213 protein-coding genes, 17 tRNA genes, 3 pseudogenes and 3 other annotated features (2 of these 236 running past the window's edge) are annotated in these 230,686 nt (G+C 37.5%); of the genes and pseudogenes, 55 read left to right on the top strand and 178 right to left on the bottom strand.

Annotated elements, in window-relative coordinates; translation table 11 throughout:
• Positions 1-367 carry the 3' portion of a MurR/RpiR family transcriptional regulator gene (locus tag IGK54_RS02230; protein ID WP_002363162.1) on the top strand. The gene continues 380 nt to the left of window position 1, outside the view, so 367 of the gene's 747 nt are visible here — the last part of the coding sequence; the start codon falls outside the window, past its left edge; its stop codon occupies positions 365-367.
• Positions 368-426: 59 nt separating this feature from the next.
• Here IGK54_RS02230 and trmB read toward each other — a convergent pair whose 3' ends face one another.
• The 4 genes from trmB to IGK54_RS02210 form a co-directional block, all read right to left on the bottom strand.
• Entirely contained in the window at positions 427-1,071 is a 645-nt protein-coding gene (gene trmB / locus IGK54_RS02225) for a tRNA (guanosine(46)-N7)-methyltransferase TrmB (RefSeq protein WP_002355532.1), read from the bottom strand.
• A gap of 72 nt (positions 1,072-1,143) precedes the next feature.
• Positions 1,144-1,923: a phosphotransferase family protein gene (locus tag IGK54_RS02220; RefSeq protein WP_002355531.1), complete on the bottom strand. Its 780-nt coding sequence runs from the start codon at positions 1,921-1,923 to the stop codon at positions 1,144-1,146.
• A gap of 128 nt (positions 1,924-2,051) precedes the next feature.
• On the bottom strand, positions 2,052-3,263 hold the full coding sequence (locus tag IGK54_RS02215; RefSeq protein ID WP_010819754.1) for an ABC transporter permease: 1,212 nt from the start codon (positions 3,261-3,263) through the stop codon (positions 2,052-2,054).
• A gap of 1 nt (position 3,264) precedes the next feature.
• Complete coding sequence (locus IGK54_RS02210; protein WP_002363160.1) at positions 3,265-4,002, bottom strand: ABC transporter ATP-binding protein; 738 nt, start codon at positions 4,000-4,002, stop codon at positions 3,265-3,267.
• A gap of 215 nt (positions 4,003-4,217) precedes the next feature.
• Between IGK54_RS02210 and IGK54_RS02205 the strand changes: the two genes are divergently transcribed.
• The 3 genes from IGK54_RS02205 to IGK54_RS02195 all read left to right on the top strand — a co-directional run bounded on the left by IGK54_RS02205 (position 4,218) and on the right by IGK54_RS02195 (position 6,180).
• A complete protein-coding gene (locus IGK54_RS02205; RefSeq protein WP_142957304.1) occupies positions 4,218-4,643 on the top strand; it encodes an HIT family protein in 426 nt (141 codons plus the stop codon).
• Positions 4,644-4,988 (top strand): YtxH domain-containing protein, encoded by a 345-nt coding sequence (locus IGK54_RS02200; protein WP_002398135.1) that lies wholly within the window; start codon positions 4,644-4,646, stop codon positions 4,986-4,988.
• Positions 4,989-5,151: 163 nt separating this feature from the next.
• The gene (locus IGK54_RS02195; RefSeq protein WP_113848691.1) at positions 5,152-6,180 is read left to right on the top strand and encodes a peptidylprolyl isomerase; all 1,029 of its coding nucleotides are present in this window, start codon (positions 5,152-5,154) and stop codon (positions 6,178-6,180) included.
• A 39-nt stretch (positions 6,181-6,219) separates the two neighbouring features.
• On the opposite strand, the gene IGK54_RS02190 is transcribed toward IGK54_RS02195, so the two are convergent.
• The 5 genes from IGK54_RS02190 to IGK54_RS02170 form a co-directional block, all read right to left on the bottom strand.
• Complete coding sequence (locus IGK54_RS02190) at positions 6,220-7,164, bottom strand: 3'-5' exoribonuclease YhaM family protein (protein ID WP_002355522.1); 945 nt, start codon at positions 7,162-7,164, stop codon at positions 6,220-6,222.
• Positions 7,161-9,872 (bottom strand): ATP-binding protein, encoded by a 2,712-nt coding sequence (locus IGK54_RS02185; protein WP_142957302.1) that lies wholly within the window; start codon positions 9,870-9,872, stop codon positions 7,161-7,163. The genes IGK54_RS02190 and IGK54_RS02185 overlap by 4 nt, the downstream gene beginning before the upstream one ends.
• The gene (locus IGK54_RS02180; protein WP_142957300.1) at positions 9,869-11,104 is read right to left on the bottom strand and encodes a DNA repair exonuclease; all 1,236 of its coding nucleotides are present in this window, start codon (positions 11,102-11,104) and stop codon (positions 9,869-9,871) included. The genes IGK54_RS02185 and IGK54_RS02180 overlap by 4 nt, the downstream gene beginning before the upstream one ends.
• A gap of 155 nt (positions 11,105-11,259) precedes the next feature.
• Positions 11,260-11,601, bottom strand: a complete 342-nt coding sequence (locus IGK54_RS02175; protein ID WP_002355518.1) for a YlbF family regulator — start codon at positions 11,599-11,601, stop codon at positions 11,260-11,262.
• Between the two features lie 62 nt (positions 11,602-11,663).
• Positions 11,664-13,850: a PBP1A family penicillin-binding protein gene (locus IGK54_RS02170; protein ID WP_142957298.1), complete on the bottom strand. Its 2,187-nt coding sequence runs from the start codon at positions 13,848-13,850 to the stop codon at positions 11,664-11,666.
• Between the two features lie 342 nt (positions 13,851-14,192).
• On the opposite strand from IGK54_RS02170, the gene IGK54_RS02165 reads away from it, so the two are divergent.
• Positions 14,193-15,056 carry an RluA family pseudouridine synthase gene (locus tag IGK54_RS02165; RefSeq protein ID WP_002378018.1) on the top strand — a complete coding sequence of 288 codons (864 nt, stop codon included), beginning with the start codon at positions 14,193-14,195 and terminating at the stop codon, positions 15,054-15,056.
• A gap of 124 nt (positions 15,057-15,180) precedes the next feature.
• Here IGK54_RS02165 and IGK54_RS02160 read toward each other — a convergent pair whose 3' ends face one another.
• The 5 genes from IGK54_RS02160 to IGK54_RS02140 all read right to left on the bottom strand — a co-directional run bounded on the left by IGK54_RS02160 (position 15,181) and on the right by IGK54_RS02140 (position 20,369).
• Positions 15,181-15,735, bottom strand: coding sequence for a GNAT family N-acetyltransferase (locus tag IGK54_RS02160; protein WP_142957296.1), 555 nt, complete (start codon positions 15,733-15,735; stop codon positions 15,181-15,183).
• A gap of 23 nt (positions 15,736-15,758) precedes the next feature.
• The gene (locus IGK54_RS02155; protein WP_142957294.1) at positions 15,759-17,267 is read right to left on the bottom strand and encodes a phosphomannomutase/phosphoglucomutase; all 1,509 of its coding nucleotides are present in this window, start codon (positions 17,265-17,267) and stop codon (positions 15,759-15,761) included.
• A gap of 33 nt (positions 17,268-17,300) precedes the next feature.
• Positions 17,301-17,756 carry an arginine repressor gene (argR, locus tag IGK54_RS02150; RefSeq protein WP_002355509.1) on the bottom strand — a complete coding sequence of 152 codons (456 nt, stop codon included), beginning with the start codon at positions 17,754-17,756 and terminating at the stop codon, positions 17,301-17,303.
• Between the two features lie 141 nt (positions 17,757-17,897).
• Complete coding sequence (locus tag IGK54_RS02145) at positions 17,898-19,415, bottom strand: ABC transporter permease/substrate-binding protein (RefSeq protein ID WP_002355507.1); 1,518 nt, start codon at positions 19,413-19,415, stop codon at positions 17,898-17,900.
• Positions 19,416-20,369: an ABC transporter ATP-binding protein gene (locus IGK54_RS02140; RefSeq protein WP_002358670.1), complete on the bottom strand. Its 954-nt coding sequence runs from the start codon at positions 20,367-20,369 to the stop codon at positions 19,416-19,418.
• A 236-nt stretch (positions 20,370-20,605) separates the two neighbouring features.
• On the opposite strand from IGK54_RS02140, the gene IGK54_RS02135 reads away from it, so the two are divergent.
• Entirely contained in the window at positions 20,606-21,625 is a 1,020-nt protein-coding gene (locus tag IGK54_RS02135; protein ID WP_002355505.1) for an acyltransferase family protein, read from the top strand.
• A 164-nt stretch (positions 21,626-21,789) separates the two neighbouring features.
• Here the strand turns inward: IGK54_RS02135 and IGK54_RS02130 are convergent, their stop codons facing one another.
• From IGK54_RS02130 to IGK54_RS02115, 4 genes are all read right to left on the bottom strand, one after another.
• Entirely contained in the window at positions 21,790-22,023 is a 234-nt protein-coding gene (locus IGK54_RS02130; RefSeq protein WP_002355504.1) for a hypothetical protein, read from the bottom strand.
• A 143-nt stretch (positions 22,024-22,166) separates the two neighbouring features.
• Positions 22,167-23,582, bottom strand: coding sequence for a dipeptidase PepV (gene pepV, locus IGK54_RS02125; protein WP_002358655.1), 1,416 nt, complete (start codon positions 23,580-23,582; stop codon positions 22,167-22,169).
• 133 nt (positions 23,583-23,715) lie between these two features.
• A complete protein-coding gene (locus tag IGK54_RS02120; RefSeq protein ID WP_010824393.1) occupies positions 23,716-24,450 on the bottom strand; it encodes a pseudouridine synthase in 735 nt (244 codons plus the stop codon).
• Between the two features lie 108 nt (positions 24,451-24,558).
• Positions 24,559-26,208, bottom strand: a complete 1,650-nt coding sequence (locus tag IGK54_RS02115) for a putative polysaccharide biosynthesis protein (RefSeq protein WP_002364837.1) — start codon at positions 26,206-26,208, stop codon at positions 24,559-24,561.
• Between the two features lie 203 nt (positions 26,209-26,411).
• On the opposite strand from IGK54_RS02115, the gene IGK54_RS02110 reads away from it, so the two are divergent.
• Positions 26,412-27,938 (top strand): UDP-N-acetylmuramoyl-L-alanyl-D-glutamate--L-lysine ligase, encoded by a 1,527-nt coding sequence (locus tag IGK54_RS02110; protein WP_113848687.1) that lies wholly within the window; start codon positions 26,412-26,414, stop codon positions 27,936-27,938.
• Between the two features lie 66 nt (positions 27,939-28,004).
• On the opposite strand, the gene IGK54_RS02105 is transcribed toward IGK54_RS02110, so the two are convergent.
• On the bottom strand, positions 28,005-28,577 hold the full coding sequence (locus IGK54_RS02105) for an alpha/beta hydrolase (RefSeq protein WP_002401236.1): 573 nt from the start codon (positions 28,575-28,577) through the stop codon (positions 28,005-28,007).
• A 30-nt stretch (positions 28,578-28,607) separates the two neighbouring features.
• Between IGK54_RS02105 and IGK54_RS02100 the strand changes: the two genes are divergently transcribed.
• A complete protein-coding gene (locus IGK54_RS02100; protein WP_430603147.1) occupies positions 28,608-29,582 on the top strand; it encodes a ring-cleaving dioxygenase in 975 nt (324 codons plus the stop codon).
• 112 nt (positions 29,583-29,694) lie between these two features.
• Positions 29,695-29,868: a hypothetical protein gene (locus tag IGK54_RS02095; RefSeq protein ID WP_002355495.1), complete on the top strand. Its 174-nt coding sequence runs from the start codon at positions 29,695-29,697 to the stop codon at positions 29,866-29,868.
• Between the two features lie 75 nt (positions 29,869-29,943).
• Here IGK54_RS02095 and IGK54_RS02090 read toward each other — a convergent pair whose 3' ends face one another.
• The 3 genes from IGK54_RS02090 to IGK54_RS02080 all read right to left on the bottom strand — a co-directional run bounded on the left by IGK54_RS02090 (position 29,944) and on the right by IGK54_RS02080 (position 31,835).
• Positions 29,944-30,414, bottom strand: coding sequence for a C-GCAxxG-C-C family protein (locus tag IGK54_RS02090; RefSeq protein WP_025189908.1), 471 nt, complete (start codon positions 30,412-30,414; stop codon positions 29,944-29,946).
• A 52-nt stretch (positions 30,415-30,466) separates the two neighbouring features.
• Positions 30,467-31,195, bottom strand: coding sequence for a YebC/PmpR family DNA-binding transcriptional regulator (locus tag IGK54_RS02085; RefSeq protein ID WP_048737397.1), 729 nt, complete (start codon positions 31,193-31,195; stop codon positions 30,467-30,469).
• Positions 31,196-31,325: 130 nt separating this feature from the next.
• Complete coding sequence (locus IGK54_RS02080; RefSeq protein WP_002366143.1) at positions 31,326-31,835, bottom strand: VanZ family protein; 510 nt, start codon at positions 31,833-31,835, stop codon at positions 31,326-31,328.
• Positions 31,836-31,962: 127 nt separating this feature from the next.
• Here IGK54_RS02080 and IGK54_RS02075 point away from each other — a divergent pair, with 127 nt between their 5' ends.
• Positions 31,963-33,789: a M3 family oligoendopeptidase gene (locus tag IGK54_RS02075; protein WP_161796737.1), complete on the top strand. Its 1,827-nt coding sequence runs from the start codon at positions 31,963-31,965 to the stop codon at positions 33,787-33,789.
• Positions 33,790-33,813: 24 nt separating this feature from the next.
• On the opposite strand, the gene IGK54_RS02070 is transcribed toward IGK54_RS02075, so the two are convergent.
• The 8 genes from IGK54_RS02070 to IGK54_RS02035 form a co-directional block, all read right to left on the bottom strand.
• Entirely contained in the window at positions 33,814-35,154 is a 1,341-nt protein-coding gene (locus tag IGK54_RS02070; RefSeq protein WP_010777402.1) for an MATE family efflux transporter, read from the bottom strand.
• A 174-nt stretch (positions 35,155-35,328) separates the two neighbouring features.
• Positions 35,329-35,979, bottom strand: coding sequence for a uracil-DNA glycosylase (locus IGK54_RS02065; protein WP_002355481.1), 651 nt, complete (start codon positions 35,977-35,979; stop codon positions 35,329-35,331).
• Between the two features lie 87 nt (positions 35,980-36,066).
• Positions 36,067-37,467, bottom strand: a complete 1,401-nt coding sequence (locus IGK54_RS02060; RefSeq protein ID WP_002389549.1) for a M24 family metallopeptidase — start codon at positions 37,465-37,467, stop codon at positions 36,067-36,069.
• Between the two features lie 12 nt (positions 37,468-37,479).
• Positions 37,480-38,241, bottom strand: coding sequence for a DeoR/GlpR family DNA-binding transcription regulator (locus IGK54_RS02055; protein ID WP_010777401.1), 762 nt, complete (start codon positions 38,239-38,241; stop codon positions 37,480-37,482).
• Positions 38,242-38,371: 130 nt separating this feature from the next.
• Positions 38,372-39,217 (bottom strand): VOC family protein, encoded by an 846-nt coding sequence (locus IGK54_RS02050; RefSeq protein ID WP_002355476.1) that lies wholly within the window; start codon positions 39,215-39,217, stop codon positions 38,372-38,374.
• A gap of 42 nt (positions 39,218-39,259) precedes the next feature.
• Positions 39,260-39,856, bottom strand: coding sequence for a nitroreductase family protein (locus tag IGK54_RS02045; RefSeq protein WP_430603143.1), 597 nt, complete (start codon positions 39,854-39,856; stop codon positions 39,260-39,262).
• Positions 39,857-40,027: 171 nt separating this feature from the next.
• Positions 40,028-40,963, bottom strand: a complete 936-nt coding sequence (locus tag IGK54_RS02040; RefSeq protein WP_002355472.1) for a LacI family DNA-binding transcriptional regulator — start codon at positions 40,961-40,963, stop codon at positions 40,028-40,030.
• 4 nt (positions 40,964-40,967) lie between these two features.
• Entirely contained in the window at positions 40,968-41,252 is a 285-nt protein-coding gene (locus IGK54_RS02035) for a hypothetical protein (protein WP_002366136.1), read from the bottom strand.
• Positions 41,253-41,366: 114 nt separating this feature from the next.
• Between IGK54_RS02035 and IGK54_RS02030 the strand changes: the two genes are divergently transcribed.
• Positions 41,367-41,702, top strand: a complete 336-nt coding sequence (locus IGK54_RS02030) for a hypothetical protein (RefSeq protein ID WP_002358645.1) — start codon at positions 41,367-41,369, stop codon at positions 41,700-41,702.
• Between the two features lie 182 nt (positions 41,703-41,884).
• The gene (locus tag IGK54_RS02025; RefSeq protein WP_002392656.1) at positions 41,885-42,739 is read left to right on the top strand and encodes a M48 family metallopeptidase; all 855 of its coding nucleotides are present in this window, start codon (positions 41,885-41,887) and stop codon (positions 42,737-42,739) included.
• Positions 42,740-42,809: 70 nt separating this feature from the next.
• On the opposite strand, the gene IGK54_RS02020 is transcribed toward IGK54_RS02025, so the two are convergent.
• Both IGK54_RS02020 and IGK54_RS02015 read right to left on the bottom strand, forming a co-directional pair.
• Entirely contained in the window at positions 42,810-43,823 is a 1,014-nt protein-coding gene (locus IGK54_RS02020; protein ID WP_349581484.1) for a lipoate--protein ligase, read from the bottom strand.
• Positions 43,824-44,009: 186 nt separating this feature from the next.
• Positions 44,010-44,627 carry a nitroreductase family protein gene (locus IGK54_RS02015; RefSeq protein ID WP_002355466.1) on the bottom strand — a complete coding sequence of 206 codons (618 nt, stop codon included), beginning with the start codon at positions 44,625-44,627 and terminating at the stop codon, positions 44,010-44,012.
• A gap of 111 nt (positions 44,628-44,738) precedes the next feature.
• Between IGK54_RS02015 and IGK54_RS02010 the strand changes: the two genes are divergently transcribed.
• A complete protein-coding gene (locus tag IGK54_RS02010; RefSeq protein WP_002409129.1) occupies positions 44,739-45,089 on the top strand; it encodes a winged helix-turn-helix transcriptional regulator in 351 nt (116 codons plus the stop codon).
• Positions 45,090-45,240: 151 nt separating this feature from the next.
• Here the strand turns inward: IGK54_RS02010 and IGK54_RS02005 are convergent, their stop codons facing one another.
• Both IGK54_RS02005 and IGK54_RS02000 read right to left on the bottom strand, forming a co-directional pair.
• Complete coding sequence (locus tag IGK54_RS02005) at positions 45,241-46,200, bottom strand: GDP-mannose 4,6-dehydratase (protein ID WP_016632873.1); 960 nt, start codon at positions 46,198-46,200, stop codon at positions 45,241-45,243.
• A gap of 22 nt (positions 46,201-46,222) precedes the next feature.
• Entirely contained in the window at positions 46,223-47,191 is a 969-nt protein-coding gene (locus IGK54_RS02000; RefSeq protein WP_002355462.1) for a TDT family transporter, read from the bottom strand.
• A 141-nt stretch (positions 47,192-47,332) separates the two neighbouring features.
• Between IGK54_RS02000 and IGK54_RS01995 the strand changes: the two genes are divergently transcribed.
• A complete protein-coding gene (locus IGK54_RS01995) occupies positions 47,333-48,160 on the top strand; it encodes a LysR family transcriptional regulator (protein ID WP_002358639.1) in 828 nt (275 codons plus the stop codon).
• A gap of 46 nt (positions 48,161-48,206) precedes the next feature.
• Here the strand turns inward: IGK54_RS01995 and IGK54_RS01990 are convergent, their stop codons facing one another.
• Both IGK54_RS01990 and IGK54_RS01985 read right to left on the bottom strand, forming a co-directional pair.
• A complete protein-coding gene (locus IGK54_RS01990; protein ID WP_002358638.1) occupies positions 48,207-48,617 on the bottom strand; it encodes a DUF4809 family protein in 411 nt (136 codons plus the stop codon).
• 15 nt (positions 48,618-48,632) lie between these two features.
• Positions 48,633-48,995: a DUF4809 family protein gene (locus IGK54_RS01985; RefSeq protein WP_002363122.1), complete on the bottom strand. Its 363-nt coding sequence runs from the start codon at positions 48,993-48,995 to the stop codon at positions 48,633-48,635.
• 167 nt (positions 48,996-49,162) lie between these two features.
• Here IGK54_RS01985 and IGK54_RS01980 point away from each other — a divergent pair, with 167 nt between their 5' ends.
• The 3 genes from IGK54_RS01980 to IGK54_RS01970 all read left to right on the top strand — a co-directional run bounded on the left by IGK54_RS01980 (position 49,163) and on the right by IGK54_RS01970 (position 51,354).
• Positions 49,163-50,116 carry an L-lactate dehydrogenase gene (locus tag IGK54_RS01980; protein ID WP_002355458.1) on the top strand — a complete coding sequence of 318 codons (954 nt, stop codon included), beginning with the start codon at positions 49,163-49,165 and terminating at the stop codon, positions 50,114-50,116.
• Positions 50,117-50,247: 131 nt separating this feature from the next.
• Entirely contained in the window at positions 50,248-50,754 is a 507-nt protein-coding gene (locus IGK54_RS01975; RefSeq protein WP_002355457.1) for a phosphatidylglycerophosphatase A family protein, read from the top strand.
• Positions 50,755-50,904: 150 nt separating this feature from the next.
• Entirely contained in the window at positions 50,905-51,354 is a 450-nt protein-coding gene (locus tag IGK54_RS01970) for a YehR family lipoprotein (protein ID WP_002367970.1), read from the top strand.
• Between the two features lie 52 nt (positions 51,355-51,406).
• On the opposite strand, the gene IGK54_RS01965 is transcribed toward IGK54_RS01970, so the two are convergent.
• From IGK54_RS01965 to IGK54_RS01830, 28 genes and pseudogenes are all read right to left on the bottom strand, one after another.
• Positions 51,407-52,324, bottom strand: coding sequence for a hypothetical protein (locus IGK54_RS01965; RefSeq protein WP_142957706.1), 918 nt, complete (start codon positions 52,322-52,324; stop codon positions 51,407-51,409).
• 356 nt (positions 52,325-52,680) lie between these two features.
• The gene (gene nhaC, locus IGK54_RS01960; protein WP_002363118.1) at positions 52,681-54,087 is read right to left on the bottom strand and encodes a Na+/H+ antiporter NhaC; all 1,407 of its coding nucleotides are present in this window, start codon (positions 54,085-54,087) and stop codon (positions 52,681-52,683) included.
• A 124-nt stretch (positions 54,088-54,211) separates the two neighbouring features.
• Complete coding sequence (gene tyrP, locus IGK54_RS01955) at positions 54,212-55,630, bottom strand: tyrosine-tyramine antiporter (RefSeq protein ID WP_002355453.1); 1,419 nt, start codon at positions 55,628-55,630, stop codon at positions 54,212-54,214.
• A 202-nt stretch (positions 55,631-55,832) separates the two neighbouring features.
• The gene (gene tdc / locus IGK54_RS01950; RefSeq protein WP_185938188.1) at positions 55,833-57,695 is read right to left on the bottom strand and encodes a tyrosine decarboxylase; all 1,863 of its coding nucleotides are present in this window, start codon (positions 57,693-57,695) and stop codon (positions 55,833-55,835) included.
• A 298-nt stretch (positions 57,696-57,993) separates the two neighbouring features.
• The gene (tyrS, locus tag IGK54_RS01945) at positions 57,994-59,250 is read right to left on the bottom strand and encodes a tyrosine--tRNA ligase (RefSeq protein WP_002355444.1); all 1,257 of its coding nucleotides are present in this window, start codon (positions 59,248-59,250) and stop codon (positions 57,994-57,996) included.
• A gap of 191 nt (positions 59,251-59,441) precedes the next feature.
• Positions 59,442-59,656 (bottom strand) — a binding site (T-box leader).
• Between the two features lie 291 nt (positions 59,657-59,947).
• Positions 59,948-61,393, bottom strand: a complete 1,446-nt coding sequence (cls, locus tag IGK54_RS01940) for a cardiolipin synthase (protein ID WP_002361214.1) — start codon at positions 61,391-61,393, stop codon at positions 59,948-59,950.
• 172 nt (positions 61,394-61,565) lie between these two features.
• A pseudogene (locus IGK54_RS01935) lies at positions 61,566-62,968 on the bottom strand (IS3 family transposase).
• Between the two features lie 106 nt (positions 62,969-63,074).
• Complete coding sequence (locus IGK54_RS01930) at positions 63,075-63,557, bottom strand: VOC family protein (protein WP_002361213.1); 483 nt, start codon at positions 63,555-63,557, stop codon at positions 63,075-63,077.
• Between the two features lie 22 nt (positions 63,558-63,579).
• Entirely contained in the window at positions 63,580-64,455 is an 876-nt protein-coding gene (locus tag IGK54_RS01925) for an aldo/keto reductase (RefSeq protein WP_002384874.1), read from the bottom strand.
• Positions 64,456-64,882: 427 nt separating this feature from the next.
• Positions 64,883-65,491, bottom strand: coding sequence for a response regulator transcription factor (locus tag IGK54_RS01920; protein WP_002361211.1), 609 nt, complete (start codon positions 65,489-65,491; stop codon positions 64,883-64,885).
• A complete protein-coding gene (locus IGK54_RS01915; RefSeq protein WP_078071534.1) occupies positions 65,472-67,451 on the bottom strand; it encodes a sensor histidine kinase in 1,980 nt (659 codons plus the stop codon). Before IGK54_RS01915 ends, IGK54_RS01920 begins: the two co-directional genes overlap by 20 nt.
• A gap of 1,101 nt (positions 67,452-68,552) precedes the next feature.
• Positions 68,553-68,906, bottom strand: coding sequence for an aspartate 1-decarboxylase (panD, locus tag IGK54_RS01910; protein WP_116593288.1), 354 nt, complete (start codon positions 68,904-68,906; stop codon positions 68,553-68,555).
• A 23-nt stretch (positions 68,907-68,929) separates the two neighbouring features.
• Entirely contained in the window at positions 68,930-69,712 is a 783-nt protein-coding gene (locus tag IGK54_RS01905; RefSeq protein WP_142957250.1) for an acetyl-CoA carboxylase carboxyltransferase subunit alpha, read from the bottom strand.
• On the bottom strand, positions 69,705-70,547 hold the full coding sequence (locus tag IGK54_RS01900; protein ID WP_142957249.1) for an acetyl-CoA carboxylase carboxyltransferase subunit beta: 843 nt from the start codon (positions 70,545-70,547) through the stop codon (positions 69,705-69,707). The genes IGK54_RS01905 and IGK54_RS01900 overlap by 8 nt, the downstream gene beginning before the upstream one ends.
• Before the next feature lie 101 nt (positions 70,548-70,648).
• Positions 70,649-73,759, bottom strand: a complete 3,111-nt coding sequence (locus IGK54_RS01895) for a non-ribosomal peptide synthetase (protein ID WP_241408285.1) — start codon at positions 73,757-73,759, stop codon at positions 70,649-70,651.
• Entirely contained in the window at positions 73,749-74,945 is a 1,197-nt protein-coding gene (locus IGK54_RS01890) for a beta-ketoacyl-[acyl-carrier-protein] synthase family protein (RefSeq protein WP_241408333.1), read from the bottom strand. Before IGK54_RS01890 ends, IGK54_RS01895 begins: the two co-directional genes overlap by 11 nt.
• A gap of 20 nt (positions 74,946-74,965) precedes the next feature.
• Positions 74,966-75,403 (bottom strand): 3-hydroxyacyl-ACP dehydratase FabZ, encoded by a 438-nt coding sequence (gene fabZ, locus IGK54_RS01885; protein ID WP_232620659.1) that lies wholly within the window; start codon positions 75,401-75,403, stop codon positions 74,966-74,968.
• Between the two features lie 35 nt (positions 75,404-75,438).
• Positions 75,439-76,164 carry a flavodoxin family protein gene (locus tag IGK54_RS01880; protein WP_142957247.1) on the bottom strand — a complete coding sequence of 242 codons (726 nt, stop codon included), beginning with the start codon at positions 76,162-76,164 and terminating at the stop codon, positions 75,439-75,441.
• 8 nt (positions 76,165-76,172) lie between these two features.
• Positions 76,173-77,219, bottom strand: a complete 1,047-nt coding sequence (locus IGK54_RS01875) for a hypothetical protein (RefSeq protein WP_241408283.1) — start codon at positions 77,217-77,219, stop codon at positions 76,173-76,175.
• Between the two features lie 20 nt (positions 77,220-77,239).
• The gene (gene fabG, locus IGK54_RS01870; RefSeq protein ID WP_142957246.1) at positions 77,240-77,980 is read right to left on the bottom strand and encodes a 3-oxoacyl-ACP reductase FabG; all 741 of its coding nucleotides are present in this window, start codon (positions 77,978-77,980) and stop codon (positions 77,240-77,242) included.
• A gap of 10 nt (positions 77,981-77,990) precedes the next feature.
• Positions 77,991-78,953 carry a hypothetical protein gene (locus IGK54_RS01865; RefSeq protein ID WP_142957245.1) on the bottom strand — a complete coding sequence of 321 codons (963 nt, stop codon included), beginning with the start codon at positions 78,951-78,953 and terminating at the stop codon, positions 77,991-77,993.
• A gap of 66 nt (positions 78,954-79,019) precedes the next feature.
• A complete protein-coding gene (locus IGK54_RS01860) occupies positions 79,020-79,478 on the bottom strand; it encodes an acyl-CoA thioesterase (RefSeq protein WP_016615378.1) in 459 nt (152 codons plus the stop codon).
• A 3-nt stretch (positions 79,479-79,481) separates the two neighbouring features.
• Positions 79,482-79,775: a hypothetical protein gene (locus IGK54_RS01855; RefSeq protein ID WP_241408280.1), complete on the bottom strand. Its 294-nt coding sequence runs from the start codon at positions 79,773-79,775 to the stop codon at positions 79,482-79,484.
• A gap of 380 nt (positions 79,776-80,155) precedes the next feature.
• Positions 80,156-80,305 (bottom strand): hypothetical protein, encoded by a 150-nt coding sequence (locus tag IGK54_RS01850; protein WP_231415563.1) that lies wholly within the window; start codon positions 80,303-80,305, stop codon positions 80,156-80,158.
• A 93-nt stretch (positions 80,306-80,398) separates the two neighbouring features.
• Entirely contained in the window at positions 80,399-81,064 is a 666-nt protein-coding gene (locus IGK54_RS01845; protein ID WP_002361207.1) for an ABC transporter ATP-binding protein, read from the bottom strand.
• 24 nt (positions 81,065-81,088) lie between these two features.
• On the bottom strand, positions 81,089-82,996 hold the full coding sequence (locus tag IGK54_RS01840; protein WP_002401973.1) for an FtsX-like permease family protein: 1,908 nt from the start codon (positions 82,994-82,996) through the stop codon (positions 81,089-81,091).
• 7 nt (positions 82,997-83,003) lie between these two features.
• The gene (locus IGK54_RS01835; RefSeq protein WP_002397530.1) at positions 83,004-84,191 is read right to left on the bottom strand and encodes a hypothetical protein; all 1,188 of its coding nucleotides are present in this window, start codon (positions 84,189-84,191) and stop codon (positions 83,004-83,006) included.
• The gene (locus IGK54_RS01830; protein ID WP_010713566.1) at positions 84,172-85,554 is read right to left on the bottom strand and encodes a radical SAM/SPASM domain-containing protein; all 1,383 of its coding nucleotides are present in this window, start codon (positions 85,552-85,554) and stop codon (positions 84,172-84,174) included. The genes IGK54_RS01835 and IGK54_RS01830 overlap by 20 nt, the downstream gene beginning before the upstream one ends.
• 271 nt (positions 85,555-85,825) lie before the next feature.
• On the opposite strand from IGK54_RS01830, the gene IGK54_RS01825 reads away from it, so the two are divergent.
• Positions 85,826-86,482, top strand: a complete 657-nt coding sequence (locus tag IGK54_RS01825) for a 4'-phosphopantetheinyl transferase family protein (protein WP_025188208.1) — start codon at positions 85,826-85,828, stop codon at positions 86,480-86,482.
• Positions 86,483-86,788: 306 nt separating this feature from the next.
• Here the strand turns inward: IGK54_RS01825 and tnpA are convergent.
• From tnpA to IGK54_RS01800, 5 genes and pseudogenes are all read right to left on the bottom strand, one after another.
• Positions 86,789-87,109: pseudogene (tnpA, locus tag IGK54_RS01820) on the bottom strand (IS200/IS605 family transposase); the annotation flags it as partial.
• Positions 87,110-88,035: 926 nt separating this feature from the next.
• Positions 88,036-88,109, bottom strand: a tRNA-Lys gene (locus tag IGK54_RS01815).
• Positions 88,110-88,190: 81 nt separating this feature from the next.
• Positions 88,191-88,328: a hypothetical protein gene (locus IGK54_RS01810; RefSeq protein ID WP_002355364.1), complete on the bottom strand. Its 138-nt coding sequence runs from the start codon at positions 88,326-88,328 to the stop codon at positions 88,191-88,193.
• Positions 88,329-88,334: 6 nt separating this feature from the next.
• Complete coding sequence (gene feoB, locus IGK54_RS01805) at positions 88,335-90,485, bottom strand: ferrous iron transport protein B (protein WP_016615383.1); 2,151 nt, start codon at positions 90,483-90,485, stop codon at positions 88,335-88,337.
• Positions 90,482-90,955 (bottom strand): ferrous iron transport protein A, encoded by a 474-nt coding sequence (locus IGK54_RS01800; protein WP_002355361.1) that lies wholly within the window; start codon positions 90,953-90,955, stop codon positions 90,482-90,484. The genes feoB and IGK54_RS01800 overlap by 4 nt, the downstream gene beginning before the upstream one ends.
• Before the next feature lie 513 nt (positions 90,956-91,468).
• Here IGK54_RS01800 and IGK54_RS01795 point away from each other — a divergent pair.
• From IGK54_RS01795 to nrdF, 4 genes are all read left to right on the top strand, one after another.
• Positions 91,469-91,693, top strand: coding sequence for a redoxin NrdH (locus IGK54_RS01795; RefSeq protein ID WP_002355360.1), 225 nt, complete (start codon positions 91,469-91,471; stop codon positions 91,691-91,693).
• 1 nt (position 91,694) lies between these two features.
• Positions 91,695-92,072: a class Ib ribonucleoside-diphosphate reductase assembly flavoprotein NrdI gene (gene nrdI, locus IGK54_RS01790; protein WP_002355359.1), complete on the top strand. Its 378-nt coding sequence runs from the start codon at positions 91,695-91,697 to the stop codon at positions 92,070-92,072.
• A complete protein-coding gene (nrdE, locus tag IGK54_RS01785; protein ID WP_010825005.1) occupies positions 92,053-94,212 on the top strand; it encodes a class 1b ribonucleoside-diphosphate reductase subunit alpha in 2,160 nt (719 codons plus the stop codon). The genes nrdI and nrdE overlap by 20 nt, the downstream gene beginning before the upstream one ends.
• A 200-nt stretch (positions 94,213-94,412) precedes the next feature.
• Positions 94,413-95,378 (top strand): class 1b ribonucleoside-diphosphate reductase subunit beta, encoded by a 966-nt coding sequence (gene nrdF / locus IGK54_RS01780; protein ID WP_002355357.1) that lies wholly within the window; start codon positions 94,413-94,415, stop codon positions 95,376-95,378.
• A gap of 39 nt (positions 95,379-95,417) precedes the next feature.
• Here the strand turns inward: nrdF and IGK54_RS01775 are convergent, their stop codons facing one another.
• From IGK54_RS01775 to IGK54_RS01745, 7 genes are all read right to left on the bottom strand, one after another.
• Positions 95,418-96,704, bottom strand: a complete 1,287-nt coding sequence (locus IGK54_RS01775) for a TPM domain-containing protein (RefSeq protein ID WP_002390471.1) — start codon at positions 96,702-96,704, stop codon at positions 95,418-95,420.
• 44 nt (positions 96,705-96,748) lie between these two features.
• Positions 96,749-97,318, bottom strand: coding sequence for a LemA family protein (locus IGK54_RS01770; RefSeq protein WP_002385314.1), 570 nt, complete (start codon positions 97,316-97,318; stop codon positions 96,749-96,751).
• Between the two features lie 158 nt (positions 97,319-97,476).
• Complete coding sequence (locus IGK54_RS01765; protein ID WP_002355354.1) at positions 97,477-98,178, bottom strand: MgtC/SapB family protein; 702 nt, start codon at positions 98,176-98,178, stop codon at positions 97,477-97,479.
• Positions 98,179-98,273: 95 nt separating this feature from the next.
• The gene (gene nagB, locus IGK54_RS01760) at positions 98,274-98,975 is read right to left on the bottom strand and encodes a glucosamine-6-phosphate deaminase (RefSeq protein WP_002355352.1); all 702 of its coding nucleotides are present in this window, start codon (positions 98,973-98,975) and stop codon (positions 98,274-98,276) included.
• A gap of 130 nt (positions 98,976-99,105) precedes the next feature.
• Entirely contained in the window at positions 99,106-100,314 is a 1,209-nt protein-coding gene (locus IGK54_RS01755) for an LCP family protein (RefSeq protein ID WP_002390468.1), read from the bottom strand.
• Positions 100,315-100,463: 149 nt separating this feature from the next.
• Positions 100,464-101,444, bottom strand: a complete 981-nt coding sequence (dapF, locus tag IGK54_RS01750; protein WP_002361202.1) for a diaminopimelate epimerase — start codon at positions 101,442-101,444, stop codon at positions 100,464-100,466.
• 147 nt (positions 101,445-101,591) lie between these two features.
• Positions 101,592-102,200, bottom strand: coding sequence for a superoxide dismutase (locus IGK54_RS01745; protein WP_002361201.1), 609 nt, complete (start codon positions 102,198-102,200; stop codon positions 101,592-101,594).
• Positions 102,201-102,393: 193 nt separating this feature from the next.
• Here IGK54_RS01745 and IGK54_RS01740 point away from each other — a divergent pair, with 193 nt between their 5' ends.
• Positions 102,394-103,203 carry a DUF1189 domain-containing protein gene (locus IGK54_RS01740; protein WP_002355344.1) on the top strand — a complete coding sequence of 270 codons (810 nt, stop codon included), beginning with the start codon at positions 102,394-102,396 and terminating at the stop codon, positions 103,201-103,203.
• A gap of 178 nt (positions 103,204-103,381) precedes the next feature.
• On the opposite strand, the gene IGK54_RS01735 is transcribed toward IGK54_RS01740, so the two are convergent.
• The 7 genes from IGK54_RS01735 to IGK54_RS01705 are packed head-to-tail and all read right to left on the bottom strand — an operon-like array spanning position 103,382 to position 108,707.
• Positions 103,382-103,801, bottom strand: coding sequence for a PTS sugar transporter subunit IIA (locus IGK54_RS01735; protein ID WP_113848681.1), 420 nt, complete (start codon positions 103,799-103,801; stop codon positions 103,382-103,384).
• A 9-nt stretch (positions 103,802-103,810) separates the two neighbouring features.
• Positions 103,811-104,800 (bottom strand): serine hydrolase domain-containing protein, encoded by a 990-nt coding sequence (locus tag IGK54_RS01730; protein ID WP_113848680.1) that lies wholly within the window; start codon positions 104,798-104,800, stop codon positions 103,811-103,813.
• A gap of 12 nt (positions 104,801-104,812) precedes the next feature.
• The gene (gene murQ, locus IGK54_RS01725) at positions 104,813-105,703 is read right to left on the bottom strand and encodes an N-acetylmuramic acid 6-phosphate etherase (protein ID WP_025186939.1); all 891 of its coding nucleotides are present in this window, start codon (positions 105,701-105,703) and stop codon (positions 104,813-104,815) included.
• 14 nt (positions 105,704-105,717) lie between these two features.
• Positions 105,718-106,569: a MurR/RpiR family transcriptional regulator gene (locus IGK54_RS01720; protein WP_002355339.1), complete on the bottom strand. Its 852-nt coding sequence runs from the start codon at positions 106,567-106,569 to the stop codon at positions 105,718-105,720.
• Positions 106,570-106,585: 16 nt separating this feature from the next.
• Positions 106,586-107,062 carry a PTS system mannose/fructose/N-acetylgalactosamine-transporter subunit IIB gene (locus tag IGK54_RS01715; protein ID WP_002355337.1) on the bottom strand — a complete coding sequence of 159 codons (477 nt, stop codon included), beginning with the start codon at positions 107,060-107,062 and terminating at the stop codon, positions 106,586-106,588.
• Positions 107,063-107,092: 30 nt separating this feature from the next.
• Entirely contained in the window at positions 107,093-107,911 is an 819-nt protein-coding gene (locus tag IGK54_RS01710) for a PTS system mannose/fructose/sorbose family transporter subunit IID (protein WP_002355336.1), read from the bottom strand.
• Positions 107,904-108,707 (bottom strand): PTS mannose/fructose/sorbose/N-acetylgalactosamine transporter subunit IIC, encoded by an 804-nt coding sequence (locus IGK54_RS01705; protein ID WP_430603134.1) that lies wholly within the window; start codon positions 108,705-108,707, stop codon positions 107,904-107,906. Before IGK54_RS01705 ends, IGK54_RS01710 begins: the two co-directional genes overlap by 8 nt.
• A 190-nt stretch (positions 108,708-108,897) precedes the next feature.
• On the opposite strand from IGK54_RS01705, the gene IGK54_RS01700 reads away from it, so the two are divergent.
• Complete coding sequence (locus IGK54_RS01700) at positions 108,898-109,647, top strand: sulfite exporter TauE/SafE family protein (RefSeq protein ID WP_276339722.1); 750 nt, start codon at positions 108,898-108,900, stop codon at positions 109,645-109,647.
• Positions 109,648-109,690: 43 nt separating this feature from the next.
• Here the strand turns inward: IGK54_RS01700 and IGK54_RS01695 are convergent, their stop codons facing one another.
• Positions 109,691-110,092 (bottom strand): organic hydroperoxide resistance protein, encoded by a 402-nt coding sequence (locus IGK54_RS01695; RefSeq protein WP_002355332.1) that lies wholly within the window; start codon positions 110,090-110,092, stop codon positions 109,691-109,693.
• A gap of 220 nt (positions 110,093-110,312) precedes the next feature.
• Between IGK54_RS01695 and IGK54_RS01690 the strand changes: the two genes are divergently transcribed.
• Both IGK54_RS01690 and IGK54_RS01685 read left to right on the top strand, forming a co-directional pair.
• Complete coding sequence (locus IGK54_RS01690; RefSeq protein ID WP_002361196.1) at positions 110,313-111,839, top strand: AMP-binding protein; 1,527 nt, start codon at positions 110,313-110,315, stop codon at positions 111,837-111,839.
• Positions 111,840-112,090: 251 nt separating this feature from the next.
• On the top strand, positions 112,091-112,789 hold the full coding sequence (locus IGK54_RS01685) for a glucosamine-6-phosphate deaminase (protein ID WP_002355326.1): 699 nt from the start codon (positions 112,091-112,093) through the stop codon (positions 112,787-112,789).
• Between the two features lie 56 nt (positions 112,790-112,845).
• Here the strand turns inward: IGK54_RS01685 and menC are convergent, their stop codons facing one another.
• The 6 genes from menC to menB are packed head-to-tail and all read right to left on the bottom strand — an operon-like array spanning position 112,846 to position 120,190.
• Positions 112,846-113,949 (bottom strand): o-succinylbenzoate synthase, encoded by a 1,104-nt coding sequence (menC, locus tag IGK54_RS01680; RefSeq protein WP_010777379.1) that lies wholly within the window; start codon positions 113,947-113,949, stop codon positions 112,846-112,848.
• Positions 113,950-114,774 carry a 2-succinyl-6-hydroxy-2,4-cyclohexadiene-1-carboxylate synthase gene (gene menH, locus IGK54_RS01675; protein ID WP_002363009.1) on the bottom strand — a complete coding sequence of 275 codons (825 nt, stop codon included), beginning with the start codon at positions 114,772-114,774 and terminating at the stop codon, positions 113,950-113,952.
• The gene (menD, locus tag IGK54_RS01670; protein ID WP_113848679.1) at positions 114,762-116,495 is read right to left on the bottom strand and encodes a 2-succinyl-5-enolpyruvyl-6-hydroxy-3-cyclohexene-1-carboxylic-acid synthase; all 1,734 of its coding nucleotides are present in this window, start codon (positions 116,493-116,495) and stop codon (positions 114,762-114,764) included. Before menD ends, menH begins: the two co-directional genes overlap by 13 nt.
• Positions 116,495-117,862: an isochorismate synthase gene (locus tag IGK54_RS01665; RefSeq protein WP_010825000.1), complete on the bottom strand. Its 1,368-nt coding sequence runs from the start codon at positions 117,860-117,862 to the stop codon at positions 116,495-116,497. Before IGK54_RS01665 ends, menD begins: the two co-directional genes overlap by 1 nt.
• Complete coding sequence (locus tag IGK54_RS01660) at positions 117,859-119,316, bottom strand: o-succinylbenzoate--CoA ligase (RefSeq protein WP_016615435.1); 1,458 nt, start codon at positions 119,314-119,316, stop codon at positions 117,859-117,861. The genes IGK54_RS01665 and IGK54_RS01660 overlap by 4 nt, the downstream gene beginning before the upstream one ends.
• A gap of 4 nt (positions 119,317-119,320) precedes the next feature.
• On the bottom strand, positions 119,321-120,190 hold the full coding sequence (gene menB / locus IGK54_RS01655) for a 1,4-dihydroxy-2-naphthoyl-CoA synthase (RefSeq protein ID WP_002391106.1): 870 nt from the start codon (positions 120,188-120,190) through the stop codon (positions 119,321-119,323).
• 110 nt (positions 120,191-120,300) lie between these two features.
• On the opposite strand from menB, the gene IGK54_RS01650 reads away from it, so the two are divergent.
• Positions 120,301-120,681, top strand: coding sequence for a PaaI family thioesterase (locus tag IGK54_RS01650; RefSeq protein ID WP_156190052.1), 381 nt, complete (start codon positions 120,301-120,303; stop codon positions 120,679-120,681).
• A 69-nt stretch (positions 120,682-120,750) separates the two neighbouring features.
• Here the strand turns inward: IGK54_RS01650 and IGK54_RS01645 are convergent, their stop codons facing one another.
• Entirely contained in the window at positions 120,751-121,350 is a 600-nt protein-coding gene (locus IGK54_RS01645; protein WP_002355317.1) for a LysM peptidoglycan-binding domain-containing protein, read from the bottom strand.
• An 817-nt stretch (positions 121,351-122,167) separates the two neighbouring features.
• Between IGK54_RS01645 and IGK54_RS01640 the strand changes: the two genes are divergently transcribed.
• Positions 122,168-123,649, top strand: a complete 1,482-nt coding sequence (locus IGK54_RS01640; protein WP_002355315.1) for a peptide MFS transporter — start codon at positions 122,168-122,170, stop codon at positions 123,647-123,649.
• 106 nt (positions 123,650-123,755) lie between these two features.
• Entirely contained in the window at positions 123,756-123,956 is a 201-nt protein-coding gene (locus IGK54_RS01635; RefSeq protein ID WP_016632883.1) for a hypothetical protein, read from the top strand.
• A 59-nt stretch (positions 123,957-124,015) separates the two neighbouring features.
• Here the strand turns inward: IGK54_RS01635 and IGK54_RS01630 are convergent, their stop codons facing one another.
• The 6 genes from IGK54_RS01630 to IGK54_RS01605 all read right to left on the bottom strand — a co-directional run bounded on the left by IGK54_RS01630 (position 124,016) and on the right by IGK54_RS01605 (position 128,848).
• Positions 124,016-124,804 (bottom strand): gluconate 5-dehydrogenase, encoded by a 789-nt coding sequence (locus tag IGK54_RS01630; protein ID WP_002362994.1) that lies wholly within the window; start codon positions 124,802-124,804, stop codon positions 124,016-124,018.
• Between the two features lie 21 nt (positions 124,805-124,825).
• Positions 124,826-125,665: a 5-dehydro-4-deoxy-D-glucuronate isomerase gene (kduI, locus tag IGK54_RS01625; RefSeq protein ID WP_002355301.1), complete on the bottom strand. Its 840-nt coding sequence runs from the start codon at positions 125,663-125,665 to the stop codon at positions 124,826-124,828.
• Positions 125,666-125,677: 12 nt separating this feature from the next.
• Positions 125,678-126,685 carry a sugar kinase gene (locus tag IGK54_RS01620; RefSeq protein ID WP_002385349.1) on the bottom strand — a complete coding sequence of 336 codons (1,008 nt, stop codon included), beginning with the start codon at positions 126,683-126,685 and terminating at the stop codon, positions 125,678-125,680.
• A 4-nt stretch (positions 126,686-126,689) separates the two neighbouring features.
• Entirely contained in the window at positions 126,690-127,337 is a 648-nt protein-coding gene (locus tag IGK54_RS01615) for a bifunctional 4-hydroxy-2-oxoglutarate aldolase/2-dehydro-3-deoxy-phosphogluconate aldolase (protein ID WP_002386085.1), read from the bottom strand.
• 160 nt (positions 127,338-127,497) lie between these two features.
• Positions 127,498-128,250, bottom strand: a complete 753-nt coding sequence (locus tag IGK54_RS01610) for an IclR family transcriptional regulator (protein ID WP_002355294.1) — start codon at positions 128,248-128,250, stop codon at positions 127,498-127,500.
• A 130-nt stretch (positions 128,251-128,380) separates the two neighbouring features.
• Positions 128,381-128,848 (bottom strand): MerR family transcriptional regulator, encoded by a 468-nt coding sequence (locus IGK54_RS01605; protein ID WP_002383688.1) that lies wholly within the window; start codon positions 128,846-128,848, stop codon positions 128,381-128,383.
• A gap of 100 nt (positions 128,849-128,948) precedes the next feature.
• On the opposite strand from IGK54_RS01605, the gene IGK54_RS01600 reads away from it, so the two are divergent.
• Both IGK54_RS01600 and IGK54_RS01595 read left to right on the top strand, forming a co-directional pair.
• Positions 128,949-130,466: an MDR family MFS transporter gene (locus IGK54_RS01600; RefSeq protein WP_002385351.1), complete on the top strand. Its 1,518-nt coding sequence runs from the start codon at positions 128,949-128,951 to the stop codon at positions 130,464-130,466.
• Positions 130,466-131,170, top strand: a complete 705-nt coding sequence (locus IGK54_RS01595; RefSeq protein WP_002364955.1) for a DUF4811 domain-containing protein — start codon at positions 130,466-130,468, stop codon at positions 131,168-131,170. The genes IGK54_RS01600 and IGK54_RS01595 overlap by 1 nt, the downstream gene beginning before the upstream one ends.
• 54 nt (positions 131,171-131,224) lie before the next feature.
• Here IGK54_RS01595 and IGK54_RS01590 read toward each other — a convergent pair whose 3' ends face one another.
• The 3 genes from IGK54_RS01590 to IGK54_RS01580 are packed head-to-tail and all read right to left on the bottom strand — an operon-like array spanning position 131,225 to position 134,349.
• Entirely contained in the window at positions 131,225-132,454 is a 1,230-nt protein-coding gene (locus IGK54_RS01590) for an ABC transporter permease (RefSeq protein WP_002389717.1), read from the bottom strand.
• On the bottom strand, positions 132,451-133,161 hold the full coding sequence (locus tag IGK54_RS01585; protein WP_002383683.1) for an ABC transporter ATP-binding protein: 711 nt from the start codon (positions 133,159-133,161) through the stop codon (positions 132,451-132,453). The genes IGK54_RS01590 and IGK54_RS01585 overlap by 4 nt, the downstream gene beginning before the upstream one ends.
• 9 nt (positions 133,162-133,170) lie before the next feature.
• A complete protein-coding gene (locus tag IGK54_RS01580; protein ID WP_002355284.1) occupies positions 133,171-134,349 on the bottom strand; it encodes an efflux RND transporter periplasmic adaptor subunit in 1,179 nt (392 codons plus the stop codon).
• Positions 134,350-134,669: 320 nt separating this feature from the next.
• On the opposite strand from IGK54_RS01580, the gene IGK54_RS01575 reads away from it, so the two are divergent.
• Entirely contained in the window at positions 134,670-135,308 is a 639-nt protein-coding gene (locus tag IGK54_RS01575; RefSeq protein WP_002385354.1) for an NAD(P)H-binding protein, read from the top strand.
• Between the two features lie 78 nt (positions 135,309-135,386).
• A complete protein-coding gene (locus tag IGK54_RS01570; protein WP_113848677.1) occupies positions 135,387-136,502 on the top strand; it encodes an NAD(P)/FAD-dependent oxidoreductase in 1,116 nt (371 codons plus the stop codon).
• Between the two features lie 67 nt (positions 136,503-136,569).
• Here IGK54_RS01570 and IGK54_RS01565 read toward each other — a convergent pair whose 3' ends face one another.
• Genes IGK54_RS01565 through IGK54_RS01555 form a run of 3 tightly spaced genes read right to left on the bottom strand, consistent with a single transcriptional unit; the run spans position 136,570 to position 139,963 of the window.
• Positions 136,570-137,724, bottom strand: a complete 1,155-nt coding sequence (locus IGK54_RS01565; protein ID WP_002355280.1) for a mannitol-1-phosphate 5-dehydrogenase — start codon at positions 137,722-137,724, stop codon at positions 136,570-136,572.
• Between the two features lie 14 nt (positions 137,725-137,738).
• Positions 137,739-138,176, bottom strand: coding sequence for a PTS sugar transporter subunit IIA (locus tag IGK54_RS01560; protein WP_002355279.1), 438 nt, complete (start codon positions 138,174-138,176; stop codon positions 137,739-137,741).
• 14 nt (positions 138,177-138,190) lie between these two features.
• On the bottom strand, positions 138,191-139,963 hold the full coding sequence (locus tag IGK54_RS01555) for a PTS mannitol-specific transporter subunit IIBC (protein ID WP_002387897.1): 1,773 nt from the start codon (positions 139,961-139,963) through the stop codon (positions 138,191-138,193).
• Between the two features lie 246 nt (positions 139,964-140,209).
• Here IGK54_RS01555 and IGK54_RS01550 point away from each other — a divergent pair, with 246 nt between their 5' ends.
• Entirely contained in the window at positions 140,210-140,305 is a 96-nt protein-coding gene (locus IGK54_RS01550) for a type I toxin-antitoxin system Fst family toxin (protein WP_015543884.1), read from the top strand.
• A 255-nt stretch (positions 140,306-140,560) separates the two neighbouring features.
• On the opposite strand, the gene IGK54_RS01545 is transcribed toward IGK54_RS01550, so the two are convergent.
• Genes IGK54_RS01545 through IGK54_RS01535 form a run of 3 tightly spaced genes read right to left on the bottom strand, consistent with a single transcriptional unit; the run spans position 140,561 to position 144,772 of the window.
• A complete protein-coding gene (locus IGK54_RS01545; protein ID WP_002358391.1) occupies positions 140,561-140,995 on the bottom strand; it encodes a PTS sugar transporter subunit IIA in 435 nt (144 codons plus the stop codon).
• A 10-nt stretch (positions 140,996-141,005) separates the two neighbouring features.
• A complete protein-coding gene (locus IGK54_RS01540) occupies positions 141,006-143,039 on the bottom strand; it encodes a BglG family transcription antiterminator (RefSeq protein ID WP_002355275.1) in 2,034 nt (677 codons plus the stop codon).
• Positions 143,030-144,772 carry a PTS transporter subunit EIIC gene (locus tag IGK54_RS01535; RefSeq protein ID WP_430603128.1) on the bottom strand — a complete coding sequence of 581 codons (1,743 nt, stop codon included), beginning with the start codon at positions 144,770-144,772 and terminating at the stop codon, positions 143,030-143,032. The genes IGK54_RS01540 and IGK54_RS01535 overlap by 10 nt, the downstream gene beginning before the upstream one ends.
• A 183-nt stretch (positions 144,773-144,955) precedes the next feature.
• On the opposite strand from IGK54_RS01535, the gene IGK54_RS01530 reads away from it, so the two are divergent.
• A complete protein-coding gene (locus IGK54_RS01530; RefSeq protein WP_002355273.1) occupies positions 144,956-145,789 on the top strand; it encodes a Cof-type HAD-IIB family hydrolase in 834 nt (277 codons plus the stop codon).
• 42 nt (positions 145,790-145,831) lie between these two features.
• Here IGK54_RS01530 and IGK54_RS01525 read toward each other — a convergent pair whose 3' ends face one another.
• The 6 genes from IGK54_RS01525 to IGK54_RS01500 all read right to left on the bottom strand — a co-directional run bounded on the left by IGK54_RS01525 (position 145,832) and on the right by IGK54_RS01500 (position 151,499).
• Entirely contained in the window at positions 145,832-146,467 is a 636-nt protein-coding gene (locus IGK54_RS01525) for a nitroreductase family protein (protein WP_002358386.1), read from the bottom strand.
• A 4-nt stretch (positions 146,468-146,471) separates the two neighbouring features.
• Positions 146,472-146,906: a MarR family winged helix-turn-helix transcriptional regulator gene (locus tag IGK54_RS01520; protein WP_002362972.1), complete on the bottom strand. Its 435-nt coding sequence runs from the start codon at positions 146,904-146,906 to the stop codon at positions 146,472-146,474.
• Between the two features lie 151 nt (positions 146,907-147,057).
• Positions 147,058-148,503 (bottom strand): Na+/H+ antiporter NhaC, encoded by a 1,446-nt coding sequence (gene nhaC, locus IGK54_RS01515; protein ID WP_185938085.1) that lies wholly within the window; start codon positions 148,501-148,503, stop codon positions 147,058-147,060.
• 89 nt (positions 148,504-148,592) lie between these two features.
• Positions 148,593-148,768 (bottom strand) — a binding site (T-box leader).
• A gap of 446 nt (positions 148,769-149,214) precedes the next feature.
• Positions 149,215-149,856 (bottom strand): pyroglutamyl-peptidase I, encoded by a 642-nt coding sequence (pcp, locus tag IGK54_RS01510; protein WP_002355269.1) that lies wholly within the window; start codon positions 149,854-149,856, stop codon positions 149,215-149,217.
• A gap of 15 nt (positions 149,857-149,871) precedes the next feature.
• Positions 149,872-150,816 carry a DUF979 domain-containing protein gene (locus IGK54_RS01505; RefSeq protein ID WP_002355267.1) on the bottom strand — a complete coding sequence of 315 codons (945 nt, stop codon included), beginning with the start codon at positions 150,814-150,816 and terminating at the stop codon, positions 149,872-149,874.
• On the bottom strand, positions 150,813-151,499 hold the full coding sequence (locus IGK54_RS01500) for a DUF969 domain-containing protein (protein ID WP_002355265.1): 687 nt from the start codon (positions 151,497-151,499) through the stop codon (positions 150,813-150,815). The genes IGK54_RS01505 and IGK54_RS01500 overlap by 4 nt, the downstream gene beginning before the upstream one ends.
• 192 nt (positions 151,500-151,691) lie before the next feature.
• Here IGK54_RS01500 and IGK54_RS01495 point away from each other — a divergent pair, with 192 nt between their 5' ends.
• Positions 151,692-152,207 carry an HdeD family acid-resistance protein gene (locus IGK54_RS01495; protein ID WP_002381189.1) on the top strand — a complete coding sequence of 172 codons (516 nt, stop codon included), beginning with the start codon at positions 151,692-151,694 and terminating at the stop codon, positions 152,205-152,207.
• A gap of 15 nt (positions 152,208-152,222) precedes the next feature.
• Complete coding sequence (locus IGK54_RS01490; RefSeq protein WP_002355262.1) at positions 152,223-153,407, top strand: AI-2E family transporter; 1,185 nt, start codon at positions 152,223-152,225, stop codon at positions 153,405-153,407.
• Positions 153,408-153,458: 51 nt separating this feature from the next.
• Here IGK54_RS01490 and IGK54_RS01485 read toward each other — a convergent pair whose 3' ends face one another.
• The 3 genes from IGK54_RS01485 to IGK54_RS01475 all read right to left on the bottom strand — a co-directional run bounded on the left by IGK54_RS01485 (position 153,459) and on the right by IGK54_RS01475 (position 158,932).
• Entirely contained in the window at positions 153,459-154,586 is a 1,128-nt protein-coding gene (locus tag IGK54_RS01485; RefSeq protein WP_002373195.1) for a 5-methyltetrahydropteroyltriglutamate--homocysteine S-methyltransferase, read from the bottom strand.
• Positions 154,587-154,646: 60 nt separating this feature from the next.
• Positions 154,647-154,876, bottom strand: a binding site (T-box leader).
• Between the two features lie 117 nt (positions 154,877-154,993).
• Positions 154,994-156,370, bottom strand: coding sequence for a PcsB-like coiled-coil domain-containing protein (locus IGK54_RS01480; protein WP_430603126.1), 1,377 nt, complete (start codon positions 156,368-156,370; stop codon positions 154,994-154,996).
• A gap of 426 nt (positions 156,371-156,796) precedes the next feature.
• A complete protein-coding gene (locus tag IGK54_RS01475; RefSeq protein WP_430603342.1) occupies positions 156,797-158,932 on the bottom strand; it encodes a vWA domain-containing protein in 2,136 nt (711 codons plus the stop codon).
• Positions 158,933-159,006: 74 nt separating this feature from the next.
• Between IGK54_RS01475 and IGK54_RS01470 the strand changes: the two genes are divergently transcribed.
• Positions 159,007-160,518, top strand: a complete 1,512-nt coding sequence (locus IGK54_RS01470) for a helix-turn-helix domain-containing protein (RefSeq protein WP_430603124.1) — start codon at positions 159,007-159,009, stop codon at positions 160,516-160,518.
• 142 nt (positions 160,519-160,660) lie between these two features.
• Here IGK54_RS01470 and IGK54_RS01465 read toward each other — a convergent pair whose 3' ends face one another.
• The 8 genes from IGK54_RS01465 to fdrA form a co-directional block, all read right to left on the bottom strand.
• Complete coding sequence (locus IGK54_RS01465; RefSeq protein ID WP_002389547.1) at positions 160,661-161,884, bottom strand: amidohydrolase family protein; 1,224 nt, start codon at positions 161,882-161,884, stop codon at positions 160,661-160,663.
• Positions 161,885-161,908: 24 nt separating this feature from the next.
• The gene (locus IGK54_RS01460) at positions 161,909-163,330 is read right to left on the bottom strand and encodes a hypothetical protein (RefSeq protein ID WP_002385370.1); all 1,422 of its coding nucleotides are present in this window, start codon (positions 163,328-163,330) and stop codon (positions 161,909-161,911) included.
• Positions 163,330-164,391, bottom strand: a complete 1,062-nt coding sequence (allD, locus tag IGK54_RS01455) for an ureidoglycolate dehydrogenase (RefSeq protein WP_002413499.1) — start codon at positions 164,389-164,391, stop codon at positions 163,330-163,332. The genes IGK54_RS01460 and allD overlap by 1 nt, the downstream gene beginning before the upstream one ends.
• Before the next feature lie 89 nt (positions 164,392-164,480).
• Positions 164,481-165,701: a dicarboxylate/amino acid:cation symporter gene (locus tag IGK54_RS01450; protein WP_002355253.1), complete on the bottom strand. Its 1,221-nt coding sequence runs from the start codon at positions 165,699-165,701 to the stop codon at positions 164,481-164,483.
• Positions 165,702-165,707: 6 nt separating this feature from the next.
• Positions 165,708-166,646: a carbamate kinase gene (gene arcC, locus IGK54_RS01445; protein WP_002355252.1), complete on the bottom strand. Its 939-nt coding sequence runs from the start codon at positions 166,644-166,646 to the stop codon at positions 165,708-165,710.
• Between the two features lie 134 nt (positions 166,647-166,780).
• Positions 166,781-168,034, bottom strand: a complete 1,254-nt coding sequence (locus IGK54_RS01440) for an MFS transporter (RefSeq protein WP_002355251.1) — start codon at positions 168,032-168,034, stop codon at positions 166,781-166,783.
• A gap of 9 nt (positions 168,035-168,043) precedes the next feature.
• The gene (locus IGK54_RS01435) at positions 168,044-168,877 is read right to left on the bottom strand and encodes a DUF2877 domain-containing protein (protein WP_016615443.1); all 834 of its coding nucleotides are present in this window, start codon (positions 168,875-168,877) and stop codon (positions 168,044-168,046) included.
• On the bottom strand, positions 168,870-171,881 hold the full coding sequence (gene fdrA, locus IGK54_RS01430; RefSeq protein WP_002355249.1) for a DUF1116 domain-containing protein: 3,012 nt from the start codon (positions 171,879-171,881) through the stop codon (positions 168,870-168,872). The genes IGK54_RS01435 and fdrA overlap by 8 nt, the downstream gene beginning before the upstream one ends.
• A 122-nt stretch (positions 171,882-172,003) precedes the next feature.
• Between fdrA and IGK54_RS01425 the strand changes: the two genes are divergently transcribed.
• The gene (locus IGK54_RS01425; RefSeq protein ID WP_142957252.1) at positions 172,004-173,596 is read left to right on the top strand and encodes a PucR family transcriptional regulator; all 1,593 of its coding nucleotides are present in this window, start codon (positions 172,004-172,006) and stop codon (positions 173,594-173,596) included.
• A complete protein-coding gene (locus IGK54_RS01420; protein ID WP_002407437.1) occupies positions 173,571-174,383 on the top strand; it encodes an alpha/beta hydrolase in 813 nt (270 codons plus the stop codon). The genes IGK54_RS01425 and IGK54_RS01420 overlap by 26 nt, the downstream gene beginning before the upstream one ends.
• Before the next feature lie 40 nt (positions 174,384-174,423).
• On the opposite strand, the gene IGK54_RS01415 is transcribed toward IGK54_RS01420, so the two are convergent.
• From IGK54_RS01415 to IGK54_RS01395, 5 genes are all read right to left on the bottom strand, one after another.
• Positions 174,424-175,635 carry an amidohydrolase family protein gene (locus tag IGK54_RS01415; RefSeq protein WP_113803160.1) on the bottom strand — a complete coding sequence of 404 codons (1,212 nt, stop codon included), beginning with the start codon at positions 175,633-175,635 and terminating at the stop codon, positions 174,424-174,426.
• A gap of 51 nt (positions 175,636-175,686) precedes the next feature.
• A complete protein-coding gene (locus tag IGK54_RS01410) occupies positions 175,687-176,490 on the bottom strand; it encodes an ankyrin repeat domain-containing protein (protein ID WP_002373191.1) in 804 nt (267 codons plus the stop codon).
• Between the two features lie 173 nt (positions 176,491-176,663).
• Positions 176,664-177,707, bottom strand: coding sequence for a DUF4822 domain-containing protein (locus tag IGK54_RS01405; protein WP_142957237.1), 1,044 nt, complete (start codon positions 177,705-177,707; stop codon positions 176,664-176,666).
• 218 nt (positions 177,708-177,925) lie between these two features.
• A complete protein-coding gene (locus tag IGK54_RS01400; RefSeq protein WP_010824984.1) occupies positions 177,926-178,891 on the bottom strand; it encodes a DUF4822 domain-containing protein in 966 nt (321 codons plus the stop codon).
• A gap of 184 nt (positions 178,892-179,075) precedes the next feature.
• Positions 179,076-180,053, bottom strand: a complete 978-nt coding sequence (locus IGK54_RS01395; protein WP_430603120.1) for a DUF4822 domain-containing protein — start codon at positions 180,051-180,053, stop codon at positions 179,076-179,078.
• A 323-nt stretch (positions 180,054-180,376) separates the two neighbouring features.
• On the opposite strand from IGK54_RS01395, the gene IGK54_RS01390 reads away from it, so the two are divergent.
• Together IGK54_RS01390 and IGK54_RS01385 are read left to right on the top strand one after the other, a co-directional pair.
• Complete coding sequence (locus IGK54_RS01390) at positions 180,377-181,720, top strand: sensor histidine kinase (RefSeq protein ID WP_002385380.1); 1,344 nt, start codon at positions 180,377-180,379, stop codon at positions 181,718-181,720.
• On the top strand, positions 181,717-182,409 hold the full coding sequence (locus tag IGK54_RS01385; RefSeq protein ID WP_142957236.1) for a response regulator transcription factor: 693 nt from the start codon (positions 181,717-181,719) through the stop codon (positions 182,407-182,409). Before IGK54_RS01390 ends, IGK54_RS01385 begins: the two co-directional genes overlap by 4 nt.
• A gap of 51 nt (positions 182,410-182,460) precedes the next feature.
• On the opposite strand, the gene IGK54_RS01380 is transcribed toward IGK54_RS01385, so the two are convergent.
• The 3 genes from IGK54_RS01380 to IGK54_RS01370 all read right to left on the bottom strand — a co-directional run bounded on the left by IGK54_RS01380 (position 182,461) and on the right by IGK54_RS01370 (position 186,340).
• A complete protein-coding gene (locus IGK54_RS01380) occupies positions 182,461-183,606 on the bottom strand; it encodes a cysteine desulfurase family protein (protein WP_002364978.1) in 1,146 nt (381 codons plus the stop codon).
• A gap of 125 nt (positions 183,607-183,731) precedes the next feature.
• A complete protein-coding gene (gene ezrA, locus IGK54_RS01375) occupies positions 183,732-185,468 on the bottom strand; it encodes a septation ring formation regulator EzrA (protein ID WP_142957235.1) in 1,737 nt (578 codons plus the stop codon).
• Positions 185,469-185,653: 185 nt separating this feature from the next.
• Positions 185,654-186,340, bottom strand: a complete 687-nt coding sequence (locus IGK54_RS01370; RefSeq protein ID WP_002355232.1) for an HAD family hydrolase — start codon at positions 186,338-186,340, stop codon at positions 185,654-185,656.
• 186 nt (positions 186,341-186,526) lie between these two features.
• On the opposite strand from IGK54_RS01370, the gene IGK54_RS01365 reads away from it, so the two are divergent.
• Positions 186,527-187,879 carry an aspartate kinase gene (locus IGK54_RS01365; RefSeq protein ID WP_010707879.1) on the top strand — a complete coding sequence of 451 codons (1,353 nt, stop codon included), beginning with the start codon at positions 186,527-186,529 and terminating at the stop codon, positions 187,877-187,879.
• Between the two features lie 22 nt (positions 187,880-187,901).
• On the opposite strand, the gene IGK54_RS01360 is transcribed toward IGK54_RS01365, so the two are convergent.
• From IGK54_RS01360 to IGK54_RS01350, 3 genes are read right to left on the bottom strand one after another with little or no spacing between them, the layout of a single operon-like run.
• Complete coding sequence (locus IGK54_RS01360; protein ID WP_002383648.1) at positions 187,902-188,438, bottom strand: haloacid dehalogenase; 537 nt, start codon at positions 188,436-188,438, stop codon at positions 187,902-187,904.
• Between the two features lie 16 nt (positions 188,439-188,454).
• Entirely contained in the window at positions 188,455-189,288 is an 834-nt protein-coding gene (locus IGK54_RS01355) for a DUF72 domain-containing protein (protein WP_002358361.1), read from the bottom strand.
• A 50-nt stretch (positions 189,289-189,338) separates the two neighbouring features.
• The gene (locus IGK54_RS01350) at positions 189,339-190,073 is read right to left on the bottom strand and encodes an acyl-ACP thioesterase domain-containing protein (RefSeq protein ID WP_002355227.1); all 735 of its coding nucleotides are present in this window, start codon (positions 190,071-190,073) and stop codon (positions 189,339-189,341) included.
• 274 nt (positions 190,074-190,347) lie between these two features.
• Here IGK54_RS01350 and IGK54_RS01345 point away from each other — a divergent pair, with 274 nt between their 5' ends.
• Both IGK54_RS01345 and IGK54_RS01340 read left to right on the top strand, forming a co-directional pair.
• Positions 190,348-190,932 carry a lytic polysaccharide monooxygenase gene (locus tag IGK54_RS01345; RefSeq protein WP_002355225.1) on the top strand — a complete coding sequence of 195 codons (585 nt, stop codon included), beginning with the start codon at positions 190,348-190,350 and terminating at the stop codon, positions 190,930-190,932.
• 42 nt (positions 190,933-190,974) lie between these two features.
• The gene (locus IGK54_RS01340; protein WP_002364979.1) at positions 190,975-192,021 is read left to right on the top strand and encodes a chitinase; all 1,047 of its coding nucleotides are present in this window, start codon (positions 190,975-190,977) and stop codon (positions 192,019-192,021) included.
• A 95-nt stretch (positions 192,022-192,116) separates the two neighbouring features.
• Here the strand turns inward: IGK54_RS01340 and IGK54_RS01335 are convergent, their stop codons facing one another.
• Both IGK54_RS01335 and IGK54_RS01330 read right to left on the bottom strand, forming a co-directional pair.
• On the bottom strand, positions 192,117-192,428 hold the full coding sequence (locus IGK54_RS01335) for a DMT family transporter (RefSeq protein WP_002361148.1): 312 nt from the start codon (positions 192,426-192,428) through the stop codon (positions 192,117-192,119).
• Entirely contained in the window at positions 192,425-192,781 is a 357-nt protein-coding gene (locus tag IGK54_RS01330; protein WP_430603118.1) for a DMT family transporter, read from the bottom strand. The genes IGK54_RS01335 and IGK54_RS01330 overlap by 4 nt, the downstream gene beginning before the upstream one ends.
• A 265-nt stretch (positions 192,782-193,046) precedes the next feature.
• On the opposite strand from IGK54_RS01330, the gene IGK54_RS01325 reads away from it, so the two are divergent.
• Both IGK54_RS01325 and IGK54_RS01320 read left to right on the top strand, forming a co-directional pair.
• The gene (locus IGK54_RS01325) at positions 193,047-194,021 is read left to right on the top strand and encodes a ring-cleaving dioxygenase (RefSeq protein WP_002355221.1); all 975 of its coding nucleotides are present in this window, start codon (positions 193,047-193,049) and stop codon (positions 194,019-194,021) included.
• 21 nt (positions 194,022-194,042) lie between these two features.
• Positions 194,043-194,663 carry a flavin reductase family protein gene (locus tag IGK54_RS01320; RefSeq protein ID WP_002379044.1) on the top strand — a complete coding sequence of 207 codons (621 nt, stop codon included), beginning with the start codon at positions 194,043-194,045 and terminating at the stop codon, positions 194,661-194,663.
• Between the two features lie 43 nt (positions 194,664-194,706).
• On the opposite strand, the gene IGK54_RS01315 is transcribed toward IGK54_RS01320, so the two are convergent.
• Positions 194,707-196,035 carry an aminopeptidase C gene (locus tag IGK54_RS01315; RefSeq protein WP_002358357.1) on the bottom strand — a complete coding sequence of 443 codons (1,329 nt, stop codon included), beginning with the start codon at positions 196,033-196,035 and terminating at the stop codon, positions 194,707-194,709.
• Between the two features lie 149 nt (positions 196,036-196,184).
• Between IGK54_RS01315 and IGK54_RS01310 the strand changes: the two genes are divergently transcribed.
• The gene (locus IGK54_RS01310) at positions 196,185-196,574 is read left to right on the top strand and encodes a GntR family transcriptional regulator (protein ID WP_002358356.1); all 390 of its coding nucleotides are present in this window, start codon (positions 196,185-196,187) and stop codon (positions 196,572-196,574) included.
• Positions 196,574-197,944: a PH domain-containing protein gene (locus IGK54_RS01305; protein WP_010711928.1), complete on the top strand. Its 1,371-nt coding sequence runs from the start codon at positions 196,574-196,576 to the stop codon at positions 197,942-197,944. Before IGK54_RS01310 ends, IGK54_RS01305 begins: the two co-directional genes overlap by 1 nt.
• Positions 197,945-197,988: 44 nt before the next feature.
• Here the strand turns inward: IGK54_RS01305 and IGK54_RS01300 are convergent, their stop codons facing one another.
• From IGK54_RS01300 to IGK54_RS01275, 6 genes and pseudogenes are all read right to left on the bottom strand, one after another.
• A complete protein-coding gene (locus IGK54_RS01300; RefSeq protein WP_002370181.1) occupies positions 197,989-198,195 on the bottom strand; it encodes a heavy-metal-associated domain-containing protein in 207 nt (68 codons plus the stop codon).
• Positions 198,196-198,216: 21 nt separating this feature from the next.
• Positions 198,217-200,703 carry a heavy metal translocating P-type ATPase gene (locus tag IGK54_RS01295; protein ID WP_002379042.1) on the bottom strand — a complete coding sequence of 829 codons (2,487 nt, stop codon included), beginning with the start codon at positions 200,701-200,703 and terminating at the stop codon, positions 198,217-198,219.
• A gap of 15 nt (positions 200,704-200,718) precedes the next feature.
• Entirely contained in the window at positions 200,719-201,159 is a 441-nt protein-coding gene (locus tag IGK54_RS01290) for a CopY/TcrY family copper transport repressor (protein WP_002379040.1), read from the bottom strand.
• Between the two features lie 126 nt (positions 201,160-201,285).
• Positions 201,286-202,449, bottom strand: coding sequence for a cation:proton antiporter (locus tag IGK54_RS01285; RefSeq protein WP_002355211.1), 1,164 nt, complete (start codon positions 202,447-202,449; stop codon positions 201,286-201,288).
• A 20-nt stretch (positions 202,450-202,469) separates the two neighbouring features.
• Complete coding sequence (locus tag IGK54_RS01280) at positions 202,470-203,837, bottom strand: TrkH family potassium uptake protein (RefSeq protein ID WP_002379039.1); 1,368 nt, start codon at positions 203,835-203,837, stop codon at positions 202,470-202,472.
• A 131-nt stretch (positions 203,838-203,968) separates the two neighbouring features.
• Positions 203,969-204,561, bottom strand: a pseudogene (locus IGK54_RS01275) (dihydrofolate reductase family protein).
• A 198-nt stretch (positions 204,562-204,759) separates the two neighbouring features.
• On the opposite strand from IGK54_RS01275, the gene genR reads away from it, so the two are divergent.
• The 3 genes from genR (at position 204,760) to genA (ending at position 208,486) form a co-directional block, all read left to right on the top strand.
• Entirely contained in the window at positions 204,760-205,521 is a 762-nt protein-coding gene (genR, locus tag IGK54_RS01270; protein ID WP_002362941.1) for a transcriptional regulator GenR, read from the top strand.
• A 173-nt stretch (positions 205,522-205,694) separates the two neighbouring features.
• Positions 205,695-207,029: a PTS sugar transporter subunit IIC gene (gene genB, locus IGK54_RS01265; protein ID WP_002355207.1), complete on the top strand. Its 1,335-nt coding sequence runs from the start codon at positions 205,695-205,697 to the stop codon at positions 207,027-207,029.
• Between the two features lie 26 nt (positions 207,030-207,055).
• Positions 207,056-208,486 (top strand): 6-phospho-beta-glucosidase GenA, encoded by a 1,431-nt coding sequence (gene genA / locus IGK54_RS01260; protein ID WP_002355206.1) that lies wholly within the window; start codon positions 207,056-207,058, stop codon positions 208,484-208,486.
• Positions 208,487-208,522: 36 nt separating this feature from the next.
• On the opposite strand, the gene IGK54_RS01255 is transcribed toward genA, so the two are convergent.
• The 4 genes from IGK54_RS01255 to efp all read right to left on the bottom strand — a co-directional run bounded on the left by IGK54_RS01255 (position 208,523) and on the right by efp (position 211,545).
• Positions 208,523-209,659: a cystathionine gamma-synthase gene (locus IGK54_RS01255; protein ID WP_430603116.1), complete on the bottom strand. Its 1,137-nt coding sequence runs from the start codon at positions 209,657-209,659 to the stop codon at positions 208,523-208,525.
• A 13-nt stretch (positions 209,660-209,672) separates the two neighbouring features.
• Positions 209,673-210,590 carry a PLP-dependent cysteine synthase family protein gene (locus IGK54_RS01250; RefSeq protein ID WP_002361143.1) on the bottom strand — a complete coding sequence of 306 codons (918 nt, stop codon included), beginning with the start codon at positions 210,588-210,590 and terminating at the stop codon, positions 209,673-209,675.
• Between the two features lie 89 nt (positions 210,591-210,679).
• Positions 210,680-210,817, bottom strand: coding sequence for a hypothetical protein (locus tag IGK54_RS01245; protein WP_010816990.1), 138 nt, complete (start codon positions 210,815-210,817; stop codon positions 210,680-210,682).
• 167 nt (positions 210,818-210,984) lie between these two features.
• Positions 210,985-211,545: an elongation factor P gene (efp, locus tag IGK54_RS01240; RefSeq protein ID WP_002355202.1), complete on the bottom strand. Its 561-nt coding sequence runs from the start codon at positions 211,543-211,545 to the stop codon at positions 210,985-210,987.
• 354 nt (positions 211,546-211,899) lie between these two features.
• Here efp and IGK54_RS01235 point away from each other — a divergent pair, with 354 nt between their 5' ends.
• On the top strand, positions 211,900-212,547 hold the full coding sequence (locus tag IGK54_RS01235) for a FusB/FusC family EF-G-binding protein (protein ID WP_002379038.1): 648 nt from the start codon (positions 211,900-211,902) through the stop codon (positions 212,545-212,547).
• Between the two features lie 38 nt (positions 212,548-212,585).
• Here the strand turns inward: IGK54_RS01235 and IGK54_RS01230 are convergent, their stop codons facing one another.
• The 4 genes from IGK54_RS01230 to fabF form a co-directional block, all read right to left on the bottom strand.
• Positions 212,586-213,554 (bottom strand): dihydroorotate oxidase, encoded by a 969-nt coding sequence (locus IGK54_RS01230; protein WP_002386045.1) that lies wholly within the window; start codon positions 213,552-213,554, stop codon positions 212,586-212,588.
• A 58-nt stretch (positions 213,555-213,612) separates the two neighbouring features.
• Positions 213,613-214,503 (bottom strand): hypothetical protein, encoded by an 891-nt coding sequence (locus tag IGK54_RS01225; protein WP_002361140.1) that lies wholly within the window; start codon positions 214,501-214,503, stop codon positions 213,613-213,615.
• A gap of 91 nt (positions 214,504-214,594) precedes the next feature.
• Positions 214,595-215,029 carry a 3-hydroxyacyl-ACP dehydratase FabZ gene (gene fabZ, locus IGK54_RS01220; protein ID WP_002355197.1) on the bottom strand — a complete coding sequence of 145 codons (435 nt, stop codon included), beginning with the start codon at positions 215,027-215,029 and terminating at the stop codon, positions 214,595-214,597.
• A 1-nt stretch (position 215,030) separates the two neighbouring features.
• A complete protein-coding gene (gene fabF / locus IGK54_RS01215) occupies positions 215,031-216,269 on the bottom strand; it encodes a beta-ketoacyl-ACP synthase II (protein WP_002358339.1) in 1,239 nt (412 codons plus the stop codon).
• A 297-nt stretch (positions 216,270-216,566) separates the two neighbouring features.
• On the opposite strand from fabF, the gene fabI reads away from it, so the two are divergent.
• Positions 216,567-217,319, top strand: a complete 753-nt coding sequence (gene fabI, locus IGK54_RS01210) for an enoyl-ACP reductase FabI (protein WP_002358338.1) — start codon at positions 216,567-216,569, stop codon at positions 217,317-217,319.
• Between the two features lie 98 nt (positions 217,320-217,417).
• On the opposite strand, the gene IGK54_RS01205 is transcribed toward fabI, so the two are convergent.
• The 5 genes from IGK54_RS01205 to IGK54_RS01185 form a co-directional block, all read right to left on the bottom strand.
• Complete coding sequence (locus IGK54_RS01205; protein ID WP_048943677.1) at positions 217,418-217,831, bottom strand: DUF4809 family protein; 414 nt, start codon at positions 217,829-217,831, stop codon at positions 217,418-217,420.
• A gap of 29 nt (positions 217,832-217,860) precedes the next feature.
• Positions 217,861-218,796 (bottom strand): cation diffusion facilitator family transporter, encoded by a 936-nt coding sequence (locus tag IGK54_RS01200; RefSeq protein ID WP_002355191.1) that lies wholly within the window; start codon positions 218,794-218,796, stop codon positions 217,861-217,863.
• Positions 218,797-218,938: 142 nt separating this feature from the next.
• Positions 218,939-219,613, bottom strand: coding sequence for an HD domain-containing protein (locus IGK54_RS01195; protein ID WP_010709185.1), 675 nt, complete (start codon positions 219,611-219,613; stop codon positions 218,939-218,941).
• A gap of 12 nt (positions 219,614-219,625) precedes the next feature.
• Positions 219,626-220,138: a DNA-3-methyladenine glycosylase I gene (locus IGK54_RS01190; RefSeq protein WP_002355189.1), complete on the bottom strand. Its 513-nt coding sequence runs from the start codon at positions 220,136-220,138 to the stop codon at positions 219,626-219,628.
• Between the two features lie 12 nt (positions 220,139-220,150).
• Positions 220,151-220,642: a methylated-DNA--[protein]-cysteine S-methyltransferase gene (locus tag IGK54_RS01185; protein WP_002355188.1), complete on the bottom strand. Its 492-nt coding sequence runs from the start codon at positions 220,640-220,642 to the stop codon at positions 220,151-220,153.
• Between the two features lie 111 nt (positions 220,643-220,753).
• On the opposite strand from IGK54_RS01185, the gene IGK54_RS01180 reads away from it, so the two are divergent.
• The gene (locus IGK54_RS01180) at positions 220,754-221,347 is read left to right on the top strand and encodes a bifunctional transcriptional activator/DNA repair enzyme AdaA (protein WP_002355187.1); all 594 of its coding nucleotides are present in this window, start codon (positions 220,754-220,756) and stop codon (positions 221,345-221,347) included.
• Between the two features lie 17 nt (positions 221,348-221,364).
• Here IGK54_RS01180 and IGK54_RS01175 read toward each other — a convergent pair whose 3' ends face one another.
• The 22 genes from IGK54_RS01175 to IGK54_RS01070 form a co-directional block, all read right to left on the bottom strand.
• A complete protein-coding gene (locus tag IGK54_RS01175) occupies positions 221,365-222,108 on the bottom strand; it encodes an alpha/beta hydrolase (RefSeq protein WP_002383919.1) in 744 nt (247 codons plus the stop codon).
• Positions 222,109-222,245: 137 nt separating this feature from the next.
• Positions 222,246-223,064 carry a histidine phosphatase family protein gene (locus tag IGK54_RS01170; protein WP_002355185.1) on the bottom strand — a complete coding sequence of 273 codons (819 nt, stop codon included), beginning with the start codon at positions 223,062-223,064 and terminating at the stop codon, positions 222,246-222,248.
• Positions 223,065-223,084: 20 nt separating this feature from the next.
• Positions 223,085-224,551: a glycoside hydrolase family 1 protein gene (locus tag IGK54_RS01165; protein ID WP_016632907.1), complete on the bottom strand. Its 1,467-nt coding sequence runs from the start codon at positions 224,549-224,551 to the stop codon at positions 223,085-223,087.
• Between the two features lie 122 nt (positions 224,552-224,673).
• Positions 224,674-226,104, bottom strand: a complete 1,431-nt coding sequence (locus tag IGK54_RS01160) for a 6-phospho-beta-glucosidase (RefSeq protein ID WP_142957228.1) — start codon at positions 226,102-226,104, stop codon at positions 224,674-224,676.
• A 23-nt stretch (positions 226,105-226,127) separates the two neighbouring features.
• A complete protein-coding gene (locus IGK54_RS01155; RefSeq protein WP_002358327.1) occupies positions 226,128-228,026 on the bottom strand; it encodes a beta-glucoside-specific PTS transporter subunit IIABC in 1,899 nt (632 codons plus the stop codon).
• A gap of 73 nt (positions 228,027-228,099) precedes the next feature.
• Positions 228,100-228,942 (bottom strand): BglG family transcription antiterminator LicT, encoded by an 843-nt coding sequence (licT, locus tag IGK54_RS01150; RefSeq protein WP_002355181.1) that lies wholly within the window; start codon positions 228,940-228,942, stop codon positions 228,100-228,102.
• A gap of 242 nt (positions 228,943-229,184) precedes the next feature.
• Positions 229,185-229,256, bottom strand: a tRNA-Glu gene (locus IGK54_RS01145).
• A 15-nt stretch (positions 229,257-229,271) separates the two neighbouring features.
• Positions 229,272-229,359: transfer RNA gene (locus IGK54_RS01140), tRNA-Ser, on the bottom strand.
• A 10-nt stretch (positions 229,360-229,369) separates the two neighbouring features.
• A tRNA-Ile gene (locus IGK54_RS01135) sits at positions 229,370-229,443 on the bottom strand.
• Positions 229,444-229,456: 13 nt separating this feature from the next.
• Positions 229,457-229,527 (bottom strand) — tRNA-Gly (locus IGK54_RS01130).
• Positions 229,528-229,541: 14 nt separating this feature from the next.
• Positions 229,542-229,614: transfer RNA gene (locus IGK54_RS01125), tRNA-Phe, on the bottom strand.
• A gap of 5 nt (positions 229,615-229,619) precedes the next feature.
• Positions 229,620-229,693 (bottom strand) — tRNA-Asp (locus IGK54_RS01120).
• 48 nt (positions 229,694-229,741) lie between these two features.
• Positions 229,742-229,815, bottom strand: a tRNA-Met gene (locus IGK54_RS01115).
• 33 nt (positions 229,816-229,848) lie between these two features.
• Positions 229,849-229,938, bottom strand: a tRNA-Ser gene (locus tag IGK54_RS01110).
• Positions 229,939-229,950: 12 nt separating this feature from the next.
• A tRNA-Glu gene (locus tag IGK54_RS01105) sits at positions 229,951-230,022 on the bottom strand.
• A gap of 14 nt (positions 230,023-230,036) precedes the next feature.
• A tRNA-Ile gene (locus tag IGK54_RS01100) sits at positions 230,037-230,110 on the bottom strand.
• Between the two features lie 9 nt (positions 230,111-230,119).
• A tRNA-Gly gene (locus IGK54_RS01095) sits at positions 230,120-230,190 on the bottom strand.
• A gap of 1 nt (position 230,191) precedes the next feature.
• Positions 230,192-230,268: transfer RNA gene (locus IGK54_RS01090), tRNA-Asp, on the bottom strand.
• 38 nt (positions 230,269-230,306) lie between these two features.
• Positions 230,307-230,380, bottom strand: a tRNA-Met gene (locus IGK54_RS01085).
• Positions 230,381-230,413: 33 nt separating this feature from the next.
• Positions 230,414-230,503: transfer RNA gene (locus IGK54_RS01080), tRNA-Ser, on the bottom strand.
• Positions 230,504-230,536: 33 nt separating this feature from the next.
• Positions 230,537-230,610: transfer RNA gene (locus IGK54_RS01075), tRNA-Ile, on the bottom strand.
• A gap of 20 nt (positions 230,611-230,630) precedes the next feature.
• A tRNA-Met gene (locus IGK54_RS01070) sits at positions 230,631-230,686 on the bottom strand (it continues 18 nt past the right edge of the window).

Below are 230,686 nucleotides of genomic sequence, written 5' to 3'. Positions count from 1 at the left end.
AATTGCTCAGGAAATGATGGTTAAGTTTCAATTGGCTGGCAAATACTGTGAACTGCATACGGACCCAGAAATTATTAAAAATATTAGTAAAAAGTTATCAAAAAAAGATGTGGCTCTTTTTGTTTCCTTAAATGGAGAAACCCAAGAATTAGTTGTCGCTGGTAAAAACTGTTACGACTCAGAAATTGGGACTATCCTTTTAACTGCAAGCAAACACTCTAGTTTAATGAAATACATTGAAATTCCGTTCGTAGGCTTCAAATCAGAAGGCTCCTTTTTCCCCGATTATGAAGTGCGTTCACGGTTACCATTATCCATTCTGGCAAGAATTTTATTGGATGCCTATGCTTTAAGAACGACAACTTAAGCTTTCTTAAATAATAAAAAACAAGCATTCCTTCACTTAAAATAAAGGAATGCTTGTTTTTATTTTGCAACAAAACGTGCTTCTACTCGATAAATTCGTTGACCACGACTAGAAAATTTTTCTTCGTATTCTGTCATAATGTTGCCTTCAAACTCGCTATTATGCAAATCTAGCCATACACGTTCAATAATCATGCCATATTTAGAAAAGCTACTTAATGAGTATTCGAAGAGCCCTTGATTATCCGTTTTAAAATGAATTTCTCCATTTGGTTTTAAGATAATTTCATCTGTCGCTAAAAAGTTTTTATACGTTAAACGACGTTTTTCATGTTTTTTCTTTGGCCAAGGATCTGAAAAATTTAAATAGATTAAATCTACTTCATTTTCAGCAAAATATTCTGTTAATGCTTCGCCGTCTACTCGCAATAACTGTAGATTAGGTAACGGCTCGGCCACTAGCTTATCTAATGCAATCGATAAAATACTTAATTGCATATCGATACCAATATAATTAATTTCAGGATGTGCTTTAGCCATTTCATAAATAAAACGACCTTTACCTGAACCAATTTCAATGTGGATGGGATGATTATTGCCAAAACGTTCTTGCCATTTTCCTTGCCATTTTTCAGGACCTTCTACCACATATTGTGGATATTTTGCCATATATTCTGCTGCTCCGGGTCTATTTCTTACACGCATATTTAAAATTCCTTTCTTTTAAAAACAGACTGGTGAAATTCGCCAGCCTGTGTGGATGTTAAATGAATTAGTTTAACTACTAAACATTCGTTTTAATTGTAAAATTTCTGCAGTCATTGCTCTTCTTTCGCCCTCTTGGTGATGACGAACAATCTCTTGTAAAAAGCTAAATAAACCATACCAATAAATTCGTTGAACTGTACTTTCATTCGGGATTAAACCATAAGATAGTAACCATTGATTCCAGCCGGAACGAGGGACATAATGACTCAAAATCATTCCTAAATCTACCGCTGGGTCCGCGACCATCACAGAATCCCAATCTACTAAATAGAGATAATTATTCGAGACTAACCAATTCCGATGATTCACATCGCCGTGGACAGCTACATAACTAGTCTCTGGATATTCTGGTAAATGATTATATAAATAAGTGATTACTTCTTTTAAATAACTGTTTCGTTTTAATTCTTTAGGTAGTTGACGCTTATACTCTTTCAACATTGTTAGCGGGGTACAAACTTCGCCACCAATTTTTTTCAACATGTCTTTCAGCAAATTGGAATGATGCAATTGGTATAACACGTCAATCACGTCATTGCGTTTGCCAATTTCGTCCGCATGTAATAAACGTCCTTCCAGCCATTCTTGGGCTGTTAGTACGTCGCCATTCGCTGTCCGCTTTGTCCAAATCATCTTCGGGGCTAACCCTTCTTTAGACAATGCTGCAAGAAGTGGAGAAGTGTTTCGTTTAATGAACACTTTCTCTGTTTCTTTTATTCCCATGTATGTTTGACCAGTTGCGCCCTTTATCGGCTGCAGACGCCAGTCTTTATCCAACTGAAATTCCATGGAAATTATCTCCTATCTCAACACAATTTTATTGCAATTTTTACAGCAATTACCATTTTAGTCGCCAAACCTTGCTTCGTCAAGCTTCTATGTGGTTCTTTTGTAAATTTTGCTGGGTTTTCTCATCTTTATAACTTATTCAAGCGCATTGGAACATACATTTTAGTGAAAATCACAACTTCTACAATTAAGGCACCCAGAATGATCAAGCTATTTTGCAAGCTGCCTAAACGAAGGCAGACAATCCCACCAAAAATAATGGCCGCAACAGATAATGCGCCGCTAATTAACCGGCGAATTGCTGCTTGTTTTTTTTCCATTGAAATTGGATATAGCTGTGTCATCACCATATAATCAAATTGCGTGTACATGGGAATCAACTGGAACCCGATTAAATAGACAAACAATAAAGCAACTACCAACGCAATCCAGAATTCTTGTAAAAAGAAAAGTAGCACACCACCAACCAAAATCAAACGAAACAATAAGCCGCTATATTCGCTACCTCGTAAAAAGCTCCGAATGAATAAGTAAGCATACGTGTTCTCAGATGTTTTTTTGACTACTCCGAGGAGAGGATCTAAGTATTTACGACGTTTTACTGTACTACTCACTTCAGGAATATCTGTAAACAGCTGAATGAATTTATAAATTCTATGCATTCTGTTTTGTTCTTTTTGGATCATTTTTTCCCAATCCAAGAAACTCTGTTTCATCTTATTTTGCCAAATACTCGATAAACCAACGGCCAGAATGATGCCACCAACCACACCAACCCAAGGCGTCCAGTAAATGGCTCCCGTCATAATCAAGAGACTACTGATCAACCAAACGAACCACCAACTACGGTAAGTGGTTGACGAAAGATGATAGAGCCCATAGCTTTGTAAACTAAGATGTGTATAAATCATACAAACTAGCATGACCAAAAATAAAAAGAAGGTTTGAAACGACCAACCCGTTGTAACTACAATCAACGGCATCAATAGGCCACTTCCTAGAAAGCTGACCACAATCGGTAAAAGTAAAGAGTAGCGCAGCGCTCGTTTCAGATAAGCAGCGAATTGTTTTTCTTTTGGTAATAAAAAAACCTTGTCTGGCTCTTCTGTCAAAGTAGCCAACTTACCAACTTGAATGAGTAGCAGCCAGCCCAACAGAATTAACGGTCTGCCCCAAACAAAATCACGAGGTAATTCTTTTAACAACTGGGAATAGTACAGACCTAATCCGCCTAATAAAAACATACAGACTAAAACAAAATGATCATTTAAAATATAGCGCAAGTACTTGGACATTTTTTTGAAATGCCGTGACAAACGTTGACTAAAAAATTCGCCCATGTTACCCCACCTTTTCTTCCTTCGTCAAGGCAAGATAAATATCATCTAAAGAAGACTCTGGTAAATTAAATTCTGCACGTAATTCAGCCATTGTACCGTTTGCCCGTAATTTTCCTTCGTGTAGCACCACAAAGCGATCACAATATTTTTCAGCTGTTGCTAAAATATGCGTGGACATTAAAATCGCTGCCCCTTGCTTACGCATCGTATCCATTAATTCTAATAAAGCATGAATTGCTAAAGGATCTAAGCCTAGAAAAGGTTCATCAATAATATATAAACTCGGTTCAATTAAGAATGCACAAAGTACCATGACTTTTTGTTTCATGCCTTTTGAAAAATTAGCAGGAAACCATTCCAATTTATTGTCTAAACGGAACGTTTTTAGTAATGGTTCTGCTCGTTTGAACGCTTCTTCTAATGGAATATCATAAGCCAAGGCCGTTACTTCGATATGCTCTTTCAATGTTAATTCTTCATATAAAGAAGGTGTTTCCGGAATATACCCGATTTTTTTACGATATTCTTCAGGGGCTTGTTGCAATGTTTCCCCGTCAATCATAATTTTGCCTTTTTGCGGCGTAAGTAACCCAATAATATTTTTGATGGTGGTACTTTTCCCCGCACCATTCAAGCCGATTAAACCAACCATTTCACCAGACTTGACGTCAAAATTAATATCTTTTAAGACAGGAATATGGCCGTAACCTCCTGTTAAATGTTCAATTGTTAAGCTCATTTCTTTTGCCTCCAACCTTTTCTCTCTACCATTATTAAACCCTAAGCGAACCAAGAATTCAAAAATTACTCCCTTAATTAAATGGATTTTTTTCTTTCTCTTATTATACACGAAATGAAACGAACTTTTTAGCGAACTCACGTACTTTTTCATCCACAGAGAAATCAACTTGTGGTAAAGTAAAGGAAAGAACCTAGAGAAAAGAGGAATTTTTCATGAATGCTTGTATTTTTTGTAAAATTATCAACGGCGAAATCCCAAGTTATAAAGTCTATGAAGACGAGAAAGTCTACGCGTTTTTAGACATCACACAAGTGACCAAAGGACATACCTTAATGATTCCAAAACAACACGTTGCTGATATTTTTGAATATAATGACCTTTTAGCAAGTGACGTCTTTGCTCGTATTCCTAAAGTAGCACGAGCATTAGAAAAAGCTTTTCCAGAAATGGAAGGATTAAACATTTTAAATAACAATAAGGAAGTGGCTTATCAATCCGTTTTCCATTCCCACGTTCATTTGATTCCCCGTTATTCAAAAGAAGATGATTTCTCTATTCATTTTGGCAACCATCAAGAGGACTATTCCGCCGAAGCGATGCAAGAAATTGCTGAGACCATTGCAAAGCAGGTGAACTAAATGAAAAAATTTATTAAAGGCCTCTTTTTTGGCGCAGCTGCCGGTACCATTGGCGGTTTGTTGGCTGCTCCAAGAAGCGGGAAAGAAACACGTCAGCATTTAATCAATGAGCTAGAGGACTATCGTTCACTGAAAAATCAAGTCACGAATGACTGGGATCAGGTGCAACGAAACTTGGGAGTTGTCGAAGAAAACGTTCCACTGGCAACTGAATTTTCAAAAGACCTGCAACAAGAAATCACTGATTTCAAATTCCAAGCGGAACCTCGGATTGCTCAAATTAAAGAACAAATTGCCAAAATTACAGCTGAATTACCTGACACACAAACCAACAAGCAAAAGTAAAGTCTTTGATGTTAATTATTTCTTTTGTTATTAAAAAAATAAAAAGTGTGACGTAAATACGAATTTTGTTTGAAACTATGCCTGAGACTCTTTCTTTTTCAAAATGAGGTATGGTATAGTTATAACAGAAATAAAACTAAAAAAAACAGGAGTGCATAAGAGAATGAAGAAAAAACTAATCTTAGCTGCAGCGGGCGCAATGGCCGTTTTTAGTTTAGCAGCGTGTTCAAGCGGTTCAAAAGATATCGCAACAATGAAAGGTTCAACAATTACTGTTGATGATTTTTATAACCAAATTAAAGAACAAAGCACTAGCCAACAAGCGTTTAGCCAAATGGTTATTTATAAAGTCTTTGAAGAAAAATATGGCGACAAAGTAACTGACAAAGCCATTCAAAAGAAATTTGATGACGCTAAAAAACAAGTGGAAGCGCAAGGCGGAAAATTCTCTGATGCACTAACACAAGCTGGTTTAACTGAAAAATCATTCAAGAAACAATTAAAACAAGCTGAAGCAATGCAAGTAGGTTTGAAAGATCATTTGAAAATTACAGATGAAGACTTAAAAACAGCTTGGGCAAGCTTCCATCCAGAAGTAGAAGCACAAATTATCCAAGTTGCTTCAGAAGATGATGCCAAAGCTGTCAAGAAAGAAATCACTGACGGCGGCGATTTCGCAAAAATTGCCAAAGACAAATCAACCGATGCTACAACGAAAAAAGACGGCGGTAAAATTAAATTTGATTCACAATCAACAACTGTTCCTGCCGAAGTTAAAGAAGCTGCCTTCAAACTAAAAGACGGCGAAGTATCAGAACCAATTGCTGCAACAAACGCACAAACGTACCAAACAACTTACTATGTAGTGAAAATGACGAAAAACAAAGCAAAAGGCAATGACATGAAACCTTATGAAAAAGAGATCAAGAAAATTGCTGAAGAGACAAAATTAGCCGATCAAACATTCCAAGCAAAAGTTATTAGTGACGAATTAAAAGCGGCCAATGTGAAAATTAAAGATGATGCCTTCAAGAACGCTTTAGCAGGCTACATGCAAACTGAATCTTCAAGCGCTTCTTCAGAGAAAAAAGAATCAAAATCAAGTGATTCTAAAACAAGTGATACCAAAACAAGCGACTCTGAAAAAGCAACAGATTCTTCAAGCAAAACAACAGAATCTTCTTCTAAATAAGCATAAAAAAGAGAGTGGTCGATTGACCACTCCCTTTTTTTATTTATCTTTTGGAACATAGAAACTGCGGTTATCTAAACCAAAGATTCGTTCCGTATACTCCCCAGGTTGTGTTTGACGAATGGCCCCTAGCATCATTTGAATGGACGCATCCATGGTATCAATTTGATGTAAGATTTCCGCTTCCATAATTCTTGGTCGCACAGGTGAGCCATATTCCAACAATCCATGGTGGGCTAAGACCATGTGCCGAAGAACGACAACGTCTTCTTCTCGATCATCAATTTTCAAAGCCAAACACGCCTTGGTAATTTCCTCATCCACCAAAACTAAATGACCAATTAAGTTCCCTGCCACCGTATATTCTGTCGTAATAGCACCAGATAATTCTAAAACTTTTCCTAAGTCATGTAAAATAATCCCCGCGTATAATAGTGACGTGTTAATTTCAGGATATTCCTTAGCAATTGCTTTGCCTAGGCGCAACATTGAGACAGTGTGGTAAGCTAAGCCATTCGCAAAAGCATGATGGTTCCGTTTAGCTGCAGGAAATTCATAAAATTCTTGTTGGTATTTCGTCATGAGATAGCGCACAATACGATTCCAATGAGCATTGGTAATTTCAAAAATCACTTGATTGATTTCCTCAACCATCTCTTCTTTTTTCAAAGGCGCTCGTTCCATATATAAACTTGGCTGGCTTGGTTCCTCTGCTGTCGCTAAACGCATGTGTAAAATTTTTACTTGGGGTTTATTTTGATAAACTTCTCGTTTCCCATTCAGTAAAACAACGTTTCCCGCAGTAAATCGTGTAATTTCATCCTCAGAGGCGTCCCAATATTTTCCGTCAATCGTGCCAGATGTGTCTTGAAAGGTAAAGGCAATAAACTTTTTCCCATTTTTAGCTACACGTACATCGGCATTTTTAATTAGAACAAATGATTCAAAAAGTTCTTCTACTGTTAATTCACGTAATTTTTTCACTTGACGCTTCCTCCTTCTAACGCAATTACTCTTTGTTGTAAGTCCTGATAATAGCTTACCATTTCTTGGTCAGAAGAAAAACAAATGACTTGCTGTTTTTGACCAAACTTAGTAAATAATTCAGCTAATTGGGCTTTTCTTTGATGATCATAGTGTAACCAGCCATCATCAATGATAATTGGACAAATCAGTTGCTCGCCTTGGACTGCTAAAAAGGCAAAACGAACAGCCATCATCAATTGATCTTTAGTGCCAGTTGATAATTCATGTAAATAAAACATTTCTTGTTCTTTCGTCACCGCAACTAGTTGACCTTCGGCTACTTTGATTGATTGATAACGCTGGCTTGTTAAAAGTGCAAAGTAGCTTGATGCATACTGTAATAAGCTGGGCAATTGTTGTTCCGAAAGCTCTGTTAATAGGTCCATTAACAGTTGCCCCGCCAGTTGATACCCAGACCAACGTTGAGCTAATTCTTTGATTTCCGCTTTTAAAATTGCTTGGCGTTGATACAACTCATCTAAGGTACCATCTGTCATTAATTGTTGTTTTTCATAAATCAGCGCTTGATACTGTTCTTGTATTTTATTTAACTGACTTTCTTCCAGTGCTTGTTGCTGCGCCAGTTGTAAAGAACGGGCTTTTAACGTTGCTTCTGTTATCGCTTCTGGAAACAGATTGCCTAATTGTGTCGCTAATTCTTGCCCACGACCAACTTGAGCTTGTTGAGTGGTCAGCTGTTGAATCCTCATTGGAACATCAGCGATTGATAGAATCCGATAACGAATTAGTAAAGGCTGAATTCGTGTTGATGCTTCTTGCTGTTTAGTTTTCAACTCTCGTAACTGCTGTTTGAGATAGCCATCTGCTTGATACTCTTGAGCAAAGCGAACTTTCTCCATTTCTTCAGCAAACCCTTCTAAAAAGTGTAACTTTTCGGAAAGGCTCTTTCCTTGCAAGGGTAAATGCGTCATCAATGGGAAGATTTGTTCTTCAAATACTTGGCGTTTTTGTTGATTTTCCTTCAATTGACTCATGAGTTCTTCATTTGTTTGAACAAGCAATAAATAGCGCGTAATCAATTCCCGCTGATTCATTAAAGTATCAATTTGTTGCATTTTTCCTAATTGATGGACTTGGGCTTGCTCCGCTACTGCTTGTTCAAGTTGTTCCACTTGCAGTTGTGCCTCACGTTCTTGATTCAGCGCCTGTTGGAACTGTTCATTTAAATAATCTAGTTGCGAAAGTTTCGTCTGCCATTCTTCTTTCACTTCATCAGAGGAAGCTTCTTTTCTAGTGGCGTAGCTAAGCACTTCTTTCGCGATAAAACTAACTCCCACGAGAACTAGGCCCCATTTTAAAGGGCTTGGCAAAAAGAAACCGAGTAATGCAAGGATACTTCCTAGCAATAACCAAAGTGGTTGACTTGTTTTCTGCGCTTTTTGGGCACGCGTCGCTTCACCAAAAAATGCGGCATGCGCTTTTTCAAAATCCGTTAACTGGTCTTCCAGATTTTCAATTTGAGAAGCCAAGAATGCTTTCTGTTCTTGTCCTTTTTGAAGAGCTTGCGTATACGCAACTTGTTGTTGACGCCACTTTTGAACGGTTTCGTTGTCATAAAAAAGCTGTGGTGGTCGTTCAGGCGACCATAACCATTCGTTCTCTAAAAGGACCATTTCTTGACGATTTTGATCAAAGGTTTGAGACATCCATTCCGATTCCGTCATCAATTGTTGCATATCATAGCGTTGATTCAACAATTGTTGAATTAATGATTCTTGTTCTAGGTAAAAAGCATAGCCTTCTGGAACATCGAGCGCTTCTGACTGAAGAGATAACTCTTTGGTCAAACGTTGTCGTTCTTTGTCTAGGTACATATATTCTTGAAAGGTTTCTTCTAATTGCACTTGGTCTTCTTTTACTAAAACAACGTTCTCTGTTTCTTCAGGCAGCGACTGCCATTCTTCGTACAAGGGAAAGTGACGTTGCTGTTCCGCAACCTGTAACAAGTCCTGTTGCGTTTCTTTTAATTGCTGTTGCAGTGTCACTCGCTGTTGTTCTGTTTCGCGAATCGTTTCTTCTAATTGTTGAAAAGTTTGTTGCTGCGCTTCTTTCTCTTGAATTTGCTCTTTTAGTTCTTGATAAGCCGCCAACTTCTGATTGAGTAATGGCTGCTGTCCTTTACCTTTAAAGATTTTTTGTGCTTCTTTAAAGTACACATTTCGGTAAGTCAAAAGTTGTTGACTACCAGAAACACCAATGGCTAACAAGGATGTTTGCAGTTCCTCTTCTGTTAACTTGTCACTCGTAATTAATTGTTCTTGTTGGAAAGTAAAAACCTCTTGAAATAACTTTTTCGTTAGCGGATGTAACATTTGCTGTAAGGTTTTTTCATCCCCCATTTGTTGTTGATAATAAATGATTGCTTGCCCTTTATTTTTTTCTTTAAAACGCTCGACTTGAACTTCTCCAAACACAGGATGTGCCAACCACAAACGACCACCATACGAACCACCATTTTTTGGTGCGTAATCGCGTTTTCTTTTGCCCTTTGTGGGAAAACCAAACAGCATTGCTTGAATGAATTGATACAATGTGGACTTGCCAACTTCATTTGCGCCGTACAGCAATTGATTACCAGATTCAAATGTAATTTTCTGTTGTTGCCATTTTCCAAAGCCCACAATCTCTACTGCAAGTAATTTCATAGTGGGTCCTCCTGAATAGTAAAGTCTTCATTAATTTGCTCATGTGCTAGGCGCAAGCTCTCTAATCGCCACTGCTCATCCATTGAAAAAATTCCAGCAAATTCTGGATAACGTAACAATTCCTTGGTGGTATCTTCAAAAATAACTGGATCTAAGTATGTTTTTTCTAATGCCGTTAACAAGTTAGGACTAGCGGCTAAATAGATCGGTTCTTTTGTTGGTTCCTCTGCTTGCAATAGTAGGCGATAAACAAAAAAATCACCTTGCGTTTTTTGTAAAAGCTGCTGCTGTAAGTAGCTTAATAGTTCACCATTGACAATGGCTTGCACCACGGTCACATCCAAATGTTGCGTTTCTTTCAGTGTCAACTCCATCAATTGCTGTTGCTGATGCGCATGCCACTTCGTCAGCAAACTGGTTTCAAGATAAGACAAAACGCTTTGGGTGTCACGGCATTGCGCCAGAGATATTTCTTCATTCGTCCAATCTATTTCTGCGACTTTTTCAAATTGAACAGTCGCTTGATTTTGGGAAAGTGTGACCACTGCAACCCCTTGTAAAGACTGTTCTTTTTTCGTGTGCCCTTGAGGTGTTCCAGGATAAACAATTAGCGGTTGTTCACTAACAATTTGCGGCTGATGAATGTGGCCCAATGCCCAATAATTATAGCCAGTGGCTTTTAAATCCTTCCATGTAAACGGAGCATAATTTTGTTGCGCTTTCCGACTGGTGTCTCCATGATAAATCCCAATATGAATATCAGATTCTGCTTGTTTGATAGGAAATTCTAGTGCTTTATTTTCATCAATCCAGGGATGCTCATAACTAAACCCTGAAACAGCCACTTGTTCGCCCGCTTTCGTTTCAAAATACAGTGTCTCAACCATTTCTTTTTCAAATAAAAAGACATTGTCCGGAAAAGAAAACCAATAGCGGTCTTTTTTATAGTAATCATGATTCCCAAATGTTAGAATCACAGGGATTTCTGCTTGTTTCAACTGTTCTAATGCGGCCATCAATTGGGCTTGCATTGAAATAGAGGTCTGACTTTGATGAAACGTATCTCCTGCAAAAATAACCAAGTCCACCGCTTCTCGAATGGCAACTGTTACGATATTCATTAACAATTGTTGATTAGCTTCTCTTAAGCGCTTCGCTAAGGCTGTCGGGATCCCAGTTAACCCTTCAAAAGACCGATCCATGTGTAAATCAGCTGTATGCAATAGTTTCATCGTTTCCCCTCCTTTTCTCCTCCCTTTATCATATCATTTTCTGCCAGCTTGGTCAGTAAAAACATACGAAAATTTGTTCGTTTTTTTATTTTCAGTAAAAGAAAAACTCTGACAAATTGTCTTATAGACAACTTGTCAGAGTTCAATTACGTAAATTAATCGTTATACATATCACGCACAGGAGTCATGATAATTCGGTTTAAATCATTGACAACTAAGCTAAACGCTTGTTCTTTTTGCATTAATTCGTTGATAACTGCTGTTTCTTGCACTTTCGTTGCAATGCTTTGTGCTTTTTCAGCATCTTCATCTGTGAATTCTTCGCCGCGCATTTGTTTTTCTTGTAGTCCTTGCTGGAATCCTTGGAATTCTTTAAACAATGTGTAAGCTGCTTCGTCTGCTTTTACTTCTTCATACGCTGCTTGTAATGCTTTAAATTCGTCTAACTCACGTAGTTCACGTTCAATCTGATTGGCTGTATCATAAATGTTACTCAATGGAATCCCTCTTTTCTCAATAGTTTCATCTTTATTGTACCATTTCTCTTAGGTTTTCCCAACTAATTTCCTAATAAGCCTCCGAAAATTCCTTCAATCTTGTCTTTGACTTTTTTCGCGCCGTCTTTAATTTGTCCCCCAACTTCATTCAATGTATCTCCGAAATTGCTAGCGCCATCTTGAACAGAGTTTCCAAAGTCTTTTAAGTTATCCCGCCAATTAGAATTGGCACCACCGGTTAAACTATCGTTGCTATCAACAACTTTCCCACCTGTGGCATACGCATCCGCGACAGGAAATTGTGCTTGTTTGACTTGTGGCAAGATGCCACTGGCTTGACTGTTGAACACCTGAGAGGCATATGTGGCGCTACTACCTTCCAGATAATGGGTTTTACTGGTTTCTTGGAAGCCTAACCAAGTAGCAATGACAACTTCTGGTGTATAACCAATCACCCACTGATCGTTCGTTTTACTACTATCGAAGTTGGTTTCTGTCGTACCTGTTTTACCAGCCATTACGTAGCCTGCTGGTTGTGCGTTGACCCCGCTCCCAGAACTAAAGACCCCTAGTAACATACTTGTAATCCCATCTGCAACATCTTTGGTAATGACTTGTTCTTTCTTGACTTTCGTATTATCAACTACAATTGCACCAGTTGAGTCGACGATTTTTGTAATTAAATGCGTTTCAGTTTTATAGCCTTCATTGGCAAAGGCACTATAAGCTCCCGCCATGGTTAGTGGCGAAACACCCGTTTGTAATCCCCCAAGTGCTAAACCATAATATCGATCTTTTTCTGATAATGGAATGCCAAATTTCTCTGTTTTTTCATAGCCTTTATCTAAACCAATTTGATGTAATAACCACACCGCTGGTAAATTTAAGCTTTCTCCTAAGGCTTGGTACATAGGAACTTCTCCACTGTACGTGCGGCTATAGTTTTGCGCTGGATAATAATCTTGTGGTTTATCTTCTAAAATAGAGTCTGGTTTATAGCCGGCCTCTAAAGCTGGTGTATAGACAGAAATTGGTTTTAAGGACGAGCCTGGTGAACGTTTTGTTTGCGTTGCAAAGTTAAAGCCTCGATAAACGTGTTCCCCTCGACCGCCCACCAGTGCTTGCACGCCGCCGGTTTTCGGATCAATGGCTACAGAGCCACTCTGAACCATGGCACCGTCTTCTGCATTGGGTGGAAATAGTGCATCATTTTTATAAGTTGCATCCATCGCATCTTGATACCCCTGATTTAAAGAAGTGTAAATCTTGTAGCCTTTATTTAAAATATCTTCTTCTTTAAATTTATAACGATTGACCGCTTCATCAATTACCGCATCAAAATAATATGGATATTTGTAACTATTTTCGTCGCCAACATAGGTGTCATTTAATAGACTCGCTAAGTTAACACTCGCTTCTTGATTAGCTTCTTCTTGAGATAGTTTTTTATTGTCGACCATTAGTTGTAAAACGGTATTCCGTCGCGCTGTGGCATTGTCAATGTAATCAATTGGGTTATAAATTCCTGGCCCTTTTAACATGCCCGCTAGCGTTGCGGCTTCCCCCACTGTAACTTGGGACGCATCCACGCCAAAGTATTTACGAGCTGCATCTTGCACGCCCCAGACACCATTACCAAAATAAGAATTATTTAAATACATTGCCAAGATATCTTTTTTCGAATATTTCTTTTCGATTTCAATCGCTAAGAATAATTCTCTGGCTTTCCTATCTAACGTTTGCTCTTGCGTTAAGTAAGCATTTTTGGCTAATTGCTGCGTAATTGTACTTCCGCCACCACCGCCACCGATTTTCCCGAAGGTCAATTTTCCAACAACCGCACGGGCAATCCCTTTGATGGAATACCCTTTATGTTGATAAAACCCGCGATCTTCAGTTGAAATAACCGCATCTTGAATATAAGGAGAAATATTATCCAGTTCCACAAAAGTCCCTTTTTGCCCGAATAACTTTCCGACTTCCTCTCCTGATTCATCATAAACACGTGTTGATTCACTTAGCCCCGATTTTAGGGTCTCAACGTTTGCGGACTTGGCTAAGTAAAATAAATAAATACTGGCACCTAAAGCGACTACCAAACCAATTAACAAGAAAATTTTATTGATTTGATACTTTTTCCAAATCCGCTTTCTGGCTTGATGGAATTGTATTAAATAAGGCTTTATCCACGTCCAAAAATGACGTAATCCGACACCGACTTTACTAAAAAATTGTTTAAGATTGTCCATAGTACTCCCTCTGTTTACGTTTCTTGGCTAAGTCTACCATATTCTTGCAGGTACGACCTAGGTCTAAAGCATGAAAAATTCTTGAAAAACAATTTCAATGGTCTTTTCGCTGTAGCAAAGGAAATATGGCCTTCACTAGAGGTAAATAATTGCTTACGCTTAGAAACGAGTCTTTATTTAGCCTCTATTCTATCATGCTTTTCTTCGTTTTTTATGTAAATTTGTTTAAGAATCTCTCAAGGAACTGCCTTTCTAACAAATTTCAGCTTTTTTTCCGTTCTGACTTGACCTTTTGAGTAGCTTTGTTACACTAAATAGCGAATCAGTGAAAGGTGGGATTTGGTGGAATATTCAATGAGATTACCTGAAAATTTTTCAACAATGACTGTAAAAGAACTATTAGAAAATGAGTGGCTAGTCCCTCGAAAAGTGCGCCATTTTTTACGCACGCGAAAAAATGTCAAAATCAACGGAGAAACAGCTGCTTTTCATTTTCCAGTCCAAGCTGGCGATTGTGTCACCTTAACGTTTGAAGAAACCGATTATGTACGTCCCACTATTCATTTGGGGGAAGCAACGCATGTGAAGGTTTTATATGAAGATGAACATTTAATGATTGTAAATAAACCTTATGGCATTAAAACCCATCCAAATCAGCCACAGGAAACAGACACCTTGTTAAATCATGTTGCTGCCTATTTAGCTGAGAAAAATCAGGTCCCTTATGTCGTTCATCGATTAGATAAAGAAACCAGTGGTGCGATTGTCTTTGCTAAAAATCCTTTTGTCTTACCTATTTTAGGGCGTTTATTAGAAACAAAACAAATTTACCGCCAATATCAAGCGATTGTAGCTGGTCACTTTAACCAAAAAGAGCAGACAATCAATCAGCCGATCGGTCGTGATCGACATGATCGCCGGAAACGACGGATTGATCCTCAAAAAGGGGATTCAGCGATTACACATGTCCAAGTGGTCCAAGCTCTTTCTAACAATCAAACCGCAGTTACCTGTGTTTTAGAAACAGGTCGGACGCACCAAATTCGGGTCCATTTAGCTAGCGAAGGGCATCCAATTATTGGTGATCCGTTATACAACCCAAAATCGCAGGCAGCTCGTTTAATGCTCCATGCTTCACAACTTCATTTACTCCATCCGTTTACAAAAAAACAAATCGTTGTGACTGCAGCGCCTGGCCTATGGTAAAAAAACAGAAGAAATCGGACGGTAACCGCCGATTTCTTCTGCTTTTTTTATTTTACCGCACATTCACTGCTGAGAACGGCATATCTGCGTTTGCTCAGTGTCTTGGTGTTAAACAGTTCCTGAGCTAACTCTCAGCCTTAATCATTTGTAGCCACTCTTTTTGTAAAATTCCGTAATTGTAGATATCCAGCCATTGGCCATCTTGAAATAACGCTTCTCTATCAATTCCTTCTTTTTTGAAGCCTACTTTTTCATAAACATGAATCGCTTTTTGATTGTTACTATTGACAGCTAATCTGATTTTGTGCAAACCCAATTCATAAAAAGCAAATTTACAAATTAAAGACACCGCCTCAAAGCCATATCCTTGACCACGTTGCTCTTTTTGTAAAATAGCAATCCCTAAATTGGCCCCTCTATTTTTCAACTGTACATCAGACAACGAAACCCAACCAATAAATTCCTCTGTCGTATTTTCTAAAATAGCAAATAGAAATCGATCATCTTCTCCTTTATTAATTGTGAAATCTTTCCATTCTTCAAGCCCCCACGGAGGTAAAGCATCCCAGCTCAAATGCCGAAGCAATTCATTATCCCATTGCTGCTTTGCAATATGTTCGATATATTCTTCTCTAAAATGAGAAAAGCCAACGTGTTTTCCTTTTAAGACATTTTCCATAAGAACACCTTTAATTTCCTAGATTATTTTTCTATTTGTTGACTATCTATTTCCTCGTATTTTTGTAAAAAAGTGGCAATTTTTTCGATGACACACGCATTTTTATCGCTTTGGTCATTCTCTACCTGAAGAACAAGCAACGGTTCATGCAGACTTAAGCGTAGCAAAAACCAACCACTGCCATATTGACCAGACACGTTTCCCCGAACACCTTCTTGGTTTTCACGGTCCACAGCAAAGTCTGCTTGATTTTCTACAAACAATTCAAAGTCTCGCAAGACTTGTTGCCCATAACAAGTCACATCCTCCGCAGTAATTTTGAAGCGAAATTCGTTGGTTTCTGCCGGTTGCTTCAATGTAGCAATCAGATCTCCTAACGTTTGATTGTTTTGTTTCAATTCTGGTAACAACATTAAAATTTTCGCCACGACATATGCACCATCATCCAGATTGTAGTTTTCTTGAAACGCTGCATGACCACTGGTTTCAATGGCTAACGGTGTCTGAAAGCCCCCATGATTCAATTCAATCATTTTATTAATGACATTTCGGTAACCAGAAATATAACGAATCTGTTGGCCGCCTTTTTCTTCAATAAATGTTTTTAAATGACTTGAGGTTGGCGAATTTGTCACAATATAACTACCAGGCGCTTCTTTTAAAACAATTGCCGCTAAAACAGCAATTAAATTATTTCGGTTTAGTACCTCACCTGATTGGTCCACCACAGCCGAACGATCTACATCTGTATCAAAAATAATGCCCAAATCTGCCTGATTAGCTAAAACAGCTGTTTGAATACTTTTCATTGCTTCAGAATTATCTGGATTAGGTACATGATTAGGAAAATGCCCATCTGGTTCTAAAAACTGTGATCCCGTCGTATCAGCGCCCAAAACTTGAAGAACCTGCTCCGCAAAGAAGCCCCCAGCCCCATTACCCGCATCAACGATAATTCGAAAGCCCTGTAAAGGTTTCTCTTCTAGCGAATGAATTCCTTGGCGGATTTTTGCCACCAAATGTTCCGCATAAATTGGCAGTAACTCTTGCTTCATCAGTGTGCCATTTTCATTGGCTGTCAGCGGATCAGTATGAGATAAAATATACCGAATATCTTCTTTCTCTGCTCCACCTTCTGCTGTGAAGAACTTCAAGCCATTAAAGTAGTAAGGCAAATGGCTAGCTGTAATCATAATCGCTGCATCACATTGAAGCGTTGGAAATTGAGTAGCCATAAACATAGCAGGCGTCGTAGCTAAACCAACGTCAATCACCTGAATACCTAATGAAAGAAACGTATCTACTAATGCTTGCTTAATCGGCTCCGCCGTTAGACGACTATCATGTCCGATTGCAATTGTCAGGCGCTGTTGTGTCTTTCGTGGCAGCTGTTTTTTATCCTGTAACCAACGAACCACGCCCACCGCAATCTCAGCTACTGCTGTTACGGTTAATGTTGCAGTTTGTTCTTCCGTATCCAAAGCAATTCCCCGAATATCCGAACCATTTTGTAGCGCTTTCAATTCTACCAAGAAAAAAACTCCCTTCTATTGATGCTTTCAATTTTAAAAAATCATATTTTCGATGCGTTCGATAAAGTGTTCCGCATCCTCTTCTGAACGTGTAATCACAATAATCGTATCCGCACCAGCCACTGTACCCGCCACTTCCGGATAAGCTACTTCATCTAAAAAGTTACTCACCACATCGGCATTTCCCATCTCTGTATGCAAGATGACAATAAATTGTACTCGCTCCATTCGAACAACTGAATCTTTCACTGATTCTCGTAATTTCTCTTCACTGCTTGTGCCTTGTGCTTGAGAAAAAATTGCATATTTGACACGACCATCTGCACCATGTGTTTTAACAATACTCATTTCACGGATATCTCTTGAAACAGTCGCTTGAGTGGCTCGGACGCCAAGTTCTTCCAAACGAGTGATTAATTCATCTTGTGTTTCAATTTCTTGTTGCATAATTAATTGTTTAATCAAACGTTGACGTTCTGCTTTTTTCATATAGACCACTCCTCTCCATTCATTTCTTTTATTATATCCAAAAATGAGTAAAAATACAGGTACTTTTCACATTAAACTCTTTATTTATCTGAAAAAGACTGGATAAATGTTTATATACCAGTCTTTTTCAGTAAAAAATACTTATTTAAGAAGATTCTTTTCTTTTAAATAGTCTTTCGCCACTATGCTAGGATCTTGCCCCTCCACATTGACTTGATAATTCATTTCACTCATTTCTTCTTCGCTAATTTTTCCTGCCAATTTATTCAATATTTCTGCTAATTCTGGATATTTTTCCAACGTTGCTGTTTTAATAAGTGGTGCTCCTTGATAAGGCGGAAATAGCGCTTGATCATCTTCTAACGTTACTAAATCGTATTGTCTCAATTCACTATCCGTTGAATAAGCATCAATCACATTTACCTCACCATTATTAATCGCTTGATAGCGTAACGCCGGTTCCATCGATTGGACATTCAGATTTAAATGATATTTTTCTTGTAATCCCTTATAACCATCTTGCCGATCAATAAATTCTAACGTAAAACCTGCTTTCAACTGATTGCTAATTTTCTGTAAATCACTAATCGTTTTTAATTGATGCGCTTTTGCAAATGAGCGTTTAACTGCGACGGCATACGTATTTTCATAGCGCATCGGTTTCAACAAAGTAAGGTTTTCTTGTTTTTTCAAGCCAGCGCGTGCCGCTTCATAGACTACTTGAGGTTGATTGTCTAGCTGAGGAGGATTTTTTAAAAAGGTTTCGATCACTGTTCCTGTAAATTCCGGATAAAGATCGATTTCATCTGATTTCAAGGCATTATATAAAAAAGTAGTCTTGCCAAAGTTTGGCTTTAACGTCACCTGAATGTCGCTATTTTCTTCAATTAAGGCTTTATACATATTAATAATAATATCTGGTTCCGCTCCTAATTTGCCAGCAATTGTCAGCTGTTTTTCCTTTGAAGAAGTTTGTTGATTCCAGAAAAATGAACCACCTAACAAAAGGCCTAAAATAGTACCACCAATGATTAGTCGCCGCCCATTCGCTTTTTCCAACCAATGAATTCCATAATTAAATAAGACTGCTAGTGCAGCTGATGAAAGAGCTCCAATAAAAATCAACGATAAATTATTTCGATCAATTCCTAATAAAATGAAGGTCCCTAAACCGCCTGCTCCAATTAACGCCGCCAACGTGGCCGTACCAATAATTAAAACGGTAGCCGTTCGAATCCCAGAAATAATAAATGGTAATGCCATTTGTAACTCAAACTTAAACAGTTTTTCTTTTTTACTCATCCCAAATGCTTCTGCGGCTTCTTCTAACGAAGGATCAATTTCCGTCAAACCAGTATAGGTGTTTTGTAAAATTGGGAATAAGGCATAAATCACTAGCGCAACAATTGCCGGTGGTCGACCAATACCAATTAACGGAATCAGTAAGCCTAGCAAGGCTAAAGAAGGGATGGTTTGGAAAATCCCAGTCACTTGTAACAGACTTTCCGCTAACTTACGATGACTTGTTAAATAAATGGCTAAAGGAATTGCAATCAACGCAGCGAATAATAACGAGATAAAGGACAATTGCATATGCTCGATTAACGCTTGCAGATATTCTTCTTTTCGAGCGAAAAAAGTTTCAATCAGTGCTTGCATCTACTGTTCCTCGCTTTCCAACAGCTGTTCCATAAAACGAGTAATCGTTTTTGAGGTGATACACCCTAAAACTTGTTGTTTTTCTACTAAATTTGCTTTCTCTTGCGCATTAATGAGTTGGACAATCTCTTTTAAATTGGTTTCCATGAAAACAGTCGGCACTGGCTCAATCGTCTCATCTGCGGCTTCTAAAAATGCAGTCAAGTCAGCGCCACAATAGTTCGCTAGTTCTGGCGAAGATTGTTTGAAAAATTGACCGACAAAATTATTTTTCGGATGTTTTTGAATGGCTTCTGGCGTATCGACTTGAATAATTTTGCCAGCGTCCATAATACAGATGCGCTCTCCTAACAGTAAAGCTTCATTCATATCATGGGTCACAAAAACAATGGTACTCGCTAATTCCTGATGAAGTTCTTTCACCAAACGTTGAAGATGATGTCTTGAAATCGGATCTAGCGCGCTAAAAGGTTCATCCATTAAAATCACTTCTGGTTCGGCTGCAATGGCGCGTAAAATCCCGATACGTTGTTGTTCGCCTCCTGAAAGCGCTGCTGGCTTACGATGCAGATATTCCTCAGGATCCAGCTGAACTTTTTTCAATAGTTCAATGGTTCGCTCTCTGCGTTGCTCTTTGGGCCATTTTTTCATTTCAGGAATCAACTCAATATTTTCCGCCACGGTTAAGTTAGGAAATAAGGCAATTTGCTGAAGAACATAGCCAATTTTTAGTCGTAATTCACGTAAAGGATAATTGGTTACCGCTTGTTCATTGAGAGCCACTTCACCTGTCGTTGGCTCAATGAGCCGATTAATCATTTTCAAAGTCGTCGTTTTTCCACTACCACTCGGCCCTACTAATACAAAAAATTCGCCTTGTTGGATTGTTAAATTCACATCGGACAAAACAGCATTTTCTTGATATACTTTTGAAACATTTTGAAATTTTATCATTTATTTTCACCGCATCTTTCACTTCTTAATAAACAAAATCTTTGGAGGATCGTCACTCTTTCAGTATAATTTAAGACTAACATCCTGCCTAATTTTTTGTTTTAAGCGCAAGTATGTGGGGGCTCATTTAACGGCTGCCGGTTCGTATCTACAATTATCTACTCAATGAATGGAAAAATTGTCCTCTTCTGCCTTAAACAAAAGTGAACTGTTTTCTACTAAAAGGAGTGATCGTTATGGAAAACGACAAGCGAATTTATAAATGGGACAACGTGAAACTTTTTTTAATTTTCTTAGTGATTTTTGGGCATATTTTAGATCGTGAAGCTTCTCCTTCACGACTCATGGAAACAATCAACTTTTGGATCTATTCATTCCATATGCCAGCCTTTATTTTTGTCTCTGGACTCTTTAGTAAACATGCAATTAAACAACGAAAATATCTACGCTTACTTTCCTTTGTTTGGCTTTATCTCTTAGCGAAGTTGTTGATTACGCTTGCTAATTTCGCCTTTGCAAATAAAATGAATTTTGATTTACTGAACGAAACGGGCGTTCCTTGGTACTTACTTTCCTTAGCAAGTTTCTACTTAATTACCATCTTTCTTCAGCGCGTTCAGCCGAAAATCATGTTGCCAATCATCATTGTTATCGGCTGCGCCTCAGGCTATTTGCCTGTGGAAGGTTTCTTGTCTTTAGGACGGACTCTGGGCTTCTTCCCTTTCTTTTATTGTGGCTACTTAATGGATATTCAAAAGCTGCAAACCTTTTTAGATCATCGCAAAGTCAAATGGGCAGCGATAGGCGTAATTTTAAGCTCCTTTTTATTTGTAAATAGTCAATGGTCATTGGCAACGAAATTTTGGGGCTTCTTAACTGGTTGGGCTTCCTACGCTGAAATTAGTCCGGCCTTTGAATACAGTAGTTTCATTCAGCTGTTCTTTTACGTTGCTGCAGCATTGGTGTCTCTTTCTTGGTTTGCATTATTGCCGAAACGAAAGTTACCTTTAAGCGCCCTCGGAAAAGATACCCTCTACCCTTATCTCTTGCATATGCCCTTAATTATTCTGTTGGAAAGTGGTTTGCAATTAGACACACTCTTTAAAGAATGGTTTACTTTCCGAATCCTGGCACTTTTCTTCTTAGCCCTCTTCATTTTAGCTATTACGAATATGCCTGTGGTGAAACGGGGAGCGGATTATCTTTTTAATCCAATTGCGTATGTGTTGCCAAAACAATGGTTAAAAGTTAAATAAAAAAAGAAGAGCGTGGGACAAAAATCACTTTGGATTTTTGCTCCACGCTCAAAAACTGTTAAACGGCGAGAGTTGCAATGTTTCACTGTGAAGCATGAACAGATGAAATCATCGTACCTACTTGGTTTTTGGAGCTAAACACTTTTATCTCAGATTTTTTTCAACTATTGAAACAATCCTTTAATTTTATCAAACAAACCATCGGTCGTTGTATCAGCTAACATCGCTGTAATTTTATGATAGTGTTCGCCTAATTCATCTTTATGTTCTTCAATGAATTGTTGCGCATGTTCCACGTTGCCTTCTCCAATTAAATCTTTTGCTTTTTGAACTAATTCTTCTACGTTCATCTTCACACGTCCTTTGATTAAATAGTTAACAATAAGTGTTTCACTCATTGCCTTTTCTCCTATTTATCGTATCGTGGGATCCCTTGATTTGCAAGAAATTTTCAGTAAATTGATGGTTCTGATTTTGGGTTTTTAAAAGGCAAAAATTGCAAAAAAAGCTGTTTTCGATTTTCGAAAACAGCTTTTTTACTTTACTTCGCTAAACGATAAATCGCATCTGCATAAATAGCAGCTGCTCGGAATAAGTCATCTAATTCCATAAATTCGTTGGCTTGGTGCATTGTGTCTGTGTAGCCAGGGAACATTGCGCCATAGGCAACACCACGTTTTAATAAGCGGCCATAAGTACCGCCACCAATGATTTGTTCTTGGCCTTTTTCGCCTGTATGGTCTTCGTAAACTTGTAGTAACGTTGCCACCAATGGATCATCAACTGGCACATAATGCGGTTCTTGGTTGCGATCTCCTTGTGTTGCAGTGACCGTTTCACCGACTGTTGCTTGAACTTTTGCTTGTAATTCTTCTGCTGAAGTTCCTTTTGGATAGCGGAAGTTTAATGTTACTAAGCTATTTTCAGGATTTTCTGGATCAAAGTTAACAATCCCAGCGTTCATTGTCAATTTACCCATTTTTTCGTCTTCAAAAGCCACACCTAATTTTTCGCCATAAAAATCTTCATGGATAAATTCAGCAATGGTATTAATAAAGCTATATGCGCCTTCTGCAAAGCTGTAATCATTTAAGAAAGTTGCCAAGAAAGTCGCTGCGTTAATTCCAGATTGTGGGCTAGCACCGTGAGCACCTTTACCAACTACATGGAAAGTCACTGTTTTATCTGAAAGTTCTGCGTTACCTGAAATTTTTGCTTCTTGTTTGATGAATGTTTCAAAGCTAGCAGCTAGTGAAGCCGCTTCATCTGCTGAAGCAGCCGTTACAACAGCATCTGCTGTTCCCGGAACCATGTTTTCACGTAAACCAGATTTGAAGCTTTCTAATTTATAATCAGCGCCGTTACCGCCTCGGAAAGTTAAACGAATAGTCACATTTCCTTTTTCCCCATTAATAATTGGGAACTCAGCATCTGGTGAGAAACCGAAGTCTGGTGCTTCTTCATGTTGGAAATAGTAATCCATATCGCCCCAGCCGCTTTCTTCATCACTTCCTACTACGAAACGAATTTTTTTAGACACGGGTAAGCCTAATTCTTTGATAATTTTCATTGCGTAATAAGCAGCCATACTTGGGCCTTTATCATCGCTTGCGCCACGTGCATAAATTTTGCCATCTTTAATGACTGGTTCATAAGGATCTGTTTCCCAACCATCACCAGCAGGAACAACGTCCATATGACCAAAAATTCCTAACGTTTCGTCGCCTTCACCATATTCAATGTGTCCAGCGTAATTGTCGACATTTTTCACCGTAAAGCCATCACGTTCACCATAAGCTAACATGTGTTTTAAGCCAGCAACTGGCCCAGGTCCAAAGGGCGCTTCAGGTGTTGCTTGTGCATCATCACGTTCACTGTTGATCCGTAATAAGTTTTGTAAATCTTCTAATAAGTCGTCTTTACGTGCTTCGACTTCTTTTGTCCAATCAATTGTCATTTGTTGTCACTCCTATTCATAAAGTTCTACATAGTCAATCATACCATTTTATGCAGAAAAAGAAAGAAACCCGACACTATTTTTCGAGAATTTTTTTATCTTTTCCGCAGAAAGGGCTGGGTTTTTGTTTATTTTAATTGAGGTATGATTGTTTAGGTTGTAGTTGTTGCAATTCGTCTTCTGTTAAGGGCCGATATTCCCCTAGTTCTAACGTTTCATCTAACCATAGTTCACCCATTCGTAATCGTTTTAAATACGTCACAGGTTTGCCTACAGTGGCTAACATCCGTTTGACTTGATGAAATTTCCCCTCTTGAATCACTAAACGGACTACGGAAGTCCCTTCTTCCTCATTGATCGTCTCAATGACTAAACGACTTGGTTTAACCATTTCTCCATCTTTCAAGGCAAATCCTTGCGCAAACAGTTGACAATCTTCCGCTGTCACAAGTCCCTCAACTTCAGCTAAATATTCTTTATCCACATGCTTTTTGGGTGATAATAATTGATGCGCTAACTGACCATCATTTGTTAACAGAAGCAAGCCTTCGGTATCTTTATCCAAGCGACCAACTGGGAACAAGTCGGCACGGTAATCCTGATCAGTTAACAAGTCAATTACCGTTTCATCTCGCTGATCTTCCGTCGCAGAAATGACACCTTGTGGTTTATGCAACATGTAATAAAAGAATTTCTGATACGTAAGAATTTCTCCCATCAAGGCAATTTGATCTGTTTCTTCATTTACTTGTGTTTTGGCTTCTTTTACGACGTCACCATTCACCGTAACGACTTTTTTCTTTAACAATTGTTTGATTTCTTTACGACTACCGATACCAACATCGGCTAAAAATTTATCTAAACGCATCGTCATTCCTCTTTCCTTTAAAAAAATAGCTTGGGACATAAATCGAATCGATCGATGTCTCAAGCCTTGTCTCTTAAGAGAATCTGCTGAAAGGAGTTCAATCAGCTATTATTTAATATTGAATTTTGCACGTAATTTTGCGGCATTTTTCCCTAATAAACGATCAGCTAAGCGAATCTTCAAGACCGAATAGCCATAAAAAGCGCCTCCTGCAGCAGCCACAATTACAACGATAATGAAGGCTTGGAAACGTCTAGTTGGATCTAAAAATAGATACAAGAACTGACGGAAAATCAAAGCGATAATCATCATGATGACTGTAATACAGAACATTAACAATGTTCGCCGTAAGGTTAATTTGTAATTAAAACGTGTCACTTGACGAATTCTTCTTAGAATCAATACGCAAGAAACCGTAAAGCCAATCATCGTTGCTAATAACGGACCGTAAACTTCAAATAAACGGATTGCGGGGAATTGCACGATTAATTTCACTGCTAAACCAATTCCTAAATAACGCATTGCGTCACGATTTTCATACATCCCCATTAACATATTTGACACTAACATATACAAGCCCAAGAATAAACTAGCATAACAAGCTTGCACTAATAAAGAAGTGCCTAAAGCATCTGGCATGTAAAAAACAGTGTATAGTGGTTGCGCTAAAACAATCATACCAAACGTTGCTGGCAACATTACAAACACAAAAAGTTGTAAATTATTACTAATCAAACGCGCTAACTCACGGTGATTTTTTAAGGTGACCGCTTCTGTAATCAACGGTAATCCAGTAGCCGAAATCGAAGTTGCTAAAGCCACGACAATCATGGTTAATTTGTCCGGATTGGCATTAAAAATACCGAAAAGCTCTCGTAATTGGGTATCTGAATAATCCGTAAACAAACGCATAAAGTTTGAGAAAGTAAACTGATCGACAAGTTTAAAGACCGTTACCCCTGAGCCAACTACGATAAAAGGAATCGCCTCTTTAAAAGTTTCAATCAATAACTCTTTTGGAGCAATTTCATGTTCATTGGCGCTGTGTTCTTCTAAATAATCAAATAATGGTTTTTGTTTGTACATGTAATAACCTAAAACCGCAAAACTTGCGAGCATCCCAATAAATGCCGCAAAAGTGGCTTGGGTCACCGCTGTAACGTAATTACCTTCAAAGACTTTCATGATAATAAAAGCAGTTAATAACATGTAAAAAACTCGTGCTACTTGTTCAACAATTTGTGATAAAGCAAAGGGCATCATTTCTTGATTTCCTTGGAAATAACCGCGAATGACACTCATGCTTGGGAAAACTAAAACGGCTAAACTTAATGAACGCATTGTTGGAACTAATTCAGGACCTCCGCCAGACAAAGCTGCTAATGCCGGAGATGCCAAATACATCACAATAGCAAAAACCACACCTAAGCCACCCATTAGTTGTAAGGCACGATAAAAAAGCTGTCGACTAATTTTATATTCGTTCAATGAATTATAATGCGAGGTCTGCTTGGCAATCGCACCTGGAATTCCGGCGGTAGAGATCATTAGGAATAAGGCATAAATCGTATACCCCATTGAAAACAAACTGTTCGCTTCGTTTCCGTGCTCGCCCATCCAAGCGTACCAGGGGATGATGTAAATCGCCCCTAACATGCGGGAGATAATATTACTAGCTGTCATCCAAGCTGAGCCTTTGACCATTTTTTCTTGGTTCGTCAGGATTGGTTGATCAACTGAATTTGGTTGATTGATCATTTTGTCCTCCAATATTCTTTGAGTATGCTTTCTTTATTTTAATTGTTCATCTTGGGATATGCAACGACTTTCTCGAAGAATTATCCTATTTTAACATTTCTCATGGATTTTCTCACGCTAACGAGATGGTTTTTTTAAAAGAAAAATAATGCTATAATGACATCAGTTTTGAAATTTCGTTGAAACGTTTGGAGGCAAAAAAAGTGACGATTTCATTATTCGCAATTCGCGATTGCTTAGAAAAAGAAGATTTATTAAAAGAATTTATTTCACCAGAAGGCTGGCACTTGACTCTTTCCGACACGTTAGGTCAACGAGAAGTAACGGCTCTTTCTTACGATTCGAGAGACGTAACAGCAGAAACACTCTTTTTTTGTAAAGGATTAAACTTTAAAGAAATCTATTTAGAAAATGCTGTAAAAGACGGCCTAGAAATCTATGTTTCTGAGGTGCCTTATGAGGTTCCGGCGCAACTAGGAATTATCGTGACTGACATTAAAAAAGCAATGGCTGTGTTAAGCATGGCTTTTTATGATTATCCACAAAATAAATTAAAACTGATTGGCTTTACTGGAACCAAAGGTAAAACAACAGCGGCTTATTTCACCAAATATATTTTAGATGTTGCTACACAACAAAAAACAGCCTTGCTTTCTACCATGAATTCGACATTAGATGGCAAAACATTCTTTAAATCTGCATTGACTACACCCGAATCTTTGGACTTGTATCGAATGATGGCAACCGCTGTTGCTAACGGGATGACTCATTTTATTATGGAAGTTTCTTCCCAAGCCTACAAAACTAATCGTGTCTACAAGTTATTTTTTGATGTCGGCATTTTTTTAAACATTACCCCCGACCATATCAGTCCAATTGAACATCCAACCTTTGACGATTACTTTTATTGCAAACGTCAATTGATTACACATTCTAAAGTCATTGTGTTGAATCACGAAGCTGATTATTTTCCATTACTTAAAGAAACCGCACAACAGCAAAAAGTCCCTGCCATTGTCTATGGCAGTCAGCCAGCTTCAGAAGTTGACTATTCATTCGCTGTTTCTTCAGAGGATTCCTTACGTTTTATCGTTGAAAGTCCTGCAGATGCGTTAGGATTGGCTGGCTCTTATCACCTTCGTTTAGGTGGTGATTTTAACAAAGGTAATGCGTTAAGTGCGGCGATTGCTAGTGTCCTTGTGGGAGCTTCAAAAGAAGAGTGTCAACAAGGGATCGCAGCAACCACCGTCCCTGGCCGGATGGAATCTTTAACGAATACCAACGGTGCAACCGTCTATGTTGATTACGCTCATAACTATGACAGTTTGAAGAATCTTTTAACCTTTGTCCGTGAAGAACATCCTGACGGCCGCTTAATTGTTCTTGTCGGTAGTACGGGAGACAAAGCGATTTCTCGCCGCAAAGACTTTGGTAGGGTTCTTTCTGAATTGGCTGATGTTGCAGTCCTAACAACCGATGACCCAGCCAGTGAAGATCCAGCAAAAATTTGCCAAGAAATTCAAGCCCATATTACCAAAGAAATGCCTGTTTACACCATTTTAGATCGTGGCGAAGCAATTGCTCACGCATTATCTTTAAGCACAACGGCTGATGATGCGATTGTCTTAGCTGGTAAAGGCGCCGACCTTTATCAAAAAGTAAACGGCGTAGATGAACCTTACGCAGGAGACTTTGCCCTTACGGAAGCTTTCATTAATAAAAAGAACTAAATCATTTAAACACACATGAAAAAAACAAGCTGCAACCACTTATCAGCAAAGGTTGCAGCTTGTTTTTTAAAGAATTTCTTTTATTTTCGTTACTTCTTCTTCTGATAAGCCATGACCGCCATCCACTAGTAAAAAGTCGACTGGAAAATGTTTCTTTAATTGGTTAGCTAAAGAAAGAACTTGTCCCGGAATACTCAACTCATCCTGAGCCCCTGTTGTGACAATCACTTTTGTCGCAAACTCACCAGATACATATTGATAGCCTAAATTGCTTGGATGCAGTAAAATAACAGTGTTAGCAATAGTCGGGTTCTTTTCTAACAGGCCTAAAATAAAATTGGCACCGTTAGAGTACCCTATAAAAATAACTTCATCGTATAACTTTTGCGGTTGCCAAACTTCTTCTAGAAACGCCGTCACTCGCTCATCAAAGTTAGCACGAGGTAATGCTCCATTGACTAATGGCGCAAAAAAGCGTCGCTGTTCGCCTACACCTTCTGTCCCTAAGTAACTTAGAACACTCGCTTCTGGATAAAGGGTTGCGATGGTGGTTAATAATTGATATTCATTGCCACCAGTACCATGGAAAGCGACAACTAATTGATTAGGTTTCGACCCTTTTTGAAAAAATTGTTTCATTTAATAAACCTCCAAGAAAGGAATTTTACTATGTATGCACAAATTCATCACATCTCTATTTTAAATCGATTGATAAAGCCTACATTTGACTTCTATCATAATACACTGGGATTAAAATTACTAATGAAAACGATCAACCAAGACGACCACACCATGTATCACTTGTTTTTCTCAGATAATGAGCAACGAACAGGTACCGAATTAACTTTTTTTGAATTGAATGATGGCCAAGATCAATCCTTTGGGACAAATACAATTGAACGAACTATTTTAAAAGTACCAACGCGCGCCTCTTTGGATTTTTGGGCAGAACGTCTTGAGCAAGCGGGTATCTGCCACTATGGTGTGGAAACATTTAACCAACACCCAATTTTGCGTTTTGAAGCGCCCGATAATACGCAAATGGCGCTTGTTCCGTTACGTGAATTTGAAAATGCGGAAGATTATTTTCCAGCTGAGCATTCCGAAATTCCAGTAGAACATGCAATTTTAGGCATTGATGCAATTCAATTACGCGTCCAATATGCCGCAGCTACCAAACAACCTTTAGTGGGTTATTTACATTGGCATGAAAAAGAAACAGTACCTTTTTTTGAAACTGCGCATGAAGTAACCGTTCTGGAAAATCATCATCCACAGTTTTATCAAGAGGTGCATATCATTGATGACCGTACCAATCCGCTTGCCATTGAAGGGATTGGTGGCGTTCATCACGTCGCCTTTGGGGTGGAAGATACGCAAGAATTAACGCAAGTTGACAGCCTGTTGGATGAAAAGAATTTTACAAACTCAGGGATTAAAGACCGTGAATTTTTCAAATCATTGTATTTTAGAGAACCGAACCACTTATTATTTGAAGTAGCCACACAAAAAGGCCTGCTAGATGTCGAAGCCTATGAAAATCAAAGCTCAAACTTTGATGAAATCCCCCTTTATTTGCCTCACTTTTTGGCAGATCAAAGAGAACGAATCGAAGCGATTTTAGCACAACAACGCCATGAGTAAACAAAAATAGCGGTTAGGACCGCTATTTTTGTTTTTTAATATCCTATTATTGCCCTTTTTTGAAAAAAAGGAGTACACTAATAGTAGATGAACTGCGCAAGGAGGTGAGTACATGTTATCTAAGGAAGAAGTTCTACACTTATTGAACGAAGCAAAAAAAGAAGTCGATCGTTTAGAAACAAACCGCCAAGAAGATTTAGGTAATTCAATCAACTATATTGAAAATGAATTACAGCTCCAACGTGTCTTATCTCAAGTGGAAGCTTATGAAAAAGTACTTGGTTAATTGATTACGCATTAAATGAGAGAGGAGCAACCAGATTCAGGTGAATGAATCTGGTTGCTCCTCTCTCATTTTTTACTAGACTAATTCGTAAGCAAGTTCTCGTGCAATAATTTTTGCGGTTGTTTCAGCGATTTCTCCAGTAAAGCCAATGCATTGTTCCATATGCTCAGGTGAACCCATCGTCATTTTACTTGTCAAAATACTGCAGCAAACTACTCGATGCTTTTGTCGAAAACTTTGATGCAATTCGTTGGCTAAAGTCATCGTTTTATTTACTTGTTCTCCTTTGGCTTCTGTCCGACCAAAAAAGTAGCCCAGACACATAACCCCGCCTGAAAGAGCACCACAAATACACTTCGCTCCTCCAACACCTACAGGAAACCCAGAAGCCATGGCCACAGCTTCAATGGGAATCTCCGCATCAAAGTGTTGCCGAATGGTCGCCACAATCGCTTCCGAGCAATAAAAATCACCGTTACGATAATAGGCTTCCGCTTCTTCCCTGATTGCTTGTAAACAAATTCTCTTTTTCAAAATGCCCTCCATTCTGTATCCGCTTTCATTTTATGAATAAAAGGACGCCAAGCATCCCTTTATTTTATAGATTTTCTGCAGAGGTAAATACTTCTGACACATCATCATCGTCTTCTAACTTGTCAACCAAGCGCTCTAATTGCGCTTTTTGTTCCTCGTTCAAGGTTAGTAAGGTTTGCGGAACCATTGTTAATTCAGCTTGTGCTAATGAATAACCTGCTTGTTCTAAAGCATCGCGAACCGCTGTAAAATCTTCTGGTGCTGTGTAAATTTCAAATACTTCTGGTGATGTTTCTAAATCCTCGCCGCCTGCTTCCAAAACGACTTCTAGCATGTCGTCTTCCTCAATTGCATGATCTTCTCTCTTAATGACAATATAGCCTTTACGATCAAACATATAATTCACCGAACCCGTTTCACCTAAAGAGCCACCATTTCGAGTAAACGCGACGCGAACATTGGTGGCCGTTCGGTTGCGGTTATCTGTTAGTGCATGAACTAAAACTGCCACGCCACCTGGCCCGTATCCTTCATAAGTTACCTCGTCATAATGTTCCCCTTCACCAGCACTACTGGCTTTTTTTATGGCGCGCGCAATATTATCATTGGGCATATTGGCTGACTTAGCTTTATCGACTGCTAAACGTAAAGCAGGATTCATTGCGGGGTCAGGGCCACCTGCTTTTGTCGCCATATAGATTTCCCTTGAAACTTTTTGGAAAATTTTCCCACGTTTGGCATCTTGCGCATTTTTACGCCCTTGAATGTTGCTCCATTTGCTGTGTCCTGACATCCTTGATTCCTCCTGACTTTTCGTTACTATTCTCCTTTATTCTACTCTTCTTTTCAGTTAGGAACAAGCGCTACCAAAAAAAGACCCTCGCTTATCCATCTTTCTGACGAATAAACGAAGCTCTTCTAAATTAGCGTCTTCTTTTTTTATTTTTCTTCAAACCATGAACCACCAAACAAATAACGATGGCTGTCAAAGCACCCATGGCATCCAACATAACATCTTGAAAAAGAGGGGTCCTTCCGCCTGTGATCATTTGATGAAATTCATCTAAACCTGCATAGCCAGTAGCAGCTAGCCAGGAAACAACAGCTGTTAAAAACAGACCTTTGATTCTTGGCACTAATCCAATGAACCAACTACCACCTAATAGAAAATACGTACCAAAATGGGCTCCCTTACGAATAAAAAATTCAACAAATTTACTATAACCACTAGCTTGAATGCTCACTTCACTGCCAGCATATTGAAAAGAAATGTTTTTTAATTGTTCTTCAAAAGGATGACTGCTCAGAAGTTTATCTAAAAGACCAACTTGTGATTGCTGTTCATACGTCTGTGATGAACTGAAAAATAAAATGGCCATAATAACAAACGCAATGACTAAATATAAATTACTATCTTTCAAATAATTTTTCATATAATCCTCTTTTCTTGGTTTCAAGTTACCCCGTGCCTGCCACGGAAAATTCTTTTTTATTATAGTCGGTTTCGAGGGAAAAAGAAACAACTTCTCTTAGGTCTTATGATATACTGAAAAGAAAAAAATGAAAGAAGGATTGGATATGACCTATTCTATTACATGGGATTTAGACAGTATTTTCCCCAATGGGAGCGAGTCCAAAGAACTTAGCCAACGAATGACTCAATTAACCGAACAGACAAAAGAGTACCATCAATTAATCACAGAATGGACACCAGAAAGTGCCCAAGGCAAAGAACAATTTGCTGAAATCTTAACGTTACAAGGGAAAATCTCAAATGGCTTTTCACAATGTAATAGTTTTTTAACTGCTTTAATTTCTGCTAATACTAATGATACCAAGGCCAAAATTTTATCAGGCGATTTATACAATCTGTTGCCAGCGATTCAATTAGCTGAAACCATTTTTACTAAAAAAATCACCGAGATTTCAGCAGAACATTGGCAAGCCCTGTTAGCCGAAGAACCGTTCAAAACAATGGCTTTTCGCTTAAATGAATTACGCCGTGATGGAAAAAAACTGCTTTCCGAACAAGAAGAAAATATCATCAATACGCTTTCTCTAGATGGGTTAAATGCTTGGAGTACACATTACGATACGATTGTTGCTTCCATTGTGATTCCTTTTGAAGAAAAAGATGGCTCTGTGACAGAACTATCTGCAGGCCAAGCCTTTAACCGCATGATGGGAGATCCTGACAAAGAGGTTCGTCAACGTTTGTTTACAGCTTGGGAGAAAGCTTGGAGTGGCAAAGCTTCAATTTTAGCAGATACCCTAAATCACTTAGATGGGTTCCGTTTATCTGATTACAAATTGCATGGCACTACAGATTATTTAGAAAATCCCTTAAACTATAATCGAATGAGTCAAGAAACATTAACGGTTATGTGGGAAACCATCCAAAAAAATAAACAACCATTCGTCGACTTTCTAACGCGCAAAGCGCAATTATTCGGCAAAGAAAAAATGGATTGGCAAGACCAAGATGCACCAATTATTTTAGGTAATTTAGAAGAAAAAACGTATTCCTTTGATCAAGCCGCTGCCTTTATTTTAGAAAATTTCCGTAAATTCAGTCCGAAAATGGCTAATTTTGCCCAAATGGCTTTTGAAAAAAGTTGGATTGAAGCTGAAGATCGTCCAGGCAAACGTCCTGGGGGTTATTGTACAGAATTACCTGAAACACAAGAGTCGCGGATTTTCATGACCTTTGGCAATTCAATCAACGAAGTAGCTACTTTAGCCCATGAATTAGGTCACGCTTTCCATAGTAGCGTGATGTGGGATTTACCTTCATTGAATCGAGAGTATGCCATGAACGTAGCAGAAACAGCTAGTACCTTTGCAGAATTGATTGTTGCTGACGCCACCTTAAAAGAGGCCAAATCAGACGTTGAAAAGATTAACCTTTTAGACACAAAAATGCAAAATGCCATTGCCATGTTTATGAACATTCATGCGCGTTTTATCTTTGAAAATAATTTTTATCAAGCGCGCCAAAAAGGTTTAGTAGCGGAAGAAGATATTACTGAATTAATGTTAGCGGCGCAAAAAGAAAGCTACAAAGATAGTCTTGGCAGTTATCATCCTCATTTCTGGGCGAGCAAATTGCACTTCTTTATTGATGATGTGCCTTTCTATAATTTCCCATATACTTTTGGCTATCTATTCAGCATGGGTATCTATGCGTATGCTAATCAACAAGGCAGCTCTTTTGAAGACCAATACATTGCGTTATTAAGAGACACTGCTTCGATGACAAGCGAAGAATTAGCGAAAAAACATTTAAATGTTGACTTAACAAAACCTGATTTCTGGCAAGCCGGCATTGATCAAGTCCTAAAAGATGTGGAACAATTCATGACTTTAACTGAAAGCTATGTAAACTAAGCAAAAAAGAAGCAGTAACCAACATCAGGTTACTGCTTCTCTTTTTTTCAAATAGTTTCGATACGCAAAGTAGCCCACAAGCATTAGTCCAAACGTAACAAATTCAACTACGGGCATGGCTAGCCAAACACCGGTTAATCCTAGTAATTTCACCAAAATAAATAAAACTGGCACAATTAAAAAGAACCCACGCAAAGAGGAAATCATTAGCGCCATTTTCGGTTTACGAACTGCCGAAAAGTAATAAATCCCCATAAAATTCAATCCTGTAAACAAGAAGGAAATCGCATATAAGCGGATGGCTGTCCTAGCAATTTGCGCCAACTGGTCGTTCCCTTCGCTATTAAAGACCTCAATAATTTGTCCCGTAAACACTTGACTGATTAAAAAGAACAGGAAGCCGGCGACCAAGTACGTAATAAAGCTAAGTTTAACAAATTTACGCAACACCTTCGTTTCCCCTAAACCATAGTATCGGCTGAGTAATGGTTGCGCCCCTTGCCCAATCCCTGTAAAAATGGCAATCACAATAATATTGAGATTGGCAACAATCGCATAAGCTGAAATCGCCACATGACCAACTAAGTTTAACAAAACAATATTAAATAAAAACATGACAAAGGCCGAAGAAAATTCATTTAAAAAGGAAGAAAAACCAATCGACATAATTTCTCGAACATCCTGAAATTTCACTTTAAACTTTTCAAAACGTAAAACTCGTTGCGGCGACCACTTATGCAACGTAATCAGGATTAAGCTTGTTAACGGTGACATCACCGTTGCAATGGCCGCGCCTGCCATGCCCCACCCAAATTGATAAATAAAGACATAATCCAAAATAATATTGACAATTCCCCCACTGACAAAAGCAATCGTTGCCAAACGAGGATTATGGTCATTTCTTAAAAAAGTAATCAGGCAATTGTTTAAAATAAATAATAATGAACAGCTAAGGTAAATCATATAATATTCCTTTGCCAAACCAAACAAGACACCGGTCCCCTGAAGTCCCCGAATAATTTGATCGGAAAAAATCAAGCTCGCTAAAGTAAAGAGACTCCCTATAACGAAAACTAACCCAATCGTTAAACTAAAATACTGATTGGCTTTTTTGATTTCTTTTTGCGCAACCGTGGTCGAAAACAACGTAGCGCCGCCAACGCCAAACATCCAACCTAATCCATTAATAATATTAACGAGTGGTAAGACAATGTTAAGCCCCGCCAACGCCTCGGTGCCGATCCCATTTGCAATGAAAAATGTGTCCGCCAAAATAAAAATTGATTGCGCCGCCATACTTAAAATTCCTAACAGAACATTTTTATAAAACAACGCAGTAAAATGGTTTTGCTGTGTTTGCTCCATACCCAAATCTCCTTCTAACAAAAAAAGGACTCATTCTTTTTGCTTCAAGGCTTACGCAAAAATCAGAATCCTTCAATTATTCAACCCAGCGATTAAATAATCTGTCTATTTATTGATACTTCTAGGGTAGCATTCTCTCTTCGAAAAAACAACCATCCTTCTATTTTTCTCATTTTAAACTTTCTTAAGCAGTTGCAGTTGTTTTTGAACCACTTGCCAATCTTCTTTCACGACTTCTTTTAAACGATAATTATAAAAGACAGCCGCTGGATGGAAGAGTGGAATGATTTGATAGGTTTTCTGCGTCCAATGATAGTTTTGTGATTGCTCATCAAATGTTTGAATGGGCGACTGAATGACCGTTCCGTGCACTGCAGTGATTGTTGGCTTTGGTCCTAAAAGTCGTTGCAACCCAATATTCCCCAGTGTCAAAATTAGTTCAGGTTGGCAAACAGCGATTTCCCAATCAAGCAAAGGCGCAAAAATTTTGATTTCTTCTTTGGTTGGCGTTCGATTAGGAAATTTGGTTACTCTTTCTCCCGTTTTTGCAATCTGCTTCGTTTTTACAGAAAAAGGCCGACTCCTAACCGCACTGGTGATATACACCGTTTCACGACTTAAGCCAACTTGTTGTAATTGTTCCATCAACAATTGACCTGAACGACCAATAAATGGCACATTTTCTTTAATTTCTTCTTTTCCAGGGGCTTCCCCAATCAGCATCACTTTTGGCTGTTGCGGGCCTTGCCCTTCCACAAAACCTTCTAATGGTAAGTCTTTCGCTTTAGCTAAAACTGCTTTTTTCAGATGTTCAGGATAGTGCATTTACCATCACGCCTCTCTTCTGGTGTTCTTCCTTCGCTATATTGATTATAAATAAGACCCAAAAGAAACTCAAAAAAAGGAGCCTATTCATTTAAGCGCTGGTTTTTCTACACACAAAGCTTTGTCTTTAGCTAAATAAAAAGGCCGTAAGTAACCAACTAAATTAGACATTGGTAAAACCTCCGTTGGTAAGTCAATCTTCAATGTCTCTTTTAAATAGGCTTTGCGTGTCGCAATCCGTTGCCACATGTCTGGATAAGTTTGCTGAATCTCTTTTTGCAATGTTTCATCAGCCAAAGCCACACATTCTTCTGCACTCACCCCTGTATAACCAGGTACAGAAGGAATAATATCCACTTGAAAGAGCATGCCACTTTCCAAGCGAATGGCTGAATCTGGATAAATAGGCGACGACATCCATTCATCATCCGAAACTAAATGCCCAGGATTCAAATGCCAGTGATAGATTTCTTTTGGTAACTGTTCTTCAATCGCTTGGTACATTTCTCGCCCTAACAGTCCGATTCGAATGGTTTCAAGCCAGTGAACGACAGCTTGAAAATAGGGTTTTGCTACGCGCTCTAAATAATCACGTTGCGCTTCTGGCAATTGCTGCTCGTTTTCAATAACAAAACCTGTTCGGCTAGACAAGCCGCCTTTGTAGCCTGTAGTTAATGATAAGGCATCACCTAACTGAATTTCTTTGGCAGTCGGATACATGTTTGCATATTCAAAACGTTGACCAGTTGCCGCAATGGTTACTACCGTCGGCGTTTGACCTTCATCATTTAACAAAGCCCCAATGTCCGTTTCACGCTGTCCTACTTCAATTGCATTTAAGGCCTTTAACATACTGCGAGAAGCCAAATTCGCCCCATATTCATAGTGCGCCAATTCGTTGGCATTATTTGTTGTGCGGGCCCCCTTTGCTCCAATCAATAAGTGGGTCCCATTTAGTAAACGAGCTTCTTTCGGCAGCGCTTTTTTCAGTGCTTCGACAATAAAATGTGGCACATCAAACATCGTAGCGGGTTCTTGCTGTTGTGTCGTAAACATTTTCCAACCAACGATACCTATTTTTTGAGCAGTTTCATCGAGAAGCGTTTCAAAAATCTGCGACAACTTTTGTTCCCCAGCCATTGGTTGATTCGGTAGCGAAAAAGCTGGATAATGAATTAAATCGGCTGAGATGCGGGCATGTTGGCACAGTTTTAAATTTTCATTGCCTAAAATAAGTGTCGTCGCACCATCCTTATTTAACACAAGGAGTCCTTCTTCAAACCTCGGAATAAAGCCAGTTAAGTATTCAAAATTACTGCCATGCTCTTTGTCTGCATAGAAGACCAATTGATCGAATTTTTCTGTTTCCATTCGTTGTAATACTTTCTGCTTACGCGCCATCATCGTTTCATTCGTCAAATACGTTGGAAAAACATTCTCAAAAACAGTAGGTTCAGCAATATGTGTATAATTAATTTTTCGCTTCATTATTATCCTCCATTATTCATCTGCGACAATCAACGTTACGCCTGCTTGCGCTAATTGCTCACAGAATTTTTCATCAGGTCGTGTATCTGTCACTAAACAATCAATTTCTGTTAATTCGCAAATTTTAAATAAACCCGTTTTGTTTAATTTCGTTTGGTCTGCTAAGGCAATGACTTGTTTGCCTTGTTGAATCATTCGCCGTTTGACTTGACCTTCTTCTTCTGTGTGAATAAATAATCCTTGTTCAGATAACGCAAACACACCTAATAATGTATAGTCGGGGGCAAATTCCCCAACCTTAGCGACTGTTTCTGCCCCAAACAAAAAGAGTTGTTGTTTATGCAGTTGCCCAGGTAATACTGTAATTTTTGTCTGATCCATTTGCGCTAGAAGTAGCGCATGACTGAGAGAGTTCGTGATCGCGTGAATCGGACTATTTTCCATCGCTCGAATAGCTGCTTCCACCGTGGTTGATGAATCAAAAAAAATGGACGCTTGTTTGGGAATATTTGCCCAAACTTTTTGGGCAATCGCTTGTTTTTTCTCTGGATGCTTCATTATTCGTTGAGCATAATCGTAAATAGTTGCTTCAGACTGAACTGAGATAGCGCCACCGTGCGTTCTCTTTAAATGTCCTTCCTTTTCTAAACGAATTAAATCTCGCCGAATAGTATCTTTTGAAACGGAGACTTGCTCCGCTAACGCTTCCATGGAAATACTTTTTTGTTTATTCACTATTTTTTGAATCTTGGCTAAACGTTCTTCAATCAACATGCTTCCTCACCTCTTCTAAGTAAAGATAGCATCTTTTGCATTATTTTGCAAACAAATGCAAAATAATGCAAAAAAAGACAAAAAAAACTAGTCCTTCATTTTCTAACGAAGGGCTAGTTTGAGAGTGGTTTTAATAGGTAAATTGAATAATCATCCCGCTAGGATCTTCTAACGCAAGTAAATGATCTTTGGCAATAAAATGTAACTTTGCTTCTTCCGCATTAGCTTGGACTATCTCTAAATCTGCCGCAGTTGGCAAACGGAAGGTGTAATTTTCTAAGCCAAATTGATTTTCTTGAATCGTTGGCAGCTGTTTGCCGCTCCATGTATTTGTCCCAATATGATGATGGTACTGACCCGCTGCAAAAAACTTCGCTTGTTGACCAAAGTTAGACTTTAAGCCAAACCCTAAATTTTTATAGAACGTTTCAGTGGTATCTAAATCGGCCACTTTCAAATGAATGTGCCCAATTTTAGAACCTTCGGAAATTCCTAGCCAGTGACCGTCAGCTTCTGCAGCTAAACTATCACCGTCTAATTCTTCTGTCACACCGATAATTTCACCATTTGGACGAATATCCCAGACTTCTTCTGGTTTATCCCAATAAATTTCGATGCCATTATTTTCTGGATCACTTAAGTAAAGGGCTTCACTATAGCCATGATCTGCTGCGCCAATTTGCACATTTTCTTGCAAAAGCCACAGCAACATATTGCCTAAATCTTTGCGGGTTGGTAGCAGGAAAGCAATATGGTACAAGCCAGTGGTACCCTGATTTTCTTCCCCAGCTGTTAGTTCTTTTAAGACAAGAATTGCATCGTTGGTGCCTTGTGGCGCTAGCCAAGCACGTCCCTCTCCTTGTTTTAAAAGTTTTAAGCCAATTGTTTTCGTATAAAAGTTTACCATTTTATCTAAATCAGCCACTTTCAAAGTGACTTGTTGAATCCCAATATTACTTGGTAATGCTTGAACCATTTGCTTTCACTCCTTTCCTCTTCGTTTTACTAAAGCAATGATTTAGTTGAATTCTTTAAAACGAGCACTATCTTCCATGTATTCTTTTTCGCCAGCTGGCGCTTCAATGGAACCAACGACCATTTGTGCACGTAAATTCCAGTTTGCAGGAATTGACCATTCTGCAGCAACCGCTTCGTCAATGACTGGGTTGTAGTGTTGTAAGTTTGCGCCGATATTTTCTTGCGCTAAGGCAGTCCAAACGTTCGCTTGTGTTAAACCAGTTGCTTGTTCAGACCAAACAGGAAAGTTATCCGCATATAATGGGAAGCTATCTTGTAAGTTTTTCACGATATCTGTATCTTCAAAGAATAAAATTGTGCCCGCACCAGCTGCAAAACCTTGTAATTTAGCTTGTGTGTTTGGAAATGCTTCCGCTGGAGTTAATGGTTTTAAGGCGTCTTCAGTCATTGCCCATAATTTTTTGTGAGCATCGCCGAATAAGAACACAACGCGTTGTGTTTGAGAGTTAAAAGCTGTTGGACTTTCTCTAACAACTTCTTTTACTAAAGCAGTTACTTCTTCTTTTGAAATTGGTAAGTTTTCTCCTAAAGCATAGATTGAACGACGGTTTTTCATCATTTCAGTAAATTTTGACATAATATGTTCATCCTTTCGAATTTCCTCAGTAAATTCATTTAATTTTGTTTACATGCTTACTATACTATCTTACTAAAAGTAAGTAAAGCTTTTTGTCTTACTTTTTGTAAGTTTTTTTTATTTTTTAGTGAAAAACCTTATTCTACCAAAGAAAAAACAACCAGCTTTTTTCTAAGAAAAAGAAAAATCTGGTTGTCGATTAATAAATGTAGAAGTCAATTGAATCGTTTTCGGCCGTTTTTCTTGAAATAAGTGTGTGGCTTTTTCACCTAATTCCATTAATGGATGACAGATTGTTGAAAAATTTAAAATTTCACTTAATAAAGTTTGCTCCTGTCCCACTAAAAAGAGTGGTCTTTCAATAACGGCTTGAATCCCTGCAGCAATTTCATCACCGTTGGTCACAACCGCTTGGAGCGTTGGATCTTGCCCACAGTGTCGTCCTACTTCACACCCATCTTCATAGGTTAAACAGTCCTTAAATAACCGATTTTCAGGAATCACTCCATAAATTTCCTGATATGCGTCAACTAAATAGCGTGCGCTTGTACTTTTTTCTGGTGCACGGTTAATCGTAATTGCCACTTCACTACATCCTTGTTGTTTCAACGCTTGGAAAACCCGCCGATAAACGGTTAAACGATCGATATAGATACTAGCATAACTAGGGTCTTCTATTTTTTCACAAAAAACAACTTGCTCTTTATACGGAGCAAACACACTTAAAGGATTTGCCTTTGACAAAACAATCATGCCATCAAACGCACCCGTGGCCATTTTTTCCAAGTAACTTTTTTCAACTTCTTTATCATAATCCGTTGGTAATAAACTAACCATCATCCCTTGCTGAAATGCTTGGTGGATAATCCCACTTAAAATAGCATCAAAATAAGGTTGATTCGTATAAGGAACCATGACACCTAATGTATTACTTTTCCCAAAGCTAAGATTTCTCGCTAATATATTGGGCTTATAGCCCAACTCATCGATAATTGCTTGGATTTTCAGTCGTTTTTCTTCAGAAACATACGGATGATGATTAATCACACGCGAAACAGTCGTAACTGAAGATCCTGAAAGGCGCGCAATTTCTCGAATTGTTGTCATACTTTCACCTCATTACTTTACAAAATTGAGTTAAATAAGGCACAATCCCTGTCCCGTAATCAACAAAACGATAAAAGGTCTCCTGCCAAGCAAAAGAAATTTCCTGAATATCCTCCTGCTGTGTCAAGTGCCACTCCGTTATCTGATGGTACGGAATTTCTTGATGCCAAATCTTATAGTATTTTTTGGGACTATTTAACTGCAGACTTTTGGCCGTCGTAGTCACCGAGACAAAATAGTAATCCATACCAAGTCTATCGCTTATCTCCACTATAACATTCATTTTCATGCCCTCCAATATTTTGATACACCTAGATTACCTTATGAAACGCGTACCAGAGCAAGAGGAAAAATAAAAAAAGTGAGACCATGTTATACTAGATGTATCATATAAAAGCAAAGGATGAGTGCAATGGAAACTGTTACAGTAGCAACAAAAAGCGACTTACTAACAAATTTGAACAAGCAAACAGATGAAATCATTATCTCGGGGGCACTTGCACAAGAAATTTACCACTTAAAAAAACAACAATTAACCGAAACGGAAGAAATGGGCTTTTTAGTGGGCAGCCAAGGTGCTGGCTCATTTTTAACCTATTTAATCGAGAAGTTATCCTATATAAATTCGGCGCTATCGCCAGAAGAACAAAAAATTGAACATGCGATTTTGCGTTTGTATGTTATTAAAAAATTAACTCCAGAAACTACTTTATTACGTCTAAAACAGTTAGATTATTAAAATTTTATTTAATCAAGATAGACCAATTCCCCGCGTACAACGAGTCCCTTTCATTAATCACTTGATATAATTACCTTTATTCAAGTTCCCACCATTGTCATTATCGATTAACCAATGGTATATTAGAAGTAACAGATAAGTCATTTTATTTGAAAAAGTGTTTGGGAAATGTTTGGGGAGGAATGTTTATGTGTCAACCGCAGGAAAAAAAGAAAGAAATTTCTGTTGCTAAGTTACGTTATCGTTTTGAAGTACCAATGATTATCATTGGTTTTGTTTTATTGTTTTTAGCATTGGGGTTAGTTGCTTTATTGATATTGAGTGATTTGCCGATTCCTGACTGGTTATTAATTGTCTTAATTGCACCAATTGCGCCAGTCATTGCTTTTTTTACCATTCGTTATATGTACATGGATACTGCTTCTAACGGAGTGGAAATTACAGAAAATCAGTTACCAGAAATTTATTCCTTGTATATTGATTTGGCAAAAGAAATGGGCTTTGGCACTAAAAAATTAAGGATGCCACGTCTTTATTTAATCAACGGGAATGGTGTCTTAAACGCTTTTGCGGCAAAATGCTCTTTACACAGACGCTATGTTGTCATTCACAGTGATTTGTTGGATATCGCGTACAATACAGGCGATTTTTCGCTGATTCGCTTTATTTTGGCACACGAGCTAGGACACCATAAATGTGGGCACACTAATTTATGGCGACTAATGTTATCCATTATTTTGAAACCAGTTGCGTTAGATAAAAGTTTTACAAGAACGCAAGAATATACCGCTGATCGCGCAGGTTTATACTACGCAGAAGAAGGTGCTTTAAGCATGATTTATTTATTTTCAGGAAAATACATGGGCAGTCGTGTGGATTTAGAAGAATACTTTCACAGTATTGATTTACATGATGATACCATCTGGCTTAAATTGAGTAACTTCTTATCCGATCATCCTGTTGGCTTCCGTCGAATGCAAACATTGAAAAAAGCCAAAGATACTGGCAATTGGGACGTTCATGGGAAATTTTTCTAGCAAGAGCCAACCATCATTAAATAAACGTGCTGGGACAAAAGATTCTTTAACTTTTGTCCCAGCACGTTTATTAATCCACCAATAAATGAACAAATTCTTCTTTGGTGATATTTACAAAGTAGTCTTCAAAGTTAAACGCTGCTAATGCTTGCCAAATTGATGAATACTGATAGTCCACACCTAATAAAGCCGCAACGATTTCCGCTGTTTCTTTTTTGGCAAAGTAATCACCATAAATCGTTAACTCAATTATTTTACCTTTTTCAACAGTCAAACGTGCATCCACAATGCCGCCTTTAAACTTTTCTTCTTTTTTGATTGTAAATTTAGGCGCTTCACCAAAAATCCAAGCTTCATTGCCATACACTTCAGCGACCAATTTCCTAATTTCCTGTTGATCTGCTTTTGTTAGGACATATTCTTTCTCCGCAATTTCAGTTACAGATTCGACATCAAAGAGCTCCATCAGTAAACGATTGCGAAATTCCTCGATGGTTAATTGTTGATATTTTTCGTCTAAGTACGGCCGTAAATTGGTTACGCGTCCCCGAACAGATTTTGTCCCTTTTGATTCAATTTTTTTCTTAGAAACAGTTAAGACACGTTGAACTTCTGCCAAATCAACATCATACATCAAGGTACCATGAGTATACATCTTCCCCTTTTTTGTATACATGGCATTGCCAGAAAATTTTTTCCCATCAATTAATAAATCATTGCGACCGCTGATCTCGGCCCCCGTTGCGCCCATTTTATGTAATGCTTCAATAATTGGTTTAGTGAACGCTTTAAAATCCCCAAAAGCTTGATGTCCTTCCTGAACAACAAAACTAAAGCTGACATTCCCGAGATCATCATAAACAGCACCACCGCCCGATAAACGGCGAGTAATAACGATTCCCTTCTCTCTAGCATAAGCTAAGTCAATTTCTTCATAAGCATTTTGATTTCGGCCTAAAATAACACAGGGTTCCTGAATATAGAACAACACTAAGGGCTCTTCAAAAGAGAGAGTGTTTAATAGATAATCTTCCGTTGCTAAATTTTCACGAATATCTCGTGACTGCATTATGACATAACGCATAAGGTCGCCCCACTTCTTTTTCTTCTAGTGTATCACTTTCTTTCAAAATTGGTTCACTAAACGTCTTCTCTGGCCATTCTCAAAAGCGGATGATCAACAAAAAACGAACGTGGGACAACAATCACTTTGGATGTTTGTTCCACGCTCAAAATCTAATAAACAGCAATTGCAGAACTGTTTAGCTTTTTAATCTAACCAAGTTACTACTTCTGAAACATCTCGTCGGACTGTTTCAAAGCCGGGTGTTTGAGCTTTGCCAATCGGAATAATCAGTCCGTTCACTAAATGATCCTCAATATTAAATAACTTGCGAACAGCTTCTGTTTCAAAACCAGACATCGCCACAGTATCATAGCCTCGATCTTTTGCAGAAAGCATCAGCTGCATTGCAACTAAGCCTTGGTCTAACATTAGCCACTCTCTTTTTTGTTCTTCGCTAACATCATAGTACCAAGAAACATTTTCATTAATTCCTTGACGAATTTCTTCCGTCATCGTTCCTTGTGCAACAGCTTTAGCACTGATTTCATCTGCATTGGCCACTGTATAAGCAGTCAAATCACCTAATAAAATAATCACCGCCGCTGCCCCTTTAACTGCTGGTTGTTGCATCGAAACTTCGTAAAGGGCCTCTTTTTGTTCTTTTTCTGTGACAATTAAAAAACGCCATGAATTTAAATTGGTACTATTTGGCGCGAACATCGCTTCCTCAATTATGGCCATTAATTCCTCTTTAGGAATCTCAACATCTGGCATAAAATCCCGAACTGAGCGGCGGCTGCGAACAACATCTTGATACATCATATTTCTTCTTCCTTCCTCTTACCTTACTTGACATAGTTATTATTACTCACTATGATGGAGAAAAAAAGTACGCACTTTTTATTCACCTAGGAAGAAAAAAGTAACCATTACGTGTCACAAGGAGAAACTATGACAACTGATAAACAAACTAGTATCAACTTAGCCCTTTCCACCATTAACGGCAAATGGAAATTATCATTAATGGATGAATTATTCCAAGGAACCAAGCGCAACGGTGAATTGATGCGTGCGCTCGACGGAATCACTCAGCGCGTCCTGACAGATCGCTTGAGAGAAATGGAAAAAGATGGCCTAGTCCATCGAGAATCCTTTAACGAACTACCCCCGCGTGTGGAATATACGCTCACTCCGGAAGGATATGCCCTTTACGACGCCCTCTCTTCACTTTGCCATTGGGGCGAAACATTTGCACAAAAAAGAGGTCGGGACAGAAGTGTTTAACTCCGAGAAATAAGAAGGAATTTCCGAAAATTGTTCTATAATTTTTGGAGAATTTCGGCTTATTTCCGAAGGAGTTGCTTCTGTTCCCGCCGTTTATCAATTTTTAAGCCTGGGACAAAAATCCAAAGTGATTTTTGTCCCAGGCTCTTTTTTATCTATTTTGGGTATTATGGGTAAACTTAAGATATTTTTGAAGTCCTTCTCGAATTGAATAAACGGGTGAAAAACCTAAGCCTTTCAAAGCAGAACTATCTGAAAGAGAATATTTTATATCGCCATCTCGTTCCTTTTGATAAGAAACTGGCAAAGAAAGTCCCACTAATTGGTTCATTTCTTCAATTAATTGATTAAGGGAAATGGCAACTTCGGTACCCACATTATAAACATGTCCCAACGCTTCACTTTTGGTTGCTACTAAATCTAATGCAGTTAGGACATCCTCAATGTAGATAAAGTCACGTGTTTGCTGACCATCTCCAAATATTTGAAATTGGCTCGCTTGCCCTTGTTCTAACTGGATATAACGATCCATCAAAATGGACAGGACACCAGAATAGGGGGAAGCAGGATTTTGATTGGGACCATAGACGTTAAAGAAGCGAACTGCGCTCGTGGGTACCCCGTGTAAATGGTATTCATTGAGAACATAACGTTCAGCAGCAAACTTATCAATAGCATAGGGACTCAAAGGGCAAATCACCGAAGTTTCTCTTTTAGGCAACGTTGGCTCTACACCGTAAACGGCTGCCGACGAAGCAAAAACAAAACGTTTGAGCTCTTTTTGATATTTTTTTATTGATTCCAATATTTTCAATACACTTAAAAAATTGACCTCATGTGTCTCTAGAGGCTGTGCCACAGAACTTGCCACGCTTGCCACGGCCGCAAGATGAAAGATATACTCAAACGAATGCTTTGAAAGTACTTCGTCCAATAATTGCTGATCCGTCACACTTCCTTTAATAAAAACCAACTGCTCAGTTTGTTGCAAATTTGACACTCGCCCCATGGACAAATCATCAATCACAAAAACTTGATACTGTTGACTATAAAAATTAGCCAAATTAGAACCAATAAAGCCAGCTCCTCCAGTAATTAATAGTTTCTTCACCTCTTTGCTTCCTCTCTTTTTTTTAATTTAATTCCACTTTTTTCGTGTTATTTTCTCTTTGGAATAAAAAAATGCAATATCGAATGAACACATAACTTACAATAGCCACAGCTAATAAAAGTTCAAAAGTAGACAAAATATTTAGCAGACTCGTTAGGCCTACCTTTTCTGCAAATAAAGGTTTAACTTTGACTAATGCTGTCGCAGAAATCACTAATGGGAATGTAAAGGCAGCATAACTTGGATAGAATGTCACTTGCATAATTTTATATAGATTCACAACTACAATCCCATAAATACATTGAGATAAAATTAGCAAGAAAACAACTAATGGCATATACAAATGACCACCCATTGAAATATAGCCAGCTAAACATAACGAACCTGGCGCTGTCATAATCGTCAATAAAGGAATGGTCGATTCAGGCATTTCTTTCGACTTCGTAATTCTCTTGATTAAAATTGGTAACAAGAGTAAATAAAAGAACAACGCTACCCAAAAAACAATTTTTCCCAACTCATTGATAAACAATTGAGAAGTATTAGGAATAACGCCAATGCCGACAAACGTAATAAACCAGCTTGGATAAATATGTTCCAGTTCGATTTTTGTTGGAAAAATATGCACCGCTACAAAATAAATCATTAAAATAAAATGTAAAATCACTGCGCCAATCCACAACACGTTAATCCAAGCAGCATTGGTAAATATCCGATCTAAGAAAACACAGATAACCATTAAAGCCATTGTAAATGTTGGTGATACCGAAGCAATAATTGGATCATCTAAGGTGCTTAATGCATGTTTCATTGTAAAAATAATTTTTAAAATAACTAAAATCATTAAGAGACTGCCAAGTACACAATAAATGGTCCCAATTGTTGCATATCCCAAGGAATAAAGTAAATTCCCCAAAGAAACCATCCCTAAAATTAGTCCGCAAATGGGAATCGGGACTTTCCGCAAGAATTTTTTCGCACTTTCTACCATTATGTAGTCACACTCCGTCTTTATTTATTATTATTGATATTAATCAAAAGTATGTTATTATACTAAATGAAATATTTATATTTGTAAAATAAATATTTGCAATACCAACTATTAAGATAGTAAATAGAAAGAGGCGATTTTATGTTCGAATGGATCAAAACATTTATTGCTGTGTATGAAACCAAAAATTTTAGTGCGGCGGCCAAACAATTGTATATTTCTCAGCCAACTGTTTCTTTGCAAATCAAGAAATTAGAGCAACACTTTTCGATCAAGCTGTTCTATCGTAATGGAAAACAATCGGTTATTCCTACCAAAGAAGCTGATTTTTTATATCCAAAAATGCTCTCGATTATTGAAAGCTTAACTACTTCTTTTGCGCAAGCTGCAGAAAAAGAGAATTTTAAAGAAGACTGCATTATAGCCTCTTCAAATACAGTTGCTATTTATTTATTGCCAGATATTATGGAGAGTTTGGTTACCGCTTTTCCACTCATCAACTTTTCGATTCAACTGATGAATTCAAACGAAGTCGTGGATATGGTTCAAAATAATCATGCCCACATTGGACTAATTGAAAAACCCATTGAAACCAAAAATCTACACAAAGAAATTGTTTATGAAGACCAACTAGTTCTAGCAGGAGATGCCGCTTCAAAATTTTGGCTCTTAAGAGAAAAGAACTCTGGCTTACGTTTTTTCAATGAGCTTTATCTCAACGAACACAGCATCAACTTACCAATTATCGAATTAAACAACAACGAAGTTCTATTACAATTGCTAAAAAATAACATTGGGCAATCAATTGTTTCTCGATTATCTATTTCCGATGAGATCCCTTGGCAACCAATTGATCAGTCCTTTGCTTCTCGAAAAATTTTCATTGTCCAGACCGATCACCATGCCAATACTTCCTTCTCTGAAGTTTATAACCGAATCGTTGAAAAAATTCGTGAACGACAAACCTAAAAAACAGGAGAACGACTTAGCTTTCGCTAAATCGTTTTCCTGTTTTTTATTCATCAGTTTCCTCTACCAATTCAAATTCAAAAGGTTCTAACTCAAATAGTTGGTGTAAAATTTGCTGGGTTTCTTGAAACACTTGTTGTGGCTCTTTACACAAAAGAGTGCTTTGAATGGTCTGTTTTTTTGATTGAAAAAGAATTCTCGTTTCCTCTTCCTTAAATACAACTTGATGAGTTTCCCTTTCAAACACCGTATATTCTTCGAACATTTCCATAACTAATTTTTGACGAAACCCTTCTTTGAGTGCTAATAAAGTTACTAAATCTGCAACGGTTAGCGTTTCTAACGCAATTGTTTCATCTTCTACATGAACAAGATAATTCGTACACTTCACATTCGGACAGGCATTGCAGCCGCCATTAATCAAGTCTGAGGTAGTTGTTATTTTCACCTGTTTCATCTTAATCCTTCTTTCCTACTTTTCGAGAAAAACACAAGGGGTCTCCTCAAAAATATTCAATAAAATATGATTGACTTCTTGAAAGACTTCTTCGTGATTCCGGCATTGTTTTTCCATTACTAAACGCAGATCATTCACAACAAAAGTCAACGTCGTCGCTTGTTGGGAAACATGTATACAACGGTTGCCTTTAACAAAACATTCTGTTTGTTCTTCAATGAATGGTTCTTTTTGATAGCCATATGCTGAAGCGACACATTCCAGGATTTCGTAGATTTCTATTTTTGGAAGTTCATAGCTACAGCTACCGATAACTAGTTGAAAACGGTTCGGCTGTTTTTCATTATTGCTTGCATAATACACTGTTGTCGTTGTCATTTTGCCTCCTTATCTCCTCTATTTTCCTACTCTTATCATAACAAAAAAAACACGCTTCCCTTATTTAAATTGTTAATAAAGACTATTACAGATTGGTATAACCACACCTGAAAAGTTCGTGATATAATTCACTAAGAAAGAAATATTACAGAAAGAAGAGATGAACGATGAAAGTATTTAACAAAAAAGTCGCAATTATTGGTACTGGTTTTGTTGGCACAAGTATTGCCTATTCCATGATCAACCAAGGGATTGCGAATGAATTAATCTTAGTTGATATTGACAAAGCCAAATCTGAAGGCGAAGCAATTGACTTATTAGATGGTGTGTCTTGGGGTCAAGAAAATGTAAACGTCTGGGCTGGCGACTATCAAGACTGCCAAGATGCCGATATCGTCGTGATTACAGCTGGCGCTAATCAAAAACCTGGGCAAAGTCGTCTAGATTTGGTTTCAATCAATGCAGAAATTATGAAAACAATTGTTAACAATATCATGAAATCTGGTTTTGATGGAATTTTAGTAATTGCCTCAAATCCTGTCGATGTACTGACTTATGTGGCTTGGCAAGCTTCTGGTTTACCTGTTTCAAGAGTAATTGGAACTGGTACAACTTTGGACACAACTCGTTTCCGCAAAGAACTGTCTCAACGTTTAGCGATTGATCCACGCAATGTTCACGGCTATATTATTGGCGAACACGGGGATTCTGAAGTGGCTGTCTGGTCTCATACCATGATTGGAACAAAACCTATTTTAGAAATTGTGGATACGACAGAGCGCTTAACTAGTGACGATTTACCAATCATTTCTGATAAAGTGAAAAATACAGCTTATGAAATTATCGATCGCAAACAAGCGACCTATTATGGGATTGGTATGAGTACTGCACGCATTGTTAAAGCCATTTTAAATAATGAACAAGCTATTTTACCTGTCTCAGCTTACTTAGATGGGCAATATGGACAACAAGATGTATTTACAGGGATTCCTGCTGTCGTTGGCAATCAAGGCGTGACTGACATTATTGAATTGAATCTAAATGCTTCTGAAAAAGAACTCTTCCAAAAATCAGTGACACAATTAAAACAAGTGATGGCATCGTTACAACCGAACGCTTAGTAATTTTTAACTAAAAATAACACTTCAACTAAATTATTCTCTACCAAAATAGATTCTAATTCCCCTTTATCGTTCTTTTTGGTACCATGAAAGAAGAACTTCAACTAAAGCAGAAATTAGGAGGACAAAAAATGGTAATCCAAGGAGATACGTTAGAAAATAGCGCACGTCGTTTATTGCAAGAACGTGGCGTAACAATGAATGATTTAGCTGAACTTGTGTTATTTTTACAAAAAGATTATATTGACAATTTAACATTAGATACTTGTTTAGAAAGTGTTGATGCCGTGTTAACAAAGCGTGAAGTACACAATGCGATTATTACAGGTGTCCAACTGGATATTCTGGCAGAAGAAAACAAGCTACTCTCACCGTTACAAGAAATTTTAACGGAAGATGAAGGGCTTTATGGCATTGATGAAATTATGGCGCTCTCCATTGTAAATGTTTATGGATCTATCGGTTTTACGAACTATGGGTATATCGACAAGGTAAAACCAGGCATTTTAAAAGAGTTAAATGCGCATGATGGCGAACATGTCCACACATTCTTGGATGATATCGTGGGCGCAATTGCGGCTGCGGCTGCCAGTCGGTTGGCTCACTCACAACCAGATTTAAGTGATATTACTAAATAAAAAAACTTGCCTCTTCATTTTTATGAGAAGAGGCAAGTTTTTTTATTTAGTTTTATTTGCTGGACTTCTCACAAGCTTTCTACTTAACAGTAATTATTTGCCGTGTTATGTTACAGTCAAGAATAAACAGCTAAAGGAGGTTATCTAGAAATGAAAAAGTTTTTACACGTATTTTTAATTTTTATTGGGGTATTCTTTCTTGCAAGTTGCGGTTCAAAAATAGAGACAAAAACCTTTGTAGGTTCGCCACAAGATGGGATTGATTCCACCTTAACCTATACGTACCAAGGAGATAAAGTCTTAACGCAAACGGCTAAAAACATTGTTTCTTATGACAAGTTGGGGATTACAAAAGAAGAGGCAAAAACAGCGTTGGAACCCGTTTCTAAACAATATGAGGACATCAAAGGGCTTGATTACAAACTGACCTATGAGGACAAACAAGCCATCGAAAAATTGACGATTAATTATGAAAAACTTGATTATGATAAAGCCAAAAAAGTAGATGGTATCCAGATTGATGGAGATTCTTCTAAGGGAATTAGCATGAAGAAAAGCCAAGAATTGGTGGAGTCACAAGGTTATACAGAACAAAAATAATAAAAAGAAAGCGTGCGACAATGCCCATTGTCACATGCTTTCTTTTTATTAATTACATTGATGTTGCCATCTTCACTGCTTGAATTGGGTCAAAATGATGGACAGAGTAAACGACTGTACCGGCTTGCCAAACTACTGAGTTGCGATTATAGTCAGTGGTTCCTGCCACGTTCAGTGTGATTTGACCAACGGTATTCGGTGCTGGCAACGTTTCTTGTTCCAAAATATTGACAACATTTTTCGCTAAATCATCAGGCGATTCCCCATTGATATTTGAGGCCCGTACGACTAAACTCCAATTGCCTTCTTGCCAAGATAAGTAACTAGAACCTGCCGCCCCTTGTTTATACCCAGTAATATTGTAACCTAAATCTACTGGTTGACCGCCATTGTCAATGATTTGGTTCACTGCATTTTTTGCTTCGGCATCAGAGCCATATGTTTTTTTCTCAAAAGAACTAATTGGCGTTAACTGATTAACACGTGCATCATTCACTGGAATCGCTTCTTTTTCTGCATAATATAAAACACGGAAATTGTTTTGATCCGCTTGTGATGTTGTCGCTGCAGTTAAAAAGTTATTCGTTTGACTCGTTAAAATTACCTGCGGTAAGCCTTGACCAGGAAACATGTTTGCTAGCTGGTTAAGCACTTGCTTGGCTTGGTCATCTGGATTCGCATTTTTCGCTGATGATTGCTTCTCTGCTGAGCCATTATTTGCCGCTTCCTTCGTAGAAGAAGCTGTTGCTTTCGAATCAGCTGTTGTTGTTCCTGACGGTTTCGCATCACTAGATTTCGTTGCTGCTTTGCTACTTGATTCTTTTGTAGCAGATGCTTTTGTACTCTCGACTGTGGTACTTTCCGCAGCACTGGAACGACTATCCGTATTTTCTGTACTTTTTCCGCCGCCGCATGCTGCTAAAGCAAGGGTTAAAAGAAAAGCACTAGAAATAAGCCCTATCTTTTTCATAAGAATTCCTCCTTGTTTTCCCTACCCTTATTGTACCTTAATCATGTGTATCCGTCACTTGTTTGTGTTTCGTTCTAAGTTGGTTTAAATAACAGAAAGTGGACGGTAGGATTCGAACCTACACCTCAACATTGAGCAAGAATAAACTACTGTTAGTCTCTATGAGTTTAACACCACGTTCATCCACCTATTTGATTGATCCTTTGTATCATAACTTAGAATAATTAAATTGCCTTTAAGGAGCTTCAAAGATTATATGAAGAATTGTAAAAAATCTGTGACGAAAAAACGATTGAACCAATCAGTAGATACACTGAGGTTCAATCGTAACCAATTGTTTAATTATCTGAAAAAACTCACAATTCAACGTTAGTCCCTGGTGCTTTTTTGTTTTCCCCTTGTTGTTTTTTTAAGAATATCCCCAGAATGACGGTAATAATAGGGCAAAGTAATGGGAAAAAGGCATACGGTAAGTATTCTAGTGCACCAACTTTTAACGTTCCCATAATGAAGGTACCACTAACTCCCCAAGGAATTAACGAGTTGACTGCCGCCCCAGCATCTGCCAAAGTACGAGTTAAATATTTTTTATCAATACCTAAACGAGTAAATGAGGATTTAAATGTTTCCCCTGGTAAAATAATTGACAAATATTGTTCGCCAACTAGTAAGTTAATTCCCACAGAACTTAAGGCAGTTAAAGCGATTAATTTGGCTGGATTATTCACATAGCCTTTAATTTTATCAATTAAAGTAGCCACGATGTTAAACTTAATCAACAAACCGCCCAAACCTAATGCCAAAATAATCAACGCAGCAGAACCTAACATGCTTTCAATCCCACCACGAGATAAAAGTGTATCAATACTTTGATCCCCTGTATCTGCCACATAACCACTCATTAAGATGGTAGAAACTTTCGCTAAACTTAGGTGATGATCATTTATAAAAGCTAAGATGACCGCCACTGTAGAGCCGACTAGTAACGTTGGAATAGCCGGTACCTTTTTCCAAGCGAATAAGAATAAAACCGCTACTGGCAACAATGTAATCGGTGAAATCCAGAATCCTTGATGTAACGTTTGGACCATTGCATCAACCGATTGTAAATCCGCTGAACCAGATTGATGCCCCAAGAAGATATAGCCGACAATCGAAATAATAAACGCCGGAATAACAGTGTACATCATGTTTAGTATATGTTCAAAAAGGTTCACGCCACCAATTCCAGCAGCTAAGTTTGTTGTATCAGATAACGGTGAAATGTTGTTCCCTAAAAAGGCACCTGAAACAACTGCGCCAGCTGTCATCGCATTGTCGAATCCAAGAATATGTCCAATACCTAGAAAGGCAATCCCCATAGTTGAAACAGTCGTAAAGGAGCTCCCTACCGTCACACCAACTAGTGCACAGACCACAAAAACGGTTGGTAAGAAGAACTTCACTGAGATAATTTTAAAACCATAGACCATAATTGTTGGAATCGTCCCAGACAAGATCCAAGTAGCAACTAAGACACCTATCAACAAGAAAATAATAATCGGAATGATCCCTGGTTTAATCCCTTCCACAATGCCTTCGTGGATCTCATCCCAAGAAAATCCTTTCCATTTGCCATAAAGCAACAACAACATGAATACAAAAAGAATCGGTATGTGAGGGGTTAATTTTTGACCAATAATTAAGTACCCGAGAATCGCTAACAAGGCAATCAAAATGCCTAAACTTTCAGCGAACGAAACAGTGGGTTTCGTTGATTTCATATGAAAACCTCCTTTTATGGAAAGCGAAAACTGAAGCAATAATCGAACTTGCTTCAGTTTCCAAACGACAATTTACTATAGTCATCAGGTGAAGAGGCACTCAGCAAAATAATTGCTAGCCTTTTTATTCACCTAAATCTTCTTTTACTTCCGTTGCCCAACTTGCTTTTTTAAAGCGATTAATGATTAACGGAATCACAAACATGACAATAGTGATTAATGCAACTAAGACTGCATCAGTCACGGTTGTTGTACCTAATGTGGCGAAAATAACAATGATAACACTAAAAATTAACATTGCTGCCACTAAATAAGCTAAGCCATTACCTTTTTTACCAATTCGGTAAGGACGTAGTGTATCTGGTTGAGATTTACGTAATTTAATTAGGGAAATCGCAATCAATACATACACAATACTATAAATAATTGTTGTTGCATTTGTTAAAGTTAAGAATACAGCGTTGACATCATCCATTACCCCATAAAGTAAAGCGAATAATGAGATAACTACAGATTGTGTTAACACAACGTTACGAGAAACGCCATATTTATTTTCGCGATGGAAACCAAATTTTGGTGGCAATAAGCCATCACGAGCAACTTGAATAATTGTTTTTGATGGTCCAGTAACCCAAGCAGATAATTGTAATAACACGCCTAAGAAGACCATGAAACTAAAGATATTACCAATAATTGTTGGTAAACCTAAAACGTCACAATAAAGCAAAATTGGTTGTGTAATGTTAGACAATTCCATTTTGCCATTTGGAACAATATTAGCAACAAACATTGCATTAATAACGTTTAATAAAACTAAACCAATTAATGAAATGAAAACGCCTTTTGTATAATTTTTTGTTGCATCTTTCAAACGAGGAATATAAACAGAAGACATTTCAATCCCAACAAAGATAAACGCAATCCCTGCTAGATATTTAAATGTGTCCATATTTTCTAAGTTTGGTAAAACTTTTGACCAAGAGAAGGCACCTAAATAGCCGCCAGGTGTTAAGCCTACTTTAATCATTGAAAGAAGACCTAAAACAAACATAACTAATACTGGGATGTAAACACCTAGCCAAACACCAATATTTCCGCCAACTTTCGCCATGTCAAATTTCAAGTTCAAGATTGTAATAATCCAGTAAATCACTAAGATACAACCTAATACGAACCAATGATTTTCACCTAAGTGAACATTACCAAATGTATTACCTAGCAAAGGGCCTAATGTAGAAGCAACCATTACCATTCCTGGGAACATTTGCACCCATAGTAACCAAGCGACAACAAAACCCCATTTGCTACCTAAGGCAGTTTTAACCCAAAGTTGAGGGCCACCTTCTTGAGGAAGCATCGTAGATAATTCACCAGATATCAATGCGATTGGACCAGCAAAGAATAAGACCGCGAAAATTGTGTAAGAAATTAATGTCCAACCAACAGCAGCAAGTGTTGGGATACTACGTACAGTTGCACACAATGCCATTGTTAAACCGATAAAAGTACCTAATTCAATTTTTTTAACTTGTTGTTTATCCAATTTTGTACACTCCTTATAAGATTTTGGATAAGGAGCATGAATGACTGTTATACGCTGAGTAAAACAGTCATTCGACTGCCTCTTACCCAGACAAAGAATTGGTTAAGAGGTTAGCCGTCTGATTGATTTATCTCTTAAATAAATCAATCAGACGAACGTTCCCTCGTTCGGTTACCATTTCTTTTTTCCGTTTAAGATTCAATTATTTTACGTCGTAAATTTGTTCTAATTTTTCTTGTAAAGCAGCTTGAATCTTAGGAGCGTAAACATCAAATTCTTCTTTATCGTTCATGTATGGAGTCATTACAGCAGCACGTAACACAGTTACTTTACCTGCACGGTTCCATTCTTCGTCACTAAATCCTAAGCTGTTTACAAATTTTAATGGGCTGTTGCCATAATCTGGAATAGCAAAGTCAGTATGTGAAGTAATGAATTCGTTGTTGTAAATATTTCCTTTAACGTATGATGCATAGTCATATACATCATGGTTTAATTTGTTCATTGCTACTAAATCATCGTTGCCTTTTTCTTTAAACACATAGTCAACCATGTTGAAGTCTGGACGAGTTAATGTGTGGACTTCGATTTCTTTGTCGCCAACTTTGAATGTTAAATCATTCAAGAAGTTATAGAAATGATGTGATCCTTCAATTGAAGCACCAATTAATTTACCATAACCTGCAACGTTTAAAGGTAAAACGTGATGTGCAGCCCATACAGAAGCAGCTGTTGCACCAGCTTTTGAACCTTCAAGGATATAAGCACCTAGTAACGCAGGAATATCGGCACCTTTTTCAAATACGTAAGTTGCGAAGTAAGAAATAACGTCGCGCATACGGATATCTTGGATAACGATACCACCAGCTGAATAAGGGATATAACCCATTTTATGAGGGTCAATTGTTACTGATTCTGCTAATTCGATTGCTTTATATGCATCATACACTTCTCTTGAAATGTGTTCTTTTTTCTCTTTGAAGACACCGTATTCTTCGTGAACATCTTGCAAATCTTCGTAAGGGATGAAGTTGTTGTCTTCGTCTAAGAAGATGGCACGTCCATAACCACCATAAGCAGCATCAACGTGTACATAATAGTAAATACCGTCTTTCATTAATTCATCGCGTAAAGCAATAATTTTATCGATTGAGTCAACGGCACCTTCTTCAGTAGAACCAACTACACCGACAACACCTAGCACTGGAATTTGTTCTTCTGCTAAGCCACGAACGATTTTTTCTAATTCGTTGATATCCATACGGTAGTTATGGTCAACTGGTACTGGGATAACTTGATCTAAACCGATACCGATAATATCAGCAGCTTTTAACCAAGAATAGTGTTTAGTTTGTGGGACTAACCATTTACCGATTGCTTGTAAATGTTTACCTGAACGAGCTGAATGAGCTTTGATTTCATCAATTTCATCTTCAGCTGATTCTAATAAGTCCATAATTTCTTTTGTTGGCATGTTCAATAGTTCCCAATCTGATTTGCCAGCAACTAATTCTGGTTTTACTTCTTTCATAGCAAATGGTAATGATTTAATGTTACGGGCATACCATAAGCCTTCTAAGTTAGCTAAAGAACCATCAGCAACGATGTGTCCCCAACCATTTTTGTAGCTCATTAAGTGAGCAAATTCATGTCCTACTTCTTCTTCCATTTGAGAAGTTGCTGGAGAAGATTCATAGGCAACGTTGTTCCCGTTCCATAGCATTGCAAAGTTGTAAGCTAATAGAGAAGGCATTAATGTTTCTGAGTTCATATGTCCCCAATATCTACCTGCTGTATGCCATGGAACTGAATGTGTACGCATGCGAGAAGAGATTTCATTCAATACATCTTTCATATGGTTGACAGTTTTTTCGTAGCTTTCAGATGTGCGTTCTTGAGAAGAGATAACTGGCATGTCTTGTGGCATGTAGTTTTGACGCCATCCTAAATGTTCATCTACTAAGTCGATCAACAAGTCTTTATATAATTGTCCGTTTTCGGCTTTGTCCCCAATGAATAGTGCATTAAGGTTCATTTCGCCTTTTGCTAATTTTTCGTTTTTCATACGAAAATTCCTCCTTACAAATTTTAATGAATTAGATTTTGCATTCACAACTTACACCCAAACGGCTAAAGTGTAAAGAAGAAAAATAACAATGGTTATCATAGCTCTTTAATTTTATAATTTTTTCACAAGGTGTCTTGTCAGAACCATTATATAAAAAAATAAGAGTGGGATTGTGTGTACAATCCCACTCTTATTAGGTGTATTAACGGTTTCACCACTACCTGTAAGGAGAAATAGAATTTTAACTTTGATCAAATAATCACACGTCTTCTCTTCGTGAAATTATTATCAATTTCTAATCCATTACTTTTGCTAAAAAGTAATTTTTCTTCCCTTTCCGTACAACAACGAATTTTCCATCGAAATGTTGTGTTGGATCGACTGCAAAATCTAAATCGGTAACTCGGTCACCGTTAATACTTATAGCTCCTCCGCTCACATCTTCGCGAGCTTGACGTTTTGATGGTTCGATTTCTGTGTCAACTAACCAATCTACGATGTTTTTAGCATCTTTGGTAATTTCAACAGTTGGCACATGTTCTAACCCTTGCTCGATTTCCTCAATCGTTAAGTCTTTAATGTTGCCTGAGAAAAGAGCTTCTGAAATTTTTTGCGCTTCTTCTAATGCTGCATCATCGTGAACAAATCGTGTCACTTCTTCAGCTAAGCGTCTTTGTGCTTCACGTTTACCTGGTTCTTTTTCAACTTTTTCAGCTAACGCATCGATTTCTTCTTTATCTAAGAAAGTAAAGAATTTCAAGTATTTGATGACATCACGATCATCTTGGTTTAACCAGAATTGGTAGAATTCAAATGGTGAGGTTTTCTTAGGATCTAACCAGATAGCGCCACCCGCTGTTTTCCCAAATTTTGTACCATCTGCTTTTAGCATTAAAGGAATGGTTAACCCGAATACTTTGGCTTCTGGTCCTTCTTTTTTACGAATCAAATCTAATCCTGCAGTGATATTGCCCCATTGATCAGCGCCACCAATTTGCAATTGAATATTATGTTTTTTATGCAATGTGTAAAAGTCAATTGATTGAAGAATTTGGTATGTGAATTCTGTAAAGGAAATGCCACTTTCTAAACGACTAGCGACAATGTCTTTTGCCAACATCGTGTTGACATTAAAGTTTTTCCCGTAATCTCTTAAAAAATCTAATAAAGATAGTTCTGATAACCAATCGTAGTTGTTCACCATTGTTACCTCAGCATCTTTACCAAATAATTTTTTCATTTGGTTTGAAAGACTGTCCACATTATGTTGCACAGCTTCCATCGTTTGTAAGACACGTTCAGTTGTTCGTCCACTCGGATCACCAATTGTTCCAGTTCCGCCACCAATTAAAATGTATGGGTGATGACCTGCTAATTGGAATCGTTTCATCATCATAAAAGGAATTAAATGTCCAATATGCATGCTATCTCCAGTTGGATCGACACCGCAATATAGCGAAATGCTCGTATTTTCTGTAAGTTCTCTTAGTCCTTCTTCGTTTGTTTGTTGATTGATTGCATCACGCCATGCTAGCTCGTCAATGATATTCATGTTATCACCCTCCATATTTATAATTATCTCTTTATAGGAAATCGTTCATTTAACGAAACAAACGATTAACACACTTGTTTTTACACGATATTCCGTGTTTATTTCTATGTATACACGGGTTCACGAAATTTTCTTTGGTCTGCCACGTATTCAAAAAAAGAATACAAAAAATCCCTAAGCCGTCGAAACGACTTAGGGACGAATTTCTCGTGGTACCACCCAAATTTATACATAGTTTAATTTATTTAAAATACTATATACCTCTTAACAAATAACGCTGTTACCCGTGCCCTGTAGGCAGAAGCTCAAGAATGTAATTCGATAAATAACGTGTACTAGTTTCCAGCGCCACTAGCTTTCTGTAACAGTGGTTATTTCTCTACTGCTTTTCTGTCATTGCTTTGTATTTAACTTGTACATGTAGCATATTCCTTTTCGTTTTTTTTGTCAACACTCTTTGCTTAATTTTTTTTACTTTTACAAAAGATGTCCCTTTTTCGCAAAAATAAAATAACGAATTAAAAATAATATTTATTTGTTTTAACAACAACTACAGATAAAAAAATAACGAAAAAATTTAAAAAATATTCTTTAAAATTTTTTTGACTTTTTTTGTGATTTTCTATACTTTTATAAAATTCCCGAAGAAAAATGACGAACTTCGGATCAGAAGTTCGTCATTTTGTGAAAAAGAGTTTTAAAGAATTGGTGAAAATAATCGTGAAATTTGTTGTTTAAAAATCAACCATTTTGACATGTCGCGAACAACTTCTGGAGTCATTGTTGTACATTTTTTTCGATCTTCTAAGAAAATTGCTTCTAATTGATCAATGATTTTTTTATCATATAACACAGCATTTGCTTCAAAGTTTAATTTGTAACTTCGGATATCTTGATTGGCTGAACCAACTGTGCAGACTTCATCATCCATAATCATTGTTTTCGCATGTAAGAAACCACCGTTATAAATTAAAATTTCAATATTTTCTTTCATCAATAAGCGGCCGTAATACTGTGTTGCTCGATAAATAAACGGATGGTCGGGCTTATCTGGAATCATAATTTTAACATCTACTCCTGAAGCCGCAGCAACCTTTAAAGCAGCCAAGACACTATCATCAGGAACTAAATACGGCGTTTGAATCCAGACTCTTTTCTTGGCAGAAGTAATCAATTTAATAAAGGCCAATTTAATTTGTTCACGATCACTGTTCGGACCACTGGCAATCATCTGTATGGATGTATTTGCCTCTGGCACCAATGCTTCAAGTTTAAAGAAATAATCCAATTGATACGCCACACGATTTTTCTCAGGGGAAGAGACGTTCCAATCCATTAAAAAACGCATTTGCAGTAATGAGGCTGCTGGCCCTTGAATCCGTAAATGTGTATCCCGCCAATAGCCAAACTTTTTAGTCGTTCCGGCATATTGATCGGCAACATTAAAGCCGCCAATGTAGCCTACTTTCCCATCAATAACAACAATTTTCCGGTGATCATGATAATTCAAACGAAACTTCAAGAGTGCTTTTTGAGAAGTAATAAACGTTTGGACAAAACCGCCGTTTTTTTTCAATTCATTCAAATGATGAACCTTGGTGCCCTTTGAGCCAAAGGCATCGTAAAGCAACCGCACTTCAACCCCTTCAGCCGCCTTTTCTTCTAATAAGTTCAAAATTTTGGTGCCGATATGATCCGTTACAAAGGCATAATATTCAATATGAATGGAGTGCTGAGCTTTTTTTATGTCCGCCATCAACGCATTGAATTTTTCCGTACCATCCGTAAAAATTTCAACATCATTTTTCTTAGTCAGAGGCATCCTATTTAACGAGGAAAAAAAGTCTGTAAACTGTTGTTGCTCCTCCGTCGGCATCTTTTGACTATAAAGTTCAAAACTTTCTTCTTGGAAATTCTGGAAATTCTCTAATTCCCGTAAATCACTTTGTTGCAAATAAAATTTCTTTTTGTCGGTTAAACCGCGCCCAAAGAATAAATATAAGAAAAAACCAAAAACGGGTAGAGCAATCAGTACGAGTAGCCATGCCCAAATTGCTGCTACATCTCGAGGTTTTAACAAAATGGTAATTCCCGCAATAATTGCATTAATAAAATAAATAACTGTTAAGACGCTAAGAATCAATTGTCTTCCTCCTTTATTTGTTACGTTTTAGTATACCATCAATTACGGATTTGGAATATCTTTTCTTTAGCGACTTCTGTCTCAAAAAATAAAAAGAGCCCCCATTCTAGTTAGTGATGTAGTGACCCCAAAAAGTTAGACTTTTTATAGAGTGGATTTTTCCACTCTATTTTTATGCAGTTTTTTGATTGAATTGTCGAAATTCTACTGGGCTTTTCCAGTTAAGTTTTTCCTTGATTCGGTGATGATTGTAATAATAAATGTAGTTCTCAATTGCTTCTCTCAATTCATTTTGACTTTGATAGATTTTTCCATAGTACACTTCTTGTTTTAGGATACTGAAGAAATTCTCCATAGGAGAATTATCTAAACAGGTTCCTTTTCGAGACATACTTTGAAAGATATTGTTGTCCTTTAATGTTTGTATATAGACATTCATTTGATAAGCCCAGCCTTGATCAGAGTGAAAGGTGCGCCGATAGGGACAATCATTTGTTTGAGAAATTGCTTCTTTCAGACCTTCCATAACTGTTTTACCATTTGGTTGAGTAGAAAGGCTATAGCTTAGAATTTCACTATTATACATATCCATAAATGGATCTAAGTATAGTTTTTTCTGACGAAAGATGCCTGCGTTATCTGCTTCAAAGTACTTAAATTCAGTTGTATCAGTTGTAATTTTTTGATGAGGAACAGAGGTTTTAAATCGGCGACGAATCAAATTTTTAGCGATTTTACCAACGGTTCCTTTATAGGAATTATATTTTCTTGATTTCTTAGTAAAAGCTTTGACTTGTAACTTTAACTTTTGTATTAATCGCTGGACTTTCTTTTTATTCACTTGAAATCCACGTCGTTTCAATTCTTGGGTCATCCTTCTATAGCCATAATGTTGATGTTTTTTACGAATCGCTTGAATTTCTTCTTCGATGATTTGTGTTGAAGCTGTTCTGTCGAGGCGTTTTTGCCAGTACATGTAAGTAGATTTTGGAAACCTTAGGGTTTCCAAAATATCTTTTAATCGAAAGTGTCTTCGGAGACTGTGAATGATTCGTGCGATTCGTTCATTTTTTGTTCGTCCTCTAAACGCAGTCTCCTCAATTCTTTTAAATAGGCATTCTCAATTTTTAACATTCTATTTTCTTTTTCTAGTTTCTCTACTTGAGATCGTTCACTTGGTAGTGGTTGGGGTTCATTTCGTTTCTTTTTAGACATGGTAGGTGGACGTCCTTTCTGTTTAGAGAGTCCCTCTATACCAAACTTCTGATACGTTCTAAGCCAATTCGCAATCAATGATGGATTGTTCATTTTTAGAAGATTAGCTACTTCTTGATAGGACAACTCTGTTGTTAAATATAACTCTATCGCATCTAGCTTAAATTGAACAGAGTAATTCTTATTTTTTCGACTGCGAAGTAGGCCTTCTTCACCAAGTTCTTTATAGGCATTTATCCATTTGCTTATTTGAGAACTATCTTTAAACCCATACTTCTTTGCGAGAAACCTTAGACCTCCTTGACCAGATAAGTAGTCATGAACAAGTTTAAGTTTAAATTCAAAACTGTATTTTGCCATACAAAAAAACCTCCAAAAGTTAGATTTCTAGGTCTAACTTTTGGGGGTCGGCTCATGATACTAGAATGAGGGGGTCTTTTTGATGTTTGTTTGAAAGTCTTTTAACTTAATTTCGTGTAAATGGACCTTTAGGAGCAATCAATTCTAAATTTGTACCATCTGGATCGGTAAAGTAAGCAACCCCTGTACCAAAACCGCTCTTCAAGCCATCTTCTTTTTGGAATGTAATCGGCTCTCCATCAGGTTCTACGCCAATCGCTCTTAAACGTGCAACAGCTGCATCAATATCTTCCACTTCGAAACACATATGCATTGCACTAATTTGTTCGTTGGAATAAGAAGCTTTTTCTGATTTTGGTTTAACATATTCTAATAAATCAATATTGATGTTTTCTAGATGCACATTGGCATACTTGATTAATGTATCATCTAACCCTTGTGTTTGGGCCATCCGTTTTCCACCAATTTCATCACGATTTGCGATTTTTGTTCCTGTTAATGCTTCATAAAACTTCACTGATTCATCCAAATTACTGACTGTAATCCCCACGTGGTTGACTACTGAAAAACCTTTAACTGCTTCACTCATTGTATCTCCTCCTAGTTAATTTTTAGAAATCAAACGTGTCTGGATCTGGTCCCACACGTAACGATTCATTCAATTGGTTAATTTGTGCCATTTCTTCTGCACTTAGTTCAAAATCAAAGACCGCTGCATTGCTAATCATCCGTTCTTTGTGGACAGATTTCACGGCTAATAAGATATCTTGTTGAATATCCCAACGTAAAATCACTTGGGCTGCTGATTTATTATGGTTCTCAGCAATCGCCAAAATGGTTTCATTAGATAATAATTGGCCTTGCATCAATGGTGACCAAGCTTGGACTTTGATATCATGTTTTTCACAGAAATCACGCACTTCTTTTTGATCCAATTTTGGATGTAGTTCCACTTGGTTAATTACCGGAACAACTTTTGCATAAGAAAGTAAATCTTCTAAATGATGAACTTGGAAGTTGCTGACACCAATTGCTTTCACTTTTCCTTCGGCGTATAAAGTTTCTAAAGCTTGCCATGATTCTTTGTAAGAATTATTTCCTGGCCAATGAATTAAATACAAATCTAAATAATCTAAACCTAAACGTTCCAAACTATCATTGAAAGCTTGAATTGTTTCATCATAGGAAATATGCGCGTTCCAAACTTTCGAGGTAACAAATAAGTCCTCACGGTTCAAACCAGTTGCCGCTAAGCCTGCTTTAATTCCCGCTCCTGTGCCAGATTCATTGCCATAGATTTGCGCTGTATCGATTAAACGATAACCATTGATAATCCCTTCTTCGACCACTTTTGCTGTCTCTTCGTCTGGTATTTGAAATACCCCGAGACCCATTCCTGGAATTTTAGTGCCGTTGTTTAATGTTACTGTATCTGCTAGTGATGTAATCATTTGATTCGCTCCTTTAACGTTTTCTGATATCATCATATACCGTGCCGTACATGCTGTATAGTACGTACTTTTTCGTTTCATAGGAACCAAAAAGTGCGCTTTTTGGTAAATTCGCTTTTTTAGCCTGAAAAATTTTTAACTTTTTTTATTACCTGAACTGCCAGAAACAAAATATACTAGTTTTTTATTAGTTTTTCAGGTATCAGCAATAAAGTTACTAACTGATTTTGGTAGCTTCAATGAAGTTCCATTGATTAATTTTTCATATAGCTAAAATCTAGCCTTACTCCGAGGAACTTGCCATAGGCTTCTTTTAATGTCCAAAAAAAGAAGTTACTACATTAGTACAATTTAAAGTTGTAATTCTCTGAATATCTACTTCTAACAGATAATCTGAAATTACAATAATAAATTTGTTATAAGAATACAACACACTAAATTCTGTTTATTCCAACAAAATTTATTATTGAAGGCGTACATTTATAATACCCAGTTCAATTGCTTTAACAACTGAAGCAATTGCAGAATTTGTTTCTAACTTTTCATTGATGGAATAAACATAGTTACGAAGAGTTCGGTCAGTAATATTCATTTTGGAAGCTATTGCTGATTGTTTTACTCCTTGCGATAAAATTCTTAATACTTCTTTTTCTCGAGGAGTAATTAGGTTGTGCTTTAAATCATGTCTACTTGTTTGAGGAAATATTTTTTTGTCTTCATAGCTTATTTTTTTCAAATTCTCAATCAAAGAGTCAACCGCTATATGTTTGTCTAAAAAGCCATTAGCTCCGATACCAATTGCTTTATCTCTATACTCTGCTAAATCAAATCCAGATAAAAAAACTAATTTTGTTTTTGTTTTTCTCAACACTTCTTCTCCCAATTCCAAGCCATTGAACATACCCATGTGAATATCCATCAAAATTATCGATGGTCGATATGTTTCAATCATTTCAAAAACCGTGATTGGATCTGAAATATATCTAAACTCTTTAACATCTGCATAGTTTTTTAAAGTCATCTCGAGACTTTTCCCAATCAATTTATGGTCATCAACTAGTAATATTTTCATATTGCTCTCCCTTCATACAAGGAATAGTGACCCAAACTTTCGTACCGCTATTTGGACCTGGTAAAGACAACATCTTAAATGAACCATTCAACCAATTAATGTCATTTTTTATCGAAAGTAGGCCGATGTGATCATTCGTCTGAATTAACGATTTTTCAAACTCTAAAATATTGCCAACCCCTACTCCATCGTCTTCTACTATCAACTGAATCTCAGCGTTGTCTATTTCAACTGTTACTTTTCCTATTTCAGCATCTGCATGTTTTCCAATATTTTCATTTAACTCTTTCACGATCCGATATAGTGGAGCAATAACATGCTGTGGTATTATTTCCTCAATACTATAATCCAATGTAAACTCTGTATTCGGATATTTTTTGTTAAAATCATCAATTAATATTTGTAAGTTTTCTTTAAAAGTAAGATGGTAAAGCGTTGATGGATACGTGTTAAAGATTTCAGAACGTATGGAACTAACTAATTTTGAAAACTCCTCATTAATTAAATCCATAACCATGACATCTCCTGACAAATTTGATATTAAAGTATGGAGTCCAATAACAGACTGGAGTATGTTATCGTGAAGATAATTAGCGTAATTTTTCTTCTCAATCTCCATACTATTAAATAGCTTGATTCTTAACAATTGACAGACCTCTATTGGATCTTTCACATAACTTTTGCTATTTAAGTGAAGTAATCTTACGGTAATTATCAAGGTTCCATGTTGTTCTACAGTTTTATATATAGATTTCAAATCAATATCATTGTCATTGTTTTCAAAGAAAATCCAAACTGTATATCCAGAGATTATTATGGGTATACAGGTATATTCTTTTTTTCGAAACTTAATTTTTTGTTTTTGTTTTTTTAGTAAATGAATCTCTTTTTTTAGTGAATTAAAAACTGCTTCGCCTTTTTGACATAGCAAATAACACCCTTCTTTTGATTCAACAAATACAGCTAGTCTTTGGCTCGCAGTTAATTCTTCTAATTTGTCGAGCAATAATTCAGATACATTATTGAGAAATTGCGAGTATGTAACTTGATCTAGTACTTCTAACTTTTCGTTGTTTAAATTCCTAAAATTATTTTTTAATTGTTTTACTTTATTTGAATGTATTGCATTTATTGATAGATGAGTCAAATAACATACTAGGGTAAAAAGAATAGTCAAAATGAAACTTTTCCAGAGAACAATACCAATTACTTCTAGAATTAAGAAGAAAAATGCACTATATACTAAGATACAAAACGCTAACAGAAATTTTTCAGATAATATAATCTCTCTTTCCTTAACGAGAATATAAACTACACCAGTTGGTAAAATAGTAACTAGTATGGTAATTTTATCCCAGTTATAAAAAGATAACTCTGGGGAAAGCAGGCATATAAAATAAAATAAGATAAGTAGTACAAAAGAGAGTAGTAATGAAGTAATCAAAACTTTATATTTTAGTGCACTAAAAAAAAATTTCTTTTCTTTAATAATTGTTAAATAATTGACAGTAATTGACGAAATCATTAACAAGATCAAAGTAGGTCCTACATAAAAATCAAGTAACAGAGCCAAATAGCTGTATAGTGAAACACAACATAGAAGAATACGATTTTTATTAAGTTTTTTCTTATCATCTATATGTATAAAGGAATACAAAAACAGATAAAGGGTTAATGGATGGCAACATAAAAGAAATAGTCCTACTAGCTTTAGAACCCATATATCCGAGTAAACCAATAACACTGTCCAACCCAAATAGAAAGTTAATGAAAAAAAAGATAATGAATATAGTTTTTGGGGGAGCTTTATATAGACAAAACTTCCTAAAAAAATGATATATATACTGCATAGTAAACTTAGGAAGCTCATTTCTTTTTCCATAAATGCTGAGTAAATAACAATATATGATATGGTAACCAACCATTTCAAACCAATTCCAACTTTCTTTCGCTTATCCACCAAGTACTTTCTCCTCGTAATATATATTTTGAGAGAATGCTTATCCCTTCATTCTATCTTATGAACTATCCCCCAATTTTTTTAATAAAAATAACGGTTTTTACCTAAATACTGTGTAAGATTCCTGAATAATAAGTCTTAGAAAAACTTACGAGAAGATGTTAGCTCTCCTTGCAGCTAGTCTGTAATATAAAGTTTGCCTAGATCATTGGTATAGCCTCCAACAAATTAGCTGAGTCCACCTCTAGTAGAGATTAGGCGGCTAGCCTAATATGAATTCGAGCAAAGCTGTCGTTAAGCAACGAAATTTCGAGGTATCTTACAGTACCTATGCACATTCCGAGAAATTAGATATTCACTTTATGACAGACAATCCAACGTTGTCTGAGCTAAAAGAAGTATCATTTTAAAATAATCAAATTGGCGCAATTCAAATAAAAAAGTTGATTCTTTAACCGTTTTTCCGATAAAACCAAGTTAGCGAAATATGCTGATTTTTATTAACGACTAAATCAATTAAGTAACTCTGAATACGGAAACACACCTATAGTCAAACAAAGTACTCGTTATCTCCACCATTAATTAGTTAAGTCTAACCAAGTCCATGGAGAGATTTGATCCTAAACGCAATATGTATTGTAAGAAAAACTACAAGAAATAATCGGATATAACATATTTTTTAAGTACTTAGCATATTGACCAATCTTCTACACCAAAAAACGCTTACATCAAATTATAATAACATTCTCTACTTCAACTAAGATAATTATTCTTACTTGAAGTAGAGATCAGACCGAACTTATTCAAAAATCATCATCCTAATATCTAAGTGATAAAAATAGTGCACCTGAAAAAATGACCAGAATCTCACTAACGTTCTGCAAGCTAAATCATGAAACAGGAATACATAGTAAGCTAAGTTCTACTATTATTCTATTTCTAATTCATCTTAGCAATTCAATCTAAGTCTTATTTATACTATACATATTAACACACACTGAGGCTTATTACTAATTAATTTAATACTAATTAGTTGACAAATAATCTTTTTTAGTTTTATGTCTAAAAAATAGATAAAACTTTGACAAGACTATTCATCTATTATTTTTCTATAACTTCATTTTTTTTATTTAAAAAGACAATGTTAGGTGTATGAGTAATTATTTCGTTTTTTTCAAGCATGCAATATGATAAAATAATAATTTCATCTCCGATTTGAACCTTTCTCGCAGCTGCTCCATTCAGACAAATAACGCCAGAGCCACTTCTCCCCTCAATCGTATATGTCTCAAATCGTTCACCATTATTATTATTTACAATCTGTACTTTTTCATTAATTTCAATGTTAGCTAATTCCATCAAATCTTTAGCGATTGTAATACTTCCAATATAAGATAAGTTTGCATCTGTCACAGTAGCTCTATGAATCTTCCCATTTAAGATTTCTTTGAACATTAAATATCCCCCCGTAATTGTATTTAAAATTTTCGATAACGTAAGTAGCGGTGATTTATAATTTCTTGCTCAGATAAAGAAAGATATTCATTAGCAAATAATATTAGTTTTTCTCTTAAGTAAGCAAAGTTGGAAGAATTTCTCTCCCCATCTGAAAATATAGGAATAATTTTTTCAACTATTTCCAAATCATATAATTGTTTTGGAAATACTTCCATTATTTCACTTGCTTTTTTCTTTAGCTCGCTGTCTTTCCAAACGATAGAAGCGAAACCTTCTGGTGATATTACAGAATAATAAGCATCCTCTGCAATCCAAACTTCATTTGCTATTGCTAAAGCTAGCGCACCTCCACTATTTCCAGAACCAATAATTATTGACAATACTGGTACTCCCACAGAAGAAAGTTCAAATAAGTTACGTGCAATTGCTTCTGATATCCCTCTTTCCTCTGAATCACTATCACAGCTTGCACCAGGAGTATCAACTAAGCAAATTACTGGTCGTTTAAATTTTTCCGCTTGCCTAATCAAACGTAATGATTTTCTGTACCCTTCTGGATGAGGCATTCCAAAATTGTAAGATACATTTTCCTTTATATTTTTTCCTCTACGAATTCCCACAATAGTGAAAAACTGCTCATTAATACGACCAATTCCACCTATAACAGCATGGTCATCTCTATATGTTCGATCACCTTTCAATTCAGTAAAATAATCAAAACAATGACAAATGAAATCTTCCGCATTTGGACGATCAATTTCTCTCACTGCTTCAATCTTTTTCCAATTATTTTTGTTAATCATCTTCCGTCTCACCTACTTTGCTATTTGCTAAACAGGAGCAAATCATTTCGTTTAAAAATCTCCTCAACTCTGTTCTCGGAATAATAGCATCTAAAAATCCTCTCTCCATTTGAAATTCTGCAGTCTGAAAGTTTGCAGGAAGCTCTTTTCTTATAGTTTGTTCAATTACTCTTCTTCCAGTAAACCCAATCATCGCACCTGGCTCTGCAATATTAATATCTCCGAGCATAGCAAAACTAGCAGCTACACCTCCTGCAGTCGGGTTAAGTAAAACAGAAATATACAATAAGCCCTTTTTATCATGTAAATTTAATAACATAGATACCTTCTCCATCTGCATCAAAGAAGTTATTCCTTCCTGAACTCTTGCACCTCCCGAACAGGAAAAAATAACCAAGGGCATATTGTGTCTCGTCGCATATTCAGTTATCAACGCAAGCTTTTCTCCAACAACGTATCCTAGTGTGCCCATTAAAAAATCAACATCCATTATTGCTAAGGCTAATTTCTTCCCATCTATTCTTGCAGTTCCAGTTACAACAGCTTCTTGGAATTCGGATTTTTCTCTTGCCTTATTCAATTTAATTTGATATTCAGCCATCTTTACTGATTTTTTTTCTCGAACATCGTCAAACAATTCAACAAAGCTATTTAAATCTGTTAATAGCTTAATTCGTATATATGGATCAATTTTCAAATGCTTTCCACAATTAGCACAAATATAGTACTGCTCTAATAATATTCTTTTCAAAGATTTTTTTTTACATTCAAAACAGATAACTTCTTCTGGTACACTATTTTCTACACAATCATCCAAACAGATTTTTTTTACCATATTTGTCCCTCACTTTGTAATTCTTAAACTAAAAATTCTTTGTATAGTCAGAAAAACTTGTTACGTGGTCTATTCTTAAAAATTATGTTTGTCTTTGATTCTCACTCTCGCTGTAAATCAACTACCATTAAATTCCCATTGATCAATGTTTTCTTCAAAATAACGGCATAATCTGATACTAACTGCTCAATATACTGGGATGAATACATTTTATAGTTATATTTAATAGTAATAATTAGTTCATTATCATATTGTGAAATAACAAATACTAAGGGTAGACCCTCTGCTATCCCTGAATGGTCTCTAATTGTACATTCGTATTCATCAACTACGATTTTCTGATAAGACATGTAGTTGAATACTATATCAAACAGTGTACCTTTTACTAGTTCGTCAAAGGGCATACATTGAAAAATTTCTTGCATACTAATTTGTTGATGTGGATAGTGATTGAGTATATTTTCTTTCACCTCTTTGACAAATTCTTTAATTTGTTGCTGTTTGCTCAATTTGAATCGAATACCATGCATTTCAGTCATCAAACCAATAGAACGATAATGCTGTGTTCCCTTACGTCCCGGAAGAAATGTCCCCACAGAAAAATCTTTTCTCCCAGTGTACTGATAAATCAATAACGCAAACGCAGAAAACAATAGCATATATTCTGTACAGCTCATTCCTTTACAAGCTCTCTTGACTTTTGTCAAAAGTTCTTCTCCAAATGAAAATGAGTATTCTTTATAGAAGTGATTGCTATATACTTTTATTTTTTGATCTTCTAAATCACCAATCAAACGAACAGCTTTTTTTCTATTTTTGTAATATTCAAGCAAGTAATCAATACTTTGTTGATTTTTTTGATTTGAACGACTTTCTATATAATTTACGTAACCAGCATCCTCAGAAATAATTGTATTTTCCACGCTGTTAAAAAGCTCATATAAAAAAATATGCAAAGAATAATAATCAAAAATACAATGGTGAATATTCAATACAAGCATTTGCTGCTCATTCGTATCTTCAAACAACAAAAATTGATATAGACATGGGGTATTTAAATCAAAAAAAGCTTGTAGATAACTGAACAAATGTATATCCTTCAGACACTTACAGTCATGAATTTCTAAATAACCACTTGCTATCTGCTTACTTCGTAATAGCTTTACCTTGTTATTGACATTATCTTTTTCAAAATAGTAAGAAAATATAGCATGTCTTTGTAAAATCCTTTCAATGCCTCTTTTAAATATCGAAGGATCAATGTATTTGTTAAATCGAATACTGAATACCATATTATATGATGAAATATTTGGCAACTGATTTTTCTTCAATTCCTTTTTTTCAAGTTCTAACAAGAATTTTTGAAATGGAAGTGCTGTTACTTCCTCAGGTGCACCAGTTACTTTCAAAGAAATTTCTTTAGAACTTTTTTTATTGATTTGATCATCTATATCATTCAAAAATGATTTTACCGAATTGTATTCTGCTAAACATTCAAAAGGTATATCTATTTCATATACCGCTTGAAGATACATCAACAGTCGATACATATCTAAAGAATTAATCCCTTGGCTAGAGAAGTCTTCATCTACATATGCTAAATCAATTGAAAAATTTGAAGATACTTCTTGTAATAATTTTTTTGTCCTTTCATGTAAAACGATTTCATCTTTATAATCTATCTTAATTTTATTGTAAAAATTAACAAGTTCTTTCTTTATAATTTTGCCATTTGTATTTAATGGAAACTCTTCAACAGATACATAATGATCCGGAATCATATAATCGGGTAACTTTCCTTTCAAGTACTTATGTATTCTATTTTCTGATATTCTTTGCTTAGATAAATAAAAAGCTATCAACTTGTCCTTTCCAATATCATTAATTTTTAAAACAACCGCTCTATCAATTCGGGGTACTTCCTCTAACTTTAATTCAATTTCTTTCAACTCTATCCTAAAACCTCGTATTTTTATTTGATCATCTTTTCTTCCTATATAATAAACCATGCCATCTTTTGTTTTATAACCTCTGTCTCCAGTTTTATACAAGAGACTATCAGGATACATTGGGTGAGTAACGAAATACTGTCCACTAAGTTCTTTTTCGACATATCCATTTGACATATTTTTCCCATAGATACATATTTCACCTTCAACTAAACAATCACATTCTTCTGCCTTCTCATTAAGAATAACTATATTAACACCACTTAAAGGGTATCCAATAGACATTTTTTCTATATTTTTAGCTTTTTTTTTGTCGATAGCCAATACTGTCGAATAAACAGAACACTCGCTTGGTCCATAAAAATTGAAAATTCTTGTATTCTTCATAGAATCAAAAGAATATAAGTTATCTACTAATTTAAGTGGTAAAGGTTCTCCACAACTAATAATTGTAGGTAAACAAAAAGATGAGTACGTGCTAAAACGTAAACTATCCAAAACCAACTGTAGATAGCATGGCGTTATATCAATGATGTCCACTTTGTTTATCTTTATAAATTCAAGTAAATTAAGTGGATTTTGTTTTAATTTTTCTTGAATAAATATCAGTTTGTTACTTGTTAATAGCGAAAAAAATATTTGTGCTATGGATGGATCAAATATCGTCGGTGCAAATACCCCTACCGTCTCAATATCTGTTTGATTTATTACTTTCCTCATTCCTTCAACAAGATTATGTAACCCAGCATGATTACCAATAATACCTTTAGGATATCCAGTTGTGCCAGAGGTATAAATAATATAAGCTGGATCCGCTTGCTCAATTTGTACCGTTGGCATAAGAATTGATTTATCTCGCAGTGCACAAAGCACTTCGCAACTATATATAAGGGAATCTATGTAATCATTGTTTAAAATTTTATTTGAAACAATCAATCTCACCTTTGAAACATTTACAATTTGCTTAATTCGATTAACTGGATGCGTAGCATCCAACGGTAAAAATACTAATCCGAGCTTTAAACAAGCCAAAAGAACAGCAGGATAGTAATCGCCTTTTTCAAGCATCACACCTACTACATCCCCTTTTTTTAATCCTTTAGCACACAATCCACTGGCAATCTGTTGGACATGTCCAGTTAACTCTTCATTTGTAATCCCATTACCACTATTTTGTATAACAATTTTTTTAGGAAATAACTTTGCTTGTTTTTCAAATTCTAAGAATAAATTGTAATTCTCCAAAACAGATTTAGTATTCATTTGACTGCTCCTGTTTTGTTGGAAGATTTTTTATCAAAATACTTGCGTTGCTACCACCGAAGGCAAAAGAATTTGACAATGTATATTTATAGTTGAAACCTTGGTCATTCATTGAAGACAATTCTGTTAAAAGTCTTTCATCAGAGTTTGCTGTTATTGGCTTAAGTTCACTCATTTGATAAATCAAAGAAAGTCCCAACTCTACTGCCCCAGCAGCTCCTAAACAATGACCTGTCATAGATTTTGTAGAAGATATATGACACTTTAATTCAGTTTCTGACAGAAAAGAAGCTATCGCCTTACTCTCCATCACGTCATTAGCTTTCGTTCCGGTGCCATGAGCATTAATATATAAACTATTGTCTTTCGAAATATTCTTGTTTTCAGTCGTTTGCATCATTGCAGATAAAGCCCCCGTTCCATCCGGTATCGGGCTTGTCATATGATAGGCATCATTAGATAATCCATAACCAACTACTTCTCCATAAGAGGTTGCTCCTCTATTCTGCGCATACGTTTGATTTTCTAAAATTAAAACACAACACCCTTCCCCTAAGTTAATCCCATCTCGTTCCTCACTAAAGGGCTTAGCAAGAGATAAGCTTAGAGCATCTAAGGATTTAAATCCATATATTGAAATAGCAGAAATATGATCTGTTCCACAACAAATAACGACATCTCGCTCACCTGATTCAATTAAGTCCACAGCAATCCCGAAGCCAGCTGTTCCAGAAGCACAGGCGGAGCTAGTTGTATACATTGGCGCACTAATTCCCATAGTTTGAATAACACGTCTAAGACAAGCCTTACTATTTAGAATCCAATATAAATTTTCTGTTTCTTTTACATAATTTTCTAAGTAATCAGATCCCATAATCGATGTTGCCAAAGATACAGCAAGACGTAGATTATTATCTAAGACTAAATTTGCATGCTCTAGAGCTTCTTTCATAGCATGAAGAGCCATTTTTTCAGATTTATCCATTGAGAAAATCGTCTTTACTTCTTCCTTTTCTACATTGTGATTGATACCACAATACATTTCCCCAAGGTCATCAAACTCAGCTAATGATGTCATCTTAAAATAATTTTCTTTTCTAAGCTCATCAATAATCATTTGCTTATTTTTTCCTAAACAGCAATTTATTCCTATACCAGTAATAACCACTTTATTCTTCAAATTCACTCCTCCATTCATTATTTTCTTTAAAGCACATCTAAAAAAGCATATCCAATTATTGCCTCAGCTACTTTTTTATCTTTAACTTTCGCTTGTACAAATACTTTTGCCAGATGCTTTTCTTTGCTGATTAGCTTCGCAATTATAATTATTTCATCATTAACAATTACCTTGCGCTTAAGTTTCAAATTATCTACTCGTGTAAGATAGGAGAATGTTGATCTCTTAGCAGTCTGCTGCTGTTTTCTTTCAAAAAATAAGAACCCACCAACCTGAGCCATTGTCTCTAAAATTAGTACTCCTGGAAATACTGGATTTCCTGGAAAATGTCCCTCAACCCAAAATTCGTCTTCCTTAATAGTTTTCTTACCAATAACTATCTTCTCATACTCTTGCTCAATTATTTCATCTACAAATAAAAACGGTCTTCGATGTGGTAAGACTTCTGTAATAAATTGATTCAAAGTTATCCTTCCCCCTAAACTTCCTTTCATTTGTATCACCGTTTAAAATAAATTTGACTATTCTTCTTACTGAAATTATTTGCACTTTCAACAAATATTTTTACTGTACAAATATCCTCTGATATCTTTTCAATAATTTCTGAACTAATCTTTCCTGTATCAACTAACTCACAGCCAGCTAGGCGTAGATTTTCTCTAAAGGCTAACAATTTTTGTGTTAAAATTTTAAAACTCAAATCAAAAGCCCGAGCTTGACTTTTATAAATCTCAGCTAATATATCAACTTCTAAATTTTTTGCTATTTTTTTCGCATAATCACTCACAATACTAAAGTGCTCTTTCTCTGGAAGATCACAAGATGCCATTATAATTAAATCAGGATTTTTTTCAATCACAGCATGTTTATATAATCCGTCAGAAGCAACAACAAGCTGTCCCTTATGTAAAGGTAACAGTCGTTCCAAAAATATTTTTAAAAGAGCTGAAACGTTGTCATAATACAATGGTGTTCCTAAAACTAGCACATCTGACTGACGAATCCTCTTCAAATATTCATTCATTGGATCCTTTAGTACACATTGGCCGTTATGCTGATTCCAACATCTAAAGCAACCCGTACACATTTTCAATTGACTCTTATTTAGGTTAATCGAATGACATATTCCTCCACGCTCAACAACACCTTCTTTAAAACTTCTAAGCATCATTCCTGTATGTCCCTTTTCTCCTCGTGGACTTCCGTTTATTATAGTAACAATCATATAGCCTCCTATTTCTTCATAAAAAGAGCATTAGTCTCTTTCATAACATCAACTTCAAGTAATGCTATTTTTTTCAAATAATCAATGATCATATCTATTACTTTTTCAGGTTGCTTCATAATAAAATTATAAGAAATATTATTTTGAAGTTTTCTGGCAAAATCTCTCCACAGAGCAGCAAGATTTATCCATTTATTTTTTATAATTGCAGAATCATCATTCTTTAAATAATATTTTTCTAGTATTGTTTTAAACTCATTCCGAAAAAAGGCATCCGTGCCTCCACAAATTAATTTTTGCATATGTAACATCTGTAAATATATATATTTTCTATAGTTATTTTTGTTCTTTGTTTTGTTATACTTACTAATATCCATTTTTAACTTTTTAAAGTAATCTATAATTTGTTCAAAAGTTTGAATACCTTCAACTCTAACTAACCCCTCTTCAGAAATATATTCAAATTCTGAAAAATAATTATTGAGACAAGTTAAAAGTAACTCTTCTTCTGCTATTTCTAATTTTTTTCTTAAAAGTAAATTTTCTTGTAATTTCCTTTTACATATTTTATATATATAAAATTCGCCATTAAGTAACCATACTTGTTTTTTTGCTACATCTTCAAGAATGCTCTTCATCAAAAATTCTTGCGTCCCTTGAAATTCAAAATAGATTTTTTGTTCGTCCATATCATCAATCATTAAATACGATTGCCCTGTAACTGAAATGTTTCTTGTGTCATATTTTTCTACACCCAGAAAATCCCCTAATAATGGCAATATATATAAATATTTCTCTCTATTTTGAAAATACTCAGAAAAAAAAGTTTGACTATCGATTGTTTCATATATAATTTCCAACTCATCAAAAATATAAGGAGAATTCATTTCTCCAGAGCCATTCAAGCCAATTAATTCATTCTTGCGAAAAGGAAATTTGTACAACGCAATTTTTATTCCTCCAAGAAAAAGAAAAGACTTTGTTAATTCAATTGTTGGATCTATCTCCTTAAATATACGATGTAAGGTCACTAGTCTACATTCTCTAAATTCCAATTAATTTTCTCCTCTCTTTTTCATGAAGTCAAACCACCATCCGCCACAATTGTAGTTCCAGTTATATAGCTAGAGCTATCACTCAGTAAAAACAAAACTATTTTTGCTATTTCTTCTGGCTCTCCAATACGACCAAGAGGAATCTGTCTTTCTAAATTTTTTTTATCTATAGATGCATTTAGCATATCTGTTTGAATATACCCAGGAGCAATACTATTTACACGAATATTTTTCCTTGCTACTTCTTTTGCGATTGCTTTCGTCATTCCAATCAATCCATGTTTTGAAGCACAATAATTACTTTGTCCTTCTGTTCCTATTAACCCAGAAACTGAGGAAATATTCACAATAGAGGATGGGTGTCCGGAACTATACATTCCAGGTAAAACTACTTTTGTCACTCTAAAAGGACCAGATAGATTTGTATCAATAACAGAATTCCATGAAAAATCATCCATGATCATTGAATACTTATCTTTTACAATCCCCGCATTGTTAACTAAGAATTTAATTTCCCCAAGTTCTTTTTCGATTTTATTTACTACAACTTTTATATCATCTAGTTTTGATATATCCATTTTATATCTAAAAAGCTGATTTTTCTCCTCGAAATCCTGTAACTCTTGATTAATTTTTGAAGAATAGAGATAGGTCATAACTACAATCATTCCATGATTACATAATTCTTTGACAATTGCCTGACCAATACCTCTGCTTCCTCCTGTAACTAATACAATCTGATTTTTTAATGATTCAAACATATTACTCACCCTACCTTTTACTGAGTAAAAACAAGTTACAATTTCCCGATAGATCATAATCGGCCACAATTACACAACAATTTGTCTTGTCTGACTTTAACAATTGAGTAATTCCAACATTACAAACCACACCTAAATTTCCTCCCAAAGCCTCAAAAATTTCTAAATTTGTATTTACATATTCTACTGACTCTTGAAAATACTCTTTAAGCCCGTCTTTTTCTTCTTGTCGCTCTGCATCGATACTATTGTTAGATATAAAAGAGAGAAGCGAATTATTTTGAAGATCATAACATTGACAAAGTTCTCCTAAAAAATTGAAAAGTAAGTGACTGAACTCACGATGCAAACCAGTAAAATAATTATGCTCACCTATATAATATTCGGTATATGAAACTAGTCTGATTGACTGACTTTTTTGTTCTGTCGATAAAAACATTGTTGAGGCATTTTCTAAAAACTGCCGACCGATTTGGGCAAAACTTCTTTTTAGAATCTCACTATGTGGTTCCAGTCCACAAGTAAATATGGAATCGACACGGCCATTTTTTATCATGCGAGCGGACATTGCGAGATAGTTACTATTCAATAACATTGTACTTGGTCCAGTATGTTGATAAACTTGACAAAAATGGCCCAACGCAGCATTATTTACAGTATGCGAAAATTGAATGGGGCTAACACCTACCACTCCTTTTTCCAAGTAACTTTTAATAAATTTTAGGTTTGTATCTACTGGCCCATAACTCGTATTGAATATAGTTCCAACTTTTCTACGATCAACCTCTCCCAAAATATTTCCTTGACCTGCAGCTATAGCTAACAAAGACATCCGATCAAGTCTTCGGTATTTCCTTATTTTTGCTAGTTCACCGACTTCAATTTGTTTAATGTTCATCAAGTAGTCATTCCATGATTCTTTTGGGGGCGAACTCATAACTATCGCTGCCTTATTGATAAAAATATTTGTCATACCTTCATTCCCCCTCTCTTTATTCCTACACTTTAATTGCGTATTATGTGTAGTTACCGTAATTAATCAGTCTTCAGCATCTTTAGTATTTTTTTGTGTAAAATCGATTTTTATTAACCGTTCAGAGATCACATCTGGAAGTTCTTTTACAAGATTTCCTTTATCATCTAATAAGACATGCGTAGTCATCCCCTTACAACAAAGTTGATTTTTATTATCGAATAATCTGTAAAAAAATTGAAACTTATTAGAAATTAAATCTCCTTTCAAATTGTAACGAATAGCTACTGTACATTCCGGCTTAAACGATTTAATATATTTTAAATATTGGTTTGTCAATGGAAATTTATACATATGGATGCTGTGCTCTTCATCTTCACCAAAATATTTTCTAATGAAATCAAAACGTGCTTCCTCTAACCAGTATAAATATTTTCCATGATGTGCAATACCATAGGAATCGAAATCAGAAAATCTTGGCTGAAGTGTGTAGAGTCCTTTTATTTCAATGACCGTCTTATCCATTAATTACTGTTCCTCAGTATTTTCTTGTATGTATTTAGCTAAACTACTTATACTGTAAAAAACACTGCTTTCATCAATATCAATAGATACACCGTACATTTCTTTGATCCCTGATACAACTTCCAATGCATCCACGGAGTCCAGATCCATTGTATTTTCTGTCATCTCTTGTTCTTCAATCATTCCACCAAAAAGTGGTGCGTCGTAATCATAATTTTCCTGATCAAGATCATAAATGTTACAACGACTGATAATCATTTTTGTTAACTCACTTTTCAAATTCCCCAACAGTTTCACCTTCTCTTCTCTATTTATAAAATAATTTATACGTCATTTAATTTTGAAAGGGCCAAGAAGAACACTCCTAAGCCCTCGCAAAAATTCAAATCTCTAGCAACAAGTTACTGAACCTTTATTTGGGGTAATAACTTCTTCGATTTCTTCTAAATCTTCAAAATCAATAATATTGAATTTTTCTTCCATCACCGTTCTCCTCCTTTACGATTTATTGCCATCTTGTAGCCAACAGCACTTTATTATTACACCTTAGAATTAGCAACACATTACGCTACCACTTCCGGGTGTAGTAACCTCTTCAATTTCTTCCAAATCTTCAAAATCAATAATACTGAATCTTTCTTTCATTATTTATCCCCTCTCATTAAATATCCGTTTTATTAGCAGCAAAAAGCACTTCCTGCCCCTGGAGTGATAACTTCTTCAATTTCTTCTAAATCTTCAAAATCAATAAATTTCATTCTCAGTTTCTCCTTTCTCTCTTTAACAACAGAAACATGGTCCGAATCCTGGTGTAATAACTTCTTCAATACTGTCCAAATCTTCGAAATCAAAATCATGTAAAAGCATTTTTTATCCCTACTTCCTTCTTTTTTTGATATCTCATAAAAAATTAAAATATCCTAAGTTATGATTTGTCCTTCTTCCAATTTAAAAACTTGATCACAGAATCGCTCTACAGATTCATCATGTGTTACAATAATGAAAACCTTGTTTTCCATAAATGGAAGCGTTCGAATCAGTTTCAAGAATGCATCTGTATTTTTTTTATCTAAATTTCCAGTAGGTTCATCAGCCAAAATAATTTTAGGTTCCATTAGTAAACAACGGGCAATTGCCGTACGTTGTTGCTCACCACCAGAAATTTCATTTATATATTTTTCTTCAATCTTCTTAATTCCTAACCAATTGACTAGCTGTTCATAATTATCTGAATGATTTTCAATCTTTTCACCTTTTAAACGAAGCGAGAAAAGAATGTTTTCTTTTACATTTAGAAAGGGAATCAAATTAAAATCTTGGAAAATGAATCCAATATCATTAGTACGTAATTCAGCTAATTGATTACTATTAAATTCTGTGATGTTCTTATCCCCTATTTTCACTTCCCCTTTAGTGGGATGAATTAACCCACCAATAATGTTCAGCAAAGTAGATTTACCTGAGCCAGACGGTCCCACTAAAGCATAAATATTACCTTTCTCCAAAGTAATTGTTATACCATTTAGAACTTGTTGAGAGTGTCCATTTATTCCGTATTCCTTTTCGACAGACTTTAGTTCAATCATATTTTCACCTTCCTATTCAGATTCTTACTTCCTATTTTTTTCTTTTAAAATAACTCTAGAAATTAAAATAATCCCCAAGACAAGTATCAAATAGATAACAACTAATATTGAACATACTTGCAAGTAAGGAATATTAATGACAGGTTTGAATACAATAACTTCTTCCATCATCTTAATCCCACCTTCAGCAAATGTAAGCCCGAAAAGCCAACCTAAAACAACACCTAAAATATAGATAATAGACATTTCTATTAACATACTGATTAGCAAAGCTTTTCTTTTCATCCCCATAATTAACAATCCTTTGTATATTCTTTGTCTAGAACTAATTGAAAGAATAAACATATTTAATATGATTGCTCCACTGAAAAAGATCAGCGCATAAATAAATGCTTCAATCATTTCAGTTTGTTTAATTGCTTGATTTTTGTATTTATCTTTTAGATCACCAATATTCATTAAGTTATAATTTTCAATAGATAAATACTTTGTGAATTCTTTTATTTCTTCATCACTCAGCCGATTCAAATAGATTGTGTTGTAAATTCCTTTAACATCCTTTCCAAATAAATACTCTGTTAAAGCAGATTTGGATGTAAACACTTGTTGTAGATCCAATGGCTGATAAAAATCTTTCGGACTAATTTTTATAGATTTGTCTTTATCAAAGAAATAGTCTATGACTTGATTACGTTTGATCTTTGATTTTTCAGCTAACTGTGACGGAAATAATACATTCAAACTATCATTATTTAAATCAAAATCTTTAATATTAAACTCTTTTTCCATTTCTAACACTTGAATATTTTTGAAGTTAGAAGAAACGCCTGTCAAAATCAAAGTGTTTTCATTAGTTTCTTTTTCAATCTCCATACTTAAAGCAATCTCAAAAGTTGCATGTGGATATAAGTTCTGCAAATAAGCCTTAACTTTTTCTTCTTTGACCTCAGATAATTCATTCATCACAAGTATATGTTCAAATCTATAGGTCTCATCTACCTTTTGTACAACAGCTTCCTTGACAGAATGAAAAAAGGTTAACATTCCTACTAGAAGCATAACTGAAAAGGCCAATGTAGATATTAATGAGCTGATTCTTTTAATATTCCAGCAATTTTCTTCCACAGCAACGAACAAAGAAAGTCGGTTAAAACGGAGCGACAAAAAACGAAGAGACGCCAAGGTCCCTGCTATTAACGGATCAAAAATCAAGATTAAACCTGTAAATAGTAAAATTATTTTCATAGTTGTGTATCCACTAACAATTGAAACAATCAAAAGGATAATACCTAAAGCTAACTTAATTCTAAATAAAAATTTTTCTTTAATAGTAGATTGAGACTTAAACGTGCTGCCTTCTTTCTGTTTACTTTCTACTTCGATATTCATACTTTTTAGATTTTTTGAACCGCACCATATAAAAAATAAAATTGCAGAAACAATAACTAGTAGATAAATATAAATTGGAATATGTTCGACCTTCATGTCTTGATAATTAGACAAAAATACTCTTGAAAACACTATGCCTGTGAAAAGTCCAATAACGGCTGTAACAGAACTTAGCAGAAAGCTTTCAATACTTAAAATCTGCTGAATTTTTTTGTATTTCATACCTAACTTATATAGCAGTTGGAATTCTTTCTTTCTCCCTTGAATAACAATCGAGTATGTATTATAAATAATAAATAAAGAAAAACCTACAAGAACTCCCGTCCCTAATTGTAAAAATAATTTCATATTTTTAAAGTCTTTTTTTAATAAATAGTCTGCTAACTCATTTTCAATTCTGTAGTTTATTGTATAAATAACTCCTAAAGAAAATGTCAATAGCAGCATTGTTACAAAAAATATCAATATGATGAAAAGAAACTTACTACTATTTTTTTTTAAATTTTCTCGAATATATATCCACATATTTCTCACATCCTTCATAATGTCTTCAAAAAGATTTTAATGCTTTCTTAAAAGAAAGAAGTACTTGTATTAGACTTATAAATGCCATTACATAGACGAAAATGCTTAGTACTGTTGAACTAAAACCAAATACGTTTAGATAATTCAATGTTATACGTATAATAGAAAAAATCCCTGCAATACCAATAACATATGAAAGAATAAAATAAAGAAACAATCCAATCATTTTTTTGTTTTGAAATTTTTTTAAAATTGAGGTCTCTTTTTTTATTACTCCTGCAAGAAGCAACAATAACTGCCATCTTGTCCCTTCACTACCATATATGATTGTAAAAATATGGTATCCATCACTCGTTGATAGCGGTAATAAACTACTAAAAAGATACCCTATATTAAGAAGAGCTATATAACCAAACCACCAATTATTTGTAATGATAAATAAGCATAATGAGAAAAATATCAGTATACAGTTATTTATCATACCAAAACCTAATATCTTAACTCGTTTCCAACTATCGATCGTATACATATCTGAATAACGAATATATATCACTGGAGAAAATCCCCATTTCAAACGAATGTTTAAGCTTTTCCATCCAACATTATAGTAATTAGATGATAATAAATGACCTAATTCGTGAAAAACAAGTGATCCGCTTCCAGCAAATAAAATAACAATAATATCTACTTTAGTCACATTTAGAATTGAAAAATTTATCTGGCTTATGTAAGAATCTATTAGTTGAACTGGAAATTTAATAATAATAATTGGAAATCCAATTAACATTACAGCTATCAACAATAAATTTAAATAGTATATGCCTTTAGTCACTCTCTCAATTCTTTTTTGAATAGCAAATAAAGGAATTTCAAATAGTTTCCGACTATTCAACTCAAACTCGATATTACTTTGACTATTTGTATTTGGGTACGTACACAAATTATGCTTACTTAATATGGTTCTCATTTTTTCGTAGCTAATCGTACTATTTTCATGTAAAAATTCTTTTACTTCTTCAATTTTTTCTTTCTTAAGCAAAGGAATCAAACCTTCAAAAAAAGTATATTGTTCCTTTGAAAGTTTTATATATTTACTTCTTTTTTCACTTATCAAAAAATATTTAGTATCTTTCATAGATTTATCTTTAATAAGAGTAACATCATCAACGACTAGCCCTTTTGATTTATCTAAGTCAAGTTTTTGTGTATCCAAAATTACCAGTCCTTTTTGAAACTTTTTTAAAACTATCCCAAAAAAGTTTATATTCAGCTGATGTTTTATCCATAGTAGCTAAAGTCTTAATAGATTCTTCAATGGTCGTTCTAGAAAAAGTACATCTTGGTGAACTAACTACGTACATATCTCCATGAGATTGAAATTGAATTCCCTTACAAAATACAGAGCAGATTTTTCTTGCAAAACATGCCTGGCATTCAGGTGCATCTTGTCTACTAACATTGGCGATGCCATGTGCTTTTTCATAATTCAATCCTTCTTCTATATTTCCCATATTAAATTTTTCTTCATTTACAAACATTTGACATGGATAGATATGCATATTTGTATCAAAAAACAGCGAGTGTCCTGCATTACAGTCCCTTAAAGAACGATCTTTAGCAATTTGAATGAGTGGAGCAATAATTCCAGAAGGGATTTGATCTGTTTCTCCTTTGTAGAGTTTTCCTATATAATACTGCGTGATTTCTCTAGTAAAGCTTTCTAGATTTGATAGCAAGCGTTCACCAGTAATAGCTAATGATTCTACAGCTGTATCTACAGGTACTATAGCAAGATTTTCCCACCCTAACTCATCCATTGCTTTTGCCCACTTAACTCCATCACCTTGTTGATAATTCTCTAGATGATTTCTATTTATCGTTGCTTGTAAGACATATGAAACACCTTGCTCTTTCATTCTATTTATTCCTTTTACCACATTGTCATATACACTCAGCTTTCCATCTCCCTGATAAATCCTTGCAAGATCATTCAATTTTTTAGGTCCATCCAAGCTTGTAACAATAAATATGTTGTTATCTTTTAGAAATTCTATTGCTTTACTTGAAATTCCAACTAGATTAGTACAAATAGATGTTGGTGGAAATTCCATATCATTTTTTTTAAAGAAATCTTGTGCTTCCTTAACAAATGACTTGATTTCTCTAAAATTAATCATCGGCTCTCCACCAAAAAAGCACATACTTTTGATGCCATCTGAATAATTTTCAAGTGCAAATCTAACTGCATTCATATAGTTTTCTTTAGTAAAAAATGCAGGTTTATCCGATACAGATCCATACTCTCCCTCACCTGCAAAGCAATATGTACAACCGAGATTACATGTTCTAGCAGACATAAATGTCAACGCAACAGTCCCTCTACCTGGAACTTTTTCTACAGCTACATCCGAACTATTTTCCTTTTTAAATTGTTTAAGTAGTTCATCTATCTGTTCGTTAGTCATCTGATCTACGGACAGTTCTTTAGAAACTCTCATCATTCGAGAAGTTTCAGGATGGAAAAAAATATTAAATTGCTCTTGATCACTATTTATTAAATATACCTGATTCTGCATACTTTTCCTCCTCATATATTAGTACTCGCTTCATAAAATCATTTTAAATTTACAAATAATGAAATACCATGTATATAGTTTAAAGGAACAGGAATGTAAATTAAATAAGTAAAAGCGGAAAATTGTTATGAATCCATAGATAATTTTTTAGTAATGTTTACACTTTAAATGTTATAGAATAAAATGATAGGTAATATGGATGCCTACAATCTTTTTAAATCATTTTGTCTAGAGATACACCTATTCATAAAATAGCAAGGAGAAAAAAGTATTGCTTAACTCACACATTCTTTTACTAAAATTGAAGTCCAACCCAGTTCCAAAAAAGCTTATTATTTCTTATGGGAAATTTGAATCAAATGATTTTAAATTTCCTATCGCTTTTCTTAGCGAGCGCGAACAACATATTTGTAATAGTTATCGTAATCTCAACAGAAAAATGACCTATCAAATAGGTAGATATGCAGCAAAAACTGCTGTTTCTCTCTTGTTGAATGAATCAAATCTTCAAAAATTAGAAATTCTAGTTGGTTGTTTCTCTCAGCCTATTATTCAGTATGAACAATTCAGCATGCAGGGAGTCTCGCTGTCCCATACAAAAAATGCAACAATCGCACTGGCATTTCCAGCATCAATTTGTGCCGGTGTAGATATAGAACTGGTTTCAAAACAAAAAGAAAATACCCTTTACTCAAACATAGAAAATCATGAAAAAAATATTGTTGACCAATTAGATAAGCAAAACCAAAGATTACAATATAGTGTTTTATTATGGACAATAAAAGAAAGTCTGTCTAAAGCAGTACTAACTGGTTTAACACTGCCATTATCATTTTTTTCAGTAAAGTCCGTTACCTGTCATAAAAATATTTGGGTTTCTGAATTTGTTCATTTCAAAAACTTTAAATGTCTATCTTTTTTTTTCTGATCAACATTGGATTTCACTTACTTTACCAGCTTATTTAATTGAGCAAATACAAGAAAGCACGCAGCATAAAGTAGAACTACTTGCCTTTTGGGATTTAGAAATTAACGGAACCGATAATGATATTCATAAATAATGACATAAGCCGTTTTGTTGGGATCATTCCATCTTTCAGGTTAAGTGCCTAATAACATAATAACCATAATCAAAACCACCCGTGTGAACGGGTGGTTTGTTCTACGGCTGTAATCCACTATTACCGGCCTAAGCCTAAAAGGCTTACCGAAAAAGTTCCCTTCCGCACCACATTTACTTACAGCTCATTAATGGAGCTATTTCATTTTTTATAATTTTTTGTCCTGTGAACGGATCTACTTCTTCAAACACCGTTAGCTGAGTAGCTACGTAATCTTCACGAAGTTGATTACGAATATATTCTTCTATCTACTTTTTATTTATTCCTACTGTATCCACGTAGTAACCGCGACACCAGAATTTTCTATTTCCATAACGATATTTTACTATGCCTATCAAATATAATTAAGCTACCTTTTCCTTTTAAATCCCAATGAATTGAGAGACACTTAATTTCGGAGAAATGCATACTAGCATATGAATATGATCTATACATGTTAACAATTTGGAAGGCTTTTTAATCCCTCGCTAGAAGCTATCCTGAGAGCCTGGGACAAAAAGCATTTTGGATTTTTGTCCCAGGCTTAAAAATTGATAAACGGCGGGAGCAGAAGCAACACTACGCATTGCTTCGATCTCAACAACTTCTAAGGTGTTTTCTCGACATGCGTCTCGTCACAGTACAGCCTTCAAAAAAGCTACAGCTCTAAGAGTTGCGATGTTTCACTGTGAAGCATGAACAGATGAAATCATCGTACCTACTTGGTGAAGGTCCTTCGGAACTTACAAGGATAAAACTGTGACGAGCCTTTGGCGAGAAAACAATAAGCCGAAATTGACTTTCTCACACAAGCGTTCGGTGTATCTTAATCCTTCCAAGTGTTGAAAATCACGAAGAACGTAGTGTTTCGATGATGAACAATACCTACCTGGTCTCCAAACATTATAGAACACCGGGTCCTTCAATTCTAGCATGTTCCATGCGTAGAAATTGATACGAACGAAACGGAATGTAGTGTATCATGCAACATCAACTCGTTCCTCGTTGTGTTTTATGACAATTTTCGGAAATTCCTTCTTATTGGCTTTCTCATGTGAGCATTCGTCGCAGTTTAGCCTTCTTAAGTGCTGAGAAACACTATTTAGCAAATAAATGACATCTGCGATTACTCGATGTATTTGAGCCTTTAGGAGTGTTGAACAGTACCTACATGGTTCGCGGAGTTAAATACTTCTGTACCGACCTCTTTCAATCTATACAAAAAAAATCCAGAGGATTTTCTCCTCTGGACTCGACAGGATTCTACAATTTCTCTTTACCAACATTATTTGACAAAGCGCAAAAAAAGAGAACGCGTACTCCGTCTTCGAAACGTCCTAAGACGCCGACAGAATACTGTTCTCGTGGGTTTGGCACCCAATGGGGGCATAGGGATTCGAACCCTAGACCCTCTGATTAAGAGTCAGATGCTCTAACCAACTGAGCTATGCCCCCGTTGTATAAAATGGCTTTTCAGCTACCTCAATATTGTAGCACTCCGCTATTATTTATACAAGAGGGAATTTTTTTCAGTTGTTATTCTTGTGAAGATTGTTCTTTTTTTACAGGACAAGCTGTTTGACAATCTTCACAACTTTCCCCTTTTTTGATTCGTCGATAGGTGATGATTCCTGCTGTTCCAAAAATTAAAATGGATAAAATAATTGTTGCCATCCGTTATTACCCTCTTTCTAAAGAAGTGATTGCTTGGACACTTTCTTTGCCTGGCTTTGGTTTTCTTATAAGGAAATAAAATCCAGCTAAAACAACACCCATCGCTAAAAAAGTCCCCAGAGTTAGTGTGCCTTTTTCGACTAACACATGGCCCAATTGATAAATCACAAAACTAACCATATAAGCCAAACCGCATTGATAACCAATGGCTCCTAATGTCCATTTGAGGTCTCCCATTTCACGACGAATTGCGCCAATTGCAGCAAAACAAGGTGCACATAATAAGTTAAAAGTTAAGAACGAATAGGCCGCGACTGGCGTAAAGGTGTGTTGCAGTGCGCCCCAGACTTCTACCCCGTTTTCAGAAACATCTTTCACATTGCCAAATAAAATGCCTAAGGTACCAATAATATTTTCTTTCGCTATCAATCCTGTAATTGTAGCAACTGCCCCTTGCCAATTCCCCCAACCTAATGGGATAAATAGCACCGCCAACCCTTTACCTAGAAATGCTAGAATACTTTGACTTTCTGGAACGGGTTGAAACGTCACAGAATAATGGGACATGAACCAAATGAGAATACTGGAAACAAAAATAATCGTGCCTGCTTTTTTTACAAATGAGCGACATCGTTCATAGGCATGTCGAACCACACTTCTAAGCTGTGGCAAATGATAGGCGGGAAGTTCCATAATGAATGGTGCTGGATCTCCCGAAAAATGCTTGGTCTTTTTTAAAGCAATTCCTGATAACACAATGGAAGCAACCCCTAAGAAATAAGCAGAGGGAGAGACCCAACTTTGGTTAGGAAAAAATGCACCTGCAATCAGAGCGATAATTGGCAACTTCGCCGAACATGGCATAAAAGTCGTGACCATAATAGTCATTCGCCGATCGCATTCGTTTTCAATCGTTCGACTAGCCATCACGCCTGGGACCCCACAACCTGTCGCAATTAACATTGGAATAAACGACTTACCAGATAGGCCGAATTTCCGAAACAAGCGATCCATGACAAAGGCAATCCGTGCCATATAGCCACAATCTTCTAAAAAACCTAAACATAAAAACAGGACGGCCAGTTGCGGTAAAAAGCCTAACACCGCCCCAACACCTGCAATGATCCCATCTAAAATTAAACTTTGCATCCATGGCGCTACTTGCCATTGCGCCAACCAATTTCCCACAAATTGAGGAACCCATTCCCCGAAAAAGACATCGTTTAACCAGTCTGTCCCCATTGTACCAACCGTTTGAATAGACAAGTAATAGACCAACCACATCACAAACGCAAAGATTGGCAACGCCAACCACCGATTGGTTACCACTCGGTCAATCTTATCACTGTGAGTAAATGTCATTTCTGTTTTTTTCGTCGCACACAAAGCAATTAATCGAGCAATAAAGGCATAGCGTTCATTAATGATAATCGCTTCACTTTCATCTTGAAAGATTTTTTCGGTAATTTGTATGACTTCTTCAATTTCTTTTTCTTGAAAAGAACTCAATAATAATTGCTCTTTGGTTCGAACATCTCGTTCAAAAAGTTTTAAACTATACCAACGCTGTTGCGATTCAGGAACAGTATTCCCTAAAATATCAACAATTTCAGCAAGTGCTGCTTCTAAGCGATTATCATAAGAAGGATAAATAACCTCTGTCTCTATGGCATTCGCTCGCTGCTTACTTTGTTTTAAAGCATGATCCAACCCACGATTCTTCAAAGCACTAATCTCAACGACAGGCACGCCTAAGCCATAACTTAACTTTTCACTATTCAATGTTTGGCCGTTTTTTTCCAACAAATCCATCATGTTTAACGCACAAACAACCGGTAATCCGGTTTCAATTAATTGTGTTGTTAAATAAAGATTCCGTTCCAAATTGGTCACATCGAGAATATTCAAAATCACTGAAGGTTGGTCCTCCAAAAGATAATCTCGTGCCACAATTTCTTCAGGCGTATAAGGAGAAAGAGAGTAAATCCCTGGCAAATCTTGAATGATGAGTGTCTTATCTTTCTTTGCCACCCCCTCTTTGCGTTCCACAGTCACCCCTGGCCAGTTTCCAACATATTGGTTGGCTCCTGTTAACATATTGAACGTTGTCGTTTTACCGCTATTAGGGTTGCCGGCTAGTGCAATTTGCTGAGTCATTCGCTTTCCTCCTTTTCAACCAAGATTAGTTCCGCTTCACTTTTTCGTAACGTTAGTTCGTAGCCACGTACATTGATTTCAATTGGATCAGCTAAAGGAGCTACTTTGCGAATAAAAATTACTGTTCCTTTTGTTAAGCCCATGTCCATCAACCGACGTTTCACCGCTCCTTGTCCGTGGATCCCTACTATTGTAGCGCGTTCTCCAACTTTCAAGGTATCCAAGGAGACCCAAACTTTCTCATTCGCCGAGCGCTCCTCCACATGAATCGCTTGTAAAATCGTATCTGTCAGCGCAATTCGACTATTATGTAATAAAACAATACCATTTTGATTCTGATAATTGACAAGGACAACTGCTTGGCCTGCAACGACACCTAAATTGTTCAGATGTTTCTTTGTCTGAACATCTGCTTGGACGCTTTCGACTGTATAGACTTTCCCAACTTCTGCCTGCGCTAACGTAATCATTTACTTTCCTCCATGTGAAAAAGTTTCAAACGAAAATGAGAATCGTTCTCAATTAAAAGAATACGCTTGCTTACACGGAAAGTCAATGAATTTCTGGATGTATCTCCTGTTTTCTTCTATTTTCCTTCTATATAGAGACACTTTTTTCAGGTTACCATTTTTGAAAAAAAGTCAGTTCTTGTTTTTTATGTTACTAGCTACTGTAAAATTCCACTCATTCAATAACAAATCCGCTTATTTTTTCTTCTTGTGCCTAACTCAAATGTCAACACAATATTTAGTGTTTTTTCACTAAATGTTCTCTTTCAAAATTTTAATTTTTTTGTTTGTCAAACACTGACCAATGTGTTTTTTCTCCCAAAAACGAGGATTCACGTGTTTTCATTTTTCTTTCAAAAACACAAAAACTAGTATTATGAGAAAAACGCACCACAATATATAGTGTTAAAGTGTTGACTTTTTTCTACATAGATTTATACTAGTCTATGTAGAAAAAAAGAGGAGGAACTTTCAATGAACGTAAAAATCTTTTCAAAAAATAACTGTATCCAATGTAAAATGGCGAAACGTTTCCTAAGTGAAAATAACATCGCTTTTGAAGAAATCAATATCGACGCACAACCAGATGCTATCGACTGGTTAAAAGAACAAGGGTTCCAAAGTGTACCGGTAATCACATCTGAAGCAACAACCGTTGTTGGCTTCCGTCCAGACCAATTAAAACAATTGGCTAGCTAAGATGAAACTTGTTTATTTTTCAGTCACCGGTCAAACAAGGCGCTTTATTAAAAAATTGGATTTGCCTGCTTATGAACTTGAGCCAGCGAATCCTTTTTTTGAAATAAATGAGCCTTTTATTCTTGTCATTCCTACCTATGATGCAGAAATTACAGAGGTAGTGAATGACTTTCTTGATTATAAAAGTAATCAAGAACTGTTAGTTGGTGTAGCTGGTGGGGGCAACCGTAATTTCGCTGAATTATTTGTCTATACCGCCAAAGATATTGCCCGCGATTACCACGTTCCGCTTCTATACTCCTTTGAGTTTAGCGGAACAGACGAAGACGTGGAGACCTTTAAGAAAGTAGTGGAAGAAATTGAGTCTAAAAGAAATTAAAGATGTCAGCTATTTCAAACTGAATAACGAGATTAACCGTCCTGTTGATGGTCAAATCCCTTTAAATAAAGATAAAGAAGCCCTCGCAGCCTTCTTTAAAGAAAATGTAGAACCGAATACACGTAAATTCAGCTCTGCTGAAGAAAAAATCAACTTTTTAATGAAAGAAGATTTTATTGAAACTGAATTCATCGAAAAATATTCAATGGACTTTATTGAAAAATTATATGCTTTCTTAGATGAACAACATTTCCAATTCAAGTCTTTCATGGCGGCTTATAAATTTTATTCTCAATACGCTTTAAAGAACAACGCCGGAACAGAGTATTTAGAAACATATGAAGATCGGGTTGCCTTTAATGCCTTGTATTTTGCGGATGGCGATGAAGAGTTGGCTTTAACATTGGCGGATGAAATGATCCATCAACGGTATCAACCAGCCACACCTTCTTTCTTAAACGCTGGGCGTAAACGTCGAGGTGAATTGGTTTCTTGTTTCTTAGTTCAAGTAACAGATGATATGAACAGCATTGGGCGTTCAATTAATTCTGCCCTTCAATTATCACGAATCGGCGGCGGCGTAGGAATTACTCTTTCCAACTTACGTGAAGCGGGCGCACCAATCAAAGGTTACGATGGCGCAGCAAGTGGTGTTGTCCCTGTTATGAAATTATTTGAAGATAGCTTTAGCTACTCTAACCAACTAGGTCAACGTCAAGGTGCTGGTGTGGTTTATCTAAACGTCTTCCATCCAGATATTGAAATGTTCTTATCTGCTAAAAAAGAAAACGCTGATGAAAAAATCCGTGTAAAAACGTTGTCTCTTGGTGTTATTGTTCCAGATAAATTTTACGAATTAACGCGTAACAACGAAGATATGTATTTATTTAGTCCTTATAGTGTGGAACGCGAATATGGTGTGCCTTATTCCTATGTAGATATCACCAAAGAATATGATAACCTAGTGGCCAATCCAAACATACGTAAACGTAAAATTAAAGCCCGTGACTTAGAAAATGAAATTTCTAAATTACAACAAGAATCTGGCTATCCTTATATCATCAATATTGATACAGCTAACAAAAACAATCCGATTGATGGCAAGATTATCATGAGTAACTTATGTTCTGAAATTCTTCAAGTTCAAACGCCTTCTGTTATTAATGGGAAACAAGAATATGAAGTTTTAGGAACAGATATTAGTTGTAACTTAGGTTCAACTAACATTGTTAATTTAATGGAAAGTCCTGACTTTGGAAAATCTGTCCGCGCTATGACGCGTGCGTTAACTTTTGTAACAGATGCTTCTGAAATTGATGTCGTGCCAACTATCCAAAATGGAAATCGTTTAAGCCATACAATCGGACTAGGCGCAATGGGCTTACACACCTTCTTCGCTAAAAATCATATGGAATACGGCTCTGAAGAATCATTAGACTTTACAGACATTTATTTCATGTTATTAAATTACTGGACTTTAATGGAAAGTAATCAAATTGCGAAAGAACGTAACCAAGTCTTCAACAATTTTGAAAAATCAGATTATGCTTCTGGTGCTTACTTCGATAAATATATTGAAGGCAACTTTACACCAAAATTTGATAAAGTGAAAGAAATTTTTAAAGACATTCAGATTCCAACGGCTGAAGATTGGGCTGCGTTACGCGATGCTGTGAAAAAAGATGGTCTTTATCATCAAAATCGTTTAGCCGTAGCGCCAAATGGTTCAATTTCATATATTAATGATACTAGTGCCAGCATTCATCCAATTACTCGCATGATTGAAGAACGTCAAGAGAAGAAAATTGGTAAGATTTACTATCCAGCGCCTTATTTAGCGAATGATACAATCCCTTACTATACTTCTGCTTACGACATGGATATGCGCAAAGTGATTGATGTCTACGCAACAGCGCAACAACACGTTGATCAAGGAATGAGTTTAACCTTGTTTATGCGTTCAGAAATCCCTGAAGGCTTGTATGAATGGAAAGAAACACCAAAACAAACAACCCGTGACTTGAACATTTTACGTCATTATGCGTTCAACAAAGGGATTAAATCAATTTACTATATTCGTACATTTACAGATGATGCTGAAGAAATTGGCAGCAATCAATGTGAGTCTTGCGTGATTTAATGAAAAGCACTTAAATAAGGCGTTCTGCTTGAGCGTCTTATTTTTTAGGAATGTTCTCTTTTTAAACAGGACATTTTCAGATATACTGGACAAAGAAGAACGGCTGCACGCTCCTATTTGGACTCTGTAGAACGTTTTAAGCGAAGAAACGAGACAACTAGTCAAACAGACTGCTGTCCCAGCATACAGGAGGAATAACCATGGCAACGTATTATGAAGCAATTAACTGGAACGCCATTGAAGACGTCATTGATAAATCCACTTGGGAAAAATTAACCGAACAATTTTGGTTAGATACACGGATTCCGTTATCCAATGACTTAGATGATTGGCGGACTCTTTCCGATTTAGAAAAAACTACTGTCGGCTACGTTTTCGGCGGTTTAACTTTATTAGATACTGTTCAATCAGAAAGCGGCATGGATCAACTGAGAAATGATGTGCGGACGCCTCATGAAGAAGCCGTCTTAAATAACATCCAATTCATGGAATCTGTCCATGCCAAAAGTTATTCTTCTATCTTCAGTACATTAAATACAAAAAAAGAGATTGATGATATTTTTGAGTGGACAAATACCAACAAACATCTGCAATATAAAGCAGAACGGATTAACGAAATTTATAAAAACGGTACTCCGTTAGAGAAAAAAATTGCTAGTGTATTTTTAGAAACGTTTTTATTCTATTCTGGGTTTTACACTCCTCTTTACTATTTAGGAAACAATAAACTAGCGAACGTCGCTGAAATTATTAAATTGATTATCCGTGATGAATCAGTGCACGGCACGTATATTGGCTATAAATTCCAATTAGGATTTAATGAATTACCAGAAGATGAGCAAGATAAACTAAAAGACTGGATGTATAATTTACTTTACGAATTGTACGAAAACGAAGAACGTTATACAGAAGAATTATATGATGACTTAGGTTGGACCGAAGAAGTAAAAACCTTTTTACGTTACAACGCCAACAAAGCTTTAATGAACTTAGGTATGGATCCCTTATTTGCGGATACAGCCAATGATGTGAACCCGATTGTAATGAATGGTATTTCGACAGGAACTAGCAACCATGACTTCTTCTCCCAAGTAGGAAATGGCTATTTACTAGGAACAGTTGAAGCCATGAAAGATGATGACTATCTTTACGGTTTAGATAAATAGCAAAAAGCTAGAAACGATCAACGTTTCTAGCTTTTTATTTTACCAACTTCCTGAGGCGCCGCCACCGCCGAATGAGCCGCCACCGAATGAACCACCACTGCCGCTACCAGAACTACTATGATTAGACGGATTGTATTGTGAGTTTAAATAAGCATACGTCAAAACACTACCATCATAACTATATAAAGTATCTCCTACTAATAAACGCCCAAAAGATTGTTTTTTTGCATTTGGATATATACTTAGTAAAGAACCACGCTTAGTGGCACGTCTTATTTTCCCTTTTGTGGCAAATAACGTTGCTCCATTAAGATATAAACAATAAAAAGAAGTCTTTTTCATCTTATTTAATACTTTCTTTGTCTGTTCTGAGTTATTTAGGACAGCCTTTGTTGGTAAACAATTCAAATAATCTTGATACATTTTTTTAACAAGTTTTCTTGTTCTTAAAATTTGTAAAATATAAATAGCACAAATGAGCATCCCAGCAATACTTGCCATTAAAAGAACATTTCTTTTCGTTGTGTTAGTGTTTAACTCTGTTTGTATATTTGTTAATTCATTATCTACTTGTGCGGTTTTTGAATTGATTGCAGCCGATACTTGATCAATAATTTTATTGAGACCTGTATTATAATCCTCGTCTCTAAAAGCCTCTTTTACTTCTTCATTATTAATAATATCATCCGCATAGCTATCCGTTAAAATACTCTCTAAGCCATATCCAACTTCCAAGCGAGACTCGCGATCCTCAATTGCCATTAGAAAAACCACACCATTATTTTTTTCACGATCCCCTACACCTAATTGATTAGCAATCTTATTGCTGTAAGATTCAACAGATTCCCCACTAGGTAACGCAGGAACGGTAATAAGCATAAATTGTGCGCCATTCGCATTTTCCAACAATTGTTGATTCAATTGAAACATTTTCTGTTTAAGTTGATTTGAGACAATACCTGCATTATCTGAAACATAGATATTAGCATCATTAATGTTCAACTGCCCATTCGTTCCAGTAATTGTCACTAATTCATTTTCACCAGTTATTTCTTGTTTAGAAAAGTTATTTATTGTTGTCTGGGTTGACGCTTCAGTCATTTTCCCTGCTAAGATATCGTCTCTCTTTTTTTGTAAGGCATGTTGCTTCTCTCTCAGTGCAGTTTGTTTTGCTTCATAGGAGATTCCCTTTCCTTCATACCAAGCAGCCATTCCTAATATTAAAATCATACTTAAACTAATTACCACAACAATCGTTGTATTCCGCTGATGCTTTTTATAAAACAAACGAACTTTTTCTTGAATTTTTTCGACTTTTTTATCCAACCTTCCTCACTTCTTTCTTTTTAACCCAAATTTTCTATAAATTTTTATTTAAATTTTACTTGCGGCACTTCTTTTCCCTGCTCTGTCGCAACATAGTTAGTTTTCTTCTCAAACCCTAAAAGTTTTGCAATTATTTTATCAGGGAATTTTGAAATCTGTTGGTTATATGTTTCAACAGCTTGTATATAGTTACGGCGTTCAACAGAAATTCGATTTTCAGATCCTTCTAATTGAGTCATTAAGGTTTTGACATTTTCAGAAGAAGCTAACTTTGGGTAATCTTCATTCAATACTGTAACAAAATTACCTAATCCTTTTTCAATTTGCTCATTTGCTTGCCCTTTTTCAGAAGAAGATTTTGCTCCTGCGTATGCTTTACGTGCTTCCGTTATTTCTTTTAAAACTTCTTTTTCTTGAGTCATACTGCCTTGAACACTACTGACAAGATTCGGAATTAAATCAGCACGTCTTTGCATTACATTCTCTACTTGTGACCATTCTGCTTCGACTTTATTATCTAAAGTAATCAATTGATTATAAGCTTTCATCACAAATGCACCAATAATCACAACGACAACAACAATAATACTAAGAAATTTATTTTTTTTATTCATCTTACTTATCACCTTTCTTTCTAACTCGTAATACAATCATAACTCTTTTGTAATCTTTTTGAAATATTAAACTTAAAAAATCAGTCCTAGGCCCTAGAAGAAAACCGCCATAAGCATTTTAACTTATAGCGGTTGTCATTAATTATAAATAGATGTTTCTACACATTAATCAATCGTAATTTTGTTACATTATTTGAAACAGATAGATCTTCGATAACATCGGCATACGTTAGGCCTTTAGGCAAATCAATAGTATAGATATTCGTATAGATTTTTGTATCATCCACCCAAGAAACATTGAAATTCACATCATAAATTTCAATATGTTTTTCTTCAAAATACTGATTAATAAATTCTTTGGTTTCTTGTTTATGTTGATAGCGAATTTCTAATTTTTTGATTGTTGGTACGTGAATAATTCGTTTGACAATGGTTAAGGCAAATAATACACCGATAAAACTTGTTAAGGCAATCGTATAGTAGCCCATGCCCACCGCGATCCCTAAACCAGCAACGGTCCATAGTGACGCTGCTGTCGTCAATCCGGTGACACTTTGTTTCGTTACAATGATGGTTCCAGCACCTAAAAAGCCGATTCCACTTACAACTTGTGCAATCAACCTTGCTTGATCTGAACGAATGACCCCCGTCAAAGCCGGATTAGCTAACGCATCTTTCAATGCATTGATTGCAATTTGCGACTGAATTAACGCAATAATAGCCGCGCCCATACAAACTAAAATGTGAGTGCGCATCCCTGCTGGGCGATTCTTATATTGTCTTTCAAAACCAATTGCGCCACCCATCACCATCGCTAGGACTAACCGTAAAATAATTTCTGGAATTGTTAGCTGTAACATCCTTTTCACCTCTTCTTCTATTACTTCCAGTATAACAAAAAAAGAACTTGAAACATAAGGATTTCCTTATGTTTCAAGTTCTTTTTAATCAACGATTATAATTTACTTGCAGCTGCATCATCAATGATTACAACAACATCTTGATGGTTTTGTAATGCACTTGCTGGCATGTCTGTTGTTACTGGTCCGTCAATCATTCCTTTAATGGCCTCTGCTTTTGCTTCGCCATAAGCCATTAAAATCATTTTTTTACCTTTCATGATTGAGCCAATCCCCATAGAAACAGCACGTGTTGGGACATCTTCTACTTTGTCAAAATAACGTTTGTTTGCGTTGATTGTTGATTCAGTCAACTCAACGACATGTGTTAAGCTATCTAGAGGTGTGCCTGGTTCGTTGAAACCAATGTGTCCATTTTGACCAATACCTAAGATTTGGATATCTACTGGATGTGCATCGATAATTTTTTCATATTCTGCGGAAGCAGCATCTAAATCTTCTGCTTTACCATTTGGTACAAATGTTTCTTTAAATGGTTTTTTGTCAAATAAGTGTTTGTTCATGAAATAACGGTAACTTTGCTCATCTTCGCCACCTAAACCAACATATTCATCTAAGTTTACAGAAGTCATTTCTGTAAAGTCGACATCACTTGCTGTCATTTCTTTATATAATGTTTCTGGTGTACTACCTGTTGCTAAGCCTAAAACTTTCGCACCATTGTTCATACCTTCTTTAATTAATTCAAACGCTTTTTTGCCGCCTTCTTCTGCATTTGCTACACGGATAATTTGCATTTTGACACGCTCCTTACGGTTTATTTTGGTATAGTCCAATTATAACACCTTCTGAAAAAAATTTCTAGAATAAAAGAAAAAAACTTCTATTTCCCATCAGAAATAGAAGTTTTCGAGCTTGTTTAACAGATTAATATTGCGGTGCGTTGGGATCCACATACGTATTTGGATCAGCATAAGCGTTTGGATCTGTGTACGCATTTGGGTCAACGTACGTATTCGGATCGTAGGCTCCTTCTGCTGCTTGTTGCGTATTGCCGTTGTATTCTGTTTGTCCGGCTGTGGTGTCCGCTGTGCTACTCGAACTAGTAGAGCTATTAGCACTTGAATCACCAGATTCACCAATCAGTGCAGTATCTGTAACAGCATAGCTAAACTGATTATAAAAGGCTAAATCTTTTTCACGTTCAGAAGCATGTTCTTTTAAACCAAGTTGTTTTCTAAGCGTTGTTTGTGTTTTGTATAAGCTATTTGGATCTAGGACTTGATAATAAATATCATCAATAGTTGCACTGTATCCTTGTAATTGTTCAGAGTCAATTGTTTTAAAGGCAGACAAATATTTTGATTGGATGTCCATCATGTCATCCCAAGTTAAGTCTGTTTTTACATTGGCTTCAACAGCATCAAGAATTTTTCGATATTTTGAAACACCGTCAAAACTCATGACTTTGCGCACAATTTTCTCAACAACTTCTCGTTGGCGGCGTTGACGACCCACATCTCCTTCAGGATCTTCGTGACGCATCCGCGCATAAGCCAAACCTGTCGTGCCATCTAACTTGATTTTACCTGCTGGAACAGTAATACCGTCCAACGTAAATTCACCAATCGTATTATCTACTTCAATACCGCCTACCGCATCAATCAGGTCTTTTAACCCTTTCATATTGATGGATACATAGTGATGGATGGGAATATCCAGTAATTCTTGGACTGTATTAATCGCCATTTCGGCGCCACCAAATGCATAGGCATGGTTCAATTTGTCTTGTGTGTCATTTCCAACAATATCTGTTAGAATATCTCTATCCAAACTGATCATTGTGGACTTGTTTTCTTTCGGGTTGATGGTTACAACCATTGTAGTATCTGAACGACCTTGCTCTGTTCGGCCTAAATCGCCTGTGTCAATCCCCATTAAAAGAACAGAGAATGGTTCTTGCGCATCAATATTGGCCGTGGCTCCTTTATTGGACTTACGGTTAACTGATTGATAGATCCCATTAATTGTTGAATTGGCATCTGAATACATCTTAATCCCGTAAGCACATACCCCAGCTACTACCACTAGCAAGACGCTCAAGAAGCCCAGTACTACTTTTTTCCATAGTTTCATAAGACACTTCCTCGTTTATCTAAGAATAATTCTTAATTCATGCCCTTTATTTTCTCATAGTTTGCTTATTCAAGCAATATTTTTTATTTTTTGGAACAAGAACTTAACACAATTGTAAAATAAAAGAGCGCTTTATCAAGGAACAATTGTTATTTTTGAGAAAGTGTTTGCAGAAATTCTTGATAATGTTTTTGTTCATTCGTTTCAGTGATAGTTATTTTCTCAAATGCACCGTTTAGTAAATCAGTCAGTGATCCTTCAATCAAATGCGTAATCGTGGCATTCCCAATTAATTCCATCCAATAACTGCCATCAGACGTTTCGTGGACGACTGTTTTCACCATACCTCCAGCATTTTTGACGGTTATTTCTTCATAAAAAACACCATCTTTCAATAACGTATAAAGTAAACTACTTGCGCACATAGCTGTCCCACAAGCACTTGTAAAACCTACACCACGTTCATACGTTCGAACAAATAGTTGATTTTTGCCAAGAATTTCAACAAAACTCACATTTATCCCTTCTGGAAAATATGGATTTTCATTATTTACATAGGTAGCGATTCGTTCAAATTCTGGACCATTTAAGGTTTCGTGATCCACAAATGCTACAAGGTGCGGATTAGGCACTGCTACCGCTGTAAAGCGAATGGTGTTAGATAAGGCTGGTACGATTTCATCAATTAATGTTTGGACCCCTAAATGCATTGGGATAGTGACTGCTTCAAAACTTACTGGTGAAATTTCCACTTGGTAAGTCGCTACTTCTTCAGCTAAATTGGGGGCTTGACGTACTTTCAAATCTGCAAACATTGTTTCAACTGTAAATGATTTTTCTTGGTTTTTTTCAGCTAAATAACGGGCAACCGTACGCAAGCCGTTCCCGCACATGCTTGCTTCACTACCATCGCTGTTAATCACTCGCATTCTAGCATTGGACGTGCCGTGAGTCCCTTCTCCTACCAAAAGTAACCCATCTGCTCCCGCCAATAATCCTGTTTCCCGCGAACATAACTGGATGCGCAATTGCTCAATTTCCTCAGCGGTTAAAGAACGCTCAAACTGTGTTTCATCCAATAAAAAGAAATCATTTTCTGACCCGTGTACTTTTTGCATCATAACATTCATTTTTTTAGCTCCTTCTTTATGTATCCGTTATCTTTCCCTACTTACTTTAGTATGCCATAAACGAACAACTATTTCGACCCTGGATTTGTAAAAGGAAAGAGTCAAATGACGGCCGTCATTTGACTCTTTCCTTCACAATTGGCAAACTTATTTTGCTGCTGCAAAAAGTTCGTTTACTTTATCCCAGTTAACAACGTTCCAGAATGCTTCAATGTAATCTGGACGAACGTTTTTATATTTTAAGTAATACGCATGTTCCCAAACGTCAAGACCTAAAACAGGTGTTTGGCCATCCATTAATGGTGAATCTTGGTTTGGTGTTGAAGTGATTTCTAATTTACCGTTATTCACAACTAACCAAGCCCAACCTGAACCAAAGCGGCCAGTTGCAGCTGTTTTGAAAGCAGCTTTCATTTCATCAAAGCTGCCAAATGTTTCATCGATTGCTTCTTTAATAGCGCCAGTTGGTTGTCCACCAGCATTTGGTGCCATAATTTCCCAGAAGAATGTATGGTTTGCGTGACCGCCACCATTGTTACGAACGGCAGTACGGATATCTTCAGGAATAGCATTCATATCTGAAATTAGGTCTTCTACAGATTTTTCGCCTAATTCTGGATGTTTTTCAATCGCTGCGTTTAAGTTAGTCACATAAGTGTTGTGGTGTTTATCATGGTGTAAGTGCATTGTTTCCACGTCAATGTAAGGTTCTAATGCATCATAAGCATATGGTAATTCTGGTAATGTGTAAGTCATTTTTTAAATCCCCCTATTTTTTAGTATGTAACATACGTCTTTCATACAACTATTATGATAACAGAGTGAACCGCTTTCTACAAAATAGTTTGCTTGCCAAAAGAAAAGTTTTACAAAAGAGGGAGATTACCTTGTGTTTCCCTCATAAATTCGCTAGAATGACCTGTAGAAGAATGATGTGAGGAGTAAATAAATGAATACATTGCAATTATTTAAGCAGGCCTTTTTTTCAGTTTCAGAATTACGGCATGCGAAAAAAATGGCGTTTTGGAAAGTAATTCTCTATGCTGTTTTTTTAAGTGCTATTTTAGCACTACCTATTACCAAACAAGTCTTTTCTGTGCTACAAGAGGTGCAACAAGATGGCCAAAAAATTGCAGAAAAGTTGCCTGACTTTTCTATTGAAAATGGCACGTTGCAAACAAAGGCTAAAGAATCTGGCTTTATTTATCAAACCGACTCGATTATTTTTACGTTTGATCCAGATGGAAAGCGTACAGCCGCTGATGTCCAAAAAGATTTAATTGGTAATGCGTTTGGTTTGGCTTTTTTACAAGATGAATTTGTAGTCGCCTTACCAAATTCAGGCGCAACTGAATCAATTCTAGGCACCGACCAATTTATCTTCCCCTATAGTAAAGGAACCTTAGATGGCGTTAACGCTCAGAGTATCAAGACTGCGCTAAGTGAAGCAGCAATCCCTTGGTGGACAAAACTCATTGTCTTTTTAGTGGCTATCTACCCTGTTCTAATCGGTTTAGTTTTAGACTTACTGATTGCCGCTATCGGTGCATCTCTCTATTCAAAATTACGTTTTTATTCTTTACGTTTGATTGATTGTTTAAAAATTATTACGTATTGTGCTACCGTGCCAGTTATCTTAAGTGCTATTTTAAACTTCGTAAATCCGATGTTTAACGATGGCATCCTAGTTATTTTACTGAGTCTATTCTTTTTCTTTGTCACAACCAAAAACGAACCACGGAATATCCCTGGTTCTTAAAAAAAGAGCCTGGGACAAAAATCACTTTGGATTTTTGTTCCAGGCTCAAAACCTGATAAACGGCGGGAACAGAACCAACTCCTTCGGAAATAAGCCGAAATTCTCCAAAAATTAAAAAGCAATTTTCGGAAATTCCTTCTTATTTCTCGGAGCTAAACGGTTCCGTCCCGACCTCTTTCTATTCTTCAAATTCTTCTTCATCTGTTAATTCAGGTAAGTCAATCGTGGTCACCGCAGATTGGCCAATTTGCGCTAAATATGCAGCTAATTCATCCACATTTTCCACAGGTGACACGGCTGCTTCAATTGCCATTGCTAAATTAAGTCCGGCGACTACTCGCAATTGCGGATAAGTGCCCATGGCCATCATAGCCACATTACAAGGTGTTCCTCCTTTTAAATCAGCTAATACAAGCGTCGGGACATTGCCAGCTTCTTTTAAGATTGCTGCCAGTTTTGCTTGCGTGCCGCTCAAGCCATCTTCTGCGGTCATTGACACAATCGCAGCATCTGCTAATTCCCCGACAATCATTTGAGTAGAAGCTAAGGTTTCTTCTGCCATCCGTCCATGGCTCATTAAAATTAATTTTGGTTTCATCATATCCTCCTAAAAATACTGCTGATAAATTTTTGTTCGTGCTTTCAGAAAGCCACGTTCTTCACGAGTGGGATGAACCCGATTCGTTAACAAAATTAGGGCTTCTTTGGTCTCTTTTTTCATACCAATCGCCGTTCCAGTAAAGCCAGTATGATACAAATAGTCTGCCCCTGCTTGCGTCTTTTTCACTTCCCAACCAAATGTACGTCCCCCTTGGTTCATAGACCAGAGAGCAGTGAACATTTTTTCAGAAAATAATGGTTTGCCAGACGGGTAGCGATTGTTCATAAAACACTGAACAAAAGTGAGTAAATCTGGTAAAGTTGCAAATAAACCTGCACTGCCAATTGGCGCTTTTAGTTGATAGGCTTTCGAATCGTGGACCACTCCCTGAATAACGCCGCGTTGTTTTGTAATCTCTGTGGGCACTGCCTGGGCAAAATCGCTGACCGTAAAACTTGTATGCTGTAGGTTCATTGGTTGAAATACGTATGTTTGAAAGCTCTCTTCTAATGAGCAGCGATCCAATACTTGAATAATTTCTCCCAATAAGTAATACCCTAAATCAGAATAAGTGGTTTTCCCTCGTTCAGATAACGAATGCGTTAAAATGATTTCTTGCAAGCTTTTTTTTGTGACATTTTTCTTATCGACAACATCAGCTGGCAGTCCGCTCTGATGCAGTAGAAGCTCCCCAATCGAACAAGATAGTCCTTGATAATCAGGCAGGATTTCCCCCACAGTGGTTGAAAAAGCAAGCTGATTTGTATCGATTAATTGTAACATTCGATTTGTTGTCCCAATAACTTTCGTTAAGGACGCTAAATCATACAGGCTAGCTGATGAAATCTTTTGTCTTGCAAATGGACCAGTATTACCTAAAAAGCCCGTATACTGTTCTGATAAGCTATCTTCTGTGATCGTCCCCCAAGCGACACCCGGAACGACTTGCTGATTAATCAGTCTCTGAATTGTTTCTTGAATTGCGATTTGATTCATTGTTCACCACTTCTATGCTAAAACTTCTGAAATCCGTCCGTCATGTTCTGCTAATAGTTGTTTGGCTTTTTGAAAATCAACGTGGGCTTTCGCCATTACAATGGCTGGTGCCACTTCTAGCTGTGATGCCTCCAAGTATTCTTTGGCTTGCGATTCCTCGATTTCTGCTGCTTCTTTAATGATATTCGTGGCACGTTGAATTAATTTTTCGTTCGTTGGTTGTACATTGACCATCAAATTTTGATAGATATTCCCTACTTTAACCATAATTCCTGTTGAAAACATATTTAACACCATTTTCTGTGCTGAACCCGCTTTCATTCTAGTTGACCCTGTAATGACTTCCGGTCCTACAATTGGCGCAATCCCAATTTCCGCCAATTGATTCATCGGACTTTGATTATTACAGGTAACTGAAATGGTTAGAGCGCCCACTTTTTTTCCGTATTCAATTGCGGAAACAGCATATGGTGTCCGACCACTAGCAGCAATCGCAATTACGACATCTCGGGCAGTCAATTGATGTTGCGTTAAATCTTCGATGGCTAATTCTTTCGAGTCTTCAGCACCTTCAATTGCTTGATACATTGCTTTTTCACCACCAGCTAAAATACCAAATGCGCGTTCTGGCGACACACTATATGTGGGCGTTAATTCAATCGCATCCAAAGCACCTAAACGTCCAGACGTTCCTGCACCACAATAGATTAAACGGCCCCCTTTTTTAAATCGTTCTGCCGCTGCATCAATTGCTGCAGCAATCTGCGGAAGCACCTTTTCAATTGCTTGTGCTACCTTTTGGTCTTCTTGATTTATTAAAGTTACCATTTCTAATGTTGACACTTGGTCAATCTTTTTAGTCGCTTCATTTCTGGCTTCTGTCGTTAATCCTTCTAAGTTCATTTGCTTGCACACCCCTACTTCTCTTTTAGACGGCTGACAAGTTGACTCGTTTCAATCATATTGCGTTCAATTTCTGTGTCTAAATCATCTTGAATTGAACCTAAATACAGAACATCGCCAATTGCCATTGACGAAGCAATCGATGAAATAGCCCCAACTCGAATGAGGTGCTCATTATTGGGGACTAAAAGAACTTCATCGCTCAATGATCGCACGTTTTCTCCATCGTTACTGGTAATAAAAATAACCGTTGCACCTCTATTTTTGGCAATTTCACAGGCGATTAAGGCTTCTTTTGTCAAACCACTATAGGAGACCGTGATCAAAATGTCTTGTGCCGTTGCATAATTTAAAAACTCCAACATCATGTGACTATCATAATTAAAAATTGCTTGGCGACCAGCGCGGTTAAACTTGTGATAAAGATTATAAGTCGTTAAAGAAGAGGCACCAATTCCAACCAAATGAATTTTTTCCGCTTTTTTAACATGCGCGATTGCTCGTTCCAAGGCTTGTTTATCCACTGTATAAAATAAATCCTCAATCGTAGCATTTAATAAAGATTCTACTTTCATACAAATAGTATCCACCGAATCATCCGCCGCTACAATTGGATCAATATCTTTTTTACCGTTACTGGCAGCTTGTACCGCTGCAATGGATAGTTTTAACTCTTCCCAGCTGTCAAACCCTAATTGTTTAGAAAAACGGGTAACTGATGCTGGAGAAGTTTCGCTATTGCTAGCAATTTCGTTTGCTGTTAATGAGAGAAGACGGGTCGGATCCTTCAGTATATAGTCTGCGATTCTCTTATTTACTTTGGAAAAGTCCTTATATTTTTGTCTGATTGAACGGATTGGCTCCATCTTCTCATCTCCATTTCTATTTTATGAAAGTTAAAATTGCTTCGTTTGGTTCAGAAGGGATCATCTGTGCGGTAATAGTCACCCCATTATCTGTTAAACGACGAACGGTTTGAATATCTTCATCGGTTAATGCAACAGATTTTTTAATTGCACGACTGCCTTCTTTTTGAGAAATATTGCCGACATTGAAGCTCTGTAATGGGACACCGCCATCAATTAAAGCCGCCATGTCTGCAATGTCTTTCGTAATTAAAAAGACTTTTTCTTCATCATAATTGCCTGCTAAAATTTTTTCAATCGCTTTACGTTTTGATAAAATGGATAATTTAACTCCTGCAGGCTTAGCCATTTTTAAGGCACCAATTTGTAATTGATCTTTGACAGCGGCATCATTTACTACCATGATTCTTTGTGCTCCAACCGTATTCGTCCAAACGGTTGCAACTTGTCCGTGAATTAAACGCTCATCTACTCTTGCATGTACAATTGTCATAATAAATCTCTCCTATTATATACTATTTTTTTAAAATAAACCGCCAACCCAAGCCAACATTGGTTGTAAATTGCCTAAAACCATGCCAATTAAAATTAAAACAAAGATTAGCCGTGTTGAATTCATTTTCTTTTTCCCTAGTAACCAATAGGATAAAAGAACAATCCCTAAAGGAATTAATGCGGGTAAAATTTTATCCAACATTTCTTGAACAGATAATGTTACATCTCCCATTTTATAAGTTAAATCTAATTTGTAAGTAATTACCGAAGGAATCAAACCGCCGACCACCGTTAACCCTAAAATAGCTGCACCTTGCGTAAACAATTTCATTTTATCCGCAAATTCTGTCGCAATTTTTTTCCCTTGATGGTAACCAATCCAAGTGAATTTATAGCGAACCCATAGGACCACTGCTCCGGCAATTAACGGAATCAGTAACCCAACAACCTGGCCCCCTTGCGCCATGTAAGCTGCAATCGAAAAAACAATCGCACGATAAATCGCGATAAAAATGGTATCACCAACACCAGCAAACGGACCCATTAGACCTGTTTTCAAGCCAGTAATGGCCGTTTCATCTTCAATGCCAACTTCTTCTTCCAAAGCCATATCAGCTCCGACAATTAAGTGCGACATGGCTGGCGTTGTATTCATAAAGCCAAGATGTGTCTTCAAGGCTTTCTTCATAGCTACTGGATCTTCACTGTATAGTCGCTTTAATGCAGGCATCATCACCCAAGCGTAACCAAGTCCTTGCATTTTTTCATAGTTCCAGCCCCACTGATAGCCAAAAAGATTACGGACGTAAACTTTATTAATATCCTTTTTTGTTAATTTGTTAGTCATCAATCTCAACCTCATCATCATCTTCGTAAATAACCGTGCCACTTGTTGTAGCTGCACCGCCTTTGTTATGATTCATCACATAAATCGCTGCTAAAGCCAAGCCAACCAGTGCGACACCTAAAACTGAGAAGAATTGGGCCCCATAAGCAAGTAACACGAACCCAATAATAAAATAAGGCCAGTATGTTTTAATTGGCAAGTAACGCATTAAAATAGCAATCCCCATCGCTGGTAAAATAGCACCTGCTGCTTTTAGCCCATTCATCACCCAAATAGGAATCCAATTATTGATAGCGTTTACAACTTGTTCACCAAAAGCTAGGCCAATAAAAACTGGGATGACACGAGAAATCGTCCAAGGAAAAATTCCTAAAACATTGCAGCGCTCGACCCCTTTATAATTTCCTTCTTCCGCATAACGATCTGCTTTGTGTTGAAAAAACGTATTAGCCATTCTGCCTAAAATATCTAGTTGTGTTAATAATAACCCAATCGGAACCGCAACTCCGATACCATACTCTGCCCCTTTCCCTGAAATGATTGCATAAGCCGTTCCCATAATGGCCCCTGAAAGAAAGTCTGGGACTGTTGCTCCTCCATAAGTCGCTACGCCTAATGTCATCAATTGAAGCGTTGCCCCAATCATCAAACCTGTTTGAACATCTCCTAAGACTAGGCCAGTAAACGTTGCAGCAAACAATGGTGTATATGGACCAATCTGAATAGAAATTTGGTCAAGTACACCAACAACTGTGTAAAGACATAAAATCAAAATAATACCAATCGATACTGTCATGCTTTCTCATCCTCCTTGAATGCGTTTTCTTTTTTGTATTTGTAGAATACCATTAAAGAAATATAATTTCAAGTTCTTTTTAAAAATATTTTTAAATGAAATTACATTTCTTATATAATTTTTGTGCTATACTAAAAGAAAACGGTTTAGGAGTGATTATGTGCGGGTTTTGCTGATTTATTTCATAACTATTTTTCTATCCAATACAGTTGGGGCGCTCTCTGGGATGGGTGGAGGCGTCATTATTAAGCCTGTTTTGGATTTTCTTGGGTTCCATTCGTTAAATAGTATTGCGTTCTATTCAAGTGTCGCTGTTTTTGTCATGTCCATTTCTTCGACTTATAAACAGTATCAAAATGGTGTCCAAATTGAATGGAAAAAAGCCGCGAGTATTTCGTTTGGTTCCTTAGTCGGCGGCATGTTAGGTGATTTACTTCTTAATCAGGCGATTGCACTAGCGCCAAATGAAGAAAAAGTACAACTAATCCAATATATCATCATGTTGCTGACCTTGGTTTTGGTTCTTCTCTACAATCAATTTTCCAACTGGCACTTACACCTCAACGGATTGAGCATTTTTCTGATTGTCGGATTAGGCTTAGGGATTCTATCAACCTTTTTAGGCATCGGTGGCGGTCCCATTAATGTAGCTTGCCTTATTCTCTTTTTTGGAATGGATATCAAATCAGCAACTGTTTATTCCATCATTACTATTTTTTTCTCCCAACTCGCCAAACTTGGCAATATCGGCTTGACCACAGGGTTTGCGGTTTTTGATTTGACAATGCTTTGGGCTATTATTCCTGCCGCTTTATTCGGTGGTTATGTCGGCGGTCTTTTCAGTAAAAAATTATCTCAACAACGGGTCGCCCAAATTTATAGTTTAGTTGTTTTTTTAGTTATTTTGTTAAATATGTATAATTTGTGGACTGTTATCTAAAAAAGAAGCGCTTTGTCGTATAGACAAAGCGCTTCTTTTTTAATTAAATCACTGTTAATTTAACATCTATATTATTTCTTGTTGCTTTAGAATATGGGCAAATTTCGTGGGCTTTTTTAACAAGTTCTTCTGCTTTAGCTTGATCTACCCCATCAATATGAACTTCTAATTCAGCACCAACGCTAAATCCATCTTCTCCTTGGAATAAGGAAACACGTGCAGTTACTGTACTTTTACCTTCGACTTTTTCTTGATCCATCACTAATTCTAATGCACCGTTAAAGCAAGCACTGTAAGCCGCTGCGAATAATTGTTCTGGATTTGTTGTATTTTCTTTCTTGACACCTGGCGAAGCAACCGCATAAGAAAATGATTTATCCGGTGAGTGAACTTCTCCTGCACGTCCGCCCGTATTAATGATAGTTGTTTCATAGATTTTTTTCATGTAAATTCCTCTCCTTTGTAAAGTTTTACACTTCTGAGAACTTGTTACTTACATAATTATTGTAGGAAACTTTGCCAGATACAGCAAACGTTGTGCTTGTGAATAATAAAAAATAACATTTAACGTTGTATTTTTGACGTAGAAAAAGAACCCATTCTATGATAGGATAAAGTGAACTTGTACATTTGTACACAAACTATTTTACAAAGGAGACTTTCCCTTGACACACTTACTTGATTATCAACCATTAAACCTCTACACAAACTATCAAGAAGCCGCAGAAAAAACACCAACTGTTCCAATTATTTTTGATGAATCTTTGCCTGCTTTTCCTGCACTTGGCTTAGAAACAACTTATGGTGAAAGCCATCAAGAAATTTTGAAACGGGCATATCAATTAGCCGCTTTAGGTGTAAAAAAAGGCGACAAAATTATTATTTATAAAAGTCCTAAATTCGACACGTATTTACTAGCTGTTGCAGCCTCATATCTAGCAGCCGTTCCTGTAATGGTTTCATACCATTTACCTTTTGAAACAATTGAAGTATTCGTTGATCGTTTAGAAGATCCTTATATTTTATTTGATGATGTGACTGCTGAAAAAGTTCAAGCTGTTCGTAACAGCTCTGCCAATAAAAAACTTTCGGTTGCTTCTCTTTTAGAAGCTGATGCCACGGAAGTTCCTCAAGACGAACTGACTAAAGACGAAATTGCCTACATGACTCACACCTCTGGAACAACAGGTATTCCTAAACTTATCTGTCATTCCAATCACTCTATGGGTTGGCGTACAAAATGGCAAAAAACCATTTTTACAAAAATTGCTGAAAAGAAATTAGTTGGCTTTCATATTTCGCCAGTTCATTCTCGTTTTAACATTGGTGTGTCTTCTTTAATGGCCATGGGCTTCCCTATGATGCCTTTAGCAAATGCTTCGAGCGAAAAAGTCGCTGAAATGTTCAGCACCTATCAACCAATCGCTGTAGAAACACACCCCAATAACTTCGTTCAATGGGTTCGTTTGGCCAAAGAAAAACCTGAAGCCTTCGCTAGTGTCCATTATTATCATTCTACTTTTGATGCAATTAACAACGCTACAATGGTGGCTTTCTTAAAAGCATCTGCTGCCAATGAACCAATTTTCCTACAAGTTTATGGACAAAGTGAATGCGGGCCAATGATCTTACGAGCGCATACTTTAGAATCCCTAAAAGATTCAGACGCTCGTGACATGGGTGTTGGTTTAGAGGATTTAACACAAGCTCGAATTACCGATGAAAAAGGACAAGTTTTACCTGCGATGACGGACGGCCATATCCAATTCTTATCCAAAGGACGGGCCTTAACATATTACAAAGAAGATGCCCGCTTTGCAGAAAATGTCTACGGCGAATGGTGGGACAGCGGCGATTACGGGATGTTAGATGAACGCGGCCACTTATTCTTGAAAGATCGCCAAGTAGATCTAATTGAAAACATCGACAGTAATTTAGCTATTGAAGATCATTTATTGGATGCATTAGATTTCTTAGAAGAAGTGATTATTGTCCGTGGCAAAGAAAATGAACCACAGCCAATTTTAGCGGTTGTCCCTGGGGAAGAAATGGATTGGGACGCTTGGTGGACACAAGTAGCCGATTTACCACATTTAAACGAACCTATCATTATGGCTTTTGATGAAATCCCTCACACAGCTACTATGAAAGTGCAACGTTTACAACTAGAAAAATGGTTGAAAGAACAATAAAATAAAATTCTTTGTTAAACAGTGTTGGTCAAAAGAACGTTTAGACCAGCGTTGGAGCAAGTGGAGCAGAAAGCTAAAAAGTTAACTCGTTGTAGGTTATCTTAAGCTTTAAAAAGAGGGGCAGTCGTCGTTTTGACGGCTGCTCCTCTTTCTTTTGCCTACCGTTAATTAAATCCTTTTTGTGAAGAGCTTGACATGGGATGGTTCCCACAAATTATACTTAGCTTATTCAAAGAATGGAGTGAGCAAGTATGAAAATTTTAATTAAACAAGATTTCGACACGATGAGCGAATGGGCAAAAATGTTACTTCTAAGCACGATGAGCCAAGATAAACGAGTGAATTTATCAATTACCGCTGGTAAAACGCCAGCACTTGTTTACCAAAAATTAGCCTCGATTGTGAAAAACTCATCTGACTTTGATAATGTTCATTATTATAACTTTGATGAAATCCCCGTTCCTCATCAAAAGGAAGGCATTACTCTGACAGATTTGCGGACGCTGTATTTGACACCTGCGGAAATATCCGAGCAAAACATCCATCCATTAACTGTGGAAAACTTTCAACAACAAGAACAACGGATTGCTGACGCAGGCGGCTTAGATTTGATGTTAATTGGCTTAGGAGCAGATGGTCATTTTTGCGGGAACATGCCCACTACCACTCATTTTAAAAATGAAACCTACCAAGTGACCGTCACTGGTTCAGAGCCTTGGTTTGTTCCTGAAATGATGCAGCCAGGCATGACCTTTGTTACGATGGGGCCAGCCAGCATCATGAAAGTTAAGCATCTTGTCCTAATTGTAAATGGTGAACAAAAAGCTCAGATGGTCAAACAAGTGCTCCAAGGACCTGTCACAGAAACGTATCCTGCCTCTATTCTTCAACTCCATCCAAATTTAACGGTTCTCTTGGATGAAGCCGCAGCGAGTCAATTAGAAAAATAAAAAATTGCGCCTAGATTATGCTTCTCTGCATAGTCATAGGCGCAATTTTGTTATCATTACATGATTTTTTGATACTGACTGTATTTTAGCAAATTCGTCTGGGAAAGTGTAACACCAATACCATGTCCCTGAGGCACGGTCATTGTCCCTTGCTCTAAAATAAAAGGTTCCGTGATGATATCTTCATAAAAATAGCGTTCCGTTGCTGAAATATCACCTGGAAAGGAAAAGGTAGGCTGTGACGCAAATTGCAAATTCAATGCACGTCCAACACCAGACTCAAACATGCCACCTAACCAAACCAATAAATCATTTTCTTGGCAAAATGTGGCAATCTTCAACGCCTCGTGAATCCCACCTACACGAGGAATCTTCAAATTGATACTACGGCAACTGCCCAATGCTAACGCCACTTGGCAGTCTTTGAGACTACGAATATTTTCATCCAAACAAATTCTTGTCTTCAGTTCTCTTTGTAATTGTGCGTGATCTAAAAAATCATCTGCAGCAAAAGGCTGTTCAATCATCGCTAATTGATAGTGATCTAAACGTTGCAATTGAGGCAAATCAGCCAATGTATACGCTGAATTGGCATCAACCATCAAAGGCAAGTTAGGAAAATGTTGACGAATCAAAGCAACGGGTTCCACATCATAACCGGGACGAATTTTCAGCTTCACTCGTTGATACCCTTTTTCTACAGCTAACTGAACTTGTTTAAGCAATTGAGGTAAGTCTTCTTGAATCCCTAAACTAATCCCTACAGGAATTTTCCTCCGCGTTGGTCCAAAAAATTCAGTTAAACTCTTCTGTTGCCGTTTGGCATATAAATCCCAGATGGCAGTTTCTAACGCAGCTTTTCCCATCCAATGCCCTTTAACTTCTTCAAAAATTGTTGAAACCTCTTGCGGCTGTTCAAGCGCTTCTGTTAAAAGTAACGGAATTAAATGCTGTTGGATGATGAAGCGTTCGGTTACCAACGTTTCTTGCACATAATCAGGTTGCTCAAAAGCCACTAATTCGCCAAACCCTTGATTTCCTTGCTCATCCGTTATTACAAATAAATCAAACGCTTTTTCTTCCAGGCGACCATAGCTCGTGACAAACGGCGTTTTTAAAGGCAAACGAACCTGATAGGTTTCAATTGATTGAATGTTCATTCAGACGGCTCCTTCCAATAACGCTGTCACCTTTTCATAGAAAATCGTTGGTTGTTCTAAATGGATACAATGTCCTGCTTCAGGAAAAATTGTCAGCCTCAACAACGGTTGACGTGCCTGCATTTTTTTCGCAATTCCAATAAATTTTTGATCTTCGCCGCCTACCAATAAATCGGTAGGAATTGGCTGCAATTCTGCTAGACGTTCCCAGTAACTCTCTTGCGCTCCTGTGCCCATATACCACAAACTACTAGCCAATCCAAAGGCCGATTGGCTCAAACGTTCCTGACGAATGGCCATTTGCTGTGCCACAGACAAGGCTTTTTGCGTTTGAAATAACGGTAATTCTTGCCAAAAATCAATAAAATCCACCAGCGGTTCCTCTAAGAGACGTTCCGCCAAACGATGATCTTGACAGATACGAGTCTGACGTTCTGCAACGGTGGCCAAACCTGGTGACCCACTTTCCAATAAAAGATGCTGTACCTTTTGTGGATAATGTAATGCAAAACCTAAAGCTGTTCGAGCGCCCATTGAATAGCCTAATAAACAAAAGCAAGGCAAATTTAGCGATTCGGTTAGTTCAGCAAGATCATGGCAAACCTGTTTCATGGTATAACGCTCTGGTGCTACCAAACTAGCAGTCGCGCCATGCCCAGGTAAATCAATGCCTAAAACGTTATAAGGTGTTTGACTGGGAAAAACGGCTGCAAACGTGGCTAACGTTCCTGTGAAACCGTGTAAACAGACTACTGTCGTTCGCTTTGCATCAAAAGGTGTTAACCATTGATAATGGTACTGCATCCCCCGAATTAACCGTTCCATGAAATCCCCTGTCTTTCTACTCGTCTACCAATTTCAGCTAAAATTGATTCGTACAAATGAACATTCTCTTGGCGATTTCCTTTGACTTCTATCACTTGAAATTGTGGTTCTTCAGCCGCTGTTTGTAAAATTTGCTTGAGCTCCGCGATTGTTTTGACTTCTTGATACGAAGCACCGTAAAGTTCAGCAACTAACGAAAAATCTAAATCAAGCGGTGTTCCAAATAAAGGCTCGAAATCGTCCTCACGTAAAGTTCGTTGAGATAGAAAAGAGAAAATCCCGCCACCATTGTTATTTAATAAAACAATTGTTAACGGCAACTGATAACGTTTAGCCAAAAATAAACCATTCATATCATGATATAGCGCTAAATCACCAATCAGTAGAACGTTTTGCTGTGTCGGTGCTACGGCACTCATTCCTAAAGCAGTTGAAACAATCCCATCAATCCCGTTGATGCCGCGATTTCCAAACATCCGATAAGGGCGACTATCCATAAATCGATCTAAGTAGCGGATAGCCATACTATTAGATACAAATAACTGACCGTTCTCTTTCATTGTTTGGTGAACAGCTAAGCTGGCTGTTGTTTCATTTAATTCTGTCGCGTTCAGCGTTTCTAGAAGAACTTCAGAGACCGTTTTTTCTAGCAAGAGCCATTGTGCTAACCAAGTCGCTTCTTTTGGTTTGACAACCGTTAGCAGTTGTTCTACAAACGTGGTTTCCTTTGCCTGAATAACTGTTTGTGATTTTTTCAATTGCTCTTGCCATTGCCCATTTTCGTCCACAAAATAAAAAGTAGTCTCTGTCGTTGCTAAGCGTTTCAACCATAACATGATGTTTTTAGAAATTGGCAGCGAACCAAAGCGCACTACCACTTCTGGTTCTTGTGGCAAGGTCGCCACATTTAGAAACAGATCACTATGTGCAATAACAACTTCACTATTTTGCCCATGTGTCACAATGTTTGCTAAAGGATCCGCTAGTAACGGCCATTTCAAAGCTTCGGCTAATTGAATAAATAACGCCGCTTCTTCCTCTGTATGACTGCCACCGACAACCAAGACGCCGTTTTTCTGGTACCATTGATCCGCTAACTGTTGCACTTGTTCTGTAGAAAGGATTGATTGACCAGCGAATAAAGCCGTTTGTTGAGAACTCTTTGTTTTTCTCTCTAAGTCAGGTAATAATGGTTCCCGCAAAGGAAAATTCAAATGAACAGGTGCTGCAGGCGTTTGTTGCGCGAATGCTGCTCCTTTAGCGCCTTGCCAATAGGCGTAATTCAACATCTCTTCTGTTGCTTCTGGCAAAGCCATTTCAACAAATAATTTCACGTGATTTTGATACATTTGTAATTGGTCCATGGCTTGAGGAGCGCCAACTTGACGTAACTCATGCGGCCGATCCGTTGTTAAAACGACTAAGGGTACATGGCTAATATTGGCTTCACAAATTGCTGGATAATAGTTTGCAGCTGCTGTTCCAGAGGTACAAAGTAAGACCACTGGTTTTTGACTCGCTTTACTTAATCCTAAAGCAAAAAAAGCAGCGGAACGTTCATCGACATCGACAAAAGTTTGGATTGCGGTTTCCCGATGAAGTAATAAAGCCAGTGGTGTGGAACGGGACCCTGGACTAATGACTGCTTGTTCAACCCCACTATTTTTTAAGCCTTCAATAAAGGCCATTAAATAATCGGTCATTGTTTCTTGATGATTCATTAAACCTGCCCTCCAATTCCTCGTAACATCGGTTGAAATTTTATTTTCGTTTCTTCTCTTTCTAGCTCTGCTTGAGAATCAGCAACGATACCACAACCTGCATAAAGAACGCCTTGCTGACCAGCAAAGACACCTGAACGCAAGGCCACAGCGAACTCGCCACTATCATCATTCCCTGAAATCCAACCGATTGGCGCACCATATAACCCACGACTCCCTGGCTCATATTGTCGAATCCATTCGACTGCCAACTCTTTGGGCTCACCGCCTAAAGCTGGCGTTGGGTGTAACTGCATCACACTTTCCAAGAACGAAATTCCCGGTTTACGTTGACCCGAGATTGGCACATAAAGATGTTGTACATCTCGATTTTCCAAAATAATGGGTGCTTGAATACTGTTTTCAGAAGTCGTCATCTTCGCCAACTCTTTCGCTAAACGTTCCACCACAATTTGGTGTTCTCCGGTATTTTTGCGGTCTTGTAAAAGTTGCGCTCCTAAAGTTTTCGTTTCTTCTGGTGTTTGACCCGTTTTAATGGTTCCTGCAATACAAGCGGTCGCAAACGTTTCTTTAGTACCCAACAGAAGTCGTTCTGGTGTTGCACCAATGAAACTTGTGTCATTGGCTTCCAAAGCAAACAAATACGTATTTTGTTGTTGTGCCATTAAATTAACAAGCACTTGGTTACTTCGAATTTTTTCAGGACTGCTCACAGCAAGTTGTCGAGCCAAAACCACTTTTTTTAAAGGGCCATCTTCTCTTAAGACTGCTACTGTTTCGTTGACAGCTTGTAGCCATTCAGTCACGGCAACTTCTTCCTTGTCAATCTTTGTTTCCGCTACAGCTGGCAACTCCTCACAGGTAGCTAACAAGCGATCAAACTGAGCCACCAAAGTCGACCAACGTTCCTCGACTTCTTGTTCACTAGAACCTGAAAAGTTCAGCGTTCCATAAATACGTGAACCTGAAAAAGTAAATAGAATACTTGGTAGATAAAACCAACCTTCCCCTAACTCTCCCCAGGCCTCAGTAGGCGTTTGTTCTGTATCAAAAGGCAAACCGCCAAACAGAAGAGCCCCCGTACCAGAAATAGACATATTTTGAAAACGAGTTGCCGCCTCTTTTTTTAAAAAGTTGTTCAATTGATGCGTTTCTGTTTCTGCGCCTTTTAAGATAGTTTCATATCCGAAGCCAACCAAAGCAAAATCTTTTTTCGGCGTTTGCCAAAAAAAACGTTCTCCTTGGTATGCCTTTTCACCAGCGGCAAAAATTGCCAAGGCTGTTTGTTCTGTTTCTAATGGAAAAACCCAACTGAACTGACGGGCATTCTTCTGATAGGCTTGTCGTAATTCATCAGGCAATTTCATCTGATTAAAAACGCCTCTCTTTCTTCTGTCATGAAACGATGTTTGGCAATCTTTCCACTTGCTGTTTGCGGGAAAGAATGACAAAAATAAATGCGTTTCGGTCGTTTATATTTTGCCAGTTTTCGTGAACACTGGTCTTGAATTTGCGTTAAGGTGATTTCTTGGTCACTAATCACATATGCAACTGGGACGGCTCCCCATTGCGCATCTGGTTCTCCTACAACTGCCGCTGCTTTAATTCCTGTTATCGTCTGTAACACCTGTTCAACCTCAGTGGGGTAAATATTTTCACCACCAGAGATAATGAGTTCACTTAAACGACTAACCAAATACAGGTAACCTTGTGCATCTAAATAGCCCATGTCGCCTGTTTTAAACCAATCATCTGCTGTCCATTTTTCAGGTTGACGCTGGTTAAGGTAACCTGAAACAACGTTTGGTCCCTTAAGTAAAATTTCTCCGACTTGCTTTTCTGGCTGTTCTTGTCCTAGTTCATCAACAATTTTGATCTGCATATCTTTTAACGGTTGCCCAGCAGAGCCGATTTTCAGTGCCGCATCTTCAAATTTCAAGGCAACAACTTGCGAACACGTTTCCGTCATCCCATAAGATTGAATGACTGGAATCCCTTTTTCCTCACACTGCGCTAATTTATCCGGAGCAATCGGTCCGCCGCCTAATAGCATTCCTTTAAAGCTGACGCTGTAGCCAGCTTCAGGATAGACAGACAATAATTTTTGTAACATTGTCGCAACCACTGAAATGACGGTTCCACGGCCTTCTTGTAAATCTTGTGTCACTTGCTGTTCATCAAATTTATCGTAAAGGCGAATACTACAACCTAAGACGAGTTGTCGAACAACAATCGACAATCCGCTAATGTGAAATAATGGAACTGCACACAACCAACAATCTTCAGCAGTAATCCCCATATTTTCTTGGGTGCCTCTAGCACTGGCCAAATGATTTTTAAACCGTTGCAAGACCCCTTTAGGCTGTCCTGTAGTTCCAGATGTATACATAATAGAAGCCACCGACTCTAAGTCACTTGGCTGTTGAAACTCCTGACGTGAAAGACTATGCTGTTTTTTAACCATTGGCTGAACGTCGACAAAAGAAATCTCCTCTAACAAAGCCTGCGTTTCAGGCGCACCAATAATCGTTTTAACTTGCGCATCTTTTAACTGAAAAGTCAGTTCAGCAAGTGTCAAATGCGTATTTAAAAATAATAACTCTTTCCCCAATTCCCATAAGGCTAGAATTGAAAAATACAACTCTTTGCTGTTCTTACTGAATAAAGCCACACGTTTTTCTTCTGGTGCAAGCACCTGTTGATATGTGGCTACCCACTGGCTGACTTCTTGTTGCACTTCTAAAAACGTCCAAGATTCATCCTGAAAATAAAAAGCAGGATGATCGGGACGTTTTTGTACTTGTTTATTTAACCAAGTCATTGGTTTATGGGAATTTAGGGAATTGATCGAAATCTGGTGTCCGTTTTTCTTTAAATGCATCTCGGCCTTCTTGTGCTTCAGCCATTGTATAGTAAAGAAGTGTCGCATCACCAGCTAATTGTTGCACACCAGCCAAGCCATCTGTATCGGCATTTAAAGAGGCTTTAATCATCCGTAAAGCAATCGGGCTTTTGGTTAACATTTCTTCTGCCCACTCCATTGTCACATCTTCTACTTGATCCAATGGAACAACTGTATTAATCCAGCCCATATCTAAAGCTTCTTGAGCAGAATATTGTTTACACATAAACCAAACTTCTTTCGCTTTTTTATGGCCGATAACGCGCGCCAAGTAACCTGAGCCGTATCCACCATCAAAGCTACCGACATTTGGTCCTGTTTGCCCAAACTTAGCATTTTCAGCCGCAATTGTTAAATCACAAACTAATTGTAAAACATTGCCGCCACCAATGGACCAGCCTTTCACCATTGCGATGACTGGTTTGGGAATGACACGGATTAACCGTTGTAAATCTAACACATTTAAACGTGGAATGTTGTCTTCGCCAACGTAACCACCATTACCTCGAACTTTTTGATCGCCACCAGAACAGAATGCTTGGTCACCTGCGCCTGTTAAAATAATAACCCCGACATCTTCTTTATCACGACTAATGTTGAATGCATCAATCATTTCCATGACTGTTTTTGGTGTGAATGCGTTGTGAACATGCGGGCGGTTGATAGTAATTTTTGCTACTTTGCCTGCTTGCTCAAATAAAATTTCATCATATTCTTTAATTGTTGTCCAGTTTCTCATTAGGAAACCTCCTTCATTAATCTCATCTTTTCTATTATACACAAGAATCGGCACTTTAGAGAAAAAGTCGCTTGAATTTTAAGAAAAAACATGGCTATTTCAAATTTTCTTCATTCCTGTATAATAAATAAAAAACCTTTTATTCTCTCTTTTATTAGAAAGGACTGATTACTATTCATCTTTTAGAGTATTTAGGCATCACGATTCAACAGGTTTCTGCTGAGAAATGTCAGCTTACTTTAGCGGTAAAAGACGTGCATAAACAACCCTATGGCCTTGTCCACGGGGGCTTAAACGGCGTCTTAATTGAAACTGCCTGTAGTTTAGGTGCGAACGAAAACGTTCCTGAAAACACTTTTGCTGTCGGCATAGACTTACAAGTAAATCATCTTCGCAGTGTCCATGATGGTAGCCTTACCGTGATTGCGACACCCGATCACTCGGGAAAGACCCTTCAAGTTTGGGAAGCAAAAATATATAACGCAGACCACCAATTGACGAGCGTGGGGCGTTGTACCTTAACAAATCGACAAAAAAAACAGTAATCTTTACAGGTTACTGTTTTTTTGTTTATGGTTTTTAATAAGTAATTAGATTACTTCGTTTATTTAATTTTAGTACCAACCATTTGCTAACCAGAATGATTTAGCTGCATCCCATGAACCATAGCGACCTGCTACGTACTGATCTGCCACGCGTTCTTGGTTGGCAGGTGAATAGTCACCATTTAAATAAGAGGCAGATAATTGGTAACGACCGATATACTGACCGTTTGTTGCATCGTAAGAACCACTAGATTCACGTTGTGCGATCCACTCTTTTGCATCACTGCTTGCGGCAGGTGCTGCTGGTTGCGCTACTTCTTGAGCAACAGGTTGTTGTACTTCTTGTTGTACTGGTTGTGCAACAGGTTGTTCAACTACTTGTTGAACTGGTGCAACTTCTACAGCTGGTGCTGGAGTATTAGCAACTTCTTTTTCTGAACGAATAACTAATTGTTCTCCTTCAAAAATTAAATCAAGGTTTGGCAATTTGTTATCAGAAGCAATTTTTTGAATTAAGCTATTGTCTCCTGCAAATTGATGAGAAATTGTTGATAAAGTATCTCCTGCTTTAACTGTATATAAGCTTTCTGCGTTTGCGTCTGTTCCTAAGAATAATCCTAAACCTGCGGCCAAAGTTGTTCCAAGTAAAATCGTTTTGATTGATTTCATGTATGTTTCTCCTTTGTAATTAAAAATATTTGATTGTTGCTCTTAGCACTCGGCAACAACCACGTCTGCTTCGCTTTATCGAAACGACTTCACATACTTTATCATCGAATGGCCGGCCGTAGGTGAATATCTCGTGACAATTTATTACTAGAATGTCGGTTTTGTTACATTTTGTAATAAAAAGCTGCCGGAAGCTTGATATTATCCTGTTTATATTTTGCGAAAAAAAGTTAAAAAAACAGAATTTTATTTTTGAGAAACCGTTTTCTAACCCTTGATTAGCCATTAAATGTCGGTTTTTTTACATTCGTTTCAGTCAAAAAGTAACAAAATGTTAAAGATACTAGACATGAGAATGTTTTTTTTAAAAACTCACGCCTAAAAAGAACAGGTGTTTTCTTTGAATTTTTTTATCATTCACTATATTTATTTTTCCTTCTATTATATAGATAAATTTTTTGTCGTATTCATTTTTCGATTCTGAAAAAACACTAAGCACTTCCTATTGAAACAAAAAGAGTTAAACAAAAAAATCTTATATTTTGCTTGTTATTTATTCATTTTAATCTTATTCAAAAAAGGAACAGCTAAAGCAACTATGAAAACAAAGTATTGAAAATAAAGCAGAATAAATATTCATTTTTATCATAATTCACGAATAAAAAACAAACAATCAATCGAACGCTTGTTATTTAAAAACGTAATCAGTTTTTTCTCTTTCTATTTTCCAATCTATGAGTAATAAAATATATGAATCTACATTTAAGTCATTTTATTATCAAATATTCTGAATATTATAAGAATTGGAGTTTTATCTATGAGTGACAAAGAACAACTTGAGAAATTAGACAAATCCTTTCTGGGACAACCGAAAGGACTAGCAACACTGTTCTTCACAGAAATGTGGGAACGTTTCAGTTACTACGGCATGCGTGCTATTCTAATGTATTACATTTACGATACCGTAGCCAATGGCGGTTTAGGTCTCCCCAAAGCAACTGCCTTAGCCATCATGTCCATTTATGGATCAATGGTTTTCATGTCCAGTATCATTGGCGGTTGGGTCTCTGACCGTGTCTTAGGTTCAAGGAAAACTGTTTTTATTGGTGGTTTGTTAATCATTGCTGGACATATTGTTCTCGCTACCCCATTTGGTGTCCCCGCCTTATTCGTTTCTATTATGTTGATTGTATTTGGGACTGGGATGTTAAAACCAAACGTTTCAGGGATGGTTGGCCATCTTTATTCAAAAACTGACTTACGTAGAGATGCAGGCTTCTCCATTTTTTACATGGGGATTAATATCGGAGCCTTAATCGCTCCCCTTGTTGTCGGAACTTTAGGACAAGAATATAATTATCATTTAGGCTTTTCAGTTGCCGCAGTAGGGATGTTCTTCGGGCTACTACAATATTATTTCCAAGGACGTAAATCTCTTGCTGGGATTGGTCAGGCCCCAACTAATCCAATGTCTAAAGAAGAGCAAAAGAAATTTGCTAAAGCATTTATGTTGGCAATTGTCGTTGCTTTACTTATTTTTGGTGGCGCCTATGTCACAGGACATTTAACAATTGATTTCTTTATTAATACCATCAGCGTGTTAGGAATCCTGTTACCTGTTTATTATTTCAGCAAAATGTTAACTTCTAAAGATGTCACTGCTGAAGAAAAACCAAAAGTTCTGGCTTACTTGCCATTATTCTTAGCAGCAATTGTTTTCTGGTCATTGGAAGAACAAGGTTCGTCTATTCTTGCTCTATTTGCAAATGAACGGACGCAAACGAGTTTGTTTGGCTTCCCGATTGCCGCTAGCTGGTTCCAATCATTAAATCCTGTATTCGTAGTTATTTTGACCCCTATTTTTGTTACATTATGGACAAAACTAGGTAAACGTCAACCATCAACAGTTGTGAAGTTTTCACTAGGGCTAGTCTTTGCTGGTCTTTCCTTCGTCTTATTAATGTTGCCAGGTCTACTTTATGGTACCGAAGGACGGGTGAGTCCACTTTGGTTATTCTTTAGTTTCTTCATTATGATTGTCGGAGAAATGTGTTTATCTCCCGTTGGCTTATCGATTACTACAAAATTAGCACCGAAAGCTTTCGAAGCTCAAACCGTTGCTATTTGGTTATTAGCAGATGCCGCTTCACAAGCCATTAACGCTCAAATTGCTCGTTTCTATACACCTGGAACAGAGTCAGCATATTTTGGGATTGTCGGACTTGTAGCTGTCGTTGCTGGGATTCTCTTATTCATTGTGAAAAAACCAATCCAAAACTTAATGGGTGACGTCCGTTAAACCGTCAAAAAAGTTGCCTTTCTCTTTTTTGAAAGGCAACTTTTTTATACAGCGTTTTGATAACGTTTTCATCAAGTGGTATACTAAATAGAAGGAGGACAAGGACATGCGTTACTTAATTGGCGGTATTTTTTTATTGATTAGTATCTGGCAATTCATTGTTACTGGACAGACATTTTCCTACTTAAAGAAAGAGGGCGGCAAAAGAACCTCACCATTTATTCTGTTAGGACTATGGAGTAGCTTAGTGTTTGCTATTATTTCATTTGCTGTGGCGATTGCTTCTTTCTTTTATGTGAGTTTTTAGTAGAAGGCTAGCCATAAGTAAAAGGAGCGATTGCTAGTCTCGCTCCTTTTACTTATTTTTTATGGTTGTTTTCCAATATAAGCTAAAATTCCACCATCGACATATAAGATATGTCCGTTAACAAAGTCAGAAGCGTTAGATGCTAAGAAAACTGCTGGGCCAGCTAAGTCTGCTGGTGTACCCCAACGATTAGCAGGTGTTCGTCCCAAGATGAATTCGTTAAATGGATGCCCTGGTTCTCTTAATGGCGCCGTCTGTGGCGTTTCAATGTAGCCAGGTCCAATCCCATTACATTGAATATTATATTGTCCATATTCAGAAGCAATATTTTTCGTTAACATTTTTAGTCCGCCTTTTGCTGCCGCGTACGCACTAACTGTTTCACGACCTAGTTCACTCATCATTGAACAGATATTGATAATTTTGCCATGACCCTTTTCAATCATATCTGGAATAACCGCTTTTGCCATAATAAATGGCGCATTCAAGTCAACATCAATCACTTGACGGAACTCTTCTGCTGACATATCCACCATTGGAATTCGTTTAATAATTCCCGCATTATTGACTAAAATATCAATAGAGCCGACTTCTTCTTTAATCTGAGCGACCATCGCTTGAACTTGCTCTTCATCAGTGACATCACACACATAACCACGTGCTTCAATCCCTGCGGCCCGATAATTTTCCAAGCCTTGTTCAACTGATTCAGGAGATAAGTTATTAAAAACAATTGTTGCTCCTGCTTCAGCTAGGGATTTCGCAATCTCAAAGCCAATCCCATAAACAGCACCTGTAATTAACGCTACTTTTCCATCTAATTGAAAATCATTCATTTTAAATTCCATGTTTTCTCCTCTTTCTTTAGTTTATTTTAATTGATCCATTGCAACCATATCCATGTCTGTGTACGTAATATTTTCTCCGCACATGGCCCAAATAAAGGAATAATTACTTGTACCAACCCCAGAATGAATTGACCAGCTTGGTGAAATGGCTGCTTGTTCATTACTCATTACTAAATGTTTCGTTTCGTCTGGTTTACCCATCATGTGGAAAATCCGCGTATCTTCTTCCATATCAAAATAAACATACGCTTCCATACGACGTTCATGTGTATGACAAGGCATTGTATTCCAAGCGCTACCTGGTTCTAAAATGGTGTAGCCCATTTGTAACTGGCAACTTTCACAAACGTTCGGATGAATGTATTGGTAAATTTTACGTTGGTTCAATGTTAATGGATCACCCGTTTCCATTGGGGTAATTTCATCAATACTAATTTTTACGTTGGGATATTTATGATGTGCTGGCACACAACTAATGTAAAATTTCGCTGGATTATCAGGGTTTTCTGAAGAAAAACGAACATGTTTTGTTTCTTTCCCAATATAATAGCCATCTTGTTTTTTCATTGTTTCTTTGGCGCCATCAATTTCAATAAAGCCTGGTCCCCCAATATTAATAACTCCTAGTTCACGACGTTCTAAGAAATAATCAACTCCTAATTCCTTGTCTAAAATAATTTCTAATTCTTCTGTGGTCGGTGTCACACCACCAAAAATCATCCGATCATTATGTGTGTAGGTTAAGCTGATTGCACCTGGAATAAAAACTTTCTCTACTAAAAATTCATCTCTCAATTGTTCTGTTGAATAGTGACGGATATCCGCCGGACTATGTGTATAACGTGTTTCCATATTTTGCATAACTAAAATCTCCTATCTATTTATTTTTCCTGAGCCCGTTGCCAAAAAAGCAAGGACTTCTTTTTGACTAAATTGATTACAATCACCATGGACAGTATGTTTTAACGCACTAGCCGCTGTCGCAAAATCAATGCAGGTTTGTGGATCATAGGCAGCTAATATGCCATGTAAAACCCCACCAGCAAACGCATCACCGGCACCGACACGGTCAACAATCGGTTGTAATCGATGACATTTGGACGTATAATACGCACCTTTGTACCATAGCGTTCCGATTAATTCATTATCTGTCGCTGAATGAACTTGACGTTTGGTTGAATAAAATACTTGAATGTTGGGATAACGTTCTTGCATTTTTCGGTAGTACCACGTTAATGCGTCTTCAAGTTCTTCCTCTGGTTCTGGAATCTCCAATAAATAACGAGCATCTAATACCCCAGCTGAACAAATATCAACAAATGGAAGAATGGCCTTCAATGCCACGCTCGCTTCTTTCTGGGACCAAAGTTTCCCTCGATAATTAATGTCAAAACTTACTTGGCACCCTGCTTGCTTCGCTGCTTTAACTAGCGCAACCGTCATACTTTGCCAATTTTTTGATAACGCCGCTGTAATCCCTGAAATATGAAAGATCTCTACTCCTGAAAACAGCTCATGTAAGTCCCATTCCATTTCTTCGATTTGAGCAAAGCTTGAATAGGCGCGATCATAGACAACACTGGCTGCTCGTTCTCCTGTACCAGTTTCCAAATAATACGTTCCTAGACGTGTTCCGCCAGTTCGTACAAATTCCGTTGAAACCCCATAACGACTTAAATGCTTTTTGGCGGCTTCTCCTAATGAATTATCGGGCACTTTACTAGCAAAAGTCACTTGGTGGCCATAGTTCGCTAACGAAATCGCTACATTCGCTTCACCACCGCCGTAATGTACAGCGAAATTTTCTGTTTGTGCTACGCGTATTCCGACAGGCGTGGACAAACGCAACATGATTTCTCCCAATGTTACGACTTTCCCCATGTGCCTACACCCCTTTGATTGCTTGGAATTTTTCCATATAGGCTTGGGCAACCTCACGAACTTTTTCAAAATCCCCAGTTGCTGCTGGCGCTAACAGATTGCCACCAACACCGACGGCCGTCACACCTGCGTCAAACCACTCGGCCATATTTTCCAAACTGACACCACCCGTTGGCATAATATTTAACTGAGGCAATGGCGCTTTAAATGCCGAAATAACACTCGGTCCATAAACACTTCCCGGAAATAGTTTAATAATATCTGCTCCGCTTTTCAGTGCTTCTTTCATTTCTGTGATGGTCATACAGCCTGGCAAGTAAGGAACTTGATATAAATTGCAAATTTTAGCGGTTTCTTCATCGAAGCTTGGACTCACAATATATTCAGCCCCTGCTACAATAGCTAAACGAGCAGTCGTAGCATCCAAAACTGTCCCCGCACCAATGACTACGTCAGGATTTTCTTTGTATAACGCAACTAATTCCTGAATCACTTCTGTTGCTTGAGGAACAGTAAAGGTTAACTCAATCCCCCGCATACCGCCTGCTACAATAGCTTGACTAGCTTTTAGCGCTTCCTCTTTTGTCTTTCCGCGAACCACAGCAATCACGCCAGCATTTTCTAATTTTTGTAAAATTGATACTCGCTTCAACAGACTCCCTCATTTCTTATTTAGAAACATATATTTATTATAAAGAAATTCACAACTTCATTATACAGATAAAAAAAGAAAATGCAAACGTTTTTACAAAAATAAAAAAAGAAAGACAAACAAAAATCCCAATCGACTTTTGTTTGTCTTTCTTTTTCTACTATAATTTCGCTTCAATCGCTGCTTTTGTTGCTAAAAGGGCTTGATTAATCGTCGTTTTATTTTCCTCTGTCAAACGATATTTCGGCATGCTTACACTAAAAGCACCCGCAATTTCGCCATCTTTCATTAAAGATACTCCGCTACAGAAAATATCTTGTTCAATTTCTTCATCATCGTAAGCAACCCCCGTTTGTTGCACTTGTTTTAATTCTTTTTTCAAACGCAAGGGATTGGTAATCGTATTTTCGGTATAGGGAATTAATGTCTGCGTGTCTAAATATTGTTGCACTTGTTCTTCCGAAAATTCTGCTAAAACGGCTTTACCCATGGCCGAATTATACAAAGGTCGAGTAATTCCCACTTTCGAGGACATGCGAATCGTTTGATTTTTCGGTTCTAATTTATTGATATACAGAATTTCATTATTATTTAAAATCCCTAAATGAATGGTTTCATCGACCGTATTTTGAAGGTTTTCTAAATAAGGTACCGCAATTTCAGCTAAATCGATTTGCTCCACACTTTGATTCGCATAGCGAATCAATTTTGTTCCTAAGCGGTACGTCTTGTTCGTGTCTTTTTGAACATAGCCAATTAATGTTAAGGTTTCTAAAATTTTGATTGCCGTTGATGCCGTCATTTCGGTATTCTTTGCAATTTCCTGTAAGGTTTGATCGGGTTGTAAACTTAGACAGTCCATGATTTTAGCCGCTTTTAACAAGACTGTTCCGTAAGGTTTTGTTTCTTTCATCGAAACCCTCCTTTTCCATATAAGAAATTATATAGAAAAATAAAGAAATTGCAAGAAAAAAAGAACTCGAAGATTCATTCAGTAACGTTTTACTTTCACTTCAGGTCTTTCTCCCAGTCCTATTTCATTCTTATTTTCTTTTCTTTAACTCATCAGAAACATCTGCATCCTTAGGAATTAAAAGATACTCACTGACTTCTGTGGTTTCATTAAATACAACATATAATTTTTGTTCTTCATCGAAATCGCCCAAATCAATCGCTACGTAATTGGGACAAACTTCTGAGATACCATGAAACATTTGACTAAAGATTTTTTTCGTCATCCCCACATTACGATGCTGCTCTTCTGCTTTTTCCACCGCACTTTGTAACGTATATCCTTCATCTAAAAAACGCTTGATCCAATGCACTTTGACGACTGTATGTAACCGATATTTCCGTGGACCGTTTGCGTCTTTCGCAATGGAAGAAATATACCCTTTTTCTTCCCAATAACGAAGTTGACGTGGCGAAACTTCAGCAATTTCACTTAGTTCACTAATTCCTATCAACAAATTTTCTTCATTTAACAAACGCTGAATCATTTTTGACCACATTAGTTTAACTTCCTTTCCCTTATCCTTTCCTTAATTGTAGTTTTTTTTACACCTTTGTCAAGTAAGTTGACAAAGATTCTAATTAGTTGTAAAGTAGTTAATGCAATTTAATTTGAAACTTACAGAAAAAGGAGCGATATATGTGACTTCACAACAACCTGTGGATATTCACGGAAAACCTTATAACCGGTCGTTACTAGTCGGCGTTTTACTAATCGGAACATTTTGTACGATTTTAAACCAAACGCTTTTAACGACGGCCTTACCTACATTAATGAAAGAATTTGATATCTCAGCTTCAAGTGTACAGTGGCTAACCACTGGATTCCTACTTGTGAACGGCATTATGATTCCCATCAGTGCTTGGTTGATTAACAAATTCAGTTCAAAAAAATTATACATAACAGCGATGTCAACGTTCTTAATCGGAACCATCATCTGTTTTGTAGCGCAAGACTTCGGCATGTTATTGACTGGACGTCTTGTTCAAGCCGCAGGGGTCGGTGTATCTATGCCTCTTTTACAAACAATTATGCTTTCAATTTTCCCGCCTGAAAAACGTGGCGCTGCCATGGGCACAACGGGAATTGTTATCGGATTAGCACCCGCTTTAGGTCCAACATTATCTGGTTGGATTATTGATTCTTATACATGGCGTGACCTTTTTGGAATGGTCATTCCAATTGTCGTTTTAGTCCTAATTTTAGCTTCATTTTTAATGAAAAATGTCATTCAATTATCTAATCCAAGTATCGATGTCTTATCGGTCATTCTTTCTACTCTCGGCTTTGGTAGCTTACTTTACGGCTTCTCAAGCGTTGGTGATAAAGGTTGGGGTAGCCCACAAGTCTATGGATTCTTAATTGTTGGTGCGATTGTTTTATGTCTTTTTACATATCGACAATTGCATTTAGAACAACCTTTCTTAGAACTACGCGTTTTTAAATCAAAAGTCTTTACTGTTGCGGCCATTTTATCTGGCGTAACCAACATGGCAATGATTGGTGCCGAAATGGTTTTACCTTTGTATATCCAAAATATTCGTGGCGAATCTGCCTTCCATTCAGGGTTAATGCTTTTACCAGGAGCGTTAGTCATGGGACTTATGATGCCAGTAACGGGTCGCATTTTTGATAAAATTGGTGCCCGTCGTCTTGCGATTACCGGGATGTTTATTTTAACAGCTGCAACGTTACCGTTTGCTTTCTTAACAAAAGCAACACCTATTATTTATATCATTGTCCTATATGCGATTCGGATGTTTGGTATTTCGATGGTCATGATGCCTGTGACAACTTCTGGCATGAATGCTTTACCAATGAATTTATTAAGTCACGGAACTGCTGTAAACAACACCTTCCGACAAGTAGCCAGCTCAATTGGAACAGCTGTTTTGATTAGTGTTTTAACAAATGTTACCAAAGACGGCTTACCTGCATCGGACTTATTAAAAACAGCCCCACTCACTTATCGCGACCAAGCAACAAACGCAACACTAAACGGTTATCACGCAGCCTTCTTCGTGGCAACAATCTTTGGCGTTCTCGGCTTGGCGATTACTTTCTTCTTAAATAAAAAAGAAGCGATGCCTGTTAAGGAAGTAGGTGCAATGAAATAATGATTATTTTCCTTTTAATCCTTTGCGTGTTAGGCTTTGCCTACACAAATGTATTTGGCCGAAAAGTTTGGCATAAATGCTGTATGGTTATTTTTGGTTTAGGGTTCTTAGCTTCGTTAAGTCTTATCGTTTTAAACGATAAAGATCATTTTGGTATGACCGAAGTTACTCAGGACAAAACGTTTGAACTAAAAAGCAGTAGTTCAAGCAAAGATGGCCCCAACATGTTATTGTACCAGCCGTTGGGCGATGGTTCCGAAAAAGTTTATTTATATAACACACCAGATAAAAAGAAACTACAAAAAACAGGAACGGAAAACGTCACAAACACGGTTCAAAAAGATGCTCAAAAAGCCACATTAGTCCAAAAAACGACGAAATGGTCCTATCAAGAGTCTTGGGCCAAAACACTATTTGGCCTTGCTGACAACGATAACCAATTTGCAAAACAAGAAAACACCTTCAACGTTGCTAGTGACTGGCTAGTTTTAAGTGCTGATCAAGCCAAAAAATTAGGCGAATATATGGAACAACATGCCGCTGATATCAAAAAAGAAGGGACTGAAACAGTTGGCAAAAAAATGATGGCTGCTATGATGGCGAATCCATCAATGTCCCAAGAAGAACAAGCGAAACTCACCGAACAATATACCAAAGAGTTTCAACAAGAATTGATTCAGAAAATTCTTAGTGACATGAAATAAAAAAGCGAGCTTGATAGGATCATCAAACAAGATGTAACTACCAAGCTCTTCTTTTTAATTATAAATCGCTTTAATCGGATCCATCCTCGAGGCACCAATTGCTGGAATAATCCCGAAAAAGATACCTGTGAAGACCGAAACCAATGTTGAAATAGCAAAGATGGACGGCGTAATAATTGGCGTAATCGAAATATACCCACCGACCACAGTTGCCAATAAGTAGCCGCAGCCGACACCGATCAAACCACCAATCAATGTGATAAACGCTGCTTCCATTAAAAATTGGAATAAAATGACTCGTGGTTTAGCACCAATGGCCCGACGAATCCCGATTTCTCGTTTCCGTTCCGTGACAGACACATACATGATGTTCATGACGCCAATTCCCCCGACTAATAGGGAGATTGCAGTAATTGCCATCAGAAACATCGTCATACCCGTGACCATTTCTTCCATTTGTTGTTGGAGTTGTTGGTCTTGGTCGTTTTCTTTAAACGTTCCTTTCACTTCAGGATGATTTTCACTTAAAATGGTGATTGCCTGTCCTAAAATTGCTTCACGGTCCGCTCCCTCACGAACTTTAATATTGATGCCGCTAATTGCTTTTGTTTTCGCTAATTTATTGTATGATTCTCGAGAAACAAAACTGCTCATAGCAGTTGCCCAATCATCGTTCATACCCAAACTATCTAAATCTTTTGGTGCTAAAATACCAATCACCTTGTACATATAACCACCAATTGAAACAGCTTTTCCAATGAGTTGGCTAGGATCATCAAGCCGAATTTGCGTTTCAAAGATATCATGATTTAAGACAATCGCATCTGTATTTGCATCGCTCGGTTGAAAATCACGACCATATAAAATATCATTCTGCCCTTTAGTCGACGTAATGGATAAATTCGCCTGCGCCCCAAAATAATCCATTGGTACAAACAAATTGTCTCCGCCCCCCATCATTGATTCACCATATTGAGGATAAATACTTTCAATTCCTTGAATGTCTTGTAATTTTTTCAAGTCCACTCGGCTAAACGTATAATCTGGCTCTTCATAGGACATAAAATTGTCACTGCTACCATCCGACATTGTATAATGAATCTTCAAAACATCCGCGTTCACTGCACTGGATGCCTTCACAACTTGACGCTTCATCCCTTCACCTAGTGCAGAAATCGTTACGACTGATGTAATCCCAATAATAATCCCGACCATCGTTAAAAATACCCGCAACTTATGTGCCTTTAAGCTTAAAAAAGTACTAACAAATAAATTAGCAATCATCTAATCACCTCTTCTTCCAAAAAGCGACCATCTTTCATATGAATCACTCGTGAGGCATATTTTTTCATATCTTCATCATGTGTCACCATGACAATTGTTTTGCCCTGTTCATTCAATTCTTTCAATAATTCCATAATTTCTGTACCCGTTTCACTATCCAATGCCCCAGTCGGTTCATCAGCCATAATCAATAATGGATCATTCACCAAGGAACGAGCAATGGCTACTCTTTGTTGCTGTCCTCCAGAAAGTTCAGTAACTTTTGATTTGGCTTTTGTTTCCAAACCGACAATTTTTAGGTATTTTTCAGCAATCGCTTTTTTCTCAGCGCGGCTTTTTTTCCCTTCATAAACACAGGGCAATTGAACATTTTGACTAACATTTAAGGAATTAATCAAGAAAAATTGTTGAAAAATAAATCCTAGATATTCATTGCGAAAGGCTGATTTTTTATTTTCAGACAATTTTGAAACATCTGTTCCTGAAAAATGATAGCTTCCGTCTGTTAAGCGATCCAAGAAACCAATAATGTTCATCAGCGTTGTCTTACCGCTACCGGACTTCCCCATGATTAAAATGAACTCTCCTTGATGGATGGTCAAGTTCAATTCTTTTAAAACATGTAGTTTTTCCTTACCTACTGGATAGAACTTGTTAATGTCCCGCAATTCAATGAGGGGTTGATTTGTATTGTTTGCTTCCACCATCAAGCCCTCCTATTTCGACGCATCTGTCATTGATTCGTTGGTTGCTGATTCATCAGAAGCAATCGCTGCATCTGATTCAACAATATCACCGACTTTTACTGGTTTTTTTGAAGAAATAACCACTCGGTCGGCTGATTCTAAGCCAGATTCAATCGCCATTTTGTCGCCATTTTCTTGCCCGACTTGGACATCACGACGAATGATGGTTCCAAAATCATTCACTAAAACGTAGGCCTGTTCACCCTCTTTTTGAATCGCTTTTTTCGGTAACTCAATCGCCCCTAAATCGCCTAAATCAATGGTTGCTTGCATATGGTAACCATTTTTGACTTTGTCTAAATTGGCCAACGCAATTTTGACGCTATAACTAGACATCGTTGTGCCGCCCTCTGGATTGCCACTCGCGGCATCGCTGTTGCCTTCAGGAGGATTATCATCGATGTAAGAAATTGAGCCATCCACAACCACATTATTGGAAACAGAAGTTAGTTTAGCTTTTTGCCCAACACTAATTTTAGTCAAGTCCTTTTCATTCACTTTTCCAGCTAAATAAAGATCTTCTGAAGTTAACCGTAAAATCGGTGAATTGGCATCTTTTACTTCTGGAATTGATACGCGACCTTTGAAATTAGCCTTTGTGGAAATATATTGCTTCGCTCCTAAATCCGCTAAGGTTTCATTGGTAAAGGTAATCTCTTCATCTACCGCATCGACTTCTGTTTGATATTGTTCATTTAAATCATCACCAGACATCGTGCGGTCTTCTTCTTTAGTTTTATTAAATTTATCAATGGCCCGATTCCACTTATTATAGATATTCGCCCGCTTCGTTTCTAATTTGGCTAAGCTATTTTGTTGTGCCTCAATTTCTTTTGTGACCGCCTCATCTTCATAAGTAAATAATTCTGTGCCTGCATCTACGACATCGCCGTTTTTCACCTTAATCTCTGGATCCTTTGTTATTTTTTGATCGCGCGCAAAGGCTTCCATTTGTTCTGGTTGGATGACACCGTTAATATAAATTTGTTGCAAGTCAGGAACATCAAAATAGTCAATTCCCCAGTCATCTTTAGGCGCTTGCTTGACAGCTACTTGTTGTGCATTTTTATTTAACGCATTCACAGTTACGATGCCCCCAACCGCAATTACCGCAACTGCCCCCAATATAATTATCGTTTTCTTCTTCATTTTCTTCGTTTCATCTCCTCATTCTGTCTATTTTCCCCAACAAACTAAATTGCTCGGTCGTTCACTTATAACTATTTAACCATGCTTGAATTCAAGAAACAAGGGCATTTCTCTAGGCCTTTAGTCTGATTTATTTCATTTTTGTTCATTTTTTTATTTATTTCACGACAATAAATAACCATTGTTGGGTCTTTGTGTTTCAACAATCTAAAAAGGTTTTTTTTATGTTATTTATAACTAAACTATGCGCAATCGAGATTTTTTGCTTCTTTTTTTATTTAAGGTACACTAGAAGAAACAATTGAAAGTGAGGGCTTGCCATGAAAGTCATTATTTTTGGCGGTAGCGGTTTTTTAGGTCAACAAATCGCGAAAATTTTAGTCCAACGCCAACATCAAGTCATCAGTGTTTCACGTCATGGAAAGCCTGCCACGCTCTCCGCATCTTGGAGCCACCAAGTGCAGTGGGTATGCTCCGATGTTACTCGTGACACGAATTGGCAAGAACAAGTCCAGCGTGCTGACTGGGTCATTGATACAGTAGGTATTTTATTTGAAAATCCACGAAAAAAGAAAACCTATCAACGGCTAATTCTGACGCCAGTGAAAAAAATCAGCTCTTTTTTAGCACAACAAAAAAAGCCAGCTAAGTTTTTATTTATTTCAGCCAATACTGTTCCTTTCCCTTTGAGAAAATATATGGATGCCAAATTGGCAGCGGAGGAACTAATCCACCAAGAAGTCGCCGAAGCAGTAATTTTTTATCCTAGTTTACTTGTAGGTCAAGAACGTACCGGCACCATACTTTTTAGTAAATGTATTTATTTTTTTAAGAAAATCCCCTTTTTAAAGAACTTATTTATTGGCTATGATCCTGTGCCTGTGGCAGAAATGGCACAAGAAATTGTTCACGTTTTAGAAGGCGGCAATTCTATTTACACACACAGAAGGACCCTTTAACAAGTTATCTCCCAATCGTCTCTGTCTAGAGGCGGTTTTTTTGTGTTACAATACAACTGTTCGAAGGAGAGAAGAAGCATGAAAAAAATTGCCATTATTGGCGGCGGCATTATCGGAATGACGTTAGCTAATTATTTAGATCCACAAAAATTTGACATTACCGTTTATGATGAAGGGCTCGGCCAAGCGACTAAAGCGAGCGCTGGGATTATTTCCCCTTGGCTATCCAAACGTCGGAATAAGAAATGGTACCAATTAGCGCGAGAGGGCGCTGCCCTATTTCCAAAGCTAGTCAAAGATTTTCAGCTGACGGAGGATATTTATCGTCAATCAGGGACTGTCATTTTGCGCCCGGCAGCCGCTTTGGCAGACTTAGCCCATTTGGCAGAAGAGCGTAAGCAAACTGCACCTGAAATTGGAGAAATCACGATGTTGTCAGCGGTTCAAACAGCGAAGTTCTTACCGCTACTTAAGGAAACTCCCTCACTTTTTATTTCTGGCGGCGGTCGCCTAGATGGACCAGCTTATTTAAACCATCTTCAGAAACGCGCCGAAGCCAAAGGGGTCACTTTTTGCTCACAACGGGCGCACTTTCGACAACTGAATCAAGGGTGGGAAATTGTCACAAATTCAGAAAAAAAGAGCGTTGATTTTCTCGCTTTAACACCTGGTCCTCATTTAAAGGAATTACTCGCTACTTTAAATTTATCTGTGGACATTCGTCCCCAAAAAGGACAATTATTAGTTTTCGAGACCCCTTTTACAAACAGTCAGCAATGGCCTGTTGCTATGTTAGATGGCGAAGCCGATTTAATTCCTTTTAATCAAGGAAAAATTTTATTAGGTGCCACCCACGAAAATGAACAAGCCTGGGATTTAGAAGAGACTGTTAGCGCTTTTCAACAACTAACTTCTGGGACTGCGCCATTTCTAAAAGAAGCAGATCAGCTTTTTAAGCAACCCATGCATTACCGTGTCGGTACACGTGCTTATACATCTGATTTCGCTCCGTTTTTTGGTCCTTTGCCAGAGCTGCCCCACCTTGTGGTTGCTAGCGGACTTGGTTCATCAGGACTCACTACTGGCCCATTCATTGGTTACCAATTAGCTGAATACTTCAATACAGGTGCCTTCAAAGGAGAGCTTTATCAAAAACCACTTAGTCAATATGTTAAAAACAACCCCTCACTTTAATCAGCGAGCGGTTGTTTTTCCCTTTTAATTAAGAAATGTGAAGTATCTTGGTAGAAGGATTTTGTTATTATGCTACTTGTGGTCGCGCATAGCGTTCTACGTTTTGTTTAATATTTTTAACCGTTTCTGGATCTTCAATGCCTGTTACTTCAGCGATCACTGTATCAACACTTTCTTGGTCAAGCATTTCCTGTAATTGACGGCTTTGTTCATCTTCTGGATCATGATAATTAAAGACAATACCAATCATTGCTAATAAATGCGGCGACACTAGATTGCGTTCCTGTAATTCACGGATTGGTCGAATAAACCGTTCTTGCGCACCTAATTTTCTGATTGGTGTCCGTGCTACACGTGTAATAGCATCTGAAATATATTTATTTTGGAAACGTTGAATAATTTTTTCAATATAGGCTGCATGTTCTTGTTCATCAAAATTCCATTTAGCCACTAAAAGTTTACCGGTTTCCTGCAAAACTGATTTGAGTTGTGCTACCACTAAGGCATCCTGCATCGCTTCGTCAATGGTTTGATAGCCTAACAACGCCCCTGTATAGGCAACTGTAGCATGGCCAGTGTTTACACTAAATAATTTCCGTTCAATATACGGCTCTAAATCAGCAACGTAATGAACGCCTTCTAACTGAATCTCTTTGGCTTTTCGGTTGGTATCATCAATGACCCATTCACAAAAAGGCTCAACTTGAACAAAAAGTGGATCTTCATGTTTTTGTAATGGAACAATCCGATCAACTGCCGCATCAGGAAAACCAATCCATTGTTCAGCATAAGCTGGGTTTTTCAAATATTTGGCCACTTCTTCTGCTAAAAAGGTAGAACCACCAATCATATTTTCACAAGCGATAATATCCAGCGGCTTTTGACAATTTGCTTCGGCCCGTGCATCAATTCCTTGGGCAATTAATTCAGCAATTCTTGGTAAAATATTGGGACCAATCGCCGTCGTGACTAAATCGGCTTCCGCAATTGCTTCTACTACTTTTTCTGGTTCTGTCATGTTATTTAACCCGGTCACATTTTCAACGTTAATTTGTTGATGTGAGGCATCGGCCAATTCAATTGTATAACTTTTACGTTCTTTTAACGCTTGAATGATGGTTTCATTAACATCCACAAACGTAATATGAAACCCGTTTTTAGCTAAAATTTCGCCGATAAAGCCGCGTCCAATATTTCCTGCTCCAAAATGTACTGCGTTCATTCTTATTCTCTCCTTTAAGCAATGGCTAAATTTTCTGTTATTTCTTCTTTACTTAATGCGTCGGCAAGTTGCACCACGTTATCCATATCACTACAATAAAGTGCAATTTGTTGGACTAATTGCAAATGTTCTTCACCGACTCCGGCAATCCCAAATAATACGGTAGCAATTTTTTCATCTTCTTCGGTGCCAAAATTAACACCCTCTGGGACTTGCACTACACAGATTCCTGATTTTTTCACTAATTTTTTGGCTTCTTCTGTTCCATGAGGAATGGCAATAAAATTCCCCATATAAACAGATAGCAATTGGTCTCTTTCAATCATTGCTTCGATATAAGCGGGCTCAACACAGCCTGCCTCGACTAGTTTTTCGCCGCAAAAGCGAATAGCTTCTTCTTTTGTATTAAACTGTTGATTTAATTCAATTGAAATATTCGTAAGATTTTCCATTGTTTTCTTCCTCTCTAGGCACTTTCTTTTAAGAGCGAAACCACTGTTTCATATTTTTGGGGATTAACCATACTTTTTACTGATAAGTGTGTCGCTTTCGGTGCTTTTTTACGGGCTTGTTCCGTTAGTTCAGCTTTTGTGACAATTAAAGCCTGTGTTTGTTGAGTTAATTCATTAATATTAATTTTTCGAATCGGCATTGAAATTTTCTCTTTATCTAAAATTTCTTCTAAGACTTTCATTCCCATCGTTGCTGACCCGACACGGTCATCGTGAACCAAAAGAATCTCATTGACATTTGCTAAATCTCCCTCAATTTCAGAAGCAGGTGTTGCTTTGGAGACTGTTGGTTGTGCGTCGTTTTTTTCTTTGGTACCTGATAGTTCAGCCACAATTTCATCATAACGTGGTGAGTTCAAGAAGTTTTCAACTGCTACAAAGGTTGCATTAGGTGCTTTCTGTTTGGCCCGTTCTTGCAATTCCGCTTGTGTGACAATCAATGTATTTCCCTCATCGGTCAAATTATTAATGGCCCGATTCGTCACAGTTTGTACTAAACCAGCCTCTTGGACCTTTTTCCGTAAGATAGACGCACCCATTGCACTAGAGCCCATCCCAGCATCACAAGCAAAAATAATTTGTTGAATTCCTGACAATGAAGCACTACCATTTGTGACAGTTAATCCTTTTGATGCTGCTTTAGCAGCTTGGGTTTCTTTCACTTTTTGGGCAAATTCATCACTTTCTTCTTTCGCATCTGCTTTTAAAATGACTGCGGATACTGCAAAGGAAACAGCAGTTGCTGCCAAAACACCTAAAATAACTGGTAAGTAAGAACCCATTGGTGTCATTGCTAAAATAGCTATAATGGAGCCTGGGGAAGCGGGCGCACGTAAACCAGCATCTAACGTTTGGAAAACCAAACTACCTGTCGCGCCACCTGCAATAACCGATAAGAATAATAACGGTTTCATCATTACATATGGGAAGTAAATTTCGTGGATACCACCAAGGAAATGAATAATTATTGCTCCCGGCGCAGAAGATTTTGCCGCACCTTTTCCAAAAAACATAAATGCTAATAAGACACCTAACCCAGGACCAGGGTTTGCTTCTAATAGGAAAAGAATTGATTTGCCAGCCGATAAGACTTGTTCTGTCCCTAAGGGTGTTAAAATGCCATGATTAATCGCATTGTTTAAAAAGAGCACTTTTGCCGGTTCAATAAAAATACTCGTTAATGGAATCAAATGAGCATTTAAAATGATTTCCACACCACGTGCCATTGCAGCAGTCAGCGCATCGACAATTGGGCCAATCGCTGAAAAACCAAGTAAAGCTAATGCAAAACCAATCAATCCAGCTGAAAAATTGTTTACTAACATTTCAAAACCAGCTTTAATCCGATGTTGGAAATACTGATCAAATTTCTTAATTGTAAAGCCACCAAGTGGACCCATAATCATGGCACCTAGCATCATCGGAATATCGGTTCCCACAATCACGCCCATTGTCGCAATTGCGCCAACTACGGCACCGCGATCACCTGCAATTACTTTCCCACCAGTGTAGCCAATTAATAATGGAATTAAATAGGTCAACATTGGGCCAACCATCGTGGCAAAGGCTTTATTTGGCAGATATCCATCTGGGATAAATAGCGCTGTCAAAACGCCCCACGCAATCAACGCCCCGATATTGGGCATCACCATGCTAGATAAGGTACTGCCAAGTCTTTGGACTTTTGCTTTAATTGATACTTTATTTTTTTCTGGTACTTGTTCCATTTTTATTCCCCTTCTCTCAAGTAACTTTTCTTGTTGACTAAATTGTATCCGCTTTCCGAATCTGGAAAAAGTCGTACTTTGGCACAAACCATTGTGCCAAAAGTTGAAAGAAAAAAAGCACGTGTTCTCTAGTTACGAAAACCAGAAAACACGTGCTTATTCCATTTCTAATAATTTCAATAATAAATGAACAACTTTTTATGCTATACTCAAATTGGCGACTTGCCTCGAAAGGAGGTGCATCACATGTACGAGATTGTCACAAAAATTCTTGTGCCGATTTTTGTCGGGATTGTCCTGAAACTTGTAACCATTTGGCTGGAAAAACAGAACGAGGAATAAACAAGTTGCTTCCAGCCGCTGCTGTCTAAACAGCAAAAAAAGACACCCTACTGCAATAGGGTGTCTTTTTAGTGCATCCATGCACGACTTTGTCACAAGTTACTTTAAATTTATCATAGGGCCTATTTTTTGTCAAGGAAACTTCTTATCTTTTTTGTTTAACCTCTTAAATAAAAAATATTTTATTTTTTAATATAAAATTATTTCAATAATTATTGAACATTTCAAATTGAATTGATTTTTTCAGACGTAACTTTAGGCTTGAGCCAGAATTTTTTGCGCTTCATCTATTGTTCGACAATCACTGAGCCGCTGAATGTTTTCGAGATCTGAACAGAAAAAAGCTAATTCTTGAAGCATGCTTAGTTGCCGTTGACTTTTTAGAGCAACGACAAATAACAAAGTAGCTATTTTTCGATCTGCTTCCGTACCAAAGTTGACCCCATCAGGCACTTGAATAAAGCAAATCCCTTCTTTTAAAACTTGTTCATCTTGTCCTTCCGCATGAGGCAATGCCACGAAGTTACCGATATACACGCTGACTTTTTGTTGACGTTGATACATTGCTTTGACATAGTCAGGCGTGACCAACTGATTTTTTAGCAGTAATTCACCAGAAGCTGCAAGTGCTTCCTCCCAACTAGCATACGATTGATTCAACATTATTTGCTCCGCTGTAATTTCAAACATCTCTCAACACCTAGCCTTTCATTTCTTCAATTAATAATGACGAAAGCAACTGATAAACAATGGCTTCATTTCCTGAATGAAAAATTTCTGTATTTAAATCATTCATAATAATCGCACCACTGATTTTTCCTAAAATTTTCCCGATTGTTTCATCAATCGGCATCGGCGCTAGCATGAGTAACATACGTTGTAACTGCATCGGCTTTTTATCCATACCTTCAATCATAAGTGGCTGGGCCAGATTAAAAATACAAAAAACAGGCTGTGTCACTGCTGTACTTGAGGTATGGAATAAGGCCATTTCCGTCTGAGGAATCCCAATAGGCGCTTGCTCGTAACGTTTCATCAATTGCTGACAGACGATTGCACTATCGGTGATTAAATCTGCGGAAAGTTGCGCGAGAGCTTGTTGAACGGTTTCTGCTAAATCCGCTTGATTATTTAAATCTGCTATGAAAAATGTTTCTAATAGTTTACTAATTTCTTCCATGAAAGCGACCACCGTTTCGTAGCTTTCTTCGCCACCTATTTTTTTCACAGGCGCTTTCCTAAGCGAGCGTTTTTCGTGACTAATCCGCTTAAACTCTTCTTTCAATTGGCGGATTTCATCGTCTAAAAGTAACGGTGAGATCAATTTATATTTACCATTGTATCCTGGTAATAACGAAGTGGAAATCACTAAGTCATAGTTTTCCTCAACATTCACCTTACCTAAATCCGCAATCCGAAAAAAATGAATCTGGTTGATAAAAGGAAAGTAGCGCCGTAATCGCATTTCCAGCATACTTGTCGAAGCCAAACCGCTAGGAGAAAAACCAGCAATATCAACTTCCATAATTTTGGGACTCCGTTCTAAAGAATTGGCAAAATGAAGTACCATGTAGGCAATTTCCTCTTCCGATAAATTCTTTTGCGGAAAAATTTGCGGCAACGCTTGGCGTAAAGCCGCAGCTATTTCTTGATATTGATTCATGATCCGTTCTAAAATGGGATTCGTTAAATCTTCTTCTTGTAAAACCGCCCGAGAAAAAACACCTGATAAATGCGTCAACAACATTTTATACAGATTGGTATCTTCGAAAAAATTAACTTCTGTTTCTTGACTTACTGCTTCAATCAGTTGTTTCACTGCATAAGCCAGCTGAGTGTCAAAATGTTCATCAAAAAAATCTTCATCAAAAGAATTAGAAAAATCACTTAATAAGCTAGCAAAAAAAACAATCTCACTGACAGCGTATAGTTGTTTCGTTTCAGCAGCGACTTTTGAAAAAAGTCGTTTAGAACAATTTAGAAAGGCCTTATTCATCTGCCCAGTATAGGTCTCATCAGCTAAATAAAAACCTGCAGTGACCCGATCCATCGCAATTGTTAACATTAAAATCAAATGTTGTAATTTACGATCACTTAATGCTGGAAATAAAGTTTCTACTTCTGGCTGAACAATTTTTTGTGCAAATGCTAAATGTTCTGCATGAATAAACTGAAAGAAAAAATGGTCGTTTGTCGTTAATTCGGTAAAATGAAAAAATTGGTACTCATTAATTTCCATACTTAGAATATTCGCCATTAGAAGACGGCGATATTTTTCAGAACCAGTCACTTCATAGCCTTGATTCCGAGAAATCGTCAACGGAATCCGAGCAATCCGTGTTTCTAATTGTTTAATATCGGCATAAAAAGTCGTATTACTAATACAATACGTTTCCAGAAAATAATGCATAGAGACTGGCTCTTTTGTTTGCAGTAATGTCAATAAAATCGCATGTTGCCGCGCCAAAGTAGAAAGTTCCTGTGTCTCTTCTCCTAAAATAGCAGCCTGAATTTCCGTCATCGCTGCTTCATCTGCTTGAATCGAAAAGCGCCCACGAGCTACTTTTTCCAACGTCGCGCCCATCGATGCTAGCGAGGTTTCTAAATTTTCTAATTCACGATATACCGTCCGGCGGCTAACCTTTAACAAATTCATCATGCGGTTTACTGAAACGGGGGTAGGACTATTCACTAATTCCGTTAATAGAACAGTTTCTCTTGTCGTTAAAAACATCTATCAGCTCCTCCTTCCAGCCATTCTTGATACTCTTTCTTATTCAAAAAACTAGTAACTACGTATAAATTTTGTTGCGTTAGATCTAAATGATAGGCTTGCGCCAGTTCACGAGTCACTACGTAGGTTGTCTCCTTGGTAAAAAAGACTGTTTCCAGTGGTTCTTTAGATACTTCAATCGCGACTCCTTGTTTCGCCGCTTGTTGCCGCAATAATTCCATTCCCATTGTTTGCGATCCTCGAACATTCTCGGCATATAAAAAAACAAGCTTCTGTATTTGGTTGGTCGGGTTCGTTCCAGTAGACTCTGAACCAAGTGAAGATTGCTCTTGAGAAGAAGCAGTCAGTTTGGCTAAAACTTGCGGGTAATAGGATTTAATTTCTAAAAAATTTTGAACACTCACCATATCCTTTTCTGGGACGTACTTTTGTGCTAACTGTTTCAATTCTGCTTGAATGACCACTAATGTCTTAGGCTGCCACTTCATCTGATGAACGGACTGGTAAGTCACAGGCATCTCCAAGTTCACCGCTTTTAATTGTCGGCTTAGCAAACTAGCCCCCATGGCACTTGAGCCCATTCCTGCATCACAAACAAATAAAATTTGCTGATAGTTAGGTGTGACTGTTTCCACTTGGTCTTCCTCCTTCATCTTTATCATTGAAACTGGTTCAATTCCTCGTTGACGTTTTAATAACAAGCTTGCTATTGCAAAAGAGCACAGAAAGCTAACAAAAATTCCACTAAAAACCGCCAGCCTTGCCTCAGTCGGGGCATTGGCTAAAATCGCAACCAATGAACCTGGCGAAGCTGGAGCACTTAGCCCCCCATTAAATATTTGAAAAACAAGCGTACCACTCATTCCTCCAGCAATTACTGCTAAAAATAAGCGCGGATCCATCAAAACAAACGGAAAATAAATTTCATGAATGCCCCCAATCAATTGAATCATGGTGGCGCCTCCTGCTGTTTTTCGTTGTCCTACAGGCCCAAACAGCAGAAAAGCAACCAAAACGCCCACGCCTGGTCCAGGGTTTGTTTCCAATAGAAATAAAATGGACTGACCTGTTTGACTAGCACCTTCTAAACCTAGAGGCGTTAATAAGCCATGGTTAATCGCATTATTAAAAAATAACACTTTTAAGGGTTCTAAGAAAACGTGAACCAATGGTAAAAGATTGGCTTCAATTAACCAAGAAGAAAATTGATACAGCCAAAAACTAGCGCTTTCAACAGCCGGAGCTACAACCAGAATACCAAAACAGCACAGCAGTCCTCCCACAATTCCTGCTAAAAAGTTTTTAGTCAGCATCTCATAGCCTTCTTTAACTTTCGGTAAGAGAATTTGTTCAATTTTGGCGAAAGTATATCCTGCTAAAGGACCAATAAACATAGCACCAAACAACTGTGGAACATCTGTGGAAACAATCACGCCCACTGTCGCAATAGCAGCAACAACGCCGCCACGTTGTTCCTCGAACATTTTTCCGCCTGTAAAACCAATTAAAATCGGTAAAACAACTCGAATCATTATCGTTTCGACTTCAGAAAGAGCTAGCCGTAGATTTCCAGTCGTATAGCCAGACACCAAAGACAATAAGCTCCACGCAATAAAAATACTCAAATTTGGCATAATCATCCCACTCAAACGATGACCAAAACGACGTAAATAGGGAGTTACTTTCACAAACTTATGTTTAAAAAAGAGCGAATGCATTTCTTTTTCCTTCATATTCCTTGTCCCTCGCTCTCTATGTAGATAATTAGAATACTTCTATTATATGAAATTTCACAAAAAAATAGTATAGATTTTTGTAAAATAATTCTTTTATGCACCTCACAAGAGAATCCGTTTACATTAATAGAAAAAACTTTTATACTAAAAGAAAGAAACTCTTCGGATTGGAGGCCAATTATGGCAATCAAAGCAATTGTAATGGATATTGATGGTACCTTGTTAACTTCAGAAAAAAAGATTTCACCAAAAACGCGACAAGCATTAGTAGCTGCACAAAAGCAAGGCCTATCACTGATTTTGGCTTCTGGCCGCCCGACTAACGGTATGCGGCCCTTAGCAGATGAATTGGAGATGGCTCATTATAATGGACACCTACTTTCCTATAACGGCGCTTGTGTCACCCATCATGGCAGTCAGCAACAACTATTTAACCAGACAATTTCAAAATCATTGAGTCAACAAATTTTAGAGCATTTGAAACAATTTGACGTAATTCCAATGATTAATGATGAAACATTTATGTATGTCAATGATGTTTTTCATAACACCTTACATTTAGAGACTGGTGATTTTAATATTATTGAATATGAATCACGGGGCGGCAACTTTCAATTATGTGAGTGGCATGATTTAGCCGCCAGACTAAACTTTCCCTTGAACAAAATTTTAATTGCTGGTGAACCCGCCTATTTACAAAAATATCATGAGGCCATCTACGCGCCTTTCAAAGAAACCGTCACCGCTGCTTTTTCCGCTCCTTTCTATTTTGAATTTACCGCCAAAAATATTGATAAAGCGCGTTCTTTAGAAAAACTAACCCTACAGTTAGGCATAACTGCTGAAGAAGTAATTGCTTTTGGTGATGGTCACAACGACTATACAATGTTGGAATGGGCTGGCACGGGGATTGCTATGGAAAACGCCGTTGACGAGCTTAAAAGCATCGCAACGGAAGTCACTTTATCCAACGACAATGACGGCATCGCTGTTGCATTAGCCAACTTTCTTTAAGAATGTTGGTTGATGCAAGCCTATGCCGTCATTTTTTATTGTCTATTCAAATGTCGTGATTTTTTCTGGTGCTAAACGAACAGATTCATAACCAGTTTCCATGCCCTTACCCACAGATAAAATCATTACTGGGACATAGCGCTCTTGATCTAAACCAAATGTTTCGGCTAATTTTTCCGCTTCAAAACCACCGATTGGATTCGTTTCATATCCGTGAGCTCGGGCCACTAACATAAATTGCATAGCTGCTAAACTCGCATCAATTTTTACGATGTCATTCATTTGTTCTCTACTTAAACTTTCATAATGGGGAATAATCGCCGCTAATTGTTGGTCCCGCACTTCTTTAGGCATTTTACCACTAGCATAGGCTTGATTGTAAATTTCCTCTCCTCGTTCATGGCAGTTTAGATCACCAAAAATTAAGAGCATTGCAGAAGATGTTTCATTTTGACGCGTATTAAAGCGAATTAAGGGTTTTAATTTTTCTTTGCCTGCTTCACTTTCCACTACGACAAAACGCCAGGGCTGCATGTTAACAGAAGAAGGGGCAGTGGTCGCTTCTTGAATCATTGTTAACATTTCTTCATGAGAAATTTTATGGGTTTCATCGTACACCCGAACCGATTTGCGGCCAAAAACAATCTCTGAAAAATCATTCGTTGTATATGTTGTCATTCTATCATACCTCTTTCGTTGTAATGCTTTGATCTAGTTTTGTCAAAAGTTCTTTTAACTGGCGACAGTCGTCCTTTGTAAATGTACTGGGAATAATTTCTGTTACCGTTTGTTGCTTGGCTGTACATTGCTGTAGTTCTTGTTGTGCTTTTTCTGTTAAATGCACTAGCACTTCCCGATTATTTTCTGGATTTCGCTGTCGTGTCACATACTGTTTCTCTTCTAAAATTTTCAAATGGCGAGTGACCGCACCACTATCGATTTTTAAGTGTTCTTGAATCTCCGTTTGAAGACACGGCTGACGTTCTTTTAAAATCATCAGCAACTCATAACGAGTCAAACTCAAGCCAACTTGCTCTTCAAAAACTTTGGTAATTTTTTGATCTAATACCTTTAACTGACATAATAATTGGCTAACTTCCCGTAATGATAACGACATAGTTTCCTCCTTAAAAAGATGACTCGTCAACAATTGACTAATCAACTATAACTGTTTCTTTCTAAAAATGCAACCTTTTTTACAAGAAAAATAGAACAATTGACAGGGAGAAACTACAGTATTCCCCATCAACTGTTCTATTTTAATCAATCTATTTTTTGGTAACAGGTTCTGCTGATAACCGCTTAATCCCTAAACCAGTAAACGCACTGACCATTGAGAAGACAGGCGATAATAAGCTAAAGAAAACAAATGGTAAGTAAGTCAACGTTGGTACGCCAAAGGTCCCCGCTACGAAGCTACCTGCAATCCCCCAAGGAATGAGGTAGTTAATAACCGTCCCGCCATCCTCCAAGGTTCTGCCTAAAACAGTCGGATCCAAGCCTTCTTTTTTGTAAACTTCTTTAAAGGCATTCCCTGGTAAAATAACCGATAGGAATTGTTCACCAATAAAAATATTTACGCCAATTCCTGTTAATAACGTTGATAAAATCAATTTCGGTGTACTGCTCATTTTCTGAGAAACAACTTCCATGACCGCAGAAATCAATCCTAATTCCATTAATAAGCCACCTAGAGACAACGTTAGAATAATAAGTGCAACAGTCGGCATCATACTCATAATTCCGCCACGACTTAGTAATTGATCAATTTGTGCGTTCCCCGTTTGAGAAACAAACCCATTTTCCAACGTGTTTCCTAATGCCTGCAACGATACTTTCGGATTTTGAATAATAATCATAATTACTGCCACAATAATGTTTAACAAAATCGTGATAATCGCTGGAATTTTGCGCCAGGCACAGATTAACATTAAGGCTAATGGTAACAATGACCAAATTGAAATGGTAAAGTGGTCTTCCAATACTTGAATAACTTGAACTACTTCTGTCAGACTAGTATTCGCGTACGTTTGTCCTAAAATCATAAACAAGATTAAAGAGACGATAAATGCTGGTACAGTCGACCACATCAAGTTTTTTATATGTTTAAACAAATCCGCTTCAACAATCGCTGCGGCTAAGTTTGTTGATTCTGATAAAGGCGACATTTTATCACCAAAAACTGAACCAGAAACAATCGCCCCCACAACTAAAGCAGGATTTAACCCTAAGGTACTGCCAATACCGAAAAAGGCAATTCCAATTGTTGACATCACTGTAAAAGCACTACCTACTGCACTGCCGACAATCGCACAGACAATAAAAACTGACGGCACAAACCATTTAACACTAATCATTTTAAAACCAAAAACCATAATCGTTGGAATAATTCCTGCTTGAATCCAAACGGCAATCAATGCACCCACTAAAATGAAAATAAAAATTGGAATAATCCCTGGCTTCAAGCCATCAACAATCCCTTTATGCATTTGATCAAATGGTACTTTACGAAACATTGCGTAGCCTAAAATCAATGCAATCACAAACAAAATAGTAATATTTGGCGATATTTTTAAGCCAATTACTCCTGTTGCAATAGCTGCCACAATAATTAATAACACGATACTTGCTTCTCGAACACTCACGGTCTTCTTTTTCTGTTTTTCTTTCATTTCGTTACTCTCCTCTAATCTTTTTTCTGAATACTCTGACATTAAAGGATCTTATGATAACGAATAACCCCTCCACAACTCATTGAAAACGCCTCCTAAAGCTACATAAAAAGAGAGATTCATCCTTAAAGAATAAGGACGAATCTCTCCGCGGTACCACCTTAATTAGAAGCTTACTTGCTTCTCGCTTATGTATTATGTAATTGTTACTACTTATTAGTGTAATTCACAAATAGACTTGATCGATTCGCAGCAACCATCGACTTTCTGAACAAAACATCTATTTCCTACTGGGCTAATAATTTATGAATCTCAATATACCAAGAAGAAACCGACTTGTCAACGAAAATAGTATAAAAAATTTTTTTCACACGCCAACAAAAATTACTTTTTCTTTTTGTAAAAATAGAAAGAGGTCGGGACAGCAGCGTTTAACTCCGAGAACCAAGTAGGTACTGTTCAACATCTATTTGCTTTGCAAATAGTGTTTCTCAGCAATAAGAAGGAATTTCCGAAAATTGTTCTTTAATTTTTGGAGACCAAGTAGGTATTGTTCATCATCGAATCACTACGTTCTTCGGGATTCTCAACAATTTCGGCTTATTTCCGAAGGACCTTCAACTCTTAGAGCTTTAGCTCTTAGAAGTTGTTGAGATCGGAGCAACGCGTAGTGTTGCTTCTGTTCCCGCCGTTTATCAGTTTTTGAGCGTGGAACAAAAATCCAAAGTGATTTTTGTTCCACACGCCTGTTAATTAATGAGTTGTGCCACCTTGTAGTTGAATATCTTCTTGCGTTTTTACCGCTGCTTCAATCATATAGAACAAAGAATCTGTGATTGCTTCTAATGACATAGAAGCAAACGTTGGTTTATCAATTGTTTGTTCTGGTAGGAACGGAACATGAATAAATCCGCCACGAATAGTTGGATATTTAGTGTTAATTAAGTGTAGTAAGTGATACATAATATCATTACATACAAAGGTTCCTGCTGTATAAGAAATCGCTGCAGGTAATTGATGGTCATGACAATTTTTTACCATCGCTTTAATCGGTAAATTTGTAAAATAGGCTGTTGCTCCATCTTCAACCAACGGCACATCGCTTGGTTGTTGTCCTGCATTATCCGGGATACGCGCTTCCGCTAAATTAATCGCCACTTTTTCAACAGTGACTGTTTGGCGGCCGCCTGCTTGTCCAACACAAATCACCATATCTGGTTGATGGGTTTCAATTGCTTCAGCCACTTTTTCACCACTAGTGCCAAAAACAGTTGGCACCTCAACTTTAATAATTTCAGCTCCTGCAATTTCAGCAGGTAATTTTTTGACTGCTTCAAAGGCAGGATTGATTGCTTCTCCTCCAAATGGATCAAAGCCAGTAACGACAACTTTCATTTCGATCATCCTTTCTTATTTGAATAGAATCATATAAACAATTTGGAAAATTAACATGAAAAGTGCAATCGGCAATTGATTTTTAATGACGCCGTACTTATCTTTCATTTCCAACATGGCTACAGGTACGATATTAAAGTTCGCAGCCATCGGTGTTAACAGTGTACCACAAAAACCACATGTTAAGGCAACCATCCCAACTAATGCGGGATCTGCACCTAAAGAAAAGACAAACGGCACACCAATTCCGACTGTCATCACGGTTATTGCTGCAAAGGCATTGCCCATGATAGCCGTAAAAATAACCATTCCCACAGCATAAATAATAATCCCTACATTGACATTTCCTGCTGGTACTACGGCACTAACCCCTTTTGAAATAATCTCACCAACACCAGCGCTAGTAAAAACAGCACCTAAACAAGCTAATAGCATTGGCAACGTACTAAGAGGACCGACTGTTTCTAACATTTCCGCCGCATCATCAAAAAATACTTTCGGCGTATTATTTTTAGAAAAGAACATCATGATGAAAATCGCTACAAAGACACCAACACCGACACCGACTAAAGCCCCTAAAGTAGTCAATGTAGCAAAAAGAATTGCAAAAACCCCGATACTTAGTGCGGGAATAAAAATCTTCATTCCTAATTTTTGAGACATTTTTTCCATGTATTCTTTCGAAGGTAAGCGACTTTCTCCTTTTGTCACTTTTTGAAGAATTGCCGGAATTGTCATCACAAAAATAAGTACGCCACAGGCAACTGGTGGAATAAACCGACCAAAACCGATTAAGATCCCTAAAATTCCCCAGAATAAACTAGTCCCATACGCATGTTGATTGGTTTTATCACGAAAACTACGAAAACTTGTGTATAACAAGATAATCCCCATAAAAATATAAAGGACTTCCAATAACTTTGCACTCAAATCAATACTTGGATCTGTGAAAAAACTCATTTCAGTCCCTCCTGTCCATAATATTTTTTACGTAATCTTTTTTCTTTTAAAGTAAAGTAAATACTTGCCGAAATTAAGGCAACTAAGGCGACTGGTACTTCCACTAAAGCCAATTTTCCTAATGTCACTTCATAGCCTAAATCTTTCAATGTTGATTGAACAAGCAATGCCCCAGCCCCACCAACAAACAGAACTTGACCAAAGAACCAACAGATATTTTCCATGGCTGAAGCCATCCCTTTTAGTTCTTCTTCATACTCTGGCACCATTGGTAAATTTTTTGATTCAATTGTTCCTAACGCCATTGGCAAAATAATCGGACGCACAAAACCTGCTACCCCACCGAAACTTACGTTAAAAGCGGCGAAGATAATCCGAAAGACACCATAAATGTCAATAATCACACCAGCAGATACCTTTTTGAATCGTTTAATCAACGTAGCTGCTGACTCTTTCAAGCCATTTCTTTCTAAAGTTCCTGTTGCTAACATAATAATAATAAAGATAGCCATTCCTCGATTATTCACAAAGGTTGTTCCTAGTGTTTCTAGCATCGATGTCAAACCCAGCCCGCCAGTAAAAGCCGTCACTATTAAAGCAACCATCACAATCAAGATAGCATCAAATTTCAATGCGAAGCCGACAATGACGATCAATACGCCTAATAAAGGTAATAAATCCATCAAATCTCTCCTTCTTAAAATAAAATTTCACTTTCCATTATATGCCAATTTTCGCTCATTTGTAAGACTTTTTTAATTTTTAATGTTATTTTTTCTAAAGACACAGTTTCCAACACTTTTTAGAGCTACCACTCGCACTTTTTTCTTTTTTCCGCTAGAATAAAAGAAACAATAACATTGAGGAGGATTTTTATGTTCCAAACTTTTAGAGAAAATTTTCGGCGCCATACCCTATTGCGCGACGCCGTCTTTATCGTTATCGGAAGTGCCATTGTCTTTAATCCCGGTGCTTTCTTCCAGTTCGTCGGTTATTTAATTGCTGGTTATTTGATGCTTTTAGGGTTAATTAATATTTATGATGACTACAAAATAAAAAAACAAACGGGTAGCTGGGGGCTTGGTTTCGTAACAGGTTTAATCTTTGTCGTCTTAGCAGTAGCCTTTTTATTTTTTGCACCGGTGATTGTTTCGATTCTGCCATTTTTATTAGGGATTAGCATTGTTATAAACGGCCTCGTTCAATTGACTTTTGCTTTAAATACTCGTCAAACAGGCGCGCTTATCTACAGTATTCTGGTTTTAATCGCTGGAGCCGTTTTAGTTTTTAATCCCTTCAAAAGTCTCTTAGTTTTGATGCAAGTCTTTGGATTTATCCTGATTTTCATGGGTGTCATTGAAATTATTGGTCATTTTAGAAATAAAGCTTAACGAAAGGAGCAACTTATGGATAAAGAAAGTACCAAGTGGATCCGCTTTTTAGGTGGGAAAAATTTACTTTACACATTAACTATCCTTTGTCTAATTGCTGTAACTATCTTTTTATTCAACACTGTTTCATTTATCTTTAAACCAATTTTTGTTATTTTTAGTGCCGTCTTAGGCCCGGTACTTTTTGGTATTATTCTATTTTATTTGCTTAATCCAATGGTGAAACGCCTTGAGAAAAAAATTCCCCGTGTTTGGGCGATTGCGATTCTCTATGTCTTAATTATTGCATTACTAGTGTTAGCTGGACTGCAACTTTTCCCAATTATCCAAGACCAAACGGAAGAATTAATCAAACAATTCCCAAGTTTTTGGAAAAGCACGCTCCAAACAGTACAAGAATTTATGGCTAAAACACCTTTTGCAAAAGATTTAGAATCTGCTAATGAGTCGATTAATCAGCTCTGGGGCAAACTTGCAAACTCCTTTAAAGACTTTGCAGGGGATTACCTACAAACAGGCGCACAAGGTCTGGGAAGCGTCTTTTCTGCAGTCTCTTCTACTTTCCTAACCTTGTTTACAGGACCTATCATCGCCTTTTTCCTTTTAAAAGACAAAGAAAAGTTTTATCGCTTTGTAAAAGGCATCATTCCCCCAGCTTTTCGTCCTGATTTTGATGAATATAGCCAAATTGCCAACATTCAAATTGGCGATTATCTAAAAGGTCAAGTCATTGCTTCGTTGGTTTTAGGGATTATGTATTGGCCAGCTTTTCTATTAATTGGTTTACAATTTGGTAGCATTTTAGCTTTAGCTGCGGGTATTTTATGTATTATTCCTTATATCGGGCCATTTATTGCCTTTATTCCTGGATTGATTATTGCCTTTCAGGATTCCACATTTATGGTAGTTAAATTTGTTATCGTCTGGTTTGCCATCCAATTGATTCATGGTGATTTTGTTATTCCTCGTGTGATGGGCGATAAATTAAAAGTCCATCCGATTACTATTTTACTTGTCTTGTTAGTTATGGGCGAACTGTTTGGTTTAATGGGCGTTATCTTCGGGATTCCAATGTATTGCCTAGTTAAAGTGACAGTCATTTATTTATTCCGCAAATTCAAACAACGCTATAACCGCTTTTATGGTGACAACGGCGAGTATGAACACACGAATTTTACTAAAGATCAATATTTAAAATAATACAATGAAAAAACTGGGACATAAGCCGTTTAGACTTATGTCCCAGTTTTTTTACCATACTTCTCTAGCAATTTCTTGAAGTAATTGAACTTTGCGCCATTGTTCTTTCTCCGTCAAACGATTTCCTTCTTCCGTCGAAGCAAAACCGCATTGCGGACTAATACTTAAGTTTTCTAAAGGAACAAACTGTTGGGCTTCTTCAATTCGTGCTTTCACTTGTTCAGTCTCTTCTAATTCAGGAAACTTAGAAGTAACTAAACCTAAAACGACTTTGCTGCCATTATTTTGCCAATGTCTTAATGGTGAAAAGTCCCCTGCACGATCTGAGTCATATTCCAAGAAGAAACCATCATAATTCGTAGCAAATAATTCTTTTGCTATCGGTTCATAACCACCTGAAAATAACCAAGACGAAGCATGGTTCCCACGGCAAATGTGTGTGGTTACAGTTAAATCTTCTGGCTTGCCAGCTAAGGCTTCATTAATAATCGTGGTGCACACTTGTGCAATTTCCTCTGGCTGTATTCCTTTTGCTCGTAATTCTTCTTGTTTTGTCTGATCCGCTAGAAACGCCCAATTTGTATCATCAAATTGCAAATAACGGCAACCTCTCTCGTAAAAGGCCGCAATTGCGTCTTTATATGTTTGTGCTAAATCCTTATAAAAAGCACCAATCTCTGGATAAATTGTTTGAATGCGCGAGGTGCCATCGTTAGATAAAATTTCTTGACGTAAAATCATGGTCGGACTAGGGATCGTTGCTTTGGCTACCGTGCCATCACCAACTTCCACCACCTCTTTTAAAAATGAAAAGTCCTCTAAAAATGGATGTTGCGTAGGAAAAGATATTTTATCCACTACGCGGATATTATAGGCCGGAGCTGCTTTCCCATGAAAGGTTTGGTTATACCCCGTTTCTGGGATATAGCCTGTCACACCATTTAATCCTTCTAAGAAATCAATATGCCAAAAACCGCGACGAAATTCACCATCTGTGATTCCCCGTAAGCCGCCAGCTTTTTGTTTTGCTACTAATGCTTTGATTTCTTCATCTTCAATAAGACGTAGCTCTGCTTGAGATAACGCACCTGCTTGGACCTTTTTCCGTGCTTTCTTAATTGTTTCCGGACGTAAAAAACTTCCCACATGATCAACTGTAAAAGGAATCTGACTACTCATTTGCCTCACTCTTTCCTATTTTTATTTATAAAAAAACGCCCTTTTACTAGCCGTAACTAGTAAAAGGGCGATTATTATCGCGGTACCACCTTTTTTCGGAAAGATGACTCTTTCCCTTCAACTGACAATCATAATCAGCGGTCTTGTTAACGAAAGACATTACGTTTTTGCCTACGTTTCGACAAAAATTCCTCCTAGGCCATTTTTCGATACAGACATCTAACTTTTTTCACCAACCAAAGTCTCTCTACCAGCTGTCTTGTATTTACTTTCCTATTCAACGGAAATTATTAGATTATAATTAGAATACCACGTTTAGCAAATTTGTCAACGGAGATGGATGAAATAGTAATGAAAAAAGCAGCTTCTTTTCAGAAGCTGCTTACGTCTATTTTTATCATTGCTGATTAGGCTGAGTGTCCTACGATTGTGCTACCTGAGTAACCAAAACCGACACGTGTAATACCTGGGTTAATTTCCCAATCACGGTGACCGCTTCCTGAAGCTGTTACCATGTTTGTTTCATTGTACCACGCCATGATTACTGAGTTACCTGGCGCCCACATAATTGCGATAACTTCATCTCCACGAGACCAGTGATCATTTGGAATACCGCCTGCTTCAACTTGTGCTGCACGAGCAGTTGCAGAAGCTGCTAAGCCTGCATCCCACACTACTGGACGTAAACCTAATGATTGACGTAGAACATTCAATGCATTGATTGTTGGATCAGCCGCAACAGGAGGAGGTGTTTGTCCACCGTTACCATTACCGTTGCCACCGCCATTACCAGGAGTTGGAGTTACTGGATCTGGTGTTTCTTGTCCACCACCATTATCACTTGGTGTTGTAGGTTGTTCTGATGAAGAAGAGCCAGTATTTTCTGTTGCACTATTATCTGTACTTGGTGTAGTTGTTTCAGTTGTTTGTTGCGTGCTTGATTCAGTTGCTGAGCTTGAGCTTGCTGGTGCTTGTGCTTCTGTTGTTGAAGAAGAGGCAACTGGTGCTTCTGCTTTTACTTCAGCTTTAGCTTGAACTGGTTTTGCAGCAGCTTGTTTAGCTTTTTCAGCTGCAGCTTTTTGTTCAGCAGCTAAGCGTGCTTGCTCTGCTTCAGCAGCTGCTTTTTGTTTTTCTAAGCCAGCTTTAGAACTTTCAGCTGATGATTGTTCTAATGCTAATGAAGCTTTCATTACGTTTAATTCAGATTGTTTAGAAAGTAAATCTTGACGTTTTGTTTCTAATTCAGCTTCTGTTGCTTCAAGTTGTTTCACTTTTTTCTCGTTTTCAGCTTTTTTATCAACAACCGCTTGTTTGTCTTCTTTTTGTTGTTGCATTAAGTCGTTGTTGGCACTTACGATTGTTGAAACAGCTTGAACACGGCTGATTGCATCTGCAACTGAGTCCGCATCTAAAACTGCATCTAGCATTGTTGTGCTTTGTCCATTAACTTGAACATCACGTGCTTGATTTTTGATTGCTTCGTTACGTTTTTCAATACGTTGATTCAAGTTTGTAATTTCTTGTTGTAATTGTTCTGATTTTGCTTTTAGTGTTTGCTTTTGTTCACGTAAAGCCATGCTTTCATCAAATACTGAAGATACTTCTGCTTCTAAAGAAGATACTTGTGAAGCTAAATCCCCTTGTTTTGCTTTTAATGATGAAATTTCTTGATTTTTTTCTTCAATTTTTTTATCAACATTGTCCGCCAAAGCGATGCTTGGGGTAGCAATTGCTGATAGCGTTAATGAACATAGTAATACTGATGCAAATAGACGTTTCTTCACTTGTCATTCCTCCGAATTAATTTCTAAAGTTTATTTAAAATATCTTAATCTTTTCTTACGACAAAAACATTCTACCACACCCATATTTCAATTAAGCAATAGAAATGTTACAAAAACATTTCAGATCACTCGTTCTTTCTCCATAATAGGTAAACTTACCTTTTGTAAGGCTTTTACGCCTTGTCACGACTGGTTTTCACGTGTTTTCAATTGTTAAACAATTCTTCGATTTTTTTTCATATTTTTTCTTTTTTTATTCAAATTTTTCTTCTTTTTTGTCGATATATGCTTTTTTTCATAAAATTAATCATTTTTCCTTCTTTTTATCAAACGTTTTTGTTACAAAATTCGTTATATTTTGGTAATGAACCAAGAAAAAGGCCGCTTCGTTGAGCCGCCTTTTATTGCTTTATTTAAAGAATTATTTTAGTTTCTCTGCTTAAGTAAATAGAATCCAGATAAACCTACCAACAAACCACCTAATAGTAAGAATACTCTTTGAAATTTCTGGGTTTCGTTTGTTTTTGGCAAATGTCTATCATTGGGGGTAGCCTTCGTTATTTTTTTTGCTGTTGTGTTCGTCTCTGCTGAGAAATTATTATTCTTGAGTTCTGAGGTTGTTGTGGTAGTTTCTACAACAATTGTTTTTTCAGCACTCGAATTTGTCGTAGCAGTCTCATAACTTAAAGACTCATTCGTACTTGTATCTGTTGTGCTGGAAACAACTTCTTTACGACGATTTGTAAGGATAAATTCATCCTTTGTCTTTGTCATTATACTGTCAAATTCAGCTGGCACGTTCACTTCTTCTATCTGATATACAAAGTCTTCACCCCTGTTATTAAACTTTGGTAATGCTACTTCTGCGCCATTAACCGTTACTTGATTAATCAGCTTTTGATAGCCTTCTTTTTGGGTTAATTGCATGACTTCTGAAGTGGACCAAGCAGTTTCATCTGTTGTCGCTTTTCGAGTTACTTGATATTGAATTGCTTCTGGAATTTCTTTTTCTGTAATATTTTCCCAGTTCTTAATCAATTTTAATTGTACAGTAGGTGCTTTAATTGCTGGAATCGGAAAATCAACTGTTTCTTCTTCTGGAGTTGGTTGTAACGTAGTACGATCATTACATAAAAACCATGTATCTCCTTTAAAATCATTTGTTTCTGTGTTCAATCTAATCTGATAAGTTAATGTTAAACGTTCGTTCTTTCCTAATGAAATAGTAGAAATATGGAGCACTTGATTTTCTTCTGTAACTACGACATCAGTCAATAAGTCACTAGCCTCTAACCATTCACCCGTTGGCATTTTTCGCCAACCTTTTAGTTGGTAGTTATCTTCTGTGAAATTCCCAGCACCTTGTAAAAGAATATTTTCTCCCATTGGATCGATAATGAGCCCCTCATGGATAGTATTATTGATACTCCCAGCTAATTCTTTCAGTGCAGTGCCCAAACCAGATAAATTTTCATCAATAATCAAATAATTTTTAGGATCAGAAGCTATATTCCTACTAATATACTCTCCTCTTAACGAAGGATTAGCTGCAATTGAATAATAAGTATCTCCTGATTTTTTTAGAGAAACAATGGTTCCTAACGTATTATCTGTCACTGTTGTACTGTTTGTTTGGATAGCGTTAGCATCAGTAGAAGCACTGTTACTTGTATAGTACTGATTGGATTCTGTTTGAAACTCTTCCATGTAGGACGATGTATGGTAACCGTTGTAATCGATAATTTCACCATTATTGGGATAGCTTTGAGCATTTTCTCTAGGTAAAAAACTAGCATTTGCACTACCATCACCAATATGAACCAACATCTTTTTTGCATTTGGACGACTTTTTTCAGCCAATAGACGTTGCCCTTCTAGCAAGCCTTTTTGCATAAATGTACCTGAATGTGGTTCGGCTGTATTTCTTAAAAAGTCTTCTAAGTCATTCATGTCTGTAGAAAAATCCGCGGTGGAGTAAGTTAGTCGATTATAGGCAACAATACCAATTCGAACATGACCATCTGTTAATGAATCTGATAGTTCTTCGCCGAATTGTTGCAAGCCTTTCAAAGCGTTGTTTAATTTTTCACCTTTCATTGATGAAGAATAGTCAATCACTAACACTAGATCAATAGGGCTTTCTGTCTGATTTCCTTTTACATCTAAAGTCACATTAAAAAGCCCTTGCTGGCCTGTTACAGCCGCCACACTTTTCTTCAAATAAGCTTCATCTCCATAATTCACATATTTTTCTTCGTCAAATGTCGCTTCAGGGGCATGACCATAATCATAATTGTTTGTGTCTCCCTCACTAATTCCGTTCGTTAAATAATGACCTTGTTCGTCATTTTTATAGTTAAAATTGTATGTTTCTGCGGAAACGTCTATACTAAAAATAGTCATTAGGAAAAAGAACATAAATAAAAATAAGGTTGTTTTTTTCAATTTTTTTAACTCCTTTGTGGTAAGTAATTTCTCATTCAAATGAAATTTGAGCGATATATGTAACTTACTACAGAAATAACTTTTAAGGAGACAAAAAAATGTACTTGTTAAGTACATTTTTTTAAACAATCGAATAAAAAACAAGTTATACTTATTTTAACAAAAAGAATCGAACCAATTGGAGAAGAATAATGGAAATATTAGACACTTTTTTCGGCTCAGAAGTTAAAAAGGAATTGGATTTACTGCGTTTGTTGTACCATAAAAAAAACTTTATTCGTATTGAAACACTTAGTCAATTGTTACAAATGGATCGACGTTCAATCAATAAATACTACGAATCCTTAATTAGTAAACCTTATGTATTGGCTAATAATTGTTCACATATTTTCTCTGCCGAGCGAGGTAAAGGCTATTGTTTCATGGGATCAAAAAAAGAATATAAAATTTTGACGAAGCAAATTTTGCAAAGTAGTCCGTATTTTACATTGCTCGAAAAACTATTCTTTGAAAGCAATATTCATTTAACAAAATTTAGTATGGACCAATTCTTATCCGAATCAACTGTTCGGCATAAGGTTGCTGAGTTAGATACCATTTTAAAAACCTTTGATTTTTCGATCCAGAGAACCAAAGGCGAGATTCGTTTAGTTGGTGCTGAACCACGCATTCGTTTTTTCATGATTGCTTTCTTTTGGCGCGTTTTTTCTGGTCTCGATTGGCCATTTGCTGACGTCTCGCAAACAAAATGTGAAACCCTTGCGAAAGAGCTGATTGCTTTAGGCTATTTCCCAGCCAATCAATTGAATATGAAACTTATTTGTTATATTTTAGCGGTAAATATTATTCGTTATCGAAAGGGATTCCAGACAAATTTCCTGCTTTCTGAATCTATTTCTTCTTTATCTGATGAAGATCAAGAAGTACTGCTTCAATTTGTTGACACTCATCATCTACTAAAAGAACATTTAGAAAATCAATTAACGAACGCCTTTCTGTTACCCAAGAGTGAAAGGCAGCTGATTTTTTTATTTCTATTAACAAATACAACAGTACAACTCTCGAACAAACATTTTATAGATTTAATCGAACCTAACCAACCATTTTCAGAGACGAATTCCTTTATTAAAAAGATTCTTCACTCCCTTGAAACAGAAAACCCTCATGCCTTTGAAACGACAAAAAACAGGGTCTTATTCACAAAACAATTAGTGGCTGGCCTTCTTTTCGTAGAGTTATTTGAACAAATGGATTTTACACTTACTGGCTACAATATTAAGAAGTATTTATTACAAAATTTTGCTCATTTATTTGAGCATGCACAAAAGATAGTCGCCGAGCAAGACATCTATGTTTCGAACCCAGCTAAACAAACTGGCTTAGGCCTTCAATTATCGATGGCCTACACGTTAATTACTGCTCCAACAGCTTTCAATCAAACAATTCACATAAAAATAGAAACAGACTTACCTACACCGATTGAAGCGATTATCATTCAACGAATTCGTGAAACGTTTGCAAGTTTCTATCACCTTGCAATTAATCAATTGTCTGAAGAAGATACGTACGACCTTTATTTAAGCACTACGCCTTTGCTCCAAGTAAAACAAGCTGCACCATTTTTATTAATTAATGCGCAAGTTTCTTTATCTGACTTACTAGCGATTCAAGAACAATTAGTTCGGTTGGTAGCAAAGAAATGATTTAATTCTGCTAATAAATAGAACTCGTGGAACAAAAAAATAACTAAAACAGGATCAATCAAACACATTTGTACCTTCATCAAAAAAAAAGCTCAAAAAGTTAGTTGCGCAAACTAACCTTTTGAGCTTTTTGATTTTTTTCTTAACGAATGATTTCGACTTTTTTGTCTGTCTTGACTGTAACACGGCCGTTTTTAATAACATATAACCGTTCTGGAATATCAATAATCGCATGTTCAACCACTTTTGTGTCTAATAAGACTAAATCTGCTTTATTCCCAACTGCGACACCGTATCCTTCTAGTCCCATCGCACGAGCAGGACTTGTTGTTACCATTGGTAGCACTGTTTTTAAGTCATCCGCTCCACCTAGGTGCCCAACAGGAATGGCTAACATCGCTGTTTGAACAATATCCCCTGTGCCATATGGTGTAAAAGCATTGCGAATATTATTTGTAGCAATACAGACATTCACGCCACCATCGCGTAATTTACGGATTGGCGTAACCGCACGTCGAACATTGTACTGATCACCACGAGCCCCTAAATGTAAATCCGTTGCTGGTAAAGCCATCACGCTAATATTTGCTTCCGCCATTTTTGCAATAATAGGCGCCAATTCTGCTTCAGGTAAGGCATGCAATGCCGTTAAGTGGCCCACTGAAACACGGCCTTGGTAGCCTTCAGCGATGGTTTTTTCACATAAATATTCAATACTCATATCATCAGCTTCATCGGCAAAATCTTGGTGTAAATCTACATCTTTATCATATTTTTTAGCAATTTCAAACACTAAATCAATATGTTCTTTCGCTGGTGCATCATTATAAGGAATACCGCCGACAACGTCTGCGCCCATATCCATTGCTTCATACATCATTTGTTCTGTTCCAGGGGCTTTAAAAATTCCTTCTTGCGGAAATGCAACTACTTGCATGTCAATTAACTCTTTGTATTCTTCTTTCAAACGCATAATTGTTTTGAAGCCAGTAAAACCTTGCGCTGGGTCAAATTCTGCATGCGTTCTTAACGCCGTGGTTCCATGAACGATTAACATTTCTAAGGCACGTTTAGCACGGTCGTAAATGTCTTCTTCGGTAAATGTTGGTTTTAATTCTGCGGTTACTTCAATCGCTTCTTTCAACGTACCTGATTTATTTGGTTTACGATCAGCGATTAATGCCTTGTCCAAATGTAAATGGCTTTCTACAAAACCTGGGATTAAAACACGACCATCTGCTTCGATGACTTCTTTGGCATCGCCAGTAATAACTGGGGCGATTTCAATGATTTTTCCTTCTTTAATAGCTACATCTTGTAATGCTTCACCGTCTTGAAGACGAACTTGTTTAATTAATAAATCCATGTTTTCCACTCCCTAAATTGTTTTTTATCCAAAGATTAAACCGATAACTAATAATAGTACAGAGGCAATACTTAACCATTTCACGTTTCCTTTAACAACATCCAAAATTGGAATTTGGAAGCCTGAAGATAAAGCTTGCATAGTAATATTAACGAAACTCATTTGACTACCTAAACCAACACCCATTGCTACAAAACCTAATGCTAACGGCGGGAAGTTCAACGATACAGCAACTGGTAGCACTAAAGTTAAAACAGAACCTACGTAGGCCCCAGCTGGAATCCCAATTAAAATCCCTGTTAAAATGGCAACTGGCACGACAATAAAGGCTGGTGCATTTTCAGCAACACCTGCGATTACAGCAAACGTTCCTGTTTGTGCAATAACATTAATAAAGGCTAAGAAAATCCCTACTTGGAATAAACGAGTCAAAATATATGTAGACCCATCTACCATCGCTTCGACAGATTTGTTCATTGAGAAATCTGTACATAAGAAAATTAAAACTAATGTTAAAATCATGTATACAAGTGGCGTAAAGAAGGCAAAACCAATTAAATCATTCACAATTGGTCCAAAAATTACAGCAAACAATAAGAAAATGGCTGGCAAGGTAATTTTAAATAATTCACCATTGCTCTTTTTATCAAATTCATCATCTGCCGACTCTTTAAAGCCAACATTTCTATGTTTCGTTCCCCAAAAGGCTAAAACAATCGCTAATGCTACGAAGAATAACCAGTAAGGTCGCATGGTTGAAACATATGAACCGACACTGATATCACCTAATTTTGAAACAATACTTGATTCTAATGAAGCGGGTGATGTTGTAAATGATACCGCAGCAGCTAAAGACATTGCTGCAATTAATTCAGGAACAACGCCAACTGCAGCAAAGGCCAATGGCGCAATAACCATCGCACTTCCGCCACCAATTCCTGACATATATGTGGCTGCGGCTAATAAGATAACAATAAAAGCTGAAACATACTCGACTTTTCCTTTTGTGCCTCGTTTGGCTAAAGTTAATGCAGCTGAATAACTACCTGCTTTAAAGACCGCCATCGCAACAGCTGAATTAATGATGGGAACGGTAATTCCTAACATCATCGGGATAGCTTCCAACATCTGTTTATTCGCTTCTTCTAGCCCAATGCCGCCAATCAACATCGCTAAGACGCCACCAATTAAACCAGCAATAATCATATCGACTTTCATAAACAATAGAACCAAAACAACAATCAATGGAATAATCACAACTAATGCCATGATTCCTGTCGGGGCAACTACATCCCCAATCTCATCAGCAAAGGCCGCAACTGGCACAAAAATACTAACTAAGAATGCAAAAATAAGTGCTACTTTTGACGATTTTTTCATTTTACTTTCCTCCAATAGAAAGAAGGCGAGAGCAACGCAGTAGCGAATACTCTCTGCGCTCCTCATTATTTGGCAAAGGCACCTTGCCCGCCATATTTATCGTAATGTACAATCTCACTAACTAAATAATCATAAATACTTTGTGGAATTTCAATGCCTTCTGACATGGCTTTTTGATAGTTTAGCTGACCAATTTCTCCTGGATAGTAAACTTGTTGAAACCCTTCTGCTGTAGGCACACTATGAAGTTCTTCCACCATTTGATTAATATTTTCTTTAAATCGTTCAGAATCTGTAAAGCGGCTTGGATCAATGACTAAAAACATCTGACCCAGATTCCGTTTCTCCGTTAAATCCGCATACATGGAGCTGACATGTTTGCCAAAAGGTAAGCCTAACAACGAACCAGCTAAGACATCGACCATCATCATTAGTCCATATCCTTTTGGTCCTGAAATCGGCAATAAACCTCGTACTTCATAAGGATCAGTCGTTGGCTGGCCTTTTTCGTCTACTGCCCACGTGTCGGGAATTTCAACATCTCTTGAACGTGCATCTAAAATTTTCCCCCAAGCCTGTACTGTCGTAGCCATATCAAACACGACTGGTTCATGACCTGCTCTAGGTGCTGCAAAAGCGATTGGATTTGTCCCAAAATAATTGCTTGTACCACCAAACGGTACCACCATTGGATCAGATTGACACATCGAAAGAGCAACCATGCCTTGTTCCGCTGCTTTTTTAACATAATACGATAACGTCCCGCTATGACTCGTTTGAGAAACGCCAACATATGCTAACCCTGATTCTTTGGCTAGGTCAACTGCAGCAGCTAATGCTTCGTTACAAACAAATTGACCCACGCCATTATCGCCATGAAAAATGGCAGTGGACGGTCCAGTTTTTTCAAATGATAATTCGGGGTCAATCGTGATCCCGCCTTTTGCAATCCGTTCCGCATAATAATCCATACGAACCGCCCCGTGTGAATGAATACCGCTAGCATCTGCAAAAGTTAAATGTCGAGCAACTTCTTCGGCATGTTCAGAATGTAAACCAGCAGCTTCTAATTTTTGTTTCATCAGCTTTTCTAATTTTTCCGGTGTAACGACAACCATTTCTTCCATTGCGCTTGCTCCTTTATCATTAATCTTAAAAAAGGGAAAGAAAACAAGTGATTTTCTTCTTCGTCCTTGCATTTACTCCCCTTTTTTCACTACTTATTGCTACTGTTAAAGACAGTATAGTCAATTTCATCCACTGATTTTGCAACTAGAATAGCAGAGTAAACATCTGAATTGACATTTAAAATTGTTCGTAACATGCCAACAAACCATTCGACGCCTGCAAAAATTGCAATACTCTCAATGGGTAAACCCATTTGCGGAACAATCACTGCCAGTGAGACTAAGCCCGCACCAGGAACGACTGCGTTTGCTAGTGAGACAAACGTTGCTGTAATTGCTAAGTAAATCATTTTCGTAATATCAAAATCTAGCTGATACATCTGAGCGATAGTCATTACAGTAAAAGCCATATGCATCGCTGAACCGTTACTGTTTAATGACATACCTAACGGCAACACTAAGTTAGTAATTCGCTTACTTAAACCTAATTTTGTTTCTGTTTCTTCCAAAGCTACTGGTAAAGTAATTGCTGAAGAAGTTGTCGCCAAGGCCATCACAGACATATTTTTCATGTTTGTAATTAAACGTAGTGGACTTACTTTACAGTACAATGTGATAACCAAAATCCAGATGCCCAAAAATAAAATAGTGCCTAATCCATAGACCAATAGATACTTCACTAACGGTAAAATAATTTGAAGGCCTAAGTGACTAATTGTTGAAGCAATTAAAGCAAAAATCCCCAGAGGTGCTAGATACATGACGTATCGAATGACTGTAATGATAACTTCATTAAAGTCCACAATTATTTGGAAGAGTTGTGTCTCTGGATGGCTTTGTAAGTATTTATTCAGTGCTAAACCAAAAAATAATGCAAAGACAATAATTTGAATAATCGATCCTTGAGTCAGTGAATCAAAAATATTTTTCGGAACGAAATTTAAAATCGTATCAGTAATTGAGATTTCTTGCGCTTTAATAGAAGCATCTTGGAAGCCAGTCATTTTAACACCATATCCTGGATTAAAAATGACTGCCATTAGGACGCCCCATAAAGCGGCAGCTAAGGAGGAAATCCCGAAAACAGCGATTGTTCTACCCCCAAGGCTCGTTAATTCTTTTGGATTAATACTGCCAACTGCTTGGACAATTTGCCCTAAGATCAAGATAGGAATAGCCATTTGCATCAGTCGCAAAAAGACATCTCCAACTATTTTCAAGTAATTGCCGCTAGCAGGAATCAAGAGTCCTACGAGGATTCCTACGACAACAGCAATTGCAATTTGGGTGATCATGGACGGTTTTTTCATGGTAAACTACCCCTTTTGACTGATCACAGTTCCTGCTTCTTTATCGATGTTTTCTAAGTTTTCGATAGAAGTAATGATTGCTTTCCGTTTGTCATCACCTTTTACGAAGTCTAAGGCAGCTTCGATTTTTGGTAGCATACTACCAGCAGCAAAGTGACCTTCTTTAATGTATTCTTCTGCTTCGGCTACACTGATTTGTTCTAATGCTTTTTGATCTGGTTGATTGTAATTAATGTAGATGTTATCAACGCCTGTCAAAATAATCAAACGGTCTGCATCAACGTTTTCAGCTAAAACACGTGCAGAGAAATCTTTGTCGTTAACCGCTTCCACACCTACGTATTGTCCGTCTTCTGCTACGACCGGAATGCCCCCGCCACCAGAACAGATAGTTAAAACATCCGCCTCTACTAAAGCACGTACCGCTTCTTTTTCAACAATTTCTTTAGGCATTGGTGATGGAACAACTTTTCGGTAGCCACGGCCAGCATCTTCCACATACGTAGAGCCATCTTTGGCTGCTTCCGCGTCAGCTTCTTCTTTTGTATAGAATGGACCAATTGGTTTGGATGGTTTTTTAAACGAAGGATCTTCTTTGTCCACACGTACTTGCGTAACTACAGAGATAACTGGTTTAGCAATGTTACGTTTTTCAAACTCATTAGTTAAAGCATTTTGTAACCAGTAACCGATGCTTCCTTGTGTCATCGCAACACAAGTATCCAATTTCAACGCTGGATTTTTTTCACTTTCGCCTGCTTTTTGTTGTAAAAGCAAATTCCCTACTTGTGGTCCGTTTCCGTGACAGACAATGACTTGTTCCCCTTTAGCAACAAATTCTGCAATATATTTGGCCGCGTGATTAACGACGGCTTTTTGGCCTTCATCTGTTGGATCCGTATCTAAAATAGCATTCCCACCTAGGGCAATTACGTTTAAACTCATTGATTGATTCGCTCCTTTTTAGTAAAGCAAAGACAAAATCTTTTCAGTATCGACGGATAAGAAATAATTTGTTTACGAAATGAAAGATTTTGTCTTGCTCATTTTGATTGTTTCAGTCATTATCGAAGGGATAATTAACCTAATTTCGGTTTACTCTCATCTTTAGCTAAGAAAGCAAAAGCTAGTAAACCAATAACTAATAGTACACAAGAAAGATAGAAGCCAACTTGCATTGAGCCTGCTGTATCTGCTAAATATCCTGTGACATACGGTGCTAGGATTGACCCTGACATCCCGATAAAATTATAGGCACTTAACGTTGTTCCTAAGGCCGCTTTTGGTGCATGTTTGGTAACAAAAGTCACCATAATTGGATCTAACGCTAATTTCCCTGTTAACCCATAAAGAATTAAAACAGAAATTAACAATGTCCGATTTGTTACAAAAGCAATCGCAAAGACAGATAGGATTGCTAAAGGTACTAATGTAAAGACTAATTTTTTCGTCGCACCTGTTTTATCATTCAAACGAGCGAAGATTAAGGCGCCTGGAATAGAGGCCCATGGTACAAGTGATGAAATGAAACCGACGCTCGCTCCTGTAAAGCCACGTTCAGCAATTAAAAATTGTGGCAACCAAGTAATAATAACAAAGTTTGCATAAATACTTGTGAAACATAAAATAAATGCGGCTAATAAATTACGATTTGAGAAAATTTCTTTTAATGAGATCTTTTCTTGCGGTCCTTCTTCAGCAGCTGCTCGTGCAGCTTCTTCACCAGGACGAATCACTTTTTCTTTCAAAATTGTATAGAAAAGAATTCCTACGATAAACGTTGGAATCGCCATGATAAAGAATGGTTTGCTCCAATGTTCACCATTTTCTAAAACCAACTTACTTGAAAGTAGGTACCCACCTGATGTACCGAAGGCCATCCCACTATTGATGATGGCATTACCGATGGTCCGTTTACTTGCTGGAATCGCTTCTGTCGATAGCGCATATTGCGGGCCATAGTAAGCACCTTGACCAATACCAGCAATTGCACGAATGACTAAAAACATAACAAAGGTTGTCGCTAATCCACTAAAATAAGTAGAAATAGCAAGAACGATAAACCCAACAGCAATGACTAATTTCCGCCCAATTTTATCGCCAATCATCCCAAAAGGAATCTGTGCAACAGCATAGGTTAGAAAGAAGATACTATTGGCTAAACCAAGTTGTGTGTTACTTAGACCAAATTGTTCTCCAATGACCCCCATCACTGGATTAAAAATAGTTCGTGTTGCGTACATTAAAATCCAGCCTACGAAGAAAATGGCTACGACTTTAATCCAGTAACTATTGCTCACTTGCACTGCTTGATTTTTTTTACTATTCTCCATGTCTTCTCCTCACTTCTCATCTAACTCTACAGATTGTAAAGCTAGTAACATTCCAAATGACATATCTTTACCAGAGGAATGTCCGATTTGTATAATTCTGTCAATATTTTCGTCAACTCTATTATCCCGATGGTTCTCCAAATCCAAGAGTAACTGATACAACAATGAATTTACATATCCTTTAGCCGAGCTCGCAATATAGCCTTTACTAACATCTGTTGTGGATAAATTTGCTGCCGAAAGAGTAGCGGCTAACGCCGCAGCTCTTTCATCAGCAAGTATGAACAGAATTGTTTGATACGCCACTAAAATGTCATCACCACTCGGGGTTAACCCTTTGCCCCGACCAATCAGATAATTCATTACTTCTTGCCATTCCGATAGTGTCCAAACTTTTTGTTTTTGGCTCATTTTTTTGAAAATATGCTTTGCTCGTTCGTCTAAAGGCAGGCCAATTCTACGTTCTAAGTTTCTCGCTAATAAGCGGTCTCGCAACAAGCGTAATTGGTCTTTTTCTAACTTGAAATGAGTAATGTTTAAAGAAACGACCTCGGCAGGTGTGAGTTGGATCGTTTTCACGCCGACTGTACTGTAAAAGGTCAACTGATTTTCTGTGATTTTGACTTTATTACCTTGTTGTACATACGGAAAGATTTCTTGAAACAATTGATCTGGCAAAAACATACCAAAGCTTGATAAATAATTATGGAAGTTTGCAACATTGATTAATTGATCCTGGACTTTCAGATTAAATGAACGTTCAAAAACACTGTGAATGGTTCCCATCTTGCCATATTGGTGGATAGGAAAAATGTAGTCACTAATGACTAGTTGGTTATTCAACCGTAATGCCTAGTTTCTCAGCATACGCTTCTAGGGCTTTTTCAAAACAGCCTAGAGGTGCTCTAACTGTCCCTGCACCAATTTGACCAACACCGGCATTTTTGTGTGCAATCCCTGTATTGATGATTGGTGTAATTCCTAATTCCACCACTTTACGGATATCAATTCCTAAACAAGTTCCTTGGAAATCCCAAGTTGGAATTGAGAATGTTGGGTTGTGTCCTTCACAGATTTTTGCCATTTCATTTGAGGTTGCTAACGCATCTTCAAAGCCACCTGCACCAACAAACCGTGTTACGCCAGGTGCAGCTACCATAGCCATTGCTCCAACGCCTACTGTTTCAGTAATTGCACTATCCCCGACATCAGGATTTCCGTCTTCTTCGCTGAAACCAGTGAAGTAAAGACCTTTTGGTGTATTTACTGGTGCGGTATGCCATTGATCGCCTGTTTCTGCAATCCGGACCCCAAAGTTCACGCCGTTACGAGTCATCGTTGTGACAATCGTTCCGTTGGTATCTTTACGGGCACCATCAACAATTGCTTTTCCAGTTGCCATCATGACATTTAAGAAGAATTGATCTGTGTCAGCTAAGAATTTGATTACTTCGTATTTTTGATCTTCTGGAATATCTGTTTTGATAATTAATGGAGACAATTCTTTTAAGAAGTTCAAAGATGCGGCAATATTTCTTTGGTGGAACTCGTCACCCATTGTAATAGAGCGCGCAATCAATACGTTTAAGTTCAAGCCTTCTTCAGAAAGTTTCAAAGCTTTCGCAATAGTTGGTCCTAAAACATCTTTAATCCAATCTAAACGATCAACTACTTCTTGTGAATAAGCACCAAAACGCAATACTTTACCGATACCTTCATTCAAGATACAGTATGCTTCGTTACCTTCTAAGCGATTTTCTACAACAAAGACTGGCATATTACCAGAAGTAATACCGCCCATTGGTCCTACTGCTTTTACATGGTGACAAGGAATGAAACGTACTTCGCCAGCTTCAAAAATCTTCAAAGCATCTTCTTCATTGTCTGCCCAACGTTCGAATAATGCAGCACCGATACAAGCACCTTTCATTGGTCCAGTCATTTCAGACCATTGGATTGGTGGTCCAGCATGAAGTAATGTTTTTTGTGCATCATCATTTAATTCTGGAATCACTGATTTCGCAGGTACCACATCTACTAAGAATGGTTGTGCATTTTTAATTTTGTCTGTTACTTTGTGATTTTCAGCTTCGATTTGTTCACTGTAATCTTCCAAGGCATCCAAAATTTTAATCATTTTTTTATTGCCGTTGGCACGCGGACGCCAGTTAAATTGAACAGTTTCGCCACCGTAATCAACGATTGATTCTGTAAAGCTTTGCAACCCAACGTTAATGATTCTTGGTTTGGTTGTTAATAGTTCCATTACTTTTTCGCCTGGTTTTGGTACATCGACAGTTGGTCCGTTGTAAGCAACCACTTCTTTATCGTCTTCTGAAATTTCGATTCCTTTTAGTAATAAGGCTAATTGAACAGCTTTAGCATTGCTTTCTGCAACTAAAACGCCGCCTTCTTTCAAACGATCAACCGACGATTGGTAATTTTGAGGATCTTTCGTCGTCCCACAAACAGTTGCAACAAAGTAAAGATCACGTCCGGCTTCTTTGGCTGTGGCACGCGCTTCTTCAATTGCTGGTAATAATGCACCAACCATGTCTTCATGAGCACCGTAGCCTAACACCACATCGAATAAGATAATCCCAGTTTTTTCATCTTGTGCATATTCACGAATTTTTTCGATACGAACATCTGGGTCAATCATTGGGTGTGGACGACCTTGTGTATACATATCATCGCCTAAGTCAATGACTTCATAACCATGAGATTTCAAGACATAACCCTCTGCTTTCACTAAACCGCCAAGGTCTAAAGCTTCAGAAATTAACATACCTGCTTCAGAAGCTAATGTACCACCTGAATATAAGCCTTTTACAACTTTATCTTCTGGCAATGTTGGTACAGCTGGTTTTGCTAATGCTTCAAAGTAATTTTTCTTCACGGCCACATCATTTGCTAAATCAACAGCAATTTTAGCTGTTTCTTCTAATGTATGAGCTAGATAAACTTTGCCTTCGTGACTTGTTGGTTTTTCTCCTAAGAAAATCGCAACGACTGGTTTTGAAATGCTTTGTAATAATTCAACCACTTCATCACGAACTTCTTTTGCAGGTGGTTTAGAAATAACTGTAATCACATCGGTTGGTTCGTGATTTTCTAAGGCCACAATAGCATCTTTCACTGTGATAGCGCCTACTTTATCGCTTAGGTCACGACCACCAGTACCAATGGCGTGAACAACTCCGCCACCTAAGCGGTCAATAATCGTTGTAACTTCTTGAATCCCTGTCCCTGAAGCACCAACAACGCCAATGTTTCCTGGAGAAACAACATTTGTAAAGGCGATTGGAATACTTGAGATAATACCAGTTCCACAGTCAGGGCCCATCATTAGTAAGCCTTTTTCATGCGCTAATTTTTTCAAACGTACTTCATCTTCAATTGACACATTATCCGTGAAAGAGAACACGTGTAAATCATTTTTTAAGGCACGTTCCATTTCTGGCGCACCATATTCACCAGGAATACTGAATAGCGCTACATTCGCCTCTGGTAAAAGATCAAACGCTTCTGACCAAGAAGTCGCTGCTTGTGCTTCTTCACTAGTTCCCTTTGCTGATAAATCATCTAAGAATTCATCAATCGCTGGCATAACTTCTTCCATGATGTTTTCTTTTTCACTGTCAACCACAATCATCATGTCGTTTGCAGATGCACTATTGGCCTCATCCGTTAACAAGTTTGTGTTGTTAAGGATGTCTTTGTTGGCATCTGTTCCCATCATGATTTGACTCATGGTTACACCATCTAATGCATTGATTTTATTGGTCAATAACATTAAGTTGATGGAGTCTTGGTAATTGTTTTTCAAAATTACTGTGTGTAACATTGTTCATCCTCCTATCTATTCCTTACAATGCTATTGTATCGAAACGAGAAAGTGTTTTCATCGGACATAATTCTAAAAAAATGGTATAATTTTTATCCATAAGAGGAAAAAAGGAGAAAATGATGAAATTAAGAGAGTTATTATCGATAGGTGACTTAAAAAAAGGTAAAATTTTGACGAAAGAGATTGGTTTAGACAATGAAGTTGACTCGGCAATGGTCTTAGAAGCGATTGATATCGAGAACTGGAGTAGAAAGAATCAGTTAATTTTGACTTCTTTCTACGCATTGCATGATATACCCGAAAAAGAGTTGGAAAATTTTTTCGTAAAGATGCGCCGAATTGGCATCAGCGGCTTAATTTTGAAAACAGATCGATTCATTAAAATGATTCCAGAGTGGTTTATCGAATTATGTTTCAATTATGAAATTCCTTTAATTAAAATCACACAAGACATTAGCTATGAAAAAATTCTGTTTACGATTTACGAGCCTTTGTTGAATTATCAGTCGCATGTCTTACGTACGTATTACGATGTGCGCCAACGTTTCACCAAATTAGAGCGCCACTACCCAACGGTTGAGACGATTATGCAAGAATTTTATGACATCATTAAATTACCCTTCGCTTTAAAAATGTTGGATAAACATCTGGAAATTAGCGATGGCGACTTACCCCATGATGCGATTGTGCTCTCAAGAGAAAAACTAAAAAACAGTGAGTTCACTAAAAATGATTACTCTCTTTTAACACTTTATTCTCATGCCAACCCCAAAAAACAGTTGGCACTAGAAGTTTCTATTTTCAATAGTTATTCCACTAATTGTTTACTTCTGGTTTATTTACAAGATGAAAAGGTTAAAGAAACGGATTTAGTGATTATCGAAAATGCGATTGATGTCTTACAAGAAAAATTCAATACCGAAAATTTGTTAAAAAAAGAACGGTATACTCGTTTGAACAACTTAGCGGATGCTATTTTACAAAATACACCGCAAAATCCTGACGAGCTAAACAGTTTGCTTCGTGAAGTGCAAATGCAAGAGCTAGATTCTTACCAAGCGATTGCTTTTTCTACCAAAGACACCAATACACAACTCATGAAAGAACGAATTATTGCCTTACTTCGTACCCTGCGTGTGAAATCCATCTTCTTCGATCAGCTAAATTATTCGGCGGTCCTTTTTAACTTCAATGAAAGTGATGGAAAAATTACAAAGCTGCAATTAAGCCGTTTATTAGCTGAACTTTTAGAAGAAAACGACACGCTTACCGTTGCCGTCAGCAGTTTAAAATCACGAGAAGGGATTAAAGAGCTACTGATTGAATGTCTGGACATTCTGCGCTTTAATGAAACTTTTTATAACGGACCAATTGTCACCTTAGCCGATATCGGGGTATTTAAAAATTTTATCCGCGAAGACCAATTGGAAAATTTAGACGAATTAATTCCTCGCGCACTTTATCAATTAGCCGAAAACAACTACGATTTATTTGAAACTTTGTACAGTTTTTTCCAAAATAATCGCAACTATAAACAGACCTCTGAAGCGATGTTCCTTCATTCAAAAACGATTCGTTATCGTTTAAACAAAGTGGAACAACTTCTTGATATTGACTTAGCCAATCCCTTGCAATTGTTGAACTATGAAATTGCCACATACATTATAAAGATGAGGAGACGTGCACTTGAAAAACAATCAAACACTCGCTAATGGCGCAACAGTTACTATCTACCCCACTACGACTGAATCAACGAACTATGTCGTCTATTTACACGGTGGCGGGATGATTTATGGAACCAAAAGTGATTTAACAGAAGAACTGAAGGAGCTGTTTACAAGCAATGGCTATACCGTTTTAGCACTGGACTATTTGTTGGCTCCAAATACAAAAATCGATCACATCTTAAGGACGCTAACGGAAACCTTCCAATTGTTAAACGAAGAGATTATTCAAAACCAGCCATTTGGTTTGTGCGGGCGTTCCGCTGGCGGTTATTTAATGTTACAGTTAACCAAACAATTACAAACACTAAATTTGAGGCCACAATTTTTAGTCAATTTTTACGGCTATACAGATTTAGAATTTATTAAAGAGCCACGGAAATTATTAAAGCAAGCCATTTCCGCTAAAGAAATAGCTGCTATCGACCAAACAAAGCCTGTTTGGGATGATCCTTTTCTTTCTCGCTATCTGCTGTATCATTACAGTATTCAGCAAGCGCTATTGCCGCACTTTTACGGATTACCAGAAAATGGGGACTGGTCTGCTTACGCACTGTCAGACGAAACATTAAAAACTTTTCCCCCTTGTTTCAGTACAGCTAGCAGTTCAGACGAAGAAGTGCCGTTCCGCTATAGCAAAAAAATCGGACGGACCATTCCTGAGAGTACCTTTAAAGCGGTTTACTATTTAGAACATGATTTTTTAAAACAAACCAAAGATCCTTCGGTCATCACTTTATTTGAGCAATTGGATAGCTGGTTGAAGGAACGATAAGCATAACAAAAAAAGAAGCGAGAAATCTCGCTTCTTTTTGTTATTTTTGATAAAGTGTGGTTCCTTTTACCACACTGATTTCCACCGGTGTCTGACGAGCGACAAAAGCCGCCGCACATTCTGCTTCAGTGAGTAAGTAAGTTGCTTCAGCACCAACTTGCGGCCAATTTGCTTGCCCTTGTTCGTCTAAAGTTGTGACACCATCTGTCACTAAGCCTAATAATTGTGTTAAAGCATCTTGATCTTTCACATTAAAAAGTTCACCTAAACGAGCCAATTTTTCTTGTAATGAACCATCACCATAGGGAGACCAGCAATCGTAGATATTGTCACAACCAAGATGGACATTGACTCCATGACGTAACAATTCCATAATTGGCGGAATCGTATTAGGTGTGATTGGCACGCTGGAATTAATATGAATTTTTTCTGCTGCTAAAGCATCATAAACTTCGGCACGTTCTTCACCAATGAAATCATTTAACCCGAAGGCATGGCTGATAAATACTTTGTCTTGTAGGCCATATTCTTTCGTTAAACGGATAATTTCTTTAATCGTTGTTGTCCCAGCTTCGTGACGGTCATGTAAATGAATATCCACACCGACACCATGTTTATCTGCTAAGCGGAATGTTTCAGCCAATGATTTTTTGTAATCACCATCTAGTGAATAAGGATCCACGCCACCAATAAAATCGGCACCTTTTGCCAATGCTTGATCAACTAATTCAACGGAATCTGAACGTAGTAAGCCGTGCTGTGGAAAGACGACAATTTCTACCGCAAATGGTTTCGTTTGGGCCAACGCTTGGACTTCATCAAAATAACGTAAGTCTGTCATCGGTTCCACGTCGACATGTGTTCTGAAGGCTGTCGCGCCATGTGGTAATTCTAAGTCAATTAAATGGTTGGCGCGTTCTGTTAAAGAAAGTTCTAAACTATCTAAATAAGGGATTTCTGCTTCGACACGTTCCACAATTGACTTCGCTGGCGTCACCGGATACCACGGAACACCTAGTTTACTTTTATCAAAGTGACAATGTTTTTCAATCAAACCTGGTAAAATCAATTGATGGTGCCCATCAATAATTGTCAACCCAGGTTCTTCTACCAATTCTTCATTGGGAATGATTTTTGTAAATACTCCATCTGTTACTTCAATTGCCACTTCTTTGGTTACTGTCCCAGATAACCAGTCACCTTCTTTTTGATACCCCGTTTCAATTCGAACATTTTTTAACCAATAATTCATGCTTTCCTTCACTCCTACCTGTATTTATTCCTTCCCGAAAGGACACAATACTTAGTTGTACTGTGCTAAAATTTTACTAATTTCCGTATAACCTTTTTGATTGGCATAGTCCATTGCTGTTCGACCAGAATTGTCTTTAATGGATTGATCCGCACCATTTTCCATTAACAATTTTACAATATCTTGGTAAAGTTGGTTCCCTTCACGTAACCCCACTGCCTCAATCAATGCTGTATAGCCAAAGTCATTTTGGAAATCTATGTCTTCTCGTCCATCTTCTAACAAGAGCTTCACATTGTCAATATGTCCTTTTTCAGCTGCCGGAATTAACGCATTGCCACCGTAACGGTTATGCTTATTTAAATCTGGGGTCGCATTTTTTAACATATACGCTAAAATCTCCGTACGTCCTTGCGCTCCCGCATAAAGATAGGGACTATCACTAATGCTATTTTGCAGATTAATATCGGCACCCCGATCAATCAACGCTTTTGCAATCTCAATGTCATTATTGTGAACAGCGATATTGAGCGGTGTGTTGCCTTCTGTGTCGACTTCATCCACTTGATAAGTAGTATCTTGTAAAATTTCCTTGACCTTCTTCGTATCTCGTTGATTGGCTGCTTCTAAAAGCGCACCCACTTCATAGGTCTTCATCGGTTCTTTCACTTCCTCTTTTGATGTTGTTTGAGCTACCGAACGGGTTGTACTGGTGCTTTCAGTTTTTGCACTACTTTGAGTAGTCACCGTTTGACTATTTTTTGACGCTGCGGAGGGTGTTTCTCCTCCTTGACACGCAGCAAGTAATGGAATGGTCACGACACTTAATAGCCCCATTAAAATTTTTTTGTTCATTGTGCTCAACTTCCTTTCCTCGAGAGAAATATGAGATTTTTCTCCAGTGGTTCTAATCTAACGAATCTTTTTTTATTTGTCGATTAAAACGCTTTCTCTGTTTTTCTATTTTAAAAAGAGAGAAACCAAAAGAAGTCGAAACTTTTTTTGGTTTCCATTCGTATGTTTTGTTCTTAAAAGGTAAATTCAGGATTAAAAGTTCCTTGGTATGGTTCATGTTCCACATAGACTTGGATATCGTTTCCTTCGTTATCTTTACCCATTCGTGTGTACGTAAAACGATTATCATTCAATTCTGTTAATTCTAAGACAGCACCATAGCGATTGGTTCCAATCGAAACATGGGCACGGAATTTATTTTGATTTCCTACTTTAAAGTAGCCATAGTCGCCACGAGTTTCACCCGTTTGTAAATTGAAAAATTCATATTTGCTGCTATCTTGGTCAAATTTCGCTAAGCTGATAAAGTTTTGGTTGGCCGAAGTTACGTCATTGCCATCTTTATCCACTACTTTTGTGCCATTCCAAAGAAGTTGCGGTGTCCCATCAAAGGAAGTTTTACCAATAATTTCATCCCCTTGTCGATTTACATCAATCTGGCCTGTTTGTTCTGTCATGGCACGGCGTCCATTCGTGAATTCTAGTGTTCTGGGACGATTATTGGGGTATGGCTGCGGACGACCATAAACTGGTCCTGAGGTTGCTTTGTTTTCTACGAAAACTTCAATATCATTTCCGTTTTTATCTTTCCCCATCTGTCTATACGTAAAAGTATCTTGGTATAAAGTTCTAAGTGGGTATACACCTTGATAATTTTTGGTTTCAGAAATAATCACAAGACGGGAAACATCTGTAATACCAGCGGTCATAAAGAAGGTTCCTTCATCTCCTGTTGATTCTCCAGTCTCTTTATCAAAAAATTCATAGAAACTAGTGGTTGCATCAAATTTGATTGCATGTAATAAATCCTGATTTTCAGCGGTTAAGTCGGTCCCATTTTTATCATAGACACGTTGACCTGCCCAATCTTTTTCCGATAACATTTCATCTTGCCGAATACCAACTGAACGTAAATACTCAGGTAAATCCCCTAAATTATTGGGATTGTCTACGCTTTGAGGAACGTATGCTTCTGCCGTCAAACCCCCTCCTGCTCCACCGACTAATAACGCACTTAAAGCCAACAACGTAATTGTACCAATGATTTTTTTCTTCATAAATGACTACTCCCTTTCCTTTTGATAATTTAAGGATAGCAAGTAGTTATTAACTCCACCTGTCCATAATATGAACAAATTATTAAATAATAATCATTATAATTATCTTAATAATAATATTTAATTATAACTAATAACAATTTATTTATAGAAGAAGAGAAAACAAAAGAACGTTGGGGGACGTTCTTTTGTTAAATAAGAGAGAAGACAAGAGACTTTTAGAAAGTAAAGGCTGGATGATATGTGCCTTGGTAAGGTTCATGTTCCACGAACACTTGAATATCATTACCAGCATTATCTTTACCCATTCGAGTATACGTAAATCGATCATTGTTTAGTTCCGTTAATTCTAGCGCTGCACCGTAGCGATTCGTACCAATAGATACATGGGCCCGAATCTTGTTATTGTCCACCACTTGGAAGTACCCAAAGTCGCCGCGGGTTTCACCCGTTTGTAAATTGAAAAATTCATATTTACTTGTGTTTGGATCAAATTTCGCTAAACTAATGAAATTTTGATTGGCCGCTGTCACATCATTACCGTTTTTATCTACGACTTTTGTGCCATTCCACAAGGTTGTTCCTAAAATTTTATCCCCTGATTTATTTGTCACAATTTTGCCAGTTTGATTGGTTAATGCTTCACGTCCATTTGTAAAAGCTAATTTTTTCCCATGATAAGGGATGTGTTCCACGTAAACTTCAACATCATTCCCCAGTTTATCTTTCCCTAAACGCTTGTAAGTAAATTTGTCTTTACTCACTTCGGTTAAATCCACTACGGCTTGATAATTTTGTATCCGCGAAATTAAAATTCGTTTTGTGCCATCACCTGTCACAAAAAATGTTCCTTCGTCACCACGGGTTTCCCCAGTGTTTTTGTCGAAAAACTCATAAAACCCGGTTTCACCATCATATTTTGCTAACCCAATAAAATTAGCATTTTCTGCCGTTAAATCATTACCAGCAGCATCATAAACACGGGTTCCTTGCCAGTCCGTGCCAGATAAAATCTTAGTCGCCTTATCGCCTTTTGTTTGGCCATTGTTTTGATGTTTGCCTAAATTTGCCGTAGCACTATTTGGATTGGCTGCATGACCTGCAAATGCTGGACTTGCATAACCTGCTATAAGTAACGTACTTAATGTTACTAAAGTAATCGAACTTAATACTTTCTTTTTCATAAAGCATCGCTCCTTTTCTTTGATAAACCTATCTTAACAAACGATTCTAAACTACCACTGTCAGAAAAATGAACAATTTATAAACGATTAAAAACAACTATAAACTATTTTTTTGTTAAAAATGAAGCGGTCAAAAGAATCCTTTACTTCCTTTTGACCGCTTCATCCACTCGTGATTGACTAATTAGAACGTGAAGTCTGGCGTAAAGTCTCCTTCATATGGTTCATGTTCTACAAAGACTTTAATTTCTTTGCCATTGTTGTCTTTACCCATTCGTGTATACGTAAAACGTTTATCATTTAATTCTGTTAATTCTAATGCAGCTCCATATTTATTGTCACCAATTGAAACGTGAGCACGGATTTTGTTATTATCAATTACTTGGAAGTAACCAAAATCTCCACGGGTTTTACCCGTTTCTAAATCAAAGAATTCATATTTACTTGTTTTATTATCAAATTTCGCTAAACTAATAAACATTTTATTTGCTTCAGTAACATCGTTACCGTCTTCATCTAAAACTTTCGTGCCATTCCATAATGTAGCCCCTAAAATGTCATCCCCAGGTTTACTGGTAACAATCTTGCCAGTTTCTGTTTCTAAATCTTTACGGCCATTCGTAAAGGTTAACTTTTTATCAGAATAAGGGACATGCTCTACAAAGACTTCTACATCTTTCCCGTCTTTATCTTTCCCCATTCGCTTATAGGTAAATTTATCTTTCGTTACTTCCGTTAAATCAACCACTGCTTGATAGTTTTGTGTATCCGAAATTAAGATACGCTTTTCGCCATCATCTGTCACAAAGAATGTGCCTTCATCGCCACGGGTTTCACCTGTTTCTTTGTCGAAAAATTCATAAAAACCTGTTTCACCATCATATTTTGCTAAACCAATAAAATTAGCATTTTCTGCTGTTAAATCATTATTATTTTTGTCGTAAACTTTTGTGCCTTGCCAATCAGTACTGGATAAAATTTCTGTTAATTCTTGTCCTTTTGATTGCTCTTTAGCTGCTTCTGCTGAACTAGAGACTGCAGTGCTTGAGCTAGCTGCACTTGATTTATCTGTTGCAGAGTTGGCTCCGCCAGCACAGCCTGCAATCAACAACGTACTAAAGGTTAATAAGGTAATCGTACTAAAAACTTTTTTCTTTTTCATGGTTGGTAATCCCCTTTTTCTTTTTGATATACCTAGAATAGCAAAGCCTTATAAACTCCTACTTGCCGAAAAATGAACAAATTATAAACAAATGAAAAAAAGTTAATAACAATACTAGCTTTTTTTTGTTCACTTGTAATACACTATAAGTAAGAAATAGATTAAAACCACTAGGAGGGACGCTTTTGACCATTAAACGCCGCTTTTTTATTTCTTATATTAGTGCCATCATTATTACTTTAGCCTCTGTTTTAGCTGTTTTATCCTTAGCTTCTTACATCACATTAGGAACTGTCCCCAGTTTGCCCCAAGCTTACCGAATGATGAATAAGCAACGACCATTGACCGCTAACGAAGAAGAAAGTTATTTGGCCTTAGATCAACTGCTAAAAAAATCACCGAAATTACTAGATACACCTTTGAGTAAAGAATTAAAGGAAACGATTCAAACAATTGAAGCAAAAGGATTAAGTGTGATTATTCGAAAGAATGCACGGTTTCCTTATTATTCGGATAATTTAGTAGAAAAATCTTTGTCTGTACATATTCCAAACTACGAAATGAATAATATTATGCCAACTGGCACACTGGATAATGCAGGGCGTCTGTATCATTATGTCAAATCAGATTTTCATTATTTAGATGGTTCTAACGGGAGCTTTATTGTCTTGAAACGCGAAAGCAGCCTTTTTGAATTCTTCACACGCTGGATTATCTGGATGATTTTGTTAATTATCCTTGTAGCAATTGCGGCAGCTTGGCTCATTAATAAGCGCTTAACCAAAACCACTATCGAGCCATTAGAAGCATTAGAAAAAGCGACTAAAACATTGGGTAAGGATGCCCAAAAAGAAAATCCATTTACGCCAACTAGCCACCAAACCGTCTCAACGGAAGTCAAACAGCTCCAACTTAGTTTTGAACAAATGTGGCAAGATTTAGAAGAAGCCAATGCGGAACGCGAAAAATATGAAGCTAATCGGAAAGAATTAATTGCAAATATTTCTCATGACTTAAAAACACCAATTACTTCTATTATTGGTTACGTTGAAGGTTTAATGGATGGCGTTGCCAATACTGAAGAAAAAAAACAGCGCTATTTAACGGTCATTCATGAAAAAAGTTTAGGTCTCAATGATTTAATTGAAGAATTATTTTTGTATTCTAAATTAGACCTAGACCGTGCTGTCTTTACAATGGAAAAGACCAATTTCACTCGTTTTATTGCACATATTCTTGAAGAATACCGTTTGGAACAAGAACTCGTGATCACTTCTGTACTTCCCACCGAAGCTTTATACGTTCAAATGGATCCCACGCAGATGAATCGCGTGATTACCAATCTAATTCAAAATAGCATTAAATTTGCGGATCCCACTAAAGAACAACTAGCCTTTACGATTTCTTTAACGCATAATCAAACAGACTTAGTTTTAACCATTACAGATAACGGCATTGGTATCGATAAAAAAGAATTACCTTATTTATTCGAACGCTTCTATCGTGTAGACAAATCTCGAACCCCAACAGTTAAAGGAAGCGGCTTGGGATTAAGTATTGTCAAACAAATTATTGACTATCATCAGGGAACAATCACTGTCACAAGTAAAAAAGGAGACGGCACCAACGTGATAATTACGTTGCCGTTGTTGGAGGATGAAAAATGAAACCACATGTATTAATTATTGAAGATGATCCAAGCATTGCTGATTTGCAAAAAGATTATTTAGAAATTAACGATATGACTGTCACAATTGAACATGATGGAAAAAAAGGATTGGAAGCAGCTTTAAATGAGCCCTTTGATTTAATTATTTTAGATGTGATGCTGCCAACTATGGATGGTTTTGAAATCTGTCGTGCAATTCGGAAAAAAAAGCAAACGCCGATCATGATTGTTTCGGCTAAAAAAGAAGATATTGATAAAATTCGTGGGCTTGGCTTAGGTGCGGATGATTATATAATCAAGCCGTTTAGTCCCAATGAATTAGTCGCTCGAGCAAAAGCCCATATGAACCGTTATCAATTGTTAAGCAAAGCAGAACAACCACAACAATTACTAAAAATCAATGAAATCGCTGTCGACACTGCCGCCCACAAAGTGTTTGTTTTAGAAAATGAAGTTATTTTTACAAGCAAAGAATACAAATTGTTGGTTTTCTTGATGGAACATCCTAACCGTGTGTGGAATAAAGAAGAACTTTTTGAAAGTGTCTGGGGATTTGATGCCTTAGATACTGAGGTTTCGACTGTCGTTGTTCACATTAAACGGATTCGGGAAAAATTAAAAAAAGCCAATCTTTCTGACTCCCCAATTGAAACACTCTGGGGAAGTGGCTACCGCTTCAATCGATAAAGAGAGCAAAAATAAGTCGGAGCCTATTTCTAGGCTCCGACTTATTTTTTATTAATTTACACGAGAAAATTTTTGATAAAGTTGGTTGAAAACAATCATAAATTGTTCAATTTCTGCCATTGTATTGCCTTCATCTAAACTAATGCGCACAGCGGAAGTCGCCAATTCTCCAGGCACATGCATGGCATACAAGGTGCTGCTAGCCATTTTTTTTCGGCTAGAACAAGCACTCGTAGTCGAAATATAAATTTGTTTTTCTTCCAATGCATGGACCAGCACTTCGCCACGAATCCCTTTCAAAGCAAAACATAAAATGTGTGGCGCAAAATGTTCATTATCTTGTGAAAAAACAGTCACATTTTGAAATTCTTCTAGCGCCTTTAATAAATAACTTCGTAATGTCGCCACATGTTGCGGCCGTTGTTGTTCGTTCTCTAAATGCAAACGCAACGCTTTGGCCATTGCCACAATTGCTGGTACGTTTTCTGTCCCACTGCGTTGGTTGTTTTCTTGCCCGCCTCCTGTTAAAAGCGGCGCTAAACGTTTTCCTTGTTTCCAATACATAAAACCAATGCCTCGTGGTCCATGAAATTTATGTGCAGAAAACGTTGCAAAATCCACCCGATCCGTTAACCACTCTGAGTAATTAACTTTCCCAATTGCTTGAACCGCGTCTACATGAAAATGAATTTTAGGAAACTCCGCTAAAACCTCGCTGATTTCTTTAATTGGTTGAATCGTTCCCACTTCATTGTTCACTGCCATAACAGAAACCAAAATCGTTTCTTTTCTAATTAATTTCTGTAATTCCTCGACTTTTACACGACCTTCTTTATCCACTGGCGCATAAGAAAGTTCAAAACCTAGTTCGACTAATTGTTCCGCTGTTTCTGTAACTGCTGGATGTTCCACTGCAGAAATAATAATATGATTACCAAATTCTCGTTTTTCGATTGCCGTTCCTTTTAAAACCCAGTTATCTCCTTCAGTTCCGCCACTTGTAAAATAGATTTCATTTGCTGAAACATTGATTAGCTCCGCAATCTGCTTCCGTGCTTGTTGTAAGAGCCGATTCGCTTGGTTGCCTAAGTCATGCAGACTAGACGGATTGCCAATAATCCGCTGACTGGTTTTTACATATGTATCTAAAGCCTGGGGGTAAATCGGTGTAGTTGCACTATTATCAAAATAAATCATTTGTCACCCTTCTTTTTTAAAATTCTTTCCCATTATATACTTTCTAAAGTATCACTTCAAGTCACCCCCACGCCATAAAAACAGAGGCTTGTCTGTCGACAAACCTCTGTTTAGTGATTGTTTAATTAAATTGCTGTTAAATTAGGGTTATTGATATTTTTAAAATAAAAATCTTCGATTCGTTTGAACGCCCCTGGCTCAACAGCTTCCAATGCCGTTCCAATTTCATCTAATGCATCTTGATAACGGAATTCTGTCGAGAATAAATACATGCTTTTATCTAAAGCCGCTCGGATGTTCTCGTGAGTATGACGATAGCGGTTTGCATATTGCATCATTTGTTCTGTCAGAGCTGCTGCATTGACTAAATCTTTTGTTTTCTTATCTAATAACTCTAAATCATCTTCGCATAAGTCACACAAACGATTGATTTCATCCATGTTAATGCGCATTTTATTTAAGGCTCGGCTTAAATCTTCAATTCGATCCGTTGCCACATAGAAAAATTCTAAGTAATCAGCAGACAAACCTGGTAATCGTTGCTTTTCAACATACCGTTTGATACTCCGTAAACGGAATTCGTATTCGTCGACTTTTTCTTGGGCGACTTTTTCGCCTTTTCTTAGTTCTTTCAATGAAGCATCAATTTCTAATTGTTGATTTTCAATATCATCTAAAATCTTATAGCATTCTTTATAGAACGCTTGAATTTCAGAGTAAGGAACGGTATGTTCTTTCATTCGAGGTTCCAAGTCTTTTTGACGGCGGATAATTTCTTCAATTTCCGTTTGGAAACCACGACTACGTCCTAACTCGTTGTTGTTTAAGGTGTAGCTTTGTGATACATGGTCCAATTCAATCATTAATTGACGGTTATTTTTTAAGGAATGAGAAATATAATCGTCAATAATTTTTTGATTGGTTACGACATATTTCTTCGCTTCAATTTCACGTTCCAGCACTTCATATAATGCATCAATCGCCGTTGCTGTGTCGCGATTTGCGACCTCTACTGCAGCAATCTCTGTTTTCTCTAAATCAGCCATTGAATTCTCGACACGTTTTTTCGCATGTTGAATTTCTTCAGCAAAGTTTTGTTCAGGGAACACATAATCGTCAGCTAATAATTGGTTGTAGCCTTCTTCGATTTCTTTTAATTGATCTGGGAAAGTTTCATTTAATTCTTCATACATTGGTGGAATCCGTTTCATTAAGTCTTCCAATTCATACGTATGACGTTCTGCATCTTCTAGGACTTCTCGAGCCTCGATTGGGTCCCCCGATGTATTTAGTGTGACAAATTGTGTGAATTCAATTTCGACGTTTCTTAATTGTTTTTGGATTTCGGAGTAAGCTGGACCAAAGCTAGCTTTATCATCTTTTAGTGATTTACTTAATTCTTCATAGACATCCAAAGCTTTTTGAACTTCTAATGAATTGCGCTCTTCACTTTCACGTAATTCTTTCAAGCCATTACGAATGACTTCCACTTCGGCTTCCATTTCGGTCATCGTTTCATTCGCTTCCACGACTGCTTTCTTCGCTTTCATGAAACGGAAAATTTCATTTTGATTTTCGACTTCATAAATTTGACTCTCTAGTTCGGCGAAAGAACGCGTCGATAGTTCTACCCAACGTTGATTCCATTCACGGAAACTATTTTGACTCTGTCCAACTAGATGCATTTTTTTAATGTCATCGATTTCTTCAAAGACTGGCAAGTCAAACAGGGCTTCTTTACGAACTTCTAATTCATCTAATTGTTCTTGATTTTTTTTGCGCATAAAATAACCAATTAAGTATAGCACCGCAGCAATAATAACGATTACTAGTACTAAAATGATAATCCAATTATTCTTCATTTTGGCTCCTCCGATAATTTTTCTATAATAAAAGAAAGGTTGTTTGTTCTCTTCACACGGTTATCTATTGTTCCTGACCCTTGAAAAAGGGCATTCTTGCAGAAATACCTATAGAAAATTATAGCACAAACTGTATATTCATTCACTAGTTATAACAAACTTTTTTAAGAAAACCCGCGATCTTCTTACGAAGGGGTTGATTCACTGCTTTCATCGATCCGATTTTCACTAATTTTTTTACAAATATCACTTAGTTGTGTTAAGAAGGCATCCGCTTGACTTTGATCCATCCCAAAGTGTTCATCGCGCATCGCCCAAACTTCTAGCCCAGCTTCTTTGGCAGAGGCAATGCCTTTTTCTGAATCTTCAATGGCTATACATTCCTGTGGCGCAACAGCTAATTCTTGTAACGTGTGCAGATAAATATCCGGCGCCGGTTTACTTTCTTCGAAATCTTCCCCACTCACGACCGCATCAAAATAACTACTTAATTGCCCCACTGTCAAAACCTCTTCAATTGCGTCTTTTGTGGAAGAAGAAGCTAATCCGATTTTATAGCCTTGTCTTTTTAAAAATTGTAAAACACGTTTCGCATTTTCATCAAGCACAGCTAAATAATCTATCGGATGCGCTTTTTTATAGGCTATGTATTGTTCATTTAAAAAAGCAATATCTAGCTCTTTTTTGTTGACTTGTTCAATCTTTTGCCATAATGAACGCATATCCGCACCGACTAATTCTGGCAAGGTTAGGCCCTCAATGGTCAAATCAAATTCCGCTAAAAATGCTTTACGTCGCTCATAATAATAAGCTTCGCTATCTACTAGGACACCGTCCATATCAAAAATAATGGCAGTTTTGGATTCTGTCATACTATTTAACTCCTTCGTTACGACTCATATCTTTACAGTTTAACAAAATTTTAAGGAAAAATGAAGAACAAATATTTTCATGATTTCCTAACTTTCTGAAAATAAGTGGTTGCTTTTCTAAATGTTTTTCGGTATCCTTTTACTAATCTACAAATGAGAAAATAATTAAAAACAGGAGTGATAAACGTGAACGTAGTTAAATTCGGCGGTAGCTCGCTAGCATCAGCACCACAGTTACAGAAAGTCTTACAAATCGTCAAGGAAGAGCCGCGCCGAACGTTTGTCGTTGTATCCGCTCCTGGAAAGCGAACCCCGCAAGATATTAAAGTGACTGATTTATTGATTCAATACTATCAGCGCTACTTAAATAATGAGGAAATTGAATCGACAATCTCTGCCATCATTCGTCGTTATGAAGATCTTTTTGATGAATTACACTTGGATAAAGCAGTTTTAGCTGATATTGCTATTTCGATTCGCCAATTAGCCACTTTACCAAAAGAAAACAATGCTTTTTTATTTGACTATTTTTTAGCTAGCGGCGAGGACAATAATGCAAAAGTTGTTGCCAGTTTTTTCAAGCAAAATGGCTTAGATGCTCGCTACATTAGTCCAAAAGAATTAGGTCTCCTAGTGACACCTGAGCCAGGCAATGCCCGCATTTTACCAAAAGCTTTAGAGAAAATTAGTGCCTATCGTGAGACTCAACAAATCTTGGTTATTCCAGGTTTCTTTGGTTATACAGAAGCCGGCGAAATTTGTACTTTTTCTCGTGGCGGTTCCGATATCACAGGGTCCATTGTTGCCGCAGGTGTTCAAGCAGATTTGTATGAAAACTTTACCGATGTGGACGGAATTTATGTCGCCCATCCTGGAATTATTGAACAGCCTCAAACGATTCAAGAATTGACCTATAGAGAAATGCGGGAGTTAGCTTATGCAGGATTTGCCGTCCTCCATGACGAAGCTTTAATGCCTGCTTATCGCGCAAATATTCCAGTCGTTATCAAAAATACCAACAACCCACATCATCCTGGCACCCTAATTACCACCTCTCGCAAAGTGAAGCATGCTCCTGTTGTAGGAATTGCTAGTGATCAAGGGTTCGCAAGTATTTACATTAGTAAGTATTTAATGAATAGAGAATTAGGTTTTGGGCGACGGCTCTTAGAAGTACTAGAAAAATTAGCCTTGAGCTATGAGCATATGCCCTCAGGAATTGATGACATCACGATTGTTTTAAGAGAAGACCAGTTAACAACTGAAATTGAAAATCGACTGATGGCTCAACTCCAAGAAGTTTTAGCGCCTGATGAGTTACGCATCACGCATCACCTTTCTATGATTATGATTGTCGGGGAAGGCATGCGCCAACGAATTGGGGTTACTGCTGAAAGTACAATGGCGTTAGCCAAAGAAAAAATCAACTTAGAAATGATTAACCAAGGATCTTCGGAAGTAAGTATTATGTTTGGTATCAAAAAAGAACAAGAGGAAAAAGCCATCAAAGCCTTATATCGGACGTTCTTCCATGATTAATGAAAAAGACGAATGAGTTTTCTCATTCGTCTTTTTCATTGGTTTCAGTAATTTTCAATTGGCGTTGAATTTCCGCTTTAATTTTAGCTTCTGGCGCAAAATCTTGTTCCCAATTTTCAGGTTTTAATACTTTATTTGTTTCTGGATCATAATGTGGCTGCCCATCTGGAAATAATTTCCCCATATTGGCTTGATGAACGATTTCAATAATTTTTGTTGGATTGACGCCCATTAAGCAAAACGAACCATAAGTAAAATACAATAAATCGACTAGTGCATCCACTTCCTCCACTAAAGGATCAGATACTGGTTTGCCTTTCGCCAAGACTTTCTGCTCTGCTTTATCGACAGATTTTTTTAATCCGTTGACCAATTGTTGAAAAAGTACTTGGTCATTATTAGCAGCACTATATAAAAATTCCACAAGTTCTTCGACTTTAAACTCTGCTCGTCGACTGGCTAGCTCTGGCGAAAAAGCAGTTGGTTGCTCTGGTTGTTGTGGATTAAAAACCTCGTGGAATGCACAAGCCATTTCATAAGGGGATTGCTTTTCAGACATTCAGCTACCTTCTTTCTCAAAATAAATCTAATTGTTTTGGATTCAAATCATCGTAACTCAAATTCAAGACTTTTTGCATCTGTAGGGCGTTTTCTGCAGCATCGCCGCCAGAATTATTATTAAAAATTACGCCCACTTCTTTAGCTTCTTGCGACATTTTTAAAACAGCTTCGCTTAAATCAGCGATTTCCTGCGTATTATAATGATAGAGGGTTCTTTTTTTACGCCACTCTGCATCATTGGCTAACCAGCCAGCCGCATTACGTCCGTGAAACCGGAAGAGCACGAGATTAGGATTCGTTACATACGGATAAAAGGGCACTGGATTCGTAGGAATCTGCGGTTCATCTACAATCACAAGTGAAAATTGATTTTCTTTCATAAATTGCAACATTTGTTTTACAAAGTTTGGTTGATACCATGAATTATTTCGTAATTCAATGGCGATGGGTAGGTCTTTAAACCAGTGACGAATTTTTTGCAAGTAAGCGACATTTTCTTTCGTACAACCAAATGTTCCTGAAAATTGTACCAGAAAGGCAAATAATTTTTTACTTTCAATTAATGGGGCCATACTTTCTAAAAAGGCGGTGATCATTTCTTCTTCACTTGCATAATAGGTTTGCCACTCACCTTGACAACTGATTCCACTATAAACTTTCATGACAAAGCGAAAGTTTTCGGGAACTGCTTTGACCCATTCAGCTACTCGTTCTTTGGGAGGAATCCCGTAATACGCCGTGTCCATTTCAACTAGCGGTAAATGACTGGCATATTCATAAAGCGTGGCCCGTTTTTTTCCAGTTAAATAGTCGTGTTCACTAAAAGATGTTAATCCTAAGCGAATCATGTCCTTCCTCCTTTGCGTAACTTTTTATTTTTCTAAACCGTCATCTTAACTTAATTTGTCCAATCGATATTCGCTTCACAATAGGTTTGACCATCAATCCGAATCTCATGGCGTGTTTTCAACTGATTTTCTTGTTCGACAATTTCGTAATGACTTTCGACTTCTTGGCCATATTCTACTTCTTTATCAAATTTCACAAGAATTTTTTTCGGTTGATGCGTTGTTAAAAAGTCATACCCTAACACATCCAATAACCAATTAAAGTAAATCGCATTATTAACATGTTGATTGCCATCAATATCAAAAAAACGCACACGATAAGGTAAAAAGTTCCCCTCTGTGACTTTTTCAATTTTTTCATGGCGATAAATTTTAGTGATTTTTTCAGAATCAAAAGGTGCAATAATTTCTGGTAGCACACTACTAATTTTCCGATTTTTTTGATCCATTAAGACAAAGGTTGATTTAACAAAGACACATTCATTGCCTTCTTCATCATGAACCCAAAAGTTACGATAACAAAAATATTTGTTATAACTCATAGCTTGCGTTGTAATTGCTACTTTTTCACCAACTTTTGGTAAACGGTGAATCTCTATTTCATAATTGGTGATGACCCAGCCTAGACCAAATTGAGCGACATAAGCCGCATCTCTTCCTAGTAATTCTGTTTGTTCTTCTGATACTTTAATGACAACCGCTAACAAAGCCGGTATCTTCATTGCACCAGTAAAATCGCCGTCATAGTAGGCAACTTCATAAGAGGATGTATGTTTTTTTCCCACGAAATAATCTCCTTTTTCCAATGGCTACTTTCGTGTCATTGTTTCTTCTTAAAAGTATACCACGTGATTTCTTCAATTGCGATTCCGAATGAAAAATTAACAAAACTTTGAAAAACACTATTATTTATATTATTTAAAAACGTTCTTAATATTACTTAAAAAATATTGTTTTATTTTTAAAAATAACATTTCTTATTATTTGTATCCGAAAGATTATTATGTTATATTCCTATCTGTAAGCGCATACAAAATAATTTTTTAGGAGGTTTTTTTCGTGAAAAAGAGTTTATTAACAATCGTCCTGGCTTTTAGTTTTGTTTTAGGTGGCGCTGCATTGGCCCCTACTGTTTCGGAGGCTCATGGTTACGTAGCAAGTCCTGGAAGTCGTGCTTTCTTTGGTAGTTCTGCTGGTGGTAACTTAAATACAAATGTTGGTCGTGCACAATGGGAACCTCAAAGTATCGAAGCGCCCAAAAATACGTTTATTACTGGTAAATTAGCCAGTGCAGGTGTCTCAGGTTTTGAACCTTTGGATGAACAAACAGCTACTCGTTGGCACAAAACAAACATTACAACAGGTCCCCTTGACATCACTTGGAACTTAACTGCCCAACATAGAACTGCTTCTTGGGATTACTATATTACTAAAAATGGCTGGAATCCAAATCAACCATTAGACATTAAAAACTTCGACAAAATTGCTTCAATTGACGGCAAACAAGAAGTTCCTAATAAAGTTGTTAAACAAACAATTAATATTCCGACAGACCGCAAAGGTTATCATGTCATTTACGCTGTCTGGGGCATTGGTGATACGGTGAACGCCTTTTACCAAGCGATTGATGTGAACATTCAGTAAAAATACTCACATCTTAAACTAAATTAAAGGAGTTCTCAAAAAATGAAGCTAAAAAAAATAATTCCTGCTTTTCTCCTTCTTTCAACCGTAGCAGTTGGCTTGTGGTTAACGCCTACTCAAGCTTCTGCAGATGCTGCGGATACGATGGTAGATATCTCTGGCAAAAAAGTGTTGGTTGGATATTGGCATAACTGGGCCTCAAAAGGACGCGATGGTTACAAACAAGGAACATCAGCATCGCTGAACCTTTCAGAAGTAAATCAAGCCTACAATGTCGTACCGGTTTCCTTCATGAAAAGCGATGGCACGACACGGATTCCTACGTTCAAGCCTTATAACCAAACGGACACTGCCTTCCGACAAGAAGTCGCACAATTAAATAGTCAAGGTCGCGCAGTTTTATTGGCACTTGGTGGAGCAGATGCACATATCCAATTAGTCAAAGGCGATGAACAAGCCTTTGCGAATGAAATCATTCGTCAAGTGGAAACATACGGCTTTGATGGTTTAGACATTGACTTAGAGCAATTGGCGATTACTGCTGGCGACAACCAAACCGTCATCCCTGCTGCGTTGAAAATAGTCAAAGACCATTATCGAGCACAAGGAAAAAATTTCATCATTACGATGGCGCCAGAATTCCCTTATTTAAAACCTGGTGCCGCTTATGAAACATACATTACTTCCCTAAATGGTTATTATGATTACATTGCCCCACAATTATATAACCAAGGCGGCGACGGTGTCTGGGTTGATGAAATTATGACTTGGGTTGCTCAAAGCAACGATGCTCTAAAATACGAATTCCTCTATTATATGTCTGATTCATTAATCCATGGTACGCGCGGCTATCTACAGATACCAAACGATAAATTAGTCCTTGGTTTACCAGCAAATCGGGATGCGGCTGGTAGCGGCTATGTCGTTGAGGCTACCCCTGTAGCCAAAACTTTTGATCAGTTAGCAAAAGACGGTAATCCTATCCGTGGCTTAATGACTTGGTCTGCAAATTGGGACGTTGGTCAAGATGTCAACGGCAAGTCCTACAACAATGAATTTGCGACACGTTATAGTAACCTCGTAAAATAAAAGCTATTTTGAGACAGAACACCGCATTTGGTTCTGTCTCTTTTTAAATTTTACTCACCGATCTTTCAATAATCCAAACAATGTTCTCTCGCTTTCTAACCAATTAATTTTAAACCAATCACAGAAACAATGATTAAAAAAATAAAAAATATCCGGCGTGGGTCTTTTGATTCACCTAAGAGCATTCCTAAAATAGCGCCTCCTGCTGTACCAATTCCTGTCCAAACTGCATAAGAAACGCCCATCGGCAGTTGTCTCATCCCTAAATATAAAAATAAAAAACTACCACTAAACGCTAGAATTAAAATTAACAATGAACGTAAGTCTTTTTTTGTTGTAAATAATTTAATTGAACCTACGCCAAAGATTTCAAAACAGCCTGCAATAACTAAGTATAACCAACTCATCTTGTTTCCTCCTCTTTATTTCCAGTTACCATTTTTAAGCCAATTACACCTATTAATAACAGCAACAGAAAAAGAACTTTTCCTATGCCCAATGGTGTGTGGAATAAAAAATGATCTGTTACAATAGTTCCAGCACTACCTAAGCCGACAAATACAGCATAGGCTGTGCCGACTGGCAATTCCTCTCCTGATTTAATCAGCGCATAAAAACTGATAAAGATTGCGATTACTGTCCCTAAAATCTCCCACCATGTTGTGCTATGCTTCATGCCAATGACCCAAATCACTTCACAAAAAGCGACAAAAATAACTTTTAACCAAGCTTTACTCATCTTGTTTTCCTTCCCTTCCAAACAAAAAAAGTGCCAACAAACAGTTCAGCTATGGCCTAAGAACTGTTCATTAACACTTTAGTCGCAAGCATCCGGCGATGTTTACGAAAGTTTATGTATTAAAATATCTCTGGTTATTATATTCTTATTTTTTTAAAAAATCAACTAAAAAATAATAGTTCGAATTCGAGACATTTCTTTTGCATTTTTAGGACTAATCATTTAAACTTACTTTTAGTAAGTTAATTAATTAAAAAATTATTTTTCTTTTAGGAGGATTTTTATTATGAATACACAAATTTTAGGTTTACACCACGTCACTGCCATGACTTCAAGTGCCGAAAAAATTTATCACTTTTTCACCGATATTTTAGGTCTACGTTTAATTAAGAAGACTGTTAACCAAGACGATATTGAAACATATCATTTATTTTTTGCTGATGATGCCGGCTCTCCCGGAACAGATATGACTTTCTTTGACTTCCCAGGCTTACCTAAAGGAACCAAAGGAACCAATACAATTTCTCGTACTTCCTTCCGTGTAAAAGATGATGCTGCTTTGGATTACTGGGTATCACGCTTTAATGAATATGCAATTGATCATGGAGAAATTCAAGAACGTTTTGGTAAAAAGTATTTAGAATTTGAAGATTTTGACAATCAACGTTACCAACTTATTTCTGATGAAAAGAACCAAGGTGTTGCAGCTGGCACGCCTTGGAAAAAATCTAACGTCCCTAGTGAACATGCTTTAATCGGCTTAGGTCCAGCCTTTGTAACTGTCGAAAATTACGAACATCTGCAACTAGTTTTAACTGAAGTTTTAGGGTTCAAATTGATTGATGCTGAAGGTAGTTTCCATTTATTTGAAGTTGGCGAAGGTGGGAATGGTGCCAGCATTATCGTAGAGCATCGAGAAGATTTGCCAGCGGCCCAAGAAGGCTACGGCAATGTCCATCACTTAGCCTTGCGCGTTGCCGATGAGGAAGCACTACGTTTCTGGATTGAAAAAATTAATCGTTTGGAATTTCCTAATTCTGGCTTTGTGGAACGTTTTTACTTTAAATCTGAATATTTCTTGGCAGCAACACATGTTTTATTTGAACTGGCAACCGATGGTCCTGGGTTTTTAGAGGATGAAACCTATGAACACGCTGGTGAAAAATTATCATTACCGCCATTTTTAGAACCAAAACGGGCAGGGATTGAAGAATTTGTGCGTCCTTTCGATACTTCAGATGCGAATGTTCAAAGAAATTAGTATTTTTTCTAGGAGGTTCCTATGATTCATTACAATAGTAACGAGTTATCTGCAAAAACAGCGTATAAATTTTTATCAGGAAGTATTATTCCTCGGCCAATCGCTTGGGTTACAACACAAGATACAGCTACAGGTGTCGTCAACGCTGCTCCCTTTAGTTTCTTTAATGCGGCGGCAGCTGAAATTCCTTTAGCAACGTTGTCCATTTTACGACCAGACGAAGAGCCTAAAGATACGGCACGAAACATCTTGGCTACTAAAGAACTTGTCATCCATTTCGTTAACGAAGACGTTCTTACTCAAATGAATCAGACTTCGGCGTCTTTAGCAGCAGAGATCAGTGAAATTGACACATTCGGTATTGAAACCATTGCCAGCCAGACTGTTGCTGTTCCAGCAATCAAAGCCGCGCCAATTCGGATGGAAGCTCGCTTACATCAATATGTACCTATTGCTAACCATGAAGGTCAAATTATTACGGATTTATTCATTGTAGAAATTACCGATTTCTATTTTGATTCAGCCGTTTTTGATGAAGAACATCAGTACATTTTACCTGAAAAACTCCAACCGATTGCTCGTTTAGCAGGCAATGATTATACAACATTGGGCGAAATCCGTGAAGTTCGCCGCCCAACGTAAAAAGAAGGCCCCGCCATGACGGCGGGGGCCTTCTTTTTCTGTTTTATGCTAATGCGCCCATTGGATCCCAAGGTGCCAAAACAGTTGGCGCTTGTTCCCAAGCTTTTTTCTGTTCATCAGTTAATAAATCTTTGTGCACAACGATTTGATAAGTGTATTCGTCCATCCACGCATCGCTCATGACGAAGAAGCCATTTTCACCGACTTTTTCGCCCCAGCTATTTTCCACTTTCCATTTTGTTGTTTGACCATCAACGATATCAACACCTGTTAAAACCATGGCGTGTGTCATTAAGCTTTCACCAAAGTCTAAACGTTCTGCTTTAGTCATCGTAAAATCAATATCAAAAAGATCGTTCATATCGTAAACGTCTAATGCCATAATTCCTGTGTCACGTGTTGAAGATTGTCCGACATCACAACCAAACCAAACAGATTCGCCTTGTTCCAATTGTGCAGCAGCTAATTTTTTGAAAGCAGCCATTTCTACATTTAAATATTTAACTTCTTTGCCGCCGACAACATTCCCTAACATTTCAACAGTGTATGTTTTGTTGAATGGTTTATCTTCTGTAGGAGCATTAATAATACTTACATAATCATGTAAATTAACGCCAACGTATTTTTCAAAGAATGTTTGCGGTGTTAGATTTTGATCCAAATGATAATTTTTTTCTTCGTCACGGTATTCAAAATCAAAGGTTTCTGGCGGTGTTCCTAAAGAGATTGCTAAGAAATTATAAATTTCTTGTAACATTGCTTCTTTGTTTTTTTGGACTTCTTCAGCAGAAGCGCCTTTTTCAATTAAACTACGTAAAATTGTTGCATCTTTGCGTAATTTTTTATTTAAATAGTTGTTTAAATCACGTGAATTGGAACTGTTGCTGCTTTCAGGCATTGCCGTTTTAGGCACTACGCCATATTTATCAAAAATTGAAACGATCATATCCCATTGCCCACCATCTTGTTGTGGTGTCGCTAATAAAAAGGCCACTTTACGACTAGTCAACGGTTGATCGGCTGTTGCAATAATATTTTCATAGAAATAGTTTGATTTTTCATATTTATCCCAGAAAAATGTATAGTTTTGTGATAATTCAAAATCTTTTAATTGAAACGCATTTAACATTCTATGTCTAAATGTATTTAATGCCGCAAACATCCAGCAGCGACCGCTTTGTTTTTGATTGGCCACTTTTCCAGTAGCTAAGTCGACTGAAAAGACGGGTACGTTATTCACGGCTCCTTGTACAGATTCACCTGAAGCGCTGATACCATTTTTTACTACACTACGTTGTAAGGCATTTTGTTTATTATTGTTCAAGAAATCTTGATGGAATTTCTCTGTTAATTTTGGTTCAATTGCTGTCATATTTTCATCGTCCTTTCATTTTACGTTCTTCTTCATTATATGCTTCTCTTTAAACAGAAACAACCATTTACTCTAAATTCCTTGCTTTCCAACTCTTTTTGTATTAGTATATATAATACAGATAGCACAAATAAGACAGGAGTGATTCGATGCTTTTAGAAATAGATGAACAAAGCGAACAGCCCATCTATCAGCAACTCATTGATCAAATCATTGTAGGCATTGCCAAAGGTGAACTGGTTCCCAATGAAAGTTTGCCTTCTATCCGACAATTGGCGGACGAAATCGGGGTCAATATGATGACTGTTTCAAAAGCTTATAATAAGTTAAAGCAATCAGGTTATATTGTGACTGACCGTCGTAACGGCACCAAAATTGCCGCAAAGTTACCTGCTACTGCTGTTTGGCAACAGCAATTGCATGAGCGTTTAGAACTTCTGTTGGCTGAAAGTTTTTTACATCAGCAATCCGAAGCAGAAATCCAAGCACTTATTCAGAAAATTTATCAAAATTTTGATTCGAAAGGGCGTGCATTATAATGGCGGTATTCTTTTATTTCATCCTAGTTTCTGTCGCTTTTTTTATGGCATTTACTATGGGGATTTATGCAAATCCTCACAAAAATATTATTTTGGAAAACACTTTACCAGAAGATAAACTACAAGATCCCAGCGTTCAAGCAATCCGGAAACGTTATAAAAAACGCTTGGTTCAACTAGCAGCCGTTTTTAGTGTTCTTAGTTTACCTTTGTTATTTATTCCTTATGATTCGATTTTATTGTTCCTTTTTCTGTTACTTTTATTTAGTTTTATTGGCAGTGGCTACTATCTGCAAATCGTTTATATTCGCAAAATGGCCGCTTTAAAAATGCAAAACGGCTGGTTGCTACCTAAGCGTCCTCTCTTAATCGATACGCAATTAGTTTTAAATAAAAACCAGAAACTTATTTCATTTTGGTGGTTTTTACCTGCAATTATTCTTACTTTTGCTGGGGGCTTTTATTCCTTGCAAACGGCGATTGGTTCCTGGATTCTTTTCTTAATTACTGTTTTGATGTTAAGTTTGTTCATTGGCGGCTATTATTTTATTGCGCGCTTACCTGTCAAACCGCTAACTAGCGACTCAAAAATTAATCAGCAAATCAATGATTTATTTCGGCATCATTGGTCTGTTTTAATGGTTTTATCCGCCTTAGTTTTTGCACCGCTAACCATTTTACCAACTTTGACAATTGTAATTGATTATACGGTTGCGATGGCTCTTACATTTTGTTACTTTATTCTTTTGTTTGTTTATGTAGGTTTTCTCTTCTACTACCTATTTTCAATGCGCAAAAAACAAGATCAATTCGTTTTACAGGCTGGCGATTATCGCTATGGGGATGATGATCAATATTGGCGGTATGGGATTTATATCAATCCAAAGGACCCCAAAATCATGGTTCCTGATCGCATTGGTATGAATTTATCCATTAACCTAGGACGACCTGCTGGGAAAATTATTCTAGCCGCTACTGGTATTTTAACGATTGCGGTGCTGTTCTTTGCCACAGTCCCGATGTTTATAAATGATTTTTCTAGTCATGCCTTTCAAGCAACTATTGAAAAGAAACAAATTGAGTTATCTGCCCCATTAGCAAAAACAAGGTCAATTCCTTTTAACCAAATCACTGCTGTTTCTTTGATTGATGACTTACCTCAAGAACGCATCCGCACAATGGGTGCTGCGACAGATAGTTACTTAACAGGAGAATTTAAAGTCGCGGGAAAACCTGCTTATTTACTAATTTATACAAAAAGTCATCCGATTCTGAAAATAGAAACGCGGGAGAAAGTTTATTATTATACTGCGCGTGATGGTCAAGAAACGACTAAGATTTATCAGGAAATCAAAGCAAAACTTCCATAACAAAAAAACAGGGCCTACTCATGATGGTAGGCCCTGTTTTTTGGTTATTCGCTGACAACCTTAAATTTTGTATCTGCCAACGTGGTATTCAGTTCATCTTGGCTTACTTCACGATCTGCTGTCACAATGGCTGTTTGATCTGCCAAGTGAACCGCAACATTCGTTACGCCGTCAATTCCACTAAATTTTTCAGTGACCGCTTGAACACAGCCATCACATTTCATCCCATCAATTTTTACTGTTTTTTCCATTTCACTTCATCCTTTTCAATTTTATTTTTGACTTCCACTAGTTCTTTTCACCGTCGAAGGTTTAAATCCTTTCAATCGTAAGGCGTTTAGTAAGACAGAGACTGAACTAAAACTCATAGCTGCTGCTGCAATCATCGGACTTAACAAAGGTCCACCAAATAAGTGTAACACACCCATAGCCACTGGAATACCTAATGTATTATAAGCAAATGCCCAGAAAAGATTTTCTTTGATGTTTTTGATGGTCGCTTTACTTAATTCAACTGCTGTAGGCACATCCATTAAATCACTACGCATTAGCACAATGTCGGCCGATTCCATTGCAACATCTGTGCCTGAACCAATAGCAATCCCCACATCTGCTTGGGCAAGTGCTGGTGCATCATTAATACCGTCACCCACCATCGCAACTTTTTTGCCTTCTGCTTGTAGTTTTTTCACTTCTAACGCTTTATCTTCCGGTAAAACTTCACTTAAGACACGATCGATACCTACTTGTTTCGCAATCGCCTCTGCAGTACGCTTGTTGTCTCCCGTAATCATCACGGCTTCGATCCCCATTTTATGCAAACGTGCAATGGCTGTTTGACTGCTATCCTTCACAGTATCTGCTACCGCAATGATACCCGCAAACGAACCATCTTTTGCCACAAACATTGGGGTTTTCCCTTCTTCTGCCAAACGATCCGCTTGTTGAACAAACGTTGATAGCTCGATGGCCTCTTCTTTCATTAATTTTATATTGCCCAAAAGTAGGACTCGTTCGTTGACTGTCACACGGATGCCGTGACCTGGAATCGCTGAAAAATCGCTTCCTTCTGCTAATGGCAATTGACGTTCTTTAGCCGCTCCCACAATTGCTTCACCTAGAGGATGTTCTGATCCTTGTTCTGCAGAAGCTGCTAATGTTAGTAACTCAGCTTCTGAAAGTGCTGAATCAGCAACTAAAATATCTGTAACCACCGGTTTGCCTTCTGTAATAGTCCCTGTTTTATCAAACACGATTGTTTGAATTTTGTGAGTGGTTTCTAAAGCATCCCCACTTTTAATTAAAACGCCATTTTCAGCGCCCTTACCTGTCCCCACCATAATCGCAGTCGGCGTTGCCAAGCCGAGCGCACAAGGACAAGCAATCACTAACACAGAAATAGTAATTGTCAAAGCGAAAATCCATGACTCTTGTCCTAAAAAGAACCAAGCCAAGCCAGAAAGAACAGCCAAACCAATGACGATTGGGACAAAAACACCCGAAATTTTATCAGCTAATTGTGCAATCGGCGCTTTTGAGCCTTGCGCATCTTCCACTAATTGAATGATTTGGGCAAGGGCCGTCTCTTTTCCCACTTTTGTCGCCTTGAATTGAAAGCTGCCATTTTTATTGATGCTAGCACCAATTACTGCATCACCGACTTTCTTTTCAACAGGCAAACTTTCGCCCGTTAACATGGCTTCATCCACAGAACTACTGCCTGAAACAATCACTCCATCAACAGGGATTTTATCTCCTGGGCGAACAATCACAATGTCATCCAACTGAACAGCATCAACTGGCACTTCAATTTCTGCGCCATCACGTAAAATATGAGCAGTTTTCGGCGCTAAACCCATTAATTTTTTTATCGCATCTGAGGTTTTCCCTTTTGAAACAGCTTCGAAATATTTTCCTAATGTAATTAAGGTTAAAATAACACCCGCTGATTCATAATAAAGAGCCATTGTAAAACTTGTGTCTCCTAAAAATATCATGACTGTGCCATATAAACTATACACAAAAGCAGCGCTGGTTCCTAAAGCCACCAAAGAAAACATATTCGGATGCCCTTTAAACAATGCTTTAAAACCAACTGTGAAAAATTCTCTGCCGACATATAGAACGGGTAAAGTCAAAATCAATTGAACCATTGCAAAGGTCATCGCATGTGTCATTGGATTCAAAAAATCCGGCAATGGTAAGCCTACCATATGTCCCATCGCAATATAAAGAAGGGGCACTGTAAACACCGCTGAGATCCAAAAACGTTGCCACATCTCAGCAATATGTTTTTGTTTCTTTTCACGATCTTGGTCCGCTGTTGCACCTGCAGCGACTTCTTCTGTCGCTTGATAACCTGCATCCGTAACTGCTTTGATAATTTCAGCACTCGTTACTTGATGGTCGTCATAACTAACCACCAGTTTTTCCGTGGCTAAATTAACAATCGCTTGTTGAACACCAGATAATTGGTTCACAGCTTTTTCAATCGTTTGGGCACAGGAAGCACAACTCATTCCTTCAATCGCAAACGTTCGTTGCTGGGCTGGGCTAATCGCCTTGTAGCCAGCATCTGACACAGCTTCCTTAATTTCTTCTTCTGTGACTTCCGTCTGATCATACGTGACACTTAATTTTTCCGTAGCTAAATTGACACTTGCCTTTGCCATCCCAGGTAACTTCGCCGTAGCCTTTTCAATCGTTTGGGCACAGGAAGCACAGCTCATCCCTTCAATATCAAACGTTTTACTTTCCATTTTTTTCACTCCTTTTTAAATTAAATGACATTGGCATTGACCAGGAATACAGTTGCAAGGGACGGATTCAACCGCCGTCTTGCGCTTCTCTTTTAATAGTTCCTCTAATCGATCCAAATCGTCATAACTCAACTGACTCTCTGTTAAAATTGTTTCCACCACGGAACCAACTTTACGGCTGCACACTTTGGCTAAAAGTTCATCTGCCACCGTTTCAACGCTCTGACGTTCTTCTACTAGCGGATAATAAATATATTTATTGCCTGCCTTCTCCGTTCCAACTAACCCTTTATCTGTTAAACGACTTAGTAACGTCTTGACGGTCGTTGATTTCCATTCTTTCTTCTCATTTAAAAGTGTATGCACTTCACGACTCGTGGTCTTGCCTTGGGTCCAAATAACCCGCATGACTTCCCACTCTGCATCTGTAATTGTCGCTAATTTATCTTTTGCCATACTCGTTAAATTCCTCCTTCATCAATAAAAAAGAGTTCAAGGTTATCGACTACAAATGTAGTCGTTTATCTTGAACTCATCATATAGCTATTTTATTTTTTTGTCAACAACTTCTGCTCATCTTTTTTATTGCAACGCAGATTCTTGTTTTTTAACAAAGTATTTCAATAAGAACGGTGCAACTAAGGTCGTTAAGATAATTACCACAATCATGCTCGTATAATACGCTTCTGAAAGTAATTTAGATTGGTAGCCAATTTGCGCAATGATTAATGCCATTTCCCCACGCGAAACCATCCCAGCACCGACCATTAAAGAACTTGTATTGGAGAAACCAACCATTTTCGCTCCCCAGGCGCCGCCCAGTAATTTCGTTAAAATCGCCATAATCGTCATTACCAAAATAAAAGGTAAATCCTTTCCTAACGTGTTAAATGTCACTGATAAGCCAATGCTGGCAAAGAAGACGGGAATAAACACGGCATAGCCAATAGCTTCAATATTGAAATCAATTTCTGTTTTTGCATCCGTTTGTCCCACAGCAATCCCTGCAAAAAAAGCACCTACGACAGAACTTAAACCAACTAAATCAGCCAAATAAGCCATGCCCAAACAGATAATCAATGACATGATAATAACAGACGACCCAATGTTCATTTTTTGACTTAAACGTAGTAAATAGGGAGCAATAAAGCGGACCAAAAAGAAAATCCCAATAAAGAATAAGCCTTGTTCAATTAACTTAACAATAAAGCTGACTTCTGTATTGCCGCCTGTACTTGCACCAATCATGCCGACAGCGACACTTAAAATAATCACGACCACGATATCGTCAACGACGGAAGCCCCAAGAATCGTTGCACCTTCTTTACTACTTAAAACATTCAACTCTCTTAATACTTCTACTGAAATGCTGACCGACGTTGCTGCTAAAACTAACCCAAGGAAAAAAGCTTCTTTCCAAGAAAAAGCAAACAGCTGACCAATCAACATAGTAAAACCAACCGGTAAAACGATGCCCAAAATAGCGACCATGACACTAGGTTTCGCATATTTTTTCAATAATTCCAATTCACATTCCATTCCAGCAATAAACATCAGCATAATGACACCAATTTCTGAAAAGTCATGCACAAACACATCTTGATGCACAATATTTAACATCGCTGGACCTAACACAATCCCTACTAGCAATTGCCCAATTACCGCAGGAATTCCTACTCTTTTACAAGCAACACCTGCTAAAGTCGTTGTAATTAAAATCAAACATAAAATACCTAAAAATTCCATACTATTTCCCTCTTTCTCTATTAACCAATCATCACTGATTCTTTTGGATATTGAACTTTCGACTGACTTTCCAAGCCTTTCTTAATTAATGACAATAACACCGTGTACACACCCACACGACCGACGAACATTAGAAAAATAATCACCAGTTTACCAAAAACAGTTAAATCTGGTGTTAACCCCATTGTTAAACCGACCGTTCCAAATGCAGAAATCACTTCAAAAACAATATACTCAATCCCGTTTTTTAAAGGTAATGTTTCTGTAAACGAGAGAATAACCGAAGCAGTTACACATAAAAAAGTTGCCAAGAAGAACAAAGTAAATGCTTGGAGCACTACTCGCTCAGGAATTGTGCGTTCATGGAATTCCACTCGCTGTTTCCCTTTAAAAATTGCACGAAATTGTAAAAATAACACACCAAACGTAGTGGTTTTCAAGCCGCCAGCGGTTGATCCTGAAGTGCCACCAATAAACATCCACAAAATCGTGACAATCAGGCCTGGATTACTCATTTTCAAATAATCAACCGAATAAAAGCCAGCCGTTCTTGGTGTAACCGACAAGAACCAACTGTTGACAAGACGCTGCCAAAAAGACATGTCAGCTGGAAAATGGCGATATTCTGAAATGTAAAAAATAACGGTCCCTAAGACTAAAAAGGTGGCGGTCACCGTTAAAGCAAGGCGTGTATGAATACTAACACGGTGCTTAATTTTATTTTTATAGCCTTTAATCATTGCAAAAATATCGCGCCACACAATAAATCCTAAACCACCAGCTATAATTAAAAAGCTAATGACTAGTAAAAGATAAGGCGAATTTTGATAAGGAACCATACTATCCCCTAGCAAATCAAAGCCAGCATTACAAAATGCCGAAACGGCATGGAAGAGACTAAAAAACAACCCTTTTTTCCACCCAAATGTTGGCACAAATTGAAAGGACAACAAGAAGGCTCCAAGTAATTGAATAATGGCCGCAAACTTCATAATATATTTCATTAAACGAAAAACTCCGGAAACTTCACTAACATTTAAAGCTTCTTGATACAACATCCGTACACTTAGTGACGCTTTTTTCCGCAGCAAACTAAAGAAAATCGTGGCAACGGTTAAAAAGCCTAAGCCGCCTAATTCAATCAAAATCATAATAATAACTTGCCCGATAGGACTCCAATGTTCCGCCGTATTCAAAGGCGAAAGCCCTGTAACACAGACGGCGGAAGTTGCCACGAAAAAAGCATCAATCCATTGCGTTTTTTGTCCAGCTTGTGCAGAAAAAGGCATCATTAATAAGATCGTGCCTACAACAATTAATAGAAAAAAGCCTAAGACAATTGTTTGAACAGGTGAAATATACAACCTTCTTTTGATCTGATGTTTCATTTTTTTCTCCTCTACCATTTCTTTGTCAATCAAAAACAACACAAACGGCTAGACAACTGTTGCTTTGTTCCTCTCGCCCTATGAGAAACTCAAAACCTTGAAAGCAACTTGCCCAACCGAATAATTATTTTTTAATTTTTGTTTTCACGTTGATAAATCGAATAAACCAACTCATTTTTTTGATAAACCTGTTTTAAACGAACTGGGATTGTGATTGAGCCATTGTCTCGTATAGAGCAATGCCCTCACCCAGAAACAGTGGTATTGTCGTCAAAATGAAGGTATCAATTAAATCAGCTGCCAAAAGCGGTTGAACCACTTTCGGGCCTCCAACAATCCAAATTCCCGCGCCGTCTTCTTCTTTGAGACGACGAATTAATGTGACGGGATCTTCCTTGGTAAAAGTTCTTGAAGCAGTTGATGGTTCTGGATGAGAGGTAATGATATAAGAATGCTTGTCTTCATAAAAATACACATCTGGGGACAATTCTTGTGTCACTTGATCATAAGTAGTCCGCCCCATTACCACAGTGTCTATTTTTTCATACATTTCATCGTAACTACGATCTTCTTCATCGCCACGAATATTCTCTTCTAACCAAGCAACACCGCCCGCTTTGTCCGCAATGAAACCATCAATACTCGCTGCAATAAATAAAATTACTTCCCGTGCCACATCAACGCCTCCTTTTCTCTTCTTATCTATTTTAGCTTGTTTTCTCAAAAAACTCTAGGGGTGCGCATTGTTATTTTTAAAAGAAAAAAGAGAAAAACTAGGATAATTGGGCTACTTTTTGTAAAATAGGAAATAAGAAACTTTTTATTGAGTTATTTTACATTTTTTTCAAGAAAAATAAGAATTGGTTTATTTGATTTACACAAAAAAATAACATATTCAGTTTTTATATAAAGGAGGATTACTTTGTTTGATTTAGAGAAGGTTCAGACCTTGAATGAATTAGAAATGCTCGTTTACCATTATGTATTGGAACACCTGCACCAAATCCCTCAACAGACCATTCGCCAACTGGCTACTTCCTGTCATGTCTCCACCTCAACGATTCTACGATTTTGTAACAAAATGGGCTATGCTGGTTTTTCCGAATTAAAATATGCAGTGAAAGAAGAAGCCAAACAAACACAAACGTTTGAAAATTTTTATGATGCCACGGTTCACGTCGATGCTTTTTTAAAAAAATTAAACCAAGAAACCTATTACGAAATGCTTCGTCCAGCAATCCAAATGATTGTTCAAGCACGTCACGTTGCCTTTACTGGCATTGGTACTAGCGGAATTTTAGGTAGTTATGGCAGTCGTTATTTTGCCAACTTAAATATCAATTCTTACAGTATTGCTGATCCCTTTACGCCTATCCCCAAGCGCGGATTTGAAAATACATTAGCCTTGATTCTGTCTGTATCTGGGGAAACCAATGAAATGATTAAACAAATGACCGATTTTAAAACAGCTGGCGCCAAAGTGCTAAGCATTACCAACAATCAACATTCAACTATTGCCCGCTTGGCTGACTACAACATCTCCTATTATATGCCCGACGAACGTTCTCCATTTGCAGATAAGTCAGTCAATACAACCACTCAAATCCCTGTCATTGCTTTAATTGAACTCCTAGCTCATCAAGCAAGTCAACTTTTAAAGGAACTAGATGAAACACCTTCCTAGTTGTTTTTCAAAAAAGCTCATGCTGTCCAAAACACCATGAGCTTTTTTGTTTTTTTTCTTGGTACATGTTTCTCATTCAGGCAAAAGTCTATTTTTTCTTCAAATAACCTTATATAGTAAATATGTAAACGGATACATTTGCATTTATATTATTCTTCAAAGGAGAGATTTTTATGAACGAATGGATTAACGAGAAATTATTACCTCCAGTACTAAAATTCGTCAATACCAAAGCAATTACTGCCTTACGGAACGGGATGCTTTACACGATGCCTTTTACCATTGTTGGTTCCGTGTTTCTTCTATTAGCGAATTTCCCAGTTACAGCTATTTCTGAATGGGTTAACGCAAGCGGTCTGGCTGTTTATTTCAATCAAGCATATGGGGCATCTTTTGCGATTATGTCGTTATTTGCGGTCATCGGTATTGCCTACTCATATGTAAAAAGCGAGGGATTTGAAGGCCTCCCAGCGGGCATGATTGCCATGGTAGTTTTCATTTTGTTTATGTCATCTGAAGTCAAAGATGCGGTTTCTGGCGCAGTAGTTGGCAATGTCATCAACAAAGATTGGACAGCTGGCAAAGGGATGATTACAGCTATTATTGTTGGTTTGTTAGTCGGCGTTGTATATAGTTGGTTTTTACGTCATGATATTCGTATCAAATTACCAGAAGCTGTACCAGAAAATGTGGCCAATTCCTTTACTGCGTTAATTCCTGCCAGCGTCATTGTAACTGGTGCAATGCTAATTTTCATTCTTCTAGATAAAGTCTTCAATACGACATTCTTTGACTTTATTTACGAAGTGCTACAATCACCACTTCAAGGAGTCACAGATTCACTAGGTGGCGCATTACTATTAGGTTTTGTCATTCCGCTCTTTTGGTTTTTCGGTGTTCACGGGTCAACAATCGTTGGCGGTATCATGGGCCCTATTTTACAAGCAAACTCTTTAGAAAACACCGAAATTTTGAAATCAGGAAAAGACTTAACACTGGCTAATGGCGGCCATATTGTTACACAACAATTTTTAGATCAATTTTTAACGGTCACTGGTGCGGGCATGACAATCGGGTTAGTCGTGTTCATGGTTTTCTTTGCCAAATCAGCTCAGTTCAAGCAATTAGGTCGGCTTTCAATTGGGCCAGCTGTTTTCAATATTAACGAGCCAATTGTCTTTGCTACACCTATCGTGATGAACCCAATCATGGCTGTGCCATTCATTATCACACCGATTGTTTCTTCTGTTGTGACATATTTTGCCTTGTACACAGGACTGGTTCCTCTCTTTACTGCGGTACAAGTTCCCTGGACTACTCCTCCAATCATTTCTGGACTTTTAGTTGGTGGTTGGCAAGCAGCGTTGCTTCAAGTAGTGGTACTAACGATGAGTTTCTTTATCTATTTACCGTTTGCTAAAAAAATGGATGCACTTAATTACGCAGAAGAAACCAATCAACCAATTACTGAAGAAACCCTTGAAAAAGTCGAAGCACAAAACGTATAAAAATTTGAACAAAGGACTGAAACGATATGTCAATTTTGAAAAATGATTTTCTTTGGGGCGGCGCTGTCGCTGCTCATCAATTAGAAGGAGGCTGGGACCAAGGCGGTAAAGGGGTGAGCGTGGCGGATGTAATGACTGCTGGTGCACATGGCGTTCCTCGTAAAATTACCGCAGGCGTTTTACCAGATGAACACTATCCTAACCATGAAGCGATTGATTTTTACCATCGCTATCAAGAAGATATTCAACTATTCAAAGAACTTGGTTTAAATTGTTTCCGAACCTCTATTGCTTGGACACGAATTTTTCCTAACGGAGATGAAGAAACGCCCAATGAAGAAGGCCTTCGTTTTTATGATGCACTTTTTGACGAGTGTTTGAAAAATGGCATTGAGCCAGTCGTGACACTGTCTCACTTTGAAATGCCTTATCATTTAGTCACAAAATATGGCGGCTTTCGCAATCGCCAGGTCATTGATTTTTTTGTCAAATTTGCTGAAGTCTGTTTCACTCGTTACCAGAAAAAAGTCAAATATTGGATGACCTTTAACGAAATTAACAACCAAGCCAATTATGAAGAAGATTTTGCACCTTTTACTAACTCTGGTATTGCTTACCAGGAAGGAGAAGACCGCGAAGCAATTATGTATCAGGCTGCTCATTATGAACTAGTCGCTAGCGCACGTGCAGTGAAAATTGGCCACGCTATCAATCCCGACTTCCAAATTGGCTGTATGATTGCGATGGTGCCTATTTATCCTTATTCTTGTAATCCTGAGGATATGATGATGAGTGTTAGCGCAATGCAAAAACGTTATTGGTTTACCGATGTTCATGTCCGCGGTCATTATCCAAGTGCAATTCAATGCTATTTGAAACGAAAAAACATTTCATTAGATGTCACAGAAGAAGATTTAACTGATTTAGCTAATGGCTGTGTTGATTATATTGGCTTTAGCTATTACATGTCGTTTGCTGTAAAAGGTGCAGAAAAGGCCCCTACTTTTGACTACAATGAAGCAAAAGACTTGGTGCGAAATCCTTATGTAGCAACATCTGATTGGGGTTGGCAAATCGATCCTATGGGCTTACGCTATGCAATGAATTGGTTCAATGATCGGTATGAATTACCACTTTTTATTGTCGAAAATGGCTTTGGTGCTATTGATGAGCTAGAACCAGACGGAACGATTAACGACACTTACCGAATCGCTTATTTACGTGAACATATTGAGATGATGAAAGAAGCCGTTGCGTATGACGGCATTGATTTGATGGGCTATACACCTTGGGGATTCATCGATTTAGTGAGCGCTAGTACAGGCGAAATGAAGAAAAGGTATGGCTTCATTTATGTAGATAAGGACAACGATGGTCACGGAACGTTGGAACGGCGAAAGAAAAAATCGTTTGCTTGGTATCAACAAGTGATTGCTACGAATGGAGAAGAATTATAAACAAAAGGCCTTCGTCTAAAGACGAAGGCCTTTTGTTTATGCTTGTAATCCCTTTTCTAAATCAGCCAATAAATCTTCGACTGCTTCAATTCCTACAGATAAACGAATGAGTCCATCTTTAATTCCCACGGCTTCACGATTTTCTTTGGGGATAGATGCGTGAGTCATAATGGCAGGTACTTCAATTAAACTTTCTACGCCACCTAAACTTTCCGCTAAAGTAAAAATTTCCAACGCTTCTACGAAAGGAACGACTTGCTCATCCTTGGCTAATTCAAAAGAAATCATGCCACTAAATCCCGACATCTGTTTTTGCGCAATTTCGTGACCAGGATGACTCGCTAGTCCTGGATAATACACCGTTGCTACCGCTGGATGCGCTTCTAAAAATTCTGCAATTTTTTGAGCATTTTGGGCGTGCGCTGCCATCCGGACGCCTAATGTTTTTAAACTACGTTGGACCAACCAACTATCATGCGGTCCTAAAACAGCGCCAATCGCATTTTGTAAAAAGGCAATCTTTTCTGCGCTTTCTGGATGATTCGTTACGACTAAACCAGAGACTACATCACTATGGCCCCCTAAATATTTTGTCCCGCTGTGAACCACAATATCAGCACCTAACGCTAACGGCCGTTGAAAATAAGGCGTCGCAAATGTATTATCGACAATGGTTAACAACTGATGTTTTTTAGCAAGCTTAGCTGCCGCTTCAATATCTGTAATTTTTAACAGTGGATTACTTGGTGTTTCCAAAAACAAGGCTTTTGTATTTGGCTGAATTGCGGCTTCAATTGTTGATACGTCGCTGGCGTTTACAATCGTGTAGCTTAACCCATTTGCTACAAATACTTTATCCAATAAACGGAAACTCCCCCCATAGACATCGTCACCTAATAAAATATGATCTTCGGGTCCAAACATAGAAATGATTGCATGAATACCAGCTAAGCCTGAGCTAAACGCAAAGCCATGGCTCCCACCTTCTAACTCAGCAATTAAGGTTTCTAACGCGTGACGTGTGGGATTACCTGAACGAGAATATTCATATTCTTTTGGCTGGCCCACGCCATTTTGTTCAAAGGTTGATGTTTGATAAATAGGAACACTCACTGCACCTGTTGTTGCATCTTTACTAATGCCGCCATGAATTAATTTGGTATTGAATTTCATAAAAGTTTTCCTCCTAAGAATAAATATTTTTTGATAAATAACGGTCACTACCGTCAGGAAAAATAGTTACAATTGTGCTGCCTGCTGGTAAGCGGCGCGCCTCTCTTAATGCCGCCGCAAACGCTGCGCCGCTGGAGCTTCCCACCAGCAAAGCGCTTTTCTTGGCTAATTGTTTGACCCAGAAAAAACCATCCTCATCTGAAATGGTATAAAAGCCGTCCACAGGAATCTGTTTAAGAAAAGGCGGCACGAACTCCACGCCAATGCCTTCGATTTCATGTCCGTGTGCAGGTCCGCCATTTAAAATTGAACCTTCTGGCTCCACGCCCCATAATTGCGTCTTACTATTTTGTTCTTTGAGATATCTGCCAACACCTGCAAACGTTCCACCACTGCCTAAACCTGCGACAAAGCTAGTAATCTTCCCGCCTAGGTCTTGAACAATTTCAGGTCCTAATCCTTCGTAGTAAGCAGCAGGATTATCCGGATTTTCAAATTGTAACGGCACGTAACTATTAGGAATTTCCTTGGCTAAGTCTTGGGCACTAGTTATCGCTCCGACAATCCCTTGCTCTGTTGGCGAAGGGACAATTTTAGCACCTAACGCTTGCATCAGCTGTTGTTTTTCCTGACTAAATTTTTCTGGCACAACAAAGATTGTCTTGAGGCCCAGTTGACTGGCAGCTAATGCAAGTCCAATCCCCGTATTCCCCGCTGTCGGTTCAATAATTGTTGTGGCTTGATTTATCTTTCCCGTTTTCATTGCTTCTTTGAGAAGATGCACACCAAGCCGATCTTTGACGCTGCCACCTGGATTCAAATATTCTAGTTTCGCATAAATTTTAGTGCCTTCTGGCATAGGATATTGTTCACTTGTAAATTCAAATAATGGTGTTGCTCCGATTGTGTCTAAAATTGACTGAACAATCATAGCGAATTCCTCCTTCTAATACATGTACATAAAACAAAAAGGTGCTGATCGCATCAGCACCTTTTTTGTTTATTTCTGGTTGTCTAGATTCAGAGAGGAATCGTGTTAGGCAATTTTTCAGAAATAACGGAGGTTTTCCCCATCACAAAAGAGTATGCTGCACTATTTTGCACCATACAACAACAGCTTTCCGTTTTTAAAAAAAGGCTAGCTTGTTTTTTCGTCATGGTTGATTTCCTCCTTCGTCATGTGTTGACCAAACTATACCATTTCCCATTTTCTAATGTCAACGATTCTAACGATTGCTATTTCCTATCACACCAATGGTTTTCTTATAGGTAAAAGAATTAATAGACCAAAAAAACAGAAGGCTAGCCTTCTGTTTTTCTGCTACTTATTTAGCACGTTTTAAATACGTACCTTCCGCAGTATTGATTTCTAATAATTCGTCTGCTTCAACAAAATCTGGAACGTTAACAACTAATCCTGTTTCCATTGTAGCGGGTTTACCAGAACCAGTTACTGTTGCGCCTTTGATTGAAGGTTGCGTTTCAGCAACACGTAAGATTACCGTTGTTGGTAAAGTTAAACCAATGACTTCTTCACCATAAAATTGAATTTTTACTTCCATATTTTCTAATAAATATTTTAGTTCTTCTTCAATTAAAGCAGTTGGTACTTCATATTGTTCATATGTTTCTAAATCCATGAAAATAGCCATATCATCTTGGCTGTATAAATATTGAACCGGTTTTGTATCGATGTGCGCTTTTTTCACTTTTTCATCTGGGCGCATTGTTGTATCTGTTGTTGAACCCGTACGAACATCTTTTAATTTCATACGCATAACCGTGTTACCTTTACCTGGTTTGTGGTGGCTAGCTTCCATTACTTTAATTAATTTGCCGTCTTGCTCAAAAGTCATACCGGCTTTTAAATCGCTTGCTGCAATCATTGTAATTTCTCCTTTTCTCTGGTTAATTCTTCATTATTGTAGCAAATAACCTAGGATTAATCTAGGAAATCACGTATCTTTTTTAGAAGTTTATCACTCCCCAGACATTGACTTGGGAAATAAAACGAGTTTAACTTGCCTTTTTTCTTGAATTGCGTTAGAATTACCAAGCTTTCATCAATTATTTTCACTTTTTACATAGAAAAAATCAATCATTAAAGGGGGTGATGATATGATACGTCAAACGCTATCTTTATCAAAAACACATGAGGTTGTCTGTCACTAAGCATACGTTGGTGAGACAAATTGCCTTTCAGCGTATGTACTCGGTCTATTTGAAAGGAATTTAAAATCATGAACCCAACTATTCAACCTTACCAATTTAACATAATTAAAGAACAAGTCGCTGTGTTACTAAACACCTATACGTCTGTTAACGATGCTACGACTGTCAAAACTGTCCAGGCCCTATGTGCCGAAAAAATCAATGGGTTATTTTCAGAAGAACACCCTGCTGTTACGATTTTGTTGGACAAAGTGATGGATCGTCGTTTAACACGCGCACGTGCTGAAAAATATTTAGACGAATTAAAAGAAACCGTGTTGCCCTTTAAAGAACCTTCAACACCACAAGTCACGAAAGTCTTTCGCAAAGTGAAAAAGTTAAAGATTCCTGAGTGGGAAAACATGGATTTACGGAACAATACCTATGTCGGTTGGAACGACGCTGGGACTCAGAAAAAATTTATCTTAGCTTATCGAGAAAATAAATTAATCGGCGTCCACGGCACCCTTTCACCCACCATTGTTAAAGGTGTTTGCTCCATCTGTCAAACAATCACGAATGTGTCTATGTTCCTAGCTACCACCAAATCAGGTGGCGACGGAACCTATACGAAAAAAGGCAATTACATTTGCCATGATAGCGACACCTGTAACCAACAATTAACACAACCTGAATATTTGGAAGCCTTTATGGAAAATGTTAAGGCTGTGAAATAACAAAAAACCGTCAAGAAAATTTCTTGACGGTTTTTTTGTTACATCTCTTTCAATTTCCCACGAAATTCTTCAATACTTTCATAACCTTTTGCTGCCATGATTTCTTGTAATTCTTTGGCTAGACGCTCAAAAACTTGTGGACCTTCTTGATGCAATTGTGTGCCGACTTGTACTAATGTCGCACCACATAAAAGATGCTCAAAAACATCTTTTCCACATGTAATACCGCCCGTTCCAATAATTTTGATTTCTGGTTTCAAACGTTGCGCAAACGCACGAACATTGGCTAACGCTGTTGGTTTGACATATTCGCCGCCCAGTCCACCGAAGCCTCCTTTTGGTTTAATGACTACTTCTTCCTTGTCACTGTCAATATATAAACCATTACCGATGCTATTAATACTATTCACGTATACTAAAGGGAATTTATTTAAAATTTCAGCCATTGCGTCAAAATGTGCAATATCAAAAAATGGGGGTAATTTTACACCTAATGGTTTAGTAAAAAATTGGAAAACTTCTGTTAAAAGCTTTTCTGTTAATTCAAAATCATAAGCAATTTGCGGTTTACCAGGCAAATTGGGACAAGACAAATTAAATTCTGTCACTCCTGTGTATTCACTTTCTTGCACTTTTTTTAAAATAGCGATATTTTCCTCATAATTCATACCAGATACAGATAAAAAGCGTAACTCCTCAGGAAATTCCTTTTGACGTGCAATCTGATAATCTAAATAATAATCAATCCCTAAATTAGGCAAGCCCATTGAGTTAATACTTCCTAATGGTGTATCAAAATACCGTGGTTCCTCATTGCCCTGACGAGGATTAGGTGTTGCCGTCTTAGCGACAAAAGCACCTGCTTGAGAAGCCGCTAACTCGTCCATTTCCTTAATTGTCATACAATGAATACCTGATGCGTTCATTAACACATTCGCCAATTTATGTCCCGAAAACTCTACTGAAATATCCAAAAGAAAAACCCTCCTGTAAATTGTTTTACTCATAAGCTTACCACCTTCACATAAGCTTTTTATGATTATAGCATGTTTTTTTGCGTTAGTGTTATTTATATTTGCGACGAGCATTTTTTTGTATTTGGTGTTTTTTTGTATTTCTTTTAAACTCTGTTTCATTTGTTCTAGCCACTTCTTTATAAAGTTCTATTAATGTGTTTACAGGTTTAAATTTCAACAGATATTTTTTTCCTAAAATATATATTATTCCTAAGATACATAAACGTATTAACCCTTTACTAAACCAGATTCTGTAAAATTCTAGCGAGTCTTCTGGAAAAAAATATAAACTAATTTTATTAATCCAGCCACAAGATTCTAAAATATCTGAAATAACAAATGAACTATAAAGCATTACCGACCATATGACTATTAAAAATTTTGTCCTTCTCCATTTTTTTTGTAAAAAATTTGGTATTTTTATTTCAGTAAGTTCTTCTTGAGCAAAGTAATCTATTCCTTCTTTAGAGTAAAATAACAAAACAAAAGCAGTAAATAATGGTATTACAGTCCACCAATCTCTATCAAAAAAACCTAAACTATACACAACAGCACTTATTTTTAGAATATTTTTCAATTTAATCTTAGGGTCACTTTTTAGTTCATATACTATAAATATTAGAATTATTGATAAAATATAAACTAAGCTGAAATATAGCGTAATTTTGCCGCGTATATTTAAATAATAAGTAACATCTACCAATGCAAAAAATCCCGAAATAATTAAAATCCATATTGCCAAGTCCCCTTTATTCCCTGAAACACTCTTTCTATTTTTCATATACAAAAAAATATAAGTAAACGACAAAATACCGAAAACTATACGATTTAGTCCTTTAGGAATACTCTCAAAAAAATAGTTAAGCGTTCCCCAAAAGACAAATAACAAACCATAGATAACTGTTTGTTTAAAAAATTGAGGTTGTAAGTTTTTCAACATAATTTACCTCCAGCACCTTTTTTTATTAATTTTATCATACCAGAACAAAAAAAGAGCAAGCCTTCACCGCTTGCTCTTTCTAATTATCTTTTTATCGTCCCACAATAAACGTCAATTCACATTCGCAGACCTTTTTATCTTCCACGTAAGCAGTCGCTTTGCCGATGCCGACAAAGTCACGTAATTTGACGATTTCAAAATGTAATTTCAAGACATCACCAGGGACCACTTTTTGACGGAATTTGGCTTTGTTGATACCGCCAATATAGGCTGTTTCACCTTCAAATTGATCCATTTTTAAGATTAAAATCGAACCTACTTGTGCCAATGCTTCAATAATCAAAACGCCTGGCATTGTTGGATTTCCAGGAAAATGTCCTTGGAAAAATTCTTCGTTAATTGTTACATTTTTTGTTGCAATAATCTTTTCATTTGGAATAATTTCATCCACATAATCAATATAACAAATCGGATAGCGATTAGGAATCATTTCCATAATTTCTGTTGCAGTCATTACTTTTTTCATACTAGTTTTCCTCCCATTTCTTCAAGCAAATTACACCATTATGGCCACCAAAGCCAAACGAATTACTAATTGTATAGTCCGCTGTAATGTCACGTGCACCTTCTGTGACATAATCTAAATCACAATCTGGATCAGCAACTTGGTAGCCTACTGTCGGATGAGCTTTTCCTTCTTGCAATGTTTGCACACAAGCGATCGCTTCGATACCGCCAGCCGCGCCCAATAAATGTCCAGTCATACTCTTTGTACTTGAAATTGGAATTTGCGATGCTCGCTCACCAAAGACACGTTTGATGGCCGTTGTTTCCGCAGCGTCATTCGCTGGGGTTGACGTACCATGAGCATTGATATACCCAATTTGTTCCGGTGTAATCCCTGCTTCTGCAATCGCCATTTCCATCGCAGCCGCCGCGCCACTACCGTCTTTTAAAGGAGCGGTCATGTGGCTAGCATCACAGTTGCTGCCATATCCAACAATTTCGCCGTAGATAGTTGCGCCACGTTTCTGTGCATGCTCGAGTTCTTCTAAAACCAGCATTCCTGCGCCTTCACCCATCACAAAACCTTTTCGTTCTTTATCAAAAGGAATCGAAGCCCGAGTCGCATCTTCTGTTGTATTTAAAGCATTCAATGCTGCAAAGCCTGCAATCCCAATTTCACATACTGTGGCTTCTGTCCCTCCAGTTACCATCATGTCCGCTAGACCATATTTAATCGTGCGAAAAGCTTCACCAATCGCATTCGTCGCAGAAGCACAAGCAGTCACGATAGTTTGAGAAGGTCCTTTTGCACCTAGACGAATCGAAATATTTCCCGCTGCCATATTAGCAATTACCATGGGCACGAAAAATGGTGTTACGCGTTTTGCGCCTTTTTTATCCATTACCCGTACTTGGTCTTGTAAGGTAGTCATCCCGCCAATCCCACTACCGACAATCACACCTAAACGAGTCGGGTCAATCGTTGCTTCTGTTAAACCACTCATTTCCCACGCTTCTAAAGCAGCGACCAAGCCATATTGAGAAAATAAGTCCATTCTTTTTTGCTCTTTGCGTTCTAAAACAGCACTTGGGTCAAACTCTTTCACTTCACCAGCCAAAGCCACCCCAGTATCTTCAGAATCAAATTTAGTAATTTTGCCAATTCCTAGCTTGCCATCCACTAGATTATGCCAAAATTCTTTTACGGTATTGCCTAATGGTGTTACGGCACCCATGCCGGTTATGACCACTCTTTTCATACTGTACCTCCGAGTTTATTTTGATTATCAAACTATTATTTCATGCGGTTTCCAGCACTTTTTCTCAAAAAATAAGAAAAATAGTTTGACTTTCAAAGTATTTTGGTTAATAATTCAGACATCAGGAAAAATGTCTGTTTTTTTCAAGATTAGAAAATTGAGAAGATTTTGTTATCATTCTCACACAGATAATACCAGTTGAAATTTTATTCGTCAACTCAATAAATGTAACTTTTACATTTTGATGAAGAAAAGCCTATTCTATCAACAAAAATTTTTTATTAAAGGAGATTTTATATGTTTTTACAAAATAAGAATGTCGTCGTAATGGGTGTTGCCAACAAAAAAAGTATTGCTTGGGGCTGTGCAAAAGCATTAAAAGATCAAGGGGCCAATGTTATTTATACGTATCAAAATGAACGCATGAAAAAGCAAGTGGTTAAATTAGCAGATGAAAATGATTTGTTGGTGGAATGCGATGTTGCTTCTGATGCGTCCATTCAAGCAGCCTTTGAAACAATTAAAAATGAAGTGGGCACGATCGATGGACTAGTCCATGCGATTGCTTTTGCCAAAAAAGAAGAATTGTCTGGAAACGTTAGTGACATCACTCGTGATGGTTTCCTATTAGCACAAGATATTAGTAGCTACTCTCTTTTAGCAGTCACTCATTATGCGAAACCTTTGTTAAATCCTGGTTCAGGAATTGTCACATTGACGTATTTAGGTTCCGAACGTGCGATTCCTAACTACAATATGATGGGGATTGCTAAAGCTTCTTTAGAAACTGCCGTGAAATATTTAGCTTTTGAATTAGCTGCAGATAAAATTCGTGTCAACGGAATCTCCGCAGGAGCGATTAAAACATTGGCTGTGACTGGTGTAAAAGACTACGATCAATTGATTAGTATTTCTAATGAGCGGACACCAGATAAAACAGGTGTAACCATTGAAGAAGTCGGAAACACTTGTGCCTTTTTAGTCAGTGAACTAGCTAGTGGTGTGGTCGGTGACATCATTTATGTCGATAAAGGCGTTCACTTAACTTAATCATTTTTTGTCTTTATTTTCTATTTATACATTAAAAAACAGAGATTGGACAATCTCTTTCACTCATTGATTGTCCAATTTCTGTTCTATTTTTTACTTTATTCTATAATAAAATCGACAGTTTCAATTCCAAAAACAGTTGTTAGGATTTGATTGACTTGTTCAAAAAGTTTTGATAAATCTTCCAGTTTATTTTTAGATTGGATTTTTTCAGAACCGTTATCGTAGCTTAAATGATTGTACGCTTCTTTAAAGGTTACTGCTGTGTCTTCTTTTCGATAAAGGATATATTCGTCATCTAGCATATCCATTTGTAGCTCCTGTTTAAATCCATTTCTGGCAACAACAGCAGAAACTAGATGAGCAACAGTCAAGCCATCTAACGGAATGTCCACTCCATTCATTGCTAATGTGTAGACGGTATCTTCCACTAAACCACAGGCGTTGCAACCACCACTGGTTAAATCTACTGTACTTGTTATAATTGCCTCTTGCATCGTTTCTTCCCCCATATTGTTTTTTAAAGTTATTCTTTCATTTGTTATTTACGAACGTAATTCACATCATAATCGTCAACTTCAATATAGATATAGATTTTTTTATCAGGCATTTTACTGCGAATGTCTCGTTCAATCGCATTCACAACATCAGGTGCATCTTCTTCCATTGGTTCTACCACATCAATTTTTGCCGCTACTAAAATTTCAGTTGGGCCTAAATGAACGGTTTTTACATCAATTAGTTTTTCAACATCCGCCCGATCAAATGCGGTTTTAATTTTTGCTAAATCTGTAGCGGTCACACTTTCACCAATAATCAAACTATAAAATTCTTTCGCTAAGAAAATGGCTGCACACATTAATAGTAAACCAATCAGTAAGCCGCTGATAGCATCAAATGCAGCAATCCCAGTTACCATTGTTAAAAGGGTTCCCACCAAAGCTAAACACAAACCAATAACCGCACAAAAGTCTTCCGTAAAAATAATTAAAATTTCACTGTGACGACTTTCTCGCAAAAATTTTAAGAGCGATAACTTCTCTGTATTCAATTCTTTGATTTCTTTCATCGCTACACGCAACGAGCTACCTTCCACAAGCAAACCAAAAATTAAAATACCAATGACAATAGCCACATTTTCTACTTCATGAGAGGGATGCAGTAACTTCTGAATAGCCTCCATTACGCCTAACGCGCCCCCACCAAAAAAGAGCATCGTTGCAACAATTGTACTAAAAAAGTATTTTGCACGGCCTTCTCCAAATTGATGTAACGCACTTTGTCCACGAGAAGCGCGCTTATTCCCAAAAAGTAATAACACCTGATTACTACAGTCCACGACACTGTGGATACTTTCATTCATCATAGCGGTACTACCACTTAAAGCAAAACCAACAAATTTACTAATCGCTACTAAAATATTCGCAATCAGTGCGGCAATAACTGCAAACATGCCACTCGATTTTTTTGTCTCCATAATTACCTCCTATATGTAACGTAAAACTAAGATAAACCACCCGTTTATTCATCCATCATTTTACCACTTCTGAGGTATTTGTAAAAAAGAGTTCTCTTAAAATTCAAAAAGAAATGTACTGACTGTTTTAGTTGGCCCTCATTTATCGGTGTCCATCCCACTCTTGATAAAATTCCTCCAGATAAAGTTCCATAAATTGATGACGCTTTTCCGCCAATAAGCGACCATAATTTGTATTCATTTGTTCCTTTAACTTTAAAAGTTTCTCGTAAAAATGCATAATAGCAGTATCTTCCCCATTCCGGTATTCTTCTTGGGTTAACTGTTCACGAGGTTGTTTGTGAGGATCGTGAATTAAACGGCCTTTATTTCCCGAATAAGCCATCACCCGTGCAATTCCAATCGCACCGATGGCATCTAATCGATCCGCATCCTGGACCACTTTTCCTTCTAATGTAGTGACTGTTTTCCCAGTATTTCCTCCTTTAAAGGACATATTAGCAATAATGGAAAGGATGCGATTCGTTTGCTCTGTTGATACGTTATTTGCTTCCAACCATTGTTGCACCTTTAGCAAGCCAGCCTCTTCACTTTCGTTAAATTTTTCATCGCCAATATCATGTAACAATGCTGTTAATATACATAAAAATAAATTTGCTTGTTCTTTCTCTGCAATTGTTTTTGCTAATTGTGTCACTCGATAAATATGCCACCAGTCATGGCCACTTGCTTCGTTGGCTAATTCTTGTTGAACATAACGCTCTGCTGCTTGAATAATTGTTTGTTCTTCAAAACTAAGAGATTCATTTTCAAACATCCTAACACTCCTTTATTCTGGATTTAAAATTTCCACCTGGATAATCCCGCTAGCTTTCAGAAACATATTGGTGACAATCGGACCTACAAAAGAAAATCCTCTTTTTTTTAAGTCTTTTGCTACGTTATCTGACAAAAGCTGTGTGCGCGGGACTTGGTATGCTTCTTCATAAATAGATAAAACGGGGACGTTTTTTACAAATTGCCATAGATAATTGGCAAAACTGCCAAATTCTTCTTGTACTTTTAAAATTGCTTGCGCATTTTTAATGGTTGCTTCAATTTTGCGCCGATTGCGAATCATATCTGGATCAGCTACTATTCGATCGACTTCGTCAGGCAACAGCGCGGCAACTTTTTCCGGCTTCATTTGGCAAAAATTTTTCATGAATGCTACTTTTTTCCCTGCGGCTGCTTTCCAACTTAAACCAACTTGAAAAACACCCACCGTCAACAATAAAAACAGCAAATCATCCTCTCTTGTAGGTTTTCCCCATTGTTCTGTATACCATTGATAGTTGTTCATCGCCGCCTCCTTTTAAGACTGTTCAAATGTTAATAATGCTTGTTTCATTGCTAAACCACCACGGTAACCGGTTAATTGTCCCTTGCTGCCGATGACTCGATGGCAAGGAATGACCATTAATAAAGGATTTTTCCCAATCGCTGTGCCAACTGCTCGAACCGCACGTGGACGCCCAATTTTTTCTGAAATTTCTTGATAGGTCATTGTCTCACCATAAGGGATTTCTTGCAACGCCTGCCAAACTTCTTTTTGAAAGGGCGTTCCTTCTATGTCTATGGGGCAAGCAAACGTTGTCGAATGTTGGTTAAGATAACTTATTAATGCTTCTTTATAAGGCGCAGTTTTCTTTTCAGAAGCTTCTAATTGTGCTTGAGGGTACCAGTTTTTCAGCTCTTCTATCGATTGATTGGCTGAACCTACAAAAGCTAGTCCAGCGTCTGTCACACCAAGATAATAGTGATCGTTCTGCCATTCTTGTTGCGCATAATAAATTTTTTTTGCCATATTTCTACACTTCTTTCTCGTGTTTTTCTTATCTTCATTATAATTCTTTTGGCTTTCAAAATCTTGCGCTCCTATCACTTTTTACTTGTTTTTATTAGGGATTCTTTTACAATGAAGAAAACGGGAGGTGTGCTTACAATGAAAACAACGTATCGACTTACTCAGAAACGTTGGGAAGCCATTCAAAATAATAATACGCAATTTGATGGTGATTTTTTTTATGGTGTGACCACAACTAAAATTTTTTGTCGTCCTTCGTGCCCTTCCCGTGTGCCCAATAAGAACCACGTTCTGATCTTCAAAACGGCTCAGGAAGCTTTAACACTTGGTTTTCGTCCATGTAAAAGATGTCAACCAACCGGGCAAGTCGTTCCTAACGAGGAATGGGTTGCTCAAATTAAGCAATTTATTGATCGGCATTCAGCGGAACCTTTAAGTTTAGACTATTTAGCGCAAACCTGCCACGGTAGTCCCTTTCATTTGCAGCGAACCTTTAAGGAACAGACAAAACAAACCCCATTAGCTTATTTAACAAGTATCCGAATTAGGCAAGCCCAAGAATTGCTTCTCCATTCACCCCTTACGATTCAACAAATCGCGAAAAAAGTTGGCTTCCAAACCGCAGCATATTTTGCCACCACTTTTAAAAAAGAAACAGGCGTAACCCCCTCTGTTTATCGCAGTAAAAATGAGCCGAAAAAATAACATTTCGGCTCATCGGATTATTTATTGGGGCGTGATTGTAGCCACGCTACAATCAATTGACTGATTTCTGTTTGCTGTTGCTCGTTAGAAATTGTCGCTTTGTTATCTCCTTTTTGGACACCGTAATTACCAAACCCTGCATGATTACCACCTTTGATAGATACATACTGCGTATCTTTTGGCAAAAACTGTTTGGCTTTTTGGTAGCTAGTCCAATTTAAAACACCATCGTTTGTGGCTGTTATTGACAGAACCGGCAGATTTTGCTTGTTTAGTGCACCTTTTTCGTCAGGATAGCTGGCTAAATAAATCATGCCTTTGATTCGTTGCTCATTTTCCGCTACAAAACGACTAGCCATCACACCACCCAGAGAATGCCCAGCCAAAACGAAGTTTTGTTGTGGATGATCCTTTATAATTTGTTCTGCAGCATTTGGTGCAAGAACCGCTAAATTCAAAGGAAAATGAACAACATAGACATCGTAACCTTTCGTAGCAACTTCTTGCGCCCATTCACTATAACTAGCGGGCGCAACCAATGCACCTGGATAAAAAATCAGTGCTGTATCATTTTTTTGCCCGTTTGTGTAATAATCATAGTTTTTTTCTTGCGTGGCACTTTGACTTATTTTTAAGGCCGAATCGGTTGCTTGATACGTACTATTTTTAATAAAAATAGTCAGGCCGATGACTAAGATTACTAAAAAAAGCCCAAGTCCTAGGACAATTTTTTTCCAGCGTGATTTTGTTCTATTTTTCATCTCATTTCCTCCCAATGAAAAAATTCTTCTTTCTGATTCTACCTTTAATAAAAAAAGAACACAACAATAGGAGTTGGTGGAGCAACCCTTTTCTTGCTCCACCAACTCCTAAATAGACTGTTTCTCTAATCCAGGGATTATTTTGATTCTTTTTCGCCTGCTTCTAAGTAGCTGACATCATTGACTTTATCCAAAGTATACTCGCCATTTTTGTAATGAATCGTTGTAACACTAGCATTCTTCAAACCGCCTTCTGGGACTTTAAAATCATCAAATAAAGTTGCTAACAACGCTGAAATACTCAAGCCATGAGAGACCACTAAAACATTGCCATTCCCAGAATTGGCTGATTCTGTGGCAACAATTTTATCTAAGCCTTTTTTCAAACGTTTGGTAATTGTAGCATAGTCTTCTGCAGGCCAGTTATTCTTGCTTTCCTCGCGCTGTTGATCCAGTTTAGCTACACTGTTGGCAAAGGATTCAGGAGTCATGTTTTTCATAAATTCTTCTAAGGAAACACCTTGATCATCAGCAATATCCTGCCACATTGTCTTGTTTAAATCCCCTTCATAGCTACCAAAATTAAATTCACGTAAATCTGGGTCACGCACGACTTCAAGGTCTTTGCCTGCTTTATTTTGATCTAAAATAAGTTGAGCAGTTTGCAAGGCGCGGCCACTATCACTACTATATGCATTTTGAAAGGCAACATCTTTCAGGCCAATCCCAGTTGCTGTCACAACTTTTTCACCTTCTGGTGTTAAGACCGCATCTGACCATCCTTGTACGCGGTCCGTCGTATTTAACATGGTTTTTCCATGGCGCACAATGTAAAGAGTTAGTTCTTCAGGTTTTGTCTCTTTTTCTTTTGTCGTTGCTTGCTGATTTTTACCACAACCAACCATTACTAAAATGGCCAGAAAAAGCATCCCCACAATCGTCAATCGTTTTTTCATTTTTTATTTCCCCTCATTTTCTACTCAGTTGTTAAGTTTTCACCATTACTAGCGATAACTTGTTTGTACCAATTAAATGATTTTTTCTTAGTTCGTTTCAAGGTTCCCTGACCTTCGTCATCCATGTCTACATAGATAAAACCGTAACGTTTTTTCATTTCGCCAGTCCCTGCTGAAACTAAGTCAATACAACCCCATGGCGTATAACCAATTAAGTTAACCCCGTCTTCTTCTACTGCGGTTCTCATGGCTTCAATATGTTGTTTAAAATAATCAATGCGGTAATCGTCGACAATCGAGCCATCCTCTTGCAATGTGTCCACCGCGCCAAACCCGTTTTCAACCACAAACAATGGCATATTGTAACGATCTGACAACTGACACAATGAAATTCTTAACCCTAAAGGATCGACAGCCCAGCCCCATTCAGATTCTTGCAAATAAGGATTTTTAACCGCAGGCATTTGGTTGCCTCCGACATATTTTACTTCTTCGGGATAAGCAGTCGAAACAGTCGACATATAATAACTAAACCCGATATAATCAACTGTTCCTTTTTGAATAATCGCTAAATCCTCTGACTCCATTTGAATTGTCATTCCTTCACGCTCAAATTCTTTGAGCTTATGCGCTGGATAATAGCCCTTAGCCTGGACATCCATATAAAATTCTTGCTCTCGGTTAAATTGAACAGCTGCCATCACGTCCTCAGGTTTGCAGGACAAAGGATAACTCGGGATATAAGCCACCATCATACCAATCTGGAAATCTTGATTGATGGAATGTCCCAATTCAACTGCTTTCGCACTTGCTACAAATAGATGATGTGCCGCTTGATATTTACTTTGTTTATCATTATTGTGAATCCCAATTTGCGTCCAACTTCTTAAAAAATTAATTTCATTAAAAGTCATCCAATACTTCACTTTATCCTGATAACGCGTAAAAATGGTTTCGCAAAAGAAAACAAAGAAATCAATCACTTCACGATTTTTCCAACCATCATATTCATCGGCCAAATACATCGGAATATCAAAATGGTTAATCGTCACAACGGGCTCAATTCCATGGCGCAGCAAAGTATCAAAAACTTTATCATAAAAGGCTAAGCCTTCTTCATTAATCTCTTTTGTTCCATTTGGGCAAATCCGGCTCCAGGCGATAGACAGCCGAAAACATTTGAAACCCATTTCTGCAAATAAGGCGATATCTTCTTCGTAATGATGGTAAAAGTCCGTCGCTACATGACTAGGGTAGTATAACTCTTCATCGATATAACCAATCGCTCCTTCGGGTAATGCTTGATCGCGCGTACACGAAGCTTTTTGGCCCTCTTTAGTTAAATACGTAATCCGTCGCGGTTCTGTTTGACTACCACCAGTAATTGCATCTAATGTACTCAGACCTTTGCCTCCTGAAAGGTAGCCACCTTCATATTGGTTAGCAGCTGTTGCGCCGCCCCATAAAAAATTTTCTGGAAATCCCATAAAATCCCTCTTTCCCTCTGTTTTTAGGCATAACAAAGAAACCATCAAGGGAATTGACGCTGGCAGAAGAGTCCTTGTTTTTTCTACCAACGTCAAACGCCCTTTAATAGTTGCTAATTTTATTAATTACTTAAATCTTCACCATTTGTTGCGATTACTTTTTTGTACCAATCAAACGATTTCTTCTTGCTTCGTTTTAACGTACCATTTCCTTCGTTATCGCGATCCACATAGATAAAGCCATAGCGTTTTTTCATTTCACCTGTTCCAGCTGATACTAAATCAATACAGCCCCAAGTCGTATAGCCTAACAAGTCGACACCATCTTGTTCAACGGCATCTTTCATCGCTTGAATATGCGCCGCCAAATAATCGATACGATAATCATCGACTACATAACCATTTTCGTCTGGTGTATCTACCGCTCCTAAGCCATTTTCAACAATGAATAGTGGTTTTTGATAACGATCATATAAGTCATTCATCGTAATTCTCAAACCAAGTGGATCAATTTGCCAACCCCATTCACTGGCTTTTAGATAAGGATTTTTCACAGAGGCAAAGATGTTACCAGCTGTTTGCTCATTAATTTCTGGATCTGTTGATGTGACACGAGAAGAATAATAAGAGAACGAAATGAAGTCCACCGTATGTTCTTTTAAAAGTTCTTCGTCGCCTTCTTCCATTTCAATTTGAATACCTTTACGTGCCATATCTTTTAAAGCATACGCAGGGTATTCCCCGCGTGATTGGACATCAATAAAGAAATAATTTTCACGATCTGCTTGTCGAGCAGCGAAAACATCTTCTGGTTTGCAAGTATAAGCGTAGTTGGAACCAGCCGCTAACATACAACCTACTTGGTTTTCAGGATCTACCTCATGAGCAATTTTTGTCGCAATTGCACTTGCTAGTAGTTCATGATGGGCCGCTTGGTATTTCACTTGTTCTTTGTTTTCGCCTTCTTCAAAGTATAGACCTGCTCCCATAAATGGTGCATGTAAAATCATATTAATTTCGTTAAATGTTAACCAATATTTGACTAATCCTTTATATCGGTTGAAAATTACACGGCAAAGATTTTCATAGAAACCTACTAACTTACGACTACGCCAAGCGCCATATTCTTCCACTAAGTGCATTGGGCAGTCAAAGTGTGTAATCGTTACTAGTGGCTCAATCCCATATTTATGACATTCTTTGAATAAGTCTTCATAGAACTTCAAGCCTTCTTCATTCGGCTCTGTTTCATCTCCCATTGGAAAAATTCGACTCCAAGCAATGGATAAACGGTATGTTTTAAAACCCATTTCACCAAATAAGGCGATATCTTCTTTATAGCGATGATACATATCAATCGCCTCTTGTGCAGGATAGAAATGTTCTTCATCAAAGTTAAACATTTTCTTTTCACCAGTGATTACTGGAAAACGATCTGGACCCGTTGGCGCTAAATCGACGTTTGCCAAACCGCGCCCACCTTCGTTATAGCCACCTTCACATTGATTGGCTGCTGTTGCGCCACCCCATAAAAAGTCTTTTCTAAATGCCATAAATTCTCTTCCTCCACATCTTTTTATATTAAAGCGGTCAGCAAATCATCACTTGTTGAAACTTCATTACTGCCGACTTCCAAAATATCTAAATAATCCGCTGTATTCGTCACAACGATTGGGATTTGTGTACTAAACCCAGCTTTTTTAATTCCTTCTAAATCAAAGGTTACTAATGTTTGACCTTTTTTCACGCGGTCACCTTGTTTTACAAAAGCTTCAAAGCCTTCGCCTTCTAATTGAACTGTATCAATCCCAATATGAATCAATAACTCTGTGCCGTTATCTGAAATCAAACCTAATGCATGTTTTGTTGGGAATAGTGTGACAATCGTTCCATCAAAGGGTGCAACCACTTTGCCTTCCGTTGGTTCAATCACGACCCCATTTCCTAATGCTCCATTTGCAAAAGCAGGATCCTCTGCATTTTTTAAAGATAACACTCGTCCTTTGACTGGACTTGTAATATTTTCTTTTTTAATCGTTGTTTTATCAATAATCACTTCTTCTTCCTCAACTGTATTGTCTTTCCAGAAGAAGAATGTTAGACCAAAACCGACGACCGCTGCAATGGCAATTGCAATAAAGGACTGGATCATCCCACTTGCATCATCACCATTGATAAAGTTTAGTACACCGAAAATTCCTAAACCACCCATTGTATAAGCTGTCACATTGTTGATCATCAAATATAAACCACCGACAGCGCCACCAATCATTGAATAAATAAATGGCCATTTTTTTGGTAAAGTGATTCCATAAATTGCTGGCTCTGTTACACCAAAAATACCAGAGATAATTGCTGGCGGACACAAAGCTTTTAACTTTTTATCTTTCAATTTGAAGAACATCGCTAAAACAACCGCTGTTTGCGCAAAACTAGCTGCAAATGATCCCGTTAATACTTGGCTTGAACCTTCTTGTGTCACTTGCATAATAGCTAATGGCACAACGCTCCAATGTAAACCAAAAATAACTAAGACTTGCCAGAAGAAACCAAGAATCAAACCATACAAAGCTGGTGAGAAACTCATTAATGCTGTAAAGCCAGCGCTTAATAAATCTGTTAGCATGCTAACGATTGGCCCAATTACTAAGAAACCAATTGGTAAGGCAATCAACAAGACGAAAAACGGTACTAAGAACGTTTGAACAACTTCTGGAATAATCCGTTTAAACACTTTTTGAACTTGTGCCGCAAAAGCAATAATGAAGATGATTGGTACGACACTACTTGTATAGTTCGCACCGACCCAAGGAATCCCCATAAATGTATTATAGGCAGGTAAGCCGAATAAATTATACGGTGCTGCGGCTCCGGCACCCGCTGTTGTTTCAAAGGCCGTTTGTAATGCACTTCCTTGAATCGTTGGGTAACATAAAGCTGCGCCAATCACGATCCCTACCATTGGATGCAACCGGAATTTCTTAGCTGCTGTATAACCTAAAATAACTGGCATAAAGTAGAAAATTGCATCGCCAATCCCATTTAACATGGTATAAGTCCCTGACGTAGCCGTATAGAGCTTTAAGAAAACCAATAAGGCATTTAACCCTTTGACCATCCCAGCCGCTGCTAACGCCCCTAAAAAGGGTTGGAAACAACCACTTAAAATATCTATTAAGCGATCAAATAAATTCCCACTGGAAGCTTCTTCTTCACGTTCTCCTGACAAGCCTGCAATACTAACTACTTCTTCGTAAACGGCTGGAACATGGTTCCCAATAACGACTTGGTATTGTCCACCGCTTTTCATAACAGTTACCACACCGTCCATATTTTTTAAGACATCATCATTCGCTTGACTCTCATCTTTTAATTTGAAGCGAAGACGTGTGATACAATGTGTCAAACTATTAATATTCTCTTGCCCACCGACATTTTTTACAATTTTTTCTGCTAGTTCATGATATTTTCCCATCTTTTTTTCCTCCAAAAATTTATTTTCATTTGAAGGTTTAGCCAACTGAATGTCACTATCCAAAGTGGTGCGTTTATTGTTCCGTTGTTTGTACAATTCGTGCAATGTGAATCGTTAGGTACAAGCGTTCTTCATTTGAAACTTGATAGTCATAGTTCTCATTTAAATACAAGCTGATCTTTTCCACGCAACGATAGGCGTTGAGATATTTCTTTTTAATTACCGCATACAGTTCTTCATCATCATTTTCGACAACTTCACGTTGGTGTAATAAGCGATAACAGAAAAATTTTAAATGTGTGCTAAATCGATAAAAGTAGACAGAGTCTTCATCAAAACTTACCTTAAAATAGTATTTGACGATATTTGTAATCTCTTGCATCAACTTTGTCAATTCATAAATATTACCGACTTCTTCCTCCATCTCCGCATTCACCAAGTGCAATGCGATAAAACCTGCCTCATCCGTTGACAATTCCATTCCTACGCGCTTTTGTACCATTTTTAAAGCATTTACTCCTACTTCGTACTCTTCAGGAAAAAAACGTTTAATATCCCATAATAATAAATTCTTAATTGCAATTCCTTGTTTTTTTCTTTCTAAAGCTGTGTACAAATGATCCGTCAGAGAAATATAAATGGTATCATTCAAACTCTTTTTCAACGTTGATTTTGCATAAACAATAATGTCATCCGAGAGTTTCATCATCTCTAAAGGAATATTTCCTAACAATTCTTGAAACTTAAGTGATGTTTCTTGATTGGCTAAATAAAAAACTTGATCAATACTTTCATCAGGAACCCAATCCCCAATGCGTTTCTTAAAAGCAATTCCTTTGCCCATAACAATTTGCTCTCGTTTATCATCATCTAATGTAATAACCACATTATTGTTTAAAATTTTGTGAATAATCAATGCCCCACCTCCTTTGTGTTTCGTTGAAAAAAGAAAAACCCAATTTCTTCAAAAAGAACGACACACCTGTCGCTTCATGAAAAAATTAGGTTTAGCTTGTCTTTAAACAATCACTATCCATCTATTTACTTATCCCTACATCCAAAGAATAACATATTTACAACAAATGTCAACGCTTTCAACGACATTTTTTTGTAATAAAAATAAAAAAAGCATACAAACAATGTTTGTATGCTTCACTATGACCCGTACGGGACTCGAACCCGTGTTACCGCCGTGAAAGGGCGGTGTCTTAACCGCTTGACCAACGGGCCATTAAAAAGAAAAAACGGAGAAGGAGGGATTTGAACCCTCGCGCCGGTTTCCCGACCTACACCCTTAGCAGGGGCGCCTCTTCAGCCACTTGAGTACTTCCCCAAGAAATAAATGGGCCTAAATGGACTCGAACCATCGACCTCACGCTTATCAGGCGTGCGCTCTAACCAGCTGAGCTATAGGCCCCAAATAAGAAAAAAGCGGGTGACGAGAATCGAACTCGCGACAACAGCTTGGAAGGCTGTGGTTTTACCACTAAACTACACCCGCAAATTTTTCTTGGATGGCGCGGGACAGAATCGAACTGCCGACACATGGAGCTTCAATCCATTGCTCTACCAACTGAGCTACCGAGCCAAAAACGGTCTGGACGGGACTCGAACCCGCGACCTCCTGCGTGACAGGCAGGCATTCTAACCAGCTGAACTACCAAACCAATTCGTTTTTGCTTTATGCAAATGTATGCTTTGAAAAATAAAAGCAATTGCGGGGGCAGGATTTGAACCTACGACCTTCGGGTTATGAGCCCGACGAGCTACCTGACTGCTCCACCCCGCGATAATTAGACTAAGGAAATTTAATTCCTAAGAAAGGAGGATAAGGGATTCGAACCCTTGCACGGTTTTACCCGCCTGACGGTTTTCAAGACCGTTCCCTTCAGCCGGACTTGGGTAATCCTCCATAACAAAACTATGACCCGTACGGGACTCGAACCCGTGTTACCGCCGTGAAAGGGCGGTGTCTTAACCGCTTGACCAACGGGCCATTTTATAAAATTATGGGCCTAAATGGACTCGAACCATCGACCTCACGCTTATCAGGCGTGCGCTCTAACCAGCTGAGCTATAGGCCCAAAAAGAAAAGCGGGTGACGAGAATCGAACTCGCGACAACAGCTTGGAAGGCTGTGGTTTTACCACTAAACTACACCCGCATGGCGGTCTGGACGGGACTCGAACCCGCGACCTCCTGCGTGACAGGCAGGCATTCTAACCAGCTGAACTACCAAACCATACTTTTCTTTTTATGTGCTTTTGAAATCAAAAGCAATTGCGGGGGCAGGATTTGAACCTACGACCTTCGGGTTATGAGCCCGACGAGCTACCTGACTGCTCCACCCCGCGATAATTAGACTAAGGAAACTTAATTCCTAAGAAAGGAGGATAAGGGATTCGAACCCTTGCACGGTTTTACCCGCCTGACGGTTTTCAAGACCGTTCCCTTCAGCCGGACTTGGGTAATCCTCCATGATAAAAATAAAACTATAAACAACGTCACAATGGACCTTGTAGGACTCGAACCTACGACCGGACGGTTATGAGCCGTCTGCTCTAACCAACTGAGCTAAAGGTCCAGGCTCTTCCAAATGTATAATCGCGGCGGAGGGGATCGAACCCCCGACCTCCCGGGTATGAACCGGACGCTCTAGC

This window comes from Enterococcus sp. DIV2384 (assembly GCF_050534975.1).
GTDB lineage: Bacteria > Bacillota > Bacilli > Lactobacillales > Enterococcaceae > Enterococcus > Enterococcus faecalis.
The sequence above is the reverse complement of the archived record's forward strand: the minus strand, read 5'-3'. Positions and strand labels throughout refer to the sequence as shown.

Coding starts and splice junctions, on each gene's coding strand:
- nrdF (WP_002355357.1), top strand. CDS start 94,413: ATGGCAACGTATTATGAAGCAATTAACTGGAACGCCATTGAAGACGTC.
- kduI (WP_002355301.1), bottom strand. CDS start 125,665: ATGCAAAATATGGAAACACGTTATACACATAGTCCGGCGGATATCCGT.
- IGK54_RS01925 (WP_002384874.1), bottom strand. CDS start 64,455: ATGATGATATCAGAAAACGTTAAAGGAGCGAATCAAATGATTACATCA.
- IGK54_RS02040 (WP_002355472.1), bottom strand. CDS start 40,963: ATGACAACAATTCGAGAAATTGCGCGCCTTTCAGGATCTTCAGTTACG.
- IGK54_RS02170 (WP_142957298.1), bottom strand. CDS start 13,850: ATGGACAATCTTAAACAATTTTTTAGTAAAGTCGGTGTCGGATTACGT.
- IGK54_RS01490 (WP_002355262.1), top strand. CDS start 152,223: ATGGATAAAGAAAGTACCAAGTGGATCCGCTTTTTAGGTGGGAAAAAT.
- fabG (WP_142957246.1), bottom strand. CDS start 77,980: ATGTTTGAATCATTAAAAAATCAGATTGTATTAGTTACAGGAGGAAGC.
- IGK54_RS01660 (WP_016615435.1), bottom strand. CDS start 119,316: ATGACTTGGTTAAATAAACAAGTACAAAAACGTCCCGATCATCCTGCT.
- IGK54_RS02215 (WP_010819754.1), bottom strand. CDS start 3,263: ATGGGCGAATTTTTTAGTCAACGTTTGTCACGGCATTTCAAAAAAATG.
- nhaC (WP_185938085.1), bottom strand. CDS start 148,503: ATGTCAGAGTATTCAGAAAAAAGATTAGAGGAGAGTAACGAAATGAAA.
- IGK54_RS01295 (WP_002379042.1), bottom strand. CDS start 200,703: ATGGAAAGTAAAACGTTTGATATTGAAGGGATGAGCTGTGCTTCCTGT.
- IGK54_RS01965 (WP_142957706.1), bottom strand. CDS start 52,324: ATGAAAAAGATAGGGCTTATTTCTAGTGCTTTTCTTTTAACCCTTGCT.
- IGK54_RS01340 (WP_002364979.1), top strand. CDS start 190,975: ATGAAGCTAAAAAAAATAATTCCTGCTTTTCTCCTTCTTTCAACCGTA.
- fabZ (WP_002355197.1), bottom strand. CDS start 215,029: ATGAAAAAAGTAATGACTGCAACAGAAATTATGGAAATGATTCCTAAT.
- IGK54_RS01685 (WP_002355326.1), top strand. CDS start 112,091: ATGAAAATTTTAATTAAACAAGATTTCGACACGATGAGCGAATGGGCA.
- IGK54_RS01355 (WP_002358361.1), bottom strand. CDS start 189,288: ATGATTCGCTTAGGATTAACATCTTTTAGTGAACACGACTATTTAACT.
- IGK54_RS01180 (WP_002355187.1), top strand. CDS start 220,754: ATGAAGAAAACGGGAGGTGTGCTTACAATGAAAACAACGTATCGACTT.
- IGK54_RS02065 (WP_002355481.1), bottom strand. CDS start 35,979: ATGCACTATCCTGAACATCTGAAAAAAGCAGTTTTAGCTAAAGCGAAA.
- IGK54_RS01495 (WP_002381189.1), top strand. CDS start 151,692: ATGTTCCAAACTTTTAGAGAAAATTTTCGGCGCCATACCCTATTGCGC.
- IGK54_RS01335 (WP_002361148.1), bottom strand. CDS start 192,428: ATGAGTTGGTTATACTTAGTTATTGCAGGCTGTTTTGAAATCTTTGGC.
- IGK54_RS01765 (WP_002355354.1), bottom strand. CDS start 98,178: ATGTTACAGCTAACAATTCCAGAAATTATTTTACGGTTAGTCCTAGCG.
- IGK54_RS01305 (WP_010711928.1), top strand. CDS start 196,574: ATGGCGGTATTCTTTTATTTCATCCTAGTTTCTGTCGCTTTTTTTATG.
- IGK54_RS02140 (WP_002358670.1), bottom strand. CDS start 20,369: ATGATAAAATTTCAAAATGTTTCAAAAGTATATCAAGAAAATGCTGTT.
- IGK54_RS01525 (WP_002358386.1), bottom strand. CDS start 146,467: ATGACAACATATACAACGAATGATTTTTCAGAGATTGTTTTTGGCCGC.
- IGK54_RS01695 (WP_002355332.1), bottom strand. CDS start 110,092: ATGAAAAAAATCTATGAAACAACTATCATTAATACGGGCGGACGTGCA.
- murQ (WP_025186939.1), bottom strand. CDS start 105,703: ATGAACTTAGAAGGATTAACGACAGAAGCCAGAAATGAAGCGACTAAA.
- IGK54_RS01735 (WP_113848681.1), bottom strand. CDS start 103,801: ATGAAACCAAAATTAATTTTAATGAGCCATGGACGGATGGCAGAAGAA.
- IGK54_RS01440 (WP_002355251.1), bottom strand. CDS start 168,034: ATGGAGAATAGTAAAAAAAATCAAGCAGTGCAAGTGAGCAATAGTTAC.
- IGK54_RS01380 (WP_002364978.1), bottom strand. CDS start 183,606: ATGATTTATTTTGATAATAGTGCAACTACACCGATTTACCCCCAGGCT.
- IGK54_RS01185 (WP_002355188.1), bottom strand. CDS start 220,642: ATGGCAAAAAAAATTTATTATGCGCAACAAGAATGGCAGAACGATCAC.
- IGK54_RS01595 (WP_002364955.1), top strand. CDS start 130,466: ATGATTATTTTCCTTTTAATCCTTTGCGTGTTAGGCTTTGCCTACACA.
- IGK54_RS01165 (WP_016632907.1), bottom strand. CDS start 224,551: ATGGGATTTCCAGAAAATTTTTTATGGGGCGGCGCAACAGCTGCTAAC.
- IGK54_RS02195 (WP_113848691.1), top strand. CDS start 5,152: ATGAAGAAAAAACTAATCTTAGCTGCAGCGGGCGCAATGGCCGTTTTT.
- IGK54_RS01400 (WP_010824984.1), bottom strand. CDS start 178,891: ATGAAAAAGAAAGTATTAAGTTCGATTACTTTAGTAACATTAAGTACG.
- IGK54_RS01520 (WP_002362972.1), bottom strand. CDS start 146,906: ATGTCGTTATCATTACGGGAAGTTAGCCAATTATTATGTCAGTTAAAG.
- IGK54_RS01255 (WP_430603116.1), bottom strand. CDS start 209,659: ATGAAATTCAATACCAAATTAATTCATGGCGGCATTAGTAAAGATGCA.
- IGK54_RS01590 (WP_002389717.1), bottom strand. CDS start 132,454: ATGATTGCTAATTTATTTGTTAGTACTTTTTTAAGCTTAAAGGCACAT.
- IGK54_RS01880 (WP_142957247.1), bottom strand. CDS start 76,164: ATGATTGTTACTATAATAAACGGAAGTCCACGAGGAGAAAAGGGACAT.
- IGK54_RS01665 (WP_010825000.1), bottom strand. CDS start 117,862: ATGAAATTGCCTGATGAATTACGACAAGCCTATCAGAAGAATGCCCGT.
- IGK54_RS01325 (WP_002355221.1), top strand. CDS start 193,047: ATGAATACACAAATTTTAGGTTTACACCACGTCACTGCCATGACTTCA.
- argR (WP_002355509.1), bottom strand. CDS start 17,756: ATGAAAAAAGCAGAACGTCAACGTTTGATTAAACAATTAATTATGCAA.
- IGK54_RS02030 (WP_002358645.1), top strand. CDS start 41,367: ATGAGTGCAATGGAAACTGTTACAGTAGCAACAAAAAGCGACTTACTA.
- IGK54_RS01845 (WP_002361207.1), bottom strand. CDS start 81,064: ATGATTGAACTAAAGTCTGTCGAAAAGGAATACGGAATAAATGGACAC.
- tdc (WP_185938188.1), bottom strand. CDS start 57,695: ATGAAAAACGAAAAATTAGCAAAAGGCGAAATGAACCTTAATGCACTA.
- IGK54_RS01645 (WP_002355317.1), bottom strand. CDS start 121,350: ATGAAATCAATCAAAACGATTTTACTTGGAACAACTTTGGCCGCAGGT.
- IGK54_RS02200 (WP_002398135.1), top strand. CDS start 4,644: ATGAAAAAATTTATTAAAGGCCTCTTTTTTGGCGCAGCTGCCGGTACC.
- IGK54_RS01285 (WP_002355211.1), bottom strand. CDS start 202,449: ATGGAATTTTTAGGTATTTTATGTTTGATTTTAATTACAACGACTTTA.
- IGK54_RS01635 (WP_016632883.1), top strand. CDS start 123,756: ATGCGTTACTTAATTGGCGGTATTTTTTTATTGATTAGTATCTGGCAA.
- IGK54_RS01250 (WP_002361143.1), bottom strand. CDS start 210,590: ATGATTGTTCAGTCAATTTTAGACACAATCGGAGCAACACCATTATTT.
- IGK54_RS02060 (WP_002389549.1), bottom strand. CDS start 37,467: ATGAAGCGAAAAATTAATTATACACATATTGCTGAACCTACTGTTTTT.
- IGK54_RS01705 (WP_430603134.1), bottom strand. CDS start 108,707: ATGACAGTATCGATTGGTATTATTTTGATTTTATGTCTTTACACAGTT.
- fdrA (WP_002355249.1), bottom strand. CDS start 171,881: ATGTTACACACAGTAATTTTGAAAAACAATTACCAAGACTCCATCAAC.
- IGK54_RS01505 (WP_002355267.1), bottom strand. CDS start 150,816: ATGAGTTTTTTCACAGATCCAAGTATTGATTTGAGTGCAAAGTTATTG.
- IGK54_RS02100 (WP_430603147.1), top strand. CDS start 28,608: ATGTATGCACAAATTCATCACATCTCTATTTTAAATCGATTGATAAAG.
- IGK54_RS01710 (WP_002355336.1), bottom strand. CDS start 107,911: ATGACTAACAAATTAACAAAAAAGGATATTAATAAAGTTTACGTCCGT.
- IGK54_RS02090 (WP_025189908.1), bottom strand. CDS start 30,414: ATGGAGGGCATTTTGAAAAAGAGAATTTGTTTACAAGCAATCAGGGAA.
- IGK54_RS02180 (WP_142957300.1), bottom strand. CDS start 11,104: ATGAAACTATTGCATACAGCTGATTTACACATGGATCGGTCTTTTGAA.
- IGK54_RS01530 (WP_002355273.1), top strand. CDS start 144,956: ATGGCAATCAAAGCAATTGTAATGGATATTGATGGTACCTTGTTAACT.
- fabI (WP_002358338.1), top strand. CDS start 216,567: ATGTTTTTACAAAATAAGAATGTCGTCGTAATGGGTGTTGCCAACAAA.
- IGK54_RS01320 (WP_002379044.1), top strand. CDS start 194,043: ATGATTCATTACAATAGTAACGAGTTATCTGCAAAAACAGCGTATAAA.
- IGK54_RS01280 (WP_002379039.1), bottom strand. CDS start 203,837: ATGAAACATCAGATCAAAAGAAGGTTGTATATTTCACCTGTTCAAACA.
- IGK54_RS01865 (WP_142957245.1), bottom strand. CDS start 78,953: ATGACAAATATTTTTATCAATAAGGCAGCGATAGTTATGAGTTCGCCC.
- IGK54_RS01170 (WP_002355185.1), bottom strand. CDS start 223,064: ATGAAAAAACGATTGACGATTGTGGGGATGCTTTTTCTGGCCATTTTA.
- IGK54_RS01410 (WP_002373191.1), bottom strand. CDS start 176,490: ATGAACAAAAAAATTTTAATGGGGCTATTAAGTGTCGTGACCATTCCA.
- IGK54_RS02115 (WP_002364837.1), bottom strand. CDS start 26,208: ATGATCAATCAACCAAATTCAGTTGATCAACCAATCCTGACGAACCAA.
- IGK54_RS01575 (WP_002385354.1), top strand. CDS start 134,670: ATGAAAGTCATTATTTTTGGCGGTAGCGGTTTTTTAGGTCAACAAATC.
- IGK54_RS01770 (WP_002385314.1), bottom strand. CDS start 97,318: ATGAATAAAAAAAATAAATTTCTTAGTATTATTGTTGTTGTCGTTGTG.
- IGK54_RS01225 (WP_002361140.1), bottom strand. CDS start 214,503: ATGTTGAAAAACTTACAACCTCAATTTTTTAAACAAACAGTTATCTAT.
- IGK54_RS01230 (WP_002386045.1), bottom strand. CDS start 213,554: ATGAGTAAAACAATTTACAGGAGGGTTTTTCTTTTGGATATTTCAGTA.
- trmB (WP_002355532.1), bottom strand. CDS start 1,071: ATGCGTGTAAGAAATAGACCCGGAGCAGCAGAATATATGGCAAAATAT.
- IGK54_RS01175 (WP_002383919.1), bottom strand. CDS start 222,108: ATGAAAAATAGAACAAAATCACGCTGGAAAAAAATTGTCCTAGGACTT.
- IGK54_RS01580 (WP_002355284.1), bottom strand. CDS start 134,349: ATGAAGAAGAAAACGATAATTATATTGGGGGCAGTTGCGGTAATTGCG.
- IGK54_RS01290 (WP_002379040.1), bottom strand. CDS start 201,159: ATGGCAAAAGATAAATTAGCGACAATTACAGATGCAGAGTGGGAAGTC.
- menD (WP_113848679.1), bottom strand. CDS start 116,495: ATGAATCATCAAGAAACAATGACCGATTATTTAATGGCCTTTATTGAA.
- IGK54_RS01570 (WP_113848677.1), top strand. CDS start 135,387: ATGAAAAAAATTGCCATTATTGGCGGCGGCATTATCGGAATGACGTTA.
- IGK54_RS01370 (WP_002355232.1), bottom strand. CDS start 186,340: ATGACAGAATCCAAAACTGCCATTATTTTTGATATGGACGGTGTCCTA.
- IGK54_RS01205 (WP_048943677.1), bottom strand. CDS start 217,831: ATGGGGGAAGAAACGATGCAAGAGGCAATTATAACAAGTACAGTAGAT.
- IGK54_RS01730 (WP_113848680.1), bottom strand. CDS start 104,800: ATGAATCAAATCGCAATTCAAGAAACAATTCAGAGACTGATTAATCAG.
- panD (WP_116593288.1), bottom strand. CDS start 68,906: ATGTTCAAAGAAATCTTAAATGGGAAGATTCATAGAGCTACTGTGACA.
- IGK54_RS01535 (WP_430603128.1), bottom strand. CDS start 144,772: ATGAAGGAAAAAGAAATGCATTCGCTCTTTTTTAAACATAAGTTTGTG.
- nrdI (WP_002355359.1), top strand. CDS start 91,695: ATGAAACTTGTTTATTTTTCAGTCACCGGTCAAACAAGGCGCTTTATT.
- IGK54_RS01630 (WP_002362994.1), bottom strand. CDS start 124,804: ATGGAATTTAAAATGAATGATTTTCAATTAGATGGAAAAGTAGCGTTA.
- IGK54_RS01385 (WP_142957236.1), top strand. CDS start 181,717: ATGAAACCACATGTATTAATTATTGAAGATGATCCAAGCATTGCTGAT.
- IGK54_RS01995 (WP_002358639.1), top strand. CDS start 47,333: ATGTTCGAATGGATCAAAACATTTATTGCTGTGTATGAAACCAAAAAT.
- IGK54_RS01795 (WP_002355360.1), top strand. CDS start 91,469: ATGAACGTAAAAATCTTTTCAAAAAATAACTGTATCCAATGTAAAATG.
- menH (WP_002363009.1), bottom strand. CDS start 114,774: ATGGAACGGTTAATTCGGGGGATGCAGTACCATTATCAATGGTTAACA.
- IGK54_RS02000 (WP_002355462.1), bottom strand. CDS start 47,191: ATGGTAGAAAGTGCGAAAAAATTCTTGCGGAAAGTCCCGATTCCCATT.
- IGK54_RS01300 (WP_002370181.1), bottom strand. CDS start 198,195: ATGGAAAAAACAGTAAAAATTGATGGGATGAAATGTGATGGCTGTGTT.
- IGK54_RS02055 (WP_010777401.1), bottom strand. CDS start 38,241: ATGTTGATTGAAGAACGTTTAGCCAAGATTCAAAAAATAGTGAATAAA.
- IGK54_RS01395 (WP_430603120.1), bottom strand. CDS start 180,053: ATGAAAAAGAAAAAAGTTTTTAGTACGATTACCTTATTAACCTTTAGT.
- IGK54_RS01245 (WP_010816990.1), bottom strand. CDS start 210,817: ATGACGAAAAAACAAGCTAGCCTTTTTTTAAAAACGGAAAGCTGTTGT.
- dapF (WP_002361202.1), bottom strand. CDS start 101,444: ATGAATGTTATGATGCAAAAAGTACACGGGTCAGAAAATGATTTCTTT.
- IGK54_RS01540 (WP_002355275.1), bottom strand. CDS start 143,039: ATGTTTTTAACGACAAGAGAAACTGTTCTATTAACGGAATTAGTGAAT.
- IGK54_RS01800 (WP_002355361.1), bottom strand. CDS start 90,955: ATGATTACGTTAGCGCAGGCAGAAGTTGGGAAAGTCTATACAGTCGAA.
- IGK54_RS01740 (WP_002355344.1), top strand. CDS start 102,394: ATGAATACATTGCAATTATTTAAGCAGGCCTTTTTTTCAGTTTCAGAA.
- IGK54_RS01565 (WP_002355280.1), bottom strand. CDS start 137,724: ATGAACGCAGTACATTTTGGAGCAGGAAATATTGGACGCGGCTTTATC.
- IGK54_RS01720 (WP_002355339.1), bottom strand. CDS start 106,569: ATGGAGCCAATCCGTTCAATCAGACAAAAATATAAGGACTTTTCCAAA.
- IGK54_RS02080 (WP_002366143.1), bottom strand. CDS start 31,835: ATGAAAAATTATTTGAAAGATAGTAATTTATATTTAGTCATTGCGTTT.
- allD (WP_002413499.1), bottom strand. CDS start 164,391: ATGGAAGAAATGGTTGTCGTTACACCGGAAAAATTAGAAAAGCTGATG.
- feoB (WP_016615383.1), bottom strand. CDS start 90,485: ATGACTCAGCAAATTGCACTAGCCGGCAACCCTAATAGCGGTAAAACG.
- ezrA (WP_142957235.1), bottom strand. CDS start 185,468: ATGAAGAATAATTGGATTATCATTTTAGTACTAGTAATCGTTATTATT.
- nhaC (WP_002363118.1), bottom strand. CDS start 54,087: ATGAAATCAACGAAACCCACTGTTTCGTTCGCTGAAAGTTTAGGCATT.
- IGK54_RS02075 (WP_161796737.1), top strand. CDS start 31,963: ATGAAAGAAGGATTGGATATGACCTATTCTATTACATGGGATTTAGAC.
- IGK54_RS02145 (WP_002355507.1), bottom strand. CDS start 19,415: ATGCAAGCACTGATTGAAACTTTTTTCGCTCGAAAAGAAGAATATCTG.
- IGK54_RS01560 (WP_002355279.1), bottom strand. CDS start 138,176: ATGGAAAATCTTACGAATATTTCAATTGAATTAAATCAACAGTTTAAT.
- IGK54_RS02035 (WP_002366136.1), bottom strand. CDS start 41,252: ATGAAAATGAATGTTATAGTGGAGATAAGCGATAGACTTGGTATGGAT.
- IGK54_RS01755 (WP_002390468.1), bottom strand. CDS start 100,314: ATGAAACTATGGAAAAAAGTAGTACTGGGCTTCTTGAGCGTCTTGCTA.
- IGK54_RS02020 (WP_349581484.1), bottom strand. CDS start 43,823: ATGCGTTATGTCATAATGCAGTCACGAGATATTCGTGAAAATTTAGCA.
- IGK54_RS01550 (WP_015543884.1), top strand. CDS start 140,210: ATGTACGAGATTGTCACAAAAATTCTTGTGCCGATTTTTGTCGGGATT.
- IGK54_RS01640 (WP_002355315.1), top strand. CDS start 122,168: ATGAGTGACAAAGAACAACTTGAGAAATTAGACAAATCCTTTCTGGGA.
- IGK54_RS01900 (WP_142957249.1), bottom strand. CDS start 70,547: ATGGTAAAAAAAATCTGTTTGGATGATTGTGTAGAAAATAGTGTACCA.
- IGK54_RS01715 (WP_002355337.1), bottom strand. CDS start 107,062: ATGACAATTGTACATGCAAGAGTAGATGAGCGTTTAATTCACGGACAA.
- IGK54_RS01745 (WP_002361201.1), bottom strand. CDS start 102,200: ATGACTTACACATTACCAGAATTACCATATGCTTATGATGCATTAGAA.
- IGK54_RS01310 (WP_002358356.1), top strand. CDS start 196,185: ATGCTTTTAGAAATAGATGAACAAAGCGAACAGCCCATCTATCAGCAA.
- IGK54_RS01460 (WP_002385370.1), bottom strand. CDS start 163,330: ATGAGGAGCGCAGAGAGTATTCGCTACTGCGTTGCTCTCGCCTTCTTT.
- genB (WP_002355207.1), top strand. CDS start 205,695: ATGAACGAATGGATTAACGAGAAATTATTACCTCCAGTACTAAAATTC.
- IGK54_RS01190 (WP_002355189.1), bottom strand. CDS start 220,138: ATGAACAACTATCAATGGTATACAGAACAATGGGGAAAACCTACAAGA.
- IGK54_RS01895 (WP_241408285.1), bottom strand. CDS start 73,759: ATGAATACTAAATCTGTTTTGGAGAATTACAATTTATTCTTAGAATTT.
- IGK54_RS02130 (WP_002355504.1), bottom strand. CDS start 22,023: ATGAGTGAAACACTTATTGTTAACTATTTAATCAAAGGACGTGTGAAG.
- IGK54_RS01195 (WP_010709185.1), bottom strand. CDS start 219,613: ATGTTTGAAAATGAATCTCTTAGTTTTGAAGAACAAACAATTATTCAA.
- IGK54_RS01160 (WP_142957228.1), bottom strand. CDS start 226,104: ATGGCATTTAGAAAAGACTTTTTATGGGGTGGCGCAACAGCAGCCAAT.
- genA (WP_002355206.1), top strand. CDS start 207,056: ATGTCAATTTTGAAAAATGATTTTCTTTGGGGCGGCGCTGTCGCTGCT.
- IGK54_RS01830 (WP_010713566.1), bottom strand. CDS start 85,554: ATGCAGAATCAGGTATATTTAATAAATAGTGATCAAGAGCAATTTAAT.
- IGK54_RS01975 (WP_002355457.1), top strand. CDS start 50,248: ATGGTAATCCAAGGAGATACGTTAGAAAATAGCGCACGTCGTTTATTG.
- IGK54_RS02095 (WP_002355495.1), top strand. CDS start 29,695: ATGTTATCTAAGGAAGAAGTTCTACACTTATTGAACGAAGCAAAAAAA.
- IGK54_RS01980 (WP_002355458.1), top strand. CDS start 49,163: ATGAAAGTATTTAACAAAAAAGTCGCAATTATTGGTACTGGTTTTGTT.
- IGK54_RS01485 (WP_002373195.1), bottom strand. CDS start 154,586: ATGAGTAGTCAGATTCCTTTTACAGTTGATCATGTGGGAAGTTTTTTA.
- IGK54_RS01610 (WP_002355294.1), bottom strand. CDS start 128,250: ATGAAAGAAACAAAACCTTACGGAACAGTCTTGTTAAAAGCGGCTAAA.
- IGK54_RS01315 (WP_002358357.1), bottom strand. CDS start 196,035: ATGACAGCAATTGAACCAAAATTAACAGAGAAATTCCATCAAGATTTC.
- IGK54_RS01405 (WP_142957237.1), bottom strand. CDS start 177,707: ATGAAGAAAAAAATCATTGGTACAATTACGTTGTTGGCTTTAAGTGCG.
- efp (WP_002355202.1), bottom strand. CDS start 211,545: ATGATTGCAGCAAGCGATTTAAAAGCCGGTATGACTTTTGAGCAAGAC.
- IGK54_RS01500 (WP_002355265.1), bottom strand. CDS start 151,499: ATGGATTTATTACCTTTATTAGGCGTATTGATCGTCATTGTCGGCTTC.
- IGK54_RS01415 (WP_113803160.1), bottom strand. CDS start 175,635: ATGAATTATTGGTTAAAAAATGTTCGAATTGAAACGGGGTATCAAAAA.
- IGK54_RS01585 (WP_002383683.1), bottom strand. CDS start 133,161: ATGGTGGAAGCAAACAATACAAATCAACCCCTCATTGAATTGCGGGAC.
- IGK54_RS02210 (WP_002363160.1), bottom strand. CDS start 4,002: ATGAGCTTAACAATTGAACATTTAACAGGAGGTTACGGCCATATTCCT.
- IGK54_RS01860 (WP_016615378.1), bottom strand. CDS start 79,478: ATGGATAAGACGGTCATTGAAATAAAAGGACTCTACACACTTCAGCCA.
- IGK54_RS02105 (WP_002401236.1), bottom strand. CDS start 28,577: ATGAAACAATTTTTTCAAAAAGGGTCGAAACCTAATCAATTAGTTGTC.
- IGK54_RS01970 (WP_002367970.1), top strand. CDS start 50,905: ATGAAAAAGTTTTTACACGTATTTTTAATTTTTATTGGGGTATTCTTT.
- IGK54_RS02085 (WP_048737397.1), bottom strand. CDS start 31,195: ATGTCAGGACACAGCAAATGGAGCAACATTCAAGGGCGTAAAAATGCG.
- IGK54_RS01555 (WP_002387897.1), bottom strand. CDS start 139,963: ATGGAACAAGTACCAGAAAAAAATAAAGTATCAATTAAAGCAAAAGTC.
- IGK54_RS01200 (WP_002355191.1), bottom strand. CDS start 218,796: ATGGAGACAAAAAAATCGAGTGGCATGTTTGCAGTTATTGCCGCACTG.
- IGK54_RS02135 (WP_002355505.1), top strand. CDS start 20,606: ATGGAAAACGACAAGCGAATTTATAAATGGGACAACGTGAAACTTTTT.
- IGK54_RS01425 (WP_142957252.1), top strand. CDS start 172,004: ATGAAATTAAGAGAGTTATTATCGATAGGTGACTTAAAAAAAGGTAAA.
- IGK54_RS02070 (WP_010777402.1), bottom strand. CDS start 35,154: ATGGAGCAAACACAGCAAAACCATTTTACTGCGTTGTTTTATAAAAAT.
- IGK54_RS01545 (WP_002358391.1), bottom strand. CDS start 140,995: ATGTTTGAAATTACAGCGGAGCAAATAATGTTGAATCAATCGTATGCT.
- IGK54_RS02120 (WP_010824393.1), bottom strand. CDS start 24,450: ATGCGTTTAGATAAATTTTTAGCCGATGTTGGTATCGGTAGTCGTAAA.
- IGK54_RS02045 (WP_430603143.1), bottom strand. CDS start 39,856: ATGTCAAAATTTACTGAAATGATGAAAAACCGTCGTTCAATCTATGCT.
- IGK54_RS01920 (WP_002361211.1), bottom strand. CDS start 65,491: ATGAAAATATTACTAGTTGATGACCATAAATTGATTGGGAAAAGTCTC.
- pepV (WP_002358655.1), bottom strand. CDS start 23,582: ATGACAATTGATTGGACAAAAGAAGTCGAAGCACGTAAAGACGACTTA.
- IGK54_RS02185 (WP_142957302.1), bottom strand. CDS start 9,872: ATGAAATTACTTGCAGTAGAGATTGTGGGCTTTGGAAAATGGCAACAA.
- IGK54_RS02050 (WP_002355476.1), bottom strand. CDS start 39,217: ATGGTTCAAGCATTACCAAGTAATATTGGGATTCAACAAGTCACTTTG.
- IGK54_RS01155 (WP_002358327.1), bottom strand. CDS start 228,026: ATGGGAAAATATCATGAACTAGCAGAAAAAATTGTAAAAAATGTCGGT.
- IGK54_RS01470 (WP_430603124.1), top strand. CDS start 159,007: ATGGAAATATTAGACACTTTTTTCGGCTCAGAAGTTAAAAAGGAATTG.
- tyrS (WP_002355444.1), bottom strand. CDS start 59,250: ATGAATATCATTGACGAGCTAGCATGGCGTGATGCAATCAATCAACAA.
- IGK54_RS02160 (WP_142957296.1), bottom strand. CDS start 15,735: ATGGAAAATGTCTTAAAAGGAAAACACGTTGGCTTTTCTCATTTTAGA.
- IGK54_RS01985 (WP_002363122.1), bottom strand. CDS start 48,995: ATGACAACGACAACAGTGTATTATGCAAGCAATAATGAAAAACAGCCG.
- pcp (WP_002355269.1), bottom strand. CDS start 149,856: ATGAAAGTTGTCGTTACTGGCTTTGATCCATTTGGAGGAGAAGCAATC.
- IGK54_RS01600 (WP_002385351.1), top strand. CDS start 128,949: ATGCAATTTAATTTGAAACTTACAGAAAAAGGAGCGATATATGTGACT.
- IGK54_RS01390 (WP_002385380.1), top strand. CDS start 180,377: ATGAATAAGCAACGACCATTGACCGCTAACGAAGAAGAAAGTTATTTG.
- IGK54_RS02220 (WP_002355531.1), bottom strand. CDS start 1,923: ATGGAATTTCAGTTGGATAAAGACTGGCGTCTGCAGCCGATAAAGGGC.
- IGK54_RS01450 (WP_002355253.1), bottom strand. CDS start 165,701: ATGAAAAAACCGTCCATGATCACCCAAATTGCAATTGCTGTTGTCGTA.
- nagB (WP_002355352.1), bottom strand. CDS start 98,975: ATGCAAATTATCCGTGTAGCAAATGCAGAAGAAGGCGGCAAAAAAGCG.
- IGK54_RS02205 (WP_142957304.1), top strand. CDS start 4,218: ATGAATGCTTGTATTTTTTGTAAAATTATCAACGGCGAAATCCCAAGT.
- IGK54_RS01360 (WP_002383648.1), bottom strand. CDS start 188,438: ATGTCTGAAAAGCAATCCCCTTATGAAATGGCTTGTGCATTCCACGAG.
- arcC (WP_002355252.1), bottom strand. CDS start 166,646: ATGAGTTTAAACGTAATTGCCCTAGGTGGGAATGCTATTTTAGATACG.
- IGK54_RS02025 (WP_002392656.1), top strand. CDS start 41,885: ATGTTTATGTGTCAACCGCAGGAAAAAAAGAAAGAAATTTCTGTTGCT.
- IGK54_RS01605 (WP_002383688.1), bottom strand. CDS start 128,848: ATGTGGTCAAAAATGATTCAGCGTTTGTTAAATGAAGAAAATTTGTTG.
- IGK54_RS01465 (WP_002389547.1), bottom strand. CDS start 161,884: ATGGATTTATTAATTAAACAAGTTCGTCTTCAAGACGGTGAAGCATTA.
- IGK54_RS02015 (WP_002355466.1), bottom strand. CDS start 44,627: ATGATGTATCAAGATGTTGTTCGCAGCCGCCGCTCAGTTCGGGATTTT.
- IGK54_RS01840 (WP_002401973.1), bottom strand. CDS start 82,996: ATGAAGGATGTGAGAAATATGTGGATATATATTCGAGAAAATTTAAAA.
- IGK54_RS01810 (WP_002355364.1), bottom strand. CDS start 88,328: ATGGCAACAATTATTTTATCCATTTTAATTTTTGGAACAGCAGGAATC.
- menC (WP_010777379.1), bottom strand. CDS start 113,949: ATGAACATTCAATCAATTGAAACCTATCAGGTTCGTTTGCCTTTAAAA.
- IGK54_RS01990 (WP_002358638.1), bottom strand. CDS start 48,617: ATGAAACAGGTGAAAATAACAACTACCTCAGACTTGATTAATGGCGGC.
- fabF (WP_002358339.1), bottom strand. CDS start 216,269: ATGAAAAGAGTGGTCATAACCGGCATGGGTGCCGTAACACCATTAGGC.
- IGK54_RS01475 (WP_430603342.1), bottom strand. CDS start 158,932: ATGTACTTAACAAGTACATTTTTTTGTCTCCTTAAAAGTTATTTCTGT.
- IGK54_RS01930 (WP_002361213.1), bottom strand. CDS start 63,557: ATGAGTGAAGCAGTTAAAGGTTTTTCAGTAGTCAACCACGTGGGGATT.
- IGK54_RS01905 (WP_142957250.1), bottom strand. CDS start 69,712: ATGATTAACAAAAATAATTGGAAAAAGATTGAAGCAGTGAGAGAAATT.
- IGK54_RS01620 (WP_002385349.1), bottom strand. CDS start 126,685: ATGGGGAAAGTCGTAACATTGGGAGAAATCATGTTGCGTTTGTCCACG.
- IGK54_RS01235 (WP_002379038.1), top strand. CDS start 211,900: ATGAACCCAACTATTCAACCTTACCAATTTAACATAATTAAAGAACAA.